We start from the raw sequence: 230686 nt of genomic DNA, 5'->3' as shown, positions 1-230686 counted from the left end.
CCATCCTTTCCGGAGGTTGCACCATCATAAGCCCCCTTGATATAAATATTCGCACCGGCCAAAGGCTGTTTCCTATTATTGGTAACAGTGCCGGAAATTTTGGTTTGAGCCGATAAAATTACCGGTAGACATAGGCATAAACACAAGCAAATGTAAGCTTTCAACATAGTGGTTTGGGATCAATTTGACACAAACATAAACTAGTTTATATTATAAACCAAATTTTCAAATAAAGAAAAATGGGTCTAAATAGCATATTGATATTTATTTATATGAATATCAATATTTTGCATAAAAAAATAAAAAGAGGTACTGCTTAAGCCGATCATGACTTAAAACACAAAAGCCATCCCCTGTATGGGAATGGCTTTTGAAATATTTCAACAGAAACTAAGATTAAACGAATCTAGGTTTCAGTTCATTCGCTAATTGAATCATGCGTTTCAAGCTTTCTTCGTTCAATTGACCTTTCTTAAACTCGGCCAATACATCCGGCAACCTTACATCCATCTCGTTCAAGAATGCATCTTCAAACGCCTTGATATTCTTAACAGGAACTTCATTCAACAAACCGTTTGTACCCAGGTAGATAATCGCTACTTGTTTCTCTACTGTAAACGGGGAGAACTGCGGCTGTTTCAAAATTTCCACGTTACGCGCACCTTTATCCAGTACCGCTTTCGTAGCAGCATCCAAGTCACCGCCGAATTTGGAAAAGGCTTCCATCTCGCGGTACAAGGCCTGGTCTAACTTCAAGGTACCGGCCACTTTCTTCATGGATTTGATCTGTGCGTTACCACCTACGCGGCTTACAGAGATACCCACGTTGATAGCGGGACGGATACCGGCGTTGAACAAGTTACTTTCCAAGAAGATCTGGCCATCGGTGATGGAGATCACGTTCGTCGGAATGTAAGCAGAAACGTCACCCGCCTGTGTTTCAATGATCGGCAAAGCGGTCAAAGAACCACCACCTTTTACAAGGTGCTTGATAGAATCAGGTAAATCGTTCATCTGTTGCGCGATTTCATCCTTGGAGATGATTTTAGCGGCACGTTCCAACAGGCGGCTGTGCAAGTAGAACACGTCACCAGGATAGGCTTCACGACCAGGAGGGCGTTTCAACAGCAATGACACCTCGCGGTAGGCCACGGCTTGTTTAGAAAGATCATCGTAGATAATCAATGCAGGGCGACCTGTATCGCGGAAGAATTCACCGATCGCAGCGCCCGCAAATGGAGCGTAGAACTGCAATGGAGCCGGTTCAGAAGCAGAAGCAGCCACGATGGTAGTATAAGCCATTGCGCCATTGTCTTGTAATGTTTTCATTACACCGGCAATAGTAGAAGCTTTCTGACCAATCGCAACATATATACAATACACTGGTTGACCAGCGTCGTAAAATTCTTTTTGGTTAATGATGGTATCAACGCAGATAGCAGTTTTACCGGTTTGACGGTCACCGATTACCAATTCACGTTGACCACGACCCACCGGGATCATGGCATCGATCGATTTGATACCTGTTTGTAAAGGTTCTTTTACTGGTTCACGGTACAATACACCGGGGGCTTTACGCTCGATAGGCATTTCATACAATTCACCAGCGATCGGGCCTTTACCATCGATAGGTTCACCGAGCGTGTTGATTACGCGACCAACAACACCTTCGCCCACTTTGATAGAAGCGATTTGACCGGTGCGACGAACGGTGTCCCCTTCACGGATACCGGCAGATTCACCCATCAATACCACACCCACGTTATCTTCTTCAAGGTTCAAGGCGATTGCTTTCGTACCGTTAGCAAATTCGACCAATTCCCCGGAACGAACATTATTCAAACCGTAAATACGGGCGATACCGTCACCCACGGACAATACTGTACCCACTTCTTCCAACTCCGCAGAGGCGTTGAAGTTGCTTAATTGCTGGCGTAATATTGCTGAAATTTCATCAGGTTTAATACCAACCATAGTTATGTTTTTTAAAAAAAGTCGTTAAAATAAAATGTATAACGACAACAGCTTTGCGGTTACGCAGCGGCTGCTGTATAAATTACTTAATATTAGGAACGTAGATATTTTGCATGAACTGCTTGCGGATATCTTTAAGATCGCGCATAACAGAAGCATCGAACAATTGATCTCCCGTTTCAAGAACAAAACCACCGATCAAACGGGGGTTTACAGCTGTTTCCAATACCACTTGGCGGCTGGTCGCAGCTTCAACTTTCTGCTTGATAGCAGCCAGGATGTTACCATCGATATCAACCGCGGTAGTGATTTTCACGGTACCGATATTCTTGATAACATTATATTGCTTGATAAATTCTCCGGCCATTTCCGGCAATACGCTTTCACGGCCTTTGAAAGTCACCAAGCGGATAAAAGCAGTCGTTAACTCACTTACTTTACCTTCCAGGATAGCGTTCAAAATCTTCACCTTCTTATCAGCTTTGATAATCGGGCTTCTCAACAAGGCAACGAAATCAGTATTAGATTTGGTGATAGCCTTCAACAGCAACATATCTTGCTGCACGGCTTCCAAAACATTTTGTTCGATAGCCAGATCGATGAGTGATTTTGCGTACCTAGATGCTAAACGAGGATTCTGCATGATGATGTATAATTACTTTGAGCGGTTTACTTGCATGTACAAGAAAACCAGCTTAGTTCAATTTAATTTCTTCCGCTAATGTTTTGATATAATCTTCCTGGGCTCCTTTAGAAGACAATTCTTTTCTTAAAACCTTTTCAGCTACTTCCAACACGAGGTTACCCACTTGATTTTTCACATCGGTCAATGCAGCCATCTTTTGGTTTTCGATAGCGGCATAAGCTTCCCCGATGATTTTCTTAGCTTCAGTTTGAGCCTGGCTCTTAGCTTCGGAAATGATTTGATCTTTCGCCTCTTTAGCTTCTTTCAGGATTTGACTTCTTTCAGCTTTCGCTTCAGCAAGCACGTGTTCATGCTCTGCCTTCATTTGAGCCATCTCTTCTTTAACCCTTTCAGCAGAAGCGATAGATTCGGCGATAGAAGTTTCCCTTTCTTTCAAAGCGCCTAAGATTGGTTTCCAGGCAAATTTTTTCAAGATCAGGAAAACGATCACGAAAATCAAAAACGAGATTGTAAATAAGCCTAACGCGGGATTCAACAGATCCATAATGCTTTATTTATATTGATATTTTGAATGGTTTCAAAAGAAGTTTACTGCACCTTTTGCCCTGTGCTCCGGGTGCAGTAAAGAATTTGTTATTAGAGTACTACCGCCAACAAACCTGCGATTACACCGAAAAGGGCAACACCCTCTACCAATGCAGCAGCAAGGATCATGTTTGCGCGGATGTCGTTAGCAGCTTCTGGCTGACGAGCGATTGATTCCAACGCGCTCTTACCAATGTTACCAACACCGATACCTGCAGCGATAGCAGCGATACCAGCACCAACAGCACCACCAGCAGCAGCAACTCCGTCTAATAAAACAGTTAAAAGTGCCATAATAAATATGTATTTGTGAATTTTAAGAAAAAACTTCAATAATTTATTTACCTGTAATTGATCTCGCAATTACTCATGATACGTTTCATTAGTGATGAGCATCATGCCCTTCCATCGCCTGGCCGATAAATACCGCGGTCAGATTTGCAAAGATGAAAGCCTGGATGAAGGCTACCAACAATTCCAACAACATCATCACGATGTTGAAAATGATGGTTATTGGTAAGAAACCGTAACCCGCTGCCTTATTTAACCCACCGAAGATGAATACCAAGGAAATGATACTCAAGATGATAATGTGACCTGCCAAGATATTGGCAAACAACCTGATCATCAAGGATACCGGCTTCGTAAATACACCGATCAACTCTACAGGCGCCAAGATGAATTTAACACCAACCGGTACCGGCGGGTTAAAGATATGCGCCCAGAAATGCTTGTTAGAGCTAAACAGGATAGCGATGAAACTGATAATCGCCAAAGCTGCTGTTACTGCAAGGTTACCTGTTACGTTGGCAGAACCCGGTAACAAGCCCAACAAGTTATTGATTAATATAAAGAAGAAAATTGTTAAGATAAACGGCACATAACGCTCGTAGTGTTTACCGGGAATATTCGGCTTTACCACTTCATCGCGGATGAAAATAATCACCGGCTCCATCAGGCTTTGGAAACCTTTAGGTGCTTGCTTGGCTCCCCTTTTCTTGTACGCATTCGCAACACTCATCATTAACAACACTAACAAGATTGCCGCGATCAGCATAGAAGTGATGTTCTTCGTCAAGGACAAATCGTAAATCTTAGCACCGGTTGGTAACCCGGCTTCGTTTACTTCGATAATGCTACCATCCATCAAACCGGCTTCATCCAAGTGGTTTTCATGGATATAATGCTGGTTTACAATACGATAGCCATCATGAGCTTCATGACCATGATGGAATTTTGATGAAGAAAACACAGAAACGCCTCTTTCCGGGTTATATATAATCACCGGTAAAGGAACAGTTACGTGCGTTTCGCCAAAACTGAACAAGTGCCAGTCATGAGCATCTTTCACGTGACCCAGGATTACTTCTTTTGCATCGAATCCTTTTTTCGCTTCTTCATGTTGAGCTTCACCATGTTGTGCTTCTTCCATAGCAGCATGCGCTTCCCCGTGTTGTGCATTTACAGGATTGTTGAAAATCACCATGCTCAACGCTGTGAAGATTGCTACTAGGCTAATTTTGATCTGTCTAAAAGAAATCACCGCTTTCTGAAATTTTGCGCAAAGATAGTAGATTTTACATCAAAACGAAGCCCGTAATCCAAAAATATAGTTTGGAATATTAAAATATTGGGAAGCTATTGTGAAACAATGGCTTATATGGGTTAATTATCTATAAATCCAGCGTGTTAAACTGATAAAAATCATATAAATTATCTGTCCCGTTAAACCGCCCCTTCCTTCTTGAATTGCATTGTATATAATTTATAATAATATCCTTCTTTCTTTAATAATTCCTCGTGATTCCCCATCTCGCGGATTTCTCCTTTATCCAGCACGATGATCTGGTCGGCCTTACTAATAGTGGAAAGCCTGTGCGCGATAACAATCGCCGTACGATCAGAAATTAACTTGTCGATCGCCTGTTGTATCAATAATTCCGATTCCGTATCGACTGATGAAGTTGCTTCGTCTAACACCAGGATGGCCGGGTCGTACAACAGGGCCCTAACAAATGAAATCAATTGCCTTTGCCCAAGTGACAAAGTCGTACCACGTTCCATTACGGGGTAGTCATAGCCTCCGGGTAATTGCATAATGAAATCATGCATACCGATCAGCCTGGCAGCTTCTTCAACCTGCTCCCTCGAAATGGCTTCATTACGCAGGGTGATATTTTCATATATGGAGCCGGCAAACAAGAATACATCCTGCAACACGACCCCGATCTTTCCACGAACCGCATCCAGTTTATAATCCGGCAGCGGAACATCATCTATCTTGATGGTACCTTTCTGGATATCATATAACCGGTTCAAGATGCTGATAATGGTAGTCTTGCCGGAACCTGTATGTCCCACGATAGCGATCGTTTGACCGGGCTTTGCATGGAAACTGATATTTTTTAGTACATACCGGTCAGGAACGTACGAGAAGCTAACATCCTCAAACTTGATATCACCTTTCATGCCTTCACCGCCAACTTTCCCTTTATCATCTATATAGTCATTGCTATCCAGCAGTTTGAAAACTCTCTCACTTGCTACCATCCCCATTTGCAGCGTATTAAATTTATCTGCCAAGATCCTTAAGGGCCTGAATAACATATTGAGGTACATGATAAATGCAATCATCACCCCTTGCGTTACTTCATAATTCAATACCTTGTTGGCGCCGTACCAAACCATTAGCCCCAGCGAAGTGGCCAAGATAATTTCCACGACGGGGAAGAATATTGAGTACGCAAAAATGGCATCCACATTAGCCTTCCTATGATCCCGGTTAATGTTGCGGAACTTTTCGTTTTCCCTTTTCTCGGCTGCAAATGCCTGCACAACCACCATCCCGGTGATATGCTCCTGCACGAAAGCATTCAAGGCCGATACAGCATTCCGTACCCTGTGAAAGGATTTATTTACACTTTCCTTGAACCAATATGTTGCCAAGATCAATACCGGGAAGGGAGACAAGCTAACAAGCGTAAGTCGCCAATCTTGTGCAAACATCACTCCCAGTATCGCTAGAATCATCAAAACATCCGCAACGATCGAAATAATACCTTCGGAGAAGATATCGTTAATCGCTTCAATGTCGTTGATGGTTCTAGTTGTTAATGTACCGATGGGGGTCTTGTCGAAGAATGATAAATTGAGATGGATCACCTTTTTGAAGACGGTCACCCGGAGATCTTTAATCACCGATTGCCCTAGCCAGTTGGTGAGATAAGTAAACGAAAACCTTACAACGGTTTCCAATAACAATAAAACAATTTGCACGATCGTGATCGTAACGATCATCTGCACCATCGCATTGGCGATGTATTTATCAACGGTTAATTGGATCAGGTAGGGGCGCAGCGGGGAAATTACAGCCAAAACTACGGTCAAAAACATCGATAAGATGAATGATTTCCGGTATGGTCTTGCAAATGTAAATACCCTATTTAACAGGCTAAAATTAAATACTTTCTTGGCTGCTGTGTTTTCCAATTCGACCTATTTTCTCTTCCAAATATCTACAAACCTAATATTTTTTTTTAAGATTCTGGTTGTGGCAGTGGCTGTTGCGGCAGTGGCTGTTGCGGCAGTGGCTGTTGCGGCAGTGGCTCGCGAGCCACTGCTATCAGATCCACTGCTATCTGTCAGATTTCATAATCTGTTTATATGCCTTGATAAATATCGCCCCTAAATTTTTATGTGGAGGTACATAATCATCAAACAACTGCTTATTTCTGCCATCACCGGCAAATTTAGCCCCTAGGCTGCTCCACATCTTGATCCAATCAACATTATTTCCCCCTCTCAAGGTTTCTTCCAAATTGCGGATAATCGGTTCATTCACAAAGCGGGTTCCTACTTGCTTGGACGAAATGATATGTGCTTCAGGTGATTTTTCAAGCACGGTAGCCAAGTTGTGGTAACCTCCACATGAACCTAATACCACGATCTTTGCCGTACTTTGTAAATTGTCCAAGGTAGTATTCACATGGTAACTGTGCCCACGGTGTATGAATACAGTCGGGTGAATATCTTTCTCTTCCAGGTATTCGCCCAACTTTTCAATAGCTGTTTTATCCTCCGGTTCATCGATCGGAAGATTCGCAAAAACAGTAATAGGCTTACCTTTTGTGGATGTTATGGTAACCCAATAATTATTCTTGCTAATATTCCATTCGCTACGGGGGAAGTTGCCTAAGAAACTAGCATAAGAATCCTGCCCATCTTTATCTCCATAGAAAAACACCTGCTGGTACACCATGCCGCTGTCGCTTTGCAGATCGGTAAAATTCACGTGGTTGATCGGTGGGAGGTGCAGTTTTTGCGCCATCTGGCTCGCCCAGGTAGAATCGTTATTCTTATCGTCATGTGCGAACAAACTACCGAGCAATGAATAAATCACCTCTCCCCTTTTATCTCCTTTTTTCCTGACGAAGTTGTAATTAATGCGTACTTCGTTTCTTAAGAAATCCAACAATTTGGGATCACGGATACTTCCGAAAGAGTTTGCCACATCTACCGCATCTTCCAAGTCCTCGGTTTTTTCAAGACTACTTACGAATTTTCTCATGAGATAGCTGGAATTTGCAGGCTCCATGGACTTAAGGAAGTTATCCAACGTATTAAAACCCGCCGCCATGGCTAGGAATTTCTTAAACCTGTCAAAGCTGACCAACATCAGCAAACTGTCTCCACGCGGAGGCTTCATCCTCGACATCATCTGGTCATAAAACCCTGCGCCGGAATGATTGGTGTAACTGGAGGTATATAACTCTTCCTGGCCGTTGATGATCAGGTAATACAATTCTTCCGGTGTAAAGTTCTTCACGATCGCGAAACGCACATTCGCACCTTCCTCATGTAAATCATTTACATTCCTGATATATTTTAAAGACTTCGCCTTCAGGTTTTCATTCATCGGCTTAATGCCTAACAATTGCTGACCCGCTGCTTTCTTCTTATTCAGTTCGATGAGTGACTTGACCATTAATTTATAATAATGATCATCGTCGGCCACTTCCTTTTCCAATTCCGATATGGTGGTGGAGCCATCCAACAACAGGTCGATAAAAGGTAAAATCTTGGTCGATTGACTGGAGCGACCAATCTGTACGATCTGCTGCACCAAGGGATCCGGATTTTTCCTGATAGCGCTGGCCGTGGGGGTGTAAGAAGTAGCATAGGTCAATACCTGGTTGGGATAGACACGGGCCACTTTGGCAATAATTTCTTGCGTCACGGGGTAATCGAGGTAATTACCTACCAAGGGCATGATAGTTTCGAGGTTCTTGTCGGCATATTTTCCGAATAAGATTCCCCGGGCTTCGGTATAACCGGGATTATCATTAAAAACTTCGACCAACTTTTCCGCGCCTTCAAATGACAAATTATTGATATACGGCAATATAGATTTTCCTTCTATATCGGCATGCATCATATTTTCATATGCCTGGATAACCGCCCCGATTTCCTCGGGGTTATTCTTGCCATAGCTTCTTTTCTGGTTGTAATCTTTCAATACAGCCGCAATTCCGGTGAGATATTTAACTTTCAGGCGGTGATCGAGATCATTATTCAGTTCAATTTCCTTTTGCAAGGCATCTACTTGGCTCAATATCGCGTTGGTGGCTTGTAAATTGATGTTCCTGTCATCGGAAACCTTTACAAATTTATCGGCCTTGCCATCGAATTTCTCTGCCGCAGCTTGTTCCTTATCTATGTTGTCATGGAAGATTTGCCGACCTATCGGGATTTGAAGGTTGTTACTTTGAGCAAAAATTGCATTACAACAGAACATTCCCAATACGACAAACAGTAAAAATTTTCTCATTATCAATGATTTCTCCAGTCTATATACAAATTTACGACCAAAATATGATTCTCCCCGTAAGCCGAGAATCACGATCCACGGCTACGTAATAATCATCTAATTATACATATTATTTTCATGAAATATCACCGTATACTTTCAATTTCGTAATTTCATAATAAATATCCGGGAATCAAAACGGCCAAATTAACAATTTCATAATGTTATCATTCCATTAATCACGGGTCTAGATGTATAATTTTGTGCCGTCTTTTATATAAATCTCAAAGATTATGATGATGGATCAAGCTGTTGCAGGGAAAATCCTGGTGGTAGACGATGAAACGGATATCTTGGAAATTATTAGCTATAATTTGAAGAGCGCCGGATACGACACCGTTACTGCCAAAGACGGCGATGAAGCTTTGCAAAAAGCAAAAATCTTCCGACCAGATTTGATTATGCTTGATATCATGATGCCGAATAAAAACGGGATTGATACATGCAAGGAAATCAGGAGAATACCGGATTTTAAAGATACCATGGTATTATTCCTAACAGCATTAAATGATGAAAAATCCGAAATCGAAGGATTAAACATGGGCGCCGATGATTACATCGCAAAACCCATCAAACCAAAATTGTTGGTTAGCCGTATTAACGCACTTTTCCGCAGGTTGAATAAACAGGAAGAAACCCAAATGCACCTGGGAGACCTTATTATTGACCGCGAAAAGTTTACAGTTACTTACAAAGGACAAGAAATTATCCTGGCCAAGAAAGAGTTTGAGTTGCTGCAATTACTTGCTTCCAAACCCGGAAGAGTGTTCTTGCGCAACGAAATCTTAAACCAAGTTTGGGGTACGGAGGTAATCGTTGGAGATCGTACCATCGATGTACACATCCGTAAGATCCGCCAAAAAATTGGTGTGGATCTTATTACCACTGTAAAAGGTGTCGGCTACAAGTTCGAATTGTAATCTCCCCGGTTCGGTAATTCATTAAAATTCGCAGGGAAACTTTCCCGGCGATATTGAATGGCATGGCACTTATTCAGCCCAATAAGCGCCGGGCTTTGTTTACGCTATTACTATTCCCTTCCCTCTATAATCCATAGGCATTTTTGGAATCGGGCGGCATGAAAATTGAAGCGACTTATGGCAAATAAGAAAAATGAACTAATTTCCAATTATTACAAAAATTATTCTCTTTGGAGTATGTTCAAAGCCAAAAACCTTAGCCCGCAAAAATTAGCGGGTTTCACAGCGCTGATCCTTTCAATAATAAGCGCTATCGGTATATATATCATCGAACAGAAATGGCAATTCGCACTCGGCGCATTTATTGTCACGTTCCTGGTATCTTATTATCTATACCTTTACACCTTGCAAAATTTCATTTATAGAAAGATAAAATTGATCTATAAATTTATTTACCAAACGAAGGCGACCAAACGGGAAGATTTTTTTAACAAGAAAATCCTTCCATCCAAAACGATCGAGGAGGTAAGCGAAGATGTTGAAAAATGGGCCAGCCAGAAAAGGGAAGAGTTGGAAAATCTCCGTAAAAATGAAGCTTTCAGAAAGGAATTTTTACTGAACCTTTCCCACGAATTAAAAACTCCCATCTTCGCGGTTCAAGGGTATATCCACACCTTGCTCGATGGCGCCATCGATGATCCCGGTGTCAACAGGATGTTCCTTAAAAATGCTACCAAAAATATTGATCGGCTCTGTAGGCTTTTAGATGACCTGGACGAAATATCCAAATTGGAAATCGGTGAGATGTCCGTCGCGCCGGATGATTTTATTATCCAGGATCTTATCAAGGATGTTTTTGATACCCTTTCGCTCAAAGCAAACCAGAAAAATATCAAGTTCCAGATTAAAAAAGGTTGCGAAGCACCGATCCGGGTTTGGGCTGATAAAGAAAAAATAAGGCAGGTTTTAATTAACCTGATTGACAATTCTATTAAATACGGTAAACAAGATGGTAGCACCATCGCGAGCATCTATAACCTCGATGACAAAACCGTCTTAATTGAAATCTCCGATGATGGCCACGGTATGGCCGAGGAGCATCTACCCAGGGTTTTCGAACGTTTTTATAGAACTGATAAGGCGCGTAGCCGGGATATTGGCGGTACGGGATTAGGATTGGCCATCGTGAAACATATCGTGGAAGCGCATGGTCAAAACATTACCGTGCGTAGTAAGCTGGAGATCGGATCCACGTTCGGGTTTACATTGCAAACGGCAAAAGATTGATGCGATCGATCGCGGGACGCTAGTAGAGACAAGAAAAACCTTGTCTCTACCCCGTACAAGATAGGCGGTACGATCCATCAAAATTGAAATTGCAACCTGCACGTAAATACATTATCCTTTAAATCCTCCGTATACCCGGGCAGCGCGGTATCCTCATTTTTCACCATATCGTAATAGAATGTCGCTTTTAGATGTTCATCGAAGTAATAAACATATCCAAATCCGAACGTGTCATACCTGATATCTGCCGGTGTAGTATTCGTATTCGGTGCACCTATTTCTGTTCCTTTCACTCTTTTATTCGGATCATACCAATCGTATTTTAACACGAATTGGTGTTTCTTGCTCCCAAGGTTTTGTAAAAAGTAGAAGTACGCTCCATCAAAACGGCGGATATACAAAGGCTGGTAATTCCCGTCTATATCAATGGGTATGATGCCGGGGGTTTCAGACTCCTTTGCTGTAGCAGTTTGCGTACCAGCCAAGTATTCGGCCCTGAACTCCGTTTTGCCATAAGGATGTAAAAACCTTAGTTGGGCATCCGCACCGAAATAATGCCTCGGGGCAATCTCCCCGATATTTGAAGAATCTGAATTTTCTTTAAAAGCGTAATGTCCGTCGCCAGTAGCCTGCATTTTGTAAACCCGGTTCGTAAACTGCTCGATTCCTCCATACCACATTGATGCCCCGGCAGAAAGCTGTACATCATTGGCTATTAATTTTGGTTTTAGCGCTATCCTGGTGCCGATATCCTTGTGGCTGTCATAATCCCCGCTGCCTGATAAACCTTGTCCATTAAAGAACCCCAGGTCCACTTTGAAGTTGCGCAATGGATGATCCGCTTGCCTTGGTTCAAAAGAAAACATCACCCCTAAATCCCGCTCTGTTTTCATCAGGATTTGTGACATACGGCCCCTTTCGGGCGTTTCACGTACGCTGGATGAATAATTCACTTCCCAACCGATAGGTCTTGCAAACACACCAATTGTCATAGAGAAATAATTCAATTTATTCTCAAAAAAACGACCGAAGAAATCGCGTATGTTCACCCCGCGTTCTGTTCCATCAAACTGGAAGGCAAACTGCATAACCGGGTACCCTTCCTTATTGAAACGCTCGTAATCTACCTTGATACGGCCGCGGCGTAACATGAAGCGATTATCAACATGTTCTTTAAAATCTCCGCCGGCAAAGGATTCGGCGCCTCTTGTTTGGATATATTGAAATTGGGGCTGCATATAACCACTTAACCTAACGGCATCAAATTTCTTGTACATGGAAAACATACCCTTTCCCAAGCTGGTAGTAGTATCAATCATATCCATCAGAAACTGGGCCTTTGATGTCTTCCCCATACAAAGGGTGAGCACAAATACCACGATGCAAACCTTACTTTTCATCCTAGAAAAAAATTTCCGCAAAAATAAGGTTCTGTTCGCACAATACATAAAAAGCCCCCGGTTTGCCGGGGGGCTCCATACAGCATTATGCCAATCTATGTTATATCTTATTTCGTGATTTTTTACCTGTTCCAAACAGTCCAAGTATCTTTTGTCCAATCGCTAGCTGGATCGATAGCACCGCGGTAAGTAACCTTGGTGAAGAAACCATCCGCTAATTGATCGGTAAACGCAGCACCGGTTAATGCAGGAGAACCTGTAGCAGGAGCTAAGTTCGGAGCAGCATTATTGAAGGCGTCAGTTAATTTAACATCAGCAGGACTTGTGAAAGAAACCGTGTTATCACGAGTTTCTACCAAAGCTTTCAAACCGGCTGCATCTAATAAACCTGTGTTAGTTAACAAGTCAACTTTATAAGTCTCGGTAACTGAGCTGATCAAGCTATTTCTTAGACCGCTTTCACCATCGATATAGTTCTGAACTGTCAAGTCATTATCCAAATCTAAACCCGCTTTTTGACCACCTAATACAACCGAGTTACCCAGTACGAATTTAGTTCCTCTCCTAATACGCATGTTATAACCGTAACCATCTACAGTACCAGCAGCATTGTTAGGACCGATCAAAGTAAAGTTTGATAAAATAGGATAAGTGAATGGAGTAATATCAAATGGTTTTTTACCATTAGAGTTATCGAACTCAAAGTTGTTAGAGTAATCACCACCGGATTTGTTATCTACAAATTTCGGATCCTTGATAGAAACCGCGAACTGGATTTTACCGTGGAAACCATCATCGAAATCGAAATCGTCATCAGCAGTATTGTAAGCGATCAAATATTTCGCTTCTACGGCGCCACCGAAAAATTCATAAGCATCGTCCAAACCGCGAACTACCTGGATGTGATCGATCGTTGTACCACTACCAACACCATATAAAGAAAGACCGTTTACTTCATCATCAGCAGCAACTGCTTTACCAGCATACTCAATCCTTACATATTGTAAATAACCGGAGTTGTCGGCATCATTATTACCTCCGAAAGCACCGTATTTAGAATCAACAGAACCCTCGATAGCGCTATGGTTTCCGTTAGTTGTAGCATCACCGGCAATGATGATACCACCTAAATCACCTGCAACTGGTTCTTTCTCGCCACTGGTAAATACGATAGGCTTTGCAGCAGTACCCCGGGCATCGATAGTTGCTCCTTTAGCGATCAATAATACACCCGCAGAGTCCTTGGTACTTAAGATCGTAGTACCAGCTTCGATCGTTAATGTTGAACCGGAAGGAACGTATACGTAACCCCTTAATTTATAAACCTTGCTGGCTTCCAATTTAGTTTCACCTGTTAAAACACCTCGGATACTAACTGTATCACCGGATGGGTCAGGTCCTGGATTCGGTGTACCATTATTGTCATCATCTGAACAAGATGCCATGATAGCTGCGATGGCAAAACTTGCAAAAAGTAATTTTCTCATGAAATTGTGTTTGTTTTTAACGACAATGTAAAGTTGTGAAATACTATTTATAAGGGTTTTAAGCCAGTGTTAACATTATATTTATTTAATGTTAACACCGGTATCAAAACTATTTTTTGTCAAACTTGTATTTGAACGATAAAGAGATGGTAGATCCCGGTTTCCATTGGTTAATCACGCGATCAACTGAAGGATCGTATGCCGTTTTCCCTTCTGCATCATAGTTATAATAATAACGGATCGGTTGCGCCAAAATATCGCTGACATTCAACTTGATTTCACCTCTTTGGTTCAGGATCGATTTGCTCAACTGTAAATCGATCACATCCCTGGCTTTCTCGAATACATCTACGCCACCTTGTTCTCCACGGAACTTCAACCTTTCTCCTACCTTGTTATACAAGATGTTGAATGCAAATCCTTCCGGCGCTGCATAGGTTAAACCACTATTAATCAGGTAAGGTGATTGCCCTTGCATCGGGCTGGAAAGGTTTCCGCGGTTTTGCAAGGTGATATCGCCATTGATTAAAGATGCATTTACGTAGAAAGTCATATTTTTTAAGAAACTATTGCTAGCAAGGAATGCGAGGTTTTTACGCACTTCCAACTCGGCGCCGATCGTCGTAGCTGAAACGGCATTTTGATAAGTCAATATTTTATTACCCAAGTTGATTTGCTCGATCGGGTCAGTAAATTTTTTATAGAATACTGATGCGGAAATGATCTCACCGATGCCGCTGTAAAATTCATAGCGCATATCGGCATTCAAACTGGTACTACGTTTCAACTCCGTTTCACCCCTGATAATGAAATCATTCTCATAATCATATTGTGAATAGGCTGCCAACTCGCGGAACTCAGGCCTGTTTACAGCCATGAAGAACGAACCTCTCAAATTGGATTTTTCGGTAAGGTTGTAAGTCAAGTTTACGGAAGGCAATACATCTGTATTCGTATATTTTTGATTCGCTTTTCCCGGTGATTTTAATTCTTGCACATAGTTTTCGATACGTGCGCCCCACACCATGCGCAAGTTTTTCAACAGGCGGTTATCCAACATCAGGTAACCGGCGTTTAAATCGGAGGTACCTTTATAATCGGTAGAGTTCAAATCCAATTTCGATAATACGATATTGTATTTCTCCAAATTCTCGGGGGAGAAGATGTTGGATTCGTTCAATCCTTTATCTAAAGTGATATTTTGCCCGTACCTAACATCTGTATAACCTAATGCAGTTACACCGAAATCGCGGCTACGGTAGTTTTTCAAGGCACCGGCTTTGAACTTCGCATTTTCATTGAATAATTTAAACGGCACGGTTACGTTCAATCCACCACCGTAAATATTTTCCGTAAGGTTGGAATAGATACGGCCTAAAGAGTTAGGTTGAGGACTATTCACGTTACTGATGATTACATAGTACGGTTGTTGAGGATCATTATTATTAAATGAAGAGAAGATTCTTTGATCAGGTTGGTTGCGGTAAGCGCGGCCATATGAAGCATTCCAATCCACGATGATGTGCTGGTTACCTAACTGGTGCGTACCTTCTACAACTGAATTGAATAAGCCGTTTTGTGTTGTCTCGGCAGAAGAACCGTTCACCAACATGGTATCGCCGGCGCTACGGAAATTCCAACCGTTACGGGTTAAATAATTCAGATCAAAATCGTTGTTGAAAAAGTTCTTCCACGCGATTTTGCTTTTATTATAAGAATACGCGAGATTCAACAATGCACCGAGGTTGCGGGATTCTTCAAAATTATCGGTAGCGCTGAAGTTCATTTGATTTTTCTCGATGTCAAAATCACTTCTTTCCCCTTGCGTAAGTCTGCGGGAAGTACCGTAATTTACCGCTAATAAATACCCCAGGCGGTGACCATTCTCCATTTGCATAGTGCTTCCGGTAGAGAACTGCAAACCGATATTAGGTAAGCTTTTGCTGTTGCGGATATCCCCGAAAGTATTCGGGAACTGCTGCGTAATCGTTTTACGATCGGCAGAAGGCAAATTTGAATATTGATCTTGTACGCTAGTATACGCGCTAGGTAAATCTTTTGAATTGTCGAGGAAACCAGCCCAATCCAATTTACCTTTCGGACCAGCGGCAGAAAAATCTTTGAAGGTTGTAAGGGTATGATAACCCAAGCTCAATGACAATTCTGTAAACGGCTGATTTGGTAAGTCCTTGGTATTGACCTTTACGGCCCCACCGGCAAAATCACCGGGTAAATCAGGAGATGCCGTTTTATAAATTATAATATTATCTATCAATGAAGATGGAATAATATTAAAAGAGAAGGCTTTTTTATCAGGTTCTGTACTAGGCAGCAGGTTGCTATTCATCAAGGTCGTATTGTAACGTTCGGCCAAGCCGCGTACAACAACGAATTTGTTATCAGTTATACTGGTACCGCTCACCCTTTTTAAAACATCACCGGTATTACGATCTGGTGATTTTTTAATAAGATCGGCAGAGATACCATCGGATACAACTGCATTATTCTTTTGTGCAACATAAATTGCATTAATCGTTTCCTGTTTGAAAGTACCCCTGATCACGACCTCCTTCAAATTCTGCGAAGCAGGTTCATCCATGATAATATTTAAAGTAATCGGCACTTGACCTTCTACTTTTACATCACCGATGGATTTGGTAGCGTATCCGATATACTTGAAATCAACGGTATAAACACCGGAGGTAACCGGCAGGGAATAATTACCTTCAACATCAGTTACGGTGCCGTTAGCAGTACCATGAATCAATACTGTAACACCAATTAACGCCTCACCGGACTTCTTATCGGTTACTTTACCAACAATGCGGCCGGATTTAGTCGCGTTTTGAGCAGAGGCCCAAATGGAACTGAATAGGAATAAAATGAACAGGTTTGTTTGAAATATGCGTTTCACTTTTGCTTGAATTTGATTGCAAAGCTAGACGCTTGCCATTACCGTAATGTTAACCCAATATTACCAGGATGTTAAATGTTAAGGAATCATTAAAGAATAGTTAACTACGAACCTAATGGCCGCATTCGGGTTAACGGGGGAAGCTACTTCTCACCTTTCCTCTGCTATACATTATTATATAATGTTAGGTTGCGCACTATTAGGTGGAAGTAGGCGGGCTAAAAAATCGAATCCCAGGTCTAAAGGGTTATTATTGTTTTGGGATGTATTTTTCAACATGGCGGGCAACTGGAACAAGCGAAGACTTTTATTGGTAAAAGGTTTCCAATCATTATTACAAATTTCCATGCTAATGTTAAACTGATCTTCCAAGACTTCTTCAAACTCCCTGAGGCTCAATGTTTCGTCTATCGGGTGTTCTACAAGCGCCGCCTCGATGAAACCTACATCACGTAGCACGTCCTGTTCATCGGCAGACGAATGACGGGCATATACCACAACATTGCAGTGCAACAATCGTTGAAATTGCATTTGTAATAATGCAACGGTCATGTACGGGTGTAATTTTAATACTTTCATCTCATTGATTATCAATCATCACAAACTTACATCTAATACATTAAGGAAATATTAATGTGATGTTATGTAATTGTAAAGCTAGGTGAATAAAACGAGTGCTTTTGTTGGCATTTATATTATTATGTAGACGTGGGGAAAGTGATCGTCTTGGCTATTTCCCATTCCATCACAGATTCATCCTCCTCTTCTGTTGCCGGTAATTGTTGTCCCGCCGAAGTAACGGGGTGTTGATACAACTCCCATTTTCCATTGGAATATTCGAGTGCGGTTAGGCTTTCAACCCAATCACCGGAGTTGATATATAATATATCCTTGTTATCAAAAGTCATATTTTTTATTACAGGCTGGTGGATATGTCCGCAGCAAACTACGTCGAAAGATTTGTCGGCAGCAATTTCCGCCACGGTATCTTCAAAGTTTGAGACAAAGCTCACGGCGCTTTTCACACTTTGTTTCACTTTTTTTGAAAACGACATCTTTTCGCGGCCCATTTTTTCCAAGATATGATTTACCAACCTGTTAATGATGATCAGCAGATCGTAGCCCTTTCCCCCTAATTTTGCCAACCACTTGGAATGTTGCATGGTCACATCGTACACGTCGCCATGGAAAAACCAATGTTTTTTGCCATCCACTTCGAGGATCAACTTATTATCTATATAAAAATTACTGAGTTCGAAGCCGGCATATTTCCTGAGCGACTCATCATGGTTACCCGTCAGGTAATACACATCAACGCCTTTCCCGATCATTTTCAGGATTTTGCGGATCACCTTGGTATGTGATTTGGGGAAATAGCGCTTGGAAAACTGCCAAATATCGATAATATCGCCATTGAGAATGAGTATTTTAGGTTCGATTTCATCCAGGTACTTGACGAGTTCCTTAGCATGGCAGCCGTAAATCCCCAGGTGAACATCAGAAATAACTACGATATCTAATTGACGCTTATTGGACATAAAATTTTTTAATATAACCCTTATAAATCCTGTTAAAATTGAACCAAATGCCACACTAGATTGTATTTAAAGGCACCGATCTTGAACATTGAAAGGGCATAATTTTATATATGCAAAGAAAATTTCGCTATATTACTTTTATATTATCCCAGTGTTAAGGAATTATTAAGTCTTACCAGGTGTTGGGGATGCTGGGATCTACGAGCTATTTTTGCGGGCAAATATTTGAAACTAATACACGACATATGGGAGGCTTCAATTCGATTGTTAAGCTATTTATGCCAAAAGACCGCGTTTTTTATTCATTATTTGAAGACGTGGCCGCTAACTTAGAGGAAATGGGTAAGGTGCTGACAGAGCTTGTAGCTGCCAGCGACCCTGCTGTTCGCAAGGATAAGGTGAACCTGATCGAGCGTTTAGAACACAAGAATGACGACCTAACACACAGGATTTTCGTGGAATTAGGCCAAAACTTCATTACCCCCTTCGACCGTGAAGACATCCACTACCTGGCGGCAACTTTGGACGATGTAGCTGATTACATTCACGGTTCCGCTAAAAGAATTGACATTTATAAGGTTACGGAAATCAATGATAATATCCGCAAACTGGCGGATTTGATCCTTCAAGGCGTTCAAGAGCTGGGACGCGCCATCCCCGAATTGCGCAACATGCAAAACATGCGCGTAATTACGGATGCCTGCGTTCGGATCAATAGCCTAGAAAACCGTGCTGATGATATCTATGACAGGGCCATCGCAGATTTGTTTGACAGGGAGAGTAACGCGGCAGAACTGATCAAGATGCGCGAAATCTACCAAGCATTGGAAATCGCAACCGACAAATGCGAAGATTCTGCCAATGTAATAGAAACCATCATTATTAAATACGCCTAAGCGTAATATTGCTGCGTTTGATTGGCATAATTTATCATCAACATGACTTTTCTAGTTATCATTATCATACTGGCTTTTATATTTGATTATATAAACGGTTTCCATGATGCGGCTAACTCGATCGCTACGATTGTTTCTACCAAGGTACTCACACCGTTTCAAGCTGTACTTTGGGCCGCGGTTTTCAACTTCGCAGCATTCTTTATCTCCAAATATGTTTACGGTGAATTCAAGGTTGGTAACACGATCGCGAAATCCGTATTCGAGGAGTTCATTACCCTCAAGGTAATTTTCTCCGGCCTAGTTGCTGCCATTTTATGGAACTTGCTAACCTGGTGGTATGGCATTCCTTCCAGCTCTTCCCATACCTTGATCGGTGGATTTATCGGCGCGGCCGTGGCAAATGCCCATGGTAGTTTCGCCGTGGTCAACTTTGACAAGGTATTACCGATTGTTTATTTTATCGTATTGGCGCCATTCATAGGTATGGTCATAGCCTTTATCATAACGATTCTCATTGTAAATATCTGTAAAAAGGCCAACCCTTACCGGGCTGAAAACTGGTTCAAACGTTTGCAGTTGGTTTCTTCCGCCGCATTGAGCTTGGGCCACGGTGGCAACGATGCGCAAAAGGTAATGGGTATCATTGCCGCAGCGATGGTGGCACATGGGCTCATCCCAAGTATCAAGGACGTGCCGGACTGGGTTCCTTTCTCCTGCTTTGCCGCGATAGCGCTAGGTACCATGAGTGGTGGTTGGAAGATCGTTAAAACCATGGGTACACGTATCACGAAAGTAACCCCCTTGGAAGGTGTAAGTGCTGAAACGGCCGGTGCTATTACCTTGTACCTTACCGAAAGCTTCGGTATCCCGGTAAGTACCACGCATACCATTACCGGTTCTATCATCGGTGTTGGAGCCACCAAAAGGCTTTCAGCGGTGCGCTGGGGTGTTACGGTGAGTCTCTTATGGGCATGGATCCTTACCATTCCCATCAGTGGAATTTTCGCTGCTGCCGTGTTTTATGTCGTGAACATATTCATATAACATATTATTTTTATTATAAAAAAGCGGTTACTTCCGATACGGGGTAACCGCTTTTTTATGCCGCCCCGTGAGGAAATCACAAGTATTGTAAACACTTATAGATGGATATATAATTCTAATAGATTAACTTACGGGCGCTAATTTTTTAATAAAATTTATGTCAATTTCAATATTGACGCTATTTTTGTGCGATTTTATCGCGTTAAAGAAATAAAACCTAAGTTCAGAAAACCATGAAAGGAATTATCCTGGCTGGTGGATCAGGCACCCGATTACACCCCATAACATATGCTATCAGTAAGCAGATCATGCCGGTATATGATAAGCCGATGATTTATTATCCAATGTCCACGCTCATGTTAGCAGGGATCAAGGACATCCTGATCATCAGTACCCCGCATGATTTACCAGGATTCCAGCGGTTATTCGGAGACGGCAGCCAATTGGGATTGAACCTTAAATACGCGGAACAAGCCGTTCCAAACGGTTTAGCCCAGGCATTTGTCATTGGCGAGGAATTTATTGGAAATGACAAGGTGGCATTGGTTTTAGGCGACAACATTTTTTACGGCTCGGGACTAGGTACCCAATTAGCCGGGAATGTTGATCCCGATGGTGGTATCGTGTATGCTTACCAGGTGTCGGATCCTGAAAGGTACGGCGTTGTTGAATTTGATGGGAATATGAATGCCATATCTATCGAGGAAAAGCCTGAAAAACCAAAATCGAATTACGCTGTTCCAGGATTATATTTTTATGATAACGAGGTAGTGGCAATTGCCAAATCTTTGCAGCCTAGTCCCAGGGGAGAATACGAAATTACCGACATCAACAAGGAATACCTACGTCGCGGCAAATTGAAAGTTTCCGTATTGCCACGTGGCACCGCCTGGTTAGATACAGGCACATTCGATTCGCTGATGCAGGCATCACAATTTGTACAGGTAATCGAACAAAGGCAGGGCATAAAAATCGCTTGCATCGAAGAAATCGCTTACAGGAAAGGATTTATATCGAAAGAACAATTAAAAGAATTGGCGAAACCACTGGTTAAAAGTGGCTACGGTCAATATTTAGTAAACTTAATACAATAAACTTTTATTCTTAATCCCAAAAGTATTATTTAGCAGTCAACACAAATTTTAATTCATCAGCTCTATGCAAAAAGTTCTTGTAACCGGGGGATGTGGGTATATCGGGGCCCATACTATCGTGGATCTAATCAACAATGGTTTCGAGGTTGTTTCCGTAGATAGCAACATCAGGAGTACGACACAATTATTAGACGGGATCGAAAAAATCACCGGGAAAAAAGTGCGTAACTATAAAGTAGACCTTTGCAACTTGGAAGATACACATGCAGTGTTCCACGAAAACAGGGATATTGTAGGTGTGATCCACTTTGCAGCTTTGAAAACAGTACCGGAATCAGTAGCGAACCCTTTATACTATTTCCAAAATAACTTGTCATCCCTGGTCAACATACTTAAATGCGTGAAAGAGTTTAATGTACCGAACCTGGTATTCTCTTCCAGTTGCTCGGTATATGGCAATACGAAAGCGCTCCCGGTAGTTGAAGAAACGCCGATAGGAGAAGCGCAATCTCCCTATGCCCGTACAAAGCAAATGGGAGAACAAATTATTGAAGATTATGCCAGGGTGAACGACACGCAGTGTATATTGCTGCGCTATTTCAACCCGGTAGGCGCCCACCCGTCCGCGTTGATCGGTGAACTGCCCCTTGGCAAACCGGATAACCTGGTGCCCGTCATCACGCAAACCGCTATCGGGAAAATCCCTAAAATGGTCGTGTACGGTCATGATTTCGATACACGGGATGGCTCTTGTATCCGTGATTATATTCACGTGACCGACATCGCCGCCGCCCACACCAAGGCATTGCAATACTTGATAGATCATAAAAATGAATCTAATTGCGAAATATTCAACCTCGGTACCGGGAATGGCGTAACTGTATTGGAAGCGATCAAGGCATTCGAGAAAATTTCCGGATTAAAATTGAATTACGAACTAGGCCCCGGTCGCCCAGGGGACGTAATCGCAATTTACGCCAACAATAACAAGGCCAAGGAGAAATTAGGTTGGGAACCCAAAATGGGCATTGAAGATATGATGCGCACCGCATGGCAGTGGGAAGTATCCTTGAGAGATAAAGTAAGAAATAATTAATTTTAAGCGTTGCCAATGATTGGCATATGAAATATACCCGGCAAGGTAAATCTGCGTAGCATTTTATACCTTTGCCATTCAAAAATCCAGGCTCATGGTAAAAGATATTCAAGCGTTAAATGAAAAAGAAACCCGCGCAGGTTTCGGTGAAGGCATCTTGGAAGCTGCCCGCCAAAACCCGGAAGTGGTAGCTCTCACCGCGGATCTATTAGGATCAATGAAATTGCAAGCCTTCATAAAAGAATTTCCCGAACGTTTTATTCAATGCGGTATCGCGGAAGCTAATATGATCGGTGTGGCTGCCGGTTTAACCATCGGGGGCAAAATTCCTTATACAACTACCTTCGCGAATTTCTCTACCGGCCGGGTGTACGATCAAATCCGTCAATCCGTAGCTTATTCCGGTAAAAACGTAAAAATATGCGCTTCCCACGCCGGGTTAACCCTCGGGGAAGACGGTGCAACCCACCAAATCCTGGAAGATATCGGTTTAATGAAGATGTTGCCCGGGATGACAGTGATCGTGCCTTGCGATTTCAACCAAACGAAAGCCGCTACTATTGCGATCGCTAACCATGAAGGTCCGGTTTACTTGCGTTTTGGAAGACCGAAATGGCCAAACTTTACCGCGGAAGATCAAAAATTCGAGATCGGTAAAGCACAAATCTTAAATGAAGGTACCGACATTACCCTCTTCGCCTGCGGCCACTTGGTATGGAAAGCTGTTGAAGCCGGTAAAATACTTGAAGAAAAAGGTTATAGCGTGGAGTTAATTAATATCCACACGATCAAGCCATTAGATGAAGAGGCCGTATTGCGTTCTATCCAAAAAACAGGTTGCGCCGTTACTGCGGAAGAACATAATGTTTTAGGCGGTTTAGGCGATAGCATTGCCCAAGTAGCTGCAAGACATTTCCCGATCCCGATCGAGTATGTAGGTACTAATGATACTTTCGGGGAAAGCGGCAAGCCTGAAGAGCTTTTAAAGAAATATGGTTTAGACACACCTAATATCGTTGAAGCGGCAGAAAAAGCTTTGGCACGTAAGAAAAAATAAGGTTGTATTCCTTTTAAATATCTTAAAACCCATCTCCGGATGGGTTTTTTTTTTGGAAAACCTTAATAATCATCCTATGGCACTATAGCCAATCCTTTTACCTCAACTTCCGCACCCTGCCAAACATAATGTAAGTCAGCAATGATTAACTTCTGAAAAGCTGCATGTGATTTTCCATTTCGCAAATTGCAAAATGCGAAATGTACGGTTGAATAAATCCTTCAAGGTTGCGCACAAATTCTTATATTGAGCTTATCCTTAACCGGTATAATATGGAATATTTATTGATATATATGTTCCGTAAAGCATCAACAAATTAGATCAATCTTATGCCCGAATCTTTTACTGACAAAGAACTCTTGGTTCTATACCGGCAAGAGGATACCAAGGAGAAGGCTTTCACCATGATCGTGGAGAAATATCAAGAGCGGTTGTATTGGCATATACGCCGCTTATTAATCAGCCATGAAGACACCAATGATGTATTACAAAACGTATTCATCAAGGTTTGGCGTAACTTGGCCAGTTTCAGGGAAGATGCCCAGTTATATACCTGGCTTTACCGGATCGCAACCAATGAATCTCTAAGCTATATCGAACAGCAAAAAAGGAAATCAGCCATTTCTTTAGATGATATGGACTTAGCCCTCGATAATAAATTGCACTCCGAACCGGGTTTCGATGGCAACAGTCTCGCTTGGAAACTCCAAAAAGCGATACTGCAACTACCTCAGAAACAGAAGATTGTGTTCAACCTTAGGTATTTTGAAGAAATGCCGTACGAGGAAATGAGCCAAATTCTTGATACGAGTATCGGTGCGCTGAAAGCATCCTATCATCATGCCGTGAAGAAGGTCGAAGAATTTCTTAAAAATGAAGTTTAAATTTAATTAAACTCTTTAACCTTTTAAGGGTCTAAGTATTGAAATTACCATGGAAAAAGATAAAGACATACAACGTGAATTAGAAGGTATTTCCCCCGGTTTGAACTTACCCAGGGAAGAACTAAACCTATCGCTGCCGAAGGATTATTTTGCAAATTTACCTTCTGACCTGCTCGCGAAAGCAAAGCTGATGGATGCCGATACAGCAGAAAATGTGGAAAGTGAATTTTTATCGGAACTGAAATTGCTCTCCCCATTCTTGGCCAATCAAGTTCGGAAAGAAAATCCATTCACGGTACCTGCAAACTATTTTACCGGATTAGCATCCTCGCTCGCGGAGGCCAGGAAGAACAGCGCTCCCATATATAAATTATCAAACAAAATCTTTACTTTCCGCCGCTGTGTAATCGCTGCCACCGTGGCCATTGCTATCAGTTTATCCGCGGTATACCTCGCTAAAGACCATTCTTCTAATAAGTCATTCTCCCAACAATTGGCTGAATTGAGTATTCCAGAAATGGAAGAGTACCTTGCCGAACATACCAGCTATATGGAGCCAAGCATGCACCTGGAAGATCTTCCTGTTAGCATCGATGAGCAAGATATTGATAACTTATTGGAAGATAATACTTTAAAAGAAATTCCTTTTAATCCGGACACACCATGAAGATAAAATTACTCTCCTTAATCATATTGATTTGTTCCTGTCAACTAATACTGCATCAAGATGCTTTTGGTCAAGATAGTACCAAGAATACCGCTGCACCTGCTGCTAAAAGACAACAAAAACTAAAATCCCTTGAAATTTTATACATCGGCCGGGAGCTCGATCTTACCGCCGAAGAGGCAAAGTTATTCTGGCCTGTTTTCGATCAATACACCGAAGAGACAGAAGCTTTGATCAATAGAAGAAGGAAGGCACGCAAGGAAGTGAGAAATATACAATTACAGGATAAAGATGCCGCGGCCCAGAAAGATATGACCAACGAATTTCGGTTTGAAAAAGAGTTGATTAACATTAAAATGAAATACCGCGATGAGTTTATGAAAATCTTACCCCCTCAAAAGGTATCCCAATTTTTTAAGGCGGAAAGGGAATTTAGAACCCTTATTTATAAACAGTTACGTGAACGCAGGGAACAAAGAAATAAACAAAGGATATCCACGAAATAGTGCCATATTACTACATTTCCATGGAATAAATCTTTTCTAATCCTAACTTACTGAATATTAGTACCATACTAATTGACAAATCAATTTTTATAATTTCAGCTTGAATTATTAAGTTATTATTCCTAATTTAATAATTAGAAACATTGTTTTATTCATTATCCCGAATATTAATTTCCTTGACTATCGTGTAACCCGGTTTTGTTGTACCCTTATTGCCACGTTTATGAATATAATAATGTTATCCCGTTGTGTCGAACTTATCGATTTCATATACACACATTTAAAATCTATCTATGAAACATCTTTACTTTACCACCCTATTGTTAATCTGTTGCGCCTGTACCCTGGGCAGTTTCGCACAAGTTCGTACCAAGATATTTAAAGATGGGATTCCTTCCAAGATGCTCAGTATTGACAGCCGGAACATCGGGGAAACAAAAGTCAATGCGCCAAGTATATTCAATTCCTTGTTGAATAAGGCACCGGATGATAGTTATCCCCTTGAGTATATCAATAAATTTGCCGTACCCGTTGCTGTAAATATTGATATGCTTTCGCAAGCGAAGTCACAAAACAAGGGAGATACATTGGTGTATATCCTGAAGCTCAATGCAGCGGATGCCCGGAACACCTCCCTTCGATTCGGCAAATTCCATCTTTCGGAGCATGCAATACTGAGTATCAACAGCTCTTTTGAGCTTACGGACAGCATCACCGCTTCCGAAAACAGCCGTTCCCAAATTTGGGCAACCCGCGTGTACCAAGGCAGTCACCTCGATATCATCTTGCGATTTCCCGCCGCAGAAAAAGAACAGAATAGCCTGGTCATTGAAAAAATAAACTTCGGTTTTAAGAAATTCGGCCATGAATATTTCGGTGATGAAGGCGCCTCGGCAACCTGTAATATCAACGTTGTTTGCCCGGAAGCTACCGGTTGGGAAGAAGAACGCAATTCCGTTGCGCTGATCGTTGCAGATGGTAGCGAGGCTTGTACCGGTGCATTGATTATGAATACCGCTAATACCAATACACCTTATTTACTCACGGCAAACCATTGCCTCGCCGCGGGCAACGTAGAAGATTGGGTATTCCAATTTCAATATTGGAGCGCGACATGTGCAACCAACTCCGGTTGGACCGAAGATATTCAATTTAACGGGTGCACCTTGAGAGCTAATTATGCCCCTACCGATTTTGCCTTGCTAGAATTAGATGATACCCCCTCGCAATGCTCAGGCATCTTTTATTCCGGTTGGAACAGGAGCTCAAGCACACCCAGCAGTAGCTTTGCTTTGCATCATCCTGCCGGGGATCTAATGAAATTCAGCCATGACGATGATGCACTCACTTCAAGTAGCTGGGGCGGCACTAACAATCACTGGGTTACTGTTTTCGAAGATGGTACCGTGCAACCCGGCTCATCCGGTTCGCCCCTATATGATATGTATCACAGGATCGTGGGACAACTTCATGGCGATCAGAATAACATGGGGAATTATTGCGCGCAAAGACGGGGAGAATACGGGAAATTCAACCTCTCCTGGACCGGCGGAGGTACCAATTCAACCCGTTTGAGTAACTGGTTAGATCCCATAAATTCCGGAACGTATTCCATCAATACGGAAAATATTAGCGACCTAGTACCGCCGCTAACAATCTCCGGTCCCAGTTATATCTGTTCTTCCGGAACTTATTCGATCAGCACTTCTTTACCTGTTTCCTCCTGGGTGGTGTACCCGGTAGGTTACGCTACCATTTCCGGCAGCGGAAGCTCCGTTACGGTTACACGTACCAACGTAGGTACGGTTTCCTTGGAAGCAACCGTTACACATCCATGCGGTGATCAGTCCGTAATATCAAGAACGATTGATTTATCCGGTCCCGCCGTAACAGCGTACGGAACCCAGGGTAGTTGCAGTGGCAGCTCCCAAACATGGTATTTATATGCGAATACGCCTTCAAACGGATCTAATTGGAATTGGTATGTTGATTATCTCGGCACAGGTTCCAGTATATACATAAGTTCTCCGAGTTCTTCAAGCACTTATGTAACCGTTACCGGGGGCGGCGTAGTGAAGATGACTTACAAGGACCTGTGCGGTGTTACCCGCAATGGTGGCGGTATTACCGTTTACTCCATGTGTTCTTCCTTCTCGGTAAGTCCAAACCCAGCCCGCAGCTCCATCCAAATAACACTTGATGAGGAAAATAAACAAAGTGCAGCGGCTACTGCTAAAAGTCAAGAAACAAGTGCGGAAAATATGCAATTGATCAGGGACAAAGTGCCGCAGAAAGTCCAAACGATCCGCTTCGTGAAGATTATTTCGCTGGATGGTAAAGTCATAAAACAGCAGCGTTTTAACGGCGATCAACTCAAACAAACGCAAATGGATATCAGTGGAATACCGGCAGGCGTATATATTATCGAGATTTCTGATGGTATAAACAGTCAAAGCAGCAAATTGATGATACAATAGTCGAATACCTGTAGAATATAAATAGCAATGGCTGACCTGTAAAGAGGTCAGCCATTGTTTTATGAATTAATTGAAAGTGTTATTTCCAGATCTTGGTATAGGGAGTTTTGATGTCGTGATAAAAGAGAAAAGTCCAATCCTCTTCCTTCCCTTTTTCTAAATATTCAGCCCGCAGCTCCATGCTTTTCCTGCCATCAAAATCATATTTGGCGATAAAACGGCGTTTCAATTGACCGATTTGCGGGGCCACATCTCCGCCGAAGAAGATCTTATCCGTTCCATCATCCACTAAAAATACCTGGTGATATGGACAATGCCCTCCGGTTACTTCGTATTGAATATATCCATCAACTGTACCTTTATCATCTAGGAACACGACATTATCCTTTTGTAATAAGATATCCACCTCTTCCTTGAGATAGCTTTTCCCATCCTGTTCAATCGCGTAATCCATTTCTTTCTTATTTACATAATAAGTTGCCGATGGAAAACTCAATTCCCTTTTACCTGAAATATCATCAACGAGGCTCATCCCGCCGGCATGATCCTTATGCAAATGGCTCATCATCACCTTGGTTATTTCCATCGGGTTAATACCTTCATTTACCAGGTTTTGGTGTAATTGCAATACGCCGTCTTTATTCTTATGCCCGAGACCGGCATCAAATAAGATGAAATCATGATCGGTGATTACCAGGAAAGGTTGTATTTCTACCAACAAAGAACCTGTATTCCTACTTTCCAATTGATCCTGCGTAGTATCGAACGGAACAAATTTCTTACTGGCATCCACTGTAAAACTGCCTTCCGACAATGGTATAATTCGCATAAAATATCTCCTTGAATTGCTCTAAAAAACAAATGTTAAAACATCTAAACGCAAGCAAATTTAACGCAATACCATTTGCCGATCCGCATCTAATCGTAACATAATGAAAATCAACATGGTAAATGTCATCAAAGAAGACCCTCCGTAACTAATTAGGGGTAGCGGAATACCGATTACCGGGGCCAGCCCGATAGTCATGGCAATGTTGATCGCGACGTGGAAGAAAATTATGCTGGCAACCCCGTAAGCGTAGACCCGGCTAAAGGTCGATCGCTGTCGCTCAGCAATAAAGATGATCCTAAAAAGTAAGGTGATATAAAGTCCTAGGAATACGAGGCTTCCGATGAATCCGAAATCCTCACCGATGGTGCAGAAAATGAAATCCGTACTTTGTTCCGGAACGAAATCGAAGCGGGTTTGGGTACCTTTCAGGTATCCTTTCCCGAACAGGCCGCCGGAACCTATGGCAATCATACTTTGCCGGGTATTATAAGTTGCTTTAGGATCGTTCTCCTTTCCCAACATCACCTCGATGCGGCGCACCTGGTAATCTTTCAATACCTTGGTAAAGATAAAAGGCACCACGAACATCACGAAGATGGAGCAGAAAGCCCAAACCGATATGATGACGGCCAAGCGCGAACGCTTCCGTTTGATCTCGTACCTGCTGAAATAAATGACGATGGCCGCCGCCACGGTGAATATTCCGAACAAGATATTCTTATCCACCAGCAGGGCCGATAGCACGAGTATGATGGCTGAAAACGCGATAATTAATAACACCCCCGGTAAGCCTTCGCGGTACATCACCAGGAAAAAGGAAAGGTATACCAAGGCCAGGCCTGTTTCAGATTGCAGAACGATAATACAAGCCGGCAACATAGCAATAGCGGCAGCAATAACCCGAGAACGGAGCTTCGAGAAATCCGTTTCAAGGGAGGATAAATATTTCGCTAAAGCCAGGTTGGTAAAGAGCTTGGTTAACTCCGCCGGTTGGAATTGAAAGCCCCCGACAGATATCCAGGAATGGGAACCTTTTACATCTTTACCGATGGCGAGTACCAATAAGAGCAATATAATTCCAAATACATACGCCAGGTTGGCCGTCGCCGTAAAGAACTTACTATCGGTTAGCCAAATGACAGATGCCAGTATGATAGAAATACCGAACCACATCAATTGGCGGGAATAATTTTTTTGCAGGTGCAATATATTCTGAATAACGTTATCGCCCTCACGGTACTCGGCAGCAAAAATAGCCAGCAGCCCAATAATAACGAGCGCCAGGTATAAACCCAAAATGGGCCAATCGATGCCTTGTGTCAACTTATCTTTAGAACGGTTCATACTACCTACATTAAAATTTTCTAGTAGTTCCTGTTAATTGTGCTTGCCGGATGCTGGTATTCAAAGAATCAATTTTCGATTTCTTAACGATTTCCGGTGACATGGTCACAGTATTCAACATCCTATCCATTAGCGGTTTCCGCTTTGTCGAGATGGTATCATTCAAATATTTCTCCATCATCAAACTAGCTATCGGGGCCGCGTACGTACCACCGAAACCGGCATTTTCCACGATCACCGCGATCGCGATCTTCGGATTATCCCTCGGCGCAAAAGCTACGAATACGGAGTGGTCTTTTAGTTTGACCACCTTACCATTTATCCTGGCTGAGTTTTCCGCGGTGCCCGTTTTACCGCAAACAATAATATTTTCTATCTGCGCAATTCGTCCCGTACCATGATCTACCACATCTTGCATCCCTAATACTACGGCGCGGAAAGCCGAATCGCTGGTATGGGAAACCACGTGTTTCTCTTTAAATTTATCCAGCATCTTGGATGACTTCTCCCCATCTATGCTTTCCACGAAATGCGGTGTATAATAAAAGCCCCTGTTCGCGATGATGCACATCGCATTTGCCATTTGTAGCGGCGTAAAGAGGATCGCTCCCTGTCCCATTCCCACGTACACTTCGGAGCAGGAGTTCCATGAACCATGGTAAACTTTATTCATGAAGGTGGTATCCGGCACCGTTCCCGGCTTTTCGTGCGGTATATCCACCCCGACCCTTCTACCGAAGCCCATGTTATGCATGTATTCCGCCCATTTCTGTTGGCCCATCTTCACTCCACCCCATTTTTTAGCATCCACGGAAAGCCTGTAAACGTGCATGAAATAAGAGTTACAGGAATGCGCCATCGCCAACCTCAAGTTGGCGGCGTGTCCCGGCTCGGAGTGCATACACCCGATTCTCCTGCCGCAGGCATAATATCCGCCACGGCAAGGATACCCGAATGAAGGCGTAATAACTCCTTCATCCAAACCAATGACTGCCGTGATGGGCTTCATCGCGGATCCCGGCATGTACAATCCTTGGATGGCCCTGTTATACATCGGGTTCGTAGTATCTAAAACGATCTTGGCAAAGTTCCTGTTCTTGTTGGCGCCACTCATGAGATTAGGATCATACGAAGGCCCGCTTACCATGGCAAGTACACCACCCGACGTTGGGTCTATCGCCACGATACTACCAATCTTTCCTTTCATCAATTGCTCTCCGAAACCTTGCAGTTCTATATCGAGTGATAATCTCAGGTTTTTACCGGCAATGGCCGCCGTATCGAAAGCGCCGCCTTCCAAGGGGCCTTGCGGTCTGTTCATGTTATCTTTCACCAGGTATTGAATACCGCGCTGTCCCATCAGTATTGGCTCATACGTTTTTTCCAAACCGGTAAGCCCGATGTAATCACCACTTTGATAGGAAGAATAGGCAGAATCTTTTAACATGGACGGGGAAATTTCCCCGATATATCCCAGGATGTTGGCGGCCGTGCCGTAAGGATACGATCTCACCGGCCTCAAGACCAATTCAAATCCCGGTTGAAAGTTATACATACTTTCTTGCAAGCGTCCGTACATTTCCGGCGGTAAAAGAGGTGCAAATACACTTTGGCGCACCCTGCCGTTTCGCACGATGGCGTTTACAATTCTCTTTCTAAACTCTTCTCTATCTATTTCTAATATTTCGCAGAGGTAGCTCGTGTCGATCCCTTTAACACTGGAAGGTGTTACCATGAGATCGTACATAGCATCGTTGCGTAAGATACTTTTCCCCTTGCGGTCGAAAATGAGCCCGCGGCTGGGGTAAACGATCTTTTTCAGCACGGCATTAGCATCGGCTAACTTGGAATAACGTTTATCGATGATCTGTAGGTAAAACAATCTAGCCACGATAAGCGACATCATGGCAATGATAATAAACTGGATCACTCTCTTCCTGGACTGATTGTTTACGGACATGTGCTAAAAGCAGGTTATTTACGAATTTATATAAATAAGTTGGCTTTAGTTATCCAGGGCAATGATCCTATTGTATCGAATGTTACTTTCTTTCAAAAAACAGCAATTCGTAGATTAATACCAAGAATAGACTTACAGCGGTAGAAAACAATATTTTCATCAATAGGTATAAAGGATCTTTCAGGCCGAATATAGAAATACTAAAATAAACAATATTGTGTATTAATACCAGCACGGATGCATAAATGGCGAATTGGCTAAGACCCATTGTCGTGATAGAAGGTGTTTTCATGTTTACATCGTAACCTCCTTGCGGTGAAAGGATATTTATGATGAATGGCCTTAGATACGCGATCACTACACAAGCGGCGGCATGGACGCCCGGGGTATCCATAAACATATCGAGGGTAAGGCCCAATAGCAATCCTAACAATTGTAGAGCTGGCCTCGGGGTGTTCAAGGGCAACAACAAGATAAACAGCATGTATATATAAGGTGGTACCAACTGGTGTATCCGTATCATGTTTAATACGAATACCTGCACCAATATGAGCAGGATAAAACGGATAATATTTTTTAAAAGGATGCTCATCTTTTTATTTGATCAATGCCTTAGTTGAATCTTCTAATTGCTTTTGTTCCGCCTCCAGCAAGTTTTCAATTACATAAACATATTGCAGGTTAGAGAAATTGGTCGCATACTTGATCTCTACACTCAGTGAAGTCCGGGACTGGTCTGCCAGGTAAAACGTATCTACCATTCCAACCAATATGCCTTCCGGAAACAACCCGTAACCGCTGGTAACGATCGTATCTCCTTTCCTCAGCTTGGCGCTCTTAGGGATATCTTCCATGATGCCCTCCTCGATGTCCCGCGCATCCCAATAAACCGTACCGGTTTCATTACCATTTTTCAACCTTGCGCTAATACCGAAAGCCCTTTGCGATTTCAATTTTGACAAAAAAGACAGGATCACGGCATAATTATCGCTCACGCTTCTTACCATACCCACTACACCATCAGGGCCTACAACCCCCATATTCGGGCGGATACCCTGGTTAGATCCCCTATGAATCGTGATATAATTGATTTCACGGTTAACGCTGCTGCGAATCACTTTAGCTTCGCGGTACATATACTTCCGGGGTAATGTAGAAACCAATGTACGCGTAGAATCCTGGCTATACATCCTCAGCGTATCCTTCTTGAGTATATCAGTAGAATCGATATGATCGAAACTGGTATTCAGCATATTATGCAAGCGTGCATTTTCAGCTACCAAGCTATCGTTAGTGGCTTTCAGATGAAAATAATACTGGATATCGTTGTACTGGGTGTATAATTTCCCGCTGAGGGCATTGGCTGAATTGAGGTAAGCAGCGCGTTGGAAGTTGTTATTATTTAATATGAGGATAACACAAATCACTTCCAGCAGTAGGAATAAGAAAAAATTGAAATACCGCCTTAAGAAAATGATGAGATTACGCACCTTGAATGGATTCGGTTTACTGGCTTACCCCCGGCAGTACCGGGGGTAAGATTATAATAGAGTTTGTTATTGCATCAAAAATGGATACTTGCCGATATGTTTCAAAGCAATCCCCGTACCACGCACTACTGCACGTAAGGGGTCATCGGCAACATGAACGGGCAGCTTGATCTTCTGGGAAAGGCGTTTATCCAAACCTCTCAACAAGGCGCCACCACCTGTCAAGTACAGACCGCGTCGGTAAATATCCGAGGCTAGTTCCGGCGGCGTGGTTTCCAAGGCTTTCAAGATGGCTTCTTCTATCTTGAAGATGGATTTATCCAACGCTTCCGCAATCTCCTGGTAAGATACCATGATCTGCTTAGGGATACCCGTCACAAGGTCACGACCATTTACGGCGATATCTTCCGGCGGACTATCCAGTTCCTTCAGGGCGGAACCTATTTGAATTTTAATTTGTTCCGCGGTTCTTTCACCGATCAACAAGCTATGGTAACGGCGTAGGGCCTCCATGATATCGGCGGTAAACTCATCACCTGCTACACGGATACTTTGGTCACACACGATACCTGCCAGGGCGATTACCGAGATACCGGTAGTACCGCCACCGATATCGATAATCATGTTACCAACGGGTTCTTCCACATCGATACCGATACCCAGGGCAGCCGCCATCGGTTCATGGATCAGGTGTACTTCTTTAGCGCCCGCCTGTTCGGCAGAGTCTTTTACCGCGCGTTTTTCCACCTCGGTAATGCTGGAAGGAATACAGATAACCATGCGCCAACTTGGAGCGAAGAGCGGTTTTTTAGGATAAACCATTTTGATCAGCTCTCTCAACATCCCTTCGGCAGCGTTAAAGTCAGCGATAACGCCATCTTTCAAGGGACGGATGGTACGCAAATACTCGTGTGTTTTCTCGTGCATCATCATAGCCTTTTTTCCTACAGCTACAATTTTACCACTGGCACGTTCGATGGCAACGATGGATGGTTCGTCAACAACCACCTGGTCATTATGAATGATCAGGGTATTGGCAGTACCCAAGTCTATCGCGATATCTTGTGTTAAAAAATTAAAGAAGCCCATTGTTTGATACGGTCAATATAAATATTTGATTGCAAAATTGAATAATTCTAACGAATATACGATGTAAAACCTGGATGTAAAACGAATATTTTACTAGCGTACAAAACAAACGTATTAAAATTGCTTAACGAACTGTTGTTACATAAATTGTTTGGCATCGTCAAGTAACAGTTACAGTGTCCAGTTTGTTGTTGACCGGTTTTTCAGCGTCGCATTTTCTCAACATAACAACAGGTGGCAACGGCTTAAGATTTAGTTGGCACAAATTCGAAACCGATGTCCTCCCTAAAATATTTTCCTTCGAAGGTGATACTTGCCGCTGTTTGTTTTGAAAGGCGCAATGCCTCCTGCAAATCGCTTGCCAAAGATGTTACGGCAATCACCCTTCCCCCGTTGGTTAAAATATTTTGCCCGTCTGATTTCGTTCCGGCGTGGAATATAATTTGCGCAGGATTGTTGCCGGGGATGTTGGTAATCACTTTTCCTTTTTCATAATCCCCGGGGTATCCCCCGGATACGATCACTACGGTAGCAGCAGCTCTTTCGTCTTCCTGTATTTCTTCTTGGGCTAATGTACCATCAGCAACTGCTTTCAACAAACTTAATAAATTATTCTTCAATCTCGGCATTACGACCTCGGTTTCGGGATCGCCCATCCTACAGTTGTATTCAATCACGTAAGGTTCTCCTTCCACTTTAATCAAACCGATGAATATAAATCCTTTATAGTTAATCTGCTCTTTATGTAAACCCTCAACGGTAGGCCTAATAACCCGATCTTCGACTTTCTTCATGAACTCGGCGTCAGCAAATGGTACGGGAGAAATGGCGCCCATTCCACCGGTATTGAGGCCGGTATCACCCAAGCCGATCCTTTTATAATCTTTTGCAGTTGGTAATATCTTGTAGGATTGCCCATCAGTTAGTACGAAAACCGACAATTCGATACCGGATAAGAATTGCTCAACCACCACCTTTTTACTAGCGTCGCCAAATTTAGCATCTTTAATCATTTGAGCAAATTCTTCCTGCGCATGTTCGCGGCTTTCGGCAATAACGACACCTTTACCGGCGGCCAAGCCATCCGCTTTCAATACGATCGGCAGGGTATGCTGTGCAAGGTATGCTATGCCCTCCTCGTAATTATCAGCACTAAATTCTTTATATGAAGCTGTCGGTACCCTGTGGCGCATCATGAATTGCTTCGCGAATGCCTTGCTGCCTTCCAACTGGGCGCCTTCTTTAGAAGGGCCGATCACCGGGATGTGTTGTAAAGCAGGATCATTGGCAAAAAAGTCAAAAATTCCGTTTACCAAGGGATCTTCCGGTCCTACTACGACCATCTCGATCCCATTTTCTATTGCAAATGACTTGATAGCTTCAAAATCGTTGACACCGATGTTCACGCAAGTTCCACATTGAGCGATTCCCGGGTTGCCCGGGGCAACAAATAAATGGGAACAAAGGGGATCCCCCGAGATTTTCAGGGCCAGTGCATGTTCGCGGCCACCACTTCCTAACAATAAAACTTTCATAATTAACAAGATATATATGCAGAATGGTAAGAACGTAACAATATATTAAATATAATCAAAATACCGTCCTTACCTAATTTTTTTGCAAAGAAAGGCCAAAAAAGCGCAATTAGCATAGTTTTTTTAGCCAGTTTTATGAATTTCTTTATCTTGCCGCTCTTAACCTGCGAGAGATTTACAATAATCTTAATAGAATTTATTCACTGTAACTAAAAAAACTAACCTGGTATGAATCAAACTGCCATCACTCAAGAGTCGGCAACTTCCTCTAAAAAAGGGCATCCTAAAGGTCTCGGAGTACTATTTGCTACGGAAATGTGGGAAAGGTTCAACTTTTATGGAATGAGAGCATTACTCACCCTCTTTCTCGTAAATGCCTTGGCCTTTTCAGAAGCAGAATCATCAATTATCTACGGAGGGTTCCTGGGATTATGTTATTTAACACCTATGCTAGGTGGATTCGTTGCCGATAGGTTCTTAGGAAACAGAGCCTGTATCATCTTGGGTGGATTTACCATGGCGCTTGGTCAATTATTCCTATTTGCAAGTGGTTTTACTTATGCTAGTAACATTGAATCTGCAAAAATATTGATGTGGATCGCTCTTGGCATATTAATTTTAGGAAACGGTTTCTTCAAACCGAATATTTCCTCGATGGTAGGCCAACTATATGAAAAGGGCGATAACCGTTTAGATTCGGCTTTCACGATTTTTTACATGGGTATCAATGTAGGTGCCTTATTAGGAATGACAATATGTCCACTTTTAGGAGACGTTAAACTAAACGATGGTACCCGTGTTGTTGAAGCTTTTAAATGGGGCTTTTTAGCTGCCGGCATAGCCATGTTCCTAGGTTCGGTATTGTTTTATTTCTTAAAAGATAAATACGTTGTAACCCCTGATGGTAAAGCAGTAGGAGCCAAACCAGTTAAAACCGGGGAGCAATCATCCGATCAAGCTAAATTCTCCAATAAATCTATTGTTATGGCCGTAATTGCATTATTTGCACTAGCGGTTCTTTTCCATTTTGCATTTGGTACTAACTGGTTATATTCCTTTATATACTCAAGTGGTTTGAGTTTAGCTGGCTTGATCTTATCCGATAAGTCACTTACAAAGATAGAGCGCCAACGTATCGTTGTATTATATATTGTTGCTTTTTTCGTAATCTTCTTCTGGGCTTGTTTCGAACAAGCGGGTTCTTCCCTGACCTTTATCGCTGATCGTCAAACAGATCGTCACTTATTCGGTTGGGATATGCCGCCGAGCTTCGTTCAAAATGCGAATTCCATCTTCATTATAGTTTTCGCATTACCATTTAGTTGGATGTGGATTAAATTACAGAAACGTAACCTCGAACCTATATCTCCGGTAAAACAGTCGTTAGGTCTTGCTTTATTAGCATTCGGTTATTTTATCATTGCTTTGCAAGTGAAAAACCTTGGAATCAATGATAAACTGGGAGTTATTTGGCTGATTGTTATGTACTTATTCCATACACTGGGTGAGCTTTGCCTATCTCCAATCGGTCTTTCATTGGTTTCTAAGCTTGCTCCACATAGGTTCTCTTCATTGTTGATGGGTGTTTGGTTCCTTTCCAATGCTTCCGGTTATGCATTGGCGGGTACCTTAGGCACTATGTTACCTCCTACAAGTGACAAATATGAAGAAGCAAACAAATTGGGAATTAATCTCCAAGGAATTTTGGATGGTACAATCACCGCTACATCTCAACAACTGGATAAATTGGCCTCTCTTAAAATACCAACTCATTACCCATCATTTGCCGGATTTACGATTCATAACCTGTATGAGTTCTTTATGATTTTCGTTATCCTGCCAGGTGGTGCAGCTATATTATTATTCTTAATCTCAGGATTCTTGAAGAAAATGATGCATGGAATCAGGTAATTTTCAATTTTATATATAATTAAATGGGTGCTCTGTTTCTTTCAAAGCACCCATTTTTTATGCTCATCTAACTGGGATAACTATAATCAACACTGCTCAATATAATTGCCTATCTTAGAAAATATTACTTCCTAACTGCTTTATTTAAAATATGTCACAAGAAAAAACCTTCAAACCCTATGTAGCGCCGGAGGAAAATGTAAAGGAATTTACCCTCAAATCTATTCTACTGGGTTGCCTTTTCGGCATCATCTTCGGAGCGGCTACCGTGTACCTCGCCTTGAAAGCCGGGCTCACCGTTTCTGCCTCTATTCCCATTGCCGTGATTGCTATCACATTGGGGCGCAGGTTCTTCAAAACAACCATCTTAGAAAATAACATTATCCAAACCACGGGATCTGCCGGGGAATCTATCGCCGCAGGTGTGGTTTTCACGTTGCCTGGATTCTTATTTCTCTCTGCCAATGAAAATGGCGTGAGCAACGGGGAATCCTATTTTAGTTATATGACCATATTGGTACTGGCTATTTTCGGAGGCCTGCTCGGTACCTTGATGATGATCCCCTTACGAAAATCATTGATCGTAAAGGAACATGACACTTTACCTTACCCTGAAGGTACTGCCTGCGGGGAAGTGCTGAAAGCCGGGGAAAAAGGCGGCGACTTTGCCAAAACCGCTTTCCTGGGATTAGGGGCCGCATTCATTTATGCCATGTTGCAAAAAGTGTTTCATGTTATCTCGGAAAGTCCTGAATACCTGACCAGCCAAAAAAATAAATACCTGCCTTCTGCTAAACTCAGCGGGGAAATTACACCGGAATACCTAGGTGTCGGGTATATCATCGGTCCCAAGATCAGTGGCGTGCTGGTTGCGGGTGGCGTATTGTCCTGGTTAGCGCTAATCCCGTTATTATCCACAATCGTTCCCCCGGATGCCGTGGCCACGCAATTGGTAAAACTCGGCATGCTTAGCAGCTTGACGGATGCAGGCGGTGTTGGTAATTGGAGCCCCGTTACCCATACCTTCAACGATTATTCCATCGCTTTATACCAAGCTTATGTTAAACAAATTGGTGCGGGCGCCGTGGCTGCCGGTGGGTTCATTACCCTGGTTAAGACGATCCCGACAATTATTTCATCGTTTAAAGACAGCCTGGGTTCTATTAAAGATAAATCAAATGCTAGCGAAGTACCCCGTACGGAGAAAGACCTATCATTCAAAATTGTGATTATCGGGAGTATCGGTTTGGTATTGTTAATGGCCTTACTGCCGCAGTTGCCGGGGCAAAATTTCTTCAATAAATTATTGATCGGTGTGCTGGTAGTTGTTTTCGGCGCCTTTTTCGTTACCGTATCCAGCCGTATCGTAGGGTTAATCGGATCCAGTAACAACCCCATTTCCGGCATGACCATTGCCACGATCATGGGTACCTGTTTAATATTTATAGCGGTAGGCTGGACAGGAAAAGTTTACGAACCGATGGCCTTAGTGGTAGGCGGGATGATTTGTATCGCCGCAGCTAACGCAGGGGCTACTTCCCAAGATTTGAAAACTGGCTATATCGTCGGTGCAACACCAAGGAACCAGCAAATAGCTTTATTCATTGGGGCGATTGTATCATCCATCGTAATCGGTTATACCGTTCATTTGCTGGATACCCCGACTGCGGAAATGAGAGCGGCAGGCATTCATCACGCGATCGGTTCAACTACATTTTCCGCTCCGCAAGCAATTTTAATGGCCACTTTAGACAAAGGGATATTAACATTCAACTTAGATTGGCAGTTTGTATTAGTAGGTGTTTTTATTGCCATCACGATGGAGCTCTGCGGTATTAAGTCCCTTTCTTTTGCCGTGGGAGCTTACTTACCTTTATCTACTACCTTACCGATCTTCATTGGCGGCGCTATCCGTAGTATCGTGGATCACAAACAAAAGCAGCGGGGTGAGAATCTTTCTGCCGAAGAAGAAGAGCTGGGCAAAGGTAACTTGTTTGCAACGGGACTGGTTGCAGGCGGCGCTGTAGCCGGGGTGATTGTAGCCTTATTAACGGTCAATGAAAATATTGCTAACGGCCTTAAAAAGATCAGTGTTGAGCATGGGCTAAGCAAAATAATTGGACATGGAGGTTATGCCGTACTCGGCGTACTTTTCTTTGCGACGCTCGGTTTTATCCTGTATAGGATCGGTATCCAAAAGTCCAAACCTTTAGATATCGAAAAGTAATTTTATCATTGTTGTCCGACTAGATTTTAACCGGGGAGCAATTTGATCCCTCAATAGTTCGATTCAATGTTCATCTGCCCTTTTTCTTGTACTTTTTTGCTTGCCCAAAAAAGTACAAGAAAGCGCACAAAGTACCTTTAAAGCATTTTTAGTCGGACAACAATGTAATTTTATAATAAGATATATCATTCAAAAGGGAGGGGGAATGCTTGGAAAAGCACTCCCCCTTGTTTTATTCTTCCGCCTAGAACAATCCCATTTATATCAACCTTTATATAAAATTTAAATATTCATATTCTTTTTCTAGTATGGCCTGGTCATCCGCTCCCAACCACTTCTTTAAGATAGTGGCATATACACTTTTAAAATCGACCTGGTATTGCAAATCCCCTTCTATCAACTTGGCAAGATCCGGCCCGGCGTTCAGTATACCCTTCTCTTTCAATCCGCCGCTAACCAGGAACATATTGTTGGCCGTACCATGATCCGTACCGCCACTCGCATTTTGGGCCACCCGGCGACCAAATTCGGAGAAAGTCATTACTAACACGTCCTCGAAGCGATGATGCTCTTTCAAATCCTTCACGAAAGCAGCCAATGCATCATCCATCTGTTTTAACAAGCGGTGTTGCTGTTCATTTTGGTTCACATGCGTATCAAAACTCCCATGGGAAACATAATAAACACTGGTATTGATATCTGTCATCACAAGGTTGGCAATCGTTTTCATATGTTTCCCCAATGCAGTGTTAGGATAGGTTGTTTTAGTCTGAAAGGTTTTATACTGTTGTTGGATATATGCTGCGGACGATACCGTTTCTGCCATCGTTTTATATAGATAATCAACGTTTGCATGTTCCGCATCGTGATCATGTTGCTGCTTCAATAAATTTTTATAAAACGGTGAATTACTGGTTCCGAATAAGCGTTGCGGCTCGGTAAAAGCCAAGCCTTTGACCTGTTCTCCTTTCAAAGCCAAACTCAAAGTATCATCTACTTCCAGGGCCTGGGTAGGTTTATCGCAACCCTGGCATTGCGCGTCCAGGTAGCGGCCTAACCAACCGGTATTCCAATATTGATCGGATTGACTGGCCGAATGCCAAATATCCATGGATCTGAAATGCGAACGATCGGGATTCGGGTATCCCACGTTATTTAGAACACCCAAACTGCCTTCATCGTACAACATTTTTAAATTGGGCAGGGCATCATTTAAACCCAGCTCGTTATCCATCGACAATACCTTATCTTTTTTCAAGGATAATGAAGGACGGGATTTATAATAAATATCATTTCTAAAAGGGATAACGGTATTCAGTCCATCGTTACCACCAGAAAGTTGCAGTACTACTAATACTTTATTGCCCGGTGGCACCAACATAGGCTTTTCGAATGCCTTTAAAAACTTCGGCAACATTACCGAAGCAGAAGCCAATGAACCAACCTGCAAAAATTTTCTTCTATTGAGGATAATCATGTCGATAATTTTAAGGAGGATTAACACAATTGATATAAAGGAGTACTCATGATACCGAGAGAGAAAGTCTTTATATATTGTTCACGGGTACTTTCATCGGCATATTTTTCCAATAGCGGTAAATCCTTATTGTAATGCAGCCCGATTAATGTTTTCGCAATTGCTGTAGATAATTCTGTCCTCGGTACTTCTTCAAATTGTTTTATATAGCTTGCCCAATCAATATCTGCTTGCACTTTTTTGGCATATTGTCTTTGAAGGGCACGGTTCAATTGTAAGGTCATCTTATAATTGTTCCCTTCTCCCATTTCGGGGGTCAATTCTTTGGGAGCTATGTTCACTGCCTGTGCATACAAAATGATCTGCGGCACCCTCATACGGAACATCAGGCTGGAAGAATCGATCCAGCTTTTTCCTCCGGGCCAGCCAGCCACATTAGGCGGATAAAACAATAATTGCCCCATCACCCTTTGAAACAAGAGCATCACGGCTTCATCCTCAAATTGCATCGGGATACTTCTTCTAAGCCCGATCAATAAATCTACCGGCGATTTGATTTGTGCGCCGATATTCTTTTCATCATAAAACCAATCTGCCGTGAAGATGTGGCGCATCATGCTTTTGATATCATAATTGCTCTTGTAAAATACCCCTGCAATTTCATTGACATGATTTTCATCGACCTCTTCATTCACGAATTCCTTGTAAATCTTCCGGGCAATAAATTTCGCGGTTGCAGGCTGGTCAAGCAAAATGGCCAATACATCATCCCCTTTATAAAACCCGGTTTTCCCGAGAATTGTTTTTTTACCTTCATCATGTGCCCGGGCTCTGAATACAAACTCCCCCATGGCATTGAAACCCCATCCAGTAAAAGCTCTCGCGGCTTCTTTCACATCTGTTTCAGAATAATTTCCCCTGCCCATGGTGAACAATTCCATCACTTCACGGGCAAAATTTTCGTTGGGGTGTTGTTTCCTGTTTTGTTGATTATTAAGAAAAGCCAACATGGCTGGCGTTTTTGAAACTGCGATCAACAGATCGCCAAAGTTCCCGGTAGCATGACTCCTGATGACTTGCAACAGTTGTTGGTTAAACAGCACATTTTGCGTTCTGCAAGCAAAATGTCCATGCCAGAATACAGCCATTTTTTCTTGGAAAGGGTGATCTGTAGCAGCCATTTCTTTTATCCATCCGGTATTCAGATCCTTGATGCCATTTACATTAAGCTTACGAACCTGTTTCCGCTCTTCGGCGCTCATGTCCTTGAAGCGCTTATAATCGGGGATGGAAGCGCTGTCGATCACTTCAAGATTACGGATTGCGCTAGGTTTATTCAATAAATGATGGACTACCTCTTTCCTATCTTTTTTAGACCATTGCTCTAAATCCCGGAAAGATGCGCCAAAACCGGCTCTCCAAGCGAGATGCTGGCATTCTATTATTTGCATGGGCTTCGCCATAGAACAGTATTTATGGGTTAGACGAAGCCGGAAATAGGAGGTTTAATGAGGGTATGTTAATTTTTTCCGTAGAGGGAAGGCATACTTCCTCTCCACGTGCGTTCAGATCAATACCGCCGCATATTCGGGTCTACTTTCACTGCCCAGGCATGTATCCCCCCGGTCACATTATAAATATTTTTAAATCCCGCCTCCACCAAAAAGTTGGCGACAGCGCGACTTCTCATTCCATGATGGCACATCAAAGCGATAGGAATATCTTTTTGCAGCGAGTCAATTTGCCCTGCCACCGTATGCATCGGGATCAGCCTTGCTTGTTCCAAATGGCAAATATCCCATTCATCCGGCTCACGCACATCAATTAATTGCAAAGGATCCGCAGCCGACAGCCATTCTGCCAATTGCGACACATCCATTTCTTGTACACCTGTTTCCATTATGCAAACATTTTGTTGATAATCCTTTTGTAATTCCCGGATATCGTGGTGGCCTGAAACCGGTTTAAATTTAAAAATTCTATGCTCGTTCGTTAACGTATCGATGGTAAGAATTTTATTTGATAACGGTTCACCGATATCACACAATACCTTCACTGCTTCGTTGGCCTGGTAAGTGCCGATCATCCCCGGTAATATGCCCAATACACCCATCTCGCTGCAATTCAACATTTCTCCATCATTCGGGGCTTCCGGAAAAAGACAACGGTAAGTAGCGCTCCCCTTATAGTTAAATACGCTCACCTGTCCTTCAAACTGGTAAATGGCGCCGTAGATAAACGGTTTCTTTAAAATTACGCAAGCATCGTTGACAAGGTAGCGTGTCCCGAAATTATCGCTACAGTCGATCACCAGGTCATAATCTGCCATGATTTTCAAAGCATTGCCCGGTTGTAAAAATTCTTCATATACAGTAATATCCACCAGTTCGTTCATGGCGCTCAATTTTGCGGCTGCAACGCGCGCTTTTTGTTTACCGGCATCTGCCGGGGTATACAGCACCTGCCTGTGAATATTCGTAATATCAATAGTATCTTGATCCACGATGCCCAACTTACCGATGCCCATACCCACGAGATATTGCATTACCGGAACGCCTAGTCCCCCAGCGCCAACAACGAGGGCGCTACTCCTGCCTAATTGCTCCTGCTTTCCTTCACCGAAGCCTTGCAATCTAACTTGGCGATCGTATCTTGTATCCATTATTGTTCCTGTTTCAATTGTTCCCATATCACTTCTAACGCCGGTTGTGGTAATACTTTAGGTGAATGATCTGATATTTCCTTCTGTATATATTCGATTCTTCTATTAGTATCCGGATGGCTGCTCATCCATTCAACCAGTTCACCTTGACTTTTGGATCCTGCTTTCAAGGTCTTGAATAATTCCGAGAATCCTACCGGGTCAATATTTCTTTCAGTTAATAATTTCAAACCGTTCATATCTGCTTCTTTCTCCAGTTTCCTAGAATATTCCAATGTTTTTAAATTATTGGCATTTTCTACGAAAACGGCCGCCACGCCATCCCAATTACCGAACAATGAGCTCACTAACAAGTAAGTTCCCATCGAGCGGAATAAAGTCCTGGTAGTATGTTGTAAAGCTACGTGAGAATATTCATGTGACAATAATGCTGCTAATTCTTCCGGATGTTGCATGCTGTTGATCAATGCCGTGTAAACAACGATATGGCCGCCGGGAACGGCAAAAGCATTCATGATTGAATCTTTCACAACTGTTATTTTCACGGGATATTTGGAATCGATATGCAAAGCGGCAAAAAATTCGTTAACCAAGCGGGTTTTCGATGAATCGACAACAAAATTTCTTGAGATTGATTCGTAAGATTGTTCCCCGATGCTCACTTCCCAAGCCCTGGGGATACGTTTGGCAATTTGATTGGCAATAATGGGTATCAACCAAAAATAGGCGCATACCAAAAACGTTATCAATGCTAGGCAGATGATATAAAATTGCGCCATCGTATTCGGGAAAGTACGTTTGAACCAATTTTTTTCATTCACCTGCTGCCAGGTTTTGGCGAACTCTTCACTAAAACCTAATGATGTACATTTTAATATTTGCTTGGGATAACCTTGGTAATGTAATTCAACATTACCTATTAGATTTTTCTCAATAATTATATTCTCCCAGAACCAGAAAACCTGCACTTCCGCGCCATGTTCATCTTCCAGTTGAATCACCAGTTTATCTTTAAGGAAATATGCCTTTGCCGGCATTTCTCTATTTCCGCTACTTTCCGAAATATATTGAGCATCATAAATATTGGGAAATATTTTCCTTGGCATAGGTTGTATCTTATTTACGCGTTTAATTTTTTGTTCATCATATAAAGATCGGCGTAAGTTCCATCATCTTGTTTTATTGCATCAGCCAATTTACCGCAAATCTCGAAACCAAAATGTTGATATAGATGTATTGCCCTCTCGTTTTGCACCATTACCTCGCAATAAATTTGTTCTAGCAAAGGGTGATGCTCCACCCAGCGGAACATTGCCGTGAGCAAGCGTCGGCCAATACCCATATTCTGATAATTCTTCCTGATGGCGATACCGATATCGCCAATGTGTTGTTGTTTTTGATAAACACGTTGCGTAAGAGTAACTGCCCCTATAATCTCCTGCCCGATGATCGCCAATAACATCAGGTTTTGCGGTACATCCACGTAATTTAGCAAGTACTTTTCTTCATGGAGTAATGAAAGCCCGCCTACTTCCAGTGGACTTGATAGGAGCAAATCCGTTTCTAGCACCAGTTGTTGAAAACAAGAAAGGAGCGCTTCGGCATCCTGCATCCTGGGTTGCCGAACCGTGAGCGCTTGTCCGTTTGGTAAATAATGCAACATCTGTTCCGGGTAACTATGCATATTTACAACCTTTTTCGCGGCTATCAAAAAAAAGAGCGGCCATAATAGGATGACCGCTCTTACTGCTATGCTATTAATTTCTACGATTTTGCATACTGTTGCACAAATGCAAGAACCGCTTCTTTCTGATCGTCGTTTAACTTGGCCTTCGGCGCCATCTTATCAATTACTTTCGTCCACTTGTCTGCCGTACGGGTTTCCGGTAAACGGTATTTGTGGCAACGGCCACATTTTTCCATGAAAATTGTCTTGCCTTCACTGTCGGAGTAATGGCTGAATTTTGCAGCCGTTTCCGCAGCGGTAGGGGCAGTTTTACGTGCGCAACCCCATAATACCAGGGAAATACACACCATCAGACCTAGTGTTTTCATATTGTATTGATTTGACCTAGTACAATATAGGCAAAAAAATGTTCACGGATTCATGTTCACGGATTCCTATGGATTATGGGATTACACGGATGTGTTTTAAATATCCGTGTAATCGCTTTTCTATTTTTAGCTGATTTTGTCGATGCCCATGTATGGTTTCAGTACTTCGGGGATATGTATGCCGTCCGCTGTTTGATTATTTTCTAATAGGCAGGCTACGATCCTCGGCAACGCTAGTGAACTACCATTCAGGGTGTGCAACAATTGGGCTTTCCCCCCTGCTTCTTTGAACCTGGCTTTCAGGCGATTGGCTTGGTAGCTTTCGAAGTTCGACACGGAACTTACTTCCAACCATCTTTCCTGTGCGGCGCTATATACTTCAAAGTCGTATGTCAGGGCAGAGGTAAAGCTCATGTCGCCACCGCATAATCTTAATATACGGTAAGGTAAGCCCAAGGATTGTACCAGGGCTTCTACATGTTCTACCATCTCATCCAGTACTTCGTAACTTTTGGCCGGGTTGACCAGTTGTACCAGTTCCACCTTTTCAAATTGGTGTAAACGGTTTAGTCCCCGGACATCTTTACCATAAGATCCTGCTTCACGGCGGAAACATGGTGTATAAGCCGTGAGCTTGATGGGCAAATCGGTATCTTTTACGATGGTATCGCGGTAGAAGTTGGTTAAAGGCACTTCTGACGTCGGGATCAGGTAAAACTTATCCTCTGTGACATGGTACATTTGTCCTTCTTTATCCGGTAGTTGCCCTGTTCCGTAAGCGGAATCTTCGTTGACTAGATGCGGTACGTTCATTTCATGGTAGCCGCGTTCGATGTTGAAATCAAGGAAATAGCTTACCAGGGCGCGTTGCAATCGGGCGCCTTTATTTTTGTAGACGGGGAAACCGCTACCAGTTAATTTATTCCCCAGTTCAAAGTCGATCAGGTCATATTTCTTTGCCAGGTCCCAGTGGGGAACAGCGCCTTCCGGCAATGTAGGAATGCTGCCGCCACTGCGAACTTCTACGTTATCTTCCGGGTTTTTGCCGGGAGGAACCAAAGGGGAAGGCAGGTTCGGTACTTTGACCAATAGTTCGTTCAGTTGAAGTTCCGTTGCCTTTAATTGTTCATCTATCGGGTGCAACCTGGCATTCAATTCGGATACAGATGACTTACGGGCTTCGGCTTCTTCTTTTTGACCTTGGGACATCAACTTACCGATCTCCTTGGAGAGCGTGTTGGCCTGTGCTTTCGTTTCGTCATATTCTACTGTCAACTTCCTGCGCGAGTCGTCCAGCGCCAAAATCTCATCAATAAGATGCAATTCCTTGAATTGCTTGAGCGCCAGGCGTTCTAACACTTCTTCCTTGTGTTGACGAATAAACTGTACCTGTAACATGTGTTATTAAATTTATGTTCTTCTTTGTTAACCGCGAATAATACGTCACGGGAGGGCAAAGATAAAATTTTGCGCGTGATACTCCCACGCACTACGCTAAATACTTGTTTTATGCTGTCTTGTCAGGATAAATATTTCCCCACGATCGGCACCCTTCTTCCCACGCCAAATGCCTTGGAAGACACCCTGATGATCGGGCAAAACTGGTTCCTTTTATATTCGTTCGTGTTGACCAATTTCAACGTCCGGGCTACCAATTGAGGGTCAAAGCCCATTTCGATGATCTCCCTGGGACCTTTTCGCCTTTCTATATATTGGAACAATACCTGGTCCAAAATGGTATAGTCCGGCAAGCTGTCGCTGTCCTTTTGGCCGGGGCGTAGTTCTGCCGATGGCGCTTTCGTGATAATATTACCGGGAATGATTTCTTCATCCCGGTTAATAAATTCCGCCAGGGCATATACCTGCATCTTGTACACATCGCCCAAAACCGATAATCCCCCGGCCATATCACCGTAAAGGGTGCCGTAACCGGTTGATAATTCACTTTTATTGGATGTATTCAGTAAAATATAACCAAATTTATTAGCCAAACCCATCAATAGGTTACCCCTGATGCGGGATTGCATATTCTCTTCGGCCACGTTGAAAGGCAAACCGTTGAAATACGGTTCCAGGGTTTGCAGGAAGCCTTCGTAAATGTTGTTGATGCGGATAATGTCATGAGGATTATCGAGGTTCTTGGATAACCGTACGGCATCATCGACCGAATGGTCCGTAGAATAAGGAGAAGGCATCAAAATGGCACGTACATTCTCCTTCCCGAGCGCCTCGCAAGCCAAAGCCAAGGTTACGGCGCTATCGATTCCACCGCTGGAACCCAAGATGGCCTTTTTAAAACCCATCTTTTGGAAATAATCGCGTATGCCCATTACGATCGCGCCATGAACGCGGTCGATATTACGATCAAATTCCAATTGATGGTAAGGTTGTACCACCGGATGAGCAGCGGGACTTTCTTTTAAAGCCGGGATTTTTTCCAGGTCGAACCCTACCAGGGCTTCTTTGAAGTAAGGTAATTCTTTTACCAGCTCACCGTTGGCATCATAAACAACGGAGCCGCCATCAAAAACGATTTCCGTTTGGGAGCCAACCGTGTTACAATAGAACATCGGGATTTTATATTTCAACACGTTCTCCCTTACGATGGCTTGCCTCGTTTCACGCGCATTATAATCGAAAGGAGAAGCGCTGATATTAATCATCAGGTCGGGTGCCTGGTCGATGAGCCGATCCATGGGGGCGATCCTGTACAGCGGGTTATCCCCCAGGTTCCAGATATCTTCACAGATCGTTACCGCCAACCTTTTATCCTTGAAAGGTATTACGGCCCAGGAATATGCCGGTTCAAAATACCTGTATTCATCGAATACATCGTATGTTGGCAGCAAGGTTTTGTGAATCACTTGTTTCACCTCGCCTTCATGTAAAAACCAGGCAGCGTTGAACAGGTCTTTCCCTTCCTTGATATCATTCCGGCACGGGGCGCCAACGATAACGGCCACATCCTTGGTGTAAGATTTGATCGTATCGATAGCTTTATAGCACTTGTTGATAAAATCTTCAAACTCCAGGAAATCGCGCGGCGGGTAACCGCAAACACAGAGCTCTGAAAACACGACCAGGTCAGCGCCATCAACGGCAGCTTCCTGTATGGCGGCTACAATTTTTGCTACATTGTCTTCGAAATTCCCAATGTGATAATTTTGTTGGGCTAGAAAAATCTTCATGTACTATTTGTTTCAAATAAAAAACCTGCTAGGTGTAAAGTTACCTAACAGGCCGTTATTCGTAAAATGAATTTATTGAACTAGAAGTAAAGACCGAGCCTCAAAGCAAATAAATTACCGTTGATTCTCCCATCATTCCATTTGCTATTGCGGGTTACATCGATCAAACCATTCTGGTAGGTGATCCCCACCACGCCGGTCATCGTTTCCGTCAAAGGATATTCAACACCGGCGCCTAATAACATCCCGGCATTGAGCGGGTTCACGGTTTTCAGAACATTTTCCTTTTCGTATTTAACACCGTTACTGATAACATCGGCCCTGGCCCGGATCGGGGCGGCGAAAAAGCCGCCGAATTGACCGTAGATACCAAGTCCGGATTGTGTATAAGTACAGAGTTTGAGCGTTAATGGAATTTGTAAATACTGCAAGCGGAGATCGTATTCTGAAGGATAATCCTTATAATTATCTAGGCCGATACCATCATTGTATTTGAGTGTACTACCGCCGGAAGTTATTTCCAAGCCGGAAGAAATAGCATAGTTAGCATTATCATCGAGGAAGAAATCGGCCATGACCCCGAAGCTCAGTCCCATCCTGCCGCTGTAGCGATCGACGCCGGATTCTTGGGGATTCATGAAGTAGCCTAGCGGACTTAAGGTGAAGCCTAAACGAACTGTTTTGCCGATCTCCTTAGACATATTCCTGGAGAAGCCCTGGGCATTGGCTTGTTGGCCAGTCAAAATAATTAATACCATCAATACAACAGGAAAAAAATAAATACGTTTCCTGGTTAGCACATGAAAATCTAAATTTACCATTCTAAAATTGTTTAAAGGGGATGCAAAACTACATTAATAAATATTCACTCCGACTTTTGGCTTTTACAGGCTTGGCATTATTCCTGTTCGCATGTCAAAATCGTAAGGATGTACCGGATATCAGCAACATCCATATCGATGTAAAAGTGCATAGGTTCGACCAGGATTTGATGCAAGTCGATACTAATAACGTACCGGCAGGGTTAAAATTATTGCAGGCCCAATATCCAACTTTTTTTCCAACCTATGTTCAAAACATTATGAACATGGGTGTTTATAGTGATACGAATCAACTAGTTGCACAGCAGATGCGTCAACTGTTGACCACCGCCGACATCAGGCATTTGCAAGATACCATTAACACCAGGTTTAAAGACCTCAAGCCGCTGGAGCAGTCACTATCGGAAGCTTTCAGGTACACGAAATATTATTTTCCCGACTTCAAAGCGCCCGAAGTAGTGAGCTTCATGTCTGCCATCAGCAATTTTGGGGCCATTACGGTAGATTCGGTACTAGGCATAGGTTTAGATATGTACCTGGGGGAAGACTTTTCCGTGTATACTTATATACCCGATCTGCCCGGCTATATGGTTCGCAAATTTGCCGAACCATATATTGTACCCAACGCGATGCTAGCCTTGGCCCAAAAACGCTATCCTTATACGGATGCAAGCAATTTGATCGAAGAATTTGTAAACCTGGGCAGGTATCAATATTTCCTGGATGAAGTACTTCCCTTTGCGGCAGATAGTACAAAAACGGGATATTCGGGAGAGCAGTTGAAATGGTGCTATGAAAATGAAGAGATGGTTTACCAATTTTTTGTTATGAACAACCTTTTATATACTACTGACTTCCAAGATATTATGAGATATACAAACGAAGGGCCGTCCACACAGGGAATGCCAGCCGGATCTCCGGGTAAGATTGGACTATTCGTGGGATGGCAGATTGTAAAGGCGTATATGGATAAGCATCCACAAGTGAGCTTGCGGCAGTTAATGGAAGAAAAAACAACGAAGGAAATTTTCAATGAAGCCAAATATCGACCTAGACGATAAACTCTAAGGCATAATGGATTTAGATCTTAGCCGGAAAGAATTAATTCATCTTAAATGGTACGATCATTTGGAACTCAGGGATTTTCACCTCGAACAATTTTTTATCCAACTGGTTCTCCATTAAATAAGTCCCGTACATTTTCCCGATTTCGGTTCTCAAATTAGAGCCGGAGACGTACTGGTAACTTTCACCCGGTGCCAGCAAAGGTTGCACACCTACCACCCCTTCCCCTTCTACTTCGCGGTGATTGCCGTTGGAATCGATGATATACCAATGGCGGCGCAGCAACTTGATAGGAAAGGTATTATTGTTTTCGATGGTAATGCGGTATGCAAACATAAATTCACTTCCCAAGGGATTTGAATAGTCTGGTTGGTAAAACGTTTCCACGCTAATTGTGATACCTTCTGTTACCTTTTTTACCATATAAAAAACAACGTTTTACGTAAAAATAAGGAAAATAAGGCGAGATAAGGCAAAAAATCCAGGATTGGCGGCTTATTAACGAATCTTTAAAGAATCAAGATATCCTGCAATACGGATGCATCATTTTCAGATCTGCGGGCTTCTACTTCGAACTTGTTACGGTAATAACCGTTGCGGGCAGATTCCCACGCATATAAATATAAAAACCTCCAGAAACCGTACCGCCGGAACTGCCTCACGTGGCAGGCTTCATGTCTCAACCATCCCGGCTGATTCAAAAATTCTTCCCGGCTTACCCCGTGTAAATGGATCACATCTCCCAATACCATAGCCACCGAGGGACTTTTTAATTTCCAGGCAGCCAACTTGGCTAACCAAGATTGTTCTTTCAAACGTACATGGATTCGTGATGCCATCTAATTGTAAAACAGTTATCGATTAAAAATGTTGTTGGTGCCGAATAATAGTTATTTTACATTGTTGCGCCAATTTAGTGGCCGTAAAATTATCCGCTTTGTTATTTTTGTGCATAAACCATTACACGCTTTATGAATATTCCGGCATTATACGAATTATATAAAAAACATCCATCAGTTAAAACCGATACCCGCCAACTGGTGCCGGGTGATCTATATTTTGCATTGAAAGGCCCCAACTTCGACGGGAATGCTTTTGCCGCACAGGCATTAGGAAAAGGCGCCGTAGTATCCGTGATTGATGATCCGAGGTATTTTATCGATGAGCGCAAAACCATCGTTGTAAATAATGTATTGGAATGCTTGCAAGCCCTGGCAAAGCATCACCGCCAGCAATTAAATATTCCTTTTATTGCCATTACCGGGACCAATGGAAAAACAACCACCAAGGAATTGATCAATGCCGTCTTATCCAGCCAATATAAAACGGTGGCCACCAAGGGTAATTTGAATAACCACATCGGCGTTCCGCTAACAATTTTGTCCATCCCGGCTGATACGGAAATGGCCATTATTGAAATGGGCGCCAATCACCAACGGGAGATTGCCGGTTATTGCGAAGTAGCCTTGCCTACACACGGCATCATTACCAATATCGGCAAAGCGCACTTGGAAGGTTTCGGTGGCGAAGAAGGTGTCAAGATCGCGAAAGGAGAATTATATGATTACCTGCGAGCAAATAACGGGACTGTATTTGTTTGTAAAGACTTGCCTTACCTGGTAGAGATGAGCCAAAGTATCCGGCAAGTAACTTATGGCCTAGAGGCAGCAGATTACGTGGCGAAACCGGTAGGAGGACAAGCATTCCTAGCACTGGAAACCGCCTATCCAGACCTGTCGTTGATCCAAACACAGCTCGTTGGCGCTTATAATTATACAAATGCCTTAGCCGCTATAGCGGTTGGATTGTATTTTAAAGTTACGGGTGCGAATATAAAAGCTGCACTAGAAGCATATAGTCCTAACAACAACCGCTCACAAGTAATACGGAAAGGTAATAACACGATCATAATGGATGCTTATAATGCGAATCCTAGCAGCATGAAAGCAGCCATCGAAAATTTCGTTCAACTCGATGCGGGGAAGAAAGTTTTATTATTAGGCGCCATGAAAGAATTGGGAGAAAATAGCGTCAAAGAACACCAGGCATTAATTAATTTGTTACAACAGCATTCATGGGATTCAGTTCTCTTGGTAGGGGGAGACTTCGCGCTAACAAAACATCCGTATTTCTACGTAGAAAATAATGCAGCAGCGCAACAATGGTATCATCAAAAACATTTCGAAAATTGTTATATTCTCGTGAAAGGCTCCCGTAGCATCGGTATGGAGAAAGTGATCGAAGATATATAGTAAACTTCAATTTCGTATATTCATCAACGTTATACATTGATATAAAAAATAAACCTGCGAGTTAAAAAACTCACAGGTTTTCATAACCTATGCCAACTTTAGAGTTATTTTGATGAGCCAAAGGCTCTGAACATTCATATGATTTTATCGATAAAGCAACCTTTGCTTCCGGTTACTTTACTTATATAACATGTATCTACGCAAAAGGTTTAGGGAAGGTTTTAGTTTTTTGAAAAAATTTCCAAAAAATTTTAATACGTTTTCCCGGGGAATATTTCTTGCGGTCCGAAAGCATTCATAATAAAGCATTTAACTTGAAATACCGGCTTAATAATTTTAAGAGAAATATTTAAGCCTGACATAAATAGTCATATTTAACCATATATAAACGGTTTTATCGAAGCTTTCACATCAACCTGCATCCTGGCATAATTCAACCAAGACGCCATTTGTATTTTTAGGGTGTAAGAAACAAACCCATTTATTATCCGCGCCACGCTTGGGTGCTTCATTCAATAACACGAAGCCTTCTGCTTGCAAACGCTTCATTTCTGCCTTGATATCGGCTACTTCAAAAGCTATATGATGAATACCCTCGCCTTTCTTGGCAAGAAATTTAGCAACCGGACTTTGCTCATTCAAGGCTTCCAACAACTCTATCTTGGTTTGCCCAGTTTGGAAAAATGCCGTATTTACAGCCTCGCTCTCCACTTTCTCCTGTTTATAACAAGGTGTATTCAATAATTTCTCAAATAAGGCAATGGAGTTTTCCATCGAGCTGACCGCGATACCGATATGTTCAACTTTATTCATCTTCTTAATGTCTAATTGTTTTGGATAATGATCAAGTACACTAAAGGGTGCAGATAAAAGTAGCACATATATCGTAATTTTGATGTTCAACAACCAGTTAAGGATGATTCCCATGCCCATTTACCTCGATAATAATGCCACGACAGCCTGTGATCCCGCGGTGGTAGATAAAATGTTGCCTTATTTTACCGAGTATTATGGGAATGCCGCCAGCAAACATCACCGTTACGGCTTCCTGGCAGATGCCGCAGTAGAAAACGCCCGGCTGCAAGTAGCGCAATTAATCGGCGCGCAACAGCAGGAGATTATTTTTACTTCCGGCGCTACCGAATCTGTGAATATGGCTTTGAAAGGTGTATTTGAAAGCTACGCTGTAAAAGGAAATCATATCATCACCACGAAGGCTGAACACAAAGCGGTGCTGGACACTTGTCAACACTTGGAAAAATTAGGCGCCAGGGTAACCTATTTACCGATCGATAGTACCGGGCAAATCGACTTGAAATCACTCGAAGCGGCTATCAGTCCGGAAACGATCCTAATCTGTATTATGTATGCCAATAATGAACTGGGCACTATTTACCCGGTACAAAAAATAGCGGCTATAGCTAAAAAACACGCGGTAATTTTTATGTGCGATGCTACGCAAGCGACGGGTAAAATCCCTGTCGATGTTGAAAAAGATGGTATTGACATTTTAGCGATGAGCGCGCATAAAATCTACGGCCCGAAAGGCATCGGCGCCGTTTATATCCGGCGGAAAAGCCCCAGGGTACACTTATTACCGCTTCTCGATGGTGGTGGGCAAGAAAAATCGCTCCGCCCGGGAACATTAAATGTACCCGGCATCGTAGGCATGGGCGCTGCCTGCTCCCTTTGCTTAGAAAACATGAACGGGGAAGCAAATCGCCTGGCAGGCTTGAGAGACAGGCTGGAGTCGGCCTTGCTTTCGATCGAAGGAAGCATTTTAAACGGTTCGGCGCAAAACAGGCTACCCCATGTCACCAATATAGCCTTCCAATATACACCGGGAGCGGCCTTAATCCGGGAAGCCAGCAAATCGATAGCTATTTCCACCGGTTCGGCTTGTACGGCGGCCAGCCCGGAGCCCAGCCATGTTTTAACTGCGCTCGGCTTAGGGGAAGCCTTGGCCCACGCTTCGCTGCGTTTCGGTTTGGGAAGATTTACCAGCACAGAAGATATAGACAAGGCTATAGAAATCCTTACAAAAACGGTAGCAAAAGTCCGCTCGGAGAGCATGGAATGGGAGTTATATCAATCCGGCGAAACGATCAATCCCGGCGATTGGCAACATCCGGCTATGGTGTAATAAAATATCAAAGCAAAAAAAGCGTTGCTATTAAATCATACATATTCCTATTTTGTTTAACATTATTTTTCATTATTGTCCGACTAAATTTTAACCGGGGAGCGCTTTCGATCCCTCAATAGTTTGATTCAATGTCCACCTGCTCGTTTCTTGTACATTTTTGCTTGCCCAAAAAAGGGTACAAATTGGCCATCACGGCCACCAATTTGATCGCGCGATCCAGCTTTTGCACTACTGTATCGCCCAACTACCGTTCGCTATTAACAGTGCGAAGTTCCACGGTTCTCTTGGCAGGTCTGAATAGATCATCATTCGCTTATATTCTTGACCAGGTAAGGAATTCAAGTAAATTTTAAGCAATTTTAGCCGGACAACAATGATTATTTTTATAAACAGGCATATATATTTGCCTTAATTATCACGTATCTTACAGCAATGCTAGCAATTTATAAAAAGGAATTTCGCCAATTCTTTAGTAGTATCACCGGGTATGTGGCCATATTACTTTTCTTGGTGGCCAATGCCTTGTTTTTATTCGTTTTCCCCGATACCAGTTTACTCGATGCGGGATATGCCAACCTCGACAACCTCTTTAATTTAGCGCCATATATATTTTTATTATTGATCCCTGCCATCACGATGCGCAGCTTTGCAGATGAATTTAAGAGCGGCACCATGGAGCTATTGAGCACGCACCCGGTAAGCTGGTGGCAAATTGTATGGGGAAAGTTCCTGGCAAGCGGTAGCATAGTAATCATTGCGCTGCTGCCGACCCTGGTATATTATATCGCTATTTCGCAACTATCCGCCATCCCCGGAAATTTGGATAACGGAAGCATTTCCGGAGCGTACATCGGGTTATTGTTATTAGGATTTTCTTTTACGGCGATCGGTATTTGGTCGTCTTCGATTACTTCCAACGCCGTTGTTGCATTCCTGGTAGCGATATTTACCTGTTTTATATTCTATTACGGTTTTGATGCGCTTAGCAAGGTACCCGTGTTTGAAGGGAAGGCAGACTACTTTTTGCAGATGGCAGGCATCCGTTTCCACTATGCTTCCATTAGCCGGGGAGTGATTGATAGCCGTGATATCGTATATTTCTTAAGTGTTATGGCGCTCATGCTTTACCTGTCTAAAATTTCTTTACAAAGAAAGATCTGGCAATCCTAATGAACGGGGCCTCATTATCAAAAAATTTATTCTAAGATACCTTGATGGAAATCACACAAACGACTAAACGAAAAAAATATATACAAAGAGCCATCGGTGTTGTTATCGTGCTGATAGCTATCAATGTTTTAGCCGCGCACTTTCATTTCCGTATGGATTTAACGGCGGAAAAACGCTTTACATTGGCGTCCAGCACAAAGCAATTATTAAGTAACCTGAAAGAGCCAGTCCGGATAGAAGTATTTTTAAAGGGGGAATTCCCGGTAGGGTTCAGGCAATTGGCAGATGCTTCACGCGAGTTGTTAGAAGAATTCCGTGAGTATGGACATGAAAACATACAGTTCAGTTTTATCAACCCCGGTTCGGGCCTGCCGGATTCCATGCGGCTGGCCTATCAAGATTCCTTGGTTGCAAAAGGTATCATGCCGTTTAATTTGCAGGTGCAGGGCGATAACCAGCAGGATATCTCCGAAAAATTAGTATTCCCCGGTGCCTTGTTGCATTATAAAGATCGTACCATAGGGATCAACCTGCTGAAAAGCCAGGGCGGCATCGATCCGCAGCAAACCTTGAACAACTCGGAAGCCCTGTTGGAATATCAATTTGCCAACGCGATTTACAAGATACAGGAAGAACATAAGCCGATCATCGGTTATGCCATCGGTCACGGGGAATCGGTAGGCTATAAGATGTACGATGCACTCAATACCCTGCAAACGAATTACCTGGTAGATACGGTCAACATACGTAGTAACCCTTATATCCCGAAGGACTTTGACCTGTTATTAATTGCCAAGCCGACCGGGACATTCACCGATGATGATAAATTAAAGATTGATCAGTATGTCATGAACGGCGGTAAGATATTATGGTTCATTGATGCCACTACCGCGGAGATGGACTCCCTGCAAACCCAAGGAGGCTTTGTTGCCACTGCCAGGAACCTGGGTTTAGATGATATATTATTTAAATATGGAGTGAGGATTAACCAAAACTTGGTTCAAGATTTACAAAGCGACATGATCCCGATGATCGTTGGTAGTATTGGTGACAAGCCGCAAATCCAACCGGTACCGTTCTTGTATTTCCCATTGCTCATAGCGACGGGTCAGCATCCCATCGTGAAAAATATGGATGCCGTTTTGACCCGTTTTGCCAGCAGTATCGATACGGTTGAAGGTGGAAATTTAAGGAAAACGGTATTACTGGCCACATCGCAACACAGCAAAACCGTTCCTATTCCTACTTTGATAGATTTGGATGAAGCCAGGACAAGGCCCAATCCCAGGGAGTTCACGATGAAAAATTTACCGGTGGCCGTCTTGGTAGAAGGAAATTTCACTTCCGTATTCCAACACAGGGCGAGTTCGGCAGCCAAACAATCCGTAGAGCAAGCATCAGGCAAGGCTTTCAAAGGGCGCACGGATACGGCTAACAGCATGATAGTTGTGGGAGATGCAGATATTATCAGCAATGCCTTTTCACCCAAGCACGGGCCATTGCAGATGGGAGTAAATGAGTTTAACCAGCAATATGTTTTTGCCAACAAGGAATTCTTCGAGAATTGCCTCGATTACTTGACAAATAAAATAAATATATTAGAAACCCGTAACAAGGAATTAACATTACGATTGCTCGATGCACAGAAAGTAAAGGCAGAAAAAACAAAATGGCAAATTATTTCATTCGCCGTTCCAATAGCCCTGGTATTGCTTTTCGGTATGATTTTCAATTTTACCAGGCAACGTAAATACGCGTCTTCACCGGGTAAATAATACCACGTAGCCGCTAATATATTATCTTTGCATCTCAATAAATCACGACGAGATATATGACACCGGACCAAATAACGTACACCGTCTTCGGTATAGTAATCGTGCTGGCCCTGATATTCGATCTTGGATTACTCAGTAAAAAATCCACTACCATCTCCATTAAGAAAGCATTGCTGCAAACCTGCTTCTGGGTTTCTTTGTCCTTGGCTTTCTTTGCCTTCATGTGGTATGAAGAAGGCAGCCACATGGCGGTATCCTACCTCAGCGCTTACCTGATGGAATGGTCGCTTTCGATTGACAATATATTTGTATTTATATTGATATTCGCTTTTTTCAAAGTCAAGGAAGAACAATATGCCAGGGTACTCCTCATCGGTATCCTGATGGCCATCTTGTTCCGCGCCGTATTCATTACGATCGGGGTAACCCTGATCGCGAAATTCCATTGGTTGTTGTATATCTTCGGCGCCATCTTGGTGTATACGGGTTTCAAGATGTTTAAAGCGGATCAACATGAAGAATTTAAACCGGAAGAAAATATCGCGTATAAATTCATGAACCGGTACTTGCGCATTACGCATGAAGATCCCCTGGGGAAATTCACCATGAAGCGGGATGGTAAAACTTACCTTACCAATTTATCCGTGGTGGTGGTCATGTTGGCAGTAACGGATGTTATCTTTGCCTTAGACTCCATCCCTGCCGTATTTGCTATATCACAGGATCCGTTAGTAGTATATACCTCGAATATTTTTGCCGTACTCGGATTACGTTCATTGTTCTTCTTATTGAGAGGCGCGGTTAACAAGTTCGATTACTTGCAGCAAGGTATTGCCATTGTATTAATATTTATCGGCTTGAAAATGTTACTCGAAATCTTCAAAATCAAGTTGCCGGTCTATGTATCTTTGATCATGATCGTACTTTGTTTAGCAGGATCAATCGTGTATTCCATTTACCGCCAAAAAGAAAAAGAACCAGCGCAGGAACCATCAGAATAGTTTAAGGCACATCTTCCAACCGGCGTTTGAGAAGGGAAAAGACAGTAAGCATTATCGGAACCAGCACCACGCTCATTTATCCTTATACCTGGAACCGGCAATAGCCAACTCTTTGATTTTAATTTGATGAACGTGTATAACGCAGACAGTACCAGTAAATTCCTTAAGGGAGAATTACTACAACAAACCGGGAACCCGGAATTCGAGCATATTTTATTGGACAGCCGTAAACTCAATTTCGCGGAAACTTCCGTATTTATTCCATTGGTGAGCAACAGGAGAAACGCACATCAATTTATCGACGAAGTGTATCAAAAAGGAGTCAGCAATTTCATCGTCAGCGAAACTCCGGACTTGTCAAAGTATCCCGAGGCTAATTTCATATTAGTAAAAGATACAATGCAGGCATTGCATGCACTCGTGGCGCATCACCGCCAACAATTCCAAATACCTGTAATCGGCATCACCGGAAGCAACGGTAAAACCATCGTAAAAGAATGGCTCTACCAATTGTTGGAAAAAGATTATAATATCGTTCGTAGCCCGAAGAGCTATAACTCGCAAATAGGCGTTCCCTTATCTGTTTGGCAGATGAAACCGGAAAATGATCTCGCGATCTTCGAAGCCGGCATCTCCCAACCGGGCGAGATGGTGAACCTGGAAAAGATCATCCGGCCAACTATCGGGGTATTTACCAATATCGGGGAAGCACATAACGAAGGCTTCCTGAACATCCGCCAGAAAATCAATGAGAAACTGGTGCTGTTCATGAAAAGCGATGTGCTGATATATTGCAAGGATTACCTGGTATTGAATGAATGTGTCAACACTTTCCACAACCAAGTTGGTAAAAAAGAAGGTGACAACAGTATGCAGATATTGAGCTGGTCAAGAAAAACCGAGGCCGATATCCGCATTATTAATATTGACAAAGAAGAGAATAGTACCCGCATCGATGCCATGTTCAAAGAAGAACCGATGCATATCACGATCCCGTTCGTGGATGAAGGTTCTATCGAGAACGCTATCCATTGTTGGGTAGTGATGTTGTACCTGGGTAAATCGCAAGAAGTGATACAGGAACGCATGCTCGGCCTGGGAAATATCGCGATGCGACTGGAGCTGAAACAAGGTATCAATAACTGCTCCGTTATCAACGATAGCTATAATTCCGACCTCGGCTCATTAACCATTGCCCTCGACTTTTTACAACAGCAAAGGCAGCACCTGCTGAAAACAGTGATCTTGAGCGATATCTTGCAAAGCGGTAAGAGTGAAGCCAGTTTGTATGAAGAAGTGGCCGACCTGCTCGATAAAAAGGGTATTCAGAAATTAGTCGGCATAGGTAAAGGTATCGGCAGGGAAAAAAGGGTATTCCAGCAATTGCCCAACCTCAAAAGCGCATTTTATAATAGTACGGAAGAATTTCTACAGGAATTTAATCCGCAAGAATATAATAATGAAACCATACTGGTAAAGGGCGCCCGGGTATTTGAATTTGAAAGAATCATCAAGTTACTCGAACAGAAAGCGCATCAAACCATCTTGGAAATCAACCTGGGAGCCATTTCTCACAATGTTCAGCAATACCAGGCCATCCTGAAACCCGGCACCAAGCTGATGGGTATGGTGAAGGCCTTCTCCTATGGCAGCGGTAGTTACGAAATCGCGAGCCAATTGCAGTTCATGGGCGTAGACTACCTCACCGTGGCTTATGCCGATGAAGGCGTAGAACTCCGCCGCGCGGGAATTACCTTACCTATCATGGTCATGAATCCCGAACCCAGTTCATTCGATGCCATCTTGCAATGGAACTTGGAACCGGAGATCTATTCATTACATGTATTCCAGTTATTCGAAGAAGAAGTACGCATAGCGGGGAAAACGCAATATCCTATCCATTTGAAGCTCGATACCGGTATGCACCGTTTAGGTTTCGAAAAGAAAGATATTCCGCGGTTGATTAAGTTATTGATGGAGCAAGATTATTTCCATGTGAAGTCCATATTCAGTCACCTTGCAGCCAGCGAAGATCCTTTCATGGATGCTTTTACTAAAAAGCAAGGTGAATTATTTACAGAGATGAGCGGGGAGATCAGGAAAGCATTGTGCTACCCGGTATTGCGGCATATTGCCAATAGCGCCGCGATCAGCCGCCATCCCGACTTGCAATTTGATATGGTCCGGTTGGGAATCGGTATGTACGGCATCGATGGCAACCCGGAGATGCAAGAAAAGTTGCAGAACGTGAGTACACTGAAGACCACCATAGCACAAGTCAAAAAAATTCCTGCCGGCGAACCTGTTGGATATGGAGCTAAGTGGAAATCTAAAAAACCGGCTACCATCGCCACGGTGAGAATTGGTTATGCTGATGGATACCCGCGCAACCTTGGCAATGGCAAAGGGAAGATGATGTTACATGGTCAATTAGTGCCTGTAGCCGGGGTAATAGCCATGGATATGTTGATGCTGGATGTGAGCGCAGTACCCAATGTGCAGGAAGGTGATGAGGTGCTCGTGTTTGGAGCCGCGTTGCCATTGCAGCAACTTGCCACCTGGGGAGATACGATACCGTACGAGATTATGACAGGCATCTCGCAAAGGGTGAAAAGAGTATATTTTCAAGAATAACATCATATTTTAACGTAATATTACTAGCGAAGGATTTCCGAGTTTGGATTATTCGCTTATTTTTGAGAAAATTTGATTCATTTTGAAATATCGTAACGTTGTACTGATTGTAGTCCTGGTGTTGATCGTAGATCAGGCATTGAAGTTTTGGGTGAAAACAAATATGGCCATAACCGAGCAATTCACCATTTTCCCGGATTGGTTTCATATTCATTTTATCGAGAATGAAGGAATGGCTTACGGCTTACAATTCGGTGGTGAATTTGGAAAGATATTCCTGACATTATTCAGGTTGATCGCGGTAGTTGTTGGATTCGTGTTCATGCGTAAGCTGGTGCGCGAAAATTATCACAAGGGCTTATTGATCTGCGGTTCATTAATCCTTGCCGGCGCTGCCGGGAACTTGATCGACAGTATGTTTTACGGTTTGATCTTCTCTGAAAGTACGCCTTACGAGGTTGCACAGTTCTTACCGGCAGGTGGCGGCTACGGTACTTTCCTGCATGGGAAGGTGGTGGATATGCTTTATTTCCCGTTATATGAAGGTTACTTGCCCAAGTGGGTTCCTATTTGGGGAGGTGAATATTTTATCTTCTTCAGACCCGTGTTTAACATTGCAGATGCGGCTATTTCCATCGGCGTTATCAGTATCTTGGTATTCCAAAGAAGGTTTTTACATGCCCATATGGAGCAAAAAAAGCAAACCTTGAAAGCTAACCAAGATGAGGCGATAGTATCGTCCGGAGATCAAGATCATGCATCGGGAGAGCATGACAGCCAGCAAGAAACATTATAAAAATCATTTATAAAAAACATGGCCGGGGAAATTCATATTTCCCCGGCCGTACTTTTTCTTATAGGTAAATATTCCTGGTTCGTAATTGATATCCCATCCTAAACTGCGGTTTATAACCGCTTACCAACAGTATTACGCCTTCTTTTAGAAAATTTCTATTTATAAAAATTTGTAGATACAAATATTTCCCCCTACCTTTAGTCTACAATTTCTATAGACTATACTACTTTTATAATTCATGTCTAATAACGAAGCGATAGATAAATTAGAGCAAGCCCCGGCGACTTTTGAGTCGCAGGAAGTGTTGATCGACCTTGTCAACGACGATAATAAAAAGAAATATTGGCTGTGGATCATGATCGCAGCGGGGATTGCCATTTTGGTGGCCACGCTATGGTTTACTTATCTTTTCGGGATAACGGCCGCTACGCAAGCAAAGATCCATGATGTAGTCAGTACGGTTTTTACGGATAAACTAATGTTTTTTATCGGCGTGGGATTGGTTGCACAAATCATCGACGGCGCGTTGGGTATGGCCTACGGCGCTTCATCTTCATCCATGTTACTAGGTATGGGCGTTCCCCCGGCAATTACGAGTACCAGCGTGCACGTAGCCGAAGTATTTACGACCGGGGCAAGCGGGATCGCGCATTTTAAACTGGGAAATGTTAATAAGAAATTGTTCCTGAATTTATTGATACCCGGTATGATCGGCGCTATTATCGGCGCCTATTTGCTATCCGACAAAATAGACGGCGATGTGATTAAACCCTTCATGAGCGCTTACTTATTGATCCTCGGTATCATGATATTAAGGAAGGCATTGAAGAAAAAGCAAACACGCAGCAAAACGAAACGCCTCGGGCCATTGGCCTTTTTCGGCGGTTTCATGGATGCCATCGGCGGCGGTGGTTGGGGACCGATTGTTACATCGACTTTATTAAGCAAGGGCCGCACCGTTCATTATACTATCGGTTCGGTGAATGCCGCCGAGTTTTTCATTTCCCTTTCCAGCGCCGGAACTTTCCTGTTATTCAACGGTATCGATAGTTGGCAAGTCATCGTAGGTTTAGTCATCGGCGGAGTCATGGCCTCCCCTTTCGCTGCCATCCTGGTAAGAAAAATAAAAAGGAAACCCCTGATGATCATGGTGGGAGTAATGGTTATCCTTTTAAGTCTCCGCACGATATACCTTGTCATGTTCCAATAAATTTTATAAAATATTGTATATAAACGGATTATAATGAATCTTTCATTATTTTTTTGCCGAATTATGCTTATCTTAGGAAAGTTTAACGAAAATTAACGCATCGTTTGTTACACCATTTATTAACCAAAGTCTAAAAGCCACCATACCTCGTGTGGTGGCTTTACAGAAACAATTCAATCTCAAAACTTATTGCATAAAAATAGCCGGCCCTTTTATGAGCCGGCTATTTACATATTTTCAGCAATTAAATTTTATCTGCCTTTCAATTCTCCTACCATCTTGGATGGATCAACCCATTGGTCAAATTCCTCGGCGGTAACATACCCCAATTTCAAAGCCATTTCTTTCAAGGTAGTTCCTTCTTTATGTGCTTTTTGGGCAATTTCCGCAGCTTTATAATAACCGATATGCGTATTTAAAGCCGTTACCAACATCAGCGAATTATCAACATGTTTCTTAATGTTCGCTTCGATCGGTTCGATACCAACCGCGCATTTATCATTAAAGCTAACGCAACCTTCCCCGATCAATCGCGCTGAATGCAGGAAGTTGTATATCATCATCGGTTTAAACACGTTCAGTTCGAAATGACCCGTTGCACCACCGATGTTGATGGCCACATCGTTTCCTAAAACTTGCGCCGCGATCATCGTCAATGCTTCACATTGCGTCGGGTTCACTTTACCCGGCATGATGGAAGAACCCGGTTCGTTATCGGGGATATGTATTTCACCGATACCTGCACGCGGGCCGGAGCTCAACATCCGGATATCGTTGGCGATTTTCATCAGGCTAACAGCAACGGTTTTCAAGGCGCCGTGCGCTTCAACGATAGCATCATGCGCAGCGAGTGACTCAAATTTATTTTCTGCTGAAACAAAAGGCAACCCTGTCAGTTCAGCGATCTTCTTAGCTACGTTTGTAGCATAACCTTTCGGTGTATTAATGCCGGTTCCTACCGCGGTTCCACCCAAGGCCAATTCGCTCAAATGCGCCAAGGTATTATCGATTGCACGCAATCCGTGATCTAGTTGTGAAACGTAGCCGCTCAGTTCCTGCCCGAGCGTTAACGGCGTTGCATCCATGAAATGGGTACGGCCGATTTTCACAACGTGCATATATGCTTCGGCTTTGTCGGCCAAGGTATTCCTCAACTTGGTAATACCCGGGATCGTCACTTCCACCAACATTTTATATGCCGCGATGTGCATGGCTGTCGGGAAAGTATCGTTCGAAGATTGAGATTTATTTACATCGTCGTTCGGTGCAAGGAATTTCTCCTTATCTGTCAAGGCGCCGCCGTTCAATACGTGACCGCGGTAGGCAACTACCTCGTTCACGTTCATATTGGATTGGGTGCCTGAACCGGTTTGCCAAACTACCAAGGGGAATTGATCATCCAATTTACCTTCCAAGATTTCATCACACACCCCGGCGATCAGTTTCGCTTTCTCTTCCGGTAAAACACCGGCCGCTTGGTTCGTCAATGCCGCGGCTTTTTTCAGGTATGCAAATGCCCTGATAATTTCGATCGGCATCCGGTTGGTGCTTTGAGCAATTTTGAAATTTTCAACGGAACGTTGGGTCTGTGCGCCATAATACGCGTTGGCAGGCACTTTTACCTCACCCATCGTATCTTTCTCTATTCTGAAGTCCATAAACGTAATTTTTGGGATACAAACCTACATGAATTCAGGCAAAAAGGCTATATTTTTCCGTATCCAGCTTATATATAATTAATTATTCCCCCTTAAAATCCGGCTTCCTTTTCTCCATGAAAGCACTTGCCCCTTCTTGTAAATCCCTAGTAGCGAAGCATTCCCCGAACTGTTGCGCTTCGGTTTTAAAACCGTCTTCCCCTTCCTTGTAATATGCATTTACGCACTTGATTACTTTGGCAATGGCTAAAGGCGCTTTTGCATGGATCTTCAGGAGTATTTCCCTTGTTTTTTCTACTAACTGGCCAGCCGGAACAACATGGTTTACCAAACCTAGCTGCAAAGCCTCGGCTGCATCGATCATATCCCCCGTCATCATCAGCTCCATAGCTTTTCCCTTCCCGATCAATTGTACCAAACGCTGCGTGCCGCCGTATCCCGGGATCAATCCTAAGTTCACTTCCGGCTGACCAAACTTTGCATTCTCGGCGGCTACCCTGAAGTGGCAAGCCATCGTTAACTCGCAACCACCCCCCAAAGCAAAGCCGTTTACTGCTGCTACTATCGGCTTGGGACTTTCTTCGATCCGTTGAAAAATTAGCTGGCCGCGGTTAGCTAGATCCGCGCCTTCTTCTGTATTTAACTGTAGAAATTCGCTGATATCGGCCCCGGCAACGAAGGCTTTTTCGCCTGCTCCCGTGATGATCGCACTTCTTACATCAATATTATTATATACTTCATCTACCGCCAGGGCCAGCTCGCGCATTACCTCTTGATTTAAGGCGTTCATCTTGCTGGGCCTGTTGATCGTAATCGTTAAAATACCGTCTGCTAATTCGGTCGTCAGGTTCGTGTACATGGTGTATGTTTTTTAGGCTAACTAAGTTACGTCAAATTCGGGGGAATGCCTTATGGTAGCATCCATTCCATTACCGCAAATAAAAAACGGGCTGCCGAAGCAACCCGTCCTTGCAAAAATTATTATATAGATAGAAAAAATGACTACCAGCAATCGCAACGCGAAGCTTTACCAAACTCGTAGGTAAAGGATAAGGCTGCTACCCTTACCCTGTAATCCTGGTAAGGCTTGGGATCCACTCCCGTTGGCGGTTTATGCAGTGTAAAATCCGTATTCATGAAATTTTGGGGATAATATTGCGCCCTGATTCCGAAGAATTGATTGAAACGCACGCCGACGAATAGCGAAGGCATCCAAAGGGGCGTCCTGTCGCTGAACCATTCATTGAACTTATCCACCTTTTTACCATCAACAAAAGTCTTTTCTTTATAATTCATCGCGAGGTCATATTGCCCCCCGAAGTAGAAATAATTTGTCCCGTTTACATCACCGATCTTGAAGGCTACCGGCACTCCCAGCGTATATACGCGGCGCTTAATCTTCACGCCCGGTTCTTCCTTCGCGATAAATCCTAGGTTTTTCACTTCTAAGCCCGTGAACATACCGATCTTCCGGCTGAAATTGATATTAAAATGCGGGCCCATCTGGAAAAATTGCGTGAAACGTACATTTGAATGCACGGCATCCCCGCCTATTTTTACCTGCGAGCCGGCAAACATACCCACATGTCCCATGAAAGTAAAATAAGTCGATCGGGGCTTTACAATCTCTTTATTGGGATGGTGCGCGAACTTAAAAGTCCATTTACGCTCATTCTTAGCGTTGGTTTCGGTTGATACTTCTTGTGCAAAACTAGCGGTCGACAAGCAGCCGAGTAAGCATAGGCATCCTATAAAACGGGTGATTTTCATATAGCTTGCTTTTTTAAAATTTCCTTGACTTTAAATAAAGACGACCAGGTTTTAAAAAAGTTTCAAAAATTTAAAAATTTCTGTGCCCGGCAGTCCATGCACTGATATAATCAGCTATTTCATGGGTATTGGTGCCGGGAGGGAATAGCTTTCCTACGCCCATATCATACAATTCCGTCATATCAGTGTCCGGTATAATGCCGCCCCCTGTCAATAATACATCATCCATCCCCTTGTCTTTCATGAGCTGGATGATCTTGGGGAATACCGTCATATGCGCCCCGGAAAGAATACTGATCCCGATAGCGTCCACATCTTCCTGCAAGGCAGCATTTACGACCATTTCAGGCGTCTGCCTTAAACCTGTATAAATCACTTCCATACCTGCATCTCTCAATGCTGCGGCGATGACCTTTGCCCCGCGGTCATGCCCGTCTAATCCTACTTTTGCCACTAAAACCCTGATGGGCCTGTTGATTGAGTTGACCATTCTGATTGAATTATTCAACTGTAAATGTAACCTTTTTTAATATTCCCGGTGGACTTGCAGGCAACATCAAATGTGCATAACCGGTAATTTCATGTGAATTTCATGTTTAAAATCACAAAAACACGGTTCATAACCTTAGAAACATGGTAATATAACCTAGCAAAACTTGTGAATAGCCTATTAACAACTGTGCATAGTATAAAAATTAGGTGACAATTCAGTATCTTTACAGCTACACTTAATAACGATGAAGAACAAAGTACTCCTTCTACAACCCGATCTACAGCAATTTTTCCAGCAGCAGTAAAGCTGAAACTGGGAATATCTCCCCCTTTGTTACATCTTGAAAAGTTACTTTATATTACATTTGCAATCCGGTAAATATACTTTATGAGCGAAGAAAGATCTCTGAATTTTATAGAACAAATCGTTGAAGATGATATCGCCAACGGCGTAAACGGTGGCAGGATTTTAACCCGGTTTCCCCCGGAACCAAATGGTTACCTGCATATCGGCCACGCGAAATCCATCTGTTTGAATTTTGGTTTGGCAAAAAAATACAATGGCAAGACAAACTTGCGTTTCGATGATACGAACCCGATCACGGAAGATACCGAGTACGTGGATTCTATCATGAACGATATTCGATGGCTGGGTTTTGAATGGGCCGACGTGTTTTATGCTTCCGATTATTTTGACCAGTTGTATGCCTTTGCAGAAAAACTGATCGGGAAAGGATTGGCTTACGTGGACGATTCCAGCGCGGAACAAATTGCTCAATTAAAAGGCACGCCCACCACTCCCGGAACGGACAGTCCTTACCGCAACCGCAGCGTGGAAGAAAACTTGCAGCTTTTCCGGGATATGAAAGCCGGTAAATATAAAGATGGCGAAAAGGTACTCCGTGCCAAGGTAGATATGGCCGCACCGAATATGCACATGCGCGACCCGATCATGTACCGCATCAAGCATGCCCACCACCACCGTACCGGGGATAAATGGTGCATTTACCCGATGTATGATTTTGCGCATGGGCAAAGCGATAGTATCGAAGAAATCACCCATTCGATCTGTACGTTGGAGTTTATTCCGCACCGCCCGCTGTACGACTGGTTTATCAAATCCTTGGAGATTTTCCCATCGCACCAATACGAATTTGCCAGGCTGAACCTGTCCTACACCGTGATGAGTAAACGTAAGTTGTTGCAATTGGTGAACGAAGGATACGTTTCGGGTTGGGATGATCCGAGGATGCCTACTATCAGCGGGTTCAGAAGGAAAGGATACACCCCGTCCAGCATCCGCAATTTCTGCGACAGGATCGGCGTAGCCAAAAGGGATAACCTGATCGACTTAAGCACCTTGGAGTTTTTCATCCGCGAAGAGTTAAATAAAACGGCTAACCGCGTGATGGTGGTGTTGGATCCCATTAAACTGGTGATTACTAATTACGGCAAGGACAAGGTAGAAATACTCAAAGGTGAAAATAACCCGGAGGATCCCGGTAGCGGCAGCCGCGAGATACCTTTCTCCAATACGATTTACATCGAGCGCGAAGATTTTATGGAAGAACCGCCGAAGAAATTCTTCCGCCTCGGCCCGGACCTGATGGTACGCTTGAAACATGCTTATATAGTGAAGTGTACCGGCTTCGACAAAGATGAATCCGGTAATATTACCACTGTATATGCCGAGTATATCGAGAACAGTAAAAGTGGTGAAGATACCAGCGGCATCCATGTAAAAGGTACGATTCACTGGGTAAGTGCAGCCCATGCAAAAACCGCCAAGGTGAATTTGTATGACCGCTTATTCAAAGTAGAGAACCCGGCTATGGAAGAAGGCGATTTCAAAGATTTCATCAACCCTGATTCATTGCATGTAGTAGAAAACGCATACATCGAACCGAATTTAGCTTCTGCCAAAGTAGGTGATCGTTTCCAATTCTTGCGGAAAGGATATTTTAGCGTAGACCCGGACAGCAAGGAAGGGGCGTTGATTTTTAATCGTACGGTTACATTAAAAGATACCTGGGCGAAGGAATCGAAGAAGAAATAATATACTTGATATACAAACTATATGCGGGGATGATTAATGATCGTCCCCGTTTTTTTATTGTGACGGGTCGCAGAAGAATTTAAAAATCATTCCGACCAAACACACCTACTACATCCACGAATATATTTTTCTCACCGCAGCGGGTAAATAAAATCCCGCTATACTTTTTCAAGCATAGCGGGATTTTAAAATTATCTAAAAAAATTACGCGTTAAAAGCAGGTAATCCCTTCTTGATCCGGTCAGCGGTTTCGCCTGCGCCGAGTTGTTCTGCAATGGCAAATACCGTTGGGCCAAACTTACCGCCTGTCAACATGATCCTGAACGGCAATTGCAGTTCGCCCATTTTGATCTCCCTTGTTGCAGCCAGTGCCTTGAAGCTTGTTTCCAAGCTCTCGAAATTATATGGCTGTAAGCCGGGCAACTGTTGCATCCATTCTTCGAAGAAAGCTTGTTTTGCAGGGGTCCATTTCGGTTTGATGGCATCTGCATCATAAGAAGCCGGGGCTTGGAAAAAGAAGAATCCTTGATCCCAGATTTCATTTACAAAATGCAAACGTTCTTTTACCAGGTCTGCAATGGCAGCTACTTTATCCTCGCTGGCTTGAATACCTTTGCCAAGTAAGTATGGCATGAATAATGCGGCCAACTCCGCGCCGCTTTTCTTTTGAATATGTTGATGGTTAAACCATTTGGCTTTTTCAAAATCGAATTTAGCGCCGGATTTATGCACCCTTTCAATGCTAAATTTCTCTTCCAATTCCTCCAGGGAGAATATTTCCTGTCCCGTTCCATCATTCCAACCTAATAATGCCAGCATATTCACAAAGGCTTCCGGCAGGAATCCCAGCTCGCGGAAACCACCTGTTAACTCGCCGGTATTAGGATCTGTCCAGTTCATTGCATAAACGGGGAAACCCAAGCGGTCGCCATCACGTTTACTCAGCTTACCATTTCCATCCGGTTTCAGGATCAAAGGTAAATGCGCCCATTGCGGCATGCTTTTTTCCCAGCCCAGGTATTTCCATAATAATATATGTACCGGTGCAGACGGCAACCATTCCTCACCGCGGAAAGCATGGGAGATCTTCATCAGGTAGTCATCGACTACCACTGCCAAGTGGTAAGTCGGCATACCGTCTGCTTTCAATAATACCTTGTCATCCACCGTGCCGGTGTTGAAGGTAACATCCCCTCGGATCATGTCCGTGAATGTCAACTCATCATTTGCGGGCATCTTGATCCTGATCACATGCGGCGTATTTTTGCTCAATAATTCCTCTACTTCGGCAGGGAGTAAAGTCAAAGAATTGCGCATGTGCATGCGGATATTGTGGTTATATTGCGGGGAGTGGTTCCCGTTAATCCTTTCTTGGTCACGCATCACTTCCAGTTCGTCCGGGGTATCGAAAGCGTAGTAGGCGAAGCCATCTTTAACGAGTTGTTCCGCGTACTGGCGGTACAATGCCTTCCTTTCGCTCTGGCGGTATGGGCCATAGGGGCCACCCAGTTCCGGGCTTTCGTCCGGGTTAAGGCCACACCATTTCAAGCATTCAACGATATATTCCTCGGCACCGGGAACATACCTTGTTTGATCCGTATCCTCGATGCGTAATACAAACTCGCCGCCATGCTTTTTAGCAAACAAATAATTAAACAGAACCGTACGTACACCTCCTAGGTGCAGGCCACCGGTTGGACTTGGTGCGAAGCGCACCCTAACTTTATCATGTGCCATATTTCGCAAAGGTAATATTTAACGGCTGAAAAACAGGAAAAGCACCGGGTAAGAAAATTTGAATTTTGGTTGATGATATGCTTGTTTTCGTAACATTCCTTTACTTTGCAATAAGTTCAATTAACAGCAGGAAAACCCATTACATGTTTTATTTTACAAAAACACCCGGATTTCTAAAAGCGATTTACAAAAGCTGCGTTTGGAGTCTATCCCCCGCCGTACCCAAGGTATATATCACTTTTGATGATGGCCCGCATCCTACAATTACCCCGTTCGTGCTGGAGCAACTCAATAAATATGGCGCGAAGGCCACCTTTTTTTGCATTGGCAAAAACGTGCTGGCACATCCCGAAGTGTATCAACAGGTTTTAAACGAAGGTCATGCAGTTGGCAACCATACCCATAACCACCTTAACGGCTGGAAAACAGGCAATGCCAAGTATCTCGAAAATATAAGCGAAGCCGCAAAATATATTGATTCACATTTGTTCAGGCCACCATATGGCCGCATATCACCATTCCAGATCAAGCATCTGAAGGAGATGCAGCCACCTTATAAAATCATAATGTGGGATGTTTTGAGCGCGGATTTCGATACGGATATCAGCGGGGAACAGTGCGTGCAAAACGTGGTATTCAAGATACAACCAGGCTCCATCGTGGTATTTCATGATAGTGAAAAAGCTTGGGATCGATTGGAATACGCTTTGCCAAGGGTTTTAGAGTTTTGCAAGAAGAAGGGTTGGGCCATGGAAGCATTGCGCTAAAAAATAGAGGCTACCGGGATGGTAACCTCTACCTATTTGCAAGCAAAGTAATTGAACAAATTAATTAGGCAAAGTGATTTCTATCTGCTTATTCTTGTAAGTCATCATGGCCTTGTTATCACAGTCGCCATTACCGTAATCAATACTGGCAGCATTACCATATACCACGATATCCATAGTACCTTGGCTAACATAGCCGCAGTTTAGTTTCCTAACCAATGGCGATGTAATATTCACCGAAGCGCCATTGCCATCGCTATTTTCAACGGTAGCGTTGCCGCTTACGGCATATACATCATCTAATAAATTCAATGGCGTGGCAGATCCCGCGGTTTGCTCCACGGTTTTGATGCCATTGTATTTAACCCATAACGTATCGCCATAGGTCAGTTTACCTTCAGTAACCTTTGTGGAATATTTAAATACATTATTGGCTGATAAATTAGTTATCAACACTTCACCTTGCACAGCTACATTATTGACCTTGTAGTTTTCAAAGGTAACGGTGGCAGTGCTATTGGTGCTTAATAACGGCGCACTGAGCACTATTTTCATCTTACCGCTTCTTACACGGCTGCTATCGGTGCATCCCGCATCGAAGTCAACGGTTACCGTTTTAGGCCAGGTTTCCAGGTCCAGCGGAACGATGCTCACGGAAGCAGAACCGCAATACCAGATCTTTTGGGAAATGACATCCTGGAATTCCGAGCTTCTACGCCCCAAGCTACCCTGGTTGTTAGCATTTAATGCCAAGGTCACATCGAAAACATCATCGTAAGTTTCGCTGGCAACGGCTTGTTGTGCGGCTAATCTTATCACGGCATTATCGTCAACATCCTGCTGTGTTTGCTTATTATCCTTTGTACAGGCAAAGAATAGGGTCGTAGAAAAAACGGCTAATACGGCCGCAGTAATCACCTTGTTCGTGTTAAAATAACAATGCATTGTAGATTTTTTATAGAGTATGGTAACTTTGCATATCGTCCTTATAACGATATATGGTAATTTTTTCTAAAATTACTCAAAACAATTTATAATAAAAAAAGAATATATAATGAATTTTATCGATACCCATGTGCACCTGTATTCCGAAGAATTTGAACAGGACCGTCCTGAAATGATCCAACGTGCGCTAGACGCCGGGGTAGACCACCTATACATGCCAAATATTGATAGTAGTTCCATTGAAGGTATGATGAGCCTCGTGGATCAATTCCCGGGACATTGTTTCCCCATGATGGGCTTACACCCAGTATATGTTAAAGAAAACGTTGCAGATGAACTGCAAATTGTGCGGGAATGGCTGGATAAAGGGAAATTTTATGCCATCGGGGAAATCGGACTGGATTTCTATTGGGATAAAACACATACGGAGCAACAATACCTTGCTTTTGAAACGCAAGTACAATGGGCAGTAGAACGCAAGCTACCCATCGCGATACATAGCCGTGAATCTACGAGGGAATGTATCGATGTAGTCAAGAAAATTCATGACGGTAACCTTGGCGGGGTGTTCCATTGTTTCTCCGGCAGCCTGGAAGAAGCGAAAGAAATTATCGATTTGGGCTTTTACCTGGGGATCGGTGGCGTGGTGACCTTTAAGAAGGCCGGGTTGGACAAAATAGTCGAAGCCATCGACCTGCAACATATCGTTTTAGAGACCGATGCGCCTTACCTTGCCCCGAGCCCATACCGTGGGAAAAGGAACGAGAGCGCCTACATCCCGATCATCGCTCAAAAGATCGCAGATATAAAAAATCTAAAAATTGAGGAAGTAGCCTCTATTACATCCATCAATGCGGCCAAATTATTCAAAACGCTTTAATTAATCCAGTGTTACATTTGCAGTGCATTTTTAATAGCACTGAATGACAAAGATTCTCATCATTTATACCGGTGGTACCGTGGGGATGATTTACGACGAAAAAACCAAGGCCTTGCGCCCGATCGGTTTTAACGAGATCCGTAATAATCTGCCGGAATTATACCGCATGGGAATAGACTTTTACGTCTACGCGTTTAATCCCCCGATAGACTCTTCCGACATGCAGCCGGAAATCTGGTCGGAGCTGGCCAGTATTATCGAAGACCGCTACGATCGTTACGATGGATTCGTGATTCTACACGGCTCCGATACGATGGCATTTACGGCTTCCGCATTGAGTTTCATGCTGGAGAACTTAAATAAGCCCGTGATTTTAACAGGTTCGCAATTGCCTATCGGCAAAATCAGGACAGATGCCAAGGAAAATATCATTACCGCGATGGAAATAGCTTCGATGAAACATTCCAACGGTACGGTAATGGTGCCGGAAGTATGTATCTATTTTGATTTCATGTTGTTCCGCGGCAACAGGGCCAAAAAATATAATGCCGAGAAGTTCGAAGCCTTTTATTCAATGAATTACCCGGCATTAGCGGAAGCCGGCATCGATATTAAACATAAGCACAATTATGTACTACCCGCCCCTACGGAGCCGTTGAAGGTTAACAAGGAGATGGATCCCAACATCAGCGTGTTGAAGATTTTCCCGGGCATTACGAGGAAGGTGGTAGAATCTATCCTGAACGTTCCCGGCCTGAAAGGCGTTATCATGGAAACCTTCGGCAGCGGTAACGCTTCCACCCAAGAATGGTTCCTGGAAACACTGTCAAACGCGATCAAGAAAGGGATCGTTATCGTGGACATTACTCAATGTGACGGTGGTTCCGTGGAATTGGGTAAGTATGAAACCAGTTCCAACTTGAAGCAAATCGGCGTCGTGAGCGGTCATGATATGACTTTCGAAGCGGCTACTACGAAATTGATGTATTTATTGGGTCAGAACTTGTCGCTAGCAGAAGTAAAACGCTTTATAGAAGTGCCTTTACGTGGAGAATTGACTATCGAATCCGAAGATTAATATTGACAAAAAGCCCGGAGAGCAAAAATTTCCTCGGGCTTTTTTGTATATTTCATTTAAACAGTTATCTTTGCATCCCGCAAAAACACTGGAGAAGTGCAGGAGTGGTTGAACTGGCACGCCTGGAAAGTGTGTAAACTCGAAAGGGTTTCAAGGGTTCGAATCCCTTCTTCTCCGCTGAGAGGGTCTTCATCAAGAAGACCCTCTTTTTTTTCGTAAATCAGCAATCCCTTTTCTTTCATTTCCAGATGGTTATGTGAAAATAAACCGAGCATGGTAGGTGTTCGATAAATGCCGTTTTCATAGTACAGATTGCTGTCGAACACCCTGTTCACAAATTCCCTCTTTTGCAGGGTATCGGACACCGTATACACATGGCGCATATCCGTCAATAGGTTTAGGTTGTCTTCCAAGATGCTGAACGCCTTGCTTTGGTCATTGCTCAACCGTTCTATTGCTCCTTTTAGGTTCAGTATCTCGTTGCTGTATATCGAATACCAACGGCCATAGGTATCCTTGTTGATTTCGTTCTTTATCCATTTCTCTTCGACAGAAAACAGTTTTTCCTCGACTTCCTGCAATTGGCTTTTCTTTTCGATGACCTTTTTACGGTTCGACCTGCGTAGGCATTGACGGAAAGAAAATCCCCGATGATTACGACCACCCACGCTCAATGGCTATCTGTCGGGATTTGGAGCAGAAATATAACTTGCACAAAGCCACTGAGCAGGAGCAGAAACAAGCCGATAAGATTTTCAAAAAGGTGGAACAGCAGAAAGGCGATATTAAAAGTCAAATAGCTTCGGTAGTCCGTCACTTGCCAAAATATTACAGCTTTCCAACTATGGGAAGCTATAATGCTTTGCTGTCGCTATTCAACATTACAGCGGAAGAAGTCAAAGGCGAACGGGACGGTCAGACCGTAAACGGATTGGTGTATGTAGCATTGGACGAGAAAGGAAACAAGGCAAGCAATCCGTTCAAAGCATCGCTATTTGGAAAAGATGCAGGCGTAGCACAATTACAAAAACACTTTGAGCAGTCCAAAGAGAAATTGAAAACCAATCCTGCAAGGTCAGTTTTAAAGAATACCGTTGAATTGGCTATACATACCACGAACAGCGAAACAGAATTTAAAAAGCAACTTATTGAACAGGGCATTAATACGGTTGTCCGAAGGAACGATAACGGACGGATTTACGGTATAACCTTTATCGACCATGAAAGCCGTAGTGTTTGGAACGGTTCAGCACTGGATAGAAACCTCTCGGCAAATGTTTTCAATGATTGGTGGAATAACGGAAACAAACCTGAATTGAAGATACAGGACAATCCTGTTTCCAAAACAAATACAATGGACGATTTGCCTACGAAAGACCTTTTTGAGTTTATTCCACAGGAGCATTCGACTAATTTTAATATTGGTGGGCTGTTCAGCCTGTTACCCGATGCACAAGGCAACGACTACGAAGAAGAACAGTTCGCCAAACGAATGAAGAAAAAAAAGAAGAAAGGTAGGAGGTTGTGAAAAAATCTTGTTGATTAGAACAGGCGTTTATATCGTTAAGGTTGGACGGTCTTTTGTCGCTAAATCGTATAGAGGAATTGAGGTAAAACAGCATAGCAGATACCTATTTAGGTATTTTCATTTCTATATATCAAAGGCGACACACCCATATTTTTACGAAAAGTATAAATAAACCTTGACGGAGTTTCATAACCTAAAGAATAGCCAATTTCTGAAACTGACCAGTCCGTGATTTTCAACAATATTTTTGCTTCCTGTAATATCCTGTCCGTAATAATTTCCGAAGTGGTTCTATTGCGGATATGCTTAACGGCTTTATTTAAGTGATTAATGGATACGGAAAGCTGTTCGGCAAAATCTTTGGGTTTTCTAAGTTTGACATAATCGGAAGTTGAGTGCAAGGGAAATTGCAGAGCCAGCAATTCCTCGAAAAGTAACGTTATCCTGCTATCAGCACCATTTCTTTTGGTTACTTTGGGTTGGACACCATTCATTTTTATGGCTTTATGGATAAGCTCATATACAAGATTGCGAATAGCATCAAACCTGTATTCATAATCAGAAGAAAGTTCCTCTTTCATATTGTCCAACAGGACTTCAAATTTCTGATACTCATCGTCCGATAAACTATATACATTATCCCGATGATTTTGAAAAACGGGATAATCCCTAATATTCCCGAAATTGCTGAAAAACTCGTCATTAAAAATGCAGAAGTATTCCTTTATTGGTTCTTCTGTTTCTTCGAGAAGAAAAGGTATCATAGGGTTGATAAATACCAGAGCGTACTTTTCAATTTCGATAGTCCTATCCGCATAATGACACTTACAATTTCCCTTTACCAATTTTATCTTATAGAGACCTTTTCGTGTAAAGGAAAGCAAGGAAATCGCTTCGTTCCTTTTCTTCAAAGTATCAATTTTCATTACATCAAAATGCGCTGTTCCCCATTGGAGATAGACAGGAATATCAAGGTTTTTCTTTTTATAAAATTCCGTTATATCATTCTGATTTTCCATAGGACAAATTTACTAAACCTACCAACAGGAAACTAATTATTGATTGATTTTCGATATAGTTGGTTTGATTACGGACATTGCCCCAAGATTGCCCTTTCTAATTTTGTTCAATTCAAAATTTTAAAATAAATATTATGGGTTTAACAGATTACAGGACATTGGGCAAATCGGGATTGCGTATCAGTCCGTTAACATTGGGAACAATGACTTTTGGCGAAGATTGGGGTTTTGGGGCAAACCCTACTGATGCACACGCAATATTGAATGAATATATCGGGAATGGCGGAAATGTGATTGATACGGCAAATATTTACACCAAAGGGCATTCGGAAAAAATCATTGGGGATTTTTTGGCTAATAAATCCGTCCGTAGAGATGCTTTGGTTATTTCTACGAAGTTTTGGGGCAATCTGTACCCCTATGACGCTAACGGTGGCGGTACGGGCAGAAAAAGTATTATCCAGTCTTTGGAACATTCTTTAAAAAGATTGCAGACCGATTACATAGACCTCTATTGGTTGCACGCTTACGACCCCCATACACCCATAGAAGAAACCCTCTCGACCTTGCAAGATTTGGTAAGTGCGGGAAAAATACGGTACATCGCTGTTTCCGATACTCCTGCATGGAAAATCACAGAAGCCCAAATGCTTGCGAAATTCAGAGGTTGGTCGGCATTTATTGGTTTACAATTAGAGTATTCCCTTTTGGAAAGGTCGGTAGAGAACGAATTAATACCAATGGCTTTGGATATGGGATTAGGTGTTATGCCTTGGTCGCCATTAAAAGAGGGCATATTAAGCGGAAAGTACACAAGAGAAAATAAAGGTCAGCAATTAAGTGGCAGGAACGAAAGCAGGATAAGTCCGGAGCTTTCCGAAAATACCTATCGGATAATTGAACAATTGACAGCTATTGCAAAAGACCGAAACGCTCCGGTATCGACTGTTGCCATTGCTTGGGTAATGCACCAAAAGGGAGTTACCTCGACTTTACTCGGAGCAAGGACATTAGAACAGCTAAAGCAGAATATTAAGGCTTCGGAATTAAAATTATCCACTGAAGAATTAAAAGCCTTAAACAAGCTGTCTGTTCCCGAACTGCCATTTCCACATAGTCTACTGAAAGGTACAGCAGACCTTTTGCAAGCAGGAACGACCATAAACGGTATAAAATCAAACGTAGCCGAAATACTTCCGCAAAATGACGATGAACGCTATGAATAAACAGCCAGAAAAGTACGTTTCCAACAAACGAAATATTGCGGTCGGTATCGTATTCTTTTTGTTGGGATTAAGTTTTACAACTTGGACTTCCAGAATAGCCGATATTCAGCAAAAACTAAACTTAACGGACGGACAGTTAGGCAGTGTTTTATTTGCTATGCCTGTTGGCTTATGGGTATCATTAGCCGTTTCGGGTTGGTTTGTCAAAAAATATTCGAGTAAATCCATTGCAGTTTGGGGGGTGATTTTATACCATATCACGTTGGTAGCAATAGGTATGTGCAGTACCACGATACAGCTTGTTATCAGTCTTTTTCTGTCGGGATTATTTTATAGTGCCGTAAATGTGTCTATGAATACACAGGGAACGATTGCGGAACAAAATGTGAACAAAACTTTATTGCCTTTTTTTCACGGTATTTGGAGCGTGGCGGGTTTTATAGGAGCTTTTATCGGAACGCTGTTAATCAAAAACGGGATACCGTTTATAACACAATTCACTATTATTGCTTCTTTGGGAATATCCACTATTCTTTTATTCAAAAAATATCTTTTTTACAGACCCGAATTGGAGAAAGTAGGGAAAACCTTTGCTATACCCGAAAAATCACTCATTATACTTGGAGTGATTGCATTCTTTGCAATGATTTGCGAAAGCACGATGTATGTTTGGAGTGTGGTTTATTTTCAAAAAGAGGTACATAATGCAAATAACAATATTGGAATTGGCTATTCGGTTTTTATGGCGATGATGACCATAGGCAGGTTTGCGAATAATTTTCTATTGGGTAAATATGGCATTAGAAACCTTATTATTATAAATGCCTGCCTTATCTTTTCGGGAACATTGGTTGCGATTATTTATCCAAGTCTTATAGGAGGTTCGATTGGCTTTGGCTTGGTTGGATTGGGCATTTCCTCAATGGTTCCGCTCGTAGCAGGGGTGGCAAGCAAAACGGAAAGAATGGCTCCCGCTTCGGGAATTGCATCCGTTCTAACTATTGGATTTATTGGTTTCCTAATTGGACCACCTTTAATTGGCTTTCTATCCCAACAATTCAATCTAAAGATTGCATTTGTGCTTTTAGCGGTTTCATCAACATTTATAGGTGCTCTATCTCGGTTTTTAAAGCCTTGAAATAGTATTTTAGAAAAAGAAGCATATTAAACTAACTGAAATGACATCTTCATTAAATCATATTATTTCGGAGATACAGCGAAAAGAAAATGCCATTTCGCTGCCTGCACCTAATGCAATTGATGAAGAATATCAAACGACAATGTACCTGAAAGAGTATTTATGGTCAATAAGAGAAGATATTACAAAACAGGGATTTAAAAACCATTGGGAAGAAATCAATTTCTTTCGCAATATTAAACCGTACATCCTCTCCAAACTCATTTACCACAATAAAATATTTCGCATACAGACAGCTTGTCCAGTTGACGGAGGGAAAATGTATGCGAGTTATTTTTCAGAACAATTGCAGGGATTAAAACAGGAATACAGGGAGCATATCTACAATTCAGATTTTTACAGATATTATCGCTCGGGAAGAACCGACCGTGATGAAACCTACTTTAGGTTAGGCAACATTAATTCCCACGACGGTCTGAACAGCTTTGTTTTTGAAATTGACCCGCCATTTTCAACTTATTATGATAACAAAGTTGCTCGGATAATAGCCAACGATTTACTCTACACCTACATACTCCAAAAAATCAACGATGATGAAATGGCAGGCTCTCTTTCTGCAAGGGATATTTCATCTAACGGTATCCTTTGGACGGATACCAAAAATGCTCTGATAGAACTGATTTATGCGCTGTATGCAAATGGCTCTCTTTCCTACGGTAAAGTAGGCATACGAAAAGTCAGTCTGGTTTTTGAAAAACTGTTTCAGATTACCTTAGGAGATTTGCATAATGCTTTCCACCGAATGAAATATCGTGCCAATTCCCGAACCGCATTTTTAGACCAGCTGAAATCTTCTTTGGAAGAATATATGGACAAGGACTTATAGAGGTATCAAAAACAAACAAAAAGGGAAGCAAAGGTAACAGATAACGATAACTGCGCACGCATAAGGGAGTGTAAAATAAACTGTGTCAACATTTAATTTATAATCGCAATTTCAGTCGATCCCCAAATATAATTGACAGCTGAGACACAGTCAGACTCCAGTTTTGAAGGGGCTGTGTCCATTTCTTCTGGATGTTCTGGGCAGCCAGGTAAATTAATTTCAGCAAGGCCATATCGGAGGTAAAGGCTCCTTTGGTTTTGGTCACTTTACGCACCTGGCGATGGAACCCCTCGATAGTATTAGTGGTGTAGATCAACCTGCGGATGGCCTCAGAATATTGGAAATACGTAGTGAGCTTATCCCAGTTCCGGCGCCAGGAGTCTATAACAACTGGATATTTCTTTCCCCATTTTTCGTCCAGTTGATCCAGCTGCGACTCTGCTTCTTCCTTGCTCACCGCCTGATAAACCGGTTTTAAATCGGCCATAAATGGCTTCTGGTCCTTACTGGCTATGTACCTGATAGAATTGCGGATTTGATGTACGACACAGGTTTGTACCGCTGTAGAGGGGAATATCGTGGCAATAGCCTCGGAAAATCCCTTCAAATTATCGATACAGGCAATAAGTATATCAGATACCCCCCGTTGCTGAAGATTGGCCAGGACACTCAGCCAGAAGTTAGCTCCCTCGCTCTCCGAGACATACATGCCTAATAGCTCTTTGCGTCCATCGGTATTTATACCAAGGATATTATAAACACAACGGTTAACTACTTTGCCTTCTTCTTTGACTTTATAAAACATGGCGTCCAGCCAGACAATGCAATACAGTGGCTCCAAAGGACGGGCCTGCCATTCTTTGACCAGAGGGATAACTTTATCGGTTATGGAAGATAATGTCGCAGCTGAAATCTCTGTATCGTACATATCTTTGATATGAGCTGAGATGTCCCGTAAGCTCATGCCATGCCCATACATACCGATGATTTTACTCTCCAGGCTCTCTGCCAGAATGGTCTCCCGCTTTTTGATGATCTGTGGTTCAAAGCTGCTTGCCCGGTCACGGGGTGTCTCCAGATCGATAGTACCATCTGCTGTTTTAAGCCGTTTTCGGTTTTTGCCATTCTTCCGGTTCCCATTTGCCCGTTGCTCATCATCTAAATGAACCTCCATCTCGCCCTCCAGTGCAGCTTCGAGAATATCTTTCAGAAGAGGTGCGAAAGCCCCATCTTTGCCAAACAGGGACTTACCAGAGCGGAGTTGCTCTAAGGTCTTCCGTTTGAGTTCTTCGTAGTCAAATTTTCCTTTTTGTTCCATAAAAAAAACTGTGTTAAAGATCTTGTTTTTTTAGTCTTTGACACAGTTTATTTTACAGTCTCACGCATAATGGCTTCGCCACCCTTCGGGACTTATAGTGCTTCGTTATCTTACATCCGTTAGCAGAATGGCTTTCTTTTTTTTCTGTTTTTTTTCTTTTGGAGTGAATGTTTCATGTTCTTCTCAACAGTATGACGTAAATATATAACTTTGATAAAAAAGGAGTTTTATGCCGAACTTATATTTAAGATTGAAGAAACTTATAATTTTAGTCCATATAATCACGAAAACATTCATTAATCACTATTTTAGTGTAATTATATAAAAATTCCATAATTAGTTCAGCTTCTTCCTGAAGGACATCTATTCCTACTTCTTTTAGAAGTTTCATTGCTTCTTCAATAGGGATTTTCTCTATTTCCATGTTGCTAAAAGTTAAATTTTCCCTTTTGTTCAAATTACGTCTCTTCATAATCAATGTATTTATTTTTCAACTTATGATTTAGGCATATTAATATGCGTGATTACGATAGTTTTCATTTAGGAATATATCCTAATTTAAGTTCTAAAAAAGGTGGTTTTTGAGAGAAAAAAATTATTTTTCTCTCTAGCGGATTGGTCTATAAAAAATCAATATCTTTACAAAATATGCAAATTGTATGAGTAAAAAAGCAATTAACAGATTAAAAGTAGTGCTTGCGGAGAAGAATGTAAGTAGTAAATGGTTAGCTGAGCAAATGGGCAAAAATGAAGCTACAATTTCAAGATGGTGTACGAATGAGGTACAACCTCCTGTTAAGACGTTTGTTAAGATTGCTGAAAAGCTAAATGTAAAACTAACATCTCTATTTAATGACTAACAATACTATAAAAGTACCATTCAAGGTTTCTGCAAGAACTGCAAAGCTAATTGGGTTAGAGAACTTTTCAACTGAAGAGGGTGCGGTCATTGAGTTGGTTAAAAACACTTATGACGCTGACGCAAATAACTGTATTTTAATTTTTGATTTAAAAATCAAAAAAGAAACAATCGTAAATGAAGATGGTACTGAAGTTGAAATAGAAAAGTTTGAAAAAGAAAATAGCAGTATTTATATCATTGACAATGGAATTGGAATGAATGATAGAATTATTCAAAACCAGTGGATGACAATAGGTACTGATAACAAATTATATGAACATACCACAGAAGCAGGAAGAGTTAAAACTGGTGCTAAAGGTATTGGACGTTTTGCGTTAAACCGATTAGGTATGCTTACAGATATGACTTCTCTGCCTACACTATTAGAAGTTATAGATACAGACAATCCTATTGAGGAAAGTACAGAAGAAGTTTTTAATATCAAGCTAATACAAAATAGCGATAATGTAGGTTTCGAGTGGACTGTTGATTGGAAAGATTTTGATAAAAAAGGGGCTACTGTTTCAGATATTGAAGCAGTTCTATCAGGTAAAGAGAATTTAAATCTTAAGCAAGACCTATTAGATAGGTTTTCTTCATATCCCAAAATCAAAAAAGTGTTAGATGGTGTTGATTTTAAATCGGGAACTGTAATTGAAATTACCGAACTCAATGATGATTGGAATGAGGATAAATTAAGGAAGTTATTCGGTAACCTTGAAATGTTACTTCCTCCTGAGGAACAGAATGATTTTGGAATAGATTTCTTTTTACTTAGTGATTTAGACGAATTTGGAACCGTAAAAAGGGCTTATTATGATGACTACGATTATAAGTTAAAGGCGACATACAATCAACATGACGACAAAACTATAAAAGTAGAAATTTCACGAAATGAACTGGATATTGATGCTTTAGAAAATAGATATGCAGAAGTTTTTGAGTTTGATATGATGAAAAATTCGCCATATACACTTGAAGATTTTAAGAAGGAGAAGATTGAATTAAATATACCGATTGAAAAATTAACGACTGAAAAAGTAGATAAATATTTATTAAATAGAGTAGGAAAATTTGGTTTTACTTTTTATTTCTTAAAAAATACTATTTCGGATGATAAGGAAGATGGAGACCTAAAAAAATATCCATATAAAAAGATTGATAGCGCGAATAGAAAATCTTGGTTAAAAAAGTTCGGCGGGATTAAGATATTTAGAGATGATTTTCGCATCAGACCCTATGGAGAAAACGGAGATGATTGGTTGAGATTAGGAGAAAGACAGGCGCAAAGTCCAGGTGGTGCTGGTCAAAGACTTGGAGGATATAAAATTAGACCCAATCAAATAGCGGGAACGATTAAAATATCAAGGTTACATAACGAAAGTTTTCAGGACAAGTCAGGTCGTGAAGGGATTATTGAAAATGACGAGTTTGAACTTTTTAAAAATATTTTACTTGAAATCATCGGTCTTTTTGAGAAGGATAGAAATGTCGTAATGTATAACCTTTCTCAACTTCATTCTATGAGGAACGAGGAAGCAGAGAAACTGAGAAGAGGTAAAGAAGAAGCAGAAAGAATTAGGAAGCAGAAAGAAGAAAGAGAAGAAAACAAAGACAGTGCCGAACCTCATAGTGATAATAAGTCTTCGGAAGAGAATAAAGAATATTCCGAAACTGAAGAGAACATGGCAGATGCTATATTGATTTTAGAGAAGGATAACGAGAAGAAAGACGAAGAACTAAGATTGTTGAGAAGCCTTGCAAGTGTCGGACTTATCATTTCTTCTTTTGCACACGAAGTCAGAAGTTTGAGAGCAAGATTAATTCCACGTACAAAATATTTAGTGGATGAGCTGAAAAATCATTTAAATGAAGAGGAGTTAGCAAAAAATCTTGATAAAGATGATAATCCTTTCTATATGATTGATTTAATGCGTGATGAAGACGTCAAACTGAAACATTGGTTGGACTATTCGCTGAGTACATTAAAAATAGACAAACGAGAAAGGAAAAATCTGGACTTCTCTCAATATTTTGAAAATTTCAAAGCTAATTGGAGTAAAGCCTTAGAGCAAAGAAATATCAGTCTTGAATTAAATAAAATAGATGACAATGAACATATCGTTAGAGCCTTTGAAGTAAATATGGATTCCATATTCAACAACCTGTTATCTAATTCAATTAATGCCCACTATGGATATAACAAGGAGCAGAAGAAAATAGAAATCAGTTGGCAGAAAAAAGCGAATGATATTGAGATTGTATTTTCTGATAACGGAAAAGGATTGGATAAAAAGTATAAAGATAATCCGGAAGAAATTTTTAATCTAAATGAATCCTCGAAAACAGATAACAAAGGAAATCAAATTGGAACAGGATTAGGTCTTTATATTGTAAAGTCAATAATAGAAGAATATAATAATTCGTCAATTTCAATTATCAAAATTGATGACGGATTAACATTTAAAATAACTTTCAAAACAAGGAAATGAAATACAAGATTGCATATATAGACGAGGATAAAGGTTGGATAAATACCTTTTACCATACTTTTAAGAATGATTTTGATGTAACGCGAATTGAAGTTAATTCAGAATCCTCTATTGAGTCTATTCTTGCTAAGTTGCAGGAAAGTAACCTTGATGCAATTGTTACCGATTATTTATTGGAAGAAAATGCAGAAGTGCCGTTCAATGGGAATAAAATAGTCGAGGAAATAAAAAGAATAAGACCACACTTTCCAATTGTAATGCTTACTTCATATCCAACACAGGCAATAGGACATACAGATGATGTGCATATCATTTACAGTAAAGATATTTTGACTGTAGAAAATGATAAAGACCAAGAAGAACTTGACATTTTCAAAACAAAAATACAGTCTAATATTTCAAATTATTATAGAAAAATTGAGGATACGAACGCAAGGATTGAGCAACTTATAGAAAAGAGAAATAACCAAGGATTGGATATTCCAGAGGAAGAGGAACTAACGAAATTGTATATTTTGTTTGACGAACTTAATCCTGAAGGTAAAGACTTACCCGCAAACTTGGTCCACAGAGATTCTATATCAAAACTCAATGAGTTTGTGAACGAAACAAAAGAAATTTTGGAGGAACTTAAAAGGCTAAATAAGAAGAAGTAATATGATTCCATTTAGAAAAGAAACTCCAATAAGAAGGGATATAAAAACTGTAGTTAGTAAATATTCTGACCACAGAGAAGAACTGAAGAAAGATTACAAGTGCCGTTGTGGATATTGTAATGACATTGATGTATGGCGAACTGTTTGGTTTGAAATTGACCACTTTGTGCCACAAAAATATCTGAAGACAATTAAAGATACAGATTATTCCAATCTTGTATATGCTTGCAGGTCTTGTAATAATTCTAAAAGAGCTCATTGGCCGACAGCAGACGAACTAATTCATCATAAAGATGATGAAGGTTTTATTGACCCTTGTGATAACGAATATGATAAGCAGTTTTTGAGATGTATTAATGGGAGAATTATCCATCAAACACAATTGGGTAAATGGATGTATTATAAGTTGAAGCTTCATAAGCCACAACACGAAATAATATGGCAAATAGAAGAACTCGACAACCTAATCGAAGAATGTGAGAACGTTTTAAAAACAATAGATAATGATCTTCTAAAAGATAAGGTATTGGGGTTATATAGAGAGTATAGAAATTATACAAAACAATTAGGAAGTATTTAGAATGAAAAACGCAACAAAATATTTAAGTCAAAAGTGTCCTGCAAAACCTTGGTTTGTGGACAGGCTTATTATTTCAGCATTTCTATACATAAATAAAATAGAGGTAATCAATAATAAACTATTATTAAACTATTGTATTCGTGAAAGCGATTCGGATTTCGAAGACTTAATAGGATTTATAGAAGTAATAAATGGAATAAGAGATAAGTTTGTTATTGAGGATTTAATTGAACTATTTGAATTTGTTATTTCTCCTTCGGACAGAATAGTAAATGGTGCAATATATACCCCTGCAGAAATAAGGAGTTATATTGTGGCTCAGGCATTTCGTAGCAAAGCGAATACACTTCAAACTGTTAAAATTGCTGATATTGCGTGTGGCTGTTCAGGCTTCTTGTACACAGCTTCCCAAGAATTACGAAGAAGAACGGGCAATAGCTACCAACATATATTTCAAAATCAAATTTTCGGATTAGATATACAAGAATACTCGGTTACACGCAGTAAACTCTTGTTAAGCCTATTAGCGCTATCAGAAGGAGAAGATACAGAAGAGTTTCATTTTAATATACATAAGGGAGATGCTTTGCTGTTTAGATGGGAAGATTATTATGAGAATTTTGGAGGTTTTCAAATTATAGTTGGAAATCCCCCCTATGTGTGTGCGAGAAACTTAGAAGATACAGTAAAAGAGAATTTAAGACATTGGTCTGTATGCACCTCTGGAAATCCCGACCTTTACATTCCTTTCTTTCAGATTGGGTATGAAAATCTTTCAGAGAATGGTATTCTTGGTTTTATAACTATGAATACTTTTTTCAAAAGCCTAAATGGACGAGCGTTAAGGAACTATTTTGAAGAAAATAGAGCTACAATAAGAATTATTGATTTTGGAACACTTCAGATTTTCAAATCTAAAAGTACTTATACCTGTATTTGTTTTTTGGAGAGAACAGAACAGAATTATATCGAATATTATAAATCGGCTGACAAGGAATTGCCTACGAATAGAAATCAATATAGTAGAATCAATTATCAAAATCTTGATGCAAGAAAAGGTTGGAATCTTAATGACAATAAAATCATTTCCAAAATTGAAGCAACAGGAACTCCTTTTGGAGAAAAATATAGAACAAGACATGGGATTGCGACTCTAAGGAATGACCTTTATATTTTCAAGCCAGTAAAGGAAGATGATGAGTTTTATTATCTCCAAAATGGGAGTTTGTACCCGATAGAAAAGGGTATTTGTAAAGATATATTAAACTCAAATAAATTGAGTAGAGATATTGATTTTGAAGAGGTAAAAGAAAAGGTTTTGTTTCCATATAATGATGAAACAAAGCCTAAGGCTCTTGAGGAAGAAGTTTTGAAAGAAAAATTTCCTTATGCTTATAAGTATCTAAAGAAGAAAAAAGAAGAATTGGCTAAACGAGATAAAGGCAATGGTAAATATGAAAAATGGTTTGCTTTTGGAAGAACCCAATCTTTGGAAAAGGTTGCTAATAAATTGTTTTTTCCAAAATTTTCAGATAAAATCCCAAGCTACTTAATCAGTAACGATGATGATTTGTTGTTTTACAATGGTCAAGCAATTATAGGACATACGGATGATGAGATGCTGTTAATAAAAAAGATTATGGAATCTCGATTATTTTGGTATTATATCAAAACAACAAGTAAGCCCTATTCCTCAGATTATTATTCTTTAAATGGTACATATATTAAAAATTTTGGCATTCCTGACTTTTCCGAAGAGGATATTGATTTTATCCTCAACGAAGCTAATCAAAATATTATAGATGCCTTCTTGGAGGATTACTATAAAGTACAATTAAGTGAAGAATTGATTACATAATCGAATTTACTTTTTAAAAAAATCTTTATTTAAGACTGTCAAAAAACATCAAAAGTGGTATCAGGTGTTCGACTGTAATCCCTGTCAGCCCGCATTGAAAGATTCAGATAGCCTTAAAAGCCCTGTAAGTACGAGTATTTACAGGGCTTTTTCAATTATGGAAATTTCAAAATTTTCATAATTGCTTGTTTTTACCGTGGCAGAATCGTGGCAACGCTCCCTGCGAAAAAAATTGCCACGATTACAGTCGTATATTACTGAAAACAAACCTGCTACAATAACTTACCTCTTGATTTTGAAAGTCCGTAACCCGACATTTGTTTAACTACTAATCGTCGTGATTAAGACAAATTACAATTATGCACTCCTTTTTTCCTAAAGAATGGAAAAAAGGATGAGAGAACGGTTTATTATAGGATCACCGTTGATGGCATTCCAAGAGAGTTTTCAACAAAGAAAAAGTGGTCCATAAAATGTTGGAGCCAAAAGAATGGAACTGTGACGGACAATAGGCAGGATGCAAAATCACTCCGAGCGTACCTTGATTTTATTGCACAGAAGGTATTGTTATGTTGGATCAAATTAAACTCCGAAGGCGTGGAAATCACTTCTAAAAAATTAATCGAAAGCATTACCGGGAGATCCAAAGAAAAGAAAATGATCATGGAATTCTACATCTGTTAAAAGGGTCAATATAATCCCTAATTGCGGACGAGACCTTAGGCTATATTGGATTGATATGAGATTTGTTGAACTTAAAAGGTAGATGTATTGACAAGCAGCAGCCTATTGCAGGAAATATATTAATGTTGTCATGATGAATGCCTTTACAGAATTAATTCCAATTAGTCGTTTTCCGGATATTACCGGATAGGTATGGAGATTATTCAGTTTAGGGAGATTGGGTAAATAGCGTCGACACAATTGAAGCAGCAATAAAATAGCGAAAAGTTGAAACATACGATCAATAGACGCCCTCCCATTATGATGTGATACCGAGTGATACCGAACAATACAAAATAAGGACTATGTTAAAAATGGTAAAAATTCTCAGACTTTTATGCTCTTAAATTTATTTGTATTTTGAGAATATTCCACATAAAGGTAATAGTATGTTACTCGAATTTTCAGTTGGCAATTATCTTTCATTCAAAGCAATAACAACCCTTAGCCTGGCAGCAACCTCGATTAAGGAGCATGTTAACACAAATATTACCTCCACTGATCGGTTGGATTTGCTAAAGGGCACCATGATTTACGGTGCAAATGCCAGCGGCAAAAGCAATTTCATCAAGGCTATGTCAACCATGAGACGCCTGGCTTTACGGTCATTTGAACAATCATCTACGGATGAAGTGGATATTGTTCCGTTCTTACTCAATACTGATGCGGAAAAATCACCCTCTTTTTTTGAGACTGTTTTTTATTATTAATAACGTGTTGCGCCATTAAAAGGTGAGTTAAATAACAATTAAAAATATGTATATAGATTGAAATAAAAAATATTGCACAATCGTATTGGCAAATAACCACATATATTTAAACGATCCTTGCACAACATTAGAACGAATTTCAGGAAATTCTATAGCATATGAACCTAACAAATGTTGTAACGAAATGACAAGAAAAATAAAAATCCCCAACGAACCGTGTGGGTATTGCAGGAAGAGTTAATAAAATTGAACATCTCATGAACTACGAAAAAGCCTTATCTTTTTATAAAAATGACAAGACTCTTCAGCTGCTACGGGCAGAGCATTTTCCACTGCTAGTTGCTTTCTTTCATTTGGCATTCAAGCAGCAAGACAAGATTTCGTATATGCAAAGTGAATTGCAAAGTCTATTAGGAGATTACATTTATGGATTGCAACGTCAGGGTATCGATGACTATACTAATGGTTTCCCAACTATAACAGTAAATGAAAAGTATGCTGAATATTGTAGGTAAATTTTATTAAATAAAATTTCTAGATGTGGATCAATCTAAAATATTTGCACTGCTCAAGGCATATGCCGAATACTTCCCGGTAGGGTTACCTGGGTACAGGAATCAATTCCCGGGTTACGCGGAGGCAATGGCTATTATTGAAAGGAAAGTTAACGGCCTGGTATCCGGTGAAAGGAATGCCTGGACGGAATGGATCGAATCTATGAAACAGATGTACGGGGAATCAGTCATGGATTTTTCCCACATCCAGTACCCTAGCCTGAAGATGCTTTTTAAATTGGATGGACAGGAACTGGATGGGCTGAAAGTAGAAAGAAATTTCGTAGTGTTGCTTTCTTTATTGGTTCCGTATTACACGTTACATTACCAGGATACCGTGATAAAATCAGGGAATCGCTCTTCCAGGATTGCTTCCTTTTTCTATTTGGAATGCAATAACGGAACTGAAAAACATAGGGATATTGTGGATACCTGTAAAAAATCCCTAGAAAATTTATTCCCGAACTACTCTTGCATCGATCATTACACGTTATGCAGGGTAAAAATAGAAGGCGCTTTCCCCCTGGTGGGCGATATAGGCGATTTTTCTGGACAATATTCGTTATATGAACTATTCATGGATGGTTTGGATACATTGGAACATGTACAGGTAATGAAATGATTAACTTCCGTTTGTCTAACATTTCAGCAGTTGTATTCTTCTTTTCAGACATTACGAAAAAACTTTGGATCGTGGCGATATTCGGTCACTGTGCCGAGTTTATGTTGGACTCCTTGTGTGCACGGGTACATGCTTTAACAAGCTGAATAATGCGTATATTTAGATGTAACTTAAGTTACATTTTAAAGTTCACGTAAAATTGAAAGACCAGGAAATACATAAACAGCGATTTATAAACTTTGCTGAAACCGAATGCAAAGGTAATTCGACCCTTTATTATAAACTTAGCCTGCAAATAGCGAAAGATCCGGAACTGTTGGATATAGCGGCGGCGGCCAGGCAGGGTCAACCAATTCCAAACATCTTTTTTGCTGCCGTCCATTACCTGTTGTTAAAAACCGGGGGCGCGGAATTAGCTAAATACTACCCTTCCATTACACAGAATGATATTGATGAGATACCGTTTGATCTTTTCAAAGAGTTTTGCCTGGATAAAGCAAATGAAATTAGGAAACTGGTCTCTTCCAGGATTGTCCAGACCAATGTGATCAGCCGCTGTTCGTATTTAATGCCCATCTTTTCCGAAATAATTGCCAGTGAAGGAAGACCAACAACCATCATTGATATTGGAACAAGTGCCGGGTTGACGCTCAACTTTGATAAATACGAGTATTGGTATAACGGTATAAAAGTTTTCGGTGATAGTAATGTGCATATTAAAAGCAGTACCATAGGTTCACCCGTTCCGAAGATTTACCCCATTACGCAACCCATCCGAAAAATCGGATTGGATCAGCATCTCGTTAACCCATCGGACAAGGATGAAACCTTGTGGCTGAAGGCCTTGGTATGGCCGGATCAACTAGAAAGATTTACTGCGTTAGATCAAGCGCTAAAACTCGATGAGCTGAAAAATATAAACTTCCGCCAGGCAGAATCAGTTATGGATTTTGAAAGGGAAATTCTCAATGTAGATAAGAAGCAGGCTTTGATTGTATATGCCACACATGTACTCTATCAATTTACACATGAACAGATGAATGCATTTTATGCAATGTTGTGTCGCGTTGGTGAAGTACGGGACTTTTATTTTCTGTCGGTAGAAGGGATAAAACTTCTCTTGGAAAGATATCGTTCAAACAAAACTGTAATCGAGTTAACAAAATTCAAGGATAGGCATGAAACTAAAACCATGTTGGCCGAAACAAATGGACACGGAAATTGGACGACTTGGAAAGATGTAGAATAAAAACGAAATTTTTATTTTTTTATCATTGTTGTCCGGCTAAAATTAATATCAATGTACTTGAATTTCTTACTTGGTCAAGGATATAAGCGAAGGATGATCTATTCAGCTCTGCCAAGAGAACCGTGGAACTTCACACTTTTAATAGGGAACGGAAGCTTGGCGGTACAGTAGTACAAAAGCTCGATCGAGCGATCAAATTGGCGGCCGTGATGGCCAATTTGTGCCTTTTTTGGGCAAGCAAAAAAGTACAAGAAACGAGCAGATGAACATTGAATCAAAATATTGATGTATCAATAGTCCACACGATTAAAATTTAGTCGGACAATAATGTTTTTATCAATCTAATATTATAAGCTTTTCTCCTTGACAACTAAAAAATAAAGGAGCCGCTTCTTGATGAAACAGCTCCCCTATTAATTATAAACCAAACAGCCTAGTCACTCCATCGGAGCAACCAACCAACTAAGCTCAAACCTTCCGATTCAATAATTCCAATATTCCTTCGTTCCTGATAATCATCATTCCCTGCCGGTCTTCGGTAATACCCTGCTTCAATTTATACGTGTACCGGGGATAATTTCCCTCCATGATGGTTGGCATATAGGCAAAGCGGATATTATCATACTCTTTCAACGGCTCGCCCACTTCTATGATATGCGTGGAAACGATAAACAGGCACTCCGTATAAGCCGCAAACCCTTCCACTACGCTCAAGGTACCGTCATATGCATCTTTTACATTGGTACCTTTGAATAATTCATCAAACATCAATAACAATCTTTTGCCACTTGCTGTTGCCAATGCTGCCTGTTTTACACGCACTACTTCTGCATAAAAATGACTATACCCCAAACCGATATTATCAGCTACGTTAATAGATGAATATAAACCCTCCCTCACCGAAAACTCCATTTTGGATGCTGCCACCGGGAAACCCATATGGGCAAGGTAAAACCCGATCCCGATAGATTTCATCAAGGTCGATTTTCCGGCCATATTAGCGCCCGTTAGAAACAACATGTTGGAATCCTTTTGCATCCTGATGTCATTACCTACCGCACGATCCAAGCATGGATGACGTAAGTTTTCGGCAGATAGCACGTTGGCCTCGCCCGGCAGCGCCACAGCATAACCTAAGCCTTTCGCCGCGGCAACGCTACTGACGGATATGTAAACGTCTATTTCATAAATAAAAGCCAATACGGCCTCCATTTTCTTCCGTAGCCTGTTCCGTAACTGGTGATCGAAATGCGACAAGGTTTTAATCGGGATGGATTGGTAAATATCGATGTCAGACAATCTTTCTACCTGTTCGTCCTTAAGTATTTCCCGGATAAGTTCAACGTTGGGAGCATAAGCCCCCGGTATATTATGAAGTTGCTTTACTAGGACAGTACATTTATTCAAGGTAAGAATCGTAGCATGCATGCGCTGGATAATTTCCTTGTAACGTTCATCCCTCGTAAGCATGGCCAAGTATTTTTTCGCCAGCATACCGGCGAATGTCAACGCGGGATTGCTGTTGCCGCTGGTATCGAAATACTCATGCATCAAGGTTACCTGTTGCGCATCGAAGGGGAAGCTGAGCGATAATTGTTGGAAATATTGTATGATTTTGCTACGATCGTTGATCTCCCCGTGGTTATTAAGCGGGTTACGGAACATCCGGTCGAGCAACTGTTCTCCCCCGCGCGTCTTGGTGCGGTTAAACAAGTGATATACGGATCCCTGCCGGAATTTACCCAGTAGGTTCAACTCATCAAGCGTTTGTTTGTCTATATTAAAACTCATATGTTGATCCGGTTTGTCATTTTATCAAATGGTTCTGCTTTCTTCCCCTTTTTCAGTATCTCCAGGATTCCTTCATTGCGTATGATGACCATGCCGTGCCTGTCGTCTGTAATGCCTTGTTCGAGCTTGTAAGTGTATGTAGGCTGATGGCCGCTCATCCTAGTAGGTAAATACAAGAAAGAAACATTTGCAAGCTGCTGTAACGATTCGCCTGCCTCCACGATGTGGGAGGATATAAAAAATATACTGTTCTTATTCGTGGCAAACCCGTTAATGACTGCTACGGTGGCTTCTTGAGCATCCTTTACATTCGTACCGCGAAACAATTCATCAAACAAGATGAAAAAAGATTTCCCGCTGCTTAATGCTGTAGCCATCTTCTTCACCCTTAGCACTTCCGCATAAAAATGACTCGCCCCGATACCCAGGTTATCCGGCAGGTTGATGGTTGTGAAAACACCGTCCATTACGGAAAACTCCATTGAATCAGCCGCTACCGGGAAACCCAGGTGCGCCACGTACAAGGCCGTGCTAATGGCGCGGAGAAATGTGGATTTGCCCGCCATGTTGGCGCCGGTCAAAAAGATGACATTCGAAGAGGAATCGATCGAAATATTATTTTTTACCGGATGCTCCAAGCCGGGATAGTAGACTCCTTCTAGCTTCAGCAGGCACAACCCTTTCTCTTGCGCACGGGGGAATACAAATCCTCTCTCAATAGCTGTCCGGGCAACGGAGATGTACACATCTAATAAGTAGATGCTTGCCAAAAGCTTCAGTATCTTATTACTTTCGCTATTCCTGAACAACGTGTCGTAAGCCGTGATGGCCGCATAAGGAAGATGGCCTTTCCGCTGTTCCCTGAGCACCGGTTCAAAAGCCGGATCCGAGAGGAAATTGAGTATGGCATTATACTCATCGGCATATGCCTCTATTTTCCAGAGATCACCATTATCTACAAATTGCTTCATGGCCCTGGTAAGCTCAATGATGCCTGATACACCGCTCTGAATTTCCTTTTCCCCAAGAGAAAACGGGCTATTGCCTGTACTGCGGACATCCGTAGCTGTTAGCAAGTATTTCTCCACAACATCCAGCAATGAGCTAGTAAACGGGAAAGAAATATTTAACCGGGCAAAATTTTCTATAATGCTGCTGCGCCGGTTAATTGCTTCTTTATCCGACAACGGGTTACAGAACATTTTCTCTAGCAACGATTCTCCTCCCCGGGTGTGCGCCCGGTTATAGATTTCATAAACGCTCCTGCCGTCTTGTTTACCCAAAATCCTGAGATCGTTTATGGTTTGTTCATCGGTATGCAATGCATGATCTGTCATAATCTATTTTCTTTTTCTCCTGATGAGCAATACAGTTCCTATCAACAATAAGATTGCCGGTAATACCCACACGAAGATGATCTTGATGGTAGCCGCAACTTTCCCCCCGATCAACAACAGGTTGTCGGTGAATGGGCTTACAGGGGTATAAACTGGATAATCGTTTTCATTCAGCCAGCTAAATGCGGAGATCGAAAAATAGGACTGGTAACTTCTAAGGTTACTTCCAAAATCTGCATCCCCACAAACGATAATACGTTGTTCTTTCCCGTTTATCTGCCGGGTAAGTTGTATAGAGGTCGGGAAGCCGCCTTTTACATCACCTTCAGCCGGGTTAAATACAGGCGGCACAGAATCTACCACCAGTGGCCCCATCTTTAACCAGGTCCTATCCCAGGTTACTGTTAAAGGCGCAATTTTGAAAGCGCTGTCGGAGACATAAGAAATACCTGTAACACCCGGCATCAGTACAGCAGCCGTATCTGCTCCGAAGAATTCTAGCCCCGGGTCGTTCTTTTTCTGTTCCCTCATCCTCCTGACTTTATGCAGTAAATTATCATCTGATAATTCATTACCGGCATCGGTTAAGTAAGGGATGACCATATTCGGCATCTCATTTTTGCTTAACTGCACTATATTGCCGGGCATTAGCGCTACCCCGAGCGATTTTAAAACAGGGTTGAGTACGCCTTGCTTCTTAGGTTCACCCAGTATGAACATGTTTCCTCCCCCGTTGATATAATCTTTAATTTTAGTAGTTACAACGGGACTTAATTCCACTTTCGGATCGGCAAGTACTACCATGGCCGCATCCTTTGGAATGTCATTACTTTCAAGTGAAACAGAATCGATGGTAAAGCCTAGATTGATCAACGAATTCCTATTGCCTTTTTCTGCCGTATTTCCCCCGTATTCCCTTTCACCGGATTTAAAGGCGGATCTTTCCAGGTTCCCGGTTATGAATACTACTTTCGGCGCCTCTTTCCGTACCAAGTATTTTAACGCCGCGGCAACGTTCATATCATTGGGCCAAAACTCCGTATCAGGGAAGGTGCGTAGAAATACCTTGCGCCCCTTGTATTCGAGTTGCATGACACACTTCAGGTTTTCAGGTCTCAAATTCAGTTCCTTTTTCATTTCTTCCGGTGTCATAAAATCGGATAACGGAATTTCGTATAGATCTGCTAATTTTTCAGCGATCTGTTGAACACTCTTGTTGGGAAACCTGCGGTATAGCTCCGGCCCCATGATCGCTTCCTCGTAATCGTAATAATATTTGTATTTAAATGTAATATTGGGTTTAAAACGAACATACTTTTCCCATAAATAATCGAGATACGCATTCCGGTTTTCAGGGAATGCTCTTGGAGCGCCGGGATCCATAAGGTTCACGTATAAGGTTACTTCCAGCGGCTCTTCTTTACCTAAATCTTTAATGATTTTTTGCACTCTCGGATGTATCGTATTAGCGCCAGTAGACGTGGTGTCCCAATAGCCAGTAAAACGCGGGCGTGAGCTTGCATAACCAATGGCCAAACCGATAGCAGCCACCGTTATATAGGCCGCCGCATTCTTATACCATGGTCTTGATGACCTTCCCGACTCCAACTTGATCAATGTAAAACTCACGAACATGAATATGACTACTAAGAAGTAAATCACATCTTTCGTGGTCAGTAATCCCACTAGCATCTTATCTGTACGTCCCAACATGGAAAGGAACCAGGTGAGGTCGCGAATAAAATCATATTTCTGCCATAGCCCGTTGATATAGGTAAGTATCAAAATAATTGTAAAGGTGCTGATAACAGATACGATCTGGTAATTGGAGAGGCTACTCATAAAGAGACCTATAGCAGAGTAGGCGCAGATCAGCAGGAAAAACCCGAGCGCGGCAGATGCCAGTATCCCGTATTCGATCGAGTTGGTAACCAAGGCCGCAACTATCATGAAAACAACCATAATACCCAGCAGCATCAAATTATATAATACAACTGCCAAGTACTTACCAAAAACGATTTGCCTTACAGTTACAGGGGAAGAATACAATAGTTTAACCGTACCATTGTTAATTTCCCTGCTGATGAGCCCCATGGTCAGTAACGGAACAAACAGGTATAAATTCCTCAATATGTGCGTAAATAAAGCGCCGGGATCGGTGAAAAATATGCGTGTGAATGAGTTTAAATCACCCCAATTCCTAAAGTTGGGATCGTTCTCAATGCGTATATCCTGAAAATGTGCAATAGGATACAGTAAGCCGGTGAAGACTATCGAGCATTGCACTAAAAATACGATCATTAAAAACCAGGCGACCGGGGAATAGAAAAGGTTACGAAATTCATTCCTTGCTATCTTGAAGATGATATTCATTTATAATGGTTTGGATTTTTGAAAAAGTATTTAGGTGCGTTATTCTTTAGGAGTTGGTAGCAGAAAGAAGTTTGAATGTATCATCCAGTAATCTTTTTTCAACTCTAAGCTCCCTGAGCCGCCAATTGTTTGCAACACTTGAGGCCACCAATCTTTCAGATATTTCAAGGTCGCCGTCAAATTCAATTGCCAGCTCTTTGCTATTCAAAGACGTGACCCCGGTAACGCCGGGGATCTTCAGTATCTCCTCTTTCATCGGCGGATTTTCCAGCTTCAGGATAACCCGCTGTGGCTGCATGTAGTTATCGAACGCATCCATCGTATCAGAAAAAATGATCTTCCCGGATTCTATCATGATGATATCTTTACAAAGCAGGTTGATCTCCGAAAGGATATGCGAGGATAAAAGCACGGCATGGTCTTGCGCTATTTCCTTGATCAGTTTCCTTGCTTCCAACAATTGATTAGGATCGAGGCCATTGGTAGGTTCATCCAGTACCACGAGTTTGGGTTTATGGATAATGGCTTGGGCAATACCCACGCGCTGGCGGTATCCACCGGAAAGATTTTTTATCAACCGGCTACTGAAATGCGATATCCCGCAACGTTCTTTTACTTCTTCCACGGCCTGCTTAATGCTACCCTTATTCATAAATCGCAACTCGGCGCAGTAAGAAAGGTATTCATCGATCGTTAAATCGCTGTAAAGCGGTGGTGTTTGCGGTAGGAAGCCGATATATTTTTTCGCGGTTTCTGGCTCCTGGTTCAAGTTTACCCCGTTTATATACACGCTGCCTTCCAGTTGATGGAGAACCCCGCATATAATGTTCATCATGGTAGATTTTCCGGCTCCATTTGAACCGAGCAATCCCGTGATACCGGTTTGTCCTATCTCTATATTGATATCCCGTATAGCCCAGGTATTAGAGTATTTATGAGACAATCCTTCGGTTTTTAATATACTAGTCATTTCTGCTCTTTTAGATTAGTTTGATCAATAGTTTTTGACAATAAAAGCTGTAGGCGGTGTAGTTGCAGAGCCCGGCGCTCCCTTAAATACTAAAGTGAAATTTCTATATCTCCACGAATTAGTAGCACCTGTTGAGCCGGGAGCATTAATGGTAGCAGTAGTTAACAGATCTCCACTCGATGCATCGCGAAATTCAAAAACATATTGTTGAACGGAAGCATCCGCCGGGTAAGCATTAAATGCTGTGATCCCTTTAAACGCGAGGCTGCCGACCTCGCTTCCATTAGCCTGCCCCGCTAGGTTGATGCTAATATTTGTCTTTGCATCAGACAGGTTTACAAACCTGATACCCATACTACTATCTGCTATTTGAAAGTGTAAAGGCATGTCCCTTACAAAGAGCGTATCCGGATCGGTAGCTGCTCCTAATACAAAGAGGCTCGCAATTGCCCCGCTCGGCATTGAAAAATTTACTTTCAGCATAGCTTCCTCATTCCATGTATCCAGGGGATCAGTGGATATTATCTCGTGTGCATTCACAATTTGGTAATCGCTTTTAAGAATATATTCCAAGGAATTATCCTTTTGAACAACTTGATAAGCGCCCCCACTGGCATAAATGATCGTATCCTGTTCATTAAAATTGACGATGAATGAACTTGTAGAAGCATTTACAATAGTAAGCGAAACGGCTCCCTCAAGTGCAGGCTCTTTAGTACAAGAACTCAGCAAGGCTATAAACCCCAATAGGGAAAAGCATACAAGTGACCATCTTTCTATCTTTTTCATACGGTTATTTTTTTAATAGCCAACGTTTTGTTTTATGCCTGATCCGTTGAGAATGCTCTCTTGTGGAATTGGGTATAATAACTGGTAATCTCCTTCCCAGGGTTGCTTTATCGGGATAGCCGAAAGTACTTCCCTAGCCTTCCCGGTCCTCTTGAGGTTGAGCCACCTGTGCCCCCATTCGGTGAACATTTCCATTTGCCATTCCTTGGCTACGGCATCCAGCAGCGCATTACCCGATAAAGTATCCGGTAAGACAGGTAACATGGCCCGTTTCCTGATAACATTTAAATCTGCAATTGCTCCCTGTGGCCCTCCCGGGGCGCCATGGGCTTTAGCTTCAGCGCGTATCAAGTACTGCTCCGCAAGCCTGAGTAACATGTAATACTCCGTGGCGGCGCCGCCAATCACACGGTTTTCCGGTCCTACCTTATATTTGTATGGATAATAATAATATTGCCCGACAGGCGAGCCTATAGGATAAAAGAAGATGCTATCCGTCCACTTAACTTTCCTGTTATCGTCCGGTTCAAAAGCAGCTAATAACTGCTCAGAGAGATAAGCAGATGCGCCCGAATAACCATACGGTAATAAATTGTAACCTTCCAAGGTAGCATTCCCTGCAAGGCCGTCATTGACATTTTGATTCAATTGCCAAATGGCTTCTTTACTGTCTGTTAAAAAAACATCGTTTAAATCATCTTCCAAGCCAAAGAGATTCGTGTTATCAATTACCTTGGTAGCTTCCGCGGCGGCATTTTCATAATCTTCTAGGTACAAGTACACCCTTGCCAACAATGCGCTCGCTGCAAATGCATTGACACGTATCCGCTTTTCATTGCTTACGGAATAATCCGTAGGCAAATCCGATCGGGCATCCTTCAAATCCTGGATGATTTGTTTATACACTTCTTCAACCGGGGTGCGGGACATACCCGCTACTTTAAGCGGATCGGATACCAATACCAGCGGAACATCCCCGTACAAATTAACCAGGTAGAAGTAACAGAAAGCCCTTATGCATTTTGCTTCCGCTGTAAGTTGTTTGCGCATGCCAGCGGTAAGCCGGGAAGAAGAAGATTGAGCAATCCCGTCAATCACCGCGTTGGTTCCATTGATGGTAGCATACAAGCTTGTCCAAATATTATCCAATTCGGCAATGCTCTCACCGGTTAATTTATTCATATTAATAGCTGCATGCGTAATAATAAATCCTAAGTAGGGAGAAACTAGCTCGTCAGAAGAAAGGGCGCTAACCCAGGAAACAAGCCCATTCGCGAAATTAGAAGTCCCTTCATTTATGCCGATCATACTTACATATACTCCGATCATAGCGGAATTAGCTTGGATATCGGTACTGAAGACCTGCTCGGCAGTAACCTTTTCTTTGGGAGGGGGTACCTCCAATAATTTCTTGCAGGAGATGAAGGGCAGCAGCATTAGTAAAAGAAAAATCCGTTTCATAAATGAATTTTTGAGTTAGATACTTAATTGCAGGTGTAAGACATAGATTTTGGCAGGTGGCATACCGCCAAAATTCCGCGTCTCCGGGTCAAGCCCTTTGTAGCCCGTAATCGTAAAAATATTTTGCGCATTCAGTCCGATGGAACAATTTTTCATCTTCAGCTTGCTCAACCAAGTACCCGGCAGGTTATAAGTAAGCGATAAGTTGCTGAGCCGTATGTAAGAAGCATCCGTATAAGCTCCGTCAGACATTGAAAAAAGATTATCCCTTTGGTTAAACGAAGTTGAAAATGCTGGATAAGGCGTAATATCTCCGGGCTTTTTCCAATTTTTCTTGTAAACTTCCACTGCTATGTTATTGTTGAAACTCCCGAAGCTGCCCGACGTGTAAAGCGCATTCTCCCCCATCTGTTTCGTGAAGTTAAATTGGAGGCCAAGGCTAAATTGTTTATACCTGTACATGGAGCTGATTCCTCCATAATATTGCGGAGCAGCGTCAAGACTTATGTATGAGTCGGGATTGAACGCCCCGGCGGCGGCACCAATATCGCCGTTTTTGTCATGGTCCTCGATAGCGAAGCTCCCCGTTAGCGGATTTACACCCAGGTAGTGAAATACGTAACGCGTAGTAAGCGGATACCCTACTTTATACCTACTGGCGTATGGAGAGGTTTCAAGATCCGGAAAAGATACGAGCAGATTCTTATTGGTACTAATGTTAAAGGAAACAGACCAAGTCATATCTTTCTTCCGCAACAATTGCGCATTCACTAAGCCTTCCCATCCGCTATTCTGTATGGTGGCAGGCAGGTTGGTGATGATAGAATTGAAGCCTGTAAATTGCGGAAGCGGGTAGCCCGTGATCTGGTTGCCGGTACGGTTGCGGTAATGGGAGACTGATAAGGTAATAGTATTCTCCAGCAAACCGATCTCTATAGCTCCCTCTACTTTCTTATTTTGTTCCCAGTAATAGTTTTGGTTAGGCGGATTTTGCGGGATATAAGGCACCATCCCGTCATACAGCGGATAAGGTTGTGAAGGTGAAGCCGAAGAACCCCATAACGACAGGTATTGATAGGTGCTTCCGCCCGTATTCCCGGTAGTTCCGTAGCTACCCCTGAATTTAACATTGCTGATAAATGACGGCAAAATTTTATCCATCCACTCTTCTTCCGATGCGATCCAAGCTACACCGATGGAACCAAAGTTCCCGAACTGCCTGCCCGGTCCGAAATTAGAACTACCATCCCTACGGCCGTTTAAATTAATCACGTACCTATTCTTAAGATTATAGCTGATGCGGGCAAAAGCGCCTAAATACTTTGAATAAAAGTATGCATCCGTCGGACGTTCTATGACCGGGGCATTTACAATGGAATACAACAAGTTATCATCTGTATATCCCCGCCCTACTACCGAGGTAGCAACACCGGAGGAAGAGGTTAGGGTAGCGCCCAGCAGCACATCTACGGAAGCTTCTCCCAATAGGAAATGGTAATCGGCCTGCGGTTCAATATTCCACCCACTCACCCTATTGGTATTAAAGCTTGCATAACCAACCGGGTTCTTATTTGGATTTTGCGATGTTATCGGGTTAAAAAAATCGTTAGCGTTTTGAGTATAAGTATAGCCGAAAAGGGTATTAAAGGAAAACCCTTTAAACGGTTTGTAACTCAAGCGCAGGCTGGAAGTGAGCGCATTGGTTCTTTGCGGGTTCGATTGTTTCAAAGTGCCGAAGGGAAACACATCCGGGCCGCCACCGGCATTCCATTCATTCCAATTCAGGTTACCATCTTTATCAAATATGGCAGGGCTGTTCGGCGCCAACCTTGGATTTCCCGAACCATTCACTACATCCACCAAACTGTTGGCAAAGTTGACAGACAGATCCGTTGAAAAACGGTAATCCTTCGTGGTATGCGATAATCCCAACGCCATTGTTCCGCGTTGGCTTGCCCCGGAAACCACGGTAATATCCGTCACCCTGGAATAACCGCCATTGATGCGGAATGTTGTTTGTCTATTGCCACCGGATAAGCCCGCCGAAATAGCCGTATTCAGGCCCGTACCGCCCCAAAGTTCCTTTTGCCAGTTTGTATAGCGATCCTGATCCCAAGCCAATAAATCGGGAGCATTAGCAGCAGTGGGGGTAATGCCATCATTTTTAAAAGCTTCGCGGCGCATTTGCAGGTATTGCTGCGTATTCAACATATCCCAATAGCGGGTGATCTTTTGTATGCCCTGCGTTACATTGAGATTAAAAGTTGTTGCATTGGGAACACCCTTTTTAGTGGTGATCAGTACCACGCCGTTAGTTCCCCTCGATCCGTAAATGGCGGTAGCATCTGCATCCTTGAGCACATCGATGCTCTCAATATCCTTGGGGTTAATATTGAATAATGGACTCAGGCCGCCTGTAAAACTATTTCCGTACAATATTCCTTGCTGCCCGGTTACACTTACCGGGACACCATCGATAATGTATAAAGGCTCCGTATTCAAATTTAAAGAACTCACGCCCCTTATCGCCACGTTTACCGGGGCGCTGGCATAACCGTTTGTTTGGGTGATTACCAACCCCGGCACCCTACCCTGCAATGCGAGCAAAGGGTTACTTACGGGTTGATCTTCTATTTCTTTTGCAGTTATCCTGGTAATATTCCCGGTGGCGAATCTTTGGCTGGTTTTACCGTATCCCTGGAGCACCACTTGATCGAGCGTGTTGGTAGCTACAGCCATCGTAACATAAATCATATTCTGCCCGTTCACGGGTACCTCTGCCGTTGCATAACCTACCATGCTACACCTGATAACATCATTTGGAAGAATGTCTTCGATTTTGAATTCGCCCTTCTTATCGGTTATAGCTCCTTTCCCGGTACGTTTTACAATAACGTTCACGTTGTCCATCATTTCTCCCTGCCCGTTCAGGATCAAACCCGAAACGGAGAACTTGGGATTTGTTTCTTCCGTTTGTTCTTTTGTATCTCCAGGTGCGGCAGGTATATTACCTTCCAAAATAATGATGGCGTTGCCTATTAATTTATAGGTGAGCCCGTGATCTTTAAAGCAAAGCTTCATTACATCCGTTACATCTGCATTCTTGACCGCGAAAGAAACCTTGATAGACTTAATTTTGTCTGCCAGTCCTTCATTATAAAAAACGGTGTACCCAGTTTGCTTTTTGACTTCTTTGAATACATTCTCAAGCCGCTGTTTTTTTACTGTCAGTGTAATTTTTTTGGTTGGTTCTTGTGCAAATAATTCACAACAATGCAGTAAACAGGCGGCAAATAACAATAAGAGTTTGAGTCTCATTTGCCTAATTTTAATTTTGGTTGAATTTTGATGCTTATGCTAATTATTTATGGCAGATCAACTATAGTTTGTTCGCGAAATATCTGCCAATACTCTCCCTGGCGATGCTGTACGATCGCTATAATTAGTAGGGGAAAGCCTACTTTTTTAATGGTTGGTTATGGTTTGACGATTATTTTTCTCCCTTTAATTTCGAACCGTATATTGTTGGCTTTCAGCATTTCCAATACGAGTGATATATTATTGCTTTTTGAAATTTCCCCGCTAAATTTCATATCCGGCACTTCCCCTTCATAAGTTACGGTTACATCGTACCAACGGGCTATTTGCCGCATCACCGTTTGCAAGTCGGTGGCATCGAAATAAAAATAGCCTTTCCTCCAGGCAGTGACTGCCTCCGTATTTACATTAGAAAGAATTTCGAGCGATCCTGATTTATTTAATATTGCCTGCTGGCCAGGTTTCATTACCTGGTGTTCGGTGGCCGTATTGAACCTTATAGCCCCTTCAAGAAGCGTGGCCTTAAGCGTAGGTTCATCTGCATAAGAATTGATATTGAACCGCGTACCCAGCACCTGTATATCACTACCGTTGGGCGATTTTACCCTGAATGGCTTCCCTGCCATTTGCGCTACTTCAAAATATACTTCCCCGGTTACTTTCACGAGCCGTTCGGAACCGTCGAAGAAGGTGGGATAAGTGATGGACGATGCCGCATTTAACCAAACATCGGTTCCATCCGGTAATTGTAACTTGTATTGACCGCCCCTGGGCACCGATAATGTATGGTATTCTGCCACTGCGGCTTTACCTTGATAGTTTAGGATGCCGCTGTCGTTAGCAACGGTTAACCCGCCGCTCTGAACGATGTTGCCACGGCTTGTATCTAACATGATGACGCGCCCGTTGCCAAGTTTCAATACCGCGCGTTCCGCTCCCGGTCCAACATCTTCCATGGCAACAATTGACGGATGTTTATTATACTGGTTATATAAAATCCAGGTGGTAGCAGCGCCGAGGATGACAAAAATAATGGCTGCCGCTGCCTGCCAAGTAAAGCGTGGCCTGCGGTGTATGTTAATAACCGGAACAGGTGTATTATGTATGCTTTCGAATAACCTTTCTTTTATCTCCTGTTCAATACCCGGCTTGCCTTCCGCACCCAAGTTATGCAAGGGATCCACATCTTTATGAAGTTCATCCAAATAGTCCATGTACACTTCTACAAAGTGGATCTCTTCCGGCGTTGCGCGTCCGGTTTCATACCTTTCGAGTACTTGCCTTAGATATATTTTGTCCTTTTCAGAAAGCATACAATCGTCCTTTACAACTATAGTCACAAAAGAATGAGCTTCTTCCCGAAGGAATCAGAAATTTTTTAAAAAAAATTTAGTGGGGTGGGTTTGTCAACAATAATAATAGGATAGAAAGGTGCTTAAATCTTGCCTTTAGGTATTGGGTAGTAATGCTTAAATTGTTTTGAACCGTTTTCCTGGATAAGTTCATCTCTACGGCTATTTCCTGCGTGGAGAGGTTATCGAAATAATATTTAACAAATATCTCCCGCTGCTTTCCCGGCAACACGGCGATCCATGCTTCGAGGAGCTTGATAAATTCGTTCATATTCACTTCGCTGTCGGCCTTGAAAGGAGATTGCAATACCGATTCGAAGGAATCTATCAGCGCCGTACTTTTTTTCCTGTTAATATGATTGATGACCCTGAACCGGACGGCCTTTTCGAGGTAAGCGGGCAGGTGCTCTATAGACAGATCGGCCCTTCTTTTCCAAATATCCAGCAGCACGTCATGCACGATTTCCTTTGCATCTTCGCCGTTGTTCAATTTATTGTAAGCCGATTTGTATAGTTTTTCCCAATAGCGGTTGTATATCTCCGTGAAGGCGCCTTCTTCGCTGAATTTTAGTGATTCAAGAAGCTGTAGATCGGTATATGTACTAAAACTCGACAATCCAATGCATTTATCGAACATTCATGATATCCAAAAATAAACAAAAAATGGAGGAAAGGAAATACTTCGGCTGAATGCTTTTATTGTCGATATAGCGGGAATAAAAAACAATTAAAATTTCTGCCTTGAAAGCAATCTAGGTTAATTATTAATAGCACGGGGAAAAACCGGGGGTGGAAAATGTATTAATAAAATTTCGAGACATGTACCTGTTCAGCAACTGGAGACTTACCCATTTTTCATTCCTTTTCCTATATGCAGCCATTGTATCACAGGGAAGTTTGCTGCCTTTTTGCTTTACTTCATAAATAAAGCTGTCGCACTGGGATTCAGTCATAATGCTATTCGTAATGGCCACTTCTAAAATATCCATGGTAGTAAAATAAACGATACCATATAATTCACAATAATCTTTAATATCCTTTACATTACTACTGGCAATAAATTCATTTCTAAATCTTGCCACTGCCATACAAGCGCTTTCTCCCTCCCCTCTTATCTTCTTTAAAGCCGCGTACTCCTATAATATCTCGAAATCCTTCGGCATGGGTTCAACGGGTATTTTACACCAGTAGAGGAAATTTTCAATTCCCAAGGCCTCCGATTTTCTTTTTATCAATTCCTGCTTTACCTTATCTAGCATTACAAGCCTATGAGGAAAAATGGCAGGTAACATCATTTGATATCCTGCTTTTAAGAAATGTATTACTACATCGGCATCCAGTAATATCTTCGGATCACCTTTCTGTTTTGTCATCTTCCTCAAATTTTGTATCCAGGTCTATTCCTATATCCAGCATTAACCCATAAAAATCGGTTTCAGAAATCAACTCCTTATCATATAGTTTTTTTGCTTTTTCACCATAATCCCCGATAACTTTACCTGCATTTCCGTTTTCATATAACTCGCTACTGTAACCCATTAGTAAAGCGCTTCTTTTAATGCTCCCCGTAGTTTGCAATTCATCCTTTTTTGCTTTACTTACCAGGTCAATAAACATAAGCCTGTTAAGAAGCGCGGCTCTCGATACCCCGAAGTATTGTTCCATCTTTACAATGGTATTCAAACTTATTTTATTAAGGCTCAATTCTTCCCTGGGTAACAATTCAAAAATGCCGCCTTCCGGCATCAGCAGATAAGAAGCAAACCAATCTGCATTGTATTCTTCACTGTCCTTTTTATCAAAAGTGCCGACTTCACAAATCCTGTTTTTGAAATTTTCCTGGATAATCAAATGATACAGCTCATGACCTATCGTAAAATGTTGTCTTGCTAAAATATCATTGGAATTCACCATCATGAAATTGCCAGTACCGTTCTTGACTGCCATCCCGGAAAAATTACCAGTTATTTCTTTGAATACCGTAATAACGTTCAGCCTTGCTAACAGCTTGTATACATCCGCGGGTTCCGTTGGAGTCAAGCCATGTTCTTCACGAAATTTATTCGCCCTGAATTCTAAATATCTTTCTTTAAGCATTTTTTCCCTCCAGGTTGGTTATCCGTTGATAATTTTTAATGACCCTCCTGAATGCAGCAATGCTTTCCAGGTCTTTTTCATTGAATTCATTAGCTCTAAATGCAAAAGCCAGTTCCGTGGAAGCCGCTTCCATAGTATCTGAAAAAAAGATATCTAAATCTACTCCAAACAAATCGGCCAATTTTTCTAAAACCTCTAAAGGCGCTTCCCTTGCGCCCGTTTCATAGTAACTGATCATTTCCCGCTTCACGCCCAGGAAGTTCGCTACTACCTCCTGGCTATAGCCAAACTTCTCCCTTAAAGTTCTAATTATGGTATCTGCATTTGTCATTCTACTTTTGTTTGTTACAAATCTACTTCATATTATTGAAATATGATTTTTCGTAACAAAAAATGCGCGATTATCTGGAATCATGATACCATTTAAAGGAAAAAACTACCAATTTGTAACAAATTGGCATCTCAACTATATTATTTTCAAGCCTGCCATCAATAAACCGACCTCATTTATTACCCGTCTTGTCAAGTTATTTCACGATTCCTCCCTTAGAATTATCCATTTACCCACTTCAGAAGCCCATCCACCCACTTAAAAACCCCGATTTACCAGCTTTTAGGTACCCTGGGGTACTTCGGAACTCCAATCGAGGACCTTTTTTAAGGTATAGGGTACTTCGGAAGTACCCCTACCCACTTCCGAAGTACCCTGGCTTGGAAAAATAAAAAATCGTGACCCACTTCGGAACTACCCGGGGGTACTTCGGAACTCCGATCGAGGAGCTTTGAAGTGGGTGGGGGTACCTTTTTTGGGGGATAACCGGAGTAAAAAGATCCTCGCTTGAGGCTTTTAAGTACCCTGGGGTACCTCGGAAGTGGGTGGGGGTACCTCGGAAGTGGGTAGGGGTACTTCCGAGATGGGTAAAACATGCAATACCTTGGCAGGGAGACACAAAAATACCCCTTGAATTAGTTATTTAACATCAAGGGGTAGTAAATAATATTATTTTTTAATACGATAAAATTATGCCGGCTTGTTCTCGGCAGCAGGGGCAGATTCGGTATTTGCACCCTTGATAAAATGGCCCGACAAATCATCGTAAACGGCTTTGGCCTTTTGTACGCTGTGCTTGCTGGCCACTTTTACAGAACTGTAAAAGGCCAAGCTGTTGGTATAAGCCTCGCTGCCGCATTTCATGCGGGTATCATCGATACCATCATAAAGTTGTTTTACGGCGTTTAGCAAGGGTTCCAAGCTTTGCGCCCCGGCAACGTCGATTTCCAGATCTTCGATACTGAAAAAGCTGGGAGCCAAATCGGGGTTTCTTTTGGCAAGTTCATGCACCTTGTTAACAAAGCTAAACATCTTGTTTCCCATTTTGGGCAACATTTGTCTTTCCTCGGGCTGGAGGGTAATCAGGTAAGGCTTTAATTCATTGAAAGCCTCGTCGATTTTGTTGATAGCAGATTGGATTTTCTCTTGCGGAATCTCTGCATTGAAAATGTTCATGTTCTTCATGACATTGGAATTTATTCGAGGTTAAAAAAATCGGGTTACATCTTCAAAACTATACGGGTATATGGTTTGAAATAACAGGAAGGATTTAAAAATGTTTAGATAGTATTGAAAAACATTCATTTAATATTGATATATAGTTTTATATTAAAGTAGAATGATATAGTTAATTTTGATATGTCATTGAAACAAAATCATTTATAAAAATGACTTGTAAGGAATATGGACAAAAAAAATTTATGCTTCCAGGAGCAGGAAAAAACTGCGGCGATACTGAAAATACCTACGGCGGGCCAATTGCGAAGTGGGTAACCAGTAATTGTAGATACAGCGGGCCAGGTATATCTACAATTACCGGGAGTTTTGGAGGCCTTTATGCAACTACGGCATCTTGAATGTAATCTTCCAACATATAATCCGCATTATACTTGGATAGATTATCCGCCAGGTCGTTGAAAATGGCAGCCAGGGCTTGTTGTTCCGCCAGGTTGAAACATATCGCTTCATTTTCCAACTTTTGCGCTAATGCTTCAGGACTTAGGTTCAGCATTTCACACACTTGTTCCTGGAAAATATCCTGGAGGCTGTGTAGTTCGTCATTTAATAATTTCAACACGTTAATGTTGACCGAACGCTGGTGCATCGTGTTCATGGTTTCTGATTTTTTGGAAGTTAATGAATGAATTTAATTTTCAGTGAAGGTATGGATGGTTCATAGAGGCGACAACCGCATAGGTACGGTTATAGATAGAACTGATAGGTTTGATGTGATTGGTTTCAATTTTTTATGACTGCGAATGATGCAACACAGTACGAGAATAAGCTATTTCAATGAAATGAGACGATATGAGATGAATAGAGACTATAAGTGATCCTAACCTGATTTTTAACCAAACTGTTTAATGCTTCAAAATCCTCCAAAAGATTCGACATTTCCCCTCCCTTTTCCACAAAAGCGGGAATAGTACAGTCAAATGTATTGTTCCCATTTTTATTTTCTGCTCCTACAAGATTTTTACTTGATCCTTATTTGCTTTCAAATTTTTCTGTAGCTTAGTGCTAACACAACGTCGAACATCCTCGCGTAGTAACCGCGTTAGTTGTGATTTGCTTTCAAATTTTTCTGTAGCTTAGTGCTAACACAACAAATAGGAAAACACCCCAACACAGCGATCGGTTGTGATTTGCTTTCAAATTTTTCTGTAGCTTAGTGCTAACACAACAATTAACATCCTGGGCATTAAAGGCGTTGGTTGTGATTTGCTTTCAAATTTTTCTGTAGCTTAGTGCTAACACAACCTTGGAAAGGCGTACAACATTCCAAGTGAGTTGTGATTTGCTTTCAAATTTTTCTGTAGCTTAGTGCTAACACAACGGAGCAATGGATATACCTCTACTGCGTATTGTTGTGATTTGCTTTCAAATTTTTCTGTAGCTTAGTGCTAACACAACCGGTACCTGAAGATGATTACATGATGGTGTTGTGATTTGCTTTCAAATTTTTCTGTAGCTTAGTGCTAACACAACGTGGTCATTTGATTCTAATTCGAAACTTTGTTGTGATTTGCTTTCAAATTTTTCTGTAGCTTAGTGCTAACACAACAATTGTACTAGACGTGCCTGATGCTTCCGTGTTGTGATTTGCTTTCAAATTTTTCTGTAGCTTAGTGCTAACACAACAATTTTAGCGATTACTGCTTCGTGACGGCTGTTGTGATTTGCTTTCAAATTTTTCTGTAGCTTAGTGCTAACACAACCATCTGGTAAAAAGCATTGTCATTATGATAGTTGTGATTTGCTTTCAAATTTTTCTGTAGCTTAGTGCTAACACAACTTAATTTTTATTTTAGGAAATACAGGCGCCGTTGTGATTTGCTTTCAAATTTTTCTGTAGCTTAGTGCTAACACAACACAATTTGTAACATAAATCCACGTAGCTAGGTTGTGATTTGCTTTCAAATTTTTCTGTAGCTTAGTGCTAACACAACGGAACTAACCGTCTATCACCTACAGGGTTAGTTGTGATTTGCTTTCAAATTTTTCTGTAGCTTAGTGCTAACACAACCTCTAACATAGTTTTTATCATTTAATTGTCGTTGTGATTTGCTTTCAAATTTTTCTGTAGCTTAGTGCTAACACAACGTTGGCAAGAAATATTCATTGAACTCAGTAGTTGTGATTTGCTTTCAAATTTTTCTGTAGCTTAGTGCTAACACAACGAGCAAAGCGGCAAATTGGTTGAATGGAGCGTTGTGATTTGCTTTCAAATTTTTCTGTAGCTTAGTGCTAACACAACAATTTATCATCAAGGCAAATAAATGAGATAGTTGTGATTTGCTTTCAAATTTTTCTGTAGCTTAGTGCTAACACAACATTTAGGTCTAAAATATCAAAAACATCTTTGTTGTGATTTGCTTTCAAATTTTTCTGTAGCTTAGTGCTAACACAACCGACTCAGATGTGGGACGAGGCTTGCGCTTGTTGTGATTTGCTTTCAAATTTTTCTGTAGCTTAGTGCTAACACAACCTTTAAATGACGAACCCCTTGATTTTACCGTTGTGATTTGCTTTCAAATTTTTCTGTAGCTTAGTGCTAACACAACTTGCCTGGCATCTTACGGGATGCGAAGCGGGTTGTGATTTGCTTTTGGATTTGCAACAAAAAAATGGACAACTTATTAAGCTGCTTTTTTTAGAATAGATTTACTAAATTCTTCGGGTGGCAAATACCCTAATATTGAATGCCTTCGCTGCCTGTTATACCATATTTCGATGAACTCAAACAGCTCTTTTTTTGCGACTTCTACTGAATCATATACAGTATGGTGGCCGGTTTCTGATTTAAGTATCTTGAAGAAGTTCTCCATTACAGCATTATCCCAGCAGTTGCCCTTTCTACTCATACTCTGTTGTACAGAGTTGCCTTTTAGCAGATCTCTGAACTCCTCACTGGCATACTGTACACCTCTGTCTGAGTGAAAAACCATATTGGGTGCCACGGATCTATTTCTAATCGCCATATTCCAGGCAGCAACAGTAGTCTCCCTGGTTGTCATACCTGTACTCATGGACCATCCAACAATCCTTCTGTCAAACAGGTCCATGATGGCTGTTAAGTAAAGCCATCCGTTTTTTGTCCGGATGTAAGTCAGATCAGAAACCCATTTCTCTGATGGTGCCCTGGCAGTAAATTCTCTATTGAGGATATTGGCCGACACTTCCAGTTTATGGTTAGAATCTGTCGTGCATACTTTGAACTTGCCTGTAATAATACTGCGAAACCCTTTGTCCTTCATGATCCTGGCCACCCTGGGCCTGGAGGCATGCAGTCCCATAGACCTAAGTTCGGCAACTATTTTAGGGCTGCCGTATCTGCCTTTGCTTTTGTGGTAGATATCTTCAACTCCCTTGCAAAGCACTTGCCTGTACAGGGAAAGTTTTGATGGTTTTCTTATTGACCAGGCATAATAGCCACTACGGCTTACTTTGAACACCTTGCACATCTTCTCGACATCAAATTCTGCCTGATGGTCCTTTATGAACCTGAATATTTGTTGTCTTCCCTGGAGAAAATGCTCACTGCCTTTTTTAGTATCCGATTTTCCAATTCTGCTTCCTGGAGTGCTTTCTTCAGGGCCTGGATTTCCTTTTGCTCCGGTGTCAGATCCTGTTTTCCATTGCCAGGAAAACTACGGGTGTCATGTACACTGAACTCCCTGGTCCAGCGACGAAGCATTTCCGCAGCTATACCCAATTCTTTTGCAACAGTTACGGCTGGCTTGCCACTTCTGCGCAATTCTACTGCCATCAGTTTGAAGGATTTATCATAACTCCTTCTTTCTTTTTTACTCATTGTATTCAAAGTTAAGGAAAGAGCTTAACTATATGTCCACTCAAAGGTAGCAGTTCCACTTTCAAATTTTTCTGTAGCTTAGTGCTAACACAACTCATCGGGCTGGTCATCGCCGCCCTCCCTCGTTGTGATTTGCTTTCAAATTTTTCTGTAGCTTAGTGCTAACACAACTAAATTCGTTCCCGAAAACGCTCCAAATTTGTTGTGATTTGCTTTCAAATTTTTCTGTAGCTTAGTGCTAACACAACAGCTGCCGTAATGCGCCGCTAACCATACCAGTTGTGATTTGCTTTCAAATTTTTCTGTAGCTTAGTGCTAACACAACACCTATCGCTTTCTTCCTTTACTTTATCAGTTGTGATTTGCTTTCAAATTTTTCTGTAGCTTAGTGCTAACACAACGCGCTTACATTAATTGCATATACAGACATAGTTGTGATTTGCTTTCAAATTTTTCTGTAGCTTAGTGCTAACACAACCTGCTAGAAATTGATTTTAAGGGGCTTGCGTTGTGATTTGCTTTCAAATTTTTCTGTAGCTTAGTGCTAACACAACTCTAGAATTAGTTTATACCGTGGCTGAAAAGTTGTGATTTGCTTTCAAATTTTTCTGTAGCTTAGTGCTAACACAACAAGTTGCGTATAGGTGCCATCACAAAGGACGTTGTGATTTGCTTTCAAATTTTTCTGTAGCTTAGTGCTAACACAACGCAAAAGCAATTAATCCCCTTAACCTTGAGTTGTGATTTGCTTTCAAATTTTTCTGTAGCTTAGTGCTAACACAACACAATCTTTCTAATTGATTGATAACAATATAGTTAGATTGTATTTTAGGATGAAAAAAATGGCTTTAGGCTTCATTTTTTTCATCCTATTTTAAAATAATTCAAGTTGCTGTAAGGTTGGAGGTGGGTCTATACCTACTTTTCCCCGGAAGATTTCGAGCATAGAAAATTGCTTATCCGTGACGCACATAATGCCAACATGTCCCTTGGGTGGCAATATCCCCTTTACTCTTTTCATATGTACATCCGCATTTTCCTTGCTGTTGCAATGCCTGATATAAATACTGAATTGAAACATCGCGAAACCATCAGATAATATTTGTTTACGGAACTTCGCATAATTTTTACGATCCCGTTTGGTTTCGGTAGGGAGGTCAAAAAATACTAGAATCCACATAACTCTATATGCGCTATAACGTGAGTTCATACTTTTTCGGGCTTTAAATAAGCTCCGGATAAATAATTTTGCGCGCTGATCCTTCAAAACATTTCGCCAGGCTGGCGGTGCTGCGTTGAACTGCGTGCATAAGTGGGCTTTTGCGTCCTTGAACTAATACATCCATGGTTGGGATGCTCAATAACTGTTCTTTCATCCTAGGGGTCATCTCTAAAAACCTGCCGTTCATGCTTACTATATGGCAAACGATCTTATCTACAAAGGGCCTGTATGGCTCCATAATATCATCTGCCAAGCAATAAGCATTGTATTGATTCCTATGAAAAATACCTAAAGTTGGTAGTAAGCCGGAGCCTACCAAGCTCCGGGCAACTAATGCTCTCAATATGGCATAACCATAATTCAATAAATTATTCGGGGGAGGACCATACCGTTCCCTTCGAAACTGTAAAAAATCGGGAAACAGATTTTTCCAATAATATGTAGCGGCCTGGGCCTCGCAATTATCAGAATCACCGCTTTTTACAGCGCCTGCTAATTTCAATAACCGCTGATGCTCCAGCCTTTCCATAGCCATCAACTTAGCCTGGTTACTGATTTTAGTGATAACGGTTTGTTGCCAAAGCTGTTTTTTTAAGGGCACAGATGCTTCTACCTGTGCCCTGAATTTTTGGCTTTGTAATGTATTCCCATCCAAATTGAGCAATAAACCTACCGGGTGGTGGGTATGATCGCAAGTAATAACAGCCACATTTTGCGCTAATAATTTAGCTAATAATGCTTGTGTAATTGTAATCTGTTGATGATCCAGAATCAACAATCCTATATCCTCAATTGGCGCTATTTTGGTTTCTCCAGTTTTCGGGAGCTCAATTTGGAGTTGCTCCAAATTGGTTTTTAAGTAGGCCGGGCTTCCAAAATAGAGGGTACGTTTAATCATGAGCAACCATTTTTAGTATTCCCCTACTTTCACAATGTTTCCTAAGTGATTAATTCGAACCTTAATGATTCCATCCAATGGTTCCAAGCTTTGTAACCTATGAAAGGTCATTCCTTTTAATGTTAAATTGTCATCTTCCTTTGCTTCAAGGTGATGCCTAAATACAAAATACCTATCCGCCAATTTCTGAACCCTAAACAAATACTTACTAATCAAAGTCTTATTTTTCGGATCCAACAAATCCACTTCCTTTGGGTCAAACCCATCTCCGGGAAACAAGAAATACTCATTCTTCTTCATCGTAAATAAGAATTGCCAACCCTCTCCTTGGTTATAAGATTTGTCGATGATCGGTAAGCCTTGATTGGCTCTTTCAACCGCCTCATAAAAGGATACTAGTTTGTCTTGTAGCTTTCCGTTTGCGTCCCTGTAGATGGCTACATGGTGATTATTCCCGGTACTTACAAAATCTACTGGTTGTTTATTCCCTTCCTTGTCCAAGATATGATTGCCCAAATGATCCCGCTTATGATGCAATGCCTCCGCATTACTCACCCCTGTAATGGTAACCCTTTTGATCGGGATATTTTTAGATGGATCTCCATCCTTGGCCTTGTTTAACCAAATGGGGTTGATATCCAAGTTAGAAAAGGCTTCCTTCGCATCTTTAGAGGCCTTTAATCGTTCGAGCAAAATGTTTCTTATTCCAACATCAATTACTTTCATGATGCTCTTTTCATCACTGAAGTTTTCGGGAGTGATGTCTTTTCGAATGGTATATTCCGGTTCTAGTTTCACTACTTTTACTTTTGCCGGCAATACCTCAGAGCCCTCCCCGTTAATATAAATAGGATTCTTTGCCGGGCTGTTTTTCCCGGTAAATGCCTTTTTAGGATCATGGCCATTTGCTGCCAATCTTTGTAATAAAGCCGCTTTATACTTGGGGTTGGCCACGGTTTCTATAAGCTCCGCATTGAATTTAGCGCCGATGGTTTCTTCTTTAGTGTTGTACCTATGCAATATTCCATACACCGTTTCCTTATGAAGCGATCCCCTTGGCGTAAGCTGTATGGGCGGATATTGAACCCCTTCCTTCAGCTTTTTTACCTTGTAGCGATTCCTATTATTGGTTACAACCTTATTTTTTGCTTTAAAGGACACTAATATCTCTTCTAAAGCCTTCTTTGCCGCAACCCTGAAATTAGGCATAGGCGATTTGAACCGCTTCTTTCCATTACCATCTTTATCTTGGATATATTCGGTCTCCTTTTTCTCAATGGCAATGATGTTTCCATGCATTTTATGGCTTTCGTTCTTCCTGGCATTGAGATAGTTTAAATATTGTACATGGTTATGCTTGGTAAAAGCTACTGTAATGGCATCCATCGCGTGGTGACGGTGATCGTTCCGTTTCGTCCAATCCTTTATGACCTCTTTTTGAGAACCGTCTTTACGCTCCCTTAATTCGGTATAATTGATGGCCCTGTATTTGGGAAGATTCAGCTCCTGCATAATATTCATCAGGTCCCAGTCTTCCCGGAGGCGCGCGGTAATACTGCCGGAGGTAGCCACCACATCCCTACAGATGGTTTCCAAGATTGTACGGGCTTTTTTTGCTATGTATTGACTATTTCTCAAATCCCTTTCTATGAAGCCATCCCCTATTTCAGAAGCGGGCATCAGTAGTTTTTTCGCTTTAGCTTTGGCACCGGGATTTGCCTTAATGTTTTTATCGAGATAATCCTGTACCCTTGATTTAAATGCTTCCAATTTTTCAGCGCCGTGCACCTGTTCAATGTAATCATAAGCAGTACGGTTACCCTTATTAAGATTCACATCCCTTGGCGTCAGCGTTTTATTCGAAAAGCTATCATCGAATAATGACTGTTGCGGGATGATATGATCGACATCATACTTATTAGAAAACAGCTCCTTCCTATTTATATAAGCATTAGTATATAAATCATGATAACCATTAAAGCTCAATTCTTCGTATAATTTGAATTTAATGATATCATTCCTGCTAGGGTTGGCAATGCCAAACTCTTTCTGGATGGTATCCCTGATCGCTTTATGATCCCGGTCGGCCTGTGCTATTTGCCTGCTCATTTCCTCCCTTTCGGCAGCATTTTTCTTCAGTTCCCGGGCCAGCTCAATCCTGATTTCGTCGGGTTTACCCATGTTGGGATCTTCGATGATGGCATTAATCACATGTACCAGTTGGTTGAGAATTTTTTCAACTACCGGGTTACGCAGGCTGTTCTTCGGAATTAATTCTAATCTATCCTCCAGCTTCCTGCTTTCTTTCTCTTCTTTAGTCAATGAATTGGAATGGTTATAACTGGCTAATGCACAAGCTTCGTCATACTTATTGGTAATGATGAAAGGCATTATTTTTCTCAAAGCTTTCGTGCTCAGGTTGGCATAATCATCTTCAAAAGATATGCTTGCCAATACTTTAGCTTGCTCCTTACTAAAACCGAATTTCTTTTCCAGCGTTTGATACAATTTTTCATTACCGGAGGCAGAATCATCGCTCTCGTAAGAATATAATATGTGCCATAATAAATAAGAATCTTGCTTCTCAAAAGCTTTGCCATCGAGTTGTGCATCAAAATCCAAGATAGATGTCTTGATGCCGAGCGATCCGAATATTTCTGCTATTATGCGGGTAATTTCCTTGGCGGGTAAGGTGGAATCAGATACGGTAATTTGATCTTTATCTGATTTTACTTTCAAAATATCTGCTAAATCGTATCCGGCATCTTCCAAAATTCTACAATATACATTGTACAAGGTATTATTGGTTCGGTTAGCTTCCAATTTTGTAAAGTTCATATCAGCCGTCTTAGGATTAAGCTTTAATAACTTCAGGGCTTCGGTTTTACTCAGTTCTCCCTTCATGTTAAGGTGCTCAAAGAGGAGCTGTTTTTGTTCTTCGCTTAATCTACCCTTTACCCCATCGGCTTTTATTTCCACGTTTTGTAAATTTTGCCACACTTTGAACTCTTGGAACAAGGGGGAAGATTTCGGGCAAACCCTATACCCGGTGGTTTTGATGATTTGCCTACCGTTTTTGGTAACCAGGCGTTTTTGTTGTTCAAACTGGCAAAGGGAAATTAATCCCTTTTGAGATTTGAGCTTTCTTTGATAAAATATTGTAATATCCCCGATCTCTTTTTTCAGGTCATTCGTCAATTCGGGGTGAAATTGCGCTTGGCAAGACCAGGTTCTTTCAAATTCATCCAGGTAATCTTGCCTGTAGAATACTTGGTTCTTAAGCCGTGCATGGGGGTTCTCTTTTAATTGTTTATAAAGATATTCCCCAACGGTCTGCTTATTGAAAAACAGTTCTTTACTCTTGTCACCAATGGCTCCGAGATAGCCGCTGGAACTATTGATGTCATTATTTACCTGGGCAAGAACGAATGCTACTTCCTCGATGCTAAGCTCCTTTTGGATAGCATCACTTCTAAGCTGATAAGATGCTAATTTCTTTTCGTCTCTCTTACCTTTTATTTCAGCCGTAGTAATGTTTAATTCCTTATAAAAGATGGCAGCGGTGGCTTTTTGCCCAACGCCATCTAGCTTTTTTAACAAATCGGTAGTGAGTATTGAAGGATGGAATGCCATTTGGAAATTCCATACTTTCATAAATTCATCCTGTAGATCTGATCGGTAAAAACTGGGCAAGGATTTTTTCTCATTCTTTAACAGTTCCAGGCAATATTGTCCCGGCGTAATTTTATCATGGAACAGTTTTTTTGCTACATCCATACCGTCAATAGCCTGCCCTTCCTCCTCGCTTTGCACTTTCCGGCTGCTTTTATAACCTCTTTTCTTATTAAGCATCAGCAGCACCCTGGCAAATTGGAGTAAAGAAATCTTCTCATGAACAGCCTTGGCCCTTAATTCATAAGTTTCAAAGGTGGTATGTTTACCATCCTCTGCAAGAATCGCATCTTCCGGTATAATATTATACTGCTTAAACAATTTTATCAATTGTTTCCTGCGCATTTTATACCGTTGCAAATTGCGGCGCATACTTCTTTTAAGCGTCCTGTTGGCATTGATAGATAAAGGTTTGCCTTTCTCGAATTCGAGTTGCTCATCCGTTGAAAGCGCTACTAGCCTAACGCCTGCCTGTACTATTTTAGACAGCTCTCCAAAGTTGGTATCTTCATGAACGAAAGCCCAACCTATAGAAGTGACCCCCAGGTCAATTCCTAATACATTTTTAACCATAGTTTGAGGTTAAGGAATTAAAGAATGTTAATTGATGTGAATTGATAACAAACAATCACACGCAGGTTCTATACAGTTAAAATTTTTATAAGTCCTGATCATAAGTGGATAGGAAAATAAATTTAGGAAAATTTAATAAATCTATATATCTTCACATCGAAGCAAATCACAATAAGGGTTATCCCGCTGTGAAAACATTAAGTTTCCCTCGACTTTAACGGGGGTTTTTTTATGTCCAAAAGTTAGGTTCTTCCATTCGTAAAATTTTACGGGAAACCGTAAACTGTCAATATACAAACTTGTATATGATATGTATTTCAATTATTTATACTTCCTTTCTCATCAGCGAACCTAGCAATGCATGCATTTACACCAGGTTTCCGCATCCCTTCCAAATTCAATTTTAATATCGTAATTTCCTATACCGGAATTTCCAAGAAAACCCATCCAACAGCTACAAATGCTTATGAAGAAATGTATTTACTTCTTGCTGATATCCATGACACACCTGTGCGCCTCTGCACAAAAAAATAGCTATACGGTATTTTTTAAAACATGGAATTACCTTAAGTATTATCACCCCGACTTTGCAACCGGGAAGCTGAATGCCGATAGTTTGTTCTTACAGGACGTAAAAAAAATTACTGCTACGACCGATCATAATGCCGTGATCGCTTTATTGACAAATAATTTGCAACAACATTTCTCCACGGCAGCAGCTAAGGCGACCGCTACCGATGTCATAAAATCCAATCAAGATTTCAGTTGGTTCCGGGAGTCGGCCGGCATCGATAAGGGTCATAAACAATTACTGGAAAACATTTACCAACATCGTTTTACCGGCCCTCAGCATTATTATATCCCTAACAATGGCTATGAAGCTGATATCCCGCATGAAAAGGTTTATGATTTCCCCAAAGAAGAAAATCTCCCGTTGGAATACAGGTTACTGGCGCTGGCCAAGATACAAGGCTGTATCGATTACTTGTACCCTCATAAGCAATTAATGAACAAAAATTTTGATGCTTATTTCGAAAGTTTATTATCTCGCACCATCACTTGCCAATCGAGGAAAGATTTTGAAATTATCCTTGCCAAGTTGGTAGCGCCTTTGGAAGATACACATGCCTTTAGTTTCTATAAACAATTGCATTTTGCGAAAGATATCTTCCATACAAAACTGTATGCACCTTTCGATTATAGCGTCTTTGATCATTACCTGCTGGTAACAAAATTGATGATTCCTGATGCCTGCCAAAAAGCCGGTATCCATGCGGGCGATAGAATTGTTGCGGTTAATGGTAAAAGCATCCAAGATATCATACAATCTAAAAAGGAATTATTATCGGCTTCCAACCCGTCAGTGCTATTATACAGGATTTCTCAATACCAGGACAATCTAATCTGGCCGGATGATATGGCGCTTAAAAAACTGGCTATTCAAAGAAATAACTCCGGGGATACAGTGGAAACAGCAATAGAATTTATTAAACCTACAGATAAAAAGCATATTGATTCGATTGTACAATACCTGAACGATGAAGCGAAACGCAAAAGGCAGCATCGACTGGAACATCCCGGGATTGCTTATTTCAGGATCGATCAAACCTACAAGTTTATCTCCGGCGTAGCAGATGATCATATCGATCAAACGATGGACAGCCTGCTACTCGCTGCTTCTCAACAGAAAGCGATCATTTTCGATATGAGGGGATATCCCGATTGGGGCGGATTTGTTTACACTTATATTTATAAATATTTTGCTGATAAGGATAATTATTTCGGTAAATATTATCAACAGTACCATCAAAATATAGGAACATTTATTTACGCGGATCAACCTGCCATATATTTTCCAGTGCTAACAAATAAAAGCCGCCATACTTATAATGGTAAAGTCTTTATCATCGTCAACCCGCAAACATTAAGCGCCAGCGAATGGAATACGATGAACCTTCAATATATTTTCCCGGGATCGGTTACCATAGGACAACAATCTGCCGGGGCAGACGGTGATATCAAGAGAATGGCCTTGCCGGGCAACTATAGCTTGGAATTTACCGGCAATGGCATATTTTATCCTGGCGGCGCACCCGCTCAAAAAGTAGGCGTACATATTGATGAAAAGATAACTTACCGGGATATTGATTTATTAAAGGGGCAGGACCTGGAATTTGATTGGATTATAAAAGAAATATTATAAGGTTATCCCTGGTTGTTCCGCCGCACCATCTCGTTAATCCAGATCGGCGCAAAAGGAGAAGTACAGCCTTTCGACACCGGGTAATCCCTGTAAATGCCCAATTTCTCCCCGATAGATAGGGCCCTTTCACGGTATCCGGGCATACAAATACCGATCTGTGCCAGGGTTGAGTTCATCGTCCATTGAACTTGCGGCGCGGCCTTCGGCATTTCTTTCTCAATGCGATCCAATAAGGCTTCTATATCAATACCTTCCGGTTCGCGCGCCACACGACCGCTGGTCAGGCTCCAACCCAACCTTGCCGCTACCGGATCCTTTGATTTCATCCACTCCAAGCGGAGCGCCTCTTTATCGGGATGAGCTTTTATAATATAGGAATACAGCCAATCAACAACATTTACAAATTGCACCGATCGTATCAATTCCTTGATATCATCTTTCGACACTTTTTTTGGCTTCATGATTAATATAGCCAGGAATTGCGCATCGATGATGCCCGTATCCCAAAGTTCCAAGGCCAATTCATGATCGGATTTGATGCTTTGCGCTACCTTCCTGATATCGCCCATCTTAACCCCGTATTGATGATCACTTGCCCCGGCCTTCTTATGCTGCAAGCGCATTTTTTCGGAACCCAGGGATTCTAATTTGGCCAGCGTTTCTTTTAGTGTCATGTTGAATGAATAGAAAATATTAAATAAATATTCTTAGCAAGTTTCTACACGTTCTAAATTTACAAAAATACAGGGATATTGTTTCCGGGCGTGCCCCTTCGGGTCGGGCTGCTCCGGGGTGCCGTATCCTTCACGCGGGCTTTCCCGGAACTGCCAAACAACCTTTTCTAAAAAACTTTAAGAAACATTCCGCTTTATATCCATCGCAAAACTATTCGAGGACAAGAAATGCAGCAACACCGCAAAAAATGCCAGGTGAACCAACTGGGCCGGCAAAGCTTCCCAATTTTCAACCACCGTAGTTCCGAATATTAATAGCAACATTACTATTGCTCCTGCAACAAGCGCTTGGCGGGTGAATAACCCCAACACTAACAACAATCCTACTATAAACTCGGCAATGGGTAAGGCATAACTAAATGCCTGTACAGCGGGCGCAGGCATCCATGACTGCTCAAAACTCTTCATCATCCAGCCGCTAAAAGCATTCAACTTCGGCAAACGTACTAACCCGTGGCCGAACATGCTCAAGGCAACACCCAACCTTAACAAGAGGTAACTGGTTTTATTCATATCAAAACAGGGTTTATTTAAAAATAGTTGATATAAGATATTGAATTTAAAATGTCAATACAATTTTTCCCACCGTTCTTCCGGATTCAATTTGTTGGTGAGCGCCCGTAATATCATCAAATGAAAATGCCGTGGAAACATGCGAGCGTAAAGTTCCATTTGCCAGGAGATCTGCAATGGCTTTCATGTTTTCGCCGCTGGACTGCACCATCGAAAAGCCGGCATTTACCTGGTTAACTTTAGCTGCTTCTACTACCTCCTGCCCCAAGCCCGAAGGGATGCTGATAATCGTCCCGCCTTTCTTCATTAAAGGGATGGTGCGAAGTACATTGGCATCCCCCAATGCATCGAGAGCAAAATCGATATCTTTCAGGGCATCCAGGTCCGCGGTATGATAATCTATATGTTCATCAGCGCCTAAACCCAGCACGAAATCCCTGTTCTTTTCTGAAGATGTGCCGATCACATACGCGCCCAAACTTTTGGCAACCTGTACCGCGTAATGTCCAACGCCACCGGATGCTGCATGTATCAATACTTTTTGTCCATCTTTTACTTGCGCCTGTTCCACGATCACCTGGTAAGCAGTTAATGCAGCCAATGTTGCAGCCACAGCCTCTTCATGGCTGACATTCCCCGGCTTTTTGGCAAGATGTGCCGCGGGCGCCGCAACATATTCCGCGTAAGCCTTTCCATGGCCGGGAAAACGGATCATACCGAATACTTCATCACCGGCTTTATATTCATCGGACAAACTTTCCACTACTAACCCTGAAACATCCCAACCTAATATTAGCGGACTTTCATCTTTAATCCGCCCGTAAACACCCTTCCCCATCCGGGTTTTTATATCAACAGGATTGATGCTGATAGCTTTCACCTCTATGAGCACTTCCCCCGGATGAATAGCAGGTTTATGAATGTCTTGATATTCAAAATTTTCCGTTCCACCGGGCTTTTGTAACAATATTGCTTTCATATTAGAATGATTTTGTAATTGCAAATTTATACCGGCAACTCGTATTATCTTTGGTATAATATTTACACATTTCTGTACTTTTACAGCATGAAACAAGAATTATTACATGCTCCGTATTCAATTTCTTATATAACCTTAGATGAAGGTCCTGAACCTGCCCATCGGCATCATTTCTTTGAATTGGTATATATTATATCAGGAACGGGAACACAATGTATTAATCAAAGTAAGTTTGATTACCACGATGGACATATGTTCCTGGTAACGCCGGAAGATTGTCATTCGTTTGATATCAAATCAACCACGACGTTTTTTTTCCTGAAGTTTAATAATATTTATTTGAAGGATAGCGGGATACCCGGTGAAAACATACAACGCTTGGAATATATACTGCAAAATGCATCCCATAAACAAGGTTGCATCCTGAAAAACCTAACCGATAAGCAGTTGGTACGCCCGGTAGTAGAGGCTATTATCCGCGAAACGATCAACCAAGATATTTACAACAGGGAATTGATACAGCAATTGGTCAATACATTGATCGTTGTCGTGGCGAGAAATATTGCTAAGTTTCAACAACTGGATGTATCGGAACAAACGGAAGCGAAAGCCCTTGATATTTTGCATTATATCCAGAATAACATTTATGACCCTGAAAAGCTGAAGGCAGATCACCTGGGCAAGCAATTCAATATTTCCTCGGCATATTTAAGCCGTTATTTCAAGCAGCATACAGGTGAAACCATGCAGCAATACCTAGGAAATTATAAAACACAATTGATTGTTCACCGCCTATTGCACTCCGATAAACGGATCACTGAAATTGCAAACGAGTTTAACTTCACGGATGAAAGTCATTTCAATAAATATTTTAAGAAGCAAAAAGGTCTGAGTCCAAAGGAATTTAGGAAACAAGCCAGGGAAAAAGTAGTGGAAAAAATGGCTTAGCAATACCACGAAACGAATATCGATATTGCCAAAATGAAAAACCGGCTGCCTAGCAACGGCATACCGGTTTCAACAATATCCTACCACGGTTTCTATTTCATCAAAATCCTCTAAAAATCATCCCCGGGGCCTTTGAATCAATTAAGCAATCAACGTAGCATTCAATTTAATTTCAAAGCTGAATGCATTGCTAACGGGACAAGTTTTTTCAGCGCCCGCGGCTAATTCTTGAAATTTCTCTTCCGTAATCCCCGGTACTTTTGCTTTTAATGTTAATTCCGATAAAGTGATCTTACCATTATCCAAAGTAATAACCGATTCGGTTTCAAGTGATTCTACAGTGTAACCGGCCTGCGTTAAATCCAGGTCCAATTTCATGGTAAAACAACCCGCATGCGCCGCAGCCAATAACTCTTCGGGGTTGGTGCCCACACCATCGGCAAAGCGACTGTTGAAAGAATATTGTGTTTTGTTCAAAGTAGTACTTTGCGTGGTTAAATGTCCTGCGCCTGATTTAATGTCGCCATTCCAAACGGCAATTGCTTTACGTTTCATGATGATAAGTTTTTATTGTTAAATTAATTATGTACCATTTAGTACAAAAAATGATAAAAAAAAGTTATGCTATGATGTCCAAGTTTAAAAGCATGAGTTGTTTCAAAGCTTTAGGTTCATGCTGCATCCGCTTGGTGATATTGATACCGTTCCAAAGATTCACGAGGTAGAGCGCCAATTCTTTCGATGATAACTTGGTTTCCAGTAAACCCATTTTCTTACCTCGATCCATCGCTTCCTTGAAGATGGCTTCCAGGATGTCAAGGTTCTTAACTGCCTGCAACTTTAGTTGAAGATTTTGATCACTCACTTGCACCAAAGCATTTCCGAAATAGCAGCCTTTATCGCCAACCGGCGACTGTTCCGTAACAAGCGACAAGAAAAAATCCTTCACTAAACGCACCGGGTTCGCACATGACTGTACCCCTTTTCTAAACTCATCGAAATGGCGGTGTACCACGCGATCCATAGTTTTCTCGAAAAGCTCCTGTTTCCCACCTTTGAAAGCCAGGTAAAAGCTCCCCTTCCCAATCCCCATGGCTTTGAGCAAATCATCAGCAGAAGCATTTTCGAAGCCCTTCTCCCAAAACACGTTCAACGCCTTTTCCAGTATTGCATCTTCATCATATATTTTCGGTCTGCCTGCCATGTTCATTTCCTTTGACAACCCAAAGGTATAATATTTTACCAATTAGTACAAAATTATTTTTAACGATGAATATATAGTCAAAATCTATATCATATCAATATTCTATAATCACATCCAGCCAATTAACCAATCCATCAATCCAAAAACAACCCATAAAAAGCCATAAAAAAAATTGAAACTCCGTGAAATCCTGCAATCATTCCTAATCCGTGACGGTTTTTTGTCCGTTTTTTACAATGTTTTCACCGCTGCTTTCTACAATTTTGTATTACAAATCCATCATCATGAAAACAATTTTAACGATCTTTTGCTTGGTTAGCTTTTCGATTGTTTCAGCGGCCCAATCAAAAAATCATCCAACAAAAACACGCAGTATGAAAGTAAATGCAGGTATTATTACATCCAAACTGGCAGAAAGCAAAGAGTTTTACACCGAAGTATTACAATTCGGTGTCCTCTTCGAAAACGAATTCTATCTATTGTTATCTGATCCCGAGGGCAATCCGGTAATCAGCTTCTTGCTGCCCGAACATCCGTCGCAGCAGGCTTTATTTCAAAAGGCATTCCAAGGCAGGGGCATGTACCTCACGATCGAGGTAGCGGATGTAGACACTTTTTACAAGGAAATACAACAAAAGAAAGTGCCTATCAAAATTGAATTGAGGGATGAACCTTGGGGCGACCGTCATTTTGCGATCGAAGATCCCAACGGTATTGGGATTGACATCGTTCATTATACTGAGCCGGGGGCCTAGCCATGAAATTGGTATAAATTAAAATTAACAGCGAACAGCTTTATTCGTAAAAAAATAGCCACCGATCGGAACCGGTGGCTATTTTATAAATAAGTTCAATAAAGATATCTTAGGATTCTTTTTCTTCCGTCATCTTCTCCGGCTCTTTATGTCCTTTATGGCAAGTGTAACAAGTTACTTCCCTTGCTTCGGCGCCACCGAAGAACTTCTTATTGATCTTAGTCGTCATTTTCATCATGCCGCGCGCAATGCCTTTGTGTTTGTTGGCATCGCTGGCAAAGTCCATCTTTTTAGGATCATCCGCACTCTTAGCATGGCAGAAGTTACATTTAACACCCAACGAAGCATTAAAGCCCCTCATGATGCTTATCAGCTCCTTAGGATCAATTTTTTTAGGTAATACTTTCAAATTTTTTGGCTTCTCGTTGTGCTCCTGGAGAGGGATTGCCAATGAACAAAGCGTAACGGTGGCGATAGCAGCCAACAATAATGTAACAGTGATTTTTGCCTTCATAATTCAATTTTATGCTTCCGGGTAACCAGATTTTGACCTAAAAATTAGCCTTCCTTGCTAACTACAATGCGACCTTGGACGAATAGATATTTCTAAACTAGGAAAAATCTTTGAATATAAGAGGTTAAATTTCAATATAATTCATCACATATACATAAATGGCAAAAAGCCTACCCCGAAATGAGGCAGGCCGTCGTTAGTGAGCACCATTCATGAAGTTAGTTCAAGGTAAAAATGGCAACCACCGGCCTATGATCAGAAGCATAAGCGCTTTGGGATGCCACGTACCCATTTGGAGAATTGTAGGACTGAACACTGAACTTGTTGATAGGTGTGTAAAGAATATAATCGATCGTACGATCGGGATTATCTGATGGGAAGGTATTCGGGCATTGCTTGATGCAACCCGTTGTTAAATATTGCTTGATGATAGACATCGTTTCCGATTCCGGCTTCGCATTTAGATCCCCGGCGATAATAATCGGTAATTGTAATGATGTAATGATTTTCTTTAACTCGTTGGCCTGCAAAATGCGGTTATCTTCCAGTGCCAGGTGGTCCAGGTGGGTAGATGCAAAATGAAATTCTTTACCTTCCTTTTCAACCGTGATCAAAGCTACGGAGCGCGTTTCCCCGCCTACGCCGCTTGCAACCGGGAGGGAATACCTGGTAGCGTTCTTTATAGGGAATTTAGACAATACGGCATCTCCATATTCCCCGCCTTGCAAATCCATAGCTTTCGTGAAATACCATTCCATTCCTGTCAACTTTGCCAAATCCCTCGCTTGATGCACATCTTTTCCAGTCCTGGTAGTGAAAGCATCGACTTCCTGCAAAGCCACTAAGTCCGGGTTCTCCGACTTGATTACTTCCGCGATCATATCCAAATCGGCCGGGGTACCGCTGCTGGCACGCGCACCGTAGATGTTATAAGTCATTACCTTCACCTTGGGTTTCTCCTCAACGGGTGGATCTCCAGGATCCCCACCATTAGAATTTTTCGACTTGCTACAGGCCAGGCATAAGATTGACAAAATTAGAATCCAATATCTCATGTTCTTATTTTTCTTTCAAGTTCAAAACCGGGCATTCTTAAAAGAAGCCCGGCCTTTGGAGGTACAGTTTAGGTAAACATTAAAATGCGTATAACTCTGCAATATGTGTTAGATAATTATCGCTTTGGCTACTGTTGATCGTAATCCTGTAATATGTTGCATCCTGTGCATACGACAGGTAGATCGTATTTTCCAATACGTTATCCAGGTGGAAAGCCTCGCTGTAATTCCAAGTACTACCGTCCATACTGGTTTCAACAATGATATCCCTAGGATTACCGGTGGTGCGTACTTCCCCGGTTTTATTGTCGATACGACCAATAAATTTGAAACCATGCACTTTTTCATCAGCATTCATATTGATTGTAATATGATGTGGCGGGCCGGGTTTGGCGCCTTTCCACTGCGTTGTCCAGAAAGTGGCCGGATCATCATCAAAAGCATGGATCGCGTGACCATTGTTGGCACCTTCACCGGTTGCTTCTTCTGAAGAAAAATCAACAATTTCCCAAGCAGCGCGATCCATCACCGGGAAAGGATTCGATAAATATTGCGCATCTACCAAGAAATATGTCGTTTCCAAACTGGGGTTTACATTGACTTGTGAACTGGTTTTCATCGTGATCGGTAATAAAAATTTACCTACACCGTCCAGGTTAGCGGATAATATTTTCATCTTCAATGTTGATGAATGCTGGCTGCCTTTCGGAATCACGGTCGATGTTTCGGTGAATTCATAGCTATCGGCCGGCAACACCGGGTAGCTGGTAAAGTTCATCTTGTTATATTCCGCCACCTTTGCCTGGTCGATTTCAAATTGTACTTCGATGTTTGTATCAAAAGATCTCGGGCCGCCCAGGTAAGCGCCGTAGAAAATGCTATCCCCTGCCGCGGATCTATTAAAAGTATATTCATTCGGTAAATCGATAGCTTGCGGCATATACAACATCGTATATGTATCCGGAATTTCATCGATAACATCGTCGGCCCTTTTATCGCAACTGGATAAACCGGTTGAGAAAGCGGCGATCCCAAGTATATAAATGAATTTTTTCATTGTTTCTGTCATTTTAGTTTATGGATCAATTACCATCCCGGGTTTTGCACCAGGTTACGATCGCGATCTAATTCGGATTGCGGGATCGGGAAGAAATAATATGCTTTCAGGAATACGCGGCGCTCGAAAACAGTTCTTTGATAGAAAGCCAAATCGGTCACACGGGTACCGGCGTCAACATTCATACCGTAGAAAGGTCCGCCATCGGTCTGTTCCGCGATCTTCCAGCGGCGGGTATCGAAATAGCGCATATTCTCAAGACACAATTCAACACGGCGTTCGTGATGGATTTTATTGCGCATTTCCGTTTGGCTTAGGCCCGCTGCAACGCCCGGTAAACCGGCTCTTTCGCGGATCATATCCAGGTAAAACTTGATATCGGGATTGCCGGGATCGGACTCGTTCAAAGCTTCCACGTAGTTCAGCAATATTTCTGCATAGCGCATGATGACATATGGCCGGGCAACGTATTGAGATAAACGCGGGTTACTGTTAGGATGCAGGTTTTTACGGGCAATGTAGCCTGTCCTAGAGAAATCCCAAGTTCCCTTTTTACCGCTGTTGCCGCTGAAATAAGTTTGAATAACCTTCACGCCTTCGCTGGTATTGATCCAAGGGCTGCCGTTATAGCTTACGTTCACATAAAACCTCGGCTCGCGACCAACGTACATATTATGGGTATTCGCCAATGTGTATTCAGTTTCAGTGGTGGTAAACCCTGATTCCGAGTACCCGGAACCCGCTTCATGGATACCTTTACCATTAGCCATTTCGAATTCATCTACCAGGGATTGTGTGACACCGATGGCAGAATAACCATTGCACAAGCGTGGTGAAATGGAGCGTTCCCAAGCGCTTAAGTTATTGGCGTTCCTGCTAAAGATGATTTCGCTGTTCCAAGGATCGAGGAACACATCGCGGCAAGACAGGTACGGATCAAAATTCCCCCCTTCATTATTCTTCTTATATAAAGAAAAATTGAAATTGTCGATTACGTATTTGGCGGCAGTTGCAGCGCTTTTCCATTTATCGATGCTAACTTGTTGATTAATTAATTGTTTGCCATCCAAGTTCACAAAACCTGCATACTCAGAATTACCGTTATATAAAGGACTTGCCGCCAACAATAAAACGCGGCTCTTTAAAGCCATACATACCGCTTGGGTAGCGCGACCATAATCCAACTCATTCTGCGACGTAAAGTGTTTCGGTAGATCTTTCGCAGCTTCATCCAGTTCGGTTACAATATAATCCACACATTCATCGAAACTATTCCTGGGCTTTTGCAATTCTTCATCGGTAGGCGCTAAATCGCCGGAGATCGGTGTGTCTTCCAATAAGATAACCGGTCCGTATTGGCGGATTAAGTTATAATAGAAGAAAGCCCTTAGGAAACGTGCTTCAGCGCTATATTGCCTTATTAACGCCTCACCGTTGGGCAATGCCAATATTTCCTGGTTTTCACCGATACGGTTCATAAAATAAGTAGCAGAACGGATGCCTTGGTAGAAAGTTTTCCAGTAATTGAAATAATTAGAAGCAGCATTCCAATTACCGAGGTTCATCGGGTACGTATCATAACCTTGATCCGGCCGATCGTATGTAACATCGGCATCATCGGAACAGCCGTCCCAAGGAGTTTTATTACGGTAAGCATCATTGGGAACATAGTTGTAAATGTTCGTAAGGTAATCCTCGGAATATTCCCTTCTCTGGAAAACCTGGTCTATGGTGATCCTGTCATCCGGCACCTGGTTTAAGAAATCTTTCTTACAGGAGCTACCTAAAGTAGCGGCCAAGGCAAACAGGTAAACGAGTGATTTCTTCTTCATAATCTGATAAAATATTTTACAGCTTGATATCATGAATATCCAATAGCCTTTTCATTAAAAATTGATAGCAATACCCGCACTGTATGAAGCCGTGCTTGGATAAGCAGCGCCGCGACCGTCACCCAGTTCCACATCCCAAAGTTTGAATGGTGAGAAGGTGAGTACATTGATTCCTTGTAGGAAGATGTTGGCCGATTTCAGCTTCATTTGCTGCATCCAATGTTTGGGTAAGTTGTAGCTTACTTGAAGTGTTTTCAAGCGGAGATAGTTCGCATTTTTCAACCACCAAGTGCTGGTCGCGAAGTTGTCGTTTACAGAACCTGAAGCCAACCTCGGATAGAATACATCTTGACGAGGATTCGCTTCCGTCCAACGATCATTGATGTTATTGAACAAATTACCGCGGCCCAGACCTTGTTGGAAAGGCATCGTACCTTCACCGCTCAGGATGAAATCAACATTGGCGGCACCTTGGAAGAGCGTGGATAAAGCGAAAGATTTATACCCCACCGTGAAGCCGAAACCGTAAACGATTTCAGGGATATTTCCATAACCGATTGGCACCTCATCATAAGAGTTGATAACGCCATCGCCGTTGATGTCCTTGTAACGGATATCCCCTGCACGAACATCCCCTGTTTGCCTCGGCGCATTTTTCACCTCATCATCAGACTCGAATAAGCCCATAGCTACATAACCGTAGCGTTGTCCCACTTTTTGTCCTTTACGTTCCAGCCAAGGATATTTCCAGGCGGGGTCATCATTTTCTACTACCTCGTTGCGGTTGTATGTAAAGTTGCCCAATAGGCTGATATTCCAATCACCGAAACGCTTGTTATAGTTCATAGACAGGTCAATACCTTTATTATCGATGATACCTACGTTACCGAAAGGTTGGTTAATCATACCCACGTAAGCAGGTAAAGAAGTACGGCGTAAGAAAATACCGCTGCGGTGTTCTTTAAACAGATCCGCTTGGATGGTCAAACTTTCACCGAGTAAAGTGATATCGAAACCGAGGTTCGTTTTGCGGGAAGTTTCCCATTGTACATCCACCCCGTATTCACCGATTTCTTTACCATGCCCCTTGTTAGGATAGCTGGTGCCGAGATCTTTACCGAAGGTATAGCCTCCGGTAGAAGAACTCACCGTGGATAAGTATGCAAAGCGGCGACCGGAAATATTACTATTACCCACGATACCATGGGAGAAACGTACTTTAAACTGCTGGATATACTTTTTCAAAGGCTTGAAGAAACTTTCTTCAGACATCACCCAACCTAAGCCACCTGAAGGGAAGAAACCGAAGCGGTTATCGGGTGCAAAGTTTTCAGAACCATTATAGCCGAAGTTGGCCTCTACGAAATAACGATTTTGATAGCCGTAAGTAAACCTGCCTGCCAAACCCTGGAAACGGTAAGGCAGAGAAGATTCCAAGTTGCTGGCATAAGTGTTGATCAAATCGCTTTGGTTATACAACAACATACCGGTTACATTATGCGCACCAAATTCGCGGGCATAATTTAAGGCTGCTTCGGTGTAGAATGTCCTTTCACCTTGGTTGGATTTCGTGTATTCCAGGTATTCGGTACCGATGGCCGTTTGTTCGTAAACCAGGTTCCCTTCATCGTCCCTACCTGTTGCCAGGTATGTATCGGGAGACTTGGTATAACGGTTACTCGTGTAGTTGTAAGCATCGAAAGAGAACATACCCGTTACGGACAAGCCCTTGGTAATGAAAGGCAACTCTTGCGTCAGCCTCAAGTTGGAATATATTTGGCTGCGCCATTGGTTCGCATAGCCTTTTTGCGTAAGGCTGGCCCAAGGGTTACTTAATCCGCCACTGCGGATATCTGCCACTTTACCATCGGGGTATTTGGTGGGAATCTGGATTGGCGACATGAAATAAGCATCGTCGAACAAATCTCCCACGCCCGTTGTAGGAAGGTTTACATTTGATAGATAACCTTGTAAACCTAATTTTATCGTTGTAGTTTTAGAAGGCTTCAAAGTTAAGTTAGAGGTAACATTATATCTTTTGAGGTAGATCGATGAATTGTATTTCGATAAATCATCCGTTTTATATAAACCTAGTTCATCGTAATACCCTAAACCAACGTAATAGATGGCGTTCTCAGAACCACCGTTGATATTGGCATTCGCATTGCGAACATGACCCGTTTTATTAAATATCTCGTCAAACCAATCAACGCTAGGATATAGATAAGGATCGCTACCATCCCTGGTTTGCTGAATTGCATCGTCAGAATATACAGGTGCATTTCCACGGGTAGTTAACGCCTCGTTCGACATTTCCATATAAGTGGCGCCATCGGTAAATTCCGGCAGCTTGGTAAAGGCCGTAATGCCTTCGGAATAACGAACATTGTAGTTTGCCTTACCTGCCTTACCGCTTTTCGTAGTAATCAGGATTACGCCATTTGCACCACGTACACCGTATACCGCGGTAGCAGAAGCATCTTTCAACACGCTAAAGCTCTCGATATCTTCGGGATCGATATTGGCGATATCACGCGGAACCCCATCTACCAAGGTAAGCGGGGCGCTCAGTCCACTACTGAACGTGGAGATACCGCGGATGTATATATTAGCATCATTATAACCCAATTCGCCTGTTCTCTGTACGGAAACTAAACCAGCAACGCGGCCACCGAGAGAATTCGTTAAGTTAGAGGTAGGCAATTTCAGTTCTTTCGGTGCGATGGTAGCCTGCGCACCCACCAAGCTGATTTTCTTCTGTTGACCGAAACCAACCACTACCACTTCTTCCAATGCAGAAGTGGCCAGTTGCATGATCACCTCGATATGTTTCCTTTTATTCACAGGTACTTCCATCGTGCGGTAACCTATCAGGGAGAACACCAGCACATCATCATCCTGCACATTCAGCACGAAGCGGCCGTTTACATCGGTACCTGTTCCCGTTTTACCATTTTTCACGGCTACGGTTACACCAACGAGCAACAAGCCCGTGGAATCTTTTACCACGCCTGTCACTTCATGCCTAGCAGCTGCTTGTGCACTAGTAGCGCCTAAATTATTTTGAGATTTATAAGAAACCGCGATCGTGTTATTTGATTCATTAAACTGGAGACCAGTTTGGCGGTCGATCTCCTGTAATACGGCGGCAACAGTAATTTTATTCTGCTGGATGGTGACCCTTTTGGGGAAGGACTCCAAAGACTTATCATATAAAAACTTAAAGGAAGAATTTTTCTCGATATGACGGAAAGCTTCCACAACTTTGGCATCCTTGAGATGGATGCTGATGATCTGCTCCTTGGTATCTTGTGCCATGGCATTGATGGATCTCACCATGCCACTGCCGATAAATAGGAGAAAGCAGAGCAGGCTAGCTATTTTGCCCCGCTTACTTCGTTGAAATTTAGGTAATGATAGGTTCATATAATTGGATTAAGATTTACATTTTGATAGGCAATAGTTTCCCCCGGCGCCTTCACTGAGGCGTTATTTTTCCGTGGCTGTCCGTAATTAATTTGTTAGTTGATTATCGTGTCATGATCATTCGGTTTGTTGTTTTTCAATGCGAATTATATTTCCATGCTGTTCATAACGAAGGTTGAATATGAAACAAATTGAATCCAATATTTCCTTTAAAGAAGCATTCGAATGCGTCCCCCCGTTCCGGCAAATACCTTGGCGGCAATTCCCGGTGATGCCAATTCTATCTTGACATCATACCAACGTTCCAATATAGCGGCTACCTGCGCGAGGCTGAGGTTGTCCATATTGATCATGCCCTTTCTCCAACTATCAGCAGCCAGGTTAAGACTGTCGTTGCTGACGTTGAGTCGGCCATCGTTAAGCGCGTAAACGAGCCGATCTCCCTGTGTAAGAACAGCCGATTTAGCCGTATTTTGATTATCAGCGACCTTTACCTTACCTGAAAGAACGGTTACGGTAGGATCTTCTTCATCGTAAGATTTAACGTTGAAACTGGTACCCAAAACCTGCGTTTGAATTTTATCTGAATGAACGATAAATGGGTGATCTGCATTGGTATTGACCTCGAAAAAGGCTTCCCCTTTGAGATAAACATCCCTGCTATCAGCGAATGTTTCAGGGTATTTTAATGATGATTCGGCATTGAGGGTAGCGATCGAGCTATCCGGCAATACGATTTTCTTGATTTCACCCGTGCCGGAGAAAGCCGTTACAAAAGCTTGTTCCGGTTGGCTTGCATAGCGGTAAATCCAGAAACCGGAAATTGCCAATAATATAATGGCGGCATATTTCATGAGCGGTTGCAACCTCCTCTTGATACTCTTCGGTTGCTTTCGGCGCCCGGTATGTATACTTTGTAAAATATGTTTTTCAAGCTGGGGTTGCAATGATTCATCTCCCTGTAATTCTTGCCATTCATCATGCGGCAATATTGCTTCCAACTCAGCCTCATTACGCAATTGCGCAACGGCTTCGAAGAAAGCCTTTATTTCTTCCGGAGATGCTTGCTTCTCTTGAATCTTCTTGTACAGTTGTTCAAAACTAGTGGAATCCATATAATAATCTTATGCCTTTAATAGCCATTATTGGCAGGCTTCTATTATTATATACACATATTTTGGGCGGGGTACTTAGTAAAAGGGCTTTTTTTTTGAAAAAAGACAAATAATATCACAACAATGATTGGTAATTCTTAAATGATAAAACTAGCCCGGTGCAATTTTAAGCGGGTCTAAAATTCCGTAATGATATATCAAGAAAGCGGGTAACGCAGACAAAAAAGTTTTAATTTATAACGAGTAATAACAATATCAAAATTCCTCGCAGCAATATGTACTATTTAGAAATGGAAAATTTAATTTAGAAGACAAGGACCTAGTCTAATGCTCACGGATTTTCCATTTAGAAAAGCTAGGTCCTAGTCCATTAATCCCCCGTACACTCAAAATTTTCAGGCCTAATTCAAGGGGCATTTTTCATCCTGGATTCTATTTATAAAAGCACATGCCGTATTTTTTTGTAATCATATGGCACTTACAGTTGGAAGGATCAGATTTTTAGAATGCTACACATCCACATTACCGGGTAATTAATGTAACATTTGCCAAATCCGCGCCCCATCCTTTCAATTTCGCGTAGGTAAGTTTATCCATCTTTGCACCATCGAAACAGATGGTTTTAATGCTCTTGTAGTATTTATTCGTCAGGGCAAAGGGGGCAATGAAAGTAATATTTTTGAGTGTGGCATCCCTAAATGTAACATCGGTTAAATCTGTCTTATCGAAACTAACATCAATAAACTGCTGCCCATCAAAACATTGTCCCCTCAAATCACAATGCTTAAACCGTACTGCATTGAAGACACAATTGTGAAATTCAGTTCCTTTCAATTCTTGAACATTGAATTTAACTTCCTGTAATTCCAAGTTGGAGAATTTCACCCCTGTCATATCACATTTACTAAATTCGGTTCGCAAGAGAACAGACTCATTAAAACTTGCCGCGGCAAGATTGAGTATGGAAAAGGTGCAGCCCGTTAAATTCGTTTTGTAAAAATTAGCTTCCCTGGCATCACTAACTTTAAAGATACTTCCCGTAAGATCGGCCTCCGAAAAATCTGAGCCACGCAAAGCGCTACCATTAAAAGTTGATTTATGGGCGATCACTCCTGCAAAGTCACTTTGGGGCAAGTTACTGCCGCTAAAATGGTTTTGCCGGTTGGCCGGAGCTACAGGGATGGATTCAATATGTGTGCCAGGCAAAGGTGCGTTTTCCTGCACTGAACCTAAACTGGAGGCGGGCATGTCTATATAATCCGTGAAGTAATTCAAATCTACGCCAAAAATTTCCGCTAGCCTGCAACAGGTAACCATATCGGGGATAGACTCCCCCCTTTCCCATTTACCAACAGCTTGCGGACTGATAGAAATTTGCTCTGCTAACTGGGCTTGTGACATTCCCATTTTTTTCCGGGCTTCGGCAATTTTATTGCCAATTAATTTTATTACCATGTTTTTCAAATTAAATTATTAACTCCGTAAAATTACATCGCCCAACCTCTTAAACCCCTATAAATAGCGCTACTTGTGGTTGTTTGCGTACTACTTATAGTTGTTTTTGACAACTGGGAGTGGGAATGTGTTTATCGAGTTAATATATTTCCGGAATTGGATAATAAATTATGATAAAAATCAATATCAACTAAAGCTATAATACGAATAAAGCTGTTTATTCGAACAGGAATGTTTATATCGCGGTGGAATTAATATGGCACCTCGAAACATGGGTGGTATTTTCAATAAATATGATGCTATCTACCTCAACAAAAACAGCACTAACAAAATGTAAGCATCCTTAAACTCCGAACGCATCACTTTTAAGCTGCTGTGAATATGCGCTTCGACCGTGCGGGTAGAGATACCCATCATTTCGGCTATTTCTTTATGGGAAAACCCATCTTCGCGGCTAAGTTTGAATACTTTTCGCTGCTTTTCACCGAGGCGTTGCATGATTTGTTGATATTGTACTTGCAGGGCGGCGAGATCAATTCTTTGTATAATCGGAGGTTCTTCTGCAATGAGTGCTACCGTTTCGGCCGGCAGATCGGTAAATTCCAAGCTCTTTTTGCGGATAAAATTCAATATATGGTTTCTTGCCATCGTAAATAGCAATATCTGTACATCGGCAGATGTATCGATCTTCTCCCTAAAATGCCACAGCTTTAGGAAAATGTCGTGCAACAACTCTTCTGCATCTTGATCGTTGTGCACCTTTTTCTTGCAATAGTTCAATACCTTGGGACCAAGGAGTTGTAACAATTCCTTGAATGCTTGTTCGTCCCCGCTTTTCAGTCGAGCTATTAAGCCTGGCATCATAATGATTGATTTCATTTCCATAGCAATACGAACAAAATTAAAGAGCCCTATATTAACAGAAAGTTATTTCTCAGATGACCGTATCAATCTTTTCGTGGAATACATAACGTGGCTAGTAAGATAGGAAGTATTTTCGGGAAATCACATAATAGGATTCTCTTCAAAAATGTTCACTGATTGAAGGATATGCGTGAAAATTATACCAATTTAACGGGTAAGTTCACTGATTACGCGGATTTCACAGATTAGGTATTTTAGTTTTTATTTAGCGGTTGAGGTTGATTTATTGAGTATGGTGAGCATTTGTGGGGATTTGCTGGGTTAATTTTGGGGGGCTTTAATAATAAATTATCATTATTGTCCGACTAAAATTGCATTAAATTTACTTGGATTCCTTACCTGCTCAAGGACAGAAGAGCAGGATGATATATTCAAATCCCGGTAGCCCAACAATAAAACCGTAGAACTTCGCACCGTTTAATCGAACTTTTGAGACGATGATAATTTTTTCATTGAAAATTTAGTCGGACAACAATGATAAATCGTTAAATTAAATCTGAAATAGGATCATAACTATGATAATTCGGAACTAAAATCGTCTTTCATTATCCGTGAAAGAAAATAGATGAATCAAAAAATCCTATAATCCAATCCAAAATATAAAATCTGTGTAAACCGTGAAATCCGTGACCCTTATAATAATAGCAGCTATCGCCCTCTGCCATTCTTCCATGGCACAAGAACTAAAGCTGTGGACTAAAAAGCCAAAAAAAGAATTCGAAGTTCTCAACAATAATTATAAAATTTACTTTTCCACCGAAGAGGTCATCCAAACCATTTACCTGGTCGACAAGCAAACCAAACAAAAACACAGCAAACTTACAGCCGCCATCCGCGACAAAAAAGTGACCAGCATCGACCTCAATAGCGAAGACCCGGAAATGCAACCCTTCATATACCTGTTAAAAAGCAACTTGGGCGCCTACCTACTCCTCCAAGGACACGCTTACATTCTCTTCAATAAAAAATCGGTTGTACCCACGCTCAATGCTGAAGCCTCCCCACCCATCCATGAAGAAGACGGCAACTCCCGCACCCCCATTTACTTTGCAGCCAAAGGCAGTAAAGAACCTGCCTTCCTTGGAGACATCGACCAACGACTTCTTACCTACTTCCAATCCCTAAAAAAATAAAAGCAACGAAATCTCATTCTAAGTATCTCCGCATCTCCATGTCTCCCCGTCATCCGTGAAATCCGTGAAATCCGTGAACAAGGAGGGCGCCCCCAAATTGGAAGCGCCCCAAAATATAAATTCATACAATAAGCCCTGGCTTAATAATCGGGATTATTCGGCAACAAGTTTGGATTCTTATCCGTTTCCGATAATGGGATCGGCATCAAATACAACTTGTCCGACCAAGAGCGGGTCTGCGCCAAACCATTGCTGATATTGTAAATGGTAGTCATCACGTTCGGGGCAGTTTCCCAGCGACGAATATCCATATAACGTTGTCCTTCCAATGCTAATTCAATCCTTCTTTCCTGGCGGATTACAGGCATCAACTTAGCAGCAGTATTATATTCAGCACGATCAATTACCGGCATTCCAGCACGTACGCGGATACGATCCAAGGCATCGTAAACACTCGCTTCAGGTTGCGTTCCGGCAGCCGTAGCGGCAGTTTTAGCCTCAGCATAAGTCAGCAAAACTTCCGCGAAACGGATGATCGGGTGATTGGCATAGTTATCCAACCCGGCTTGCCATGCAGCAGGATCAACGAATTTACGGAAGTTATAACCGGTGCGGGAACAGTTGTTACCACCGGGAATCCAGGTAAATTCATATCCTTGCGTGATCGTGTTCCAAGGAGCATGTTCAAACAAGATAGAAGCATAAAAACGGGGATCCCTGTTCTTATATTCATCATAAAAAGTAGGGTCTGATTCACGGTTCTCATAACGTTGAGCACGTACAGCAGGATCAAGCGCCGCTACAGGTTTGCCCGTTTTAAAACTCATATAGTCATTCACCAAAGCTTGCGTCGGCGTAACGGAGCTCCATCCGCCTAAATCATCTGAAAGCAAGTAAGTATTTACATACTTCGGATCTTTTTGCTCCAAATACTGGCGATCCAATATCACTTCCACATTATTGTTATTCTTAGCCCAAAACTGTTGTTCATAGCTTCTCAAACCTAACCGGAAACGCTTCTCTTCATCAGCATTGGCAAAGTCAACCCACTGGGAATAATCATCCGCAGCATCAGAAGCAGACTCTTCCGAAACTTTAAACAGGTCGTAATTCATACCCATTACTTGCTGGGCCGCTTCCGCTGCTTCCGTCCACATTCCTTCATATAGATAAACCCTAGCGAGCAATGCCACTGCCGCCCCTTTAGTTATACGACCAACCTCATTGTATTGGGAGCCACCGTAGCTTGGCGGTAATACTGCTGCTACCGCTTTTAATTCATCGATGATAAATTTTAACACATCGGCGCGCTTGTCCCTGGGAACATTCCAATTGGTTAGATCCGGCAGGAAAGTCATAATGGGCACATCACCGAATTGATTCATCATATTAGCATAACGGAACGCTCTCAGGAAACGTGCTTCGGCTTCGAAACGGGCTTTCAGATCAGCATCCATAGGCACATCCTGGACTTTGTCGAGGAAGTTATTGACACGGCGGATACTTTCAAAGCTCCAGTCAACATTGTTAGCAGAAGTAACGTCGCCGGCAGAAATCACCGTGGCAGCACTTTCCCAAGGATATTGTGCGTGAGCGTTATCTGTTTTACCATCATCATAAATGCTCCATTCACCGTAATCGATTTGTTGATAACAAGCATTTAAGGCGAGGTTGGCATCGTTGGCGTTAGTCCAAAATGTTTTGTCTTCAATTTCCCTTTGGTAAGGTCTGTCTAGGAAATCTTTGTTACATGCAGGCTGCGTGAGCGCTACACCTAATAAAGATGATATAATGAGCAATTGTTTTTTCATGTTCAGATTTTTTTTCAATAACACGGTTAGAATTTCACGTTAATCCCTACACTCCAAGTCTTGATACCGGGATATCCACCACGGCCCGATGCGATCTCCGGATCGTAGTCGGTCAGGCGATCATCAAACATGATCGTAAATGGATTATTAGCTGCCACGTACAAGCGGGCATTCTTGATGCTGGCCTTCCGTGTCAATTTTTCCGGTAATGTGTAACCCAATGTTAGCGCCCTGATCCTGAAATAAGATGCATCGAACAGCCAGAACGAGTTGTTATTATTATAGTTATGCTGTCCATCGGAACTCAACAACAAACGGGGATAATCTGCATTAGGATCCGGATTTTCTTTTGTCCAGCGATTTTTATGCAAAGGCTTCACACCGGCACCGTTGAAGAATGCATAAGAAGCCTCGTTGTCGAGATAAGTTTCAACATTGGTAACCCCGTAACCCAGGATAGAGAAGTCGATGCCTTTATAATTCGCGGTGATGCTGAAACCGTAGTTAAACCAAGGAACGTCATTTCCAATCACCACGCGGTCATTAGCATCGATGATTTTATCGCCGTTCTGATCCTTGTACTTGATATCGCCCGGTTTTGTTGCAGATGCTTGTTTTGGGCTATTAGCAACGTCTGCGTCATCAACAAATAAACCGATAGCTTGCAATCCGTAGAAGTCGCCTACAGAACCGCCTACCCTTTCAATCCATTTATCGCTGATCCTTTCATTTACTTCACCCAGGTTCAGGATTTCATTGTTGATTTTAGAGATATTCCCTGAAATGCTGAAAGTGAAATCCTTGCCGATCCTATCGTTGTAAGTAACTGCCAACTCGATACCTTTATTGCGGGTAGAGCCTTGGTTTACAGTCGGCGCTTTTAATGCATATGTATTACCTACTGTAATCGGAACCAGGATATCTTTAGTTGTTTTGATATAGTAATCAGCAACAACATCGATCTTACCTTTTAAGAAAGTGGCATCTACACCGAAATCCGTCATATACACATTCTCCCAAGAGGCTTCGATATTTACCCCGCGATCTTGATAGGCACCATTTACTTGCGTACCATTGAAACTGTATACGGCGCCGTATTTCAGCAAATCGAGATAGTTCCCCAAAGGAGTGCTGCTCTCATTACCCAGGATACCCCATGAAGCACGTAGTTTCAAGTTATCTAAGAAAGTGGCATTCCGCAGGAATGGTTCTTCCGACATTCTCCATGCAGCCGATAATGACGGGAAATTCGCCTGGCGGTAATCGGGATGGAAACGGGAAGAATAATCCTGGCGGAAATTGGCTTCGAAAATATATTTCCCTTTATAATCGTAATTGATCCTACCGAAATAAGAAAGGATGCCCCAGAACTCTTCGTAAGAACGGTTCAGCGGAACATTTGTACCATAATAAGAATCATTTTCCGTAGGTAAATCCACGCTACTACCCAAATCCAAGATACCGGCCTGGTTATTCGGGAAATTCAGGCGACCACCGGCGATATAACGGTACAGGTTTCTTTCTTGCGAAGCGCCCACCATCAATTTAAAGTGATGTGCCTTGATTTGTTTCTCATATTCAGCGTATCCTTGAATCAATGTTTCCTGGCGGCGGCTCCAGCGTTCCACCATTTGGTTTTGCGTAACGCGGGTAGAAGTCATTTCTTCTTTCGTCAGGAAGTTGATTAACGGCGGTAAAGTATTTGTAAAGGCAAAGCTCATATTGTTGTTATACTTCAATGAACCTTGACCGTAGATCATCAAGCCGGGTAAGGGTGTTAATTTTGCTGTTAAACCTGCTTGGGTGATATTATCGCGGGAATAGCCGCGGCCACCTTCGGCCATGTTTCTTAACACGTTGTCTTTGGCGAGCGTAGCATCAGCGCTGCCCCCGTTGATCGTACCCCAGGTACCATCGCTATGAATGGCCACCATGGAAGGCACCAAGCGGTTTAAAGCTACCCAGTTTAATTCACCGCCCTTGGTATCCCTATCTTGCTTAATGAACGAAATATTGGTACCGATATTCAAAATAGGCAATACTTGTGAAGAAGCGTTCAACCTTAAATTGTAACGGTTCAAGTCCTTGTTTTGCACGAGGGATTCTTGTCCCAAGTAACCCAAGCCCAAGTAGTACTGTGATTTTTTCGAACCACCTGAAACGCCCAGGTTAACATCCTTCAACGCGGGATTTTTTACCAATGCCTCCTTGTACCAATCGGTATTCGGATATTCATCCGGCCTGGAACCATCTTTGAAATATTGTAATTGTTCTGCCGTGAACTTGGGGTCTTTCCCAGCATTGGACAATGCTTCATTATAAAGCGTAGCATAATCATAAGAACCCAGGTATTCAAAATGGCGGGTGGGTGACTGCCAACCGTAGCTCGCATTCAAATCGATAGAAGTTCTACCTTCTTCGCCCTTCTTCGTTGTTACCAAGATAACACCGTTGGCAGCACGGGAACCGTAAATAGCAGATGAAGCCGCATCTTTCAATACAGACATCGATTCTATATCGGAAGGTTTCAAAGACTGGAATTCGCGGTTGGAAACCGGTATACCGTCGATGATAATTAATGGCCCGGGAGAACCTAAATTCGTTCTACCGCGCACCGTCATCGTGATATTGGATTCAGAGCCTACATCACCGGGGCGATTGAGGATCGTTAAACCGGGAGAAACCCCTTGTAAAGATTCCTGCACGGAAGCTACCGGGCGGTTGGAAATAGATTTTGTGCTGATGGTTGCCACGGCGCCGGAAAGGTTGGCCTTACGTTGCGTACCGAAACCCACGACCACTACTTCATTCAAACCTTTGCTATTATCCGCTAGCTTGATATTAATTTCAGTGCGGTTGTTGATAGCCACGGTTTGAGAAAGGTATCCTATATAACTAAATTCCAAGCTCGCATTACCGGGAGCGCTGAGTTCATATTCGCCGGAGCCATTGGTAATGGTCCCGGTATTGGTGCCAACCACGCGCACGGAGACGCCCGGTAAAGCCATACCGGAAGAGTCGGTTACTTTACCTTTCACCCTTACTTCCTGTATATCGGAAGCCTTGGGTGCAATAACGATTAATTTTTTAGAGATGAGTTTAAACTCGAGATCTGTATCTGCTAAGATTTTGGCCATGACCTCATCCAAAGAAGCATCGGTAACATCCAGGCTAACCTTTTTATCAGAAGGAACTAAGTCCGTGCTATAAACAAAGCGGTAAGGTAGTTTTCTTTCGATCAGCTTCAGCATCTTGGAAAACTTCATATCCTCAGCTTTCAAGCTCAAATGTGTGTTTTGACCAAAAACCCCGGCAGATACTTGCATACATGATACCAATACGACCAAGAAAGCAAGCTTCATAACAAGAAAGACTTTTAAGATTGGATAGGGCAAAGAATCCCCACCAAGTCTGATTTTTTTCATACTTTTAGTAAGATTTTAGTTCATAAAATGAAGGCAGGGTACAGTTCCATTTGGCACCTAACCTTTTGTTTTTTCTAAATCGCCAAGGGAAGTGTTCACAGCATTTCCCTTTTTGATTGGTGGAATAGTTTTGAATGATGCTACATAGGCGATTATTTTGTAATCAGAATCGTGGTTTTTTCCTGTTTAAATTTGAAAGGTTTTGGGCTGGAAAGCCTCAGTGCATCCAGCACTTCCGAGATGCTTTCCTGTTCGAAACTACCCGTGTAACGGGCATGTAATAAGTCCTTATCTTTTAGTTTGATATTCACATTATACCTTCTCTCTAAGCGGGTTATGATTTCTTCTAAGCTTTCATCGTTGATGTCTAACCTATTGTGTATCCAACTGGTTTCCAAAACCGTTTGATCCAATTGGCTGCGTGATAACTGGTCCACTGCATAACCTTGATCCTGTAAAACTCCTTGGCTAGCCGTGGGTAACACTTCCAGCGATTTCAACACTTCCGGGTTGAGCATCACAACTTTCTGGTTCGGTTCCAGGATGATCCTTTTATTACCGAGTTTCCCGGCTTTCATCGTGATGGCAATCTTGCCGGTAACCAAGCTGGCTTCCGTAGTTTTATCAGATTTATAAGCTTTCACGTTGAAAGTTGTGCCTAATACTTCGATATCCATATTGTTGGCATGGATGATGAAAGGCATATTACTGGATTTCACCACTTCGAAATAAGCCTCGCCATCGAGGAAAATCTCGCGGTTCGTTTGGTTGAAATCACTATTATAATGCAGTTTGCTGTCGGCATTAAGCTTTACCCTTGTACCATCGAGCAAGGTTACTTCGGAAATAACGCCTTTCTCTGTTTTCAACAGGGGCATTTCGGCTAAAACCGGGCTTGGTTGCACGGATTCTTTCCAAAACGATTTGAACAGCATGAACATACCTAGCAACACAACGGCAGCAGCGCTCATGTAATAAATGATCTTCCGGTACTTAGAACGCGGTTGACGAACCGGGTCCAGGCTAGCCTGGGTCGCAATTCCGGCCCATATATCATCGGCAACTGCCTCATCTGCTACGCTGTCAGACAGCGGCAGCGGCTTGCCTAAAGCGTTCAGACCTTCGTACCAAGCAGCCAACTCCTGCAGTTCCTCTTCCGTGCATTCATTATTACCATACTTGATTAAAAGCACTTGTAAACGCGATTGATTCACCTTGTTAATTCTTAAAAATTTATTGCTTGAAAATTGCTACCTAATATTTAGTCGATGAAAGAACAATTATGTACTAGACAACATTAAAAAAAATTCCTGCCGGGAACTAAGCCCGGTTAATGATGTTCCATCAAACACTTACGGATACGCTGAATGGCGGTACTGATTTGATTTCTAACGGTTTGATCAGAAAGCTCCAGGCGGGCTGCAATTTGGGCGGAAGGCAGATCTTCATCCCGGCTTAACAAGAAAATTTCTTTCATGCGGGCAGGCATCAACTGTATTTCACTTTCAATAATGTGGGTCAACTCCTTGAGTTGGTAGGGTTCATGGTTAGCTTCGGTGACGGCTTCCAAGCCGCTTAAAAACGCCTGTTCATAATAACGTTGCTTCACGGCTTTGCCCCGGTAATAGTCGATTATTTTATGCCGCAGGGCAGCCTGTAAATAAGTAGGTACCGTAGTAGTTATATTGATCTCATGGCGTTTCTTCCACAAGTAAAGAAATATTTCCTGCGTGAGATCGCGGGCATCTTCTGGAAGCCCTGTTTTAATCAATGCTTGCGTATAAACGTTTTTCCAATGACGGTTATAAATCTCCCGGAAAGCCTCTTCGTTATCACGCTGTAGCATTGTCACCAACGCTTGGTCAGTAATTTTCACCACCGAGTAATTCGTTTAGCAATTAAAAATAGTGCTTCAGCACTCGTTCACTGTTTAATATAAATCTTGTAAGTCCAGCCGCTATCCGCTAAATTTATCTTGATTTTGGTTGAATGCTCACAATTTATGCTAAGAAATGTAAAATATACACATATTCCTCAAATTTCCTAGTCAAATTTGGTGTTTAACAATTTTGGATGTTTGCCTGTTGTTTAAATAAATAAATTCAACATATGTTACTCCGTAATAAATTATCCTTTAGAGAAATATTCCGATTTACATGGAAAGTTGATTTATGGATCCTCTTGTGCTGTACAGTAGCGTATTACATCGATACATATTATATGAAAAGCCATATTTCTGTTCCCGGCGGCATCATAGGAGTGCTGGGTACGGCCATTGCGTTTTTCATCGGTTTCAACAATAACCAGGCTTACGATCGTTGGTGGGAAGCGAGGATTATTTGGGGCGGCATCGTGAATGATTCCCGCTCGCTGGCAAGGAGTTTACTGTCTTATACCAGCCATGACTTCGAGGCCCAGCAAATTGCCCGGCGGATGGTACAAAGGCACCTCGCATTCTTATATGCATTGAAATCCGGTTTGAGGAGTACGAATGATGATTATTACATACGTTATTTAGCTGCCGATGACCTGGCCCGCGTACAAGGGAGTTTCAACGTTCCCAACGCGATAATAAATTTACAATCCAAGGATTTGCAAATGTTACAACAGATCGGGGCTATAGATGAGTTCAGGTTTAAAGCGATCGATGAACTGATAGTAAAACATTGCGATGGCATGGGAAAGTCGGAGCGCATCAAGGGAACGGTTTTTCCCCCGAGCTATTCTTTCTTTACGTCGATATTTATCTGGTTTTATGTAATCCTGAACACTTTAACGATGACGGAAACTATCGGGGCATGGTCGATTATCTTCGGTTGGGCTTTCGGTTTCGTATTCCACGTTACGCATAAGAACGGGTTGAGCATCATGAATCCCTTCGAAGATTCCCATATGGGTATTTCACTGGATGCTATCACGAGAAATATAGAAATTAATTTGCTGGAAGCATTGCAGGCGCCCAACATTCCCGGGCCGATCAAAGCCCAGGAAGATGGGTTGTATATAATGTAGGAGAAATATTTTAGGCTACGGCTTTCTTGCGGGCCCCGTTAACTGCCGCGATTACTTCCCTATTGTCCAGTTCGCGGGTAAGGTTATCATCAACAAAACTGTAAATGATTTTATGGTCTGTCCCGATCACGTAAACCGCGGGTGCAAACGTGTCGGCGTCAATACCGGAAACACGCCCCCATAAAGGGTCGGAGCTGCTGAACAGCCCAACTTGCTTCGACAATTCGAAACGGCGGTCCTGGAACATATCAAAGCTCGCCTGGATCCTGGCATCATGCCACGCTTCGAAAGTATCCTTATCTTCCCCGGTGACCATTAAAAATGATCCACCGGAAACCTTGGTGCTATTATGCAGATCTTGTAATTGCCCGTAGCGTTTAGTTCCGTAAAGCGACCATTGAGCGGAATAAAATGCTAATACCAACGGCTTTTGGATGGTAACAGTATACACCTCCTGTTTCGATTGCAAAAGTTCCCTCCCTTGCAATATATCTTGATAAAATACCTGGATAGCAGGAAAAACTTGTCCGGCTTCCAGCGGTTGAATTAAATGTTTTTCCAAGTTAGGTTTCTTGAAATTTTCAGGTAAACCCAGCGGCAAAACATCGGCGTAGCGGTGATAGATAGACATCGGGTAAGTTTTAATTGTTAAACATTTTTTGTTTTGCACCTGCCTTTCGGTGGTGTTTGCTGCTGTAAAGATAATTTATTTTCATTATTACCCTACTATTTCTATAGGATAAATATTTTTAAATAGTAAAAAAATACTATTGATAATTAATAATCAATTACTTGGATTGTAAAAAATTACAAGCTGGTAAAAGTAATACCGGTAACTTTCCAATCTTTCCCTACTTTCTCTACCCTGAAACAACAATAGGCGTTAAATGGCGCGCTACAGCCTCCGGATGAGGTCATCTCCGTACCGTATTCAACCGTAATTTGTTGATCCTTCTTTAATTGTACATAGGGCGTTTCTCCATCGCCGGTTGGCCAGTTACCGGGCATACGCGATACTTCTATGGCCGAATAGCAGCCCTCATGGGTAATTTCCTGCATGAATGGAAAGCTCCCGGCATGACTAAATAAGGTGCAACAGACCGTAGCACAGGCAACAATAACCGGGATAGAAATCTTTTTAATATTCATGTCGATAAATATTTTATGCTTTCTTACCGAACCCCAATGATGATCAATATAAAGAACTTGGCTTGAAGTATAGCCGCAGTACAAAACAATTGGGCCGCGCAAATGCGCGGCCCATTACTTTCAATAGATAATTAGTGTTATACAAAATTGGGGCATCATTTATTATATTTCAATGAAACGTGCGCTAACCTGGTAACCCCGTTGGCGCCTAAAGTTCCACCGTTAGGATTGGTTGTTGATCCGCAAATTTTATTTAAAACCCGCAAGCGGATAACTAACTTTTCCAAGCCACTTGCTGCCACCGGCAAATTAAAGTTTAAAACCTTATGCCCGGGCACCTGGGTAAGCAAGGTATTAGACCAGTTCGTAACATCCTGTAAGGTATAGGTACCGATACTATTCCAGTTACCGCTGCCATCAGACCATTCCGCGATAAAATTCCTCGGGCCGCCGATGTCCGAATTGCCTTCGATTTGTAATGAGATAGGGGTACTAATTCCGGAAGAGGAGACTTCGATCATCCATGCTTCGCCACTGTTGTTGGCAGTTGACCACCAATTTTTACTTCCCCAAGCGCCATTGGCAATGGAACCTTTCACGGTGGTAGCTTCTGGTATTAAGCCGTTATAATCTGTTGTGCCGTAAATACCTGTACCCGTAAAGTCCATATCAATATTGCCGGTTTTGTACAACTTTCCCTGGCCGATATCCGGTGTTAACGGGTTCTCGCTTGCAGTGGGCGCCGCGGCAAACTCTTTCTTGAAACGGCTCCATTCCACCAGTACATTGGAAAATCCTTGGCTTCTATCTTCTTTCAAATCGATCCCTTCCCTGGAAAGGTGCCTGATAGCATAGCGGCCTATATCTCCACCGTAACGATCCATCGTTTCATGAACTAATATCCCTGCAATACTTCCCGAGCCTTGCGGCACTTGATTACCATCGCGGCGGTAAGGAACACCGAGGTTTGTTAACATGTAAAGCCCGCTTCCTTGAATATCGCGGACATGCGTAGGATAACAATCCGTACGGGCGGCATACCCTTCGTTGATATTGGTAAATGAGCCGGAAGGAACGGATATCTCAACATCTTTCAATTTTATGTAAGTATACAGGTCGTTGTCCGTTAAGTCGCCAATGTACTTTTCCCTCGGTTCGAGGTTGACCATACGGGCTTCCTTCTGCATGATATGTTTCACTTCAATACCGCTAACGATGACATAATTCGGATCATTGAAACGTTCCAGGTCGGCATCTTTCAACCAGATACGTACCTTGTCATTGAAGTTGAAAATATTTTGCCCGGGCGTTGCTGTTTGAATATAAATTCCTTCCGTGCCATCCAGGTCCTGAACATATACGGCTTTTTCATTGCCCGTTTTATCGAGCGTATGCTTGTTGCTAGTGTTGTTCCAGTTCTTGGCAATATTAGGGTGACCTTTATCGCTGATCACGATCCCTTCAATAAAGATATTTTCCTCTATTTTCCCTGTTGCCAGCATTTGTTTTACATATTGAAAATCCTTTACCACAGCACCTTCGTAGCTCATGCCGAGGTTTTGGGAGATCTTCAATGAATCTTTCGTGATAGCGCCAAGCGCATCCAGGTAACCCAGGTATAACATGACACTGCGGGGCGTAGTCAATTTATTACTATCAACTTTAAAGTACAGGTAACCGTCTTGTAATTGCAGTCCTGAAACCCATGTACCACCGGTAGAATCATACCGGTAAGTGATATCCATCAATTCCAGCGGAACATTGGTGTTGATCGGCGTTTTTAAAATCCCGCCGTTGGCAATGCTTTGTGCCGTTTCATCGGTGATCTTGATAGTCGGCGTCAGACCTTTCTGTTGTATATCAATTGAATCTGTTTTACCATTTCCCTTCACGAGCACTTTAACCGATCTCGGGAGATTGCCGTTGTTATCTTGCAATGAAATCAATGCTTCGCCCTTGCCATTGCCGGAACTTTCCATCAGGTGCAACCACTCAACAGGCTCGGTCACTTCCAGGTTCCAGTTACCTTCAGAATATATGATGATTCGCGTTGTATCTGCATTGGCGGGCATCCTCACGATCCTCGAATCGATGGCCAGGTCAGTCACGAACTTTACATCTTCTTCCTTACGGCAGGCATACAGGCAAAGTATTGAAAAGCCTGCCACTAGGAAAAACCAACTCAATTTTCGAAATATAAAATGCGGCATGATGATTAATTTTTGAGTTCCAGGATAATAGGCCGGTGATCAGAAAATTTGGCAGTGAAATCGTCGTAGATGAAGTGGCAACTTTTCATCTTCTTACTCAAAGCTTTATCGGAGTATATATAATCAATCCTAGCATTGCTGCGGATCGTATCTTTACCATTTTGTTGCTTTTGATCTGCATCATAAATAAAGGCCAGGTCTTTAAAGCCGGCGTTCAGCATTTGCTGTTGCACGAGGTAATCTATCTTTTCGCCATCCACCAAGTTGTGTATTTTCGGATTCCGTTTCACAGCATCTTTCTGCCTTTGAATGATATTCGATTTTGCATGACGATCTTTCTCCAAGGGGGTTTGAGAGTTAAAATCTCCCATCACCAACCAGTTATGTGCATTTGGCTGGATGGATATATACTTTAATATAGCTGCGATCTCCTGCCTTCTTTTTTGATATAAATGCGGGTTGAGATGCAGTACACAGATATTCAAGTTTTCAATCTTTGCCAGGATAAATCCATGGGTCATATTTTCATTTACCTTTTGAATCCCGGCAATCGGGTACTTAGAGGTAAGTCCTACAGGGTAACCGCTTTCCTTTACTATAACTGCATACGGATGACCATAACTGGCCGCCAGGGCTTCCAGGCTTTTCTGCGTAAAGCCATTACATTCCTGCAAAGCCAAGATATCGGGATCTTTATCCTTCACCCATTCCACGAACTGTTGTTTCCCCTTCGTAGTATCTTTCACCATACCTTCCAGGATATTATAGCTTAATACTTTCATCGTGTTTTGTGCCGCGAGTGGCAAGCAACAAAACAATAGTAAACTGTATATAATGGTCGATCTCATTTTATTCATGTTGATTATTGATAGTTTGGATTTGTTAATGCACCTTCTGACCTCAGCACTTCCCTATCCGGTATAGGGTAATATTCATGGAATGGTCTTAAGTTATTGTGGATCACTTCGTATTCTGCACCGGAAGTTTCGCTGACGGCTTCAAAGAAAGTGCCCCAGCGTACCAGGTCCCATTTCCTGCCGTATTCGCCCATTAGCTCCCGGCCCCGTTCTTTCTTTAATTCTTCGAAAAATTCATTTTTACCAGGATAGGCATCTAATGCAAATTCAGGATTGGCTCGGGTTTTCACATCGTTCAAACACTGCATGGCTAATTCAGTTTCACCGGTTTCATTGGCCGCTTCCGCTAACATCAGCAAAGCATCTGCATAACGGAATACTTTCTGGTTGTTTCCATCCGCGATATTATTCATACCCGGGCACCAGAACTTCGGCCCCATCCAGGCTTTCCCTGTTCCATTGTTCGCCATAGGCCTGCTGAAATATTGCCCGTCGTAGCTATATGCCAAGATCATTTCCTTCCGGGGATCAGTTAAATCATATAGCGACATAAAATATTCTGTCGGCGTAATGCAGGTAAACGGGTTAGCTTCGGCCCCCAGTTCCGGGATGTTCACACCATCGTAGGTACTAGTACCCGATTTTTTAGATGGCGTAAAAAATGCTGCTACCGTCGTGGTTTTCTTTAAGCCGGTTGCCGACCAGGTATATTGAATTTCGAAGATTGATTCCGGCGTGTTTTTATTCCTGAAATACACATCTTCCAAGGGGTATTGAAGCAGTTGACCATATATCTTCTGAATTTCCTTCATGGCGGAAACACAGGTTTCATAATCCTTGTTCCATAGCGCCATTTTCCCTATCAACATATATGCCATCGGGGCAGAGATCCGGTTATCCGCTACTTCCGAAGTTCTTTGTTGCGGTAAATAGCTAACGTATTGCAACAACTCGTCGACCAGGTAAGTCCTCGTTTCATTAGCCGGCATTCTTCCCAATTTCATGACTTCCGTCAGGGCATCCAAGCTATTGATATCATTAGTATAAAATGGTACATCTTGGAACATGCTTGTGAGGATATAATAATACAAGGCCCTTAATGTAATTGCTTCCGCCTTTAATGGCGGCTTCCGCTCATCATCGATGGGTGCACTTTCTATACCTTGTATCGCAGCATTACAATACATAATTCCTTTATAGCAATTTGTCCATATATTATCTCCGACCCCTGGATTAGCCGGGGAAATTTCGAACTTGGCATCGAGCTGGGCCGAGTTAAGGAATGCCAGATCTGTTGTTGCCTCCAAGGATATCATGAAATCCGCCATGTATATACTGGTCAAAGGAATATAGCAACTGTTCAGCGCGGCGAGACATTGCGCTTCAGATTGATAAAATCCACCCGGGCTCACGAAACTCTTAGGATCTTCTTCCAACAACTTTTTACAACTGCTGCAAGTGAAGGCAATGGCTAGTATTATTCCGAGTAATGAGTATGTCAACTTTTTCATGGTTCGTTAAAATTTTAATTCTGCTGAGAAAGTAATCGTCCTACTGGCCGGGTAAGCACCATTGTCCATACGGCGGATTGTGCTTCCATCGCTCTTTGTAGATACTTCGGGATCATAGCCATTGTAGTCTTTCCATAGGTACAAATTATTGCCGCTTAATGTCAATGCTAAAGTCTTGAGTTTCTGATGTGTCAGTTTCGCTAAGTCAATAGGATAACTAACAGTAATGTTTTTCAGCCTTAAGTAAGTAGCATCGTGTACAAATCGATCATTCGGAATATCATCTTTGGAATCTGCTCTCGGGTAATCGGAGTTAGGATTCCGGACAGGATGCCAAGCATTCACCATATACCTGAACTGGTTGGTTAAATAAGTACCATTACCCATGAATAATTCTACCGGGTTGTAAATCTTTCCCCCGATATTATAATTGAAGTAAAAGGATAATGAGAACTTCTTATAGCTGAAACGGTTTTGTATACCTCCGTATACATCCGGATCCGCATTGCCCAGGTAAACCAAATCATTGTTGTCCAGTATGCCATCATGATTTTGATCGATATATCTTTGTCTACCGGGCGAATAATAACTTACTGCCGCGGAGGCATATTTCTTATCTTTCTCATTCTGCTCAATTTCTTCCTTGCTCTTCCAAACACCGGCATACTCCATGCCCCACAAGGCATTCAAAGGTTGACCTTTCACGTATCCATACATCATATATTGTGCACCGTAAGGATTATCATACACGGAAACCCTGTCTAACCCACCGATATCTTCTACCAACTGTTTGTTATGCGCTGCCGTGATCGTGGTTGACCAGTTAAAATTCTTCGTACGGATATTATCATGGGTTACGGTCAACTCAATACCCTTGTTAGAAGTTTTACCGATATTGGCCCAGCGGGAGGTAAATCCAACTTGCGACGGAAGTTGTACGGTTAGCAATAAATCGGATGTCATGCTTTTATAGGCATCTACCGTGATTTCAAGGCGACGTTTAAACAACGACAGATCAACACCTGCATTGTAAGTGGTTGTTTTTTCCCAGGTCAAGCCTTCATTGGCAACGCGACCGGGGTAGTAGGCAACCGGTTGCGATCCATCAAAAAGATAACCTCCGGTAGTAGAAGACAACCGCGCCAAGGATTGATACCTGGCAATCGCGTCATTGCCGGAAGTACCACCGCTCAAACGGAACGCGAGCTCATCAACGGAGCGGGCATTTTTCATAAACGGTTCGCGGTGCGCGTTCCAGCGGAAAGCCGCGGAAGGGAACAGCGCCCACTTATTATTGGCTGCAAAGTTGGAAGCGCCGTCCAAACGGGATGTGATTGTCAAGTAATATTTCCCCGCGTAATTATAATTTAACCTGGCGAGGTGCGATACCCTGCCCTGTTCTTCCAGGTAAGAGCTCAACGAAATATTATCTTTAGAAGGCAAAGCACCGAGGTCATTCGATTCTATATCATCCACGAAATACCCGTTACCGCTCGCTGCCATATTCTTATATACCTTTTTCTGCACGGTAAAACCGTACATCGCGTCAAACTGGTGAACGTTGTTCCATTTATTGCGGTAGGTAACCGTGTTTTCATTCAGGTAATTATTCACCGCGTATGCCCTACGGTAGGCATAAGCACCGGATTGCGCATGGGCGCGGGTCGGCAAAGTGGAAGGTTGGAATTGTTCTTCATCACGGTTATAATCGGCATAAGAAAGCGTTGACTTAACAACTACGTTTTTAATGGGCTTGACTTCCAAGTACATCATCGAACTTAGACTACGTTCGAGGTGTTTATTTTTCTTTAAGTTCACATTTGCTACAGGCGAATCAAAGAGCGTTCCGCTGTACCATTGTGTATTCCAATCATTGAAACTACCATCTTCTTTATAAGCCGGCATGGTTGGCGCGAGGAATATGGTTGAGCGATACCAGAGCGTATTGGTCCCGATATCGGCCGTATTGATATTCCTGTTAATGCGGGAATAGTTCAAACGTAAGCCCGCTTTTACGAACTTGCTGATATTCCGATCCAAGTTGAGTCTCACCTGGTATCGTTTCAATCCGCTATTCTGGATAATACCCTGGTTGTTGTTATAATTGGCAGAGAAATAATACTGCGTAGTTTTATCACCGCCGGAAGCGGAAAGCATCGTATTTTGATAAGGCGCCCGGCGCGTGATTTCCCGTGTCCAGTTCGTGCCTTCACCTAATGATAGCGGATCCGGATAAGGATAATCTTCCAATGGTTTAGTTTGATTGGCCGTGCTGGCAAAATAATAGCGATCATTTTGCAGTTGCGCAAACTCGGTGGCGTTCATCAGGTCTAAATACCTGGGTAGTTCGGAAAAGCCGGCATCATTCCTGAACGTGAAGTTGGTTTTACCTAATTTATCAGAGCCGGATTTCGTCGTGATGATGATAACGCCGTTACTTCCCCTGGATCCGTAAATAGCGGTAGATGAAGCATCCTTTAATACATCGATAGAAGCGATGTCGGAAGGGTTGATTTCATTCAAACTGGTGATGGCATCCATCAAGCCATCTACGATAAACAAAGGTTCATTGCTGGCAGAAATGGAGCGCGTACCGCGGATCCTTATCGTTGTTGCCGCACCGGGTTCCCCGTCCGTAGAAACGATATCCGCACCGGCAATGCGTCCTTGCAACATCTGGTCCACCCGGGTTACCGGTACATTTTCTATATCCTTGACCCTTACAGAAGTTACGGATCCGGTTAAGTCGCTCTTTTTCACTGTGCCGTACCCGATGACTACAACTTCATCTATATTTTTCTTAGAGGGCATTAGCGTAACGGAGATGGGCAACTTGGTGGTGGCCAAGGGTATTAATTTCCGTTCAAAGCCCAGGTAGGATATCGCTAATACATCTGTTTTCTTTGCTTGGATCGAAAATTCGCCTTGCTCATTGGTTTGAACACCAGTATTAGTACCAACGATAGAAACGGTAGCGCCCGGCAAAGGATTCCCTTCATTATCATAAACTTTTCCCTTAATGGGAGGATCTTGCCGGACGGGTTCCGAACTTTTAACGGCACCTGTTTTAGCAATAATTTTTTCTTTTATAGTGATGGTTTTGGCATTAATTTCAAAATCAACAGGCTGATCTTTCATGATCATCGTTAAAAATGTTTCTATGGGCATATTCGTTACGGAAACATCTACGGGCGTAGTTTTCTGAAGCACATCCGCATTATAAAAAAATACGTATCCCGTTTGCTTTTCCACTTTGGAAAAAATTTGCTTGAAGCTTAGGTTTTTTCCGGACATGCTAACCTGTTGCGACAGGGCATTTCCACGAACTTGTAAGCACAAGGTAACAAGTAAGCAAACGAAGACAGTCCACGAAAACCGGGATTGGATGTTGATCCGTGTTCGAAAATAGAGTAACAAGGAAGATGTTTTGTAAAACATGTTTTTAGGTTGAGAGTTGATCATATTATTCAATATTTTTAGGCATGCGAATCCCTATTCCCTTTCTTATGAAAAGAGTTGCCAGTCAATGTAATCATTCATTATTTACTTGGAAACGATCAGTTTTCTACCTTCTATTTTAAACCTGACCTTTGAAATTTCTAAAATCCTTAAAACCTGGTTGACCGTTAAATCGCGCCCCATCTTACCCCCGAAATGTAAGTCGGGAATCCCCGATTCGTACACAACGTCCAGGTCATACCAACGTTCCAACTCCTTCATAACAGTTTGTATATCTGCATTCTCGAAATTAAATATACCGTTCCGCCAAGCCATGACGAAAGCCGTATCGGCCGGCGTTACCTTTACTGCTGGCATTTGGCTATTCATAGCAGTAGTAGCTTGTTGCCCCGGATGTAGAATGGCCTTGGCTTCTTTACCATTTTCTGCAACTGTATTCACAGCAACTTTCCCTTGCAACAAAGTAGTTTTAATTACCGGTTCATCCGCGTAAGCATTAATATTAAAATGCGTCCCCAATACGTGAACCGTAGTATTCGCAACTTCTACAGAGAAAGGCGCCTTAACATCCTGTTGTATCTCGAAATATGCTTCCCCTTTCAATTTTACTACGCGCTCATCTTTTGCAAAACGGCTAGGATATTGAATTTCGGAAGCTGCATTCAACCAAACATCCGAGCCATCCGGAAGCACCAAGTGGTATAATTTTCCCTTGGCAGTAGTGAGTGTATTCTGGCTTAAGGGCAGCTCCTCATTCTCAATACAGGATAGCGTCCCATTTTTTACGGATGCCGCGAGCATTCCATGCTGTTTTAACTGGGCATCGTCCAGCGTATCTAGCATTACCTGGCTACCATCGCCCATGGTTAATAGCGCCCCCTTCGTAGCCGGCAAAATATCTTGCATTGCAGTATTTCCCTTGGCCAATTTATTCGTCCCTGTTGGATTGATTAAAGAATTGACCGCCCAACCTGCAATGATCAGTACCGCCGCCGCTGCCGACCAACGCAGCAAGCTAACCAAGCGCCCCCTTTTCGATTTGGTATTCAAGATGACCGATAATATCTCTTCTGCCCTATGATCTTCTAATTCATGTTGACCCGTACTTACTTCCGAAATTTGCGCTACCAAGTCGGCTAATTCTTCGTTGTACTTAGAATCGGCCATCATTTCAAACAATATTGCACGTTCCGATTCGGTAATCGTACCCGCAACAAATTTTCGGAATAGTATTTCGAATGAAGTCATCAGTGAATTAATTCAGCTTGTTTTAGTACTAAATATTTGAGCTGTATACTTATAGAGACGATGGGAATGAATGGATGGGTCAGTTGTGGAACAATTTTTTTTCCAGGGAAGTATTTTCAAAAATGATCCGGCAAAATAATAGGGTATTATAATATATTCTTCAAGACAATTACAGCAGCGGAAATCCCCATATGCGATAAGCAGTAGGTGCGGATAAAATGCATAGCTTCGGACAGGTGGCGCTTAACTGTTTCAGGGGACAGGTTCAATTCCTGTGCAGCTTGTTCCCTTTTAAGGCCGTGTTCCTTGATCAATAAATAAACTTTCTTCTGTTGTGGAGGGAGTTTAGCAATTGCTTTATGGAGGATATTTCGATATTCTTTTTCCAACAAAAAAGTATTGGAATCATCGCAAATATGGAATAATAATTCGTCTTCATCAATAGTTGCCGTGGTATTTTTCCGGAGGGCCACCTGCTTTAATGCGCTGTAGATCCTGTTCCTGGCAACGGTAAATAACCAAGCTCTAAAATGCTGTATTTCAGACAATTGATCCCGTTTCAGCCATACCTTCAGGAATACATCCAACAAAATTTCTTCAGAGATAGGTGCAGACCGGGTAATTTCCAAAGCCATGGAATAGATTTTATTCCTGTAACGGTGGAATAATTCACTAAAGGCTTTTTCATCACCCTTGGCTACCAAGAGCAACAAATCCTGTTCATGATTTTCTTGCTGAACTTGCATTGATACCGATTTAGGTTGCAAATATAATATCGCAATTAAAATTCAATTTTAACTGGTACTTAGGAATTCACATGATTAAATACTTCTAAAACTCCTTACTACAAAAGGTTTCAATATAATCCATCCCTTGTTATTTCTACACTTCAGGCCGTAGAAATTCATAATTATATAACATAGCCCCCCGAACAGTTTTTACATAAAAAGCCCGCTTATAAATCCATTGCTGACAATATTTTCCAAATAACGTGTATGACTGGTATTGCTATTTCTTACCGATCAAAGCATTAAAATACAATAGAATTTCAATAATTTAAATAGCTCCCTTCTTTTTATTTACCAAATTGCATTTCGTCAATCCATTATTGCAGGTCGTCAATCCAGCACGCTCATATTCCCGGCACCCCTTTATGTTTACAGAAAAAAGCTATGGACAATAAATTATCGACCCGGGTCGCTTACCTCGATTGGCTGCGTTGTTTCGCTATCATCGGCGTTTTACTATTCCATGCGGCCAGGCCTTACCAAGAAAATGATCCCTGGCATATAAACTTCCATGAATATAGCCCGGTTTTAACGGAATGGTCATATTGGTTGAGCCGGTTCAGGATGCCTTTATTATTCTTCATATCGGGTGCCGTAGCTTGGCATATCGTAAAAAAATACTGCGCGAAACAATTTGTATTACTCCGTTTTCAAAGACTATTCATCCCGGTAGTTGCCGGCATTTTCATAATCGTACCGCCGCAGATTTACATGGAAAGATTAGCCAATGGCTACCAGGGCAATTTCTGGGATTTTTATCCTAAGACCTTCGATTTCAAACCCTATCCACAGGGCAATACAAGCTGGCACCATCTATGGTTTATCGTTTACTTATTTGTATATGACTTGGTTTTAGCACCATTTTTTGCTTGGGCCAGGACAAAAAAAGCGGCTGGGTTTATCCGTTCATTGGCATTCTTCGCGAAAGGCAAGAGAATATACTTGCTGTGTATTTTACCCGTAGCCTGGTATGCTTACATGGTACCGAGATATGATATGACAGGCGACCTAGTTCATGATTATTGTTTCGTATTGTACTGGTTCTTCTTCGTATTAATAGGATTCCTTTGCATGTTGCAACCTTTATTATTGAACAGTATGGCCCGGAACCGGCGCTTCCATTTATCGGCATCCTTATTATTGATGGGGTTTATATGTTACATCCGATGGAATGATTTGGAATTTGAACAGTTATTCCCGGGGGCACATGCTCCCTCCTGGACTTATCTTTACATTGCGCGCATCCCCCTGGTAGCCTGGTGTTGGATCTTCGCCTTGGTAGGGTATGCAAAAACCTATTTAAACAAACCGGCCAAAGCTTTTTCTTATATCAATCCTGCATTATACCCTTTCTATATCTTGCATCAAACAGTTATTGTTATAATAGCTTATTACCTGGTGCAAACGGAGGAAAGCATTGCTTTGCAATATATTTTCTTAGCTGTAACCAGCGGCGTAATTTGTTTATTGATATACCATTTATTTATACAGCCATACAATGTAACCAGGGTTTTATTCGGGATGAAGCCAATGCCCCGCATTAAAAAATCTAAACAAAGTCCGGTTCCAAAGATCGTTGAAACGGCAATAGTATAGGATTTAATTATTATGCCATGCTAAACATTCAGCAGGCGCGCAGGTCATAGCAAAAAATAGATTTAACAGAACCCGGTAATAAGTTTAATTTTATTTACATGAACACTACATGGAAGAAAATATTTCCATTGATATACGGCTTATGGATTTACACTTGCTTAAGGTTGGTAAATGATGTCATCTCGGACACCAAGTTTTGGTTAAGACCCTGGCATGTAACGGTCATAGAACTAGTTTGTGTAATCATTACTAGCTACATCATTATTTATGTAATAGACCAGTTCGCTATTAAGCAACGCGCAAAGATCATCAAGAAAGAGTCCAAGCCCTTGCGTGAATTCGTACAGATCAGCCTGGTTATCCAGCTCATCATTACCTTTACAGCGATACCCTTGGCAGCTTTTACTGATAACGGTTTGCAGTGGTATGATGCCGTAAATATTTACCTCATCCCCTGGATGTTTAGCCTATTATATTATGCCATATCGCGGGGTAACTTCATGATACAATATAATTACGAACAGCAATTGAAACTAGAAAAAATCAGCAACCGGCAATTACAAGCTGAACTGAGATTTCTCAGGGCTCAGTACCACCCTCATTTCCTTTTCAATGCTTTGAATACCGTCTACTTTCAAATGGATGAAAATGTCGATAAAGCTAAATATACCATCGAGCAACTTTCACAATTGCTGCGATACCAGTTATACGATCAGCAAAACAAGGTGCCTATTGAAAGGGAGCTTCAACATATCCTGTCTTACATAGAACTACAAAAACAGCGGATGAATGAGCACCTGGTCCTGGAAGTAGCATTTGATCAAGATTTAAAGCAGCAGGAGATTTACCCCTTGCTTTTATTGCCACTGGTAGAAAATGCCTTTAAATATGTTGGCGGAGAATACTGGATAAAAATTGCCGCACGGTTCCAGGATGGGAAATTGCTATTCGAAGTTTCCAATGCCGTACCGGGGTCAATTCCCATAAACCTGAAAGGTGGCATCGGGCTGGAAAATTTAAAAAGGAGCCTAAGTATACAATATCCGGGTGCCCATTCATTTAATATCATCGCTAAAGAAGATTATTTTACAGCTAGCCTAATTATTGATCTATGAGATTAAAATGCGTGATAACAGATGATGAACCTGTTGCGAGGAAAGGCCTGGCAGGGTATATTGAAAAAATTGACTACTTGGAATTAGTCGGTACATGCGGGGATGCTATCAGCCTGAACAATTTCTTAAGGGAGCAATCCGTAGATCTTATTTTCCTTGACATCGAGATGCCATACATGTCCGGCATTTCTTTATTGAAAGGTTTGCAGAACCCTCCCATGGTAATCTTTACCACGGCTTTCGAACAATATGCCATCGATGGGTTTGAACTGGCAGCCGTAGATTATTTGCTGAAACCCGTTTCCTTTGAACGCTTTCTGAAAGCTGCCAACAGGGCGTACGAGGTATTTAAAAAAGATCATCATCCCAAGACTATCGAACAAGGCTTTATTTTTGTGAAGGCCGGGGATAAATGGGTAAAACTCAATTGGAGTGAAGTCATTTATCTTGAAGCCAAAGAAAATTATACTTCCGTAGTTACAGAAACCGGGAAATTTATGATCCTCTCTACATTGAAATCCTTCCTAGAAGCTGCACCGGAAGGCACTTTATTACAAACACATAAATCTTTCCTGGTCAATACATCTAAAATCACGGGGTTACAACTCCAAATCCTGGAATTAGGTACATTTGAAGTGCCGGTCTCCCGCAGCATGAAAGACCAGGTACAACAATTTATCATGCAACATCACATACTGAAAAAATAGTTTTATGAAAATATTGATTGGCCTTGCTCTAATTATTATAGTCATCATAGTTCTTTCTAAAAGAAGACGAAAGGAAAAAGCGAAGGCGAATGTGCCGGGTAGCTTACCGCAATTATTACAAGAACATGTTGCTTATTATCAAAAATTGAGTCAAGAAGATCAACAAACGTTCGTAGCGAAAGCAAAAGATTTTTTAGAACGCACCCATATTGAAGGTATCGGTATAGAAGTGGAAGATATTGACAAGACCTTGATAGCAGCGAGCGCCGTAATCCCCATTTTCGGCTTTAAAGAATGGAAATATTATAACCTTACGAATGTTATAATATATCCGGATACATTCGATGAAACTTACCAGTACGAAGGTGATAGGCGTAATATCCTCGGCATGGTAGGCAGCGGGCATATGAATGGTCAAATGATCCTTTCAAGGAGAGCTTTACGCGATGGTTTTTCCGATTCTGCCGACAAGCAGAATACGGCCATCCACGAATTTGTTCATTTGCTGGATAAATCTGACGGCGCCGTAGATGGCATCCCCCAGAATTTATTAGAACATAGTTATACTTTACCTTGGATTCAATTGGTCCATAAGGAGATCGCGAGGATAGAACATGGTAAATCCGATATCAACCCTTATGCAGCTATGAATACCGGGGAGTTTTTAGCGGTAGCCTCCGAATACTTTTTCGAGAAACCGTCGGAACTAGCCAAAAAACACCCGCAACTTTATGAAATATTGAGCAAGGTATTCAACCAGGACTTGGCAAAAGAGCCATAGTAAAATATTGTGATCCCCAACGGCTTAATTGACAACAGGGGATTGCCAGAACTCGTATTCCCCATTGCAGCGGGCGGCCAGCTTTCTTAACATAACCGTAACCGGGTTGATGAAATTTGCCGATACCGGGTCTTCCCGGCTGATGCATATGCGGAATGGCATGACCAGGTTCTTCTGATCAAAAAGTTTCACTTTCACATCGAAGCCCTGTTCCTTTACCAGTTCTTCGAATTTCTCCCTGTCTACTACTTCTTTAAACCGTAGGAAGTGCATTACATTTCTTGGTATATCCAGATGATCACCGGCGCTTCTCAATCGCGCGATGATTTCATTATTCTGCTTGAACTCCAATATAGTAGCGCTTGGATATAAGAAATTCAGATACCCGTTCCATCCAGGATCATTTTTAAACTTGATATGGAACTTGTAATAATGGAACTTTTCATGGAAAGCTTCTGCTATCTTATCTTGTAATTTAGCTGTATCGCTTACATAATAATAATCGTAACGCTGGTTATGGTAAGTTCTGCTACCGGCCAATTTAAACAACTTCACCTGCCTCTTGATCACGGTGGTGATCGTATCGCTCATGGCGTAGAGCTGATCGATTTCTTCCGGGGTCGGCAGATCCCTTCCGTCATTTGTTTTACAGTTCACCCCTACCATTAACATGTACGGCATGGATGATATGGGCGCTATTTTCTTTAAACTTTGATTATACATTACGGAACCCAGTCCTTTCGTATATTCCGCAACATAGGTATCCCAAATATCCTTGCCTTTCGAGCTATCAACCTTCTCCTGGGCAAATGTAGATATGCTACAAATCAATAATACAAATAAAAATATCCTTCTCAACATCAAGAAAATAATCTGGTCAAGGCTCAAAGATAAAGGACTGGAAGCGGGATCAAGATCGCGGATCTACATTTTAACGAACTTTTAGCTAGAAGTTTAGGGCTACGCGGGGATGTAATGCAATAGCCTCCGGTGATAATTCACCTGCCCGATATGGTATGCGGCATGGCTACATAGATGCACCAAGAAATATCCTGTCAGTACTATTTCATCTCCATATTTTTCGGGAAAAGGTTGCTCTAAATCAGCTTCACTTAACTCGTCCATAACCCTTTTAACCAGGTCTGCCGTATAATCTATCGCTAAAATAATTTCTTTTCGGGGTACATCCTTGAGGCTAAATTCTTTATCCCTTTGCCTTTGATAACCCGACTTTCCCAGCACATGCCCGATATAATGATTCAGGTTACCGACTAAATGTAAGGCCAAGTTTCCAGCGCTGTTAGTAGTTCCCGGCAATACTTGCCAAATACTACTTTCATTGAAATAGGCGTTTAATTCAGCCTTTAACTTGTTTAAATCCCTAACTAAAATGGTTGTGAATACATCCGGTTTCATATAGGTAGTTTTAAGAGCCAATAGATTAGGCATCCGAAGAATCTTCATGATCGATGACCATTTGGGCATCTTTTCCCGCTTTTGCCGGCACGGCCATAGACAAATACTTCAACATCAGCAAGTAGAGCATATTATATTCGACGGGTTTTACCAGGTAATCATTAAAACCCTGTTCTAATGCCGCTGCTTGCTGATCCTTAAAGGCATCCGCAGAAATTGCGATAATGGGAATTTTACACATATTGGGCATCGCCCGCAACCGCAACATGGTCTCTAAACCGTTTAATTTCGGCATGTGTAAGTCCATCAGGATTAAATCGGGCTTCCTTTCCAGGGCCATCAATATGCCTTCTTCGCCATCTCCGGCCATTTCGATTAAAAGGCCCATACTCTCGCAATACCGCTTTATAAGCATTTGATTCACCTTGTTATCTTCCATCAGCAAAATCCTTTTTCCCCTCGGCATCCCTTCTTGCACCACTTCAACGGGCACGCTTGCTGTAAATAGCTCTTCGATATCCACCGTGGTAACACAAGGCATCGAAATCTTAAACGTGGAACCTTCGCCCAGTTTGGAAGAAACGGCGATAGCGCCGCCCATTACCGTCATTAACTCTAATGAAATGGATAAACCCAACCCGGTGCCGCCGTATTCCCTCGAAACCGTTGCATCAGCCTGTTCGAAAGGGTCGAAGATAGCCTCCAGCTTATCTTCCGGTATACCGGGGCCCTCGTCTTCAATCTTGATAAACCATTCCAAGGTTGAGCTGAGATCAGCCGTGATGTAGACCGATTTACCGCGAGGGGTAAATTTCACGGCATTTCCAACAAGGTTATTTAATACCTGCGTGAGCAGCTTTTTATCAGCCGAAAGGTACCGTGGCAGCATCCTGCCGATTGAATATTCCAGCTTTACACCTTTAGATTCTGCCAAGCTCATGGCAACATTTAAAACCGATTCAATCCATTGGTGGCAATCGAACTTCTCTTCAACAACTTCAATTCTTTTACCGGATTCGATCTTGGCCATGTCAAGGACACCGTTTACTATCCCCAGCAAAGTTTTGCCACTGGTGCTGATATTTTCGATCAGGTTACGGGCGTATGGAGAAATATGTTCTTCAGCTTCGTGGTTTAGGATCAAATCGGTAATACCAATTATCGCGTTCAGCGGGTTCCTGATTTCATGGCTAATTTCATGCAGGAACTGTGTCTTAGCCCTATTGGAAGCTTCCGCCTGGTTCTTGGCAACCTGTAAATTCGATTTGGTGCGTTCTATCTCGAATACTTGCCGCATCAGGTTCGATTCCGTGTTGGAGAGCTTATCGTAGCTTATTTTCAGATCGGCAAAAGTGCTTTGTAATATGGCTCTTTCGATATTGATCTCTTCCGTTCTCGCTGCCACTTGGTCCTCCAGGTTGTAATTATATTCTTCCAACTGGTGGTAAGCATCTTTCAATTGAAGTTTTTGCAGCTCGATCTCGTCCCTACTCCTCGTTAACGCGGTATTCCTGATACCAAGGGTATTTATAAGTGTATTAATATTAGATTGATAAAAGCTGATAATTACGCAATTTAATAATAGTATCACGGCCATAATCAGCCACCGGAAAATGTTAGCCACATCCGCGGGGAAGGGGTAAGGTTCAAAAACCAGGTAGTGATTGTTGATTTCAAGCAGCACCAAGGATAATATAGGTAGCAACATGCAAATAAACTTGGATAATGCCTCCTTCTTATTAAAAATCAATAATGGTACGCCGATCAAGAAAAAACAAAGCAAGTGTACTTCTGTTATTTCACCGAATAACTGGCCGTAATAGAGTACCAGGCAACAGATATTTACCGGTAAAAAGACCTTTGCCGCCGTATAATAATGTAGTTTATTCAATAAAAGCGGGGTAAAGAAACCGGCCACAAATATTAACGCGGAATACTGGATGATCCATACACCTGAAATTAACGAAAGCCCCAAGCCGTAGAAAAAGCATAGTATGGCAATAATGAAACTGAATGAATTCACGATCATTATATGCTGTACGTCCGACTCATGTACTTCGGGCGTAATGCCAATTCTTTTTACGCGGTAAAACTTTTCACTAATCATACTAACGGGGAAATTTCATCATCCATGACCAGTTATTAAAAACTTGCCGGGGCAAGCCTTGGGTTGTTCATAGCAAACAGTTGCAGTGCTATATTAATTTAAGGCAATTTTGCCGAATCTCAAACTAATTTCGGACAACCTGTTTACAAGTGGTTGATTTTTACTTGTTAATAAATAAAGTTCAATATCTCAATTGTTAATTGTTTCACGAATTTACCTGAATATTTCCTGATTTACTAACGGGCTCCTAAAAAATAACCCGGCAGAAAACTGCCGGGCGCTGTTGCTTGTATTAATTCCGTTGTAACAACGGTTGACGGCTTAAAAGTAAAACTTAAACCCAATATTTTTGTTAAGCATTTGTTATTGAAAGAACTCCTGTCATATTGATAATGAAAGATTCAAGTAAATAAAAACAGGGGCGATTTTATTAGGATAAAAATTTATATACCACGATCTCCCGGCGGCTAACATTCCTTGATATAATTACTTTCTTACCCGGTATTTTATATATCAATCGCATGCTTGCCAATCGGTACAAATGATTATTGCAAGCTTGCAGCCGGGCAATAATTGATATAAAAAGTGAACAATTCAATATTCTAATCGTTGAACGAAGAAATATGATAAACATCATTAGGTAGGAAAATAGAATTGATACCTTTACAACATGTTTGCCCAATAAAACTAACGTGTATGTCAGTTGAAATCTTATCGAGGATCCAATTCGCTTTCACAGTAGCCTTCCACTACATCTATCCGCCGTTGAGTATAGGGCTGGGTGTTTGCCTCGTCATTATGGAGGGGATGTATCTTAAAACGGGGAATAAGATGTATGAACATATCACCCGCTTCTGGATCAAGATATTCGCCTTGATTTTCGGGATCGGCGTGGCAACCGGCATCGTGATGGAGTTTGAATTTGGAACTAACTGGGCAACCTACTCGGAATACGTGGGCGATATTTTCGGGAGCGCCCTCGCCGCTGAAGGCATCTTTGCTTTCGCCTTGGAGTCCGGTTTCTTGGGAATCCTTCTATTCGGCTGGAACCGGGTTAGCAAAGGGGTACACTTTTTCTCAACGATCATGGTGGCACTGGGCTCAATCTTCTCCGCACTTTGGATAGTAGTGGCCAATTCTTGGCAACAAACCCCTGCCGGTTACCGGATCGAGGGGGAAGGCATGAAAGCCAGGGCTGTTATTACCGACTTTTGGGAGATGTTCTTCAACCCTTCTTCCATGGATCGTTTTTCGCATGTTATAATAGGTTCGTTCCTCGCGGGGTCCTTCTTGGTCATGAGCATTGGCGCTTGGTATATTCTTAAAAACCGGCACCTCTCTTCCGCCAAGGCAATGTTCAAAATTGGTTTGGTGGTGGCGAGCATCTCGGGTTTATTGCAATTGTTTACCGGCCACCGGTCCGCGGAATATGTCAGCGAATATCAACCTGCCAAACTAGCGGCGATGGAGGGGCATTTCGAATCCAACACCCCGGCTGATATGTATTTATTAGGCTGGGTGCATACGAAAGATCAGAAAGTAAGCGGGGTGAAAGTACCCGGGGGACTCTCCTTCCTCGTGCATGGCAATTTCAAAGCCCCGGTGAAGGCCTTGAATGATTTTCCGCCGGAAGACCAACCGAAAGCAGTCAATTTTGTATTCCAATTATATCACTTAATGGTGGCCATTGGCATTTCCATCATATTATTAACCTTATATTCCCTGTATTTGTGGCGCAGGGGAAAACTTTTTGAAAAGAAATGGTTGATGCGGGTTTTCGTATTAGCAGTACTGCTACCGCAAATCGCCAACCAAGCCGGATGGTATGCTGCCGAAGTGGGGCGGCAGCCATGGGTAGTGTACAACTTGTTACGCACTTCCGATGCGCTGTCGAAAACGGTTACCGCCAACCAGGTCATATTTTCCTTGGTACTTTTCACATTTGTTTATATCGTATTGTTCATATTATTCCTGTATTTACTAAATAATAAAATCAAACATGGCCCCGATGTGAACGAGAACGAGGAAGAAGCCAGCGATGCTTATTCCAAGCGGAACGTGGGCGCTATTCAATCATAAAAATTATTACAGATGGAGATGGAAACATTACTAGGCATGGATCTGCCCACCTGGTGGTTCTTGGTCATCGGCGCTTTGATTACCGGTTACGGTGTATTGGATGGTTTCGACCTGGGAGCCGGCGCCTTGCACCTATTTTTTAACAAGGAAGAAAGCAGGCGCACCGCGCTGAATGCGATCGGGCCGGTATGGGATGGCAACGAAGTTTGGTTAGTTATCGCGGGTGGCGCCCTATTCGCCGGGTTTCCATTGGTGTACGGTGTAATATTCAGCACCTTTTACATTCCATTCATGTTATTCCTGGTAGCACTAATTTTCAGGGCTATCTCCATCGAGTTTAGAAGTAAAGAACCGATGGCTTGGTGGCGCAAGATGTGGGACATCAGTTATACCGTTTCCAGCACCTTGATTACGCTCCTATTGGGACTGGTGTTAGGAAACCTAATCAATGGTTTACCATTCAACGAAAAACATGAATTCACGGGTAATTTGCTTACATTTTTCAACCCCTACGCCATTTTGATCGCTTTTACTACGTTGGCACTGTTCATGTTACATGGCGCCATTTACCTGGCCATGAAAACAGAACAAAGGTTATATGCCAAATTGACTATCCTCGTGAACAACTGTAGTAAATTCTTCATCCTTTGCTTCATCCTAACCTCGATGGCTACACTAATTTATATTCCCCATATGACGGCGGAATTTAAAAATAATCCCTTTTTGTTTGCTTTACCCTTGATTGCCGTTTTGGCCGTTTTGAATATCAAGCGGAATATTGACAGCAGGAAATATTTTACAGCATTTATATTTTCCAGTATCACGACGGCCGTCTTATTGATTTTATTCGCGATAGGTTTATATCCTAACATCATCATTTCTTCCATAGATCCAGCTTATAATATCAGCATATACCAAGCTGCGTCAACCGCGAAATCACTCAAGATCATGTTATTGATAGCCGCCATAGGAACACCGCTGGTACTAGCTTACACGGTTTTCGTGTTCTGGACTTTCAGGGGAAAAGTGAAGCTCAACGAGATGAGTTATTAAATGCAATATTTTCAGCGCATTAAAATTTCATTAAAATTAATTAATAGGGGGATGAGATCATTCTTAAAATAATGAACCCCGGTAAAGAATTACCAGGGCTTTTACCATTTAACCTAACTATATGCTGTAACAGCAACTAGTTTCTTCAAGCTTTATAGCTAAATAATTTATATAATTTATATTATAACCTAATTAGTTGGGATGACCACTTTGCCAATAGACATGTAAAAATAGGTTAAGTTTAATACGATAAAAAAAAAATCTTCGATTTTCTTTCCATATCCATTAAAAAATAAATTTTATCTAAATTGAAACCATGAATAGGATTGATCGACTCAATGCCATCCTGATACAATTGCAAGGAAAAAAGATCGTGAAAGCCGCCGAAATCGCGGAACGTTTTAATATCAGTTTGAGAACTGTTTACCGGGATGTGAAAGCCTTGCAAGAGTCCGGGGTACCTATCGGTGCGGAAGCCGGCACCGGTTATTATATCGTGGAAGGCTACCACCTGCCGCCGGTGATGTTTAGCAAGGAAGAGGCCGCAGCGCTGCTTACCGGCGAAAAATTGATGGCGCAACTCGGTGATCAATCAAACCAAAAACAGTTTTCAATTGCCATGCAAAAGATTCGGGCCGTTTTGCGCGGGACCGAAAAGGATTACCTCGAATCCCTGGATGAAAATATTGCCGTGATAGCCGGCAGAGCTATTCATACCAATACAGAATTTCCTAATAAATTTTCTTCCGATGTTCAGTATGCCATCGCGCACGGCAGAATCGTAAACATGGTTTACTACTCTTCTTACAATGGTTCTCAAAACGAAAGGAATGTGGCCCCAATAGGGGTGTTTTACCTTTCCGGTTGCTGGCACATGATCGCGTATTGCTTGCTTAGAAATGATTACCGTGACTTTAGGTTAGACCGGATTAAACAACTGATGGTCTCCGATAAAACATTTAACCGGAAAAACTACATGACCTTTAGCGAATACCTGGCAAAACAACAACAAATGCCGGAGTCCTCACATTTGATAAAACTTATTTTAACTCCCCGTATTGCCCGCATTATGCGCGATCAAAGGATGCATTACGGCATGGTTGAGGAGATTGTTTTGCCGGATGGCAATTCCGAATTTCACTTTTTACATGGTTCGCTAGAATATTTCGGTCGCTGGTTGCTGCCATGGGGTAAAGGGGCCACCGTCGTTTTCCCTGAAGAATTAAAGATCGTAATGAAGCGCCTGGTGTCTGAAATACATGATCATTATATGAATAGTTAAACGCTTGCTGGCTAAGCATTTAAATTATTCTCACCGGGTCCCGCTAGTTCGAGCTTCCAAGCTCGGTCTCCTATGCGGAACAACCTTCAACTGACAAAATATCGTGTTCGGCTAGTGCGTGGCCCCGAGCTTGGAAGCCGGAACCAGCAAGGTTTTTGAACATCCGGGCAAAACATTCAAAAACCGAACCCCGGTTTCGAATACTCCTGGCTTCTTACCAGGAATTTTTTTGCCATTTTCTCCAGCTACTGACATAAGGTTGTCATCACCACCGATTTATTTTGCAATATCAAGTAAATCAAGCTTATGGAAAAAATCACGCAGCCTGCCATGTATTTCTTCTGCCGGGAATACCGTACTACTCCACCGGGAATGCTAGCATATGTCAGGCATATTCCCAAGGAACTATTTGCTGCCGCGCAACAATTCGGCCTAGAAATAGCCGGGGTAATGCAATGGCACTATCAAGGTTTTAACCCTGCAAGCAATGAACCATTCAATCTTCGTATAGGCATCCCTGTTATTTCACCCAAACCGGTTCTTAATCCATACAAATGTATTGAATTGCCGGCCTTTGAGTGCTACGCGGCATTGCACTGCGGAGCATGGTCGGAAATGCTCCGTTCGTATTCTTTAATTTTCAACAAGTTAAACGATTCCGGTATCCAAGTTAGCGGCGAAACAAGGGAACAATACCTGCTGTGTAACTTTGACAGGGAACAAGACAATCTCACTTATATTCAAGTTGGAATAAAATGAAAAACCATCTCCCCTTTTTAAATAAAGTTGTCTGGACCGCATTATTATTGGCAACCTTAATGGAAATACTTCATCCAAACTAAAAATCTATCAAGATGGATATAAAATCATTGACACAAAAAATTGATCTAACAAAATTATACAAATCATATTATTCTGCTACCACCCAGCCGAGGTTAGAAATGTTGGAGGCCGGGCAATTTATTTGCCTGGAGGGTCAGGGTGCACCGGGAAGCCCCCTGTTTTATAATAGCATTCAAACTTTATTTGCAGTGGCTTACGGTGTGAAATCGATATATAAGAAGTTATTGGAAGACTTCGTTGTTCCCAAGTTAGAAGGCCTTTGGTGGGTGGAAGATGGAAAAGACGCCCTATCGGTTTCACGCGAACAGTGGTATTGGAAATTGATGATACGGATGCCCGCTTATGTTACTGCCGGGGATATTGAACATGTGAAAGCGGTCATTTTCCACAAGAAGAAATTAGTATTGGCACCCCGGGTAAGTTTAGAAAACGGGAACGGGGGCCTTGTTGTACAATGCCTACATGTAGGATCTTACGAGAATGAAACCATTACGCTAGAGGCCATGAAGTTATACATGGAAAAGATGGGCGTTGTGCAAAGTGGCTTGCATCACGAGATCTACCTTTCGGATGCTACCAAGGTGCCCACGCACAAATGGAAAACGATACTACGGTTGCCGGTAAAACAATTTGGAATATAAACTTGGGAGCCTGTAGGTTAATTATTGTCCTTCCCATTATCACTGATACCCAGCAATTCGATGGCCTGTTGCGCTGCAATTTGGGAGGCGTCTTTTTTGTTGAAAGCCTTCCCGCTACATATCAGCTCGCCATCTACCATGGCGCCAACGGTAAAGATCCGCCGGCCATTATCCATCTGTTCTTCCAAAAGCTCAAATTCGAGGTTTTTACCCTGTTTATTGGCCCAACCATACAATTTATTCTTGTGGTTCATTTCAACGGATTCAAGCGCCTCAAGGTCAATATAGGGCACCAATATGCGTTTATGAACAAATTGCTTGGTTTTTTCGTAGCCTTTATCCAGGTAAACGGCACCGACTAGGGCTTCCAGCGTATTACCGAAAATTTGGGAAATTTTGAGGAAACTGTTGTATTTATCATAGATCGTGAGCTTGCGGAGCCCCATCTTGATGGCAATGTCGTTTAACTGTTGCCGGTTTACGATCTTGGAGCGCATTTCCGTAAGATAACCCTCGGTTTTGTAAGGGTATTTCTTAAACAGGTAATCACCGATGATGGCGCCGAGGATGGCATCACCCAAATATTCTAACCGCTCGTTACTTTCAAGAAATTTTTCTTTACTAGAACGATGGCTAAGGGCTACTTCATACAAAGAATAGTTACCCGGCCGGAAGCCGAGCAAGTTATAGAGGTCTTTGTAGAGTTTCCTTTTTTTAAAGACAAAACGATATAGAAATCCAGGTAATATTTTCACACCATCAAGGAACAAATTTTTTGAAGATAACAGAAGCATTGTGACCACCAAACCCGAAGGTATTGCTCAAAGCCGCTCTTACTTCTCTTTGTTGCGCTTTATTAAAGGTAAAATTAAGTTTTGGATCCAGTTGCGGGTCGTCCGTAAAATGATTAATTGTTGGTGGAACGATGCCATGAATGATGGACTGGATGGCAGCGATGGCTTCCACGGCCCCTGCAGCACCCAGCAGGTGGCCCGTCATGGATTTTGTGGAGCTGATATTCAATTTATAAGCAGCATCCCCAAAAACCTGTTGGATGGCCTTAACCTCGGCCACGTCACCAAGGGGTGTTGAAGTTCCGTGTACGTTGATATAATCAATATCATCCGCGTTTAGCCCGGCATCATTCAAAGCTTGGGTCATTACATTCTTAGCACCTAGCCCTTCCGGATGGGGGGCAGTAAGGTGATAAGCATCCGCGGTTGCACCACCGCCAACAAGCTCGGCATAAATATGGGCACCACGGGCTTGAGCATGTTCTAAAGACTCCACAATTAATGCACCGGCGCCTTCCCCCATTACGAAGCCGTCCCTATCCATATCAAATGGCCGGGACGCCGTTTTTGGATCATCATTTCTTTCAGACAAGGCTTTCATCGCGTTAAATCCACCCACGCAGGCCTGGTTGATAATATTTTCCGAACCGCCGGTCACGACCATATCAGCCTTACCCCAACGGATGTGGTACATGGCATCAATGATGGCGTTCGTTGCCGAAGCACAGGCGGAAACTACGGAAAAATTAGGCCCCCGGAAGCCGTTCCGGATGGAAATATGCCCTGCGGCAATGTCTAAAATTAGGCGAGGGATTAAGAAAGGACTAAAACGGGGAGTTCCGTCTCCTTGAGCGAACTCTTGCAGCTCGTTACAGAAATTAATCATACCACCTACCCCGGTACCCCAAATAACACCGACCCTATCAACATTGATAGTATTTCGATCTATTTTGGCATCAAGAACAGCTTGGTCAGAAGCTATGACCGCTGTTTGGGTAAAAGGATCCATTTTACGGGCATCCTTTTTATCCATATAGTTGGCCGGATCAAAATCTTTTAGTTCACAGGCAAAGCGAGTTTTGAATTTAGAAGCATCAAACTGCTTGATAAAATCTGCGCCCGAAACACCGTTCGTCAATCCATGCCAATAAGCATCAACAGAATTGCCGAGCGGTGTCAGCGCGCCTAAACCTGTAACGACTACTCGTCTGGGTTGCATTAAAACAGTTCTGATTAGTTGGATTATTTTACATGTTCTTCCAGGTAAGCTACTGCCTGGCCAACAGTTGTGATTGTCTCAGCTTGTTCATCAGGAATTGAAATATTGAATTCTTTCTCAAATTCCATGATCAGTTCAACCGTATCCAAAGAGTCTGCGCCTAAGTCGTTGGTGAAGCTAGCTTCAGGAGTTACCTCGGCTTCGTCAACGCCTAATTTGTCGATAATGATCTTTTTAACTCTTGATGCAATGTCTGACATAATTTTAAGTGTTTTTGGTTTAAAACTTGAGTGCAAAAATATAATTTTTATTGAATTGCCAACAGTATCGGCCAATTTTAACCCATAATTTCATCATTTTCAATTGCCTATTTCCCCTTCTACATCGGCTGTAACACATTGCTAATAAGCACTTCAGCCCCGGTAAAGCCTAAAAAATGAAAAGCGAATTATTTAATATTTTAGACATATAAATACCATTTTTCATCTTTTCTATTAACCTTGCCTTGTTATTCATTTCCAGTTTAACCCCTCCTTATAAGATGTTATCACCTATAATTATAACCCCCTCATTAATAGTTGCTTCCATCTTATCGTAAAATCATCTATATATAGCAGGCAACGTTAAATAGTGTTAAGACCACTTATCGAAGCTCCATTTTATTCGTTAAATTGCTTGGAGGGTCGCCGCAAGACCAGTTTTTAGCCTGAAAAAAGGGTTGCCATTCACATGTACAATCTACCACTTAACCATATTTAAAAACGGCTATTGGTAAGGATTGAGCCCATTTACTAAATTTGTTGGGTTTGGTACTTGCTACTATTTCTAGACTATTTCCCTTAACCTGGCCCGTTGTTCGGGGATTTTTGCTTCACGTACCAAGTTATTTCGTTTAATACCATACATATTATATATACATGCGCAGTAATAAGACTTTAAGAACTATTCTAATTTTGCTCGTTGTCGGTGTTATTGGCTTCTTTGTTTATAAAGCCTTAGCCGGTAAGGAAGAGAAAAAATTGATCCAGCCTAATGCTGGCGCCAACCAGAAAAAGAAGGAAATCCTGGTAGATGCCCACGTCGTGAAAACTTCGGTGCTCGATGAAGCAATCAATGCCAGCGGCACCCTGCAAAGCAACGAAGAGGTTGAACTCAAACCTGAAATTTCGGGTAGGATTACCCATATCTATTTCAAGGAAGGCGCTAATGTTGCCAAGGGAGCATTATTAGTGAAGATATATGACGAAGATATCAAGGCGCAACTCCAAAAACTGAAATTACAGCAGGAATTGGCAAAAACGACCCTCAAAAGGCAGGAATCATTATTGAAAATCAACGGTATCAGCCAACAGGATGTTGATGTTACCGCTAATCAAGTCAGCGCTTACGGTGCAGACATCGAATATAATCAAGCCCAATTGCAGAAAACGGAAATCAGGGCGCCTTTTAGCGGCACCATAGGTTTAAGGAACGTCAGCGAAGGCGCCATCGTATCCCCAACTACCATCATGACGACCTTGCAACAGCTGAACCCGCTCAAAATTGATTTTACCGTGCCCGAAAAATACCGGAATGCCGTAAAAGTCGGTGACGAAATATCGTTCAGCGTTGCCGGTGATAATAATACCTATAAAGGAAAAATTTACGCGATCGATCCCAAAATCGACCTGGCTACCCGCTCCCTGAAGCTCAGGGCTTTATTACCCAACCCCGGGAATAAACTTTTGCCGGGCGCTTTTGCCAAAACCACGATTTCTTTAAAAGATATTCCCAATGCCATCATGATACCATCACAATGCGTTATTCCCGGAACAAGGGATAAGAAAGTGATTATCTCCGAAAATGGCTTGGCCAAGTCCGTAATCGTGGAAACAGGCGTTCGCGATGAGAATAACATCCAAATACTAATGGGCCTAGAGCCGGGAGATACCGTTATTACGACAGGAATATTGCAATTGCGCGATGGGATGAACATGAAGTTTAAGTCTATTGAGTAATTCAAGTTTATTGGATATTGGAAAACAAGCAGTAGTATGAGTTTACCTAGTTTATCGCTCAAAAGACCCGTTCTCGCGACGGTAATGAATATTATCATCGTGATTTTCGGTATCGTGGGTTTTACCTTCCTCGGGGTACGGGATTATCCCGCCATCGATCCCCCCATCGTGAATGTCCGCACTTCTTATGCCGGTGCGAACTCCGATATTATTGAAACACAAATTACCGAACCCCTTGAAAAAGCAATCAACGGGGTAGCTGGTATCAGGAATATCTCCTCCCTCAGTAGTCAAGGTAATAGTAATATTACCGTGGAATTTGAACTGGGCGAGGATCTAGAAGCCGCCACCAATGATGTGCGCGACAAGGTTTCGCGGGCGCAACGCTCCCTTCCTGATGATTTGGATGCACCGCCGGTAGTTTCCAAGGCGGATGCCAACTCGGACGCGATCATCTCTATGACCGTGCAGAGCAATACCCGCGACCAACTCGAAGTGACCGAATTTGCCACCAACGTATTGCTGGAAAGGCTGCAAACTATTCCCGGTGTATCAACCATCCAAATTTGGGGTGAGAAGAAATACGCGATGAGAATTTGGCTGGACCCCTCGAAGTTAGCTGCCTATGCATTAACTCCTTCCGATGTGCAAGCAGCCTTATTGAAAGAAAACGTGGAATTACCCTCTGGAAAAATCGCCGGAAATGCAACGGAATTAACGGTGAGGACTTTCGGGCGACTGGATACGGAAGAGGAATTTAACGCCCTCATCGTGAAAAACGTGAACGGTAGCGAGATCCGCATCCGCGATATCGGCGCGGCCGTCCTGGGACCCGAAAACGAGGAAACCGTGTTGAAAGAATCCGGCCAACCGATGATTGCCCTGGCTATCGTACCGCAGCCCGGGACAAACTATGTAGCAATCGCGGACGAGTTTTACAAACGTTTGGCAGACATTAAGAAAGATATCCCGGCAGATTTCCGCGTGAACATCGCGATGGATAATACCACCTTCATCAAGCGTTCGATCAGCGAGGTGGAAGAAACCCTGATCGTGGCGCTGACCCTGGTAATCCTCATTATTTACTTCTTCTTCAGGGATTGGCTGATGGCATTACGTCCCTTGGTGGATATCCCCGTTTCATTGATCGGGGCCTTCTTTATCATGTATATCTGCGGCTTTACGATCAACATCTTGACCTTGTTGGCGATCGTATTAGCAACGGGACTGGTAGTGGATGACGGTATCGTGGTAACGGAAAATATTTACAAGAAGATAGAAATGGGATACCCGAAGATGAAAGCGGCGAAGGAAGGCTCAGAAGAGATATTCTTCGCGGTAATCGCCACTTCCATTACGCTGGCATTCGTATTCTTACCGATCATCTTCTTACAAGGATTCGTGGGGCAATTGTTCCGGGAATTTGGTATCGTGGTAGCAGGTGCAGTATTGATTTCTGCCTTCGTATCATTAACCTTAACCCCCGTATTGAACGTAAAATTATCCCGCAAAACACATAAACACTCCTGGTTCTACAACTTTACGGAGCCGATGTTCCGCGGGATGGAAAATGGTTACAAGGCTTCCCTATCGGCATTTATGAAAATCCGCTGGGTAGCCGTTTTTATCATTTTAGCGTGCCTGGGCATCATTTACTTGATCGGTACAACGATCCAATCGGAATTAGCCCCGCTGGAAGATCGCAGCCAGTTCAGGATGTCGGTTACAGCGCCGGAAGGCACTTCTTATGATTATATGGATAAATACGTTACCAAGTTGACCGACTTTATCCAAGATTCTGTTCCGGAAAGCAAGATCATCCTTTCCGTTACGGCACCCGGATTTTCCGGAGCAGGTTCTGTAAACAGCGCCTTCTTAAACGTGAAACTCGTTGATCCGGAAGATAGGCTGCGTTCCCAGAAGGATATCGTGAACATGGTAAACAGGAATATGAATAAGTTCCCCGAAGGACGGGTATTTGTCATAGAGCAGCAAACGATCTCCGTTGGTCGCCGTGGCGGTTTACCGGTAGCATTCGTTTTGCAGAACATCAACTTTGAAAAATTATCGGCCGCCGTTCCTAAGTTCATGGATGCAGCTTTATCCGATCCAACATTTCAAGGTATCGTGGATGTGGATTTGAAATTTAACAAGCCTGAATTAAGGATACAGATCAACCGTGAAAAAGCGACCGAATTAGGGGTATCCGTTGCCGACATCTCGGAAACCTTGCAATTGGCCTTAAGTAACCGCCGATATGGCTACTTCGTGAGAAATGGTAAACAGTACCAGGTAATGGGACAAGTTTTCCGCGAAAACCGCGATGATCCATCGGATCTACAAAATTTCTACGTTCGTAATACTAACGGCGAAGCGATCCAGCTGGATAACCTGATCACGATTACCGAAGAAACCGCACCACCTGTTATCTACCACTTCAACCGGTATAAATCGGCTACCATTTCCGCCGCGCTGGCGCCGGGCAAAACCATCGGTGACGGTATCGCGGCGATGGATAATATTTATAAAAAATTAAAGCAGGACAGCGTTCTTGATGAATCCTTCCAATATGCATTATCGGGTTCATCCCGCGATTATGCCGAGAGTTCGTCCAACACCAGTTTTGCATTTATACTTGCCTTGGTATTGATTTATTTGGTTTTGGCGGCGCAATTCGAAAGTTTTGTCGATCCGTTCATTATCATGCTAACGGTACCATTGGCCATCGCGGGTGCGTTCTTATCATTGAAGATCTTCGGTCACACTTTGAATATCTTCTCCCAGATCGGGATGATCATGTTGATCGGTTTGGTAACGAAGAACGGTATCCTGATCGTGGAATTTGCCAACCATCAAAGGGATATGGGGCTCAATAAAATCGAGGCAGTGGTAGAAGCATCCAAAATGCGTTTACGGCCCATCCTGATGACCAGCTTGGCCATGGCATTGGGAGCTTTACCGATCGCGATGTCCTTGGGCGCCGCTTCTACTAGCCGTATCCCGCTGGGTATTGTTATCGTGGGCGGTATCGTTTTCTCATTGATCTTAACATTGTACGTGATTCCTTCGATGTATGCATTCTTATCCCGTAGGAAAAAGATCTCCGACTACGACAAGATGATGCAAGAACAGGAAGCGCAAGGAAACTCTGCGGATGTAGCAACAGCACATGCTTAATATTTAACAATCGATCTCTTGCCCCCTCGGCTGGCGGGCAAGGGTTTCCAAATAAATAGAAGAAAAGGAAAAGGAACATGAAATTGATCCGACTTTGTTTAATACTCGTCTTGCTGGGATGGAATACCATTGCAAATGCGCAGGAGCAGGTGATTTCCCAAGAATCTAAAGTACTCTCTTTAGAGCAAGCGATAGACCTGGCTTTAAAGAATAACTACGATATCAGGCTTGCGCAAAACGTGGCAGAAGTATCAGCCAACGATTGGGCTTATGCAAACCTCGCATTAGCGCCTAGGCTAAATGGAACGGCTTCACGTAGATGGACAAATTCCGCGAGTCACCAGGAATTTGCAAATGGCAACAAGAATGATGTGAGCGGGATAAAGAATAATACTTCCTCTGCTTCCGTGGATCTTGAATGGACACTTTTCGATGGACTTAAAATGTTTGCAACACGTCAAAAGGTAGCCGCAATACGTGATCTCGGTGAATACCAAGTCAAGGATCAAGTGGTGAACACCGTAGCAAACGTTATAGCGGGATATTACAATATCGTGCAACAAAAGCAGCAGTTGAAAGCAATTACGGAGCAAATGTCAATTTCCGAAGAGCGCGTAAAACTATCCGATGCCAAGTTCCAAACGGGCTTGGGACCAAAAACGGATTTATTACAAGCGAAGGTAGACCTAAACGCACAAAAAGCGGCAAGGCTCAGGCAATTGACGCTCATCGCGCAAAGTAAATCCAGCTTGAATCAATTACTTGTAGTTAACCAATCCAACACGTTCTACGATGTAACGGATACGATCCCGGTAAACCTTCAAATCGATTATGCGACTATTAGAAATAATGTATTGAAAGCAAATACAGCATTAAAAGTAGGCGAACAAAACATCAATATTGCAAACCTTACCGTAAAAGAACGGAAAGGAGAATTTTTACCAACGATCAATTTTAATTCATCCTATACATATAATTTGAACAAATCGAACCAAGCGGTTAACCAGTTTAGTTCAATTTATAATCGTAACAACGGCTTCAATTACGGGTTTACTGCCTCGATCCCGATCTTCAACGGGTTGAATGCCCATAGGCAGTATAAAGCAGCCAAGTTGGATGTTGAATACCAGGAATTAGCGCAGGAAAATCAAAAAACACAGGTGCTATTGTTAGTAGATAATGCCTTCAAAGATTATCAATATTATAAAGATGCTATCGAGTTAGAAGAAGAGAATATTTTACTAGCCAAGGAGAACGTGATGGTAGCATTGGAAAGATTCCGCCAGGGAGTTTCAACCACTATTGAATTAAAAGAAGCCCAACAGAGCCTGGAAGATGGTTACAACAGGCTGATCACTGCTAGATACAATACTAAGTTAGCCGAAACAGAACTTTTAAGGTTAACTAATTCTTTGATGAATCCATAAAGTTATTTATTGACATACATGGATCTCATGTTGTTTTCTTTTGATTGTTTTATCTTGAAATCGCTTCAAAATTTTGGGGCGATTTTTTTAATACCCTTGCCGGCTCGAATCGCCCAATTTCAAACTATCGGTGATGGCATCGGCCTTCTTTTCGGAAAGATATTTAGCATATGATTGCTTGATAAAGAGTAGAAAATCGTATTCCGAAGCAGTTTGCAAAAATTGGTAGCTCGGGCGGTATTTCATCATGAAAGTATCTAATTCAGCTCCTTCCAACTTCGTCATCTTTTGTACTACTTCAGGGTTATATCTATAATCGATATATTTTTCCTTTTCCCAATATTCTAATTGGCCCCGGAACATTTCTTTCCTTTTACGCGCCTTGCTGGGCACCAAGTAAGTTAGTGCCGTAATAGGATTTGAGGGTAAGGTCTTCAATACGTCTAATGCGCCGGGCCTCTTATAATTAAAATAGCGGTCATATTCAGCACGGGTGCGCGCAGAATCCAAGCTATAAATACGCCCCCGGATATTAACCCCTTGCAAACCTATAATTTGTTTTTGCAGATCAATATTCATAATTGAAGAAACACTCGGTATCACGATTTGCGTTCTCACGTAGCTGATCATAGAAAACTCGATCGTATCTCCCGGGCGTGCCTCCACGAAATACCTCCCCGTTTCATTGCTTACCGTTCCTGCTCCCGAGGTTTTATTCCAAATACTAACTCCCGGCAATCCCACATGCGTATCGGCATCGGAGATCATACCATTAATACGAACGGTTTGAGCCACCGATTGCTGCATACCCACAAATAATAAAATGGAAATTAGCCCCGGGAAGAATAAGTAGATTTGCTTCATCATAAACCCTTCAAATATAACTTTACATAGTCAAACGAAAAGTTAAAAGTTTAAAAATTACTTCTAGCGCCTACCATGATACTATGCAAGCATTATTCCAATATCAAAACTCACAAAATAAAATATCTTTGAAAAATATTAGCCAGAAATTATGTCACACCGGATCATATTTGCTACGCAGCCTTATTATTACTTGGCAAACAATATCTTAGCCCTAACTGGCGACCGTTGGGAAAATGGAATTGTCGAGACCAGGGATTTCCCCGACGGCGAACATTACCAAAGGATTTTAAGCGATGTTAACGATAAAGAGGTAGTGATCATCGGCGGAACTATCAACGATACCGCTACGATGGAATTACTGGATCTGGCAGCAGGATGCGCACAATACGGTGCATTATCTTTGAGTATAGTGATACCGTATTTCGGGTATTCCACGATGGAAAGGGCGGTTAAAACCGGGGAAATAGTTAAGGCCAAGAACCGGGCGATGCTTTTTTCCAGCTTACCTGCCACCTCTTACGGCAACAAGATTATCATGATCGATCTGCATGTAGATGGCATTACATATTATTTTGATAATAATATCCGCCCCGTACATTTATATGCTAAAGAATTCGTTAAGCAAGCAGCCTTGCAATTAGCAGGCGGCAAAGAATTCGTTCTAGCGAGTACCGATGCCGGCAGGGCCAAATGGGTAGAATCCTTAGCGAATGATATGCAAGTAACCGCCGCATTCGTATTCAAAAAGAGGTTGTCGGGAGAAGAAACCATGATTACCGCGATCAGTGCAGATGTAAAAGATAAATTAGTTATTATTTATGATGACATGATCCGCACCGGGGGCTCACTTATTCATGCCGCGGAAGCATACAAAGAAGCGGGCGCCAGCGAGATATTCGTCATCACGACCCACGGAATATTCGCTGCGGATGGATTTGAAAGGATCAAAAACAGCGGCATAATTAAGCATATCATGTGTACAGACACGCACCCGGGCGCTTTAAAAATTAAGGATAAAATGCTAACGGTAGTTTCTGTTGCAGGGTTGATCGTTGATTATTTTCATGAAAATCCTTAGTGTATATGATAACATGCGAAATACTTACATACGGCAGCTGTGCGTACCACGAAATGGTACAACTCCGGGATGAGGTACTCAGGAAACCTTTGGGTTTAAGTTTTACAGAAGCATACTTACAGCAGGAAATCAACGATATATTATTGGCAGCACTAATAGGCGGTAAAGTAGTAGGTTGCTGCATATTAACTCCCGTTAATGATACCACCGTCCAATTAAGACAGATGGCCGTTTCACCCGGCTTTCAAGGGCAGCAGGTAGGTGCGCAGGTGCTGGCATTTGCAGAACGCCAGGCCAGGGATGGCGGTTTCAAAATATTGATGATGCATGCCAGGAAAGTGGCAGTTCCCTTTTACGGGAAGAATGGCTACGAAATAATAGGAGATGAATTTACCGAGGTAGGCATACCGCATTTCACGATGCAGAAGAGGTTATAACGATTTATTTTTATTAAGCCAACCTGTAATTTTTGTACAACTGCTGCAATAACAAGCTGAATGCCTGCCTTTCAGCCTCGGAAGAGAAAGCATTCGTGGGCACCAGGAAAAACGATTTAGAATCCTTGTATAAATAGAAAAAAGTGCGAGTTTCAACCACCTGTTTAAATTGCTTCCAAGGCAATAGCCGCTCCCCGGAAAAGGTGTTGATCAATATTCCCTGTTCATTCCAACGTAACCTGATATTTTCCTTGAAAGTAGAAGCACGGTTATAGGTGGATATCGGTAGCAAGAAGAAAAAGCAAGCATACATCAAGGTAACTACGGCCATTACAGCCGTTAATGCTTGAACATTTACGAAACCCAAGATAAAGCCCACCGCTGAAAATACGGCAAGGATTAACCCCGTGTACCTAAATACTTTTATTTCTCCCCGTTGCCAGAAATGATACCTTAAGGCATTAATGACCTCTTGCTTATTATAGGAAAATTCTAGAACCATCACGACAATCCATCCCGCGTTGAACTTGGCTTAGGCTATTTTGTAATTTGGTTATTATTAAAAAGAATATCGTCGCGGTAAGAAACTGGTTCTAAAGATTTGCGGAAAGCCGACGTACGCTTATTTAGATCCTCGGTATTGAGACCCGGAAAATTTTTCTTAATAAACTGCATATATTGTTGAAGAACCCTTGGATCTACTTTGAAAGGTATAGCCACATCTTCCCCATCATCAATATCCCGTTGTTGAACGTTATTATTGACTTTGGTTTCATTTTGCAAATACCATTTATATAAGTCGATCATGGCTTTGTCCAGCTCATTATCATCTACCTTATCAGCCTCACGTGGCAAACTCCATATAAATTCTTCGACCTTGCTGGTTTTAGCAGTAACTTTAGTACTTACTTTTTCGGATTTTTCCTTCTCACCATTTTTGCCGCCTTTATCTTTATCCTTATTTCCATTGTTGGCGACCTTCTTTCCATCCGAAGCAAGTGCTGAAGCAACCGTTACTGTCATAAGCAACAGTATACACAACAGCTTTTTCATACGGGTAAAGATTTAAATTAAGTGCCTAAAAATACAAAAATTAATTGATTGCATCTTGCTAATTTGGCTTTAACACCAGGTTTTATTCAATTTTTCACTTTTTTTAACATTAAATAACTAATAAAATAATTTAATAATATTTACTTCAGCCCTTACCACTCATCATTTTTATTGGATTTAATCATTAAAATTGTGAACATTTTCGTAGCGGATAATTTTTATAACATATTCATGAAGAAAGCATATCTAAATTGGAGCGGGGGGAAAGATGCCAGCATGGCCCTATGGAAATGCCAAAATTCCGGGGAATGGGAGATTTGTTCCCTGTTGACCACCTTATCTTCTGATTACCAGAGAGTTTCAATGCACGGCGTAAGGGAACAGTTGCTCGATCAACAAGCTGCCAGCACCGGCATTCCGCTGGTAAAGGCTTTCCTGGGCGCTTCCGCTTCCATGGAGGCATATAACAGCCTGATGGAACATCATTTGACCAGGTTCAAAGAAGCCGGGATCGAATCTGCCATCTTCGGGGACATCTTCTTAGAAGATTTGCGCCTATACAGGGAAACACAATTATCTAAAGTTGGGATAGAAGGGATTTTCCCACTTTGGAAACAGGAAAGTCAACATTTAATGCTCGATTTTATAAAGGCGGGATTCAAGGCGGTAGCGGTTTGCGTGAACGCAAAATACCTGGATGCTTCTTTTGCCGGTAGGGAGATAGATGAGAATTGGTTGGCCGATCTACCCGGTGGCGTTGACCCCTGCGGGGAAAATGGAGAGTTCCATACCTTCGTTTACGATGGCCCCATTTTTAAACAACCCATCCTATTTAAACCAGGTAAAGTAGTAGAACGATTTTACGTTCCAACGGCCAAAGATCAATCAAATTGCTATGATGCCACGCGCGACAACGCTACAAATTGGGATACCGCTTTTTACTATAAAGACTTGCTAGCCCGGTAATCTTAGGTAGCCCCTTGTTACAATCTATACTTACCTGCACGGGCGATTAACATTCTACAATGCTTATTTCATTGCCCCGCCTATGCCCAAGAACTCAACTTGCAAAATAAAGCCAATAAATGTTAAAATAATATTACTTCCGGGGATACGTAATTTAAAAACAAAAGCAATGGATGAACCATTGCTTTCGAGAGTCATTTACAGTGCATGAAGATTCACGCGGCGTAGGATATTTCGGTTTTTCATAGGACAGTAACCATATAAAAAATTAATACTGGAACAAATATAATAAAATAAATTAATACAGAATATATATCATATAATATTTTTATTAATCATAAAAGAAGCTGATTATTTTAAAGATCGAAAAATTGGCTAGGTAAAATTTAATTTATTCTAAAAACAATGTGATAATCGGTTCCCGGCAGTACAGGCCAAAAATGTAAGTTTTATCCTTTATGAGGATCAACTGTTATATATTTTAAAAAACTGGCTTGAAAATTTTGCCATGGAGCGCAATTTCAGTTCAATTTTTCACCTTTTGAGTCAATAAATATTAGAATGAAGCCGGGTAATGGCTACATCAATGAAAAGTGTTTAAATAGTATTAGAATTAATAAAGGGAGTGGTAGGCGGAAACTTGGGGGAAATAAAAAGGGCACCTAGAAAAGTGCCCCCAATTTGTTACTATCCTATGAAAACCCTATTTGAATACAAAGGTACACCCATGTTAACTTTATTTGAAATTTTCAGGCTGAGAATAACAAATTATTAACAAAGTATACAAGTAGCTCAAAGCAAGCAGTAGCCTTGTTTAGCAGCCTTTTCTTGTTATAACATATAGTCAATTATCCACATAAAATAGCCCCGTCTTATATTTATTTCACTCATATAGAATGATACATAATTAATAAAGACGGGGCTTCTATTTCTAAACTTGGCGATTTCGCTATTTTTCTCAACTACATCCCATGCTGTTTCCGCAGTTCAAACACTTATAACAGGTACCGCTCCGAACAGTGATATGACCACAGGTATTACATGCAGGGGCATCACTTTGCATGCTACGCATAAACTCTTGGGTACTGTCTCCTTCCGCCGCGCCCACCATTTTGGGATTCGTCGACTTCATCGATGCCGGCTGGGGCTGGGCTTGCGCTTTTACGCGAACGTTAGATAAACTTGGTTTTAATGCGGGAGCTTCCTCTTCTTCTCCTTCCCCGGTATTACCCGGCTCATCAAGCACATGTACCAAATCGGTACGTCCGAGGTATTCGTAGCCCAAAACCCTGAAAATATAGTCTATCAGCGAGGTGGCCGATTTAATATTGGGATGATCGACCATACCGGCAGGTTCAAACCTCGTGAATACAAACTTATCAACAAATTCTTCCAGCGGCACGCCATACTGTAATCCAACTGATACCGCTATCGCGAAACAGTTCATCAAGCTGCGCAAGGTAGAACCTTCTTTCGCCAGGTCGATAAAGATTTCTCCTAATGTGCCGTCACTATAATCGCCGGTTCTAAGGAAGATCGTTTGCCCGCCAACCTGTGCTTTCTGCGTAAAGCCCGTTCTCTTGGCAGGCAGGGTCTTCCTTTCCACGATCCTGGAAAGTGCCCGTTTCAGGGTCGTATCCTGGCTTGCCATCATCCTGTTATTAACCTCGTCCAGCAACTCCTCTATAGTTAATTGGTTCAGGTCAATAATTGCTGATGTGGGGCTGGTAATTTCAGCCGTAACTGTTTCGCCGGTAGATTTTTTCTTTTTATCGCTCTTATTACTCAGCGGCTGGCTCAATTTAGATCCATCGCGGTACAATGCGCAGGCCTTGAGGCCCAACTGCCAACTCAACATGTAAGCGTCGGCTATTTCTTCTACGCTTGCTTCGTTTGGTAGGTTGATTGTTTTGGAGATGGCCCCGGAAATGAAAGGCTGGGCAGCTCCCATCATACGGATATGCCCGTGTGCATGGATATAGCGTTGCCCTTTTTTACCGCATTTATTAGCACAATCGAAAATCGGGAGATCCTCTTCCTTCAAATAAGGCGCACCTTCCAGCATCATCGTTCCACAAATGTAATCGTTGGCAGCTTCGATTTCTTCATCGGTGAAGCCTAATTCATGCAAGAGACTGAATTCCAGGTTATAATATTGCCCAGGTGTGTAACCTAATCTTTGCAAACATTCTTCACCTAAAGTATAAACATTAAAAACAAAAGAAATATCAAATGAAGAGGCAACGGCTTTGTCTAACTTGGCAATTTCTTCGGCAATAAAGCCTTTTTCGCTGAGAGATTGCGTATTCACATAAGGCGCCCCGGCAAAGCTACCACTGCCTTTTGCATAATCAACAATAGCTTTAATCTCGGTAGGTTTATAACCTAAGTTTTGTAAAGCAGTCGGGATCGATTGGTTAATGATCTTGAAATATCCACCCCCGGAGAGCTTCTTAAATTTCACGAGTGCGAAATCGGGTTCAACCCCGGTGGTATCGCAATCCATCACCAGCCCGATAGTTCCCGTAGGCGCTATCACCGTAGCCTGTGCATTCCTATAACCATATTGTTCCCCGTATTTTACGGCATCATCCCAAGCTTTTGTGGCCGCCTTCAATAAATAATCCGGGCAATACTTGGCGTTTATACCCGCGGGTTTGATTTCAAGACCTTCATATGCTTCGACAGCATCGTACGCAGCTGCCCTATGGTTACGCATGACACGCAACATATCCGCTTTATTTTCATCATACTTGGGGAAAGCGCCCAGGTGCTGGGCCATTTCGGAGGATGTTTTATAAGCAGTCCCGGTCATGATGGCGGTGATAGCCCCGGCGATGCCACGGGCTTCTTCACTGTCGTAGGCAATCCCGCTAACCATGAGCATGGAACCGAGATTAGCGTAACCCAAGCCGAGTGTCCTGTATTGATAACTTAATTCAGCGACTTCCTTCGACGGGAATTGTGCCATTAATACGGATATCTCCAACACTACCGTCCAGAGGCGCACCGTGTATTCAAAACCCGGTACATCGAATGTATTGTTAGCTTCTTTATAAAACTTTCTCAAGTTTACTGAAGCCAAGTTACAGGCAGTATTATCGAGGAACATGTATTCCGAACAAGGATTGGAAGCATTGATTCTGCCGCCTGCCGGGCAAGTATGCCATTCATTGATAGTGGTATCAAACTGCGTACCCGGATCGGCGCAACGCCATGCGGCATAAGCAATTTGATTCCACACATCACGGGCTTTTACACTTTTCATCGGTTTGCCGGTAGAGCGGGCTATCAAATCCCAATCCCCATCTTGTTCTAAAACCCTGAAGAAACTGTTAGGTATGCGAACGGAGTTATTAGAGTTTTGGCCACTTACGGTCCTATAGGCTTCCCCTTCATAATCAGAAGAATAACCGGCATTTATCAATGCGGCTACCTTTTTTTCTTCTTCTACCTTCCAATTGATAAATGATAAGATTTCCGGGTGATCGAGATCAAGGCAGACCATTTTGGCAGCGCGGCGGGTAGTTCCACCGGATTTAATAGCGCCGGCGGCCCTGTCACCGATCTTGAGGAAGCTCATTAAGCCGCTGGAAGTACCTCCGCCACTTAACTTTTCACCTTCCCCGCGGATCGTGGAGTAATTGGTTCCGACACCGGAGCCATATTTAAAAATCCGGGCCTCCCTAACCCAAAGATCCATGATTCCCCCTTCGTTCACCAGGTCATCATCTACGCTGAGAATAAAGCAGGCGTGCGGTTGCGGCCTTTCGTAAGCAGAAGTAGATTTTTCGATCTTTTCCGTCTTCGGATTGACGAAATAATGGCCCTGGGCTTTGCCCTTGATGCCGTAACTTTCGTGCAAACCGGTATTGAACCATTGCGGTGAATTTGGGACGCAAGCTTGGTTGAGCATGCAATACACCAACTCTTCGTAAAAAATTTGCGCATCATTTTTCGAGGCGAAATAATTGTATTTTTCACCCCATACTTTCCAACAGTTGGCCATTCGGTGCACCACCTGTTTAACGGAAGTTTCCCTGCCGAGGGAACCGTCGGGTTGCGGTACCCCCGCTTTCCTAAAATATTTTTGTGCCAAAATATCCGTGGCAATTTGAGACCAAGCCGCCGGAACTTCCACGTTATTCATCTCAAAAACAACATCTCCCCCCGGGTTTCTTATGACCGATGATCGTAATTGGTATTGAAATTGATCATACGGATTGACGCCCTCTTTGGTAAAGTGGCGGGAGAAACTGAGACCCTTGCTAGTATTAACTTGGTTTTTCATGCCCTATATTTTTGAGGATTAGCAAATCGAAATTTATTATTATTGTAGCTTAGCTAATTTAACTTTTTAAAAAGCTAGATATCATAATTTATTATCCACAGTATGTGCATAATATAAACCATAGTCCAAATGAAACCCGGGGTTGTAAATGAACTAAATATCAGCATGAATGGTTTTAAGCTTTAGAAGCCATTCAATAGCTTATTAGAAAAAAATTTATACATTTGCGACAACCGGAACAATGCTAATTTGATGAACAATAAACTATATAGTTCCTTTATCGAGAGAAAGGCTAAAGGTCTGAAGTCGTTTGCAGTTTTAATTGATCCGGATAAGGTAACCCCTACCGGCATTGCCGATTTAACTGCAAAATGTACTGCTGCAAAGGTAGATTATATTTTCTTGGGAGGGAGTTTGGTAATAACCAATCACCTGGACGAATGCGTTCAGCAGATCAAAGCTACTTGTGATATTCCCGTAATATTGTTTCCAGGTAGCCCGTCCCAAGTATCAAAATATGCCGATGCCTTGTTTTACCTCTCCGTGATTTCCGGTCGTAACCCAGAATTACTGATCGGCCAGCATGTTGTTTCTGCTGCTGCCGTGAAGATGAGCGGGCTGGAAGTCATATCTACAGGCTATATGGTCATTGATGGTGGCGCTCCCACTACCGTTTCTTATATTAGTAATACTTACCCGATTCCTTCAGATAAAGACGATATCGCTCTTTGCACTGCCATGGCCGGAGAAATGCTGGGCATGAAAGTGATTTATATGGATGCCGGCAGCGGTGCCAGGAAACCCATCCCCGAGAGTATGATCCATCGCGTTGCCAGCCACGTAGAAGCACCTATTATAGTTGGCGGCGGCATTAGGGATGCTGAAAAAGCTTATCTCAACTGTAAAGCCGGTGCCGATATAATCGTTGTGGGGAATGCCATTGAAAAGGATCCCTCCTTGATCAAGGAAATTGCCGATGCCGTGCATAGCATACCGGTAAAATTGTGATCTGCCGTATAAGGCATTTGAAGATAAGGCCCCTGAAGATAAGGCTCGCGAGCCTTATCCAGCAAACGATCCAGCAAACAATCCAGCAAACAAAAAAAATTTCAATTAAAATATATACATTTGCACTGTTGAGAGCAAAATCCTGTTAAACAAACAGGGCCAACCGAAAGACAATGTGTTCCGTGCGCTAGAAAACCTTGGAATGAGCAGAGAACGACACCTTGCTTTTTATATTTATTACGGGATTGATTATAGCGGTATATGGCCCCGAGCGGCTCCTTCTATACTCTTCCCAATTAATAGACAAAACCAAACCATTAAGGAAATGATGCAAAATTTTGCAATTCATCTCTGTATGTTTCCGCATACGACCGCCCAAAAAAGGGCAATTTCCCAACGTTTTTATTTTGGATAACTATATAAACTACATTGGTGTGTATTTCTACACGCTAAACTGCCTTTTTTTCATAAGCAAAAATCAACCATCCGGGCCGTCTTTTTTAGGATGGCCCCAGTTTTTTTATAGATAATTGGGCGGCATGTTATTTTCATGAATTATGTATGCTATATACTCTTGCATTCTCATAATGCTCTGTATAAGGGATACCGGGTTAAATTATAATCGCATTACTAATATTTTTTCCTTTATCGTTCTACTTTGTTAAATATATTATTTTTTCCTGATTCTAATGCCTTTATCAAGAAAATTTTATCAAATTTTTATAAAAAAAATCACCGGTAAAAAGCCCGGTGATTCATGATATAATTTAAGATACTTGCTTTGAAGTAATGCTTATAGGCTCATCATTTCTTTAAATTTAACGGCTTGCCGGCGGCTTACCTCGATTTTCTCGCCGCCCTTCATCTCCAGTAATAAGCCGCCGTTGAAATAGGTATCAATTTTTTCGATCATCCTTAAGTTCACGATATGCTTCCTATTTGCCCTAAAAAACACCTTTTCATCGAGGCGTTCTTCCAAGGCATTTAGAGATTTTAATATCAAGGGTTTATTGTTTTCAAAATACACCCTGGCATAGTTGCCAACGCTTTCAAATAACCTTATTTCCTGCAATTTTACAAACCAACAGCGGTCGCCATCTTTTACAAACACCTGGTCGCTTTCGGATAAGATAGAACGCATGCCATTCGTGGTGCTGACCGTTTCTTTCTCTTCCACCTGGTGGAGCTTCTGGATGGCATCTGCCAAACGCTTGGGCTCGATTGGTTTCAACAGGTAGTCCAAGGCATTGTATTCGAAAGCCTTCAGCGCGTATTCATCATAAGCAGTAGTGAAGATTACCTGCGGGGCTCTTTCCAGCTCCGCTAACAGATCGAAGCCGGTTTTATCCGGCATCTGGATATCCAGGAATAATAAGTCCGGATGTAAAGATTCGATCTTCTCCAAGCCATCCTTCGCATTTATGGCTTCCCCAATCACCACGATCTCAGGATGGTCCGCTAGCAATTTTTTCAATTCGCTGCGTGCCAGTCTTTCATCATCAATTATCAATGCTTTCTTCATAAAGTACTCCTAGTTTTTGGCGGATGAATGAATTTGGTACGGTTGGCAGAAGAGCTATTCATTCATCTATTCCTAACGATACAAATTAATAGTTTTCTAGTGAATTAACACATCTTTGCTTTCAAAATATATCAAATATTGCTCCACATTGACATATACATTAATATAGCGGCATCAACACCTTTGCTTCTACCATGTGCTCACCTACATTCCTGATCTCGAATGAAGCGCGGTTACCGAATAATAAGCCTAGCCGCTGGTGTGTGCTCATTATGCCGAACCCGTTACCGCTGCTTTTAGCATTTTCTATAATTTGCCCCGTGTTCTGAATGGTAATCTCGTGCTGTTGTTGCTCGTTGATATGCGAACCGATCCGTATTATCCCCCCGCTGATTTCCTTTGAAATACCATGTTTAATGGCATTTTCGACCAAGGTTTGTAACATCATGGGCGGAATGGGTAATTCTAATGTATTTTCATCGATATCATATTTTACAACCAGGCGCTCTTCAAAGCGGATGGTTTCCAAGGCCAGGTAATCTTTCACGATACTTAATTCATTCTCAAGGCTCACGATTTCAGCTTTATCGGAAGCCATCGAACTTCTTAAAATATTCGACAACTCGGTAATGGCCGACCTCGCCCTTTGCGGGTTCTCATCAACCAGGGCCCGGATACTGTTCAAGGCATTAAAGATAAAATGCGGGTTCATCTGCGCCTTGATCGTTTTCAATTCCAACTCGCGCACCGTTGTTTCCAACCTCAATTTATCAAACTGGGCATTCCGGTGCTTTTCCACGTAGTGCCAGGTAAAATAGATCAACACCCAGAGGAATATGAATACCACCTGCTGCGGGTAGCTAACCGTAAAACGCCGGTTGAATAGGCTCATATTAAATACCCCGTTATCGAATAAGAACATCGCAACCAGGGAAAGCAACAAAACCATGAAAAAAGTGCAGATTATGATCCCGAAAAAGAAATAAATCAAGGCTTTTTCGAAGGACATTTCCAGCATTTTCAAACGGACAATCACCTTGCGAAGATAATGCGTACAAAGAATGCCGAAAATCATTACGAAGAAGGTATAAACAATCTCTTTCCATTGCACGCGCTCTGATTGACTGAACGCTACGAATAACAAAAGAAATGCATATCCACCCCAACCCACCAGTTGGCACCACCAATATTTAGAAAGTTTATTTATCATCCTTTGCATGCAAAAAATAGGTATTTCGCCCTATCTAACCAAAAATAGTATTTGGAAAAAAGCGTAAGAATCTATATTTTATCAATGGTGTTTAAATCCCTATAAATGGAAATTCACCCCAAACGCCATTTTTTCCAGGCTAAGTATTTTGCCAGATATTACGGCAAAACGTACGCCCATCTGAAAAAAACACGTATTTTTGACCCTATTATAAACCCTCGGATAATATGGAGATTACAGCAGGTCAATTGTTAAGCCAAATCGAGTACCCATCTGATCTTAGGAAGCTGACCAAGGAGCAATTGCACCAGGTATGCGAAGAATTACGGCATTTCATAATTGATGTCGTGAGCGTGCATGGTGGCCACTTCGCAGCTAGCCTGGGCGTTGTTGAGCTTACAGTGGCACTTCATTATGTGTTTAATACACCTTACGACCAACTGGTTTGGGACGTAGGCCACCAAGCCTATGGCCATAAAATCCTGACCGGTCGCAGATCTGTATTCCATACCAACAGGAAATATAACGGCATCAGCGGCTTTCCTAAAAGATCCGAGAGTGAATATGATACTTTCGGTGTCGGCCACTCCAGCACTTCTATATCTGCCGCATTGGGAATGGCTATCGCTTCCGCCAACAAAGGAGAACACGACCGCCAACATATCGCCGTAATAGGGGATGGCGCCATGACAGCCGGGATGGCTTTCGAGGCATTAAACCATGCCGGTGTCGCCAATGCGAATGTGCTGATCATACTTAATGATAACTGTATGAGCATTGACCCGAATGTCGGTGCTTTAAAAGAATATTTAACCGATATTACAACCTCTCCCACCTATAATAAATTACGGGATGATGTTTGGAATATGTTGGGAAAATTGCCTGTCGGCAAACGGTTTACCCGTGATATGGCTTCCAAGCTGGAAGCAGGGCTAAAAGGAATGGTCTCCAAGTCGAGCAACCTCTTCGAATCCCTCCAACTGAGATATTTTGGGCCGATTGACGGGCATAACATCGCCAAACTCGTGGATACTTTGCAAGATTTGAAAGATATTCCCGGGCCAAAATTGTTACATATCGTTACCACCAAGGGAAAAGGGTATGCATTGGCTGAAAAAGATCAAACCAAATGGCATGCGCCGGGTCTCTTCGATAAAATAACGGGTGAAATCATCAAGAAACCCTTCGAAAAACCTAATCCCCCGAAATATCAAGATGTTTTCGGTCATACGATCATCGAGCTGGCCGAACAAAACGATAAAATTATGGGGATTACCCCCGCGATGCCCTCCGGCTCTTCCCTCAAATTTATGATGGAAAAAATGCCGCAAAGAGCCATCGATGTTGGCATTTGCGAACAACATGCCGTAACGCTTTCCGCGGGTCTCGCCACCCAGGGCATGAAAGTATACTGTAACGTATATTCATCTTTCATGCAAAGGGCTTATGACCAGGCGCTGCATGACGTAGCCATCCAGGACTTACCGGTTGTTTTTTGCTTGGACAGGGCCGGCCTTGTTGGTGAAGATGGCGCTACCCATCACGGCGCTTACGACATCCCGTATATGCGTTGCATTCCTAACATGATCATCAGCTCACCGATGAATGAAGAAGAGCTGCGCAACTTGATGTACACCGCGCAACTTCCCGGCAATGCACATCCTTTCGTAATCCGTTACCCAAGGGGCGAAGGCGTTATGCCGGAATGGAAAACCCCGTTCAAAGCCATCGAAGTGGGTAAAGGGCGCAAAATTCAGGACGGCAGGGAACTTGCCATCTTATCAATCGGTCACCCTGGAAATTTTGTTGTAGAAGCATGCAAGGAATTAGTCAATGATGGTTTGCAACCCGCACATTACGACCTGCGTTTTGTAAAACCATTGGATGCTGATCTCCTACATGAAGTTTTTTCTAAATATAAGAAAATCATTACCGTGGAAGACGGTTCTATTCAAGGGGGCTTCGGCAGCGCGATCTTGGAATTCATGGCACAAAACAATTATATGGCGCAAGTTAAGATGCTCGGTGTCCCAGATGATTTCATCGAGCATGGCAAACCGGCAGAATTACACCGCTTATGCGGCTACGATGCCCAGGGAATTGCCAAGGCTGTGCGTGAAATGTTGAAAAACAAGGTCACAGTAAACGCAACAACTACAGTATAAAGCTGTTAACTTATAAAAGTTCTATTTAGAACCGCCTTGATGAAAGGCGGTTTTATTTTTAGGTATATTTTAAAAGTAATGAGCGATTTATATATACAACTCCGTATCCGCGAAGTGATCAAGGAAACTCCTTCTGCGAATACTTACGTTTTTGAATCAGTAGATGGGCAAGAGATCCCCTATAAAGCCGGGCAATTCCTCACGTTCCTCGTTAACCTGCACGGGACGGAATACCGCCGCTCTTATTCCTTAAGCTCAACACCGGGTGTTGATCCTTACCTATCAGTGACGATCAAACGGAAGGAAAACGGTGAAATTTCGAGGTATATCTTGAAGAACTGGAAACTCGGGCAAACCGTCACTTCCCTACAACCTTCCGGTAGATTTATTTTAAATCCTGCCATCGATCTGCAAAGAGATATAATCCTCCTGGGAGCAGGTAGTGGTATAACCCCTTTATTTTCGCTGCTAAAGCAAGTGCTATTCAAGGAAAGTCAAAGCAAGGTAACCTTGCTGTATAGCAATAAACACCCCTCGGGAACAATCTTCTACGAACAGTTGAATACATTGCAAGCTACCTATCCCGACCGGTTCAAGATTATATATATCTTCAGTGAACCGGATGAAATGAGCACTTTTTCATACCGGAGGATCAGCAATAGTTTGCTTACGACATTAGCGCCGCAACAGATTTATTACCAGGCACATAATGCGCAATTTTATATCTGCGGGCCCTTGGATTATATGAGGATGTGTATTTTTACTCTCAGTTTCCTTGGTTTTACGGAGGATCAGATTCACAAGGAAAACTTTACCGTAGATACCGATTACCTGATACAGAAGATTGGCGTTCCGAGTGATGATAGTCTCAAATCGGTTACTTTACAAACGCGGGGGACTGAACATCATTTAAAGATCCCGGGTAATAAAACCATCCTTGATGGCGCGCATGATCATGATATTTCCTTACCTTTTAGTTGCAAAGGTGGTGTTTGTGGTTCTTGCATGGCAAAATGTACGCGGGGCGAGGTTTGGATGTCGGTTAATGAAGTCTTAACCGATAAGGAACTATCAAATGGCTTCATCCTCACTTGCGTGAGCTACCCTGTAACTGAAAAAGTAACGATCGAGTGGTGATGAGCATAAAATTGACACATCAATTATTTTATGAAATATCCGGCAATTAAAATTTTATTGCTATTTATTGTTTGCGCCTTATTTATAATTGTTTGTTTTCAATTATTCTATGTACCCGTGCAAAAATTATTCCCATCATACTCCCCTTTGCTATTAGGAGAAATATTACTGGGAGCAATATTTTTATTGACATGCATCTTATTGTTTATATCCGTTCATAGTTATACGAAACATCAACAATCCTATTCTAAGCAGTACAAGCAATTATTTGACGAACACCCTGTCCCGATGTGGATATATGATACCCGTTCTTTAAAATTTCTTTCGGTTAACCAAGCCACGATTCAGAAATACGGTTATTCGGAAGATGAGTTCCTGGATATGACCATTGCTGTAATCCGCCCCACGGAAGACGTTCCCAAGCTTTATGAAGATATTCATCAGACCAAGTTCGATATTCCCTATAGGGGCATTTGGCGTCATAAAAAGAGAGATGGAACTGTTTTTTCCGTGGAAGTCTACTCCCACAGCACTTCTTACAGGGGGAAGCCCGGCAGGATCGTGATGGCGATCGACATTGATACAGAAATCAAGTCAACCATAACAGCGACGGAATTTGGTACCCGTTACGAGTTATTATCCAAGATGACGCCGGATTCTATTTATTACTTTAACATAAATACTAGGGAAGTGGCGCGCAATCACGGCCCTTATACAATATTCGGGTATGATAAGGAGAAAGATATCGTAAATACTTTCGAATGGTGGGAAACCAACATTCACCCGGAAGATAAAGAACAGGTGATGTCTTCCTTTTCCGAGCATGTTAAAAATAAAAAACAACGCTGGAAAGCTGAATACCGGTTCCGTTGTGCCGATGGCAGCTATAAAGACGTACTTGACAGGGCTTACCTCGTTTACCATGAAGATACCAGCCTGATGTATATAATCGGCGCTCAGCAGGATATCACGGAAAGGAAGCAGATCATCCAACAGTTAAGGCAGCAAAATAAGGTACTAAGGGAAATAGCATGGAGTAATTCGCATGAAGTAAGAAGTCCATTGGTAGCCATCCTCGGTATCGTAAAATGCATGAAAGAGGACATGGAAAACAACAGGGAGCTGGATCCTACCCTGGTTGAATTATTGTCAACTTCCGCCGAAAATCTCGACCAGGTGCTACATAAGATTCAAAGCAAAGTCAAAGACGATGACCAGACATGAACCATCCCATGGAAAATAAAAATCCCGGCGTAATGCCGGGATTAAGAATTATCTGTGCGTCTCGAAATACTGAAAATCATTTTTTAACTCCTGGTACAGCTTTTGAAAGGTCGCCATCCTGTCTTGCATCGTGCTATAATCATCAACAGGTCTATCATCATGTATAACCCTCACAGGTAGTTGATGATCGAGGGATTTAGCCGTTTGTTTTATATCGTGAAACATTTCATCTGCCACCTCTAATTGCCGGATAAACTGATTTTGAAACCGCTCGACCTGTATCATGACATTCTGGTTATAGCTTTTACAGATTCCTTCCAAACGTTTGGACATATCTTTCACGTCAACACGAACCTTGTTAACGGTGTCTTTCCAGGCATTCAATTGGCTGAATACCATGTTTTGCTGTGTTGGAATTTCCATGATGTATGATTTAAATGTTTACAATCGGTGAGGAACGGGTCCATCGCGGAGCATAGCAGTACTTAGTCAAGAACCAATCGATTGTATCTTTTTTACTGGCGTCGAAGTGAAATCAGGATGTTAATGTATATCAGTTTCGCGGATGGAAATCAATCATAATTAAGATGCTATTGAAAAAATGCTTCTTGCTATAAATTTACAAATTTTTATACAAAAAAAGACCGCCCGGTTCAGGCGGTCCTTGGTAGAATATATTAATAAATTTATTGTTCTTTTGGCACCGGCAGCTGCCTGAGGTTAACCACCTGCTCAGGGAAGGCGAAGTTGATACCATGATCTTGCAAGACTTGGAAGATTTGCAAGTATATTTCTTGTTGAACATCCATATACTTCACATAATCACTTGTTAATACGTAATATACAACCTCGAAATCCAAGCTGAATGCGCCCATATTAGAGAAATGCGCCCTATCAAACCTTACGCCCTCAACTTTCGTGATGATATCCTGGATAAGACCGGGAATCATCTTCAATTGTTCCGTAGTAGTATCATATGTTACCGTGATTGTAGCCACAACCCTCCTTTGATCCATCCTCCTGAAGTTATGAATCCTGGAATTGGTCAGGTCCGTGTTGGAACAAATAAGCTCTTCACCTGATAAGGTACGCAAGCGGGTAGTCTTGATGCCGATATACTCAACGACGCCGGACTTATCCTCTAACACGATAAAGTCTCCTATCTCGAAGGGGCGGTCAAAAAGGATTACGAAATAACTGAATAAGTCGCCCAAGATATGTTGCGTTGCCAATGCGATCGCGACACCACCAATACCCAAACCGGTAATCATTGCAGTAACATCAAAACCGAGGTTACTCATAATAAATACCAAGCCCAGCATCCATATCACGATGGTAATGATAACCATTAATCCTTTTATCTGCTTTTCTTTATCCTGGTCGCCATCCTTTTCCAAGTAACGCAGGATCAAGTACTTGATAATTGCGGTCAACATCCGGATGACGAAGAAGCTGGCAAAGAATACCCAGGCCACATGGATCACCTTGATAGCCCGCTCACTATGCACTAGCGGCATAATCGCGAAATAAATTACGCCAAAATAGGCAATCGGCAGGAGAGATTTTTCAACCTGTTCGTATATGAAATCATCAACTTTATTATCAGTTTTGGAAGTCCATTTCTTGAGATTTGCCAATACAATTTTTCTAAGGAAAGCAATTATTACAAATCCTACGACAATCGTGATCAATGCTATCCCGTAGTCTTGTACCGTATTTCCCATAAATGTTTGAGATAAGAAATCATTCATAGTTCATAAAGGTTTTATGCTAAATTTAGCTACTTCAAAAATGCCAAAAGAGTTGTGCGACTAAATAATGTTGCACAACTCTCCCTGGATATTTATACAAATGTACTAAAAATGAGTCTTTAATTTAATTGACACATCACTAATTAAGCAGCATGGGCACTTCCATCACTAGGTAATTACTGTCCTCATTTGCTTTAATATCAACTTGATCTGCATCTTCAATTGCAATAGCATCACGGGTATCGAGCTTTTCCCCCTCCACTTCAACGGAACCGTTTAATACGAATAAATACACCCCGTTGCCCTTCTTATTTAATTTATAATTAACAGATTGCCCTGCATCGAAGTTTCCTAATGAGAACCATGCATCCTGGTGGATCTGCAAAGTTTCCGGACTTTCATCAGGCGACACAACGGTTTGCAATTTGTTGCGCCTATCTGCCGGATCAAATGTTTTTTGATCGTAGCGCGGTTGGATACCTTTTGATTTGGGGAACACCCAGATCTGCAAGAACTTAACAGGAGCCGTTTTCGAAGCATTATATTCAGAATGGACGATCCCGGTACCGGCGCTCATGATCTGCACATCGTTGCTGTTGATGATTTTATGTCTACCCGTATTGTCTTTATGTTCCAAAGCGCCTTCTAACGGAATAGAAACGATTTCCATATTATCGTGCGGGTGCGCTCCAAATCCCATCCCGGCTTGTACCGTATCGTCGTTTAATACGCGCAATGCACCGAAGTGGATTCTTTCAGGATTATAATAATTTGCAAAGCTGAAAGTATGTGCACTTTCCAACCATCCATGATTTGCAAAACCCCTGGAACCTGCTTTGTGAACTAACTTTTTCATATTGTATCTCCTTTTTATTTACAATACAAAGTTCGGCATTGGAACAGGATTTGGCAATGGAAGAAATTTCGAAAAGATTGGACAGAATGTTCATGGATGCTCATGGATTGCGCGGATTTTTTTGACTGGGGGTATTTGGGTACTGGCATCATCGATAATCTACGTAGAGGCAAGGTATGCCTTGTCTAACTTCCCGCACATGTAACCGTCCAATAAACATTCATAATTGTTATATCAATTTCCTAGGAATACTTTATCGGGTCGGGAAATATTAGGGTAAGGTGTTCCCCTACCCCAATATTATGATAACGTTTTATAATAATGGTTTTAGATTCGATTTATGACAATGATGCATCCATCGTAATGTTTGTATTTAATAATTTTGAGATGGGACAATTTTCTTCGGCATCTTTTGCAAACGCTGCAAATTTCTCTGCATCCAAACCCGGCACTACGGCCTTTACTTCAAGGTGACTATTGGTAATGGAGCCATTTTCAAAAGTAATGGTGGCCTTCGTATCAAGGCTAGTAGGAGTAAAGCCTGCCGCGGAAATAACGAAACTCAATTTCATGGTGAAACAACCTGCATGTGCAGCAGCCACCAGCTCTTCCGGGTTAGTACCTGCCCCGTCTTCAAAACGGCTAGAAAATGAATAAGGGGTATTTTTTAATACACCGGTTTCCGTACTTACAGTTCCATTACCTTCTTTGCCTGTACCTTGCCAAAAAGCAGAAGCAGATCTTTTCATGATTTAATTTTTTATGATGAATAACAATGTAACATTTAAGACTGGAGCTAATGAAGTTACACCATTTTTCCAACAATAAAAAAGCCGGGGCATACCTCGTAGCCCCGGCTTACACCTTAAAATTACCTATCTACTACACTATTTCAACAAACTCTTTCATCGGTTTACGTACTTTCTTCGCATGCTGTAAAGCATCATCTGCCGCTCTATATCCTACGGCTGCAATCACTGCTGTACGCAAATTCTTTTCTTTAAGGCCCAAAATTTCATCGTATTGCGCAGGATCAAATCCTTCCATCGGGCAGGCGTCAATTCCTTCCACTGCACAAGCTGTCAACATCGTTCCCAGTGCCAGGTATGCCTGTCTCGCCGTCCATTCTTCTACTGTATTCTCCGAGTTCAACTGCTGTACTTTTCCTTTCAACGCTGCTGAAAAACCTGCGATCGATTCCATTCCAATGCCACGGGTCCTTGCTATCTGTTGCATATATTCATCTACATGCCCTTCTGCCACATCCTTGTACCTTGCAAATACGACCAGGTGCGAGGCATCTGTAATTTGAGATTGATTCCAAGAAACCGCTCTCAGTTTTTCTCTCACCGCGGGGTCCTGGATAACCAGCACTTTATAGGGTTGCAGCCCATAAGACGAAGCCGATAAATTGGTGGCTTCTAATATCTTATTTAACTGGTCCGCATCTATTTTTCTCTCCGCATCAAATTTCTTGGTCGCATAGCGCCAATTCATTTTATCCAGGATATTCATCTTACTACTTAGGCTTGTTTAATCATTTGAACATTTAATAATAATTTCACATCGTCGCTCAACACTACCCCACCGGTTTCGGTCGTTGCATTCCATGTTAAACCGAACTCTTTGCGGCTCAACTTACCTTTCAGTTCGAAGCCGGATTTCGTTTGGCCGTAGGGATCTACGGTAACCCCGCCGAATTCAACTTCCAATTCGATCGGTTTAGTAACATCACGGATGGTTAGGTCTCCTGTTAATTTATATTCTTCATCATCAACTTTTTCAATTTTTGTTGATGTAAACTTGATTTGAGGATATTTCTCCACATCGAAGAAATCGGCTGACTTCAAGTGCCCGTCCCTTTGTTCATTATTTGTGGTGATGCTGGCTACTTCTGTGCTGAAGTTAATTTTAGCATCTGTAAAATCGTCTTTTTCAGATTCCAACGTAGCATCAAACGCGGTAAAAGAACCGGTGACATTGGTAATCATAAGGTGCCTGATTTTGAATTGAATTTCGCTGTGTGCAGCATCAATTTTCCAAGTTGCCATTTTTTTAAATTTTAATTTTTTGTTGAAATAATTCTATCGTTAAAGTGTAATTGTAATTTTTATAATACGCCCATTTTGCCGGATTCAAACTCCTGCAAAGCCTGAACAATATCTTCAGAGGAATTCATCAGGAATGGACCGTAAGCGAAGATGGGTTCATTGATAGGTTCCCCGCTCAACACTAATAACCTGGAAGATTCCTTAGCCTCCACCTTGATTTCCTCTCCTTCATGCTCGAAAAGCGCCAATTCAACTGCTTTTATCGTTTGATTGGAATTTATTTCCATCACGCCTTCCAAGGCAACGATACCGGTATTAAAACTCGCAGGTAATTGAAGATCGAGCGCTGTACCCGGTTCCAACTTCACATCATAAATATAGACCGGGGTAAAAGTTGATGCAGCGCCTTTAATACCGGCATGCTCTCCAGCTATAACACGTAAATAGCTGCCTTGTTCGTCCAACCGGATCACCGGGATATTATCTTTTGATAATTCTTGATAGGCCGGCGGAGTGGATTTGTCCTTCTTAGGCAGGTTCACCCACAATTGCATCATCTCTATTTTTCCACCCTTCTTGCTAAATTCCGTTTCATGTTTTTCTTCATGCAATATCCCCGCACCAGCGGTCATCCATTGCACGTCACCGGGGTATAGCTTCCCGCTGTTGCCTGCTGAATCGCGGTGTTCAAGTGCACCTTGATAAACGATGGTTACGGTTTCGAAGCCCTTGTGCGGATGGGCACCAACGCCCCTCGGTTTATCACTTGGAGGAAAATATGCCGGGGCGGCATAATCCATTAAATAGAAAGGACTCATTTCCTTGCCAAGCTTGTTGCCATTCGGAAACAGGTTCGTTACCCTGAAACCATCTCCCACGAAATGCGGTTGGCCACCTTGATATATTTTGGAAATTTGCTTTCTCATTTGGAATGCTCCTTTTTGTTTTGATAACACAAAATTAAGCGTTACAACATCTATTTTAAATGGACAAATTACCGAAAATAGTGTACAAAAATTTGTCAACAGGAGAATGCGGGGGGTTAGTGTACTATTACTAATTGATTATCAATCAGGTATCTTATCCATTTTAGCAGACATCTCCTTGAATTCGAGCGGGGTTTGGTTCGTATATTTTTTAAAAAACCTGCTAAAATAATGCGGATCTTCAAATCCAAGGCTGTAAGCGATTTCCTTGGCAGTCATATCTGTATTGAAAAGTAACCTTTGTGCTTCGAGAATGACCCGGTTGCGGATATGCTCCCCGGCAGTGATCCCGGAGAGTTGCTTACTGATCTCGTTGAGCAATACCGGTTTTACATGCAGGAGTTCTGCGTAATCCGATACGTTTTTCTTGTCGATATAATGTTTTTCAATCAAGGCACGGAATTGCATAAATACACCGCTGTTATGCTTTACATGCTGCTCGGGGGTCAAGGGTTTCGACGCTTCCCTTAAGCGGGCAGATAACAGCAGGAAATAATGCAATAAGCCATGGAAAGCCTCCTCGTATGCCGAACGCTTGTCATTCAGTTCTTCGAACATCTGTTGCACGATCCATTCCAGTGGCTTGGACTGTTCGGCATCTACCTGTATAATTGAACTGAAATTTGCATTGAAAAACAGGCCGGACTCGATCTGTGTTTCTGTTTTCGGGGTCAAGCACATAAACCCTTCATGGAATGCGATCATGTAACCTTCTACTTTCTCGCTAAAGTCCAACTGGTGTACTTGTCCGGGTGCTACGAAGAACAAGGTGTTTTCGTTGACTTCATGGACTTGTGTATCGATAATATGTGTTAAGCGGCCCTTTTTTATCCAGTAGATCGCGTAAAAATCATGTCGGTGCGGACTTTTATTATGATCGAAAAAATTTTGCCCCATCCCGCATAAGGAGTTGACGATAAAAGTAGGTTCTTGCTGGCCGTAATCCGGCAACTTCACGATTTCAATTTGATTCCTTTTATCACTCATAATCAAAATTTTAGCAATCCTAAAACACTATTCTTCAAAAACTACGGGTTCTGTATCTGGGCGATCCGCTTCATCCACGTATTCTATTATAAAATTATTCCGGCCATCTCCCACCATGATATTGAGGAACTTGGCTTGCACCAATTCTAACATGCTAAGGAATAAGAATATAGCATGGATGCGGTCTTTACAATGATCGAAAACCTTCTCGAAAGACATGGTTCTCTCTGTAGCTGCAACTTCCAACATATATTGCCGGGAGCCTTCCATCGTATAATCGTACTTGTAAACGACGTGTTGCGGTTTATCGTTCCGCTCTTTCACTTTTTGCATCACTTTCTCAAAAGTCTGCGTGAGTTTAAAGAGCGTCAGCGTTTGAATTTCGGTACCTTCGCTGGTTACCTCCCCGATGGTGGCCAGTTCCTTGGAGATATTCCCCCTCTTGATCTGGAGCATGCGTTCCGCTTCTTTCTCGGCCAGTTCAGCCGCCGCTTGCTTATAGCGCTTATATTCCAGGATCTTATCTACCAATTCTAACCGGGGATCAATTTCATTTCCTTCTTCATCCAGTTCTTTCCGCGGCAGCAACATCTTGGCCTTGATACGCATCAAGGTGGAGATGAATAGTATAAATTCGCTGGCCAATTCAATATTGAGTTGCTCCATTTGATGGATGTAATCCAGGAAATCTTTTGTGATATTATTGATCGGGATATTATAAATATCCAGTTCGTCCCGCTCAATAAAGAACAGCAGCAGATCGAAAGGGCCTTCGAACTGCGGGAGCTTGATTTTATATATGGAAGAATCGGCCATTATCTGATATTAATGAATTAACAAGGCATCTAAACAATCCTCATATGTTAAAAAAGCCTGCTACCTCGAGGTAAGCAGGCTTATCAAAAATAAGAAATTATTCAATAACTAGAAGACGGCCGTAAACCCGACCCCGATGACCTGTTTTATTTGTAATCGCGGCCCCAGTACCCCGGTATTCTTGTTTTCAAACACGCGGATATCATCATCATAGATCATATCCAGCGATACGTTCGCTGAAAGGTATTTATTCACCTTCATGGTCAACATATTCGTCCAATACACATCGATGTTCTTCGGGTTGTGTTTATAATTGGAGAATAGATCGAGGCGGCTTTTAAAGACGATGTTTTCGGTTACTTTCTTGTTCCAATTGGCTGTTAGGTAAGCGCCGTACTCGGTATTCACATGCTTCCCGGTATCTACACCGTAAGAACCAACATTTGCCAAGCTATCGTCCAAAACAAAGACCCACCTTGCCGTGATCGGTGAAACGAATAAGGAGAACTCATCATTTGGTATATAGTCTAAACCGGGAGAAAGTATCAGGTATGCCGGTGCGAAGAATTTGGAAACGAAGATGTCAGAAGTATCGGTATAAAGGTAACCGTTCGCCATCTGGGTTCGTAAGTTCATTAAAGCGCTGGCATATAATGATTTGCCGATTTGATAGCCATATTTACTGGTCAGATCGATCCTATCGTCGCTTTTTCGGCCACCGAGGCTGGTGGTATTTACATAACCGTAAGCCAATTCCATCGTATTATCCCATCGATGACGATCTTTCCTGTAGTTTGCAAACCCGGAGAAAGCCCCGGCAATTGACAAGGAGAATTTATCACCACCCGCGGCCCAGTTCGTCAACGAACCTTGATTTACGGTAAGCGATAACGTAGCGCCTTTTTTCCAGAGCCTATTGGTCGTATCATTTTCCGCTTTCTTCAGTTTTCCGGCGGCGTTTTCTCTATACTTTTTAAAAGTATCATCCTGTGCATGCAAAACGGACCAAGAACATATGGCCAAAGTGAGCAGCAATAAAATTTTCTTCATGAGTTAATCAATAGTTGTATTCAAAATTAGTTCTTGAAATAAATAGGCACCACCTTATTTAGATTTAAGAGCATCCCTAATTTCCATCAATAATTTTTCTTCGTTAGTTGGTCCCGGAGGAGGTGCAGGTGCTTCTTCTTTCTTACGTTTCATCCTGTTGATAGCCTTGATCAATAAGAAAATAGCGAATGCAACAATAATAAATTCAACTATTGTTTGAATAAAAATTCCGTATCCTACTTCCGCATTACCAACGGTAATTTTTAAATTTTTGAAATCCAATCCCCCTATCAGAATCCCCACGAGAGGCATGATGATATTATTCACTAATGCTGAAACAATCTTTCCAAAGGCAGCACCGATCACGATACCAACGGCCATATCGATGACGTTGCCCTTCATGGCAAATTCTTTGAATTCTTTAATAAATGACATAATTAAAGTTTTATACGGTTATGAAATTAAGGGATTATATACTTCTTCGTTATGATTCGCTTGCAACGGCTTTTAAGGTTGGATATTTCATGTTCATATCCTTTAATGCGTCCCGGCAAATTTTGGCTACCAGGTATTCTTTGTACCAGTTATCGTCTGCTGGAACGATCGTCCAGGGAATCTCGTTACATTCTTCGAAGACGTCTTCATAAAGTTTTTGGAACTTACCGTATTTTTCAGATTTCTCAAAATCTTCGGGATTGTACTTCCACATCTTTTCCGGGTTCTTCGTTCTTTCTGTCAAGCGCTTCACTTGCTCTTCATGCGAAACATGCAAGTAGAATTTCAAGATAGTAGTGTTGTTATGTTCTGCTAACAGCTGCTCAAAATTATTGATAGCCTTGAAACGGGCCTTCATGATTTTTTCTTCGGGATGATTCAACTGTAAAACATCTTCATAATGCGAGCGGTTAAATACCTGGATCATACCCTTTGCCGGGGTATGCTGATGAATCCTCCATAAGAAGTCGTGATCAAACTCCTCCTTTGTTGGTACTTTAAATGATTGAACATTGACCCCCTGGGGATTTAAAGCCCCGAAGACATCGCGTATGGTACCATCTTTACCGCTGGCATCCATTCCTTGTAAAACTACCAATAATGAATGCTCATGCGAAGCATACAACAGGTTTTGGAGTTCGTTGAGGTCCTTTAAAATATCTTCTTTCGCTTTCTTTATCTCATCTTTCTCAAATTTCTTGGGAGGCTCTGTAGCGATTTCAGAAAGTTTGATTTTGCTCATAAGCGTGCATTCTGGCGTTAAAATTAATAAAAAGACTGGAAATCACTGATTTTCTATATTTTAAGTATATAACAATTGAAAGTCCATAGGGTTCTGTTCAAGTATGATACTTTATTAAAGCGATACTTATAGTACCTTTGCGAAGAATTTTCTATCTATGAGCCAACGTTTGATAAATTACCTGGTCTTTTTGTTGTTATCCCTTACCTGGGGAAGTTCTTTCATACTGATGAAAATTGGTTTGAAATCCTATTCATCTACCCAGGTTGCCAGTATTCGGTTGATCGCGGCGGGCATTACATTACTGCCCTTCTTCATCATATATATAAAGAAAACCCCTACCGCAAAAATACCTATTATCATTTTATCAGGATTATTGGGCAATGGCTTCCCCGCATTTTTATTCTGCTTAGCAGAAACTAGGATTGATAGCTCGTTGGCAGGAATATTAAACTCACTTACCCCTTTATTTGCCTTGATTACAGGCATCCTCATCTTCCACGCTCCGCTGGTAAAACAACAACTCTGGGGTATTTGTATCGGGCTGGTTGGCGTAGTTGGTTTATTTGCTGTAAAAGGAATTTCTTCCAATAATGATTGGCATTACGGTTTATTAGTGGTCGCAGCCACTATTTGTTACGGCTTGAATATTTCCTTGGTGCACCATTATTTAAAAGGTTTTTCATCATTACAACTTGGAAGTATTTCGCTATTCTTCATGGCAATATTTTCAATCCCGGTATTAGCCAGTAGTGATATTGTTGAAAGATTCCAGGAAGCGCCCAATGCCTGGAGTTCACTTGGCGCCAGCGCTTTACTCGGTATTATGGGAACAGGGGTCGCTTCCGTACTTTTCTACCAGTTAATCCAAAGGGCAGGAGGCATGATGGCCTCCATGGTAACTTATGCATTACCCGTAGTTGCGATCGGCTGGGGCGCCTTAGCTGGTGAAATAGTTAGTCCCGGCCAAATACTTTGTATGTTAATTATCCTCGCAGGCGTGTACTTGGCGAACCGGTCCAAGATGAAACAATCTCAAGTAACCGCAAAAACTACGAAGGCTGCTTAAAAGCATCCTATTCAATTTCAATATCAACTTATACTGTAGAAATCAGCGCGATTTGCTGGTACATTTCGTATGCAACCGGCCACCATTTAGCATATAACCTTGTGACTGTTTCAAAGCAATCTCCTGAAGGTTCCGTAATATATTTTTCGGAATCCCCCGCTGCGCACCAGGTATATTCCCATTTAGATAACGCGCGGTAAAACTCGTTGGCTTCATTCGCGGGGCGGTGGAACCGGTGGTTTATAGCATCGGTTTCAACGTACCTTTCTTCAGCCGGTTTGTCTAATTCCAGTAACAGGAAATTAAAATAATCATCCCAACGTTTCTTATAAAAATATTTCAACAAACCGGACCATTGCCTATTGCAATAATCAAACAATACGGCATCTGCTTCGTAGGGCCCCCAAACAGTTAGCTGCCAACGGGCATTTTGCTCATACAAATCCTTTTCAGCGGGAGTTGTCCCGAGCTTTCTTGCGTCCGACAACCATTTGCCCAATAAGAAATGAACGTCGGTAGCCAACAGCTCGTCTAAATCATCCATTAAATCAAGAAAAACAGTAAAACTATCGACAAATAAGGCCTTATTACCAGCGATGTAAGCATCGCTCAAGGATTGGTGTAAGGGCAAACCGAGATCAGCCAAGCATTGCCGGAACATATCCACCAGGTCATAACGCCAGGTAGCAAGATCGTGCAAACTGGCGGATGATTGCAACATAGCTTTGGGAGCGTTCCATGCATCTTGGAAGTCATAGTTTTTATAGTTGTTCAAGCCACCGTTCATCGAAGAACCGTAAACTTTTAAAGCCGGTCGCGCGGTAAGGGTAGACTCCCTCCTACTCTCCACAGATGTTTTACCGGTATAAAAAGTTCGTAACAACACCTTCCATGCCAGCTGCGTAGCCGGATCAGCCAGCCCATAACGAGCATGGATATACGACATGATCCACTTTTTCATATCGGGAGTTGTGCTATGCCAAGCCATTTCCGCGGCAGCTTCGTAGATAACGGGGTTATGTTCGATGGCTTCCGGGAAAATGCCGATTCCCGTTAGGTTCCTATAGACTTTATCCCGTAAAGCCCCGGCTGACTGCTGTTTTAGCACCCTTTGTAAAGCCCCGGCCATGGCCGTATTACCACCGTAATTGTGAATGATTCCCATCACCCATTTACTTCCCCAGAAAGCCTGGTTCTTCCGCCATTTAGTACTGTTTAAATCCAGTACTAATAACTTATCGACGGGCACAGCGCGGGCCACCTCTTCCCGGATCGACCAGCTTTGCATCACGATAATTGCTTCAGGATCGGCGCTGCAAGTTACATCATACAAGGCCCTACCTACTTTGGCCAGGTAGCCGCGGTATCGCTTGGGGGGCTCCCCTTCGTGAAATGGATCGCCGGCATAGAAATGATTCGTCCCGAACAATTTTGTTTGCTCCTCGATAAATGCTTTCCCTAGTTCTGCAAACAGCGGGTCTAACGGATCTAGCTGCGCTGTTCCCGGTGGAAAATATTTTAACCAGGAAGGCTTGATAGTAATATCTGCCCCAGGAAAGTGTTCTTTAAGTGCAATCGGAACATACCCGGTAAATCCTTGCAAAATAGGCGTCATACCGAGTTCCCTTTCACGCTTTAATATCTGTTGCCCTAATTTTATACTGCGGTCTATCCAGGATTGCGGTAACGGTCCGGCCCAATTTTCGATATTACTCATCCATTGCCAGGCCTGGTAGGCAGGGCCCACTAAGAAGTTCCGGATTTCATCATCGTCCATCCCGAATCTTTTTAGGGTATTTTGCCAAACCGCTTCTTGTCCCGTGATGGCGAGGGGCATATTGATGCCATTCATGGCCATCCAATCGATTTCCCTTTCCCATCTTTCCCAATCCCACCACGAAGAAGAATAGTTAAAGGTGCAATAATTCAGGTATACCCTTTGATCGTAAACCGTATTCTTACGCACCTTTTCCCTCACCAGCGGCAAGGTTTGCGGGAGGCGCATATTATCCCCGTTCCACGATAACTGGCAATGGCAATAGTATTTTAAATACCAGTTTAACGCTGAAGCGATGCTCACGGCATTGCTACCGCTTAATATCACCTTACCATCCCTACTTTCGATCTCGAATACATCTTTCCCGTTTTCTTGAGAAATAATAGCTAGCTCAAAGTTACCAGCTTGCTTAGGCACTATCCGGCTAATCAAACCCTTGGCAGCCCTTACTAAATCCTTTACAGCATACGACGACATCAGTAAACCAAACTTTATAGTAAAAGAATGAATCGCTTATAATAAAATTTGAACAGGGCGAACCCGGCATTTTATAAATACATATTACAAAAGAACTTCCAAAAAATAAAAAATCCCGGCCCATAAATATATGAACCGGGAATCTTAATAAATAATTTATGAAAGCTATAACAGAATTTATTAAATAGCCATGATCTCTTTGTCTTTAGCTTCGCAATGTTTATCAACCAAAGCGATGAACTTGTCGGTTAGCTCTTGTACATCGGCTTCGGCATCTTTCGCCGTATCTTCACTCAATCCATCCTTTTGTAGTTTCTTGATAGCTTCGATAGCATCCCTTCGGATATTACGCACGGCCACTTTCCCTTGTTCGCCTTCTGCATTCACCCTTTTCACTAATTCCTTCCTTCTTTCTTCTGTTAGAGGCGGTAAAAACAAGCGGATAATAACCCCGTCATTTTGAGGGTTTATTCCAATGTTTGATGCAATGATGGCTCTTTCAATCGGTTGAAGCATATTTTTCTCCCAAGGCTGAACCGTCAAGGTTCTAGCATCAGCCACACTTACGTTAGCTACTTGGTTTAACGGAGTTGGAGCGCCATAATAGTCCACGGTAATTCCATCCAGTATTTGGGGATTGGCCTTTCCAGCTCTAATTTTGGTAAGTTCCGCTTCCAGGTGAGCGATAGCTTTACTCATGCTATCATTGGCATCGTCCAGGATTAAATTGAGATCTTCTTGCATATAATTATAAACTTAAAGTGCTTGCAAACCTACATGAAATCTTTCATTCATCAAAGGGTTAGCCGGGAAGAAATCATACGGGAAACGCCGCCGATTACAAGAATATTACAAGCTAAGCTTTATTTATCCTGTAATACACCCTCTGTATTGACTTTCAATATTTTCGGATTGGGGCTGATAATGGTAGTTTGAGCAGCCGGGATAGGTTCTGGCAAAGGGGCGCTTTTTGCTTGAACCCTTTTTTTGGCCCAATATACGCAGCCCGTAGAAACGCAGGCCGCTGCCAATACGATGAATAACAAGGAAGTAGCACCAATATTTTGCAGTGCGAAAGCAGCCGCGATAAATATAGCATTCGTCAATACCAATGATAATGTGGTTTGACGGTGATTCAACTTCAATGCTAATAAATAATGGTGAATATGATTTCTGTCCGCAGAAAAAGGCGATCTGCCTTTCGACATGCGGATCATGAATACTCTTAACGTGTCGAACAATGGTATGATCAGGATGGCAATCGCTACGGCCGGTACTGCTGCTACCGGTAATGCAGATGCCGGGTTACCGGCTACACTGATAAATTTAACTACCAATATAGTATTAACCAGGCCTATTAATAAAGATCCTGTATCGCCCATAAAGATTTTCGAAGGAGAAATATTATATATCAAGAATGCTGCTAATGCGGCGGCCATACTAAAGCCTAACACAGCAAACAACACTTCGTGTACAAATAAGAAATAAGCGCCTAATACACCCGCTACCAACATGCCGATACTTCCCGCTAAACCATCCACACCATCAATTAAATTGAACGCGTTGATCACTACGATAAAAGTAAAGTAAGTCAGTAATAAGCTGATGTGATAAGGCAACTCCTGCACCCCGAACAGGCCGTACATACTTGTAATCTGGATATTACCGAGATAAATAATACAGAACGCCGCACATATTTGACCAATCAATTTTTTCAATGGAGACAATCCAACGATATCATCTTTCAAACCTACCATGAATATGATGAAGAATGCTCCCAAGAGATATTGTAATGGAGACATGGATTGTGAGGGCGCACAAATAGATAACGCAATGATAAATCCTGCGAAGAATCCCATACCACCTAAGGTGGGTTTTAATGTCTTATGTGACTTGCGCTCGTCCGGTTCGTCATAGAGATTTTTCAATTCCGCCACTTTTATCAAGATCGGAATTCCGAAATAGGTTATAACAAAACTTAGGACAGTCGCGATAATTACATTCTCCATATTTGGGGGGTGTTGTGCAAAGATATAAATAACAATGGAATGCATTGAATTTATTTCAAAAAAAATTCACATTCCATTGAATTAAACATTATTTTTTGCTACAATTCAGCACATTTCTTACTAATTTTCTATTACATTTGCGGCTCACTTAAATGTCAATTACCATGCCAGAACTGAAAGACATAGCTACCCAGGTACGCAGGGATATCGTTAGAATGGTTCATGCAGTCCAAAGCGGTCACCCGGGCGGATCTTTAGGATGTACCGATTATTTCACGGCGCTCTTTTTCAAGGTGATGCAACACCATGCGCAACCCTTCGATATGAACGGTCGTGATCAAGATTTGTTCTTCCTTTCTAATGGCCATATATCTCCAGTTTATTATAGCGTCCTAGCTAGGTCTGGTTACTTTCCGATTTCTGAATTAAGCACTTTCAGGAAGTTGGATTCCCGCTTACAAGGTCACCCGACGACGCATGAGCACCTCCCAGGGGTCAGAATTGCCAGTGGTTCATTAGGCCAAGGCATCAGCGTGGCATTGGGTGCAGCAACTGCTAAAAAATTAAACGGGGACAATAAATTGGTATATGCACTTTGCGGCGATGGTGAATTGAATGAAGGCCAATGTTGGGAAGCGATCATGTTTGCAGGCCATAAGAAAGTTGACAACCTGATCTTAACTGTTGACTGGAACGGTCAGCAAATTGATGGCCCGATCGAGAAAGTGATGAATACCGGCGACCTGGATGCCAAATTCTTCTCCTTCGGCTGGAAAGTACTCCACATGTATGGCAATGATATGGATGATGTCATCGCTACCTTGGAAAAAGCTAAAAGCCTCACCGGTCAAGGTCAGCCAATCGTTATCCTGATGAAAACCATCATGGGTAAAGGTGTTGACTTCATGGAAGGAACACACGAATGGCATGGCATCGCTCCAAACAACGAACAACTTGCAAAAGCTTTGGAACAATTGCCCGAGACTTTAGGTGATTATTAATATTTATTAAACAGAAAATATTATATAAAAACAACCCATCGATAAAATAATATCATCGATGGGTTGTTTTTGCTTTTATAAGAAAGAATTTTAGGTAGCTTTTAAATCGATTGTTTGTAACGATGCCCTCCTGGCCGGGTACCAACTGGCTATAAAGCCGATTATTATAACGGTTATTCCCACCAAGCTAAAGTCCTGCCACTTCATATTTACCGGGTAAGCATCGATCAGGAAAGAATTCCCCCCCAGCTTAATCAAGCCGAAATGCTGTTGCACGACGCAAAATAATGTTGCCAAACCAAAGCCGATCAAGGAACCTAATCCCACGATAATCATCCCTTCCGATAAAAATATTTTTAGAATCCTGCTATTCCTCGCGCCCATGGCTTTCAGGATCGTGATATCCTTACGTTTTTCAATAACCAGCATAGACAATGAACCGATCATGTTAAAGGCGGCAATGACAAGGATGAAGCTCAGGAAGATATAAACGGCCCACTTTTCTGTTTGCATTACACCGTATAATGTTTGATTTTGCTCATACCGGGTTAGTACTTTATAAGAAGATCCCAGGATTTTCCCGATCTCCCTTTTCAGCCTGGTATCATCGTAACCGTCTTTGGAAGCTATTTCCAGGGAAGTCATCTCCCCGGGTGCCAAATCAAGTATGCGACGCAAAAAGGCAATATTCGTTATCACGTACTTGCTGTCAAAATCCTGCTGGATGGCAAATGTTCCCACCGGGAATAAAATATCCGAATTCAATGCCTGTTCCGGCAAACCGATATCGAACGCGCTGCTGCTCATGCTACCTGGCCGCTTGGGCACATATACCGTCAAAGGCACCAAGCTACTTTCAACATCTACTTCCAAGGCGCTCTCGATACCGATACCCAATACGGCGCTGTAACCACTTTGGTTACTGATATCGAACTTACCCCTGACAATGTGATCCTGTACCCCGGTAACCTTGGTATATTGGTCATCGACCCCTTTAATCGTAACGATCGTTTGATTTTTATCATTGCGCAGCACAGCTTTATCCTCAATTGTTTGTGAAATATAAGCTACGCCGGGCGTTTCCCTGATCTTTCCGAGTTGAGCGGTCGTTAATTGCATCGTCTTACCACTCGCCGGTTGAACGATCACCGATGGGTAGAAAGTGGCATATAAAGACTTTACAATACCTTCAAAGCCATTAAATACGCTCAGGATAATGATCAACGCACCGGTTCCCACGGCAATAGCGCCAACGCTCACCCATGCAATGATATTGATGGCATGTGTAGATTTTCGGGCCCAGAAATAACGGGAAGCGAATTGCCAGGTCATAAGAATTTACTAGGATTTGCTATGCTATTGTTGGCCTTTTTCTCTCTGGTCGCGCTCGTCTTGAATCTGTTTAAAGATGGCTTCCATCTTGAAAACATGTTCCAGGGTGTCGTCCAGGAAAAATTGTAATTCCGGCACCCGGCGCAATTGCTTGGCAACGCGGTTCCCCAGTTCCTTCCGGATTTCACTGCCGCGTTCCAAGATGCGGCCCAACATTTCCTTGGGTTCCTTGATATTAAACATGCTCAGGTAAATCCTGGCTTCTAATAAATCAGGCGTCATTTTAACGCTGGAAACGGAGATCATACCGCCTTCAATCACGTTGAAGCCCATACGTTGTAATATATCGCTGATATCTTGTTGTATTATTTGTCCGACTTGTTTTTGTCTTTTAGATTCTTGCATATTCGATAAATTTAACGCTCCACTTTGTTACACAAATATCAAACCTTTGTCAAGTTTATACAAAACTAACCAATTCTAGCGAGATGCCGCTTTATTTCGACGAGCACTATCGGTTCAAATGCTTACTTTTGCTTGTTTTTTACGAATAGATCCAGCATGAAAACATTCAAGCGTTTATTGGGTTATGCTTTCCCTTTAAGGCATTATATACCAGAGTATGTTATTTACACGATAGTGGGGGTGATTTTCGGTTTATTCAACTTCGTGATGTTGATCCCTATGATGGACACTTTATTCAACAAGGAAGCAGTGATTAAAGCGATTCCCTTACCAGAATTTTCATATTCCATCCAGTACTTCAAAGATTTATTTAACCATTATTATACATCGCTTGTATTAAACGGCGGCCCAATACATGCCTTGGTATTCGTATGTTGCATCATTGCTACCTGTACCATCATCGCTAACCTGGGGCGGTACATGGCTTCCCGGACGATGATCAGGATGCGGATGAAAATCCTGGAAAATTTACGCAATACATTATTCCGCCGCTTATTAGGGCAATCTTTATCATTTTACCATAATAGGCAAAAAGGTGATATCCTTTCCGTGGTTACCAACGATGTACAAGAGGTTGAAAATACGATTGTAAATAGTGTACAAGTTTTGTTGCGCGACCCTTTCGTAATTGTATCCACATTTATTTTACTATTCATCATATCGGCCAAGCTTACACTTTTCACCATTTTCTTCTTCCCCATTTCGGGTTATTTAATTTCGTACATCTCTAAAAAGCTGAAGAAAAAAGGGTATTACAGCCAGGAAATGTTGGGAAAAATTTTAAACGTCTCAGAAGAATCGCTGGGTAATATAAAAGTAATCCAAGGTTTCGGGGGAGAAAGCTTTGTTGAAGGTAAATTTGCAAAGGTCAATAAAGGCTTTACAAAAATCAGCCGCTCTTTATTCAACCAGAGGGAGTTGGCTTCACCTATTTCAGAGCTGCTGGGAATTGTAGTTGTAGTTATCTTAATCATTTACGGTGGTTATCTTATCCTCGGTGAAGATGGTACGCTTACTGCCCCCGCATTTATTGCTTATATCGGCGCCTATTCGCAAATTATTCAACCTGCCAAAAACATTTCGAACGCTATCACGGGTTTACAAAAGGGACTCGTTGCAGGTGAAAGGATATTTGCCATGATCGATGAACCCGTCAAGATCGAAGATAGCCCCGACGCGGAACCCGTAGCCTCCTTCGATAAAAACATAGAATATAAAAACGTTACTTTCAGGTATGACCAGCAAAATGTTTTGCAGGATGTTAGCCTAAATATTGAAAAAGGGAGGATGATTGCCCTGGTAGGCAGAAGTGGTTCCGGTAAATCTACAATGGTGGACTTGCTACCACGGTTTTATGATGTAACCGAAGGTCAATTACTACTGGATGGTAAAGATGTTAAAGGTCTGAAACTGCGAGACTTAAGACACTTAATGGGGATCGTTTCGCAAGAAGCCATCTTATTCAATGATTCCGTATTTAATAACATTGCTTTCGGTCAACCCGATGCCGATCCTGGAGCCGTGATAAAAGCCGCCAAGATTGCGAACGCGCACGAGTTTATCGAGAACCTGGAAAATGGTTATGAAACAACCATCGGGGATCGAGGAATGAAACTCAGCGGAGGACAAAGGCAAAGGCTCACCATCGCCCGGGCCATTTTCAAAAACCCGCCGATCTTAATTTTAGATGAAGCAACTTCGGCACTAGACACGGAATCCGAAAAATTGGTACAGGATGCATTAGATAAAGTAATGCAATCCCGCACTACTATCGTGATCGCCCACAGGTTATCCACGATCCAGCACGCCCATGAAATCATCGTAATGGACAAAGGACATATCGTGGAAAAAGGTACACATGACATGTTGATGCAAAACAACGGAACCTATAAGAAACTCGTGGAGATGCAAGAATTTAAATAATTATTTCCTGGTAAGATATTGAACACCGGCCACTGCGCCGGTGTTTTTTTATGGTACTATTTTTGGTAAAAGATTCTCGCCAAGAGCGAACGAATGTGTGGTATGGATTTGTTCACCTATCAATGCAAGGCCATGATTTCCATTGTTATACCAGTTTTAAACGAAGGCAACACCATCCGGCAAGTTATCCGCACTCTCAAGAAAACAACTTTACCCCATGAAATTATCTTGGTGGATGATAATTCTATCGATAATACCGTATCAGAAGCGATGAAGGAAAAAGTACGCGTGATTACCAGTAGCATTCGCGGGAAAGGTATCTCGATGCTGGAAGGCATGATGGCTGCAAAATACGATACCATAGTATACCTGGACGGAGATATATTGACCTATACACCCGATGTAGCTGAAAAGCTAGCCGCACCTATCCTGGATGGCGATGCAGATTTTGTAAAGTCCTATTTCCAACGTCAAGCCGGGCGGGTAACGGAGTTGGTGGCCAAACCCTTACTAAGCATTTTATTTCCCGAAATTGCCGGTTTCCACCAACCTTTGAGCGGTATGATCGCAGCGCGGAAAGATTTCCTTAAGGAGATTCAATTTGAAAATGATTACGGGGTAGATATTGGCCTATTGATAGATATGCATATGGCCGGAGCAAGGATTGTTGAAGTCAACATAGGCAAGATCGAAAATAATATGCAAAGCTGGGAACAACTTGGCAAAATGTCGCGCGAAGTATCGCGGACGATCTTGCAAAAAGCGGAGAACTTCCCGATACAGAACCTCGAAACATTAAGTAACATCCATCTTATCCGCGAGCAAATGGAAAGATCCATCATGGAGTCGATCGATAAACTACAGAAGATGATCATCTTCAACCTTGACGAGGTTTTATTAACACAAGATTATATGCAACTCGCTACGCTTACTTTCGACAAGGAGGAGGCATATCAGCAAATATTACAACATTATTCAGACCCGATCGACATTCTCAAAAGAAGCGTTCATCTTTTCGAGAACAGGAATATAGCGGAATTGCAAGAAGTGGCCGATGAAATCCCGTTGGTGACCGGTGCGTCTGATGTTATTAGGGATTTAAAAAAGAAAGGTTACGTGGTGGGAATTGTAACGGATGGCTTCGAAACTATTGCTCACCATATCAAGAATAAACTAGGTATCGATTTCGTATTTGCAAACCGCTTACATTTTTACCATAGTGTTGCAACGGGAGAAATCACCATTCCTGAATATTTCTTAAAAAACGACCCGATTAAAGGTTTCCCTAAATATGACAAGAGCTACCTTTTGGAATACATTGAAGAAAAATATCACATTCCTACAAGTAATATTATTTACGTTGGCAGTGGGAAAAAAGATGCGGATTTGTTAAGCCTAGCCGGCATCGGCATAGCATTTTCTCCGGCAATTCCTGCTATAGAAAAAGTTGCGGACAGGATAATCCCGGGCAATAATATATACCCCTTATTAAAGATTGTCCCGAGTATGCCTGTAAAATATTTACCCTGGTATAAAAACCGGAAATTAAAACGTATTGGTTTCGCCGCGATTGCAACCATCGCGGTACTGGGAACCGCTTACTGGTTGCATAAAAGGCAATGCAAAAAGCAGGTCATTCAGCAAGTATAAAAAAACAAAACCGTTGCAACGAGTGGTTGCAACGGTTTTTAAATTTTATAAGGTCAATAATTTAATTACTTGTTTTTGGCCAACTTGGCTTCAATACTCAAGGTCGCATGCGGTACAGCTTTCAGCCTTGCTTTATCGATCAGCTTACCGGTTACGCGGCAAATACCATAGGTTTTATTTTCGATACGTACCATGGCTTTTTCGAGGTGATCGATAAATTGGATTTGGCGGCTAGCCATCTGGTTCAGCTGTTCCCTTTCTTGGGAGCCGCTACCATCTTCCATGCTCATGTATTTATTCTCAGTATCGTCGGTACCTGCTTCGTCCTTACGGGTAATAAGCCCTTGTAAAAAGATCAGTTCTTTTTTGGCCGCTTCCAATTTTTTGGTAATAAGTTCTTTGAACTCCTGTAACTCGCTATCACTGTAGCGGTATACGGGACCGACAGGAACTTCCGGTTCATCCAACACTGATTTCGTAAAAGCCGGTTGGTACGAAGCCGCGCTGGCAGACTTACTTGAAGATTTTCCAGCAGATTTTGCAGATTTTGTAGATTTCTCTACTTTTTCCGATTTTTCTACCGGTTCAACAGTAGATTCAACAGCTTTAGCTTTCTTGCTGGTTGTTTTTTCCTGTTTTTCCTTGGCTACTTTCTTTACTGGCATTATTTCTTCTTTTACTGCGGTTTTAGCAATTACCGGTTTTGCGGATTTCTTGGCAACAGGAGTAGTTGATTTCGAACCGGTTTTTTTGCTGGCAGCGGCAGTTACTTTAGGTTTTACAACCTTTTTAGCTGGCGCTTTAGCAGCCGGTGCGGGTTTAACCGATTTCTTCGCAGTAGCAACTGGTTTCTTCGGAGAGGCGGCCTTTTTTACAGTTGCTTTAGTAGCAGCTTTTTTAGGAGCTGGTTTGGCAACTGTAGCTTTCTTTGCGGCAGTAGGTTTCTTGGCCACTGCTTTCTTGGCAACGGGGGCTGCTTTTTTTGCTTTAGCGCCCGAAGTTGCTTTCTTTGCAGGGGTCGATTTAGCTGTAGCTTTTTTAGCTACAGGGGTTGCTTTTTTTGCCGCAGGTTTAGCCTTGGGTGCAGGCGCAGCCTTCTTAGTCGTTTTACTAGCAACTTTCTTTTTTGTTGCCATGGGGATTAGCTTTTTTTGTTAACTAATACATTGAATTTTAGATCGTTAACTTCAATTTCTACACCTTCTTGCAATTGTTGCACAACTTCCAAACTATCGGCCAAAATTTCGGTGCAAATATAGTCATTAAAGTTAATTATCGCTGATTTCAAGCTATCCTCCGCCGCTACTGTTACATTGATTCGATCTGTTAATTCAAATCCACTCTCCTTTCGAATCTTTTGGATCCTGTTAACCAATTCTCTCGCATTACCTTCATCTAAAAGATCCGGGGTAATAGTAATATCGAGGGCCACTGTCAGTGCCCCTTTATTCGCTACTGTCCATCCGGGGATATCTTCTGAAATTATTTCAACATCTCCTAATAAGATCTGGATAGGCTCATTATCAACAATTAAGCCAATTTCGCCTTGCTTCTCGATGGTGGAAATGTCTTCTTGTGTCAAATTACTGATAGCAGCGGCAACCGCTTTCATTTTAGCGCCCATTTTACTGCCCAGCGATTTGAAGTTCGGTTTAATCTTTTTCTTGATGAAACCTTCGGTTTCCGTAAGATAATCAATACTTTTTACATTTACCTCACTTTTTATCAAATCGGCTACTTTTTCCAATTGCGCTTGCATATTGCCATCAGAAACCGGGATTAATACCTTCTGTAACGGTTGGCGAACCTTAATGTTCACTTTTTTCCGTAAAGAAAGTACCAAGGATGAAATATCCTGTGCCATTTGCATCCTTTCTTCCAAGTCTTTATCGACATGTTTTAACTGTACGGCCGGGAAATCAGTCAAGTGAACGGAGCTGTTTTCATACCTGCCGGACACTTTATTCAGGTTGTTATACAACCAATCCGAGAAGAACGGGGATACCGGCGCCATCATCTGTGCTATTTTCTCCAGGCACTCGTATAAAGTCTGGTAAGCGCTGATCTTGTCGTGTTCGTACTCCCCTTTCCAGAAACGGCGGCGGCATAAGCGCACGTACCAGTTGCTAAGGTGCTCATCCACAAATGCTTGCACGGCACGTCCAGCGGCTGTCGGTTCATAAGCATCGAAGCTGTCCTGCACCTGTTGTACCAATGTATTTAACAAGGAAATGATCCAACGGTCAATTTCCGGTCTTTCTTCCATCGGGATATAGGCTTCCTGGAAGGAAAATTTGTCCAGGTTAGCGTACATCGCGAAGAAGTTGTACGTATTATATAAAGTAGCGAATAATTTTCTTTGCGTTTCCTTGATACCATCCAGGTCAAACTTGATACTGTCCCAAGGAGAAGCATTCGTGATTAAATACCAGCGGGTTGCATCGGCGCCAAATCTTTCGATAGTATCGAAAGGATCGATCACGTTGCCGAGGCGTTTACTCATCTTAACCCCGTTTTTATCCAATACTAAACCATTGGAAACCACCGTTTTGTAAGCCACGCTATCGAATAACATTACTCCCAACGCATGCAAGGTATAGAACCAACCACGGGTTTGATCCACCCCTTCCGCGATGAAGTCGGCAGGGAATGCTTTCCCGGATTCTATAGCTTCTTTATTTTCAAAGGGGTAATGCCACTGGGCATACGGCATCGCGCCGCTATCAAACCAAACATCTACCAGGTCCGGCTCGCGGTGCATCGGTTTGCCACCGGGGCTTACCAATACGATCTCATCGACATACGGTTTATGCAGGTCAAGTATACCTTCATGTAAATATTTCTTATTGATATCGCCACCCAGCACCTGGTTGGCCTTGCGAATTTCGGCATTCAATTCATCGATGCTACCGACACAAATTTCCTCTGAACCATCTTCCGTACGCCAGATTGGTAAAGGTGTTCCCCAGTAACGGCTACGGCTCAGGTTCCAGTCAACCATGTTTTCCAGCCAGTTACCGAAACGGCCGGTTCCGGTTGCCGCCGGTTTCCAATTGATTGTTTTATTCAACTCTACCATCCTATCTTTCACGGCAGTAGTTTTGATAAACCATGCATCCAAAGGATAATACAAGACAGGTTTATCAGTTCTCCAACAGTGCGGATAGGAGTGTTCGTATTTTTCAACTTTGAAAGCGCGGTTTTCCTTCTTGAGCTTCACGGCGATATCAACATCCACATCTTTATAATCCGGGTCATTCTTGTAATTCTTTACATAGCGACCTGAAAATTCGCCTACTCCATCGATAAATTTACCTTGCCTATCAACGAGGGTAATGATGCCAACGCCATATTTCTTACCAACGCGGTTATCGTCCGCACCGAATGCAGGCGCGGTATGCACGATACCGGTACCATCTTCTGTTGTTACGAAATCACCGAGGACTACGCGGAACGGGTCGCCCTCTTCCGGTTGGATATAGGGTAAAAGCTGGTGGTAGCGGACTTCTTCAATATCTTTACCTTTAAAAGAAGCGATGATCTTCCAAGGAATTAGTTTATCACCTTCCTTGTAAGCATCAAGATCAAGATTTTCTGCATCAGGTTTAAAATGTTTCCAAAGCAGGTCTTTCGCCAGTACCACGTTGATTGGTTCATGCGTATAAGCATTAAAAGTTTTCACCAATACGTAATTTATATTGGCGCCCACGGTTAAAGCTAAGTTAGAAGGTAACGTCCAGGGGGTAGTTGTCCAGGCGAGGAAGTAAATAGGCTCATCATTTACGACGTCGAATAAGAACTTGGAGCGATCGTTTTTCACCGCTTCGAACATAGCCACGATGGTGGTATCCTTCACATCCTTGTAAGTGCCGGGTTGGTTCAGTTCGTGTGAACTCAGGCCGGTACCTGCGGCAGGGGAATAAGGTTGAATGCTGACACTTTTGTATAATAATTTCTTTTCATACAAACGTTTCAATGCCCACCAAAGTGTTTCTATATAATCGTTTTCGAAAGTGATATACGGGTGTTCAAGATCGACCCAATAGCCCATTTTACGGGTAAGGTCTTCCCATTTATCCTTGTATTTGAGTACTTCCTTGCGGCAGGTATCATTATATTCAGCGATAGATATTTTTTTCCCGATATCTTCCTTGGTGATGCCCAATGCTTTTTCAACACCTAGTTCAACGGGTAAGCCATGGGTATCCCAACCGCTTTTGCGTTTTACTTGGAAACCTCTCATTGTTTTATAGCGGCATACGAGATCTTTCAGGGCGCGGGAAATCACGTGGTGAATCCCCGGCATGCCGTTGGCGCTTGGCGGACCTTCATAAAACACGAAAGGTGTCGCACCTTCGCGATCGTCTACACTTTTTTCAAAAATTTTATGCTCATCCCAAAACTGGAGCACTTCTTTCTCTATTCCTGGTAGATTCAACTGGTTATATTCCTGGTACTTACTGGACATATTCAAACCCTTGCCTTGATTAAAATTCTGCGAAGTTACGAAATAGGCCGATAATAGCTATAATATCGGGCGAACGCAAATTATTAATTCCAGGAAAAAAAACCGACTCGAAGCGGGAATTTTTGCTTAATTTCACAATAAAGTTTGAAGATCGAACGTTTTTGGCATTGTTTTAGCTTAAGTAACAGAAGTTTACGGGAATAAACGTAGACAATTTTAACCAGTATCTTAAACCATGTCTTTATGAAAAAGTTAACGTTCATCATCTGTGTGGCACTTCTCACATATGGTCAAACTTTTTCGCAACAGAAAAAATCATCTCGTAAACACAAGGCTGCTGCTAAAAAAGAAGCTCCGGCCCAAGTAAAAGATGCATTTCAACAAAACTTTACTGGTACTTCTGACGTTATATGGGTAAAGACTAGTTCGGGCAACTGGATCGGGTCTTTTAAGTCGGAAGAGGTAAAGACTGCTGCGGAGTTCGATAATGCGGGAAAATGGATCGCCACCCGAAGCGAGTACACGGCGGAAAATTTACCGAGTACGATTTCAGAAACGATCAAGAACAAATATCCGGGCTCTGTTGTAAACAACGGTATGAAAATTGAGAGATCAGATGTACCGGCTTATTATAAAGTAAAAATAGAGGATAATGGTATGGAAAAGACGTTGTTGGTAAATGAAGAAGGTACCATATCCGAATAAAATAGTATTTCATAGGTATAGGGATAAATAGGACAGACCCTGCTCTTTTGGGCGGGGTTTTTCATTGATACCTAGTTTTCGAATTTTAGCTTTCTCCCCCGGGTAAAAACCCAAGGTTCGAACGTTTTAATATTATCATTTCCGCATAAAGAAATTGGTTAATTATTTAGAACCAATTACAAGCCCATAAAATAATATATAATTTTTTCTACATAACTGGTTTTGGCTTCATTACAGAACCATTACCGGCCGTTTCGGCCCATTAGCGGCCGTTTCTTGCAGAGAATATATACTTCGTTCCCCTTCCTGTAGTACCAATTTTTTTGATTAACCCTTTTTCATATAAATCAACTAATTCGGTAGTAGAGGCCGTTTTTTTCAGGTCATTCAATTTTTGATATTCGCTATTTGTGATACTGCCATATTCTTTAATATGCAGTAAAGCCTTTACCTGGCGATCATTAATATCTAATTTACGCAGGTATTCTTCTGTATAAATATCTTTCAAGAAAACAACACTTAGCCCGCCTTGACTTTCCTCTATGACAGGCTCTGGAAGTCCTGCCTGTAAGAAGGCGTTAATGATATCATTGGTTCCGCGCCCCCAAGCCTCTACGTAACCTGCTTTAAAAAATACACCTGCAATATTTCTATTCCGTGGGTAAGAGGAATGTTCCTGCTTTAATTCTTCAATGCTCAATTCTTCAGGCAATATACCAGGATTCCATAAGTGGAGGCGATCCTCATACACCCGGAGCAAGATCCAAGTACTCGAATAATCTTTATGGATAATCGCATTAAGAACTGCCTCTCGTAAAGCTGATTCGGGATATTCCAAGGGTTCCATACGTTCAATGCCCTTATACGATATTGGCCTGATGAGATAACGAACTTTTAGCTTATCCATGACTTTTTCGACCATCGTCAACAAATTCGTTTCAATAACGTCTTGAAATAATAAATCTGTAGAATCCGCTCCAAACCTCCCGATCTTGAAACTCGTTGTTGGGGAAAGTGCCTGTATTTGTTTGCCGAAAAGTAAAATTGCAGCATTTGTTAGCTTACCATCGCTGGTAAGGAGATTTAATCGTTTCATGAGCGAGTAGACATCTTCATCTGCAGCAGATGCAGGAATACGATCTTTAGTGATAGCTCGATTCAAAAAAGATTGTACTGTCTCCATATCCAGATCATCAATCGTTGCATTTGGTACGGCAATATCCTCCCAACTATTACCACTCTTTTTCAACAACCAATTATAAAGCGCAGTTCCTTTCAATTCCTGCTTCGTGCTACCGCTTCGATAATGATAAATAGCATGATAGGAAATAGGGACAGTACTCTGTGGCACCTTAATCTCGATATACTTTTTACCCCGGGCATCCTCATGCAGATCGACATCCACTACTAAGCCCAATTGTTGAACAATCTTATTCGGTATATCATCCATGAATTTTTTATAATCGTCTAAGCCTGTAACATTACCTCTATCATCGATCCCAATATATATAACTCCTCCATGTGCGTTTGCGAAACCGCATATCCACTTAAGATAATCATCTCGCCAAGATTGCTTATATTCTATATTTTGTTTCTCGGGCATATTGTTTATTTCTCTTTAGTAAAAATATAGAATTTAGCCCTCTAATATTTAAGATATATCATGCATATCAAGTATAAGTATATAACATTCAGTGGGGCTTAATATTAATTATTCAGAAGAGCTACTCATTCAGTCACTTTAGATAATTCTAAATCCTTAATTATTGAAAGAAGTTGAAACTGTGAGAACAAAAAACCATTTTTACCTAATAAAATACCAGGCTTCTTGTAGATGAAAATCTTCTCTATTTAATCCTTTTATAAGTAGCATCTCTAGCTCTTTGTTTCTCTTGCCAAACTCTAAAAATGTAAAATCAATCATAGATAATCGGAAAAAATCCGATTATCTGCCAAAAATTTGACATTATTTCGGGGCATTATCCGGGTATTATTAAAATGCAGAAAGCCGTCTCTAAGGAAACGGCTTTATACTTAATTGTGGAAAAACTTACTTGACCGGCAATGCATAGTTTTAAGGTCAATTGGTGTTTGATAATAATAGAAGTTATGCATCGCCTATGGCTTTACTATCGTCGTGCAAGCTTTTCCTTAGGTCAAATCTGATAAGGAAGCTTATGAGGAAGCCGGATAGATATCTGCGGCTCGTGATACAAAGGTGCAATCTTCCGGGAAAATACGTTTATGTAATCGGGAAAACGATTAATCAATTTGGGAAAAGTATCGAGATCGGGATGAGAAATTTCGCAAGTAATTGTAAATGAAAATATTAGCGAAACAATAATTCACAAGGTTTCAAACCGGTATGTTTTTTAAAGGCAGTAGAGAAATGGGAAATACAGGAATACCCCATCATGATAGCTACTTCAGATACGGAAAGCCCTTTTTCATAAAGCAAGCCCCTAGCCTTTTCCATCCGCTCTTTTTGGAAATAATCGTAGATCGTTGTGCCGTAAACAGCCTTAAACCCTTTCTTCAGGTAACATTCGTTCATAGCCACACGCTTCGCCAACTCGCGGATCGTGATCGGGGAATCTAGCTGTTCCAAAAGAATATCACGCGCCTTAGTGATCTTTGCGCGGTCTTCCATTTGGGTTAAAAAGCGGCAACCGTAGCGTTCTTCCGTATCATTCTGGATAAATTGATCGGAACTGTATAATAATAAATCTAAAGCGCGGCTCTGTAAAAAGATATTTTTCAATACCCCTTCATAAGTATGATGCACCATTTGCTCCAATACCAGCTTTGACTTGGTACAGGGCTGGATCGTCTTAACAAAAGCTTTCTTTTTGCCGGTCGCTTCGAACAGCGAAATCGTATTGCTCGTATTCCCTTTTTGCAAACCTTGTATAAAGGAAGGCTTAAAACGCAAGGTAACCATGTCTACCGTAGAAACTTTCTCCGTGCCGCATTGTTCTTGCTTCTTCCCTTCTGCACAGAGCTGGTCATTACAAGCCGGGTTCGTACAATATGTAGTTCCCGCAACACAGTAACGCAATTCTATTGCCGCGGCCTTACCGCTTTTTGCAGGTTCATACATTACCATCGCAACATCTTCCACCGGCAATGGCTTCACATAAGTAAACCTTTGCAGATTAAAATCCAGGCAATCAGGCACCTGCACCAAATCCTGCTTAGCGAGCTCTAATTGATCGCTCATAGCCGGTTGGGAAATAGCCAATGATAATATGTCCTGAATTTCTTTTGTCACCGCGTTCTTTATATTGTTAAGAGAAAGCAAAAGTACGTATTCATTTTTAATGCATTCACGTTTTTACATTCTCATTACACTATAGCAGTTGTAACATATAAAATAATCAGCGTAAGCTTTATTAACTTGGTACAAATTTGGCAAAGATTATATATATTCCGAAGGTGATAATATGAAGAAATTTTGGAAAATAGTGATTGCCGTAACTATTGGCGTTATGCTCGTAGTATTAGCGGCCGGTTGGTACTTCAATACGCATTGGAAGCAGCTACTGCGTAAGGAGTTAGGAGAATATGTGTCGGCCGGAACGGACGGCTTGTATCAACTGCATTATAAAAAAATACGGCTCAATATCCTTACCGGTAACGTATCTATTGATCAAGTGCAATTAGTGCCGGATTCGGCCGTGTACCAGGATTTAATAAACAAGCACCGGGCCCCCAAAGTGTTGTACAAAGTTGAAATGGAACATCTCAACATGCACAACCTGCTGCTCTGGAAATATTTTATCAAAAAACAGGCCTATGCCCGATCTTTTGTTTTTTATAAACCCAAGATCGAGATCATTCAAAATGATTTAGCCGTAGATACCAGCGTGCATGGCACATTTTACGGGACGCTCAAACAATATATCAAGAGCATTTATATCAACCAGGTAACATCCAGCAAAACGGAACTGAATTACACCCACATCCTGGGGGATAGCAGCCGGGAAAGATCCAGGATATCGGATCTGAATTTCATAGTACGGGACTTGTTGATCGATTCTGTTGCAGAAAGCGACCCCAGGCGTTTCCTATATGCCACGAACTTCGACATCAACCTTGAAAAATACGAGTTCAAACCGAAGGACAGTTTATATAACCTTCATTTCAAGGATATCACCTACCGGGCCGCGCAGAAAAACCTCGAACTGGGTAGCGTTCACCTGGAACCCAAATATAATATAGCGGAATTTGACAGGCGCATCGGCACACAGAAAGATCGATATGATATCTTATTCCGTGATTTGGATTTCAACCGGTTATACTTGCAAGATTTATTAAAAGGAAAATTATATTGCGAGTCCTGTAATATCGACGGGGCTAATATAGATATTTACAGGAACCGCTCGCTTCCCCTACCCGCCGGGGATAAGATAGGTCAATTTCCCAGCCAAGTATTGAAAAAACTGGAATTACCACTGAAGATCGATACGCTGAAAGCCGAAAATGTAAATATTTCTTATACCGAATTGAATCCCAAGAACGGGG

General features: G+C 42.1%; 188 protein-coding genes, 1 tRNA gene, 2 pseudogenes and 2 CRISPR repeat arrays (2 of these 193 only partly in view). Of the genes and pseudogenes, 72 read left to right on the top strand and 119 right to left on the bottom strand.

What is annotated here, in order from left to right:
- The 8 genes from COR50_RS07725 to COR50_RS07690 form a co-directional block, all read right to left on the bottom strand.
- On the bottom strand, positions 1–167 hold the 5' portion of the coding sequence (locus COR50_RS07725) for a TonB-dependent receptor (RefSeq protein ID WP_098193467.1). It extends 1990 nt beyond the left edge of the window; 167 of the gene's 2157 nt are visible here — the first part of the coding sequence; its start codon is at positions 165–167; its stop codon lies beyond the left edge, outside the window.
- A gap of 229 nt (positions 168–396) precedes the next feature.
- On the bottom strand, positions 397–1974 hold the full coding sequence (atpA, locus tag COR50_RS07720) for a F0F1 ATP synthase subunit alpha (protein WP_098193466.1): 1578 nt from the start codon (positions 1972–1974) through the stop codon (positions 397–399).
- A gap of 82 nt (positions 1975–2056) precedes the next feature.
- Positions 2057–2617 carry an ATP synthase F1 subunit delta gene (atpH, locus tag COR50_RS07715; protein WP_098193465.1) on the bottom strand — a complete coding sequence of 187 codons (561 nt, stop codon included), beginning with the start codon at positions 2615–2617 and terminating at the stop codon, positions 2057–2059.
- 52 nt (positions 2618–2669) lie between these two features.
- Complete coding sequence (gene atpF, locus COR50_RS07710) at positions 2670–3164, bottom strand: F0F1 ATP synthase subunit B (protein ID WP_098193464.1); 495 nt, start codon at positions 3162–3164, stop codon at positions 2670–2672.
- 92 nt (positions 3165–3256) lie between these two features.
- Positions 3257–3568 carry an ATP synthase F0 subunit C gene (atpE, locus tag COR50_RS07705; protein WP_232516305.1) on the bottom strand — a complete coding sequence of 104 codons (312 nt, stop codon included), beginning with the start codon at positions 3566–3568 and terminating at the stop codon, positions 3257–3259.
- A 19-nt stretch (positions 3569–3587) separates the two neighbouring features.
- Positions 3588–4748: a F0F1 ATP synthase subunit A gene (atpB, locus tag COR50_RS07700; protein ID WP_232516304.1), complete on the bottom strand. Its 1161-nt coding sequence runs from the start codon at positions 4746–4748 to the stop codon at positions 3588–3590.
- Positions 4749–4930: 182 nt separating this feature from the next.
- On the bottom strand, positions 4931–6694 hold the full coding sequence (locus COR50_RS07695; RefSeq protein WP_098193461.1) for an ABC transporter ATP-binding protein: 1764 nt from the start codon (positions 6692–6694) through the stop codon (positions 4931–4933).
- Positions 6695–6839: 145 nt separating this feature from the next.
- A complete protein-coding gene (locus tag COR50_RS07690) occupies positions 6840–9032 on the bottom strand; it encodes a hypothetical protein (RefSeq protein ID WP_098193460.1) in 2193 nt (730 codons plus the stop codon).
- Between the two features lie 272 nt (positions 9033–9304).
- Here COR50_RS07690 and COR50_RS07685 point away from each other — a divergent pair, with 272 nt between their 5' ends.
- Positions 9305–9991: a response regulator transcription factor gene (locus tag COR50_RS07685; protein WP_232516303.1), complete on the top strand. Its 687-nt coding sequence runs from the start codon at positions 9305–9307 to the stop codon at positions 9989–9991.
- 177 nt (positions 9992–10168) lie between these two features.
- Complete coding sequence (locus COR50_RS07680) at positions 10169–11278, top strand: sensor histidine kinase (RefSeq protein ID WP_098193459.1); 1110 nt, start codon at positions 10169–10171, stop codon at positions 11276–11278.
- A gap of 77 nt (positions 11279–11355) precedes the next feature.
- On the opposite strand, the gene COR50_RS07675 is transcribed toward COR50_RS07680, so the two are convergent.
- The 5 genes from COR50_RS07675 to COR50_RS07655 form a co-directional block, all read right to left on the bottom strand.
- The gene (locus COR50_RS07675) at positions 11356–12678 is read right to left on the bottom strand and encodes a porin (protein ID WP_232516302.1); all 1323 of its coding nucleotides are present in this window, start codon (positions 12676–12678) and stop codon (positions 11356–11358) included.
- 122 nt (positions 12679–12800) lie between these two features.
- A complete protein-coding gene (locus tag COR50_RS07670; RefSeq protein ID WP_098193458.1) occupies positions 12801–14165 on the bottom strand; it encodes a hypothetical protein in 1365 nt (454 codons plus the stop codon).
- Between the two features lie 109 nt (positions 14166–14274).
- Positions 14275–17079 carry a TonB-dependent receptor gene (locus tag COR50_RS07665; RefSeq protein ID WP_098193457.1) on the bottom strand — a complete coding sequence of 935 codons (2805 nt, stop codon included), beginning with the start codon at positions 17077–17079 and terminating at the stop codon, positions 14275–14277.
- A gap of 174 nt (positions 17080–17253) precedes the next feature.
- On the bottom strand, positions 17254–17658 hold the full coding sequence (locus COR50_RS07660) for a hypothetical protein (protein ID WP_157760683.1): 405 nt from the start codon (positions 17656–17658) through the stop codon (positions 17254–17256).
- A gap of 119 nt (positions 17659–17777) precedes the next feature.
- On the bottom strand, positions 17778–18617 hold the full coding sequence (locus COR50_RS07655; protein WP_098193455.1) for a UDP-2,3-diacylglucosamine diphosphatase: 840 nt from the start codon (positions 18615–18617) through the stop codon (positions 17778–17780).
- 245 nt (positions 18618–18862) lie between these two features.
- Here COR50_RS07655 and COR50_RS07650 point away from each other — a divergent pair, with 245 nt between their 5' ends.
- The 9 genes from COR50_RS07650 (at position 18863) to COR50_RS07610 (ending at position 28341) form a co-directional block, all read left to right on the top strand.
- A complete protein-coding gene (locus COR50_RS07650) occupies positions 18863–19513 on the top strand; it encodes a DUF47 domain-containing protein (protein WP_098193454.1) in 651 nt (216 codons plus the stop codon).
- A gap of 42 nt (positions 19514–19555) precedes the next feature.
- A complete protein-coding gene (locus COR50_RS07645; RefSeq protein WP_098193453.1) occupies positions 19556–20560 on the top strand; it encodes an inorganic phosphate transporter in 1005 nt (334 codons plus the stop codon).
- Between the two features lie 233 nt (positions 20561–20793).
- Positions 20794–21654 (top strand): glucose-1-phosphate thymidylyltransferase RfbA, encoded by an 861-nt coding sequence (rfbA, locus tag COR50_RS07640; protein ID WP_098193452.1) that lies wholly within the window; start codon positions 20794–20796, stop codon positions 21652–21654.
- Positions 21655–21718: 64 nt separating this feature from the next.
- Complete coding sequence (gene galE / locus COR50_RS07635; protein WP_098193451.1) at positions 21719–22750, top strand: UDP-glucose 4-epimerase GalE; 1032 nt, start codon at positions 21719–21721, stop codon at positions 22748–22750.
- Between the two features lie 94 nt (positions 22751–22844).
- On the top strand, positions 22845–23807 hold the full coding sequence (locus COR50_RS07630) for a transketolase family protein (RefSeq protein ID WP_098193450.1): 963 nt from the start codon (positions 22845–22847) through the stop codon (positions 23805–23807).
- 329 nt (positions 23808–24136) lie between these two features.
- A complete protein-coding gene (locus COR50_RS07625) occupies positions 24137–24691 on the top strand; it encodes an RNA polymerase sigma factor (protein ID WP_098193449.1) in 555 nt (184 codons plus the stop codon).
- A 49-nt stretch (positions 24692–24740) separates the two neighbouring features.
- The gene (locus COR50_RS07620; protein ID WP_098193448.1) at positions 24741–25358 is read left to right on the top strand and encodes a hypothetical protein; all 618 of its coding nucleotides are present in this window, start codon (positions 24741–24743) and stop codon (positions 25356–25358) included.
- Positions 25355–25864, top strand: coding sequence for a hypothetical protein (locus tag COR50_RS07615; protein ID WP_098193447.1), 510 nt, complete (start codon positions 25355–25357; stop codon positions 25862–25864). The genes COR50_RS07620 and COR50_RS07615 overlap by 4 nt, the downstream gene beginning before the upstream one ends.
- Before the next feature lie 293 nt (positions 25865–26157).
- Positions 26158–28341 (top strand): T9SS type A sorting domain-containing protein, encoded by a 2184-nt coding sequence (locus COR50_RS07610; RefSeq protein WP_098193446.1) that lies wholly within the window; start codon positions 26158–26160, stop codon positions 28339–28341.
- A gap of 79 nt (positions 28342–28420) precedes the next feature.
- Here the strand turns inward: COR50_RS07610 and COR50_RS07605 are convergent, their stop codons facing one another.
- From COR50_RS07605 to purD, 7 genes are all read right to left on the bottom strand, one after another.
- A complete protein-coding gene (locus tag COR50_RS07605; RefSeq protein ID WP_098193445.1) occupies positions 28421–29170 on the bottom strand; it encodes an MBL fold metallo-hydrolase in 750 nt (249 codons plus the stop codon).
- A gap of 60 nt (positions 29171–29230) precedes the next feature.
- Positions 29231–30517, bottom strand: a complete 1287-nt coding sequence (gene rodA, locus COR50_RS07600) for a rod shape-determining protein RodA (protein WP_098193444.1) — start codon at positions 30515–30517, stop codon at positions 29231–29233.
- 10 nt (positions 30518–30527) lie between these two features.
- On the bottom strand, positions 30528–32477 hold the full coding sequence (gene mrdA / locus COR50_RS07595) for a penicillin-binding protein 2 (protein WP_098193443.1): 1950 nt from the start codon (positions 32475–32477) through the stop codon (positions 30528–30530).
- An 82-nt stretch (positions 32478–32559) separates the two neighbouring features.
- Positions 32560–33069 carry a rod shape-determining protein MreD gene (locus COR50_RS07590; protein WP_098193442.1) on the bottom strand — a complete coding sequence of 170 codons (510 nt, stop codon included), beginning with the start codon at positions 33067–33069 and terminating at the stop codon, positions 32560–32562.
- A 4-nt stretch (positions 33070–33073) separates the two neighbouring features.
- Positions 33074–33967, bottom strand: coding sequence for a rod shape-determining protein MreC (gene mreC, locus COR50_RS07585; protein ID WP_098193441.1), 894 nt, complete (start codon positions 33965–33967; stop codon positions 33074–33076).
- Between the two features lie 66 nt (positions 33968–34033).
- The gene (locus tag COR50_RS07580) at positions 34034–35056 is read right to left on the bottom strand and encodes a rod shape-determining protein (RefSeq protein ID WP_098193440.1); all 1023 of its coding nucleotides are present in this window, start codon (positions 35054–35056) and stop codon (positions 34034–34036) included.
- Positions 35057–35301: 245 nt separating this feature from the next.
- A complete protein-coding gene (gene purD / locus COR50_RS07575; RefSeq protein ID WP_098193439.1) occupies positions 35302–36591 on the bottom strand; it encodes a phosphoribosylamine--glycine ligase in 1290 nt (429 codons plus the stop codon).
- A 228-nt stretch (positions 36592–36819) separates the two neighbouring features.
- Between purD and COR50_RS07570 the strand changes: the two genes are divergently transcribed.
- Positions 36820–38502 (top strand): peptide MFS transporter, encoded by a 1683-nt coding sequence (locus COR50_RS07570; RefSeq protein WP_098193438.1) that lies wholly within the window; start codon positions 36820–36822, stop codon positions 38500–38502.
- 151 nt (positions 38503–38653) lie between these two features.
- Complete coding sequence (locus COR50_RS07565; RefSeq protein WP_098193437.1) at positions 38654–40729, top strand: OPT family oligopeptide transporter; 2076 nt, start codon at positions 38654–38656, stop codon at positions 40727–40729.
- Positions 40730–41000: 271 nt separating this feature from the next.
- Here the strand turns inward: COR50_RS07565 and COR50_RS07560 are convergent, their stop codons facing one another.
- From COR50_RS07560 to COR50_RS07520, 9 genes are all read right to left on the bottom strand, one after another.
- On the bottom strand, positions 41001–42206 hold the full coding sequence (locus tag COR50_RS07560; RefSeq protein ID WP_098193436.1) for a DUF1501 domain-containing protein: 1206 nt from the start codon (positions 42204–42206) through the stop codon (positions 41001–41003).
- Positions 42207–42226: 20 nt separating this feature from the next.
- Positions 42227–43669: a DUF1800 domain-containing protein gene (locus COR50_RS07555; protein ID WP_098193435.1), complete on the bottom strand. Its 1443-nt coding sequence runs from the start codon at positions 43667–43669 to the stop codon at positions 42227–42229.
- Positions 43670–43776: 107 nt separating this feature from the next.
- Entirely contained in the window at positions 43777–44868 is a 1092-nt protein-coding gene (locus tag COR50_RS07550) for a HesA/MoeB/ThiF family protein (protein WP_098193434.1), read from the bottom strand.
- Positions 44868–45974 carry a M48 family metallopeptidase gene (locus COR50_RS07545; RefSeq protein WP_098193433.1) on the bottom strand — a complete coding sequence of 369 codons (1107 nt, stop codon included), beginning with the start codon at positions 45972–45974 and terminating at the stop codon, positions 44868–44870. Before COR50_RS07545 ends, COR50_RS07550 begins: the two co-directional genes overlap by 1 nt.
- Before the next feature lie 14 nt (positions 45975–45988).
- The gene (locus COR50_RS07540; RefSeq protein WP_098193432.1) at positions 45989–46552 is read right to left on the bottom strand and encodes a GNAT family N-acetyltransferase; all 564 of its coding nucleotides are present in this window, start codon (positions 46550–46552) and stop codon (positions 45989–45991) included.
- A gap of 80 nt (positions 46553–46632) precedes the next feature.
- Positions 46633–46923 (bottom strand): cytochrome c, encoded by a 291-nt coding sequence (locus tag COR50_RS07535; RefSeq protein ID WP_098193431.1) that lies wholly within the window; start codon positions 46921–46923, stop codon positions 46633–46635.
- Between the two features lie 126 nt (positions 46924–47049).
- Positions 47050–48321, bottom strand: a complete 1272-nt coding sequence (serS, locus tag COR50_RS07530; protein ID WP_098193430.1) for a serine--tRNA ligase — start codon at positions 48319–48321, stop codon at positions 47050–47052.
- Positions 48322–48443: 122 nt separating this feature from the next.
- Positions 48444–50111, bottom strand: a complete 1668-nt coding sequence (locus COR50_RS07525) for an NAD+ synthase (RefSeq protein WP_098193429.1) — start codon at positions 50109–50111, stop codon at positions 48444–48446.
- An 80-nt stretch (positions 50112–50191) separates the two neighbouring features.
- Positions 50192–50932 carry a porin family protein gene (locus COR50_RS07520; RefSeq protein ID WP_098193428.1) on the bottom strand — a complete coding sequence of 247 codons (741 nt, stop codon included), beginning with the start codon at positions 50930–50932 and terminating at the stop codon, positions 50192–50194.
- 20 nt (positions 50933–50952) lie between these two features.
- Between COR50_RS07520 and gldB the strand changes: the two genes are divergently transcribed.
- Complete coding sequence (gene gldB / locus COR50_RS07515) at positions 50953–51993, top strand: gliding motility lipoprotein GldB (protein ID WP_098193427.1); 1041 nt, start codon at positions 50953–50955, stop codon at positions 51991–51993.
- A 40-nt stretch (positions 51994–52033) separates the two neighbouring features.
- Here gldB and apaG read toward each other — a convergent pair whose 3' ends face one another.
- A complete protein-coding gene (apaG, locus tag COR50_RS07510; protein WP_098193426.1) occupies positions 52034–52420 on the bottom strand; it encodes a Co2+/Mg2+ efflux protein ApaG in 387 nt (128 codons plus the stop codon).
- An 86-nt stretch (positions 52421–52506) separates the two neighbouring features.
- A complete protein-coding gene (locus COR50_RS07505) occupies positions 52507–52836 on the bottom strand; it encodes a DUF4157 domain-containing protein (protein ID WP_098193425.1) in 330 nt (109 codons plus the stop codon).
- Between the two features lie 132 nt (positions 52837–52968).
- Here COR50_RS07505 and COR50_RS07500 point away from each other — a divergent pair, with 132 nt between their 5' ends.
- Positions 52969–54249: a UDP-N-acetylmuramoyl-tripeptide--D-alanyl-D-alanine ligase gene (locus COR50_RS07500; protein WP_098193424.1), complete on the top strand. Its 1281-nt coding sequence runs from the start codon at positions 52969–52971 to the stop codon at positions 54247–54249.
- A gap of 411 nt (positions 54250–54660) precedes the next feature.
- Here the strand turns inward: COR50_RS07500 and mce are convergent, their stop codons facing one another.
- Positions 54661–55128, bottom strand: coding sequence for a methylmalonyl-CoA epimerase (mce, locus tag COR50_RS07495; protein ID WP_232516301.1), 468 nt, complete (start codon positions 55126–55128; stop codon positions 54661–54663).
- Positions 55129–55144: 16 nt separating this feature from the next.
- On the opposite strand from mce, the gene COR50_RS07490 reads away from it, so the two are divergent.
- From COR50_RS07490 to COR50_RS07460, 7 genes are all read left to right on the top strand, one after another.
- Positions 55145–56392 (top strand): cysteine desulfurase family protein, encoded by a 1248-nt coding sequence (locus COR50_RS07490; protein WP_232516300.1) that lies wholly within the window; start codon positions 55145–55147, stop codon positions 56390–56392.
- Positions 56393–56827: 435 nt separating this feature from the next.
- The gene (gldF, locus tag COR50_RS07485) at positions 56828–57565 is read left to right on the top strand and encodes a gliding motility-associated ABC transporter permease subunit GldF (RefSeq protein WP_098193423.1); all 738 of its coding nucleotides are present in this window, start codon (positions 56828–56830) and stop codon (positions 57563–57565) included.
- A 44-nt stretch (positions 57566–57609) separates the two neighbouring features.
- Positions 57610–59340 (top strand): gliding motility-associated ABC transporter substrate-binding protein GldG, encoded by a 1731-nt coding sequence (gene gldG, locus COR50_RS07480; RefSeq protein WP_098193422.1) that lies wholly within the window; start codon positions 57610–57612, stop codon positions 59338–59340.
- 56 nt (positions 59341–59396) lie between these two features.
- Positions 59397–60341: a TerC/Alx family metal homeostasis membrane protein gene (locus COR50_RS07475; protein ID WP_098193421.1), complete on the top strand. Its 945-nt coding sequence runs from the start codon at positions 59397–59399 to the stop codon at positions 60339–60341.
- Positions 60342–60467: 126 nt separating this feature from the next.
- Positions 60468–62975, top strand: coding sequence for a bifunctional UDP-N-acetylmuramoyl-tripeptide:D-alanyl-D-alanine ligase/alanine racemase (locus COR50_RS07470; RefSeq protein ID WP_232516299.1), 2508 nt, complete (start codon positions 60468–60470; stop codon positions 62973–62975).
- Between the two features lie 82 nt (positions 62976–63057).
- Positions 63058–63771, top strand: a complete 714-nt coding sequence (locus COR50_RS07465) for a lipoprotein signal peptidase (RefSeq protein WP_198405802.1) — start codon at positions 63058–63060, stop codon at positions 63769–63771.
- Between the two features lie 238 nt (positions 63772–64009).
- Positions 64010–64981, top strand: a complete 972-nt coding sequence (locus tag COR50_RS07460) for a sulfite exporter TauE/SafE family protein (RefSeq protein ID WP_098193419.1) — start codon at positions 64010–64012, stop codon at positions 64979–64981.
- A gap of 251 nt (positions 64982–65232) precedes the next feature.
- Here the strand turns inward: COR50_RS07460 and fumC are convergent, their stop codons facing one another.
- The 4 genes from fumC to COR50_RS07440 all read right to left on the bottom strand — a co-directional run bounded on the left by fumC (position 65233) and on the right by COR50_RS07440 (position 68899).
- Entirely contained in the window at positions 65233–66639 is a 1407-nt protein-coding gene (fumC, locus tag COR50_RS07455) for a class II fumarate hydratase (RefSeq protein ID WP_098193418.1), read from the bottom strand.
- A gap of 82 nt (positions 66640–66721) precedes the next feature.
- The gene (locus COR50_RS07450; RefSeq protein ID WP_098193417.1) at positions 66722–67498 is read right to left on the bottom strand and encodes an enoyl-CoA hydratase/isomerase family protein; all 777 of its coding nucleotides are present in this window, start codon (positions 67496–67498) and stop codon (positions 66722–66724) included.
- A 143-nt stretch (positions 67499–67641) separates the two neighbouring features.
- Complete coding sequence (locus COR50_RS07445; protein ID WP_098193416.1) at positions 67642–68409, bottom strand: hypothetical protein; 768 nt, start codon at positions 68407–68409, stop codon at positions 67642–67644.
- A 70-nt stretch (positions 68410–68479) separates the two neighbouring features.
- Positions 68480–68899, bottom strand: coding sequence for a cobalamin B12-binding domain-containing protein (locus tag COR50_RS07440; protein ID WP_098193415.1), 420 nt, complete (start codon positions 68897–68899; stop codon positions 68480–68482).
- A gap of 390 nt (positions 68900–69289) precedes the next feature.
- Here COR50_RS07440 and COR50_RS07435 point away from each other — a divergent pair, with 390 nt between their 5' ends.
- Positions 69290–70957: a glutamine--tRNA ligase/YqeY domain fusion protein gene (locus COR50_RS07435; protein ID WP_098193414.1), complete on the top strand. Its 1668-nt coding sequence runs from the start codon at positions 69290–69292 to the stop codon at positions 70955–70957.
- 204 nt (positions 70958–71161) lie between these two features.
- Here the strand turns inward: COR50_RS07435 and gltX are convergent, their stop codons facing one another.
- The gene (gene gltX / locus COR50_RS07430) at positions 71162–72694 is read right to left on the bottom strand and encodes a glutamate--tRNA ligase (RefSeq protein ID WP_098193413.1); all 1533 of its coding nucleotides are present in this window, start codon (positions 72692–72694) and stop codon (positions 71162–71164) included.
- Between the two features lie 143 nt (positions 72695–72837).
- Here gltX and COR50_RS07425 point away from each other — a divergent pair, with 143 nt between their 5' ends.
- Positions 72838–73461, top strand: coding sequence for a polysaccharide deacetylase family protein (locus COR50_RS07425; protein ID WP_098196130.1), 624 nt, complete (start codon positions 72838–72840; stop codon positions 73459–73461).
- Positions 73462–73521: 60 nt separating this feature from the next.
- Here COR50_RS07425 and COR50_RS07420 read toward each other — a convergent pair whose 3' ends face one another.
- Positions 73522–74406 (bottom strand): hypothetical protein, encoded by an 885-nt coding sequence (locus COR50_RS07420; RefSeq protein ID WP_098193412.1) that lies wholly within the window; start codon positions 74404–74406, stop codon positions 73522–73524.
- 109 nt (positions 74407–74515) lie between these two features.
- Here COR50_RS07420 and COR50_RS07415 point away from each other — a divergent pair, with 109 nt between their 5' ends.
- The 4 genes and pseudogenes from COR50_RS07415 to COR50_RS07400 form a co-directional block, all read left to right on the top strand.
- Positions 74516–75286, top strand: coding sequence for a TatD family hydrolase (locus COR50_RS07415; RefSeq protein WP_098193411.1), 771 nt, complete (start codon positions 74516–74518; stop codon positions 75284–75286).
- A 43-nt stretch (positions 75287–75329) separates the two neighbouring features.
- Positions 75330–76364, top strand: a complete 1035-nt coding sequence (locus tag COR50_RS07410) for an asparaginase (protein WP_098193410.1) — start codon at positions 75330–75332, stop codon at positions 76362–76364.
- A gap of 90 nt (positions 76365–76454) precedes the next feature.
- A tRNA-Ser gene (locus COR50_RS07405) sits at positions 76455–76541 on the top strand.
- A 448-nt stretch (positions 76542–76989) separates the two neighbouring features.
- A pseudogene (locus COR50_RS07400) lies at positions 76990–77892 on the top strand (hypothetical protein); the annotation flags it as partial.
- Between the two features lie 107 nt (positions 77893–77999).
- Here the strand turns inward: COR50_RS07400 and COR50_RS07395 are convergent.
- On the bottom strand, positions 78000–78911 hold the full coding sequence (locus COR50_RS07395; protein WP_098193409.1) for a helix-turn-helix domain-containing protein: 912 nt from the start codon (positions 78909–78911) through the stop codon (positions 78000–78002).
- A gap of 134 nt (positions 78912–79045) precedes the next feature.
- On the opposite strand from COR50_RS07395, the gene COR50_RS07390 reads away from it, so the two are divergent.
- Genes COR50_RS07390 through COR50_RS07380 form a run of 3 tightly spaced genes read left to right on the top strand, consistent with a single transcriptional unit; the run spans position 79046 to position 82161 of the window.
- A complete protein-coding gene (locus COR50_RS07390) occupies positions 79046–80137 on the top strand; it encodes an aldo/keto reductase (protein ID WP_098193408.1) in 1092 nt (363 codons plus the stop codon).
- Positions 80130–81275 carry an MFS transporter gene (locus COR50_RS07385; protein WP_157760681.1) on the top strand — a complete coding sequence of 382 codons (1146 nt, stop codon included), beginning with the start codon at positions 80130–80132 and terminating at the stop codon, positions 81273–81275. The genes COR50_RS07390 and COR50_RS07385 overlap by 8 nt, the downstream gene beginning before the upstream one ends.
- A 40-nt stretch (positions 81276–81315) precedes the next feature.
- The gene (locus COR50_RS07380; RefSeq protein WP_098193406.1) at positions 81316–82161 is read left to right on the top strand and encodes an RteC domain-containing protein; all 846 of its coding nucleotides are present in this window, start codon (positions 81316–81318) and stop codon (positions 82159–82161) included.
- A gap of 97 nt (positions 82162–82258) precedes the next feature.
- On the opposite strand, the gene COR50_RS07375 is transcribed toward COR50_RS07380, so the two are convergent.
- Together COR50_RS07375 and COR50_RS07370 are read right to left on the bottom strand one after the other, a co-directional pair.
- A complete protein-coding gene (locus COR50_RS07375; protein WP_098192124.1) occupies positions 82259–83479 on the bottom strand; it encodes an IS256 family transposase in 1221 nt (406 codons plus the stop codon).
- A gap of 268 nt (positions 83480–83747) precedes the next feature.
- Complete coding sequence (locus COR50_RS07370) at positions 83748–83951, bottom strand: hypothetical protein (protein WP_098193405.1); 204 nt, start codon at positions 83949–83951, stop codon at positions 83748–83750.
- A 187-nt stretch (positions 83952–84138) separates the two neighbouring features.
- On the opposite strand from COR50_RS07370, the gene COR50_RS07365 reads away from it, so the two are divergent.
- The 10 genes and pseudogenes from COR50_RS07365 to COR50_RS07320 all read left to right on the top strand — a co-directional run bounded on the left by COR50_RS07365 (position 84139) and on the right by COR50_RS07320 (position 93824).
- The gene (locus COR50_RS07365) at positions 84139–84339 is read left to right on the top strand and encodes a helix-turn-helix transcriptional regulator (protein ID WP_098193404.1); all 201 of its coding nucleotides are present in this window, start codon (positions 84139–84141) and stop codon (positions 84337–84339) included.
- A complete protein-coding gene (locus COR50_RS07360; RefSeq protein WP_098193403.1) occupies positions 84332–86872 on the top strand; it encodes an ATP-binding protein in 2541 nt (846 codons plus the stop codon). The genes COR50_RS07365 and COR50_RS07360 overlap by 8 nt, the downstream gene beginning before the upstream one ends.
- A complete protein-coding gene (locus COR50_RS07355) occupies positions 86869–87528 on the top strand; it encodes a DNA-binding transcriptional response regulator (protein WP_098193402.1) in 660 nt (219 codons plus the stop codon). Before COR50_RS07360 ends, COR50_RS07355 begins: the two co-directional genes overlap by 4 nt.
- A 1-nt stretch (position 87529) precedes the next feature.
- Positions 87530–88108, top strand: coding sequence for an HNH endonuclease (locus COR50_RS07350; protein WP_098193401.1), 579 nt, complete (start codon positions 87530–87532; stop codon positions 88106–88108).
- Between the two features lies 1 nt (position 88109).
- The gene (locus tag COR50_RS07345; protein ID WP_098193400.1) at positions 88110–89966 is read left to right on the top strand and encodes an Eco57I restriction-modification methylase domain-containing protein; all 1857 of its coding nucleotides are present in this window, start codon (positions 88110–88112) and stop codon (positions 89964–89966) included.
- 399 nt (positions 89967–90365) lie between these two features.
- Positions 90366–90650: pseudogene (locus tag COR50_RS22725) on the top strand (Arm DNA-binding domain-containing protein); the annotation flags it as partial.
- Positions 90651–91078: 428 nt separating this feature from the next.
- Positions 91079–91399, top strand: a complete 321-nt coding sequence (locus COR50_RS07335; protein WP_098193398.1) for an AAA family ATPase — start codon at positions 91079–91081, stop codon at positions 91397–91399.
- Positions 91400–91656: 257 nt separating this feature from the next.
- Positions 91657–91914 (top strand): DUF3375 family protein, encoded by a 258-nt coding sequence (locus COR50_RS07330; protein ID WP_098193397.1) that lies wholly within the window; start codon positions 91657–91659, stop codon positions 91912–91914.
- Between the two features lie 25 nt (positions 91915–91939).
- The gene (locus COR50_RS07325) at positions 91940–92575 is read left to right on the top strand and encodes a hypothetical protein (protein WP_098193396.1); all 636 of its coding nucleotides are present in this window, start codon (positions 91940–91942) and stop codon (positions 92573–92575) included.
- 199 nt (positions 92576–92774) lie between these two features.
- Entirely contained in the window at positions 92775–93824 is a 1050-nt protein-coding gene (locus tag COR50_RS07320; RefSeq protein ID WP_098193395.1) for a DUF2332 domain-containing protein, read from the top strand.
- A 468-nt stretch (positions 93825–94292) separates the two neighbouring features.
- Here COR50_RS07320 and COR50_RS07315 read toward each other — a convergent pair whose 3' ends face one another.
- From COR50_RS07315 to cas9, 20 genes are all read right to left on the bottom strand, one after another.
- Positions 94293–95615 carry a MutS-related protein gene (locus tag COR50_RS07315; protein ID WP_098193394.1) on the bottom strand — a complete coding sequence of 441 codons (1323 nt, stop codon included), beginning with the start codon at positions 95613–95615 and terminating at the stop codon, positions 94293–94295.
- Positions 95612–96952 carry a MutS-related protein gene (locus COR50_RS07310; protein ID WP_098193393.1) on the bottom strand — a complete coding sequence of 447 codons (1341 nt, stop codon included), beginning with the start codon at positions 96950–96952 and terminating at the stop codon, positions 95612–95614. The genes COR50_RS07315 and COR50_RS07310 overlap by 4 nt, the downstream gene beginning before the upstream one ends.
- 3 nt (positions 96953–96955) lie before the next feature.
- Entirely contained in the window at positions 96956–99325 is a 2370-nt protein-coding gene (locus COR50_RS07305; protein ID WP_098193392.1) for a Gldg family protein, read from the bottom strand.
- Positions 99326–99371: 46 nt separating this feature from the next.
- Positions 99372–100295 (bottom strand): ABC transporter ATP-binding protein, encoded by a 924-nt coding sequence (locus COR50_RS07300; protein ID WP_098193391.1) that lies wholly within the window; start codon positions 100293–100295, stop codon positions 99372–99374.
- A gap of 24 nt (positions 100296–100319) precedes the next feature.
- The gene (locus COR50_RS07295) at positions 100320–101084 is read right to left on the bottom strand and encodes a hypothetical protein (protein ID WP_098193390.1); all 765 of its coding nucleotides are present in this window, start codon (positions 101082–101084) and stop codon (positions 100320–100322) included.
- A 12-nt stretch (positions 101085–101096) separates the two neighbouring features.
- Entirely contained in the window at positions 101097–102545 is a 1449-nt protein-coding gene (locus COR50_RS07290) for a RagB/SusD family nutrient uptake outer membrane protein (protein WP_098193389.1), read from the bottom strand.
- 15 nt (positions 102546–102560) lie between these two features.
- Positions 102561–105863 carry a SusC/RagA family TonB-linked outer membrane protein gene (locus tag COR50_RS07285; RefSeq protein ID WP_098193388.1) on the bottom strand — a complete coding sequence of 1101 codons (3303 nt, stop codon included), beginning with the start codon at positions 105861–105863 and terminating at the stop codon, positions 102561–102563.
- 158 nt (positions 105864–106021) lie between these two features.
- Complete coding sequence (locus COR50_RS07280) at positions 106022–107176, bottom strand: FecR family protein (RefSeq protein WP_098193387.1); 1155 nt, start codon at positions 107174–107176, stop codon at positions 106022–106024.
- A gap of 76 nt (positions 107177–107252) precedes the next feature.
- Positions 107253–107831 carry an RNA polymerase sigma factor gene (locus tag COR50_RS07275; protein ID WP_157760679.1) on the bottom strand — a complete coding sequence of 193 codons (579 nt, stop codon included), beginning with the start codon at positions 107829–107831 and terminating at the stop codon, positions 107253–107255.
- Positions 107832–107979: 148 nt separating this feature from the next.
- Positions 107980–108303: a hypothetical protein gene (locus COR50_RS07270; protein WP_098193385.1), complete on the bottom strand. Its 324-nt coding sequence runs from the start codon at positions 108301–108303 to the stop codon at positions 107980–107982.
- 48 nt (positions 108304–108351) lie between these two features.
- Complete coding sequence (locus tag COR50_RS07265) at positions 108352–108588, bottom strand: hypothetical protein (protein WP_098193384.1); 237 nt, start codon at positions 108586–108588, stop codon at positions 108352–108354.
- The gene (locus COR50_RS07260; RefSeq protein ID WP_098193383.1) at positions 108569–109312 is read right to left on the bottom strand and encodes an ImmA/IrrE family metallo-endopeptidase; all 744 of its coding nucleotides are present in this window, start codon (positions 109310–109312) and stop codon (positions 108569–108571) included. Before COR50_RS07260 ends, COR50_RS07265 begins: the two co-directional genes overlap by 20 nt.
- A complete protein-coding gene (locus COR50_RS07255; RefSeq protein WP_098193382.1) occupies positions 109305–109643 on the bottom strand; it encodes a helix-turn-helix domain-containing protein in 339 nt (112 codons plus the stop codon). The genes COR50_RS07260 and COR50_RS07255 overlap by 8 nt, the downstream gene beginning before the upstream one ends.
- 690 nt (positions 109644–110333) lie before the next feature.
- Positions 110334–110828, bottom strand: coding sequence for a hypothetical protein (locus COR50_RS07250; protein ID WP_098193381.1), 495 nt, complete (start codon positions 110826–110828; stop codon positions 110334–110336).
- A gap of 370 nt (positions 110829–111198) precedes the next feature.
- Positions 111199–111477, bottom strand: a complete 279-nt coding sequence (locus COR50_RS07245; RefSeq protein WP_098193380.1) for a hypothetical protein — start codon at positions 111475–111477, stop codon at positions 111199–111201.
- Between the two features lie 370 nt (positions 111478–111847).
- Positions 111848–113428: a CRISPR direct-repeat array (repeat unit 47 nt; unit sequence GTTGTGATTTGCTTTCAAATTTTTCTGTAGCTTAGTGCTAACACAAC).
- Positions 113429–113503: 75 nt separating this feature from the next.
- Positions 113504–114364, bottom strand: coding sequence for an IS3 family transposase (locus tag COR50_RS07240; protein ID WP_232516366.1), 861 nt, complete (start codon positions 114362–114364; stop codon positions 113504–113506).
- Positions 114361–114678 carry a transposase gene (locus COR50_RS07235; RefSeq protein WP_098193378.1) on the bottom strand — a complete coding sequence of 106 codons (318 nt, stop codon included), beginning with the start codon at positions 114676–114678 and terminating at the stop codon, positions 114361–114363. Before COR50_RS07235 ends, COR50_RS07240 begins: the two co-directional genes overlap by 4 nt.
- Before the next feature lie 46 nt (positions 114679–114724).
- Positions 114725–115462: a CRISPR direct-repeat array (repeat unit 47 nt; unit sequence GTTGTGATTTGCTTTCAAATTTTTCTGTAGCTTAGTGCTAACACAAC).
- 90 nt (positions 115463–115552) lie between these two features.
- On the bottom strand, positions 115553–115888 hold the full coding sequence (cas2, locus tag COR50_RS07230) for a CRISPR-associated endonuclease Cas2 (protein WP_098193377.1): 336 nt from the start codon (positions 115886–115888) through the stop codon (positions 115553–115555).
- Between the two features lie 13 nt (positions 115889–115901).
- Entirely contained in the window at positions 115902–116798 is an 897-nt protein-coding gene (cas1, locus tag COR50_RS07225; protein ID WP_098193376.1) for a type II CRISPR-associated endonuclease Cas1, read from the bottom strand.
- 12 nt (positions 116799–116810) lie between these two features.
- Positions 116811–121043: a type II CRISPR RNA-guided endonuclease Cas9 gene (gene cas9, locus COR50_RS07220; RefSeq protein ID WP_098193375.1), complete on the bottom strand. Its 4233-nt coding sequence runs from the start codon at positions 121041–121043 to the stop codon at positions 116811–116813.
- 466 nt (positions 121044–121509) lie between these two features.
- Here cas9 and COR50_RS07215 point away from each other — a divergent pair, with 466 nt between their 5' ends.
- A complete protein-coding gene (locus tag COR50_RS07215; protein WP_157760677.1) occupies positions 121510–123246 on the top strand; it encodes a S41 family peptidase in 1737 nt (578 codons plus the stop codon).
- Between the two features lie 2 nt (positions 123247–123248).
- On the opposite strand, the gene COR50_RS07210 is transcribed toward COR50_RS07215, so the two are convergent.
- From COR50_RS07210 to COR50_RS07200, 3 genes are all read right to left on the bottom strand, one after another.
- Positions 123249–123920: a DNA alkylation repair protein gene (locus COR50_RS07210; protein ID WP_098193373.1), complete on the bottom strand. Its 672-nt coding sequence runs from the start codon at positions 123918–123920 to the stop codon at positions 123249–123251.
- A gap of 177 nt (positions 123921–124097) precedes the next feature.
- A complete protein-coding gene (locus tag COR50_RS07205) occupies positions 124098–124493 on the bottom strand; it encodes a DoxX family membrane protein (RefSeq protein WP_098193372.1) in 396 nt (131 codons plus the stop codon).
- A 46-nt stretch (positions 124494–124539) separates the two neighbouring features.
- A complete protein-coding gene (locus COR50_RS07200) occupies positions 124540–125472 on the bottom strand; it encodes an NADP-dependent oxidoreductase (RefSeq protein WP_098193371.1) in 933 nt (310 codons plus the stop codon).
- A gap of 87 nt (positions 125473–125559) precedes the next feature.
- Between COR50_RS07200 and COR50_RS07195 the strand changes: the two genes are divergently transcribed.
- The gene (locus tag COR50_RS07195) at positions 125560–126420 is read left to right on the top strand and encodes a helix-turn-helix domain-containing protein (protein WP_098193370.1); all 861 of its coding nucleotides are present in this window, start codon (positions 125560–125562) and stop codon (positions 126418–126420) included.
- Positions 126421–126561: 141 nt separating this feature from the next.
- Here COR50_RS07195 and COR50_RS07190 read toward each other — a convergent pair whose 3' ends face one another.
- On the bottom strand, positions 126562–126975 hold the full coding sequence (locus tag COR50_RS07190; RefSeq protein ID WP_098193369.1) for an OsmC family peroxiredoxin: 414 nt from the start codon (positions 126973–126975) through the stop codon (positions 126562–126564).
- Positions 126976–127039: 64 nt separating this feature from the next.
- Positions 127040–127642, bottom strand: coding sequence for a TetR/AcrR family transcriptional regulator (locus COR50_RS07185; RefSeq protein ID WP_198405801.1), 603 nt, complete (start codon positions 127640–127642; stop codon positions 127040–127042).
- Positions 127643–127908: 266 nt separating this feature from the next.
- On the opposite strand from COR50_RS07185, the gene COR50_RS07180 reads away from it, so the two are divergent.
- Positions 127909–128379, top strand: coding sequence for a VOC family protein (locus tag COR50_RS07180; RefSeq protein ID WP_198405800.1), 471 nt, complete (start codon positions 127909–127911; stop codon positions 128377–128379).
- A 109-nt stretch (positions 128380–128488) separates the two neighbouring features.
- Here the strand turns inward: COR50_RS07180 and COR50_RS07175 are convergent, their stop codons facing one another.
- The 8 genes from COR50_RS07175 to COR50_RS07140 all read right to left on the bottom strand — a co-directional run bounded on the left by COR50_RS07175 (position 128489) and on the right by COR50_RS07140 (position 139697).
- Positions 128489–128893 (bottom strand): c-type cytochrome, encoded by a 405-nt coding sequence (locus COR50_RS07175; RefSeq protein WP_098193368.1) that lies wholly within the window; start codon positions 128891–128893, stop codon positions 128489–128491.
- A gap of 218 nt (positions 128894–129111) precedes the next feature.
- Positions 129112–129948: an endonuclease/exonuclease/phosphatase family protein gene (locus COR50_RS07170; protein WP_098193367.1), complete on the bottom strand. Its 837-nt coding sequence runs from the start codon at positions 129946–129948 to the stop codon at positions 129112–129114.
- 79 nt (positions 129949–130027) lie between these two features.
- The gene (locus COR50_RS07165) at positions 130028–131005 is read right to left on the bottom strand and encodes a BT_3987 domain-containing protein (RefSeq protein ID WP_198405799.1); all 978 of its coding nucleotides are present in this window, start codon (positions 131003–131005) and stop codon (positions 130028–130030) included.
- A 29-nt stretch (positions 131006–131034) separates the two neighbouring features.
- Positions 131035–132837: a RagB/SusD family nutrient uptake outer membrane protein gene (locus tag COR50_RS07160; RefSeq protein WP_098193365.1), complete on the bottom strand. Its 1803-nt coding sequence runs from the start codon at positions 132835–132837 to the stop codon at positions 131035–131037.
- 54 nt (positions 132838–132891) lie between these two features.
- Entirely contained in the window at positions 132892–136263 is a 3372-nt protein-coding gene (locus tag COR50_RS07155; RefSeq protein WP_198405798.1) for a TonB-dependent receptor, read from the bottom strand.
- A gap of 209 nt (positions 136264–136472) precedes the next feature.
- Entirely contained in the window at positions 136473–137378 is a 906-nt protein-coding gene (locus COR50_RS07150) for a FecR family protein (RefSeq protein WP_098193364.1), read from the bottom strand.
- A 522-nt stretch (positions 137379–137900) separates the two neighbouring features.
- Entirely contained in the window at positions 137901–138833 is a 933-nt protein-coding gene (locus COR50_RS07145) for a pentapeptide repeat-containing protein (protein ID WP_098193363.1), read from the bottom strand.
- Between the two features lie 303 nt (positions 138834–139136).
- The gene (locus COR50_RS07140; RefSeq protein WP_198405797.1) at positions 139137–139697 is read right to left on the bottom strand and encodes an RNA polymerase sigma factor; all 561 of its coding nucleotides are present in this window, start codon (positions 139695–139697) and stop codon (positions 139137–139139) included.
- A gap of 686 nt (positions 139698–140383) precedes the next feature.
- On the opposite strand from COR50_RS07140, the gene COR50_RS07135 reads away from it, so the two are divergent.
- Positions 140384–140890, top strand: coding sequence for a hypothetical protein (locus COR50_RS07135; protein ID WP_157760675.1), 507 nt, complete (start codon positions 140384–140386; stop codon positions 140888–140890).
- Positions 140891–141030: 140 nt separating this feature from the next.
- Here the strand turns inward: COR50_RS07135 and COR50_RS07130 are convergent, their stop codons facing one another.
- From COR50_RS07130 to COR50_RS07115, 4 genes are all read right to left on the bottom strand, one after another.
- A complete protein-coding gene (locus COR50_RS07130) occupies positions 141031–142701 on the bottom strand; it encodes a RagB/SusD family nutrient uptake outer membrane protein (RefSeq protein ID WP_157760673.1) in 1671 nt (556 codons plus the stop codon).
- A gap of 26 nt (positions 142702–142727) precedes the next feature.
- Complete coding sequence (locus tag COR50_RS07125; protein ID WP_198405796.1) at positions 142728–146063, bottom strand: SusC/RagA family TonB-linked outer membrane protein; 3336 nt, start codon at positions 146061–146063, stop codon at positions 142728–142730.
- A gap of 215 nt (positions 146064–146278) precedes the next feature.
- Positions 146279–147340 carry a FecR family protein gene (locus tag COR50_RS07120; protein WP_098193358.1) on the bottom strand — a complete coding sequence of 354 codons (1062 nt, stop codon included), beginning with the start codon at positions 147338–147340 and terminating at the stop codon, positions 146279–146281.
- 116 nt (positions 147341–147456) lie between these two features.
- Positions 147457–148002: an RNA polymerase sigma factor gene (locus COR50_RS07115; protein WP_157760671.1), complete on the bottom strand. Its 546-nt coding sequence runs from the start codon at positions 148000–148002 to the stop codon at positions 147457–147459.
- Between the two features lie 233 nt (positions 148003–148235).
- On the opposite strand from COR50_RS07115, the gene COR50_RS07110 reads away from it, so the two are divergent.
- Positions 148236–149138 (top strand): bestrophin family protein, encoded by a 903-nt coding sequence (locus COR50_RS07110; protein ID WP_098193356.1) that lies wholly within the window; start codon positions 148236–148238, stop codon positions 149136–149138.
- A 10-nt stretch (positions 149139–149148) separates the two neighbouring features.
- Here COR50_RS07110 and COR50_RS07105 read toward each other — a convergent pair whose 3' ends face one another.
- The 8 genes from COR50_RS07105 to COR50_RS07070 all read right to left on the bottom strand — a co-directional run bounded on the left by COR50_RS07105 (position 149149) and on the right by COR50_RS07070 (position 160318).
- On the bottom strand, positions 149149–149769 hold the full coding sequence (locus tag COR50_RS07105) for a redoxin domain-containing protein (RefSeq protein WP_098193355.1): 621 nt from the start codon (positions 149767–149769) through the stop codon (positions 149149–149151).
- Between the two features lie 176 nt (positions 149770–149945).
- Positions 149946–150287: a hypothetical protein gene (locus COR50_RS07100; RefSeq protein ID WP_098193354.1), complete on the bottom strand. Its 342-nt coding sequence runs from the start codon at positions 150285–150287 to the stop codon at positions 149946–149948.
- Positions 150288–150442: 155 nt separating this feature from the next.
- Positions 150443–152497, bottom strand: a complete 2055-nt coding sequence (locus COR50_RS07095) for a DUF5689 domain-containing protein (protein WP_098193353.1) — start codon at positions 152495–152497, stop codon at positions 150443–150445.
- Between the two features lie 5 nt (positions 152498–152502).
- Complete coding sequence (locus COR50_RS07090) at positions 152503–153345, bottom strand: endonuclease/exonuclease/phosphatase family protein (RefSeq protein ID WP_157760669.1); 843 nt, start codon at positions 153343–153345, stop codon at positions 152503–152505.
- Between the two features lie 14 nt (positions 153346–153359).
- Complete coding sequence (locus COR50_RS07085) at positions 153360–154865, bottom strand: RagB/SusD family nutrient uptake outer membrane protein (RefSeq protein ID WP_098193351.1); 1506 nt, start codon at positions 154863–154865, stop codon at positions 153360–153362.
- Between the two features lie 6 nt (positions 154866–154871).
- Positions 154872–158327: a TonB-dependent receptor gene (locus COR50_RS07080; protein ID WP_098193350.1), complete on the bottom strand. Its 3456-nt coding sequence runs from the start codon at positions 158325–158327 to the stop codon at positions 154872–154874.
- 81 nt (positions 158328–158408) lie between these two features.
- Positions 158409–159572: a FecR family protein gene (locus COR50_RS07075; protein WP_098193349.1), complete on the bottom strand. Its 1164-nt coding sequence runs from the start codon at positions 159570–159572 to the stop codon at positions 158409–158411.
- A 146-nt stretch (positions 159573–159718) separates the two neighbouring features.
- Complete coding sequence (locus COR50_RS07070) at positions 159719–160318, bottom strand: RNA polymerase sigma factor (protein WP_098193348.1); 600 nt, start codon at positions 160316–160318, stop codon at positions 159719–159721.
- A gap of 426 nt (positions 160319–160744) precedes the next feature.
- Between COR50_RS07070 and COR50_RS07065 the strand changes: the two genes are divergently transcribed.
- The 4 genes from COR50_RS07065 (at position 160745) to COR50_RS07050 (ending at position 164559) form a co-directional block, all read left to right on the top strand.
- Positions 160745–161956 (top strand): acyltransferase family protein, encoded by a 1212-nt coding sequence (locus COR50_RS07065; RefSeq protein ID WP_098193347.1) that lies wholly within the window; start codon positions 160745–160747, stop codon positions 161954–161956.
- A gap of 98 nt (positions 161957–162054) precedes the next feature.
- Positions 162055–163071 carry a sensor histidine kinase gene (locus COR50_RS07060; protein ID WP_098193346.1) on the top strand — a complete coding sequence of 339 codons (1017 nt, stop codon included), beginning with the start codon at positions 162055–162057 and terminating at the stop codon, positions 163069–163071.
- Positions 163068–163778 (top strand): LytR/AlgR family response regulator transcription factor, encoded by a 711-nt coding sequence (locus COR50_RS07055; protein WP_098193345.1) that lies wholly within the window; start codon positions 163068–163070, stop codon positions 163776–163778. Before COR50_RS07060 ends, COR50_RS07055 begins: the two co-directional genes overlap by 4 nt.
- 4 nt (positions 163779–163782) lie before the next feature.
- Entirely contained in the window at positions 163783–164559 is a 777-nt protein-coding gene (locus COR50_RS07050) for a M90 family metallopeptidase (RefSeq protein ID WP_098193344.1), read from the top strand.
- Between the two features lie 24 nt (positions 164560–164583).
- Here COR50_RS07050 and COR50_RS07045 read toward each other — a convergent pair whose 3' ends face one another.
- From COR50_RS07045 to COR50_RS07035, 3 genes are all read right to left on the bottom strand, one after another.
- The gene (locus COR50_RS07045) at positions 164584–165420 is read right to left on the bottom strand and encodes a DUF695 domain-containing protein (RefSeq protein WP_098193343.1); all 837 of its coding nucleotides are present in this window, start codon (positions 165418–165420) and stop codon (positions 164584–164586) included.
- 99 nt (positions 165421–165519) lie between these two features.
- Positions 165520–165975: a DinB family protein gene (locus tag COR50_RS07040; protein ID WP_098193342.1), complete on the bottom strand. Its 456-nt coding sequence runs from the start codon at positions 165973–165975 to the stop codon at positions 165520–165522.
- A 25-nt stretch (positions 165976–166000) separates the two neighbouring features.
- The gene (locus COR50_RS07035; RefSeq protein ID WP_098193341.1) at positions 166001–168082 is read right to left on the bottom strand and encodes an ATP-binding response regulator; all 2082 of its coding nucleotides are present in this window, start codon (positions 168080–168082) and stop codon (positions 166001–166003) included.
- Positions 168083–168778: 696 nt separating this feature from the next.
- On the opposite strand from COR50_RS07035, the gene COR50_RS07030 reads away from it, so the two are divergent.
- The 5 genes from COR50_RS07030 (at position 168779) to COR50_RS07010 (ending at position 173980) form a co-directional block, all read left to right on the top strand.
- Positions 168779–170161 (top strand): cytochrome ubiquinol oxidase subunit I, encoded by a 1383-nt coding sequence (locus tag COR50_RS07030; RefSeq protein WP_098193340.1) that lies wholly within the window; start codon positions 168779–168781, stop codon positions 170159–170161.
- An 18-nt stretch (positions 170162–170179) separates the two neighbouring features.
- Positions 170180–171214: a cytochrome d ubiquinol oxidase subunit II gene (gene cydB / locus COR50_RS07025; protein WP_098196126.1), complete on the top strand. Its 1035-nt coding sequence runs from the start codon at positions 170180–170182 to the stop codon at positions 171212–171214.
- A gap of 316 nt (positions 171215–171530) precedes the next feature.
- Entirely contained in the window at positions 171531–172496 is a 966-nt protein-coding gene (locus COR50_RS07020; RefSeq protein ID WP_098193339.1) for a helix-turn-helix transcriptional regulator, read from the top strand.
- Between the two features lie 306 nt (positions 172497–172802).
- Positions 172803–173255 (top strand): hypothetical protein, encoded by a 453-nt coding sequence (locus COR50_RS07015; RefSeq protein ID WP_098193338.1) that lies wholly within the window; start codon positions 172803–172805, stop codon positions 173253–173255.
- Positions 173256–173350: 95 nt separating this feature from the next.
- The gene (locus COR50_RS07010; protein ID WP_098193337.1) at positions 173351–173980 is read left to right on the top strand and encodes a GyrI-like domain-containing protein; all 630 of its coding nucleotides are present in this window, start codon (positions 173351–173353) and stop codon (positions 173978–173980) included.
- A gap of 17 nt (positions 173981–173997) precedes the next feature.
- On the opposite strand, the gene rnc is transcribed toward COR50_RS07010, so the two are convergent.
- Genes rnc through COR50_RS06995 form a run of 3 tightly spaced genes read right to left on the bottom strand, consistent with a single transcriptional unit; the run spans position 173998 to position 176253 of the window.
- Entirely contained in the window at positions 173998–174735 is a 738-nt protein-coding gene (rnc, locus tag COR50_RS07005; RefSeq protein WP_232516296.1) for a ribonuclease III, read from the bottom strand.
- Between the two features lie 4 nt (positions 174736–174739).
- Complete coding sequence (gene fabF / locus COR50_RS07000; RefSeq protein ID WP_098193335.1) at positions 174740–175993, bottom strand: beta-ketoacyl-ACP synthase II; 1254 nt, start codon at positions 175991–175993, stop codon at positions 174740–174742.
- Between the two features lie 23 nt (positions 175994–176016).
- On the bottom strand, positions 176017–176253 hold the full coding sequence (locus COR50_RS06995; RefSeq protein ID WP_012788038.1) for an acyl carrier protein: 237 nt from the start codon (positions 176251–176253) through the stop codon (positions 176017–176019).
- Between the two features lie 657 nt (positions 176254–176910).
- Here COR50_RS06995 and COR50_RS06990 point away from each other — a divergent pair.
- The 3 genes from COR50_RS06990 to COR50_RS06980 all read left to right on the top strand — a co-directional run bounded on the left by COR50_RS06990 (position 176911) and on the right by COR50_RS06980 (position 182594).
- A complete protein-coding gene (locus COR50_RS06990) occupies positions 176911–177990 on the top strand; it encodes an efflux RND transporter periplasmic adaptor subunit (protein ID WP_098193334.1) in 1080 nt (359 codons plus the stop codon).
- 36 nt (positions 177991–178026) lie between these two features.
- Positions 178027–181167, top strand: coding sequence for an efflux RND transporter permease subunit (locus COR50_RS06985; RefSeq protein WP_098193333.1), 3141 nt, complete (start codon positions 178027–178029; stop codon positions 181165–181167).
- Positions 181168–181244: 77 nt separating this feature from the next.
- A complete protein-coding gene (locus COR50_RS06980; protein ID WP_098193332.1) occupies positions 181245–182594 on the top strand; it encodes a TolC family protein in 1350 nt (449 codons plus the stop codon).
- 87 nt (positions 182595–182681) lie between these two features.
- Here COR50_RS06980 and COR50_RS06975 read toward each other — a convergent pair whose 3' ends face one another.
- Positions 182682–183461, bottom strand: a complete 780-nt coding sequence (locus COR50_RS06975) for a carboxypeptidase-like regulatory domain-containing protein (RefSeq protein WP_098193331.1) — start codon at positions 183459–183461, stop codon at positions 182682–182684.
- Between the two features lie 148 nt (positions 183462–183609).
- Between COR50_RS06975 and prs the strand changes: the two genes are divergently transcribed.
- Together prs and COR50_RS06965 are read left to right on the top strand one after the other, a co-directional pair.
- Positions 183610–184539 carry a ribose-phosphate diphosphokinase gene (prs, locus tag COR50_RS06970; RefSeq protein ID WP_098193330.1) on the top strand — a complete coding sequence of 310 codons (930 nt, stop codon included), beginning with the start codon at positions 183610–183612 and terminating at the stop codon, positions 184537–184539.
- Positions 184540–184544: 5 nt separating this feature from the next.
- Positions 184545–184976, top strand: coding sequence for a GNAT family N-acetyltransferase (locus tag COR50_RS06965; RefSeq protein WP_098193329.1), 432 nt, complete (start codon positions 184545–184547; stop codon positions 184974–184976).
- A 13-nt stretch (positions 184977–184989) separates the two neighbouring features.
- On the opposite strand, the gene COR50_RS06960 is transcribed toward COR50_RS06965, so the two are convergent.
- Both COR50_RS06960 and COR50_RS06955 read right to left on the bottom strand, forming a co-directional pair.
- Entirely contained in the window at positions 184990–185478 is a 489-nt protein-coding gene (locus COR50_RS06960) for a YcxB family protein (RefSeq protein WP_098193328.1), read from the bottom strand.
- A 35-nt stretch (positions 185479–185513) separates the two neighbouring features.
- Complete coding sequence (locus COR50_RS06955) at positions 185514–186029, bottom strand: hypothetical protein (RefSeq protein WP_098193327.1); 516 nt, start codon at positions 186027–186029, stop codon at positions 185514–185516.
- 231 nt (positions 186030–186260) lie between these two features.
- Between COR50_RS06955 and COR50_RS06950 the strand changes: the two genes are divergently transcribed.
- Positions 186261–186995 (top strand): Dph6-related ATP pyrophosphatase, encoded by a 735-nt coding sequence (locus COR50_RS06950; RefSeq protein ID WP_098196125.1) that lies wholly within the window; start codon positions 186261–186263, stop codon positions 186993–186995.
- Positions 186996–187953: 958 nt separating this feature from the next.
- Here COR50_RS06950 and COR50_RS06945 read toward each other — a convergent pair.
- Entirely contained in the window at positions 187954–191286 is a 3333-nt protein-coding gene (locus tag COR50_RS06945; RefSeq protein ID WP_098193326.1) for a vitamin B12-dependent ribonucleotide reductase, read from the bottom strand.
- A 252-nt stretch (positions 191287–191538) separates the two neighbouring features.
- Here COR50_RS06945 and COR50_RS06940 point away from each other — a divergent pair, with 252 nt between their 5' ends.
- Positions 191539–192294: a geranylgeranylglyceryl/heptaprenylglyceryl phosphate synthase gene (locus COR50_RS06940; protein WP_098193325.1), complete on the top strand. Its 756-nt coding sequence runs from the start codon at positions 191539–191541 to the stop codon at positions 192292–192294.
- 793 nt (positions 192295–193087) lie between these two features.
- Here COR50_RS06940 and COR50_RS06930 read toward each other — a convergent pair.
- Together COR50_RS06930 and COR50_RS06925 are read right to left on the bottom strand one after the other, a co-directional pair.
- On the bottom strand, positions 193088–193816 hold the full coding sequence (locus COR50_RS06930) for a LytR/AlgR family response regulator transcription factor (protein ID WP_098193323.1): 729 nt from the start codon (positions 193814–193816) through the stop codon (positions 193088–193090).
- Positions 193817–193976: 160 nt separating this feature from the next.
- Positions 193977–195035 carry a sensor histidine kinase gene (locus COR50_RS06925; RefSeq protein ID WP_098193322.1) on the bottom strand — a complete coding sequence of 353 codons (1059 nt, stop codon included), beginning with the start codon at positions 195033–195035 and terminating at the stop codon, positions 193977–193979.
- Positions 195036–195253: 218 nt separating this feature from the next.
- Here COR50_RS06925 and dxs point away from each other — a divergent pair, with 218 nt between their 5' ends.
- The 3 genes from dxs to COR50_RS06910 all read left to right on the top strand — a co-directional run bounded on the left by dxs (position 195254) and on the right by COR50_RS06910 (position 199552).
- Entirely contained in the window at positions 195254–197191 is a 1938-nt protein-coding gene (gene dxs / locus COR50_RS06920; protein WP_098193321.1) for a 1-deoxy-D-xylulose-5-phosphate synthase, read from the top strand.
- 78 nt (positions 197192–197269) lie between these two features.
- A complete protein-coding gene (locus COR50_RS06915) occupies positions 197270–198328 on the top strand; it encodes a ferredoxin--NADP reductase (protein WP_198405795.1) in 1059 nt (352 codons plus the stop codon).
- Between the two features lie 117 nt (positions 198329–198445).
- Positions 198446–199552 (top strand): PAS domain-containing protein, encoded by a 1107-nt coding sequence (locus tag COR50_RS06910; protein ID WP_198405794.1) that lies wholly within the window; start codon positions 198446–198448, stop codon positions 199550–199552.
- A gap of 48 nt (positions 199553–199600) precedes the next feature.
- On the opposite strand, the gene COR50_RS06905 is transcribed toward COR50_RS06910, so the two are convergent.
- The 12 genes from COR50_RS06905 to COR50_RS06850 all read right to left on the bottom strand — a co-directional run bounded on the left by COR50_RS06905 (position 199601) and on the right by COR50_RS06850 (position 209286).
- Positions 199601–199975: a hypothetical protein gene (locus tag COR50_RS06905; RefSeq protein WP_098193318.1), complete on the bottom strand. Its 375-nt coding sequence runs from the start codon at positions 199973–199975 to the stop codon at positions 199601–199603.
- A 263-nt stretch (positions 199976–200238) separates the two neighbouring features.
- Entirely contained in the window at positions 200239–201303 is a 1065-nt protein-coding gene (locus tag COR50_RS06900) for a mechanosensitive ion channel family protein (protein ID WP_098193317.1), read from the bottom strand.
- A gap of 139 nt (positions 201304–201442) precedes the next feature.
- On the bottom strand, positions 201443–202159 hold the full coding sequence (locus COR50_RS06895; protein ID WP_098193316.1) for a pirin family protein: 717 nt from the start codon (positions 202157–202159) through the stop codon (positions 201443–201445).
- 338 nt (positions 202160–202497) lie between these two features.
- Positions 202498–202908: an OsmC family protein gene (locus tag COR50_RS06890; RefSeq protein WP_098193315.1), complete on the bottom strand. Its 411-nt coding sequence runs from the start codon at positions 202906–202908 to the stop codon at positions 202498–202500.
- 133 nt (positions 202909–203041) lie between these two features.
- A complete protein-coding gene (locus tag COR50_RS06885) occupies positions 203042–203656 on the bottom strand; it encodes an NAD(P)H-dependent oxidoreductase (protein ID WP_198405793.1) in 615 nt (204 codons plus the stop codon).
- A gap of 26 nt (positions 203657–203682) precedes the next feature.
- Positions 203683–204210, bottom strand: a complete 528-nt coding sequence (locus COR50_RS06880) for a YceI family protein (RefSeq protein ID WP_098193313.1) — start codon at positions 204208–204210, stop codon at positions 203683–203685.
- A gap of 59 nt (positions 204211–204269) precedes the next feature.
- Entirely contained in the window at positions 204270–205136 is an 867-nt protein-coding gene (locus tag COR50_RS06875) for a pirin family protein (protein WP_098193312.1), read from the bottom strand.
- 141 nt (positions 205137–205277) lie between these two features.
- Positions 205278–206183: a helix-turn-helix domain-containing protein gene (locus COR50_RS06870; protein WP_098193311.1), complete on the bottom strand. Its 906-nt coding sequence runs from the start codon at positions 206181–206183 to the stop codon at positions 205278–205280.
- A 27-nt stretch (positions 206184–206210) separates the two neighbouring features.
- On the bottom strand, positions 206211–206999 hold the full coding sequence (locus COR50_RS06865) for a segregation and condensation protein A (RefSeq protein ID WP_098193310.1): 789 nt from the start codon (positions 206997–206999) through the stop codon (positions 206211–206213).
- 108 nt (positions 207000–207107) lie between these two features.
- Complete coding sequence (locus COR50_RS06860) at positions 207108–208049, bottom strand: DUF3078 domain-containing protein (RefSeq protein WP_098193309.1); 942 nt, start codon at positions 208047–208049, stop codon at positions 207108–207110.
- A gap of 54 nt (positions 208050–208103) precedes the next feature.
- On the bottom strand, positions 208104–208484 hold the full coding sequence (mscL, locus tag COR50_RS06855; RefSeq protein WP_098193308.1) for a large-conductance mechanosensitive channel protein MscL: 381 nt from the start codon (positions 208482–208484) through the stop codon (positions 208104–208106).
- 49 nt (positions 208485–208533) lie between these two features.
- Positions 208534–209286, bottom strand: a complete 753-nt coding sequence (locus tag COR50_RS06850) for a PPK2 family polyphosphate kinase (RefSeq protein WP_098193307.1) — start codon at positions 209284–209286, stop codon at positions 208534–208536.
- A gap of 157 nt (positions 209287–209443) precedes the next feature.
- Between COR50_RS06850 and COR50_RS06845 the strand changes: the two genes are divergently transcribed.
- Complete coding sequence (locus COR50_RS06845; protein ID WP_098193306.1) at positions 209444–210355, top strand: DMT family transporter; 912 nt, start codon at positions 209444–209446, stop codon at positions 210353–210355.
- 28 nt (positions 210356–210383) lie between these two features.
- Here the strand turns inward: COR50_RS06845 and COR50_RS06840 are convergent, their stop codons facing one another.
- The 3 genes from COR50_RS06840 to COR50_RS06830 all read right to left on the bottom strand — a co-directional run bounded on the left by COR50_RS06840 (position 210384) and on the right by COR50_RS06830 (position 214618).
- Positions 210384–212609 carry an alpha-N-acetylglucosaminidase gene (locus COR50_RS06840; RefSeq protein WP_098193305.1) on the bottom strand — a complete coding sequence of 742 codons (2226 nt, stop codon included), beginning with the start codon at positions 212607–212609 and terminating at the stop codon, positions 210384–210386.
- 180 nt (positions 212610–212789) lie between these two features.
- Positions 212790–213353 carry a ribosome recycling factor gene (gene frr / locus COR50_RS06835; RefSeq protein ID WP_098193304.1) on the bottom strand — a complete coding sequence of 188 codons (564 nt, stop codon included), beginning with the start codon at positions 213351–213353 and terminating at the stop codon, positions 212790–212792.
- Between the two features lie 119 nt (positions 213354–213472).
- A complete protein-coding gene (locus COR50_RS06830) occupies positions 213473–214618 on the bottom strand; it encodes a glycosyltransferase family 4 protein (RefSeq protein ID WP_098196124.1) in 1146 nt (381 codons plus the stop codon).
- A 164-nt stretch (positions 214619–214782) separates the two neighbouring features.
- On the opposite strand from COR50_RS06830, the gene COR50_RS06825 reads away from it, so the two are divergent.
- On the top strand, positions 214783–215619 hold the full coding sequence (locus tag COR50_RS06825) for a transketolase (protein ID WP_098193303.1): 837 nt from the start codon (positions 214783–214785) through the stop codon (positions 215617–215619).
- A gap of 90 nt (positions 215620–215709) precedes the next feature.
- On the opposite strand, the gene COR50_RS06820 is transcribed toward COR50_RS06825, so the two are convergent.
- Together COR50_RS06820 and rbfA are read right to left on the bottom strand one after the other, a co-directional pair.
- The gene (locus COR50_RS06820) at positions 215710–216951 is read right to left on the bottom strand and encodes an ABC transporter permease (protein WP_098193302.1); all 1242 of its coding nucleotides are present in this window, start codon (positions 216949–216951) and stop codon (positions 215710–215712) included.
- 24 nt (positions 216952–216975) lie between these two features.
- The gene (gene rbfA, locus COR50_RS06815) at positions 216976–217356 is read right to left on the bottom strand and encodes a 30S ribosome-binding factor RbfA (protein ID WP_098193301.1); all 381 of its coding nucleotides are present in this window, start codon (positions 217354–217356) and stop codon (positions 216976–216978) included.
- A gap of 156 nt (positions 217357–217512) precedes the next feature.
- Here rbfA and COR50_RS06810 point away from each other — a divergent pair, with 156 nt between their 5' ends.
- Together COR50_RS06810 and COR50_RS06805 are read left to right on the top strand one after the other, a co-directional pair.
- A complete protein-coding gene (locus tag COR50_RS06810; protein ID WP_098193300.1) occupies positions 217513–219339 on the top strand; it encodes an ABC transporter ATP-binding protein in 1827 nt (608 codons plus the stop codon).
- Between the two features lie 132 nt (positions 219340–219471).
- Positions 219472–220989, top strand: a complete 1518-nt coding sequence (locus tag COR50_RS06805) for a glycosyltransferase (RefSeq protein ID WP_198405792.1) — start codon at positions 219472–219474, stop codon at positions 220987–220989.
- A 65-nt stretch (positions 220990–221054) separates the two neighbouring features.
- Here the strand turns inward: COR50_RS06805 and COR50_RS22570 are convergent, their stop codons facing one another.
- Positions 221055–221654 carry a TraR/DksA family transcriptional regulator gene (locus tag COR50_RS22570; RefSeq protein WP_232516295.1) on the bottom strand — a complete coding sequence of 200 codons (600 nt, stop codon included), beginning with the start codon at positions 221652–221654 and terminating at the stop codon, positions 221055–221057.
- Between COR50_RS22570 and COR50_RS22565 the strand changes: the two genes are divergently transcribed.
- Entirely contained in the window at positions 221632–222147 is a 516-nt protein-coding gene (locus tag COR50_RS22565; RefSeq protein WP_232516294.1) for a hypothetical protein, read from the top strand. The two genes, COR50_RS22570 and COR50_RS22565, sit on opposite strands and share 23 nt — an antisense overlap.
- Here the strand turns inward: COR50_RS22565 and ileS are convergent.
- A complete protein-coding gene (gene ileS / locus COR50_RS06790; RefSeq protein ID WP_098193297.1) occupies positions 222131–225457 on the bottom strand; it encodes an isoleucine--tRNA ligase in 3327 nt (1108 codons plus the stop codon). The two genes, COR50_RS22565 and ileS, sit on opposite strands and share 17 nt — an antisense overlap.
- A gap of 243 nt (positions 225458–225700) precedes the next feature.
- On the opposite strand from ileS, the gene COR50_RS06785 reads away from it, so the two are divergent.
- Complete coding sequence (locus tag COR50_RS06785; RefSeq protein WP_098193296.1) at positions 225701–226162, top strand: PepSY-like domain-containing protein; 462 nt, start codon at positions 225701–225703, stop codon at positions 226160–226162.
- 262 nt (positions 226163–226424) lie between these two features.
- Here COR50_RS06785 and COR50_RS06780 read toward each other — a convergent pair whose 3' ends face one another.
- Together COR50_RS06780 and COR50_RS06775 are read right to left on the bottom strand one after the other, a co-directional pair.
- Positions 226425–227765, bottom strand: a complete 1341-nt coding sequence (locus COR50_RS06780; RefSeq protein WP_098193295.1) for an ATP-binding protein — start codon at positions 227763–227765, stop codon at positions 226425–226427.
- A gap of 726 nt (positions 227766–228491) precedes the next feature.
- Complete coding sequence (locus COR50_RS06775; RefSeq protein WP_098193294.1) at positions 228492–229433, bottom strand: helix-turn-helix domain-containing protein; 942 nt, start codon at positions 229431–229433, stop codon at positions 228492–228494.
- A gap of 172 nt (positions 229434–229605) precedes the next feature.
- Between COR50_RS06775 and COR50_RS06770 the strand changes: the two genes are divergently transcribed.
- A protein-coding gene (locus COR50_RS06770; protein WP_098193293.1) for a hypothetical protein crosses the window boundary here: on the top strand, positions 229606–230686 show its 5' portion. It continues 590 nt past the right edge of the window; only the first 1081 of its 1671 coding nucleotides appear in the window; its start codon is at positions 229606–229608; the stop codon falls past the right edge of the window.

Source organism: Chitinophaga caeni (assembly GCF_002557795.1).
Classification (GTDB): Bacteria; Bacteroidota; Bacteroidia; order Chitinophagales; family Chitinophagaceae; genus Chitinophaga; species Chitinophaga caeni.
This window is presented reverse-complemented; position numbering and strand designations above follow the sequence as displayed.

Excerpts from the sequence above, each read along its gene's own strand:
- COR50_RS06885 (WP_198405793.1), bottom strand. The coding sequence starts at position 203,656 with ATGAATTGGCGCTATGCGACCAAGAAATTTGATGCGGAGAGAAAAATA.
- COR50_RS07645 (WP_098193453.1), top strand. The coding sequence starts at position 19,556 with ATGACTTTTCTAGTTATCATTATCATACTGGCTTTTATATTTGATTAT.
- COR50_RS06960 (WP_098193328.1), bottom strand. The coding sequence starts at position 185,478 with ATGGTTCTAGAATTTTCCTATAATAAGCAAGAGGTCATTAATGCCTTA.
- COR50_RS07190 (WP_098193369.1), bottom strand. The coding sequence starts at position 126,975 with ATGAAACGTAAAGCAATTGCCGTTTGGAATGGCGACATTAAATCAGGC.
- COR50_RS07605 (WP_098193445.1), bottom strand. The coding sequence starts at position 29,170 with ATGCGAATTATACCATTGTCGGAAGGCAGTTTTACAGTGGATGCCAGT.
- COR50_RS06930 (WP_098193323.1), bottom strand. The coding sequence starts at position 193,816 with ATGAAGAAAGCATTGATAATTGATGATGAAAGACTGGCACGCAGCGAA.
- COR50_RS07580 (WP_098193440.1), bottom strand. The coding sequence starts at position 35,056 with ATGGGCTTCTTTAATTTTTTAACACAAGATATCGCGATAGACTTGGGT.
- COR50_RS07505 (WP_098193425.1), bottom strand. The coding sequence starts at position 52,836 with ATGGCATCACGAATCCATGTACGTTTGAAAGAACAATCTTGGTTAGCC.
- COR50_RS07625 (WP_098193449.1), top strand. The coding sequence starts at position 24,137 with ATGCCCGAATCTTTTACTGACAAAGAACTCTTGGTTCTATACCGGCAA.
- COR50_RS07050 (WP_098193344.1), top strand. The coding sequence starts at position 163,783 with ATGAAAATATTGATTGGCCTTGCTCTAATTATTATAGTCATCATAGTT.
- COR50_RS06785 (WP_098193296.1), top strand. The coding sequence starts at position 225,701 with ATGAAAAAGTTAACGTTCATCATCTGTGTGGCACTTCTCACATATGGT.
- COR50_RS07425 (WP_098196130.1), top strand. The coding sequence starts at position 72,838 with ATGTTTTATTTTACAAAAACACCCGGATTTCTAAAAGCGATTTACAAA.
- gldG (WP_098193422.1), top strand. The coding sequence starts at position 57,610 with ATGGAAATCACACAAACGACTAAACGAAAAAAATATATACAAAGAGCC.
- COR50_RS07550 (WP_098193434.1), bottom strand. The coding sequence starts at position 44,868 with ATGGATACAAGATACGATCGCCAAGTTAGATTGCAAGGCTTCGGTGAA.
- COR50_RS07420 (WP_098193412.1), bottom strand. The coding sequence starts at position 74,406 with ATGCATTGTTATTTTAACACGAACAAGGTGATTACTGCGGCCGTATTA.
- COR50_RS07295 (WP_098193390.1), bottom strand. The coding sequence starts at position 101,084 with ATGAAAAAGATAGAAAGATGGTCACTTGTATGCTTTTCCCTATTGGGG.
- COR50_RS06915 (WP_198405795.1), top strand. The coding sequence starts at position 197,270 with ATGAGCGATTTATATATACAACTCCGTATCCGCGAAGTGATCAAGGAA.
- COR50_RS06945 (WP_098193326.1), bottom strand. The coding sequence starts at position 191,286 with ATGAAAAACCAAGTTAATACTAGCAAGGGTCTCAGTTTCTCCCGCCAC.
- COR50_RS07435 (WP_098193414.1), top strand. The coding sequence starts at position 69,290 with ATGAGCGAAGAAAGATCTCTGAATTTTATAGAACAAATCGTTGAAGAT.
- COR50_RS07470 (WP_232516299.1), top strand. The coding sequence starts at position 60,468 with ATGAACGTGTATAACGCAGACAGTACCAGTAAATTCCTTAAGGGAGAA.
- COR50_RS07630 (WP_098193450.1), top strand. The coding sequence starts at position 22,845 with ATGGTAAAAGATATTCAAGCGTTAAATGAAAAAGAAACCCGCGCAGGT.
- COR50_RS07535 (WP_098193431.1), bottom strand. The coding sequence starts at position 46,923 with ATGAAAACACTAGGTCTGATGGTGTGTATTTCCCTGGTATTATGGGGT.
- COR50_RS07085 (WP_098193351.1), bottom strand. The coding sequence starts at position 154,865 with ATGAAAAAGTTGACATACTCATTACTCGGAATAATACTAGCCATTGCC.
- COR50_RS07090 (WP_157760669.1), bottom strand. The coding sequence starts at position 153,345 with ATGAGATCGACCATTATATACAGTTTACTATTGTTTTGTTGCTTGCCA.
- cas2 (WP_098193377.1), bottom strand. The coding sequence starts at position 115,888 with ATGAACTCACGTTATAGCGCATATAGAGTTATGTGGATTCTAGTATTT.
- COR50_RS07310 (WP_098193393.1), bottom strand. The coding sequence starts at position 96,952 with ATGACAGATCATGCATTGCATACCGATGAACAAACCATAAACGATCTC.
- atpA (WP_098193466.1), bottom strand. The coding sequence starts at position 1,974 with ATGGTTGGTATTAAACCTGATGAAATTTCAGCAATATTACGCCAGCAA.
- COR50_RS06990 (WP_098193334.1), top strand. The coding sequence starts at position 176,911 with ATGCGCAGTAATAAGACTTTAAGAACTATTCTAATTTTGCTCGTTGTC.
- COR50_RS06860 (WP_098193309.1), bottom strand. The coding sequence starts at position 208,049 with ATGAAGAAAATTTTATTGCTGCTCACTTTGGCCATATGTTCTTGGTCC.
- COR50_RS07450 (WP_098193417.1), bottom strand. The coding sequence starts at position 67,498 with ATGTACACGAACCTGACGACCGAATTAGCAGACGGTATTTTAACGATT.
- prs (WP_098193330.1), top strand. The coding sequence starts at position 183,610 with ATGTCACACCGGATCATATTTGCTACGCAGCCTTATTATTACTTGGCA.
- COR50_RS07300 (WP_098193391.1), bottom strand. The coding sequence starts at position 100,295 with ATGACTAGTATATTAAAAACCGAAGGATTGTCTCATAAATACTCTAAT.
- COR50_RS07045 (WP_098193343.1), bottom strand. The coding sequence starts at position 165,420 with ATGTTGAGAAGGATATTTTTATTTGTATTATTGATTTGTAGCATATCT.
- COR50_RS07490 (WP_232516300.1), top strand. The coding sequence starts at position 55,145 with ATGTTCAACAACCAGTTAAGGATGATTCCCATGCCCATTTACCTCGAT.
- COR50_RS07670 (WP_098193458.1), bottom strand. The coding sequence starts at position 14,165 with ATGAGAAAATTACTTTTTGCAAGTTTTGCCATCGCAGCTATCATGGCA.
- COR50_RS07290 (WP_098193389.1), bottom strand. The coding sequence starts at position 102,545 with ATGAAACGGATTTTTCTTTTACTAATGCTGCTGCCCTTCATCTCCTGC.
- COR50_RS06950 (WP_098196125.1), top strand. The coding sequence starts at position 186,261 with ATGAAGAAAGCATATCTAAATTGGAGCGGGGGGAAAGATGCCAGCATG.
- fumC (WP_098193418.1), bottom strand. The coding sequence starts at position 66,639 with ATGGACTTCAGAATAGAGAAAGATACGATGGGTGAGGTAAAAGTGCCT.
- COR50_RS07675 (WP_232516302.1), bottom strand. The coding sequence starts at position 12,678 with ATGAAAAGTAAGGTTTGCATCGTGGTATTTGTGCTCACCCTTTGTATG.
- COR50_RS07615 (WP_098193447.1), top strand. The coding sequence starts at position 25,355 with ATGAAGATAAAATTACTCTCCTTAATCATATTGATTTGTTCCTGTCAA.
- COR50_RS07035 (WP_098193341.1), bottom strand. The coding sequence starts at position 168,082 with ATGATTAGTGAAAAGTTTTACCGCGTAAAAAGAATTGGCATTACGCCC.
- COR50_RS07410 (WP_098193410.1), top strand. The coding sequence starts at position 75,330 with ATGACAAAGATTCTCATCATTTATACCGGTGGTACCGTGGGGATGATT.
- COR50_RS07590 (WP_098193442.1), bottom strand. The coding sequence starts at position 33,069 with ATGAGCATCCTTTTAAAAAATATTATCCGTTTTATCCTGCTCATATTG.
- COR50_RS07060 (WP_098193346.1), top strand. The coding sequence starts at position 162,055 with ATGAACACTACATGGAAGAAAATATTTCCATTGATATACGGCTTATGG.
- COR50_RS07365 (WP_098193404.1), top strand. The coding sequence starts at position 84,139 with ATGAGTAAAAAAGCAATTAACAGATTAAAAGTAGTGCTTGCGGAGAAG.
- gldF (WP_098193423.1), top strand. The coding sequence starts at position 56,828 with ATGCTAGCAATTTATAAAAAGGAATTTCGCCAATTCTTTAGTAGTATC.
- COR50_RS07655 (WP_098193455.1), bottom strand. The coding sequence starts at position 18,617 with ATGTCCAATAAGCGTCAATTAGATATCGTAGTTATTTCTGATGTTCAC.
- COR50_RS07660 (WP_157760683.1), bottom strand. The coding sequence starts at position 17,658 with ATGAAAGTATTAAAATTACACCCGTACATGACCGTTGCATTATTACAA.
- COR50_RS07390 (WP_098193408.1), top strand. The coding sequence starts at position 79,046 with ATGGGTTTAACAGATTACAGGACATTGGGCAAATCGGGATTGCGTATC.
- COR50_RS06810 (WP_098193300.1), top strand. The coding sequence starts at position 217,513 with ATGAAAACATTCAAGCGTTTATTGGGTTATGCTTTCCCTTTAAGGCAT.
- COR50_RS07375 (WP_098192124.1), bottom strand. The coding sequence starts at position 83,479 with ATGGAACAAAAAGGAAAATTTGACTACGAAGAACTCAAACGGAAGACC.
- galE (WP_098193451.1), top strand. The coding sequence starts at position 21,719 with ATGCAAAAAGTTCTTGTAACCGGGGGATGTGGGTATATCGGGGCCCAT.
- gldB (WP_098193427.1), top strand. The coding sequence starts at position 50,953 with ATGCAAAACTACATTAATAAATATTCACTCCGACTTTTGGCTTTTACA.
- COR50_RS06980 (WP_098193332.1), top strand. The coding sequence starts at position 181,245 with ATGAAATTGATCCGACTTTGTTTAATACTCGTCTTGCTGGGATGGAAT.
- COR50_RS07125 (WP_198405796.1), bottom strand. The coding sequence starts at position 146,063 with ATGAAGCTTGCTTTCTTGGTCGTATTGGTATCATGTATGCAAGTATCT.
- cydB (WP_098196126.1), top strand. The coding sequence starts at position 170,180 with ATGGAAACATTACTAGGCATGGATCTGCCCACCTGGTGGTTCTTGGTC.
- COR50_RS07075 (WP_098193349.1), bottom strand. The coding sequence starts at position 159,572 with ATGACTTCATTCGAAATACTATTCCGAAAATTTGTTGCGGGTACGATT.
- serS (WP_098193430.1), bottom strand. The coding sequence starts at position 48,321 with ATGTTACAGGTACAGTTTATTCGTCAACACAAGGAAGAAGTGTTAGAA.
- COR50_RS07250 (WP_098193381.1), bottom strand. The coding sequence starts at position 110,828 with ATGAAGAACATGAACATTTTCAATGCAGAGATTCCGCAAGAGAAAATC.
- COR50_RS07360 (WP_098193403.1), top strand. The coding sequence starts at position 84,332 with ATGACTAACAATACTATAAAAGTACCATTCAAGGTTTCTGCAAGAACT.
- COR50_RS06845 (WP_098193306.1), top strand. The coding sequence starts at position 209,444 with ATGAGCCAACGTTTGATAAATTACCTGGTCTTTTTGTTGTTATCCCTT.
- COR50_RS06985 (WP_098193333.1), top strand. The coding sequence starts at position 178,027 with ATGAGTTTACCTAGTTTATCGCTCAAAAGACCCGTTCTCGCGACGGTA.
- COR50_RS06880 (WP_098193313.1), bottom strand. The coding sequence starts at position 204,210 with ATGGCAACTTGGAAAATTGATGCTGCACACAGCGAAATTCAATTCAAA.
- COR50_RS07460 (WP_098193419.1), top strand. The coding sequence starts at position 64,010 with ATGTCTAATAACGAAGCGATAGATAAATTAGAGCAAGCCCCGGCGACT.
- COR50_RS06955 (WP_098193327.1), bottom strand. The coding sequence starts at position 186,029 with ATGAAAAAGCTGTTGTGTATACTGTTGCTTATGACAGTAACGGTTGCT.
- COR50_RS06995 (WP_012788038.1), bottom strand. The coding sequence starts at position 176,253 with ATGTCAGACATTGCATCAAGAGTTAAAAAGATCATTATCGACAAATTA.
- rfbA (WP_098193452.1), top strand. The coding sequence starts at position 20,794 with ATGAAAGGAATTATCCTGGCTGGTGGATCAGGCACCCGATTACACCCC.
- COR50_RS07345 (WP_098193400.1), top strand. The coding sequence starts at position 88,110 with ATGAAAAACGCAACAAAATATTTAAGTCAAAAGTGTCCTGCAAAACCT.
- COR50_RS06830 (WP_098196124.1), bottom strand. The coding sequence starts at position 214,618 with ATGGAGAATGTAATTATCGCGACTGTCCTAAGTTTTGTTATAACCTAT.
- COR50_RS07415 (WP_098193411.1), top strand. The coding sequence starts at position 74,516 with ATGAATTTTATCGATACCCATGTGCACCTGTATTCCGAAGAATTTGAA.
- COR50_RS07140 (WP_198405797.1), bottom strand. The coding sequence starts at position 139,697 with ATGATGCCAGGCTTAATAGCTCGACTGAAAAGCGGGGACGAACAAGCA.
- COR50_RS07165 (WP_198405799.1), bottom strand. The coding sequence starts at position 131,005 with ATGAAAAAATTCATTTATATACTTGGGATCGCCGCTTTCTCAACCGGT.
- COR50_RS07445 (WP_098193416.1), bottom strand. The coding sequence starts at position 68,409 with ATGAAAATCACCCGTTTTATAGGATGCCTATGCTTACTCGGCTGCTTG.
- COR50_RS07155 (WP_198405798.1), bottom strand. The coding sequence starts at position 136,263 with ATGAACCTATCATTACCTAAATTTCAACGAAGTAAGCGGGGCAAAATA.
- COR50_RS07355 (WP_098193402.1), top strand. The coding sequence starts at position 86,869 with ATGAAATACAAGATTGCATATATAGACGAGGATAAAGGTTGGATAAAT.
- mrdA (WP_098193443.1), bottom strand. The coding sequence starts at position 32,477 with ATGTCCGTAAACAATCAGTCCAGGAAGAGAGTGATCCAGTTTATTATC.
- COR50_RS07020 (WP_098193339.1), top strand. The coding sequence starts at position 171,531 with ATGAATAGGATTGATCGACTCAATGCCATCCTGATACAATTGCAAGGA.
- COR50_RS07285 (WP_098193388.1), bottom strand. The coding sequence starts at position 105,863 with ATGAGACTCAAACTCTTATTGTTATTTGCCGCCTGTTTACTGCATTGT.
- COR50_RS07565 (WP_098193437.1), top strand. The coding sequence starts at position 38,654 with ATGTCACAAGAAAAAACCTTCAAACCCTATGTAGCGCCGGAGGAAAAT.
- COR50_RS07245 (WP_098193380.1), bottom strand. The coding sequence starts at position 111,477 with ATGAACACGATGCACCAGCGTTCGGTCAACATTAACGTGTTGAAATTA.
- COR50_RS07385 (WP_157760681.1), top strand. The coding sequence starts at position 80,130 with ATGAATAAACAGCCAGAAAAGTACGTTTCCAACAAACGAAATATTGCG.
- COR50_RS07650 (WP_098193454.1), top strand. The coding sequence starts at position 18,863 with ATGGGAGGCTTCAATTCGATTGTTAAGCTATTTATGCCAAAAGACCGC.
- COR50_RS07065 (WP_098193347.1), top strand. The coding sequence starts at position 160,745 with ATGGACAATAAATTATCGACCCGGGTCGCTTACCTCGATTGGCTGCGT.
- COR50_RS07010 (WP_098193337.1), top strand. The coding sequence starts at position 173,351 with ATGGATATAAAATCATTGACACAAAAAATTGATCTAACAAAATTATAC.
- COR50_RS07195 (WP_098193370.1), top strand. The coding sequence starts at position 125,560 with ATGAAACAAGAATTATTACATGCTCCGTATTCAATTTCTTATATAACC.
- gltX (WP_098193413.1), bottom strand. The coding sequence starts at position 72,694 with ATGGCACATGATAAAGTTAGGGTGCGCTTCGCACCAAGTCCAACCGGT.
- COR50_RS07330 (WP_098193397.1), top strand. The coding sequence starts at position 91,657 with ATGAACTACGAAAAAGCCTTATCTTTTTATAAAAATGACAAGACTCTT.
- COR50_RS07680 (WP_098193459.1), top strand. The coding sequence starts at position 10,169 with ATGGCAAATAAGAAAAATGAACTAATTTCCAATTATTACAAAAATTAT.
- COR50_RS07620 (WP_098193448.1), top strand. The coding sequence starts at position 24,741 with ATGGAAAAAGATAAAGACATACAACGTGAATTAGAAGGTATTTCCCCC.
- COR50_RS07055 (WP_098193345.1), top strand. The coding sequence starts at position 163,068 with ATGAGATTAAAATGCGTGATAACAGATGATGAACCTGTTGCGAGGAAA.
- COR50_RS07690 (WP_098193460.1), bottom strand. The coding sequence starts at position 9,032 with ATGAGAAAATTTTTACTGTTTGTCGTATTGGGAATGTTCTGTTGTAAT.
- COR50_RS07215 (WP_157760677.1), top strand. The coding sequence starts at position 121,510 with ATGAAGAAATGTATTTACTTCTTGCTGATATCCATGACACACCTGTGC.
- COR50_RS06850 (WP_098193307.1), bottom strand. The coding sequence starts at position 209,286 with ATGAGCAAAATCAAACTTTCTGAAATCGCTACAGAGCCTCCCAAGAAA.
- COR50_RS06875 (WP_098193312.1), bottom strand. The coding sequence starts at position 205,136 with ATGAGAAAGCAAATTTCCAAAATATATCAAGGTGGCCAACCGCATTTC.
- COR50_RS07440 (WP_098193415.1), bottom strand. The coding sequence starts at position 68,899 with ATGGTCAACTCAATCAACAGGCCCATCAGGGTTTTAGTGGCAAAAGTA.
- COR50_RS07380 (WP_098193406.1), top strand. The coding sequence starts at position 81,316 with ATGACATCTTCATTAAATCATATTATTTCGGAGATACAGCGAAAAGAA.
- COR50_RS06925 (WP_098193322.1), bottom strand. The coding sequence starts at position 195,035 with ATGCAAAGGATGATAAATAAACTTTCTAAATATTGGTGGTGCCAACTG.
- COR50_RS06825 (WP_098193303.1), top strand. The coding sequence starts at position 214,783 with ATGCCAGAACTGAAAGACATAGCTACCCAGGTACGCAGGGATATCGTT.
- COR50_RS07030 (WP_098193340.1), top strand. The coding sequence starts at position 168,779 with ATGTCAGTTGAAATCTTATCGAGGATCCAATTCGCTTTCACAGTAGCC.
- frr (WP_098193304.1), bottom strand. The coding sequence starts at position 213,353 with ATGCAAGAAGATCTCAATTTAATCCTGGACGATGCCAATGATAGCATG.
- COR50_RS07145 (WP_098193363.1), bottom strand. The coding sequence starts at position 138,833 with ATGGTAATAAAATTAATTGGCAATAAAATTGCCGAAGCCCGGAAAAAA.
- COR50_RS07260 (WP_098193383.1), bottom strand. The coding sequence starts at position 109,312 with ATGCTTAAAGAAAGATATTTAGAATTCAGGGCGAATAAATTTCGTGAA.
- COR50_RS07305 (WP_098193392.1), bottom strand. The coding sequence starts at position 99,325 with ATGAATATCATCTTCAAGATAGCAAGGAATGAATTTCGTAACCTTTTC.
- COR50_RS06780 (WP_098193295.1), bottom strand. The coding sequence starts at position 227,765 with ATGCCCGAGAAACAAAATATAGAATATAAGCAATCTTGGCGAGATGAT.
- COR50_RS07205 (WP_098193372.1), bottom strand. The coding sequence starts at position 124,493 with ATGAATAAAACCAGTTACCTCTTGTTAAGGTTGGGTGTTGCCTTGAGC.
- ileS (WP_098193297.1), bottom strand. The coding sequence starts at position 225,457 with ATGTCCAGTAAGTACCAGGAATATAACCAGTTGAATCTACCAGGAATA.
- COR50_RS06820 (WP_098193302.1), bottom strand. The coding sequence starts at position 216,951 with ATGACCTGGCAATTCGCTTCCCGTTATTTCTGGGCCCGAAAATCTACA.
- COR50_RS06890 (WP_098193315.1), bottom strand. The coding sequence starts at position 202,908 with ATGAAAAGATCTGCTTCTGCTTTTTGGCAAGGTACAGGCAAAGAAGGT.
- COR50_RS07525 (WP_098193429.1), bottom strand. The coding sequence starts at position 50,111 with ATGAAGATTTTTCTAGCCCAACAAAATTATCACATTGGGAATTTCGAA.
- COR50_RS07350 (WP_098193401.1), top strand. The coding sequence starts at position 87,530 with ATGATTCCATTTAGAAAAGAAACTCCAATAAGAAGGGATATAAAAACT.
- COR50_RS07270 (WP_098193385.1), bottom strand. The coding sequence starts at position 108,303 with ATGGCAGTGGCAAGATTTAGAAATGAATTTATTGCCAGTAGTAATGTA.
- COR50_RS07265 (WP_098193384.1), bottom strand. The coding sequence starts at position 108,588 with ATGACAAAACAGAAAGGTGATCCGAAGATATTACTGGATGCCGATGTA.
- COR50_RS07110 (WP_098193356.1), top strand. The coding sequence starts at position 148,236 with ATGTTACTCCGTAATAAATTATCCTTTAGAGAAATATTCCGATTTACA.
- COR50_RS07100 (WP_098193354.1), bottom strand. The coding sequence starts at position 150,287 with ATGAATATTAAAAAGATTTCTATCCCGGTTATTGTTGCCTGTGCTACG.
- COR50_RS07040 (WP_098193342.1), bottom strand. The coding sequence starts at position 165,975 with ATGAAACCGGATGTATTCACAACCATTTTAGTTAGGGATTTAAACAAG.
- COR50_RS06805 (WP_198405792.1), top strand. The coding sequence starts at position 219,472 with ATGATTTCCATTGTTATACCAGTTTTAAACGAAGGCAACACCATCCGG.
- COR50_RS07255 (WP_098193382.1), bottom strand. The coding sequence starts at position 109,643 with ATGACAAATGCAGATACCATAATTAGAACTTTAAGGGAGAAGTTTGGC.
- COR50_RS06865 (WP_098193310.1), bottom strand. The coding sequence starts at position 206,999 with ATGGCCGATTCTTCCATATATAAAATCAAGCTCCCGCAGTTCGAAGGC.
- COR50_RS07080 (WP_098193350.1), bottom strand. The coding sequence starts at position 158,327 with ATGATCAACTCTCAACCTAAAAACATGTTTTACAAAACATCTTCCTTG.
- apaG (WP_098193426.1), bottom strand. The coding sequence starts at position 52,420 with ATGGTAAAAAAGGTAACAGAAGGTATCACAATTAGCGTGGAAACGTTT.
- COR50_RS07315 (WP_098193394.1), bottom strand. The coding sequence starts at position 95,615 with ATGAGTTTTAATATAGACAAACAAACGCTTGATGAGTTGAACCTACTG.
- COR50_RS07235 (WP_098193378.1), bottom strand. The coding sequence starts at position 114,678 with ATGAGTAAAAAAGAAAGAAGGAGTTATGATAAATCCTTCAAACTGATG.
- COR50_RS07170 (WP_098193367.1), bottom strand. The coding sequence starts at position 129,948 with ATGAGATATTGGATTCTAATTTTGTCAATCTTATGCCTGGCCTGTAGC.
- COR50_RS07160 (WP_098193365.1), bottom strand. The coding sequence starts at position 132,837 with ATGAAGAAGAAATCACTCGTTTACCTGTTTGCCTTGGCCGCTACTTTA.
- COR50_RS06965 (WP_098193329.1), top strand. The coding sequence starts at position 184,545 with ATGATAACATGCGAAATACTTACATACGGCAGCTGTGCGTACCACGAA.
- rbfA (WP_098193301.1), bottom strand. The coding sequence starts at position 217,356 with ATGCAAGAATCTAAAAGACAAAAACAAGTCGGACAAATAATACAACAA.
- COR50_RS07095 (WP_098193353.1), bottom strand. The coding sequence starts at position 152,497 with ATGCCGCATTTTATATTTCGAAAATTGAGTTGGTTTTTCCTAGTGGCA.
- COR50_RS06940 (WP_098193325.1), top strand. The coding sequence starts at position 191,539 with ATGAACAATAAACTATATAGTTCCTTTATCGAGAGAAAGGCTAAAGGT.
- COR50_RS07180 (WP_198405800.1), top strand. The coding sequence starts at position 127,909 with ATGAAAACAATTTTAACGATCTTTTGCTTGGTTAGCTTTTCGATTGTT.
- cas1 (WP_098193376.1), bottom strand. The coding sequence starts at position 116,798 with ATGATTAAACGTACCCTCTATTTTGGAAGCCCGGCCTACTTAAAAACC.
- COR50_RS06895 (WP_098193316.1), bottom strand. The coding sequence starts at position 202,159 with ATGAAAAAGTTAGTTCACAAAGCAGGTTCCAGGGGTTTTGCAAATCAT.
- mscL (WP_098193308.1), bottom strand. The coding sequence starts at position 208,484 with ATGTCATTTATTAAAGAATTCAAAGAATTTGCCATGAAGGGCAACGTC.
- COR50_RS07370 (WP_098193405.1), bottom strand. The coding sequence starts at position 83,951 with ATGAAGAGACGTAATTTGAACAAAAGGGAAAATTTAACTTTTAGCAAC.
- COR50_RS07105 (WP_098193355.1), bottom strand. The coding sequence starts at position 149,769 with ATGTCTATCTATCACCGCTACGCCGATGTTTTGCCGCTGGGTTTACCT.
- fabF (WP_098193335.1), bottom strand. The coding sequence starts at position 175,993 with ATGCAACCCAGACGAGTAGTCGTTACAGGTTTAGGCGCGCTGACACCG.
- COR50_RS07395 (WP_098193409.1), bottom strand. The coding sequence starts at position 78,911 with ATGGAAAATCAGAATGATATAACGGAATTTTATAAAAAGAAAAACCTT.
- COR50_RS06840 (WP_098193305.1), bottom strand. The coding sequence starts at position 212,609 with ATGTCGTCGTATGCTGTAAAGGATTTAGTAAGGGCTGCCAAGGGTTTG.
- COR50_RS07520 (WP_098193428.1), bottom strand. The coding sequence starts at position 50,932 with ATGGTAAATTTAGATTTTCATGTGCTAACCAGGAAACGTATTTATTTT.
- rodA (WP_098193444.1), bottom strand. The coding sequence starts at position 30,517 with ATGAACCGTTCTAAAGATAAGTTGACACAAGGCATCGATTGGCCCATT.
- COR50_RS06905 (WP_098193318.1), bottom strand. The coding sequence starts at position 199,975 with ATGGAAATTCCAACACAGCAAAACATGGTATTCAGCCAATTGAATGCC.
- cas9 (WP_098193375.1), bottom strand. The coding sequence starts at position 121,043 with ATGGTTAAAAATGTATTAGGAATTGACCTGGGGGTCACTTCTATAGGT.
- COR50_RS07015 (WP_098193338.1), top strand. The coding sequence starts at position 172,803 with ATGGAAAAAATCACGCAGCCTGCCATGTATTTCTTCTGCCGGGAATAC.
- COR50_RS06870 (WP_098193311.1), bottom strand. The coding sequence starts at position 206,183 with ATGAGTGATAAAAGGAATCAAATTGAAATCGTGAAGTTGCCGGATTAC.
- COR50_RS07210 (WP_098193373.1), bottom strand. The coding sequence starts at position 123,920 with ATGACACTAAAAGAAACGCTGGCCAAATTAGAATCCCTGGGTTCCGAA.
- COR50_RS07545 (WP_098193433.1), bottom strand. The coding sequence starts at position 45,974 with ATGCCAAGGAAAATATTTCCCAATATTTATGATGCTCAATATATTTCG.
- COR50_RS07280 (WP_098193387.1), bottom strand. The coding sequence starts at position 107,176 with ATGCTTTCTGAAAAGGACAAAATATATCTAAGGCAAGTACTCGAAAGG.
- COR50_RS07610 (WP_098193446.1), top strand. The coding sequence starts at position 26,158 with ATGAAACATCTTTACTTTACCACCCTATTGTTAATCTGTTGCGCCTGT.
- COR50_RS07500 (WP_098193424.1), top strand. The coding sequence starts at position 52,969 with ATGAATATTCCGGCATTATACGAATTATATAAAAAACATCCATCAGTT.
- COR50_RS07540 (WP_098193432.1), bottom strand. The coding sequence starts at position 46,552 with ATGCATAGTTACCCGGAACAGATGTTGCATTATTTACCAAACGGACAA.
- COR50_RS07200 (WP_098193371.1), bottom strand. The coding sequence starts at position 125,472 with ATGAAAGCAATATTGTTACAAAAGCCCGGTGGAACGGAAAATTTTGAA.
- COR50_RS07130 (WP_157760673.1), bottom strand. The coding sequence starts at position 142,701 with ATGAAAAAACAATTGCTCATTATATCATCTTTATTAGGTGTAGCGCTC.
- COR50_RS22570 (WP_232516295.1), bottom strand. The coding sequence starts at position 221,654 with ATGCCAGTAAAGAAAGTAGCCAAGGAAAAACAGGAAAAAACAACCAGC.
- COR50_RS07175 (WP_098193368.1), bottom strand. The coding sequence starts at position 128,893 with ATGAAGGCAAAAATCACTGTTACATTATTGTTGGCTGCTATCGCCACC.
- atpH (WP_098193465.1), bottom strand. The coding sequence starts at position 2,617 with ATGCAGAATCCTCGTTTAGCATCTAGGTACGCAAAATCACTCATCGAT.
- atpF (WP_098193464.1), bottom strand. The coding sequence starts at position 3,164 with ATGGATCTGTTGAATCCCGCGTTAGGCTTATTTACAATCTCGTTTTTG.
- COR50_RS06975 (WP_098193331.1), bottom strand. The coding sequence starts at position 183,461 with ATGATGAAGCAAATCTACTTATTCTTCCCGGGGCTAATTTCCATTTTA.
- COR50_RS06900 (WP_098193317.1), bottom strand. The coding sequence starts at position 201,303 with ATGAATGATTTCTTATCTCAAACATTTATGGGAAATACGGTACAAGAC.
- COR50_RS07570 (WP_098193438.1), top strand. The coding sequence starts at position 36,820 with ATGAATCAAACTGCCATCACTCAAGAGTCGGCAACTTCCTCTAAAAAA.
- COR50_RS07070 (WP_098193348.1), bottom strand. The coding sequence starts at position 160,318 with ATGCAAGTTCAGCAAGAAAATCATGAACAGGATTTGTTGCTCTTGGTA.
- COR50_RS07335 (WP_098193398.1), top strand. The coding sequence starts at position 91,079 with ATGTTACTCGAATTTTCAGTTGGCAATTATCTTTCATTCAAAGCAATA.
- dxs (WP_098193321.1), top strand. The coding sequence starts at position 195,254 with ATGGAGATTACAGCAGGTCAATTGTTAAGCCAAATCGAGTACCCATCT.
- COR50_RS07555 (WP_098193435.1), bottom strand. The coding sequence starts at position 43,669 with ATGGCGAAGCCCATGCAAATAATAGAATGCCAGCATCTCGCTTGGAGA.
- COR50_RS07150 (WP_098193364.1), bottom strand. The coding sequence starts at position 137,378 with ATGGATTCCACTAGTTTTGAACAACTGTACAAGAAGATTCAAGAGAAG.
- COR50_RS07475 (WP_098193421.1), top strand. The coding sequence starts at position 59,397 with ATGACACCGGACCAAATAACGTACACCGTCTTCGGTATAGTAATCGTG.
- COR50_RS07685 (WP_232516303.1), top strand. The coding sequence starts at position 9,305 with ATGATGATGGATCAAGCTGTTGCAGGGAAAATCCTGGTGGTAGACGAT.
- COR50_RS07560 (WP_098193436.1), bottom strand. The coding sequence starts at position 42,206 with ATGATTATCCTCAATAGAAGAAAATTTTTGCAGGTTGGTTCATTGGCT.
- purD (WP_098193439.1), bottom strand. The coding sequence starts at position 36,591 with ATGAAAGTTTTATTGTTAGGAAGTGGTGGCCGCGAACATGCACTGGCC.